We start from the raw sequence: 195,009 nt of genomic DNA on the forward strand, positions 1-195,009 counted from the left end.
GCGGATGGACATGGAGGTGACGACGGAGGACGGCGGGACGGAGCGCAGGGAGATCTCCCTCAGCGACAAGCCGGGCCCGCAGACGGTGGCCGTCCAGATCAGCGACGTACGGACGGTCCGCCTCGTCCTGCGCTCACCGGCCGGCCAGACCGAGGGCCGTCATCTGGCCCTGGCCGAGGTGGAGTTCTTCCAGCGGAGCTGACACGGGGCGGATGTCCGGTCAGTGAACCCGGGGCCCGCGCGGTCGTCGCGCGGGCCCCGGGGCGCAGTGACCGTGGGAACCGTCCGGCATCCGCCAAGAGTCCGGCGTCGCCTGCCTGTTGACATGACGGTCCACCGTCCCTAGCGTGACGCCCCGTCATTACATCGATGTAAACACTGAGTCGATGTGAAGAGCCGCGGAAAGGACTCCCCGTGCCTGCCAGTCCCCCCAGATCCACCCGCGCACGCACCATGCTCGTGACCGCTCTCGCTCTCCTCGTGCTCCTCCTGGGGCAGTTGGCGGCGGGCACCGAGCCTGCCGGAGCCGCGACCTCCGCCCCAACCGACGCCTCCCGGACGGCCGCAGCGGCGGCCGGTACGTTCCGCAACCCCCTGAACACAGGCCCCGACCCCTTCATGACGCACTGGCAGGGGAACTACTACCTCACGACGACCCAGGGCAACAGCATCCGGATGTGGCGCTCGCCGTCCCTGGGAACCCTGCTCACCGCCGACCCGATCACCGTCTGGACGGACTCCGACACCTCACGCAACCGCAACATCTGGGCCCCGGAGTTCTACCGTTTCGGCGACCGCTGGTACCTCTACTACACGGCGGACGACGGCGTCGACGACCACCACCGGCTGTACGTACTGGAGTCCGACCGGGACGACCCGGCAGGCCCGTACCACTTCAAGGCGAAACTCGCCCCGCCGAACCACGCGAACGAATTCGCCATCGACGCCGGGATCCTCCAGCTGAACGGCCGTCTCTACCTCGCCTACAGCGGGATCAACCAGTACCAGCACAACGGGCTCAACATCGCGCCCATGTCCAACCCCTACACCGTGTCGGGCAATGCCGTCGCCATCAACGGCGCGGGCGGCTGCCCCGAGGTGCGGGAGGGCCCCGAGTTCCTCTACCGCAACGGCCGGGTCTGGATGACCTACTCGGCCTGCGACACCGGGAAACCGGACTACCAGGTCTGGATGATGTCGATGCCGCTCACCGCGGACCCGCTCGTGCCGGGCAACTGGAGCCAGCACCAGGGGGCCGTCTTCTCACGCGCGGACGACCGGGGCGTGTTCGGCCCGGGGCACCACGCGTTCTTCCGGTCGCCCGACGGCACGGAGGACTGGATCGTCTACCACGCCAAGACGACGTCGGTGAACACGTACTCCAACCGCACCACCCGCGCCCAGAAGTTCACCTGGCGCGCGGACGGCAGCCCCGACTTCGGCCGGCCGCTCGCGATGGGAGCGACCCAGGACCTGCCCTCCGGTGACCCCGGATCCGGGAACTACTGGATCAACGACGACGGCCGCTCCAGCGGCGCCGGCTCCCTGGCCTACAGCGGGGCCTGGAACTCCGGTACGGGCTGCGGCACACAGTGCTTCTGGAGCGACGACCACTGGAGCGACCAGACCGGCGCCTCGGCCACCTTCACCTTCACCGGAACGCGCATCGTCCTGCTCTCCGTGAAGGACACCGGGAACGGCTACGCGGCCGTCAGCGTGGACGGCGGGGCCGAGCAGCGGATCGACCTGCACAACTCGATCCGCGTGGGCGAGGCGGTGCAGTACGTCAGCCCCCGGCTCGCCCACGGGCAGCACACCCTGAAGGTCAGGGTCACGGGCGAGCACAACTCCCAGTCAGGGGCCTCGTTCGTGAGCATCGACCGCGCCGAGGTGTATGTGAACTGACCGGCCCGGCCTGGCTGCGGTTCTCGCGCCGGCTCCGCCCCGGCGGGCGCCGCTTGGCCCGTCAGGGCATCGCACACTGCCCTTCGGTACATGGCGTGACGGACGTTCACCGCGTATTCAGGAAGGTGACCGAGTCCGTCTCCCCCGGAAGGCATCCATGCGAGCCCGCGAGAACCCGCAGCACGCCGACGAGAAGCAGCCCGGCCGGCCACCGGTCCGTACCTCGGAACCGGCGGGAGCGGTCGCCGGGAACGTGTCTCCCGGGACCCTGGCGGCCCTTCAACGCGCTGCCGGAAACGCCTCGGTGGTCCAGATGCTCCGCAGGACGGGCCGGCCCGAGCCGCTGCGGGAGCACGAGCACGGCGAGGGCTGCGGCCACCCGCAGGCCGGGCCGGCCGTACAGAGGTCGTCCGTCCACGCCGTCCTCCGGAGCCCCGGAGCACCACTGGACGAGGACACCCGTACGGAGATGGAGAGCAGGCTCGGCGCCGACTTCTCGGACGTACGCCTGCACACCGGGAGCGCCGCGAAGGCGTCGGCGGCCGAGGTCGGCGCACGCGCCTACACCTCGGGCAGCCATGTCGTCATCGGCGAGGGCGGGGGCGACAAGCACACCCTCGCCCATGAGCTCACCCATGTCATCCAGCAGCGCCGGGGCCCGGTGGCCGGCACCGACGACGGCACGGGCCTGCGGGTCTCCGATCCGGACGACCGCTTCGAGAAGGCGGCCGAGGCCAACGCCACCCGTGCGATGAGCAGGCCGGTGCAGCGAAGGCCATCGGTGAAGGGCGGCGAGAGGGACAGGACTCCGGCCGCCCGCGATATCCGGGTGCAGCGCGTCACCACACGGGACGGCTCGGGAAATCCGCCGCTCCCCGCATGGGACAAGGTCGCACCGCGGTGGACCTCTCCCGTCTACGGACCCGTGAACCCCAACGGCGGGCCGCTGGACCGCACCGGCGGGTCCGGCGTCACCCTCACCCTGGGCCCCAGCATCAATTCACCCGAGCACACCTACTCGGGTTCCACGCCGGCGGCCGACCAGTGCACCCTCGTCAACGAGCTCAACCAGCGGGACGGCAGCGGCTGGGTCAAGGGCCATCTGTGGAACGACAACCTCGGCGGCCCGGGGGAGTCGAGGAACCTGACGCCCATGACCAACAGCACCAACGGCAGCTTCAACCGCTCGTTCGAGGAACCCCTGAAGAGGATGCTGCGGGCGTGCACACACCACGCGCAGTACACCTCGAACACCCCTGTCTGGTACGGCGTGACCTTCAACGTCCGCACCTACGGCCAGATGTCCACCGACCCCAACAAGCTGGAGTTCTACGTGCCCGAGGGGGTCGAGTACACGGCGAGCTACGTCCAGATGGACCGGGCCACCCAGACCGTCACCGCGGTGACGACGGTACCGGCCGGCTTCCCGCCGGTGATCACGTAGGCGCGCGTACCCGTTCGGCGGGGCGGGCCGCGCACATGCGTCCCGCCGTCCCGCCGTCCCGACCGGGCCAGGCGAGCCGGGCGGGACAGTGGCGAGGAGACGACACGTCGTAATGTCGCCAACAGCGTCCGGGGGGTTGCCCGGCATGCCTCCGATGCCTTTCCTGGCGCGGCGAACAGCGACTTCGCGGCCTGCCGGGCACGCCTTTGCGGCCCGGGGCGGTGACGGGCACATACGCGATGCTGACACCCATGCACGATCTCGGAAGACCGTCGCCCCCCGTCACCGACACCGCACGAGCACACGCACCCCGAAACCCTGCCGGAGCCGGAGACCCGGAGGTGCTGATGCGCGCCCTCTTCCGGCGGCTGGACGACGAGCTGCGGCACGCCGAATCGGCAGCTGCGGATCTGGTCCGGGGGCGGACGGCGGACGACAGCCCGGTGCTCGTGGAGACGGTCACCGGCCGGGAGGCGCAGGGCCACCGCATCCTGGAACTGGAGACCGGTGCCCGGCGCACCTTCCAGGCGTGCCTGACCGGTCTGAACACCACCACTCCGGTGCCGATCACCCTGGCGTCACTGCCGGATCCCGAGCCCGACGAGGAGCGCCCGCCCTGGCGGAGCGCTCCCCCCGAGGTCAGCTACCAGCTGCTCGTCGACCGCGACTTCCTGGCGGAGCCGGCGGCCGTGGCCGCCCTGGAGGAGCGGGTGGCGCGCGGGGAGCAGGTGCGCGTCGTCGACCACCCGCTGCTCAAACTGGCGGTGGCGGACGGTGAGGTCGCCATGGTCCAGGTCGATCCGGAGTGTTCCGTGCTGCTGCGGCCGCCGCTGACGGTACTGGTGACCGAGCTGTTCGCCGCCGCCTGGCGCCACGCCCGGCCCTACCTGCGGGAGGTCGCCGAGCTCACCCCGGTCGACCGGCAGATCCTGCAGCTGATGGTCTCCGGCCTCACAGACGCGGCGACCGCCAAGCAGCTGGGCACCTCACCTCGCACGGTGCAGCGGAAGGTGCGGGCGCTCATGGACCTGGCCTCGGTCACCTCCCGGCTGCAACTCGGCTGGTACGCCATGCGGAACAACTGGATCTGACGGGGCCCCTACGCCTTCCGGTCCGGAGCCGCGTCATCCGTCGACGCGATCGTGCGCAGGATGCCGGCGGCACCGGGCGGTGCGTTCAGCCGGTACGGCGGCCGGGCCGGCGGTCGTACGCGGTGGCCCGGGAGCCGTCTACGCCCACCTCCAGGCGCCCCACCTTCTCGATCTCCAGCACGACCCGGTCACCGTGGCTGAGCGGTCCCACACCGGCCGGGGTGCCGGTCGCGATCACGTCGCCCGGGTGCAGGGTCATCACGGAGGACGTGTAGGCGATCAGCTCGCGGACACCGAAGATCAGGTCCGCCGTGTTCGTCCGCTGCCGGATGGCTCCGCCGACGTCGCAGCGCAGGTCCAGCGTGTCCGGGTCGGGGATCTCGTCCGCGGTCACGATCCACGGCCCGAGCGGGGTGAAGGTGTCGAACGACTTCCGTGTGGAGCGGTCCTCACCGGAGCGGACGGTGATGTCCAGCACGCAGGTGTAGCCGAAGACGTGGTCCAGTGCCTCGTCCGCGCCGACATGACGGGCGGTGCGGCCGATGACGACGCCCAGCTCGCCTTCCTGGTCGGTGCGTCTGTCGTTGTAGGGCAGCAGGATGTCCTGGCCGGGACCGATGACGGACGAGTTGGCCTTGAGGAAGACGCCGAGGTCCGCGACGGACGTCGTGTACTCCATCTCGGCCTTGTGGTCCAGGTAGTTGACCGGAGCGCCGACGATCTTTCCGGGTCGCGGGAGGGGAGCCTCCAGGGCCACCTCGGAGAGCGGGACCCGGGGGCGTCCGTCGAGGTCGAGACGGGCGGCCGCGCCGCGGGCGACGTCCTCGATGTGCCGGTGGAGCGCTCCGGCCGCACCGGGGGCCTCGCCCCCGGCGAGCTGGTCGGTCACGTCGACGACGGAGTCGCCGTCCACGATCCCGAGGCGTCCCTTGTCGAACAGGGCCAGTCGCATGACTGCCTCCTTGCGTGTGTCGGTGGTGAGGATCAGGCGCCGGGATCGGCGTTTTCCGTGCGATAGAGGCCGAGGGAACGCATGACCGGTTCGTCGCTGTAGGAGAACAGCACGGCGTCGTCCGTCGACGAGGAGTTGAGATGCCGGTACGACGCCCATCCGGGCACGGCGAACGTGTCCTTCTCCGACCACTCCAGGCGTTCGCCGTCGACGATGGTGGCGCCCTCTCCGCGCACGACACTGAAGACGGTGGATGCCGTGTGCCGGCGCCCCGCACCCTGGAACCCGGGGCGTAGGCGCTGGACGCGGCAGCCGATCGTCGGCATCACCGGGCCACCGGTCCAGGGGTTGGTGTACTCCAGGACGATCCCGTCGACGTCACTGCCCTCGGCGGTGTCCGCGACGGAGTCGAGGGCCTTCCGGGTCTCCGCCCATGTGTAGCGCGTGACGGGCGAGTTGGGGCCGTCCTGGGACAGCCACACGGGATTCAGCCGGCCGTGCAGGAACTGCCTGCTGCCCGCGTCGTCGGGCCGGGTGACGGGCTGGAGGCGCTGGGGGTACTTCTCGTAGAAGCCGGCTTCGAGCGCGTTGACCAGTGGGTAGTCCAGCGCGTCCAGCCAGATCATCGGCGCGTCGCCCTCGTGGGTGTGGTCGTGCCAGTGCCAGCCGGGCGTGAGCAGCAGATCGCCGGGCGACATGAAGACCCGCTCGCCGTTCACGGTGGTCCAGGCGCCGTCGCCCTCCAGGATGAAGCGGAAGGCGTTGGAGGTGTGCCGGTGGGCCTGAGCCGTTTCGCCGGGCAGGATGATCTGGAGCCCGGCGTAGAGGGTGTTGACGGTGGCAGGAGGGTCGGTCAGACCTGGGTTGACCAGCATCAGTACCCGCCGTTCGGCCTCGTCCAACGAGAGTGTCCCGGCGAAGTGGAGCAGGTGAGGCCTGAGTTCGCGCCAGCTCCAGCGGTGCGGTACGGCTCGGCTCCTCGGCTGCGCCGGGAACAGGTTGCCGTAGAAGCGCCACAGAGGGGCGGCGCCCAGCCCTTCCAGGGCCTTGTAGGCGGGGTCGTCGGTCGTCACGAGGTCCTCCTTCGCTGTCGGTTCAGCCGCCGGTTCACAGGGCGGTGACGGGGGCCGGGGCGGGAGTCCACACCCAGGCGATGTCGTCGAAGTCCTCCGGGCCGCGGGAGGAGAGGGCCATGTTGCGGAAGGTCGCGCCCATGCCCTCCAGATGGCAGATCTCGCCGAAGCGGTGGGCGTCGGTCTGGACGCGCGTCGCCCGCTCACGACGTCTGTCGGCGTACGCCGCGAAGGCATCCGCCGGATCGCTCGCGCCCGCGAGTGCCTGCCCGAGGGCGACCGCGTCCTCCAACGCCTGGCAGGCCCCCTGGGCCAGGTACTGGAGCATCGGGTGGGCGGCGTCCCCGAGGAGGGCGATCCGGCCGTGGACCCAGCTGTCGATGGGTGCCCGGTCGTACAGGGGCCAGCGCCGGTCGCGCGAGACCAGGGGAAGCGCGTCGCGTACGGCCTGGCAGGTGCCGGCGAAGCGCTCCTCCAGCTCCGCCTCCGTACCCCAGTCGTCGGAGTCCGGGGTGTAGTGGTCGCTCTCGAAGACGGCGACCTGGTTGTACAACTCGCCCCGCCGCAGGGGGTACTGCACCAGGTGCATACGCGGTCCCGCCCAGACCATCACCGCGTCCGACGCCGCGATCCGGGACATCCGGCCGGTCATCCGCGCGGCCGGAATGGCGCCGCGGAACGCCACGTAGCGCGAACACACGGGGTCGCCGTCGCCCACCAGGGCCTGACGCAAGGAGGAGTGCAGGCCGTCGGCGGCGACGGCCGCGTCCGCGCTCAGAGGCCGCTGTCCCCCGGCGAAGTGCAGACGGACACCGGAGCCGTCCTGTTCGGCGAGGGTGACGGTGTGCCCGGTGCGAAGCGTGACGCCCGGGTGTTCCTCGCAGGCGGCCAGCAGCGCGGAGTGCAGGTCCGTGCGGTGAGTGACCAGGTAGGGGTGCTTGAAGCGCTCGGTGTAGGCGGCGCCCCGCAGATCGAGGGCGGTGACCTGGTCACCCGTGAGGGCGTCCATCATCACCAGGCGAGGCGGTGCGACGGCGGTGTGCCGGACGGCGGGCAGGACACCGAGCTCGTCGAGGGCGAGCGATGCGTTCGGTGCGAGTTGCAGTCCGGCTCCGATCTCACCGAAGCGTCCGGCGCGCTCCACGAGGGTGACGCGGTGACCGGAGCGGGCCGTCGCCAGCGCGGCGGCCAGACCGCCGATGCCGCCACCGACGACGGCGATGTGGAGGGGAGTGGTGACAGGCATGCGGCCTCCAGAAGGCTGTGCGTGAGGGCACCGAGGTGACGGAGACGCGACCGGATCCGGGTCGTCTGCACGTCGGCCAATGACGTGGAGACGATTCCGGGCGCGGTGGTCCCCCGCGTCAACGGTGCTGCTGAACAGGGATGTTCGCGGTGGGAAGGGGTGGTCTTGCGGATCGCGGGTTCAGCACACGGCTGCGCCGCTGCTCACGTGGACCGTGGCGTCGGTGCGAGCCAGGATGTCCTCCACGGTGACACCCGGAGCCGTCTCGACGAGAGCGAGACCTGCCTCCGTGACGTCGAGGACGCAGAGGTCGGTGACGATCCGCTGCACGCAGCGTTCGCCGGTGAGCGGGAGGGTGCATTCATCGAGGATCTTGGAGCTGCCGTCCTTGGCCGTGTGCTCCATCAGCACGATGACGCGGCGGGCGCCGTGCACGAGGTCCATGGCCCCGCCCATGCCCTTCACCATCTTCCCTGGGATCATCCAGTTGGCCAGGTCACCGCGGGCGGAGACCTGCATGGCACCGAGCACCGCGGTGTCCACGTGCCCGCCGCGGATCATGCCGAAGGAGAGCGCCGAGTCGAAGAAGGAGGCGCCGGGCAGGACGGTGACGGTCTCCTTGCCGGCGTTGATCAGATCGGGGTCCACCTCCGCCTCGGTGGGGTAGGGGCCGGTGCCGAGGATGCCGTTCTCGGAGTGGAGGACGACATGGACGCCGGGCGGGAGGTGGCCAGGTATCAGAGTGGGCAGGCCGATGCCCAGGTTGACGTAGGAGCCGTCGGTGAGTTCGGCGGCGGCGCGGGCGGCCATCTGGTCGCGGTTCCAGGCCATCAGTCGTCTGCCTTCCCTGGTGCCGGGGACGCGGAGAGCGAAAGGCGCTCGATCGGCTTGTCGGCGGCCTCGTCGGCGGTCAGCGCCACGACCCGCTGGACGTAGATCCCGGGCAGATGCACCGCGTCCGGCGGCAGTTCGCCGGGCTCGACGAGCTCCTCGACCTCGGCCACGGTGACGCGCCCGGCCATCGCTGCCAACGGGTTGAAGTTGGCCGCGGCACGGCGGAAGACCAGATTGCCGTGCCGGTCGCCGCGCCAGGCCCGGACCAGGGCGAAGTCGGTGGTGATGCCGTGCTCCAGGACGTGGGGACGGCCCCCGAAGTCCCGGGTCTCCTTGGGTGGCGACGCCACGGCGACGGAACCGTCCGGCGCGTACCGCCAGGGCAGTCCGCCGGTCGCGACCTGGGTGCCGACGCCGGCCGGGGTGAAGAAGGCGGGGATGCCCGCGCCGCCCGCGCGCAAGCGCTCGGCGAGCGTGCCCTGCGGGGTCAGCTCCACCTCCAGCTCGCCGGAGAGGTACTGCCGTGCGAACTCCTTGTTCTCGCCGACGTAGGAGCCGGTCACCCGGGCGATCCGCCCGGCGGCGAGCAGGATGCCGAGACCGCGGCCGTCGACACCGCAGTTGTTGGACACCACTTCCAGCCCGGCGGTGCTCCGCTCGTGCAGGGCGCGGATCAGTACCTCCGGCACGCCGCTGAGGCCGAAGCCGCCGACGGCGAGCGAAGCCCCGTCGGGGATGTCGGCGACCGCCTCCGCAGCGCTGTCGCTGACCTTGTTCATGGGTGGCTGTCCTCTCGGCCGGACGGGATCAAGGCGTCGGAGACGGACTTGACGCCGCCGTGCGAAGTAAGACCGCCGTCGACGGGGATCTCCGCCCCGGTGATGAACGACGACTCTCCCGAGAGCAGGAAGACCACCAGGGGCGTCACCTCGTCGACGCTCCCGGTGCGGCCCAGTGGTGTCTCACGGATGTTGGACTCGCGGAAGGCCGGCGCTGCCGAGGCAGTCATCTCGGTCTCGATGTAACCGGGGTGGATCGTGTTCACACGGATGCCCCGTGGCCCGAGTTCGAGTGCGGCGGTCTTCGACAGGCCCCGCAGCGCCCACTTGCTGGTGGTGTAGGCGACCGGGTAGTGGCCCGTGAGGGCCGCCGAGGAGCCGACGTTGACTATGGAGGCGCCGGGCTGCATGAGCGGTGCCAGGTGCTGGATGCCGAGCAGCGGACCGGTGACGTTCACCGCGTGGACGCGTGCCATGTCGTGCGGCCTGGCGTCGCCCACGCGGGCCCGCCAGGTGATGCCCGCGTTGTTGACCAGGCCGTGCACGTGACCGTACGACTCCCGCAGCTCACGGGCCAGTTCCGCCCAGTCCTTCTCGCTGGTGACGTCCAGCTGCCGGCAGCCGGGTGCCTCCACCACGTCCGTGGCGATCACCCTGGCTCCCTCACGTGTGAGGTGCGCGGCCTCGGCTGCGCCTTGGCCCCGGGCCGCGCCGGTGACGACGACGACCTTGCCGATCAGCCTCTTGGAGTGCGGTTCGTTCACGGCCGCTCCCGGGTGCGGCGCCGCCCGGCCGGCAGCGGAACGGGATCCGCACCGGGGACCACGGTGCTGGTGAGGGTGCCGAGCCCCTCGACGGTGAGGGCGACGGTGTCGCCCGGGACCAGGGGCGGCGGAGTCTGTTCGCCGCCCCTGCCCCACAGCTCGGCGAGGCAGCCCCCGTTGCCGCAGGTGCCCGAGCCCAGCACGTCACCGGGCACGACACGCGTGCCGCGCGAGGCGTAGGCGGTCATCTCCTCGAACGTCCAGCTCATGTTGGACAGCAGGTCCTCACCGACCACCTGCCCGTTGACCTCCGCCCTCATGGCGAGCCGCAGGAAGCCGTCGGCGTCGCGGTGCGGCTCCAGCTCGTCGGCGGTCACCAGATACGGCCCCAGGGTGGTGGCGGTGTCCTTGCCCTTGCACGGGCCGAGACCGACCTTCATCTCCGCCCCCTGGAGGTCACGGGCGGACCAGTCGTTGAAGACCGTGTAACCGACGATGTGGTCACGGGCCTGGGCTGGCGTGAGGTCGCGGCCCTCCCGTCCGATCACGGCACCCACCTCCAGCTCGAAGTCGAGCACCGACGACCCCGGGGGCACGGGGACGCCGTCGTCCGGGCCGTAGACCGCGTGCGGGTTGGTGAAGTAGAAGGTCGGGGCCGCGTACCACTGCTCGGGAACGCCGGCGGTCCCCTCGACGGCGCGACGGACCCCCTCGACGTGCTCCTCGAAGGTGACGAAGTCCCGCACGGAGGAGGGCTGGAGCGGGGGCAGCAGCCGAACCTGGGAGACGTGCGGTCCGGGCGGCACGTCGAGAGCGGCCGCTCCGGCCTCCAGAAGGCCGGGCAGTCCTCCGGTCTCCCTGATCAGGGCGGTGAGGTCGGTGACCCCGGGCAGCGGGAGGAGGGTGCCGTCGTCCTCCACGACCGCGACCCGGCGGCGGTGCTGGTGTTCATAGGCGGCGAAACGCATGGGGCGGCTCCGGGCGGAAGGAGGGAGCCGGGGGCGTGGGGTGGAACGTCAGGGCAGTTGACAGGGCCGCCACGCCCCCGGAGTGTGCGGGGGATCGGACCGGATCAGACCGGCGGTGCGACGAACACGCCGCGGTCGACGTCGTTGAACGATTCCTTGGCGACGAGTTCGTTCATCGCGTTGGCGGTGCCCCACTGGTCGGTGACCTCGGGCTTCGAGAAGTCGTAGACGTGCGGGTGCCAGGTGTCCTCGTCCAGGCACTCCAGCTCCGTCGTGTACTCGACGGTGTTGCCGTGCGGGTCGAGGAAGTAGGTGAAGGTGTTGTCCCCGGCCATGTGCCGTCCGGGGCCCCAGATCTTCTTGAACCCGGCGCGCATGACCCGCCCGGAGCCGCGCATGTACTCGTCGATGCCGCGCATCTCGAAGGAGACGTGGTGCAGGGCGGTGTGCGGGCCCTGGGCGATGGCCATCGAGTGGTGCTGGTTGCTGATCCGCATGAAGTGCATGACCTCGCCCATGTGGGGTGAGCTGAGCGAGTCGGAGAGGGCGAAGCCGAGGTGCCGCTCGTACCACTCCCGGGTCCGGTTCAGATCCGGGGAGTTGAGGACGACGTGGGAGAGCTTGACCGGGATGGCCTCCTTCTCCTCGATCCTGCGGTGCTGCCGGACCTCGACGTCGGCGGAGACCTCGATGGTGCGCCCGTCGACGTCGAAGAAGCGGAACCCGTAGCCGCCACCGGGGGTGTCGACCTTGCCGGGCCGGGAGATCAGCTGGACTCCTCCCGCGAGGAGGCGTTCGGCGAGGGTGTCCACGTCGGCCGCGGACGCGGCGCCGTAGGAGACCAGGTCGAGACGCTTCTCGTCGGCCTTGCGGAGCCGGACGACGTACTGCTCGGGTGAGCCCTCGGCCGCCAGGAAGGAGATGCCCGAGTCCTCGGCGACCTTGGTCAGGCCCCAGACGCCGGAGTAGAAGTCGAGCTGCTTGTCGTAGTCGGGCACGGCGAGGTCGACGTGCCTCAGATGGGTGAGCAGGCGCATGGCGGTGTCAGTCCTTCCGGAGGAGGGCGGCGGCGTTGCCGCCCCGTACGGCGTGGAGGTCGGTGTCGGACAGGCGGGCGGCGCGCAGCGCCGCGACCGGGTCCTCGCTGCCCATGTCGAAGGGGAAGTCCGAGCCGAGCAGTACCCGGTCCGCCCCCGCGACCCGGATCAGCTCCCGCAGCACGTGCGGGTCGTGCACCAGCGAGTCGAAGTGGAGCCGCCGCAGGTAGCTGCTGGGCAGGTGTGCGCAGCCGGCGCCCGCGTCGGACCGGGCCGACCAGGCGTGGTCGGCGCGGCCGATGTGGGTGGGCAGATAGCCGCCACCGTGTGCGGCGATCAGCTTCAGGCCAGGGTGCCGGTCGAGTACCCCGGAGAAGATCAGGTGCGAGAGGGCGACGGCGTTCTCGGTGGGCTGTCCGACGGTGTTGGAGAGGTACCACCGGTCCAGCCGCTCGTCGAGGGTGCAGCCGAAGGGATGGAGGAACAGCAGGGCTCCGGTCTCCTCGGCTCGGGCCCACAGGGGTTCGTAGGCCGGGTCGGAGAGTTCCCGGCCCGGGGCGTGGCTGGAGAGCTCCACGCCGAGCAGGCCCTGGGCGAGCGCGTGGTCGAGGGCCTCGACCGCGAGTCCGGGGTGCTGGAGGGGTACGAGACCGAGCCCGCGCAGCCGGTCGGGGGCTGCCGCGCAGTGGGCCGCCGTCTCCTCGTGCGCGAGCCGGAACACCTTCTCCGCCGTCTGCTCGTCCGCCCAGTAGTGGTAGTGCGAGGGGGAGGGACTGACCAGCTGTACGTCCACACCCTGGGCGTCCATGGCGGCGAGGCGTACGTCCACGTCGGTCAGGCGGGCGAAGCGGTCACGGACCATGGGGCCGCTGACCGCGAGGGCCTCCGGGCCGTTGCGGCGGGCGTCCAGCGCCCGTGCCTCGGCGAGTCCCGGCTGCCCCTCCACCAGGGCCTCGATGCCGGGCAGCAGGATGTGGGCGTGCACGTCCACCGTGGGGGCGGCCGCACCGGATTCGGGGAAGGTCACGGCAGCTCCCTCAGCATCGCCATGGTGCGGCCCATCAGACCGGGGACGTCCGCGTCGCGGACCCCGTCGAGCTGCCACTGACCGATCTGCACGGACGCCTCCACCACCGGACGGACCCGGGCCACGCGCCGCTCGTAGTACGCCTGGAAGAGGGCGTCGTCCCAGGTGCCGGAGCCGGTCAGCAGCTGCGCGAGCACCCACGCGTCCTCCAGGGAGAGCGCGGCGCCCTGGGCCAGGGTGGGAGGGCAGCAGTGTGCGGCGTCACCGACGAGGACGACACGGCCGCGGTGCCAGGAGCCCTCGACGAGCATCCGGTCGAACCAGGTGTAGTTGACCTTCGCCGGGTCGGTGATGTGTTCGGTGATCTCCGGCCAGAAGCCGCCGTAGTGCCGGGTGAGGCCGCGCATCTCGTCCGCGTACGACGAGGGCGCGATGGCGGCGCGGTCGCGGTTGGCCTCGACGGCGTACGCGTACAGGGTCGTCTCGCTGGTGGGGCAGTAGCCCGCGATGAACGCCGGCCCGCCGTAGGCGAGATCGGTGCGGGTCACCGCGGCGGGACGCGGCGCCTCGACGCGCCAGATGGCCATGCCGGTCGGCTCGGGCTTGGCGGTGATGCCGATCGCGGCGCGCGTGGCCGACCCCATGCCGTCGGCCGCTATCACCAGGTCGTAGCGGTGCTCGGTTCCGTCGGAGAGCCGGACGTCGACGCCGTCGGCGTCCTGGCCGAGGATCTCGGCGGTGGTACCGAGACGCACGGTCGCGCCACTGGCGCGCACCGCCCCGATGAGGATCTGCTGGAGCCGCGGGCGCTGCATGCCGACGGTGGCGGGGAGGTCGTCGCCGCCGGTACGCAGGTCGTCCTGGACGTGCAGGACGGTGCCGTCGGGCGCGGTGATCCCGACCGAGCCGAATCCGTAGCCGGAGGCCTCCACCTCGTCCCACACGCCGAGTTCGCGCAGGACACGCAGGGCATTGCCCTGCACGGTGATGCCGGAGCCGGCGGTGGCGTTCCAGTCGTCCTTGGCCTCGACGAGGTCGACGCCGAAGCCGGCACGGCGCAGCAGGACGGTCGCGGCGTTGCCGGCGGCGCCGCCGCCGACGACGAGGACCGTGCGGTCTTCAGTCATGGGAACTCCTTCGTTCCGCTGTCTACTTGACGGCGATCGGGTTGACGGGCGAGCCGACCGCGCCGGTGATGGGCAGCGGTGCGGCGGTGAGCCAGAAGTCGTACACGCCGTCGGACGCACAGTCCTCGGCGAGGGCGTCGAGGTCCCACATCTCGCCGATGAGCAGGCCGAGATGGGGAATGGCGACCTGGTGCAGGGGCTGGAAGGCCTGGTCGAACTCGTTGGGCCTGACCTCGAATCCCCAGGTGTCGGTGGCGATCGCGGCGATCTCGCTGCCGTGCAGCCAGCCGGCCGTCGTGAAGGAAAGCCCCGGCGCGGGACCGCCGGCGTAGTCACCCCAGCCGTCCCGGCGGACCCGGGCCAACTGCCCGGTGCGCACCAGCACGATGTCCCCGCGGCCGACGGTGACGCCCTGCGCCCGCGCGGTGGTGTTGAGGTGCTCCTCGGTGACGGCGAAACCGTCGGGCAGTTCGCCGTCCGTGCCGATCGCCCGTCCCACGTCGAGCAGCACACCGCGTCCCGCGACGTGCGGGGCCATGTGCTCGATGCCGGTGACCTGGTCGCCGTCGGAGGTGACGACCTGCTCGGCGGGGCGGCCGTTCCAGGCCTTGCCGTGGTCGAAGATGTGGCCGAGGCCGTCCCACTGGGTGGAGCACTGCAACGGCATCGCGATGACGTCGTCGGCGCCGCCGATCCCGTGCGGCAGCCCCTGGTTGCCGAGGGCGGCGTCGGTGCCGGTGTCCAGCATGGTGTGGACCGGGTTGGTGCGCTTGCGCCAGCCCTTCTGCGGGCCGTCGATGTCGAAGCGCTGGGACAGGGAGAAGCTGACACCCCGCCGGATCAGCGCGGCACCCTCGCGCCGCTTCGCCTCGTCGAGGAAGTTCAGCGTGCCGAGCACGTCGTCGTCGCCCCAGCGGCCCCAGTTGGAGTGCGCCTTCGCGGTCCGGGCGATCGCGCCCTCGGGGTCGGTGCGGTCCGGGGTCACGGCGTCACCTCTGCGACACAGGGGGTGCGCTGGGAGCCGAGCCCGGTGATCGAGGCGTCCATGACGTCGCCGTCGCGCAGCAGCCGGCCCCAGTGCATCCCGTTGCCGGCGGGGGAGCCCGTGAGGACCAGGTCGCCGGGGAGCAGACGGGCCGTCTGGGAGGCGTAGGAGACCATGCGGGCCACGTCGAAGATCATGTCCTTGGTGGACTCGTCCTGCATGGTCTCGCCGTTGAGCTTCAGCGTGAGGCGCAGGTCGCCCGTGTCCGGGACCGACGAGGCGGGCACGATCCACGGGCCGAGCGGGGTGAAGCCCGGTGCGTTCTTGCTCCGCAGCCAGTCGGTGCCGATCTGCGGCATGTCCCGCCGGAACACCGTCGCCCGGTCGGTCAGGTCGTTGGCGATGGTGTACCCGGCGACGTGGTCGAGGGCCTCCTCGACGGACACCTGGTGGGCGGGGCGCCCGATCACCGCGGCCAGCTCCAGCTCCCAGTCCGGCTTCTCCGCCCAGGCCGGCAGGACGACCTCGTCGTAGGGGCCGGTGATCGCGCCGGGCAGGCCGATGAACATGTACGGCAGGTCCTCCGTGGCCCGCCGGTCCATGATCTCCGCGGCCTCGGCGCGCCGCTCCTCCTCGGGGCGGTCGTCCCCGGGCGCCCGGTGCGCCACGTGCAGGTCGATGACGTGCTGCCGGTAGTTGGCGCCCGACTGGAACACCTGACGCGGTTCGACGGGCGCGTGCACCCGGAAGTCCGCCAGCGGCTCCGTCGCGGCCGTCCCGTCCGCGGCCAGCGCGGTGAGACGGGCGACCGCCCCGTCCCAGCCGTCGAGCAGGCGCCGTACGGTCAACTCCGGTTCCGCGAGGGCGACACGGAGATCGATCACCCGCTCGTCGGCTGTGACCAGGGCGGGGAAGGCCGGTTCACCCGGAAGGGAGAGAGTGGCGAGAGCGAAGGGTCCGGCGAAGAGCGCGGACGTGGCTTCAGGTTTCACGGACATGTCCTCCTGATTGCGATGTGACTAATCTGGACCCCCCACCCGTGATCAGGGAAATAGATTCTGTGGATCATTGGCATCCATGACATCGATTTACGCTGGTCAGTGCCGCACAGCGAGAGAGAAGCCCGTGAATCTGAGTCGTCTGGACCTCAATCTCGTCGTCGCCCTGCGTGCCCTGCTGGAGGAGCGCAACGTCACCCGCGCCGGGCAGCGGGTGGGTCTCAGCCAGCCCGCGATGAGCGCCGCCCTGTCCCGTCTGCGCCGGCATTTCGACGACGAACTCCTCGCCCGTGTCGGCGGGCACTACGAACTGACCGCGCTCGGCCAGGTCCTCCTCGACCGCACCACCACTGCGTACGACATGCTCGAACGGCTCTTCGCCAGCCAGGCCGACTTCGATCCGGCCCGGGAGCGCCGGGAGTTCAAGCTGATCGCCTCCGACTACGCCGTCGCCGTCTTCGGCGCCGAACTGGCCCGCGCGGTGCACGAGGAGGCGCCGGGCATCCGTCTGCGGTTCGCGCAGACCCCGACCACGGTGGTCGACGCCACGGACACGCTGCTGAGCACGTCCGACGGGCTGCTCATGCCGCACGGCGTGATCAGCGACTTCCCGGCCACCGACCTGTACGGGGACCGCTGGGTCTTCCTCGTCTCCGAGGGGCACCCGAGCGTCGAGGGACCCCTCACCCGGCAGGACCTGGCCCGGCTTCCCTGGGTCACCTACCAGCGCACCTACGACGCCCCCGCGGTCCGTCAGCTCGGGATGCTCGGCATCGAGCCCCGGGTCGAGGTCTCCGTGGACAGCTTCCAGAGCATTCCGCTGCTGGTGGCGGGGACCCGCCGCATCGCGCTGATCCAGGCCCGGCTCGCCAGGCTGCTCACACCGCTCGCCGAGGTGCGCGTGGTGGAGCCGCCCTACGAGGCCGTGCCGCTGCGCGAGGCCATGTGGTGGCATCCGGTGCACACCCACGACGCGGCCCACATCTGGCTGCGGGAGACCGCCGCCCGCGTGGGCAGGCGCATGGTCGACGTGCCGGAGGGGTGAACGGGGCGCCCGGGGACTGCCCGGGGGCCATCCATGTCATGGATGCGGACATCCATGACGTGCATCGCGGCAGGGGTGGGCACGGCCCCGACCGGAGCCCATGCTCGTACCAGGTGAGCCGGCGCGTCCCGCTCGCCGGCCGGCCCTCCCCGCACGGTGCCGGCCCCTGTTCCACGCTCCGGAGTACCGCCGTGCCCGCTTCCGCCGACATGCCCGCCCGGCTCCCCGGCCGGCCGGGGTCAGCGAGCCGGAGCCGCCATCGTCGACCGGCGCACGACCAGCTCCGGCTGCAGCAGGACCTGCGTGTGTTCATGGGGTGTCCCACCCGCGGTGTCCTCGATGAGCAGCCGGCCGGCCCGCCGTCCCATGGCGACCGCGGGACGGCGTACGGACGTGAGGGGTACGACGGCGGAGGCCGCGAACCCGATGTCGTCGCAGCCGACCACGGCGATGTCGTCCGGCACGCTGAGACCGGCTTCGTACAGGGCCTGCAGGACCCCGAGGGCGAGCAGGTCACTGGCGCAGAAGACGGCGGTGGGCCGCTCGGGCAGGCCGAGGATGCGGTGCCCGGCGTCCTTGCCCGCCGTCACGGTGAGGGCGTCGCAGGGCAGTTCCCTCATCGCCGCGAGCGGCAGACCGTACTCGCTCAGCGCGCCGAGAGCACCCCGGCGCCGGTCCCGCACCTGCTGGAGACGGCCGGGCCCGCCTACGAAGGCGAGCGAACGGTGGCCGCGGTCGACGAGATGGCGCACCGCGGCACGCCCGCCGGCCACGTCGTCGATCCCGACGGAGCACGCCGCGGAGCGGGGAGCGCACTCGTCGGCCAGGACGAAGGGGACCGCGCTGCGGCGGAACGCCTCCACGGTGCGGCCCACGGTCTCACCGGAGGTCAGAACGGCACCTCGTACCCGGTGCGAGGCGATGAGCGACAGTTGGCGCGCGGCCTCGGCCGGGTCGTTGCCGCCGGCGCAGACCATGACGTCGAGGTCCGCCTCCCGGGCTGCCTGCTGCACCCCGGAGGTGAGAGCCGTGACGAACGGGTCGGCGATGTCGAGGACCATCACGGCGATGACCCGGGAGGCCTGTCCGCGCGACTGCCGGGCCCCTTCGGACCGTACGTAGCCCAGGGAGTCGATCACCTCCAGGACGCGCGAGCGCGTCGACTCGGCCACCACCTCGGGCCGGTTGAGGACGTTGGAGACGGTGCCCAGCGACACCCCGGCGCTCCGGGCCACGTCCTTGACGCCGACCCTGGGCGGGCCGTCCACCGGGCCCGCGAACGGTCCCGCCGGATCGCCCCCGCGCCGCATCGCCGGCGCCGGCCGCCGATCCACGGTCTAGCGTCCGCGGGGCGCGGCGGTGGTGGAACGGACCACGAGCCTCGGGGTCATCGTGGTCTGGATGGCCCTGTCCCTCCGGTTCTCGACGCGTTCGACGAGCATCCGGGCGGCGGCCGACCCCATGGTCTGCCCCGCCTGGTCCACGCTGGTCAGCTGGACGGGCGCCAGGGCGGCGAGCGCGGTGTTGTTGTAGCCGACCAGGGACAGGTCCCCGGGGATGCTCAGGCCGAGTTCGTGCGCGGCGCGGTAGACCCCCAGCGCCGCGACGTCCGCGCCGGTCATCACGGCGGTCGGTGGACGCTCGGCGGTCAGCAGCGTCATGCCCGCCTTGAAGCCTCCTTCGTCGGAGTAGGCGGTGTGGTGGACGCGTGCCAGGTCCGTGAGCCCGTGCCGCTCCATCGCCCCGAGATAGCCCTCGCTCAGCACCGCCTCGGGCGTGCGCTTCCACTTGTTGGCCCTGGTGCCGGGGGCGGAGACCAGGGCGATGTCGCGATGGCCCAGCGAGACGAGATGGTCCACCACCAGGGCGGCACCGAGGTCGTCGGCGTCGACGACCGAGTCGTAGCTGTCGGAGGCGTCGTGATGGCCGATGACCACGGTCGGTGTCGCGGCGGCCGTGGCCAGCACCTCGGCGCGCGGTGTGCCCGGCGCGATCAGGATCAGCCCGTCCATCTGACGGTCCACCATGGAACGGATGGTTCTGGCCTGTTCCTCGGGCCCGAAGCCGGCCGCTCCGATCAGGACCGTGTACTCGGTCTCACGGAGCTCGTCCCCGATGCCGTCGAGGATGTCGGCGAAGAACGCGTTGCGGACGTTGTCCAGCAGCACACCGATGGTGTACGTCCGCCCGCGCATCCCCCGCGCCGCCGCGTGCGGCCGGTATCCGAGCTCGGCGATGGCCGCCTGGACCCTCTCACGCATGGAGGGGCTCACCCCGTACGCGTTGCGCATCACCTTGGAGACCGCCGCCGTGGACACGCCCGCGTGGCGGGCGACATCGGTGATGGTCACGCGTTTGTTCGGCCTGGCCGCAGCCCCGTCCATAGTCCACGCCCCGGATGGTGTCGGTGTAGGTGCAACGGTCTACACAGTACCTCTTGGCTTCCGTCAAGCAATCCCCTTGTCAATACGGTGTTACCTCGCTGTGTCTTGACGGTGGCCGGAGGGAGGTGCATGGTGTTGCCCACCCGGTGCGGAGAACGTTATACAAACTCGGCCGCCGTAGCCGTCCCGCCGTCATGTCGGGCCCGCTTGTTCGCCCTTGGCGCCCTTTCCCGCATCCCACCTTCCCGTCATGATTCCTGGGAGTTTCCGTGTCTCTTCGCATCGCCCGCGCCCGACGTGCGCGGCTCAGCCTGTTCACCGCGGGTACCGCGTCGATCGCGCTGCTCGCCACCGCCTGCGGCGGGAGCGGTTCGGGCAGCGGCTCCACCTCCGCGCCCAAGGACTTCAGCTACCTGAGCGTCACCGAGAACACCACCGTGAAGACCGCCCTGACCAGCATGTCCAAGGGGGCGTGCAAGCCGGCTCAGGACGCCCTGCCGCTGAAGGTGGAGACCGTTCCGCAGGCGAGCCTGGACCAGAAGCTCCAGCTGCTGGCCGGTCAGGACGCGCTGCCCGTCCAGTTCGCCGCGGGCAACGCACCTGCCCTCACCCAGCAGTTGGCCAAGTCCGGCAAGGTCGCCGACCTCGAGGCGGAGCTCAAGAAGCTGGGTGCCCTCGACCAGCTGGAGCCGGCCGCCGTCTCGACCATCAAGGCGCTCTACGGCGGCAAGCTGGAGGTCCTGCCGTACGAGTACAACATCGAGGGGATCTTCTACAACAAGAAGCTCTTCCAGGAGAACGGACTGAAGACCCCCACCACCTGGGACGAGCTGGTCTCGGCCTCGGCGAAGCTCGACGCCGAGGGTGTCCAGCCGTTCTCCGCCTCCGGCCAGCAGGGCTGGCCGCTGACCCGGCTGATCAGCGGCTACCTCTACCGCAGCCTCGGCCCGGACGCCCTGCAGAAGGTCGCCGACGGCAAGGCGAAGCTGACCGACCCGGAGTACGTGAAGGCCGCCGAGGAGGTGGCCGCGCTCGGGAAGAAGGGGTACTTCGGCAAGGGCGTCGGCTCCATCGACTACGACACGGCGATGAACCAGTTCCTGGCCGGCAAGGCCGCCATGTTCTACATGGGCAGCTGGGCACTGGCGAACATCTCGGACGAGAAGCAGAACAAGGTCGGTGCCGAGAACGTCGGCTTCATGCCCTTCCCCGCCGTCTCCGGCGGCAAGGGCTCGGCCGACCAGTACCCCTCCAACGTCGGTCTGGGCATCACCCTCGGAGCGAAGTCCTTCGACAAGAAGACCGGTGACTGGGTCTCCTGCATCGCGAAGAACTACGGCTCCACCGCGCTGAAGGACCACGGCTCCATCTCGGGATTCAAGGTGAACACCGAGGTGAAGGACGCCAACGAGGTCACCACCCAGGTGCGCGACACGATCAGTGCCTCCAAGCAGAACGTGCTGTGGTTCGAGGCCCTCTTCAGCACCAAGGCCACCACGGTCAGCCAGCAGAACGCGGCCGGCCTGGTCAGCGGGAGCACCAGCCCGGAGAAGTTCATGCAGACCGTCCAGGACGCCCTGGCCGCCCAGTGACCGGCCGGGGGCGGCCCGCACGCTTCTCTCCCCGCCGTGGGCGGGCCGCCCCCGTCCCCCCGACGAAAGTGGACACCATCCATGCACCGCGTACTCGGTGACCGCAGGGCCATCGCGATCCTGCTCGGTCCCGCCCTCCTCGTCTACTCCCTGATCATGCTGGTCCCGATGGTGTGGTCACTCGGGTACTCCTTCACCAAGGGCAACACGATCGACGGCTTCACCGGCAACGGCGTCGCCAACTTCTCCCGCCTCCTCGACGACCCGGCCGTGCACGACGCCCTCTGGTTCACGCTGAAGTACGCCGTGGTCGTCACCGCCGGCCAGGTCGTCGCGGGCTACCTCCTGGCGCTGCTCTACGTCTTCTTCCTCAAGCGCGCCTCCGCACTGATCCGTACCCTGGTGTTCTTCCCCGTGGTGCTGCCGACCGTCGCCGTCGGCCTGCTCTTCCAGAAGTTCTTCCAGGTCGCTCCCCAGACCGGACCCGTCAACTCCCTGCTCAACGCCGTCGGAATCGACTCCGTCGACTTCTTCGGCAGCGCGGGCAGCGCCTTCTGGGTCCTGATCGCCATGGACATCTGGCGCTCCATGGGCTTCTACGCGGTACTGCTCTTCGCCGGTCTGGTGGACATACCCGACGAGGTCCTGGAGTCGGGCCGGCTTGACGGGGCGACGGGTCTGAGACTCATCCGCCACATCGTGCTGCCGCTCTCCCTGCCCGTCCTCATGTCCTCACTGATCTTCAGCATCAACGGCACGCTGAAGGTCTTCGACTCCATCGTCGCGCTGACCAACGGCGGTCCCGGCACGGGCACCACCCCGCTGACCCTGTACATGTTCCAGACGTCGTTCACCTACAGCGACTACGGCTACGGGAGCACCATCGCGCTGCTGCTGACCGTGGTGTGCCTGCTGGTGAGCCTGGTCGTCTACCGCGTCTCGCGGCGCGACCTCACGGAGGGCTGAGAACCATGGCCACCATCGACACCCCCGCGAAGACCTCCACCGGCCCCCACGCGGCCCGCCCGCCGGCCCGGCGGCCACGCCCTCGCAGGGGCAGGCGCCTCTGGGTGAAGGCCGTCGTCGCCCTGCTGCTGGTCGTCGAGGTCTACCCGCTGATCTGGATGTTCCTGACGTCGCTGAAGTCGAACGACGACTACCTGAACAACTCCACCTGGAGCCTGCCCACCACCTGGGAGTGGGGCAACTACACCGATGCCTGGACCACCGGCCACATCGGGCTCTACGTGCAGAACAGCCTGCTCGCCGTCCTTCCCGCACTGGCGCTGATGCTCCTGCTCGGCACGGCGGCCGGGTTCGCCCTTCAGATCATGGTGTGGAAGGGCCGAAGCCTCACCCTGCTGGTCTTCCTCGCGGGCATGATGGTCCCGCCGCAGATGATCCTGCTGCCCCTGTTCACCGTGTACTTCCAGACCGGGCTCTCCGGCACCCTGTGGCCGCTGATCCTGACCTACACGGGCACCGGACTGCCCCTGACCGTCTTCATGATGGCCACCTACTACCGCGGCGTCCCCCGTGAGCTGTTCGAGGCGGCCACCGTCGACGGCGCCGGCATCCTCCGCGCCTTCTGGACCATCAGCGTGCCCCTGGTCCGCAACGCCCTGCTGACCGTCGGCCTGGTGCAGTTCTTCTTCATCTGGAACGACCTGCTCATCGCGCTGACATTCACCAACAACCAGGACCTGCGCACCATTCAGGTCGGTCTGCTCAACTTCACCGGCGACTTCGGGGCCACCCAGTACGGTCCGCTCTTCGCGGCCATCTGCATCAACGTCTTCGGCACCCTGCTGATCTACCTCTTCCTCAACCAGAAGGTCATGAAGGGCCTCACCTCGGGAGCGGTCAAGGGCTGACGCCGGCCCGCCCCCGCGTGGGCCGTTCCCTGCCCGTACCCCGGGAACGGCCCGTCCCGCAGCGCGGAACCACCCCCTCAGGTCAACGAACCGCACACGTGACCGCACGCAGAAGAAAGGTCACCCCTTGCTCCCCCCTCGGCCTTCACCGGTCACCTTCGAACATCTTCCGGACGGACTCGGCATCGGAGTCGCCTCCCCCCGTCTCAGCTGGACCCTGCCGCCCGGTGCCGGCCGGCAGGCGGCGTACGAGCTCGAACTCGTCCGGCCCGGTGGCACGTACCGCACGGGCCGGATCGACAGCGCCGAGCAGATCCTCGTGCCCTGGCCCCACGACGAGCTGACCTCACGGGAACGCGTCGAGGTCCGCGTACGCCTCTGGCAGCCGGACGCGGGCGTTCCCTCGGACTGGAGCGCACCGCGGTCCGTCGAGGCCGGACTCCTCGACCCCTCCGACTGGCGGGCCGTACCCGTCGGCGCCGCCTGGGACGAGGACCCCGCAGCCGAACGCCGCCCCGCCCGTGTGCGCAAGGACTTCCGGCTCCGCGGGAACGTCGCCCGAGCCCGCCTCCATGTCACGGCCCACGGTCTGTACGAGGTGGAGATCAACGGCACACGGGTCGGCGACGAGGCACTGGCCCCGGGCTGGACCGTCTACCCGGAACGTCTGCGCTACCGGACCCACGACGTCACCGCCCACCTCACCGAGGGCGAGAACACCATCGGCGCCTGGCTCGGCGACGGCTGGTACCGGGGCAAGTACGGCTTCGACGGCGGCACCCGCAACATCTACGGCACCGACCAGTCGCTCATCGCCCAGCTGGAGGTGGAGTACGACGACGGCACCACCACCGTGGTGGCCACCGACGAGACCTGGAGAGCGGCACCCGGCCCGATCCTCACCAGCGGCCTGTACGAGGGCGAGACCTTCGACGCCCGCCTGCACGACCCGGCATGGGCCACCCCGGCGGGCTCGGGCACGGGGGAGTGGACACCGGTCCGAACGGGCTCCCGCGATCCCGGCACCCTGGTCGCCCCGCTCGGACCGCCCGTCCGCTGCACCGAGGAGATCGCCCCGGTCACCATCACCCGCACCGAGGACGGCCGCCACCTGCTGGACTTCGGTCAGAACCTCGTCGGCCGGCTCCGGGTCACCGTCGACGGACCGGCCGGGACCACCGTCACCCTGCGGCACGCCGAGGTCCTCGAGCACGGTGAACTCGCCACCCGGCCCCTGCGCGAGGCCTACTCCGTCGACACCCTGATCCTCTCCGGCGGTGGCCCGCTCACCTGGGAACCGCGCTTCACCCTGCACGGCTTCCGGTATGCCGAGATCAGCGGCTGGCCAGGCGAGCCGACCTCCGGTGCGGTGACCGCCCGCGTCCACCACACCGACATGCGCCGCACCGGCTGGTTCGAATGCAGCGACCCCCTGGTCAACCGCCTGCACGAGAACGTCGTATGGAGCATGCGCGGCAACTTCGTCGACCTGCCCACCGACTGCCCCCAGCGCGACGAACGCCTCGGCTGGACCGGAGACATCCAGGTGTTCGCCCCCACCGCCAGCTTCCTCCACGACTGCGCCGGACTGCTCGACTCCTGGCTGACCGACGTCGGCCTGGAGCAACTTCCGGACGGGACGATCCCCTGGTACGTCCCGGTCATCCCGGGCGAGCCCATGTGGACGCCGATCCACCCCGGGGCCGCCTGGGGAGACGTCGCCACCCTCACTCCCTGGACGCTCTTCCAGCGCTTCGGCGACCGTGAACTCCTGCGCCGCCACCACCCCATGGCCAAGGCGTGGGTGGACCTGGTCGAACGCCTGGCGGGGCCGGACCGCCTGTGGGACACCGGCGTCCAGCTGGGGGACTGGCTCGACCCGGCCGCCCCGCCTGACGACCCCGCCGCCGGCCGGACCGACCGCTACCTCGTCGCCACCGCCTACTTCGCCCACTCCGCTCGGCATCTCGCGCTGGCGGCAGCAGAGTTGGGGCATCAGGCGGATGCGGCGCGGTACTCCTCGCTCGCCGACGAGGTGGCGGACGCCTTCCGCCGCCGGTACGTGCTGCCCACCGCCCGCCTCACCAGTGACAGTGCGACGGCGTACGCGGTCGCACTGGCCTTCGGGCTGCTCGTCCCGGAGCAGCGCGGACCCGCCGCCGATCGCCTCGCCGAGATCGTCCTCGCCGATGACGCGAGAATCTCCACGGGCTTCGTGGGCACGCCCCTCATCTGCGACGCACTCACCGATCACGGTCATCTCGACGTGGCCTACCGCCTGTTGCTCCAGACGGAGTGCCCGTCCTGGCTGTACACGGTGACCATGGGCGCGACGACGGTCTGGGAGCGCTGGGACAGCATGCGCCCGGACGGCACCCTGAACCCGGGCGGCATGACCTCCTTCAACCACTACGCCCTCGGCGCCGTCGCCGACTGGCTGCACAGGGTGGTCGGCGGTATCGCACCCAGCGCCGCGGGCTACCGCGAACTCTCCTTCAGGCCCCGTCCGGGAGGCGGGATCACCTGGGCCCGTACCCGTCACGACACGCCGTACGGGACCGCGGCACTCTCCTGGGAGCTCACCGCGGCGGGCATGACGGCCCACATCACCGTCCCGGAGGGCTGCTCGGCCACGGCCGAACTCCCGGGCTGCGCACCGCTCTCCCTCGGTCCTGGTGAGCACCTCCTGGACACGTCCGGACCCAGGGCTGCGGTGGCCTGACCGGAAGGGACTCGCGTGATCGCGGCAGCCCGGCGCATTTCGCGATGCGCCGGGCTGCTATTTGTTCTGCGAATGATTCCCATGCAGCGCGTGGATGATTGCTGCGCGGTGAGGTCGATTCAATTGAAATTTCATGGCCCATTTCAATTCGCGAGATCTGTAACCGCAGCCAGGGAAAGGGTTCGAGGAAAAGTCTCCCGAGGGTTGACCTTACGAAGGAAAGGCCTCTAGTTTTTGACGTGCTGGGCCGAGAGCTTCGGCGGACAATTCGCCGGGCGCCGGAATTTTCCGTGGGATGCGGTGAAATTCCTGTGCCGAGAAGCGAGAAGAGCGATCCCCCCGGATGCGGCGGCGCGCGTCGCCACCGCCCGGAATCTCGATGAGGCCCCCGTGAACCGGGGCCGGCCGTGACCTGACCCCTCGGCCGGCCTCCTCCCCCTTTTTGTCCCGTGGCGGTGTGTCGTGGAGCCGCCCCATCATTCCGGAGAGCCGCAGTGAACAGACGAAAGTTCCTTACCGCCGCAGCCTTCACCGCCCTCGCCGCGAGCATGGCCCCCGCCGTGACCGGGATTGCGGCCGCCGCACCGGCTTCCGCCGCACAGGACAGGGCCGCCGAACTCCTCGCCCGGATGACGGCCGCCGAGAAGGAAGCCCTCGTACGGTGCGACTTCCCCGCAGTGGCCCATCTCGGAATTCCCGCCCTCGCCATGGTCGACGCCTCGGCGGGGCTGCGCGGGGAGACGGGTGTCACGGCCTTCCCCGTGCCCGTGGCCCAAGCGGCCACCTTCGACGAGCAACTCGCCGGACGGATCGGCGAGGCGATCGGTACGGAAGGCAGGGCCAAGGGCTACAACAACACGCTGGGCCCCACCATCGACCTGACGCGGACCTGGCACTTCGGCCGTCAAGCCGAAGCCATGGGCGAGGACCCGGTGCTCGCCGGCCGCCTGGGCGCCGCCCTCACCACGGCCATCCAGTCCCAGCACCTGGCGGCCACGCTCAAGCACTTCGCGGGCTACACCCAGGAGGTCAACCGCTTCTTCACCGACACCAAGGTCTCCGACCGCGCCCTGCACGAGTTCTACCAGGCGCCCTTCCGCCGGGTGATCGCCGCCGCCCCCACCACCTCGGTGATGATGGCGTACCCGAAGATCAACGGGACCTTCGCCACGAGGAACACCGGCCTCTTCGACGACCTGAAGAAGGGGATGGGCCTCCAGGGATACACCGTGCCCGACTTCTGGGCGGGCGACGACCAGGTCGCCGCCGCCAAGGCCGGCATGGACCTCGCCGGACTCGGACCCGGCGGTGTGCAGATCCCCGCGGGCTCCCTCACCGGCGGTGCGATACCGGCCGCCCGGCTCGACGACGCCGCCCGGCGCATCCTCGTCACCATGTTCGCCAACGGCCTCTTCGACCACCCCGTTCCCTCCCCGGCCGCCGATGTCAGCACGCAGGCGCACAAGGACCTCGCCCACGAGGCGGCCGTGGCCTCGACGGTGCTGCTGGCCAACCGCGCGTCGGCGCTCCCGCTGACCGGGACCGTGAAGTCGCTCGCCGTCATCGGCCCCGCGGGCGCCGACACGTTCACCGGAGTGTCCGGCTCCACCTACGTCGACCCCGGCACCTGGACCACCCCCCTGGAGGCGATCCGCGCCCGCGCCGGCAGTTCGGTCAAGGTCGCGCACGCCCAGGGCACCAAGGGCGACGTACCGCTCGCCACCGTCCCCTCGACCGTCCTGCGCACCCCTGCCGGGACCCCGGGTCTGACGGGGACCTACTACGCCGGGGCCGCCGGCACCGGGACGCCGGTCGCGACCCGCACCGACGCGACCGTCGACTTCACCGCCGCCCCCGTGGAGGGCCTGCCCCAGGTGTGGTCGGCGAAGTGGACCGGCACGCTCACGCCGACCACCACCGGACTCCACCGCTTCTCCCTGCTGTCCTCAGGGACCACCACGCTGAAGATCGACGGGAAGACCGTCGTCTCCGGCAGCCGGCAGATGGCGCGCTTCTTCCTCGGCCCGTTCGACTACCCGCTCCAGGGAACCGCCGAACTGATCGCGGGGCGTGCCGTGTCCGTGGAACTGACCTACGACAACGCCGCCGCGGAGACCGGCACCTGCGGCCTCACCCTGGGCTGGCAGCCCGAGTCCCTGATCCCGGCCGCGGTCGCGGCGGCCCGCGCGGCCGACGCCGCCGTGGTCTTCGTGAACCGGGTCGCGGGCGAGGGCATGGACCACGGGTCGTACGGACTGCCCGGTGACCAGGACCAGCTCGTCACCGCCGTGGCCGCGGCGAACCCGCGCACGGTCGTCGTCCTCAACACCGACGGCCCGGTAGCCACCCCGTGGCTGAACGACGTCGAAGGCGTGGTGCAGACCTGGTACGCGGGGCGCGGCGCCGGTACCGCCCTGGCGGCGGTCCTGTTCGGTGACAGCGACCCGTCGGGTCGCCTCCCGGTCACCTTCCCCGCGGATTCCGGACAGGGTCCGGGCACCAGCCCCGCCACCTACCCGGGCACGAACGCCACCGTCTCCTACGACGAGGGCATCGCGGTGGGCTACCGCTACTACGACTCGAAGGGGCAGGCGCCTCGCTTCCCCTTCGGCCACGGCCTCTCCTACACCACCTTCACCCACGGCTCGCCGGAGGTCACCTACGACAAGGCGGCGAAGAAGGTCACCGTCGCGGTCACCATCACCAACACCGGTCGGCGTCAGGGCACCGAGGTCGTCCAGGTCTACGCGACGCTGCCCGCCGGGGCCGACGCGGAGCCGCGCCGCCTGGTCGCCTTCCAGAAGGTCACCCTCCCCGCGGCCGGCGGCAAGCGGCTCACCCTCGCGATCCCCGTCCAGGACCTCACCACCTGGAAGTCGGGGGCGCTGACCCTCACTCCCGGCACCTACACCTTCGCGACAGCACGTTCGTCCCGCGACATCACCACCCAGCGCACACTCGCGCTCGGCTGACGCCGGGGCCTCCCGTGGATCCCGGGCCGCCCGGCCACTCCCGGCCGGGCGGCGCGAGACCACCCGCTCGTACCGATTTCCGTGCGCCACATCCCGACGTCCGCCCCTCCAGCCCGGAGTTCGCCCGTGTTCCGCTTCCCACGCCCGCTCGGGCTCTCCCTCGCTCTCGTACTCGTATCCACCTCGACCGCCGGATGCGGCATGTCCGCTGCCGAGGGCGGCAGCGGTTCCGTCGAGCTGTCCGTCACCGCGTCCGCAACCGACCGGTCGGCGATGGAGTCCGTCGTCGAGGAGTTCCAGCGACTCCACCCGGACGTACGGGTGAAGACCGCGTTCGCCGACATCAACACCCTGCAGAAGGAACTCCCCGACCAGCTCAGGGCCGGCAGAGGACCCGACGTCTTCACGGTCTGGCCGGGCAGCGGCAACCCGGCATCCGAAGCCGCCCTCGAGGACGACGACCTTCTCGAGAACCTCAGCCTGCGCCAGTTCAACCTCCGGATCCCGGAGGAGATCCAGTCCGTCGTCGGAACCTCCGGGGGCTCCTTCGTCGTGCCCGTGAGCTTCAGCGCCATCGGGGCGGTCTGGTCGGTCAGGACGCTCGATGCCGTCGGCGGCACTCCACCCCGCACATGGACGGAACTGCTCGGCCTGTGCGACACCGCCCGCGAACACGGCAAGGTTCTCCTCGCGCTGGGCAACGAGACCCCCTGGGTCCGCCAGCTCATTACCTACGCCCTGGTGGCGACAACCGTCTACGCCGATGAGCCGGACTTCGACATCGGCATGCAGTTCACCGGGAAGACCTTCGCGGACTCCGCGTGGAAGACGGCTCTGCGCAAGTACCTGGAGATGGACGAGCGGGGCTGCTTCAACACCGGCACCCTCGACACGACGTACGAGGAGTCCCTCGACCAGGTGGCCGCGGGACAGGCCGTGGGAACCGTCCAGATAGCGAGCGCGCTCTCGGAACTGCGCGCCGCCGACCCGGGCCTGGACCTGCGGATGACGGCCCTGCCCGCAACCGACGAACCGGCTGATACCCGGATGCCCGGCGCGGTCTCGGCCGCGTACGGGGTCAGAGCCGGCACCCCGCGCCGGAAGGCTGCCCTCGCCTTCGTCGACTTCCTCGGCTCGGAGGCGGGCCAGAATCTCTACAACCGCACCGGAGCGACACTGCCCGCCCTCCCCAACGAGTCCTTCACCGCGGACCCGGCCATCAAGGAGGTCACCACGCGGCAGAAGGCAGGGACCACCGTCTCCTTCATGGACCAGCACTGGCCGAACTCACAGGTCCAGCAGACGCACTTCGAGCAGATCGAGGCCCTGTTCGCCGGCAGGACGGACGTCGGCAAGGCGCTGGAGGCCATGGACGCCGCCTACCTGCGGGGCGAGTGACATCCCTCGTCCTCCGACGAGCGGGAACACCCGGTCGTCGGAGGACACCGGGCCCCGACCCCGCTGGAGCGCGCCAAGGTCCCGGCGGCAAGGCCGCCCGCCTCACCCGGCGGAAGGCTCCCGGGAGGGCGGCGCGGCGGGAGAGGGGAGGGCGGGCAGCTTGCTCTTCACGACCTTGCCTCCCGCGTTGCGCGGCAGCCCCGCGACGGCCACGAGATCCTTGGGCATCTTGAAGGACGCCAGTTTGCCGCCGAGGAAGTCGGTCAGCTGCCGCAGTGACAGCTCCGTGTCCGGTGCCAGGGTGACGAAGGCGACCGGAATCTGGCCCCAGCGCTCGTCCGCCCGGCCGGTCACCGCCACTTCGAGCACCGAGGGGTGCGCGGCGATCACGTTCTCCAGCTCGGCGCAGTAGATGTTCTCGCCACCGCTGATGATCATGTCCTTCTTGCGGTCGACGACCCAGACGAACCCCTCGTCGTCCTGCCTCACCAGGTCCCCGGAGTGGAACCATCCGCCCTCGAAGGCGTCCGCGGTCTCCTCGGGCTTGTTCCAGTACCCCTGGGTCACGGTGGGGCCACGGTAGACGATCTCGCCGACCTCGCCGGCCGGTACGTCGTTCATGGAGGCGTCGACGACGCGGTACTGGATGGTCGGGATGGGCCGGCCCACCGATCCGAGCTTGCGCAGCGAGTCCGCCCCACGCAGGACGCAGGTGATCGGCGAGGTCTCGGTCTGGCCGAACACCGCCACGTTGAGGGCGTCGGGGAAGGACTCGCCCATGGCACGGAGCGTCGCGTCGCTCGCGGGCGCGGCGCCCCAGCTGATGACACGCAGCTTGAGGTCGCGCTTGTCGATGTCGGGCTGCGCGCAGAGCAGATCCCACTGCTGGGGCACGTTGAAGACGATCGTGGCGCCCTCGCGTTCGTAGGCGTCGAGCACGGCCCGCGGATCGAACGCCCCCAGCGGGTGGATCACCACCGTGCTGCCGACCAGGATGTTCGCGACGATCGAGCCGAGACCCGCGATGTGGAAGAACGGCGCGGTCAGGAAGCCGACATCGGAGTCGTCGTAGATGTCCATCGCCCGGATACAGGTGATCGCCTGGATCTGCATGTTGCGGTGGGAGAGCATCACCCCCTTCGGCCGGCCGGTGGTGCCCGAGGTGTACATGATCAGCGCGGTGGACTCCTCGCTGACGTCCGGCAGTTCCATCGGTTCGTACGCGGCCAGGAGGTCCTCGTACCTGTCGCGCCCCTCGGCCTGCTCCGTCTCGCCGATGACGACGACCGTGGTCACGGAGGGGACGGGCCCCACGGCCAGGAGCAGCGGCAGCAGCTGGGCGTCGACGACGACGGCCGACGGGGTGCAGTCGGACAGGATGCCGCCGAGCTCCGGCGGCGTGAGACGGAAGCTGAGCGGAACGGCCATGGCTCCCAGGCTGTTCGCGGCGAACACGCTCTCCACGAACCATGGATGGTTCAGGGTGAGCAGGGCGACCCGGTCGCCCTCCCGTACGCCCCTGTCGGCCAGCGCCGCCGCCAGCCGCAGTGACCGCTCGGACAGCTGCGACCAGGTGGTGGTGGCGCCGAGGTACCGCAGGGCGGGCCGGTCGGGGCGCATCGTCGCGTGGGTGGCCGCGTGGGCCATCCAGTGGTGGCGGAAGGACCAGGCGGGGGCAGTGGACGTGGGCATGCCGCTCCTCGCGTTCAGGACGGTGGGGAGGGGGTGGGTGAGTGCCATTGTGCCCGGGAGAAGGGCTCCGGAGAAGGCTTTTGTTAATCAGGAATCACGTGGATGTGAAGCGGGGGTCACCTGAGGTGCCGCAGGTGACCCAGTGGTTTCCGGGCCTCGGACGCCTTGTGATTGACTTGTGCGTATGGCCCCGTCCCCGCGTACATCCGCCCACCGGTGAGCATCGATCCGATCGCGGCCACCCGTCCGCGCAACCGCAGGCAGCTCATCATCGAGGCGGCCGGCCGCGTGTTCAGCGAGCGCGGGTACCACGCGGCGTCGATGGAGGAGATCTCCGCGGGTGTGGGCATCAGCGCGGCGGCCCTGTACCGGCACTTCCCCAACAAGTACGCGCTCTTCGCCGAGTGCGCCAACGTCCTGGTCGACCGGCTGGTCGCGGTGCTCGACGAGCTGCCCGGCACGGCGGACCCGGCGCGGGTGCTGGGCGCCGTGACCCGGGTCGCCGTGACCCACCGCGCCGCCGGCGGGCTCTACCGGTGGGAGGCCCGGTACCTCGAACACGCCGACCGGCGCCTTCTGCGGGCGAAGTTCGCACGTGTCGTCGGTAGGGTCACCGAGGCGCTGGAGCGCGAGAACGCCGAGCCCGGGGCCGAGTTGCGCGCGGCGGCGGCCCTGGGGGCGATCGGTTCCATCTCGATGCATCACGTCTCCATCGCCCAGAAGCGGGTCGAGAGCCTGCTCGTGGCGTCGGCCCTCGGTGTGGCCGGGGCCGCCCCCGCGCCGGGCTCCGGCGGAGCGGCCCGTGTCGAACTGCCGGCACAGCCGGTGCCGCGCACCCGCCGGGCGGAGATCCTGGCCGCGGCCGTCCCGCTGTTCGCGCGCGACGGGTTCGTCAAGGTCACCAACGGCCAGATCGCGGAAGCCGTGGGGCTCGCCCCGTCCGCGATCTACCGCCACTACCCCAACAAGGTCGACATCCTGGTGGCCGCCTGCCTGCAGGCCGCGGGGCTGCTCGCCCAAGCCGTCGACCGGAACCTCGGCGAGGTGACGGATCCGCGCGATGCTCTGGAGGTGCTGGCGGCGACCTATGTGGCGTACAGCTTCGAGCACACCGAGCTGACGAGCGTCGCCGAGGCCGAGGTGGCCGGCCTCCGGGACGACCTGCGGCAGCCGCTGATCCGCGCCCAGCGGGAGCACATCGCGGTGTGGGAGCAGCAACTCCTGCTGGTGCGGCCGGAGCTGGACCCGCGCCAGGCGCGCGTCCTGGTCCATGCCGGATTCGGCGTCGTGGTCGAGGCCGGCCGCCGGCTGCACTGGGAGGACACCCCCGGTCACCGGGATGCCGTCGCCGCTCTGGTCCTGGGCGCCCTGGGCCTGCCGTAGCACCACCGCGTCCGTCGACGGTCGGCGCCCCGCGGGCCGGTGGTGCGGTCGCGGGGCGCCGTCGGCGTACAGGCTCAAGCGCCCGGCCGGTTCGCGGTGGGAAGGGTGATCGGGGTCTGCGTCGCGGAGCTGCCGTTGTTCAGGAACAGCATCGCGATGCCGCGTACGAACTGGTCGAACAGGTAGAGGCCGTCGGGCACGATGGGTGACAGCCCTTCCCTGAACCTCACGTACGTCGGCCACGCGGCCCTGATCAGGGCCCGCGACACCAGGTCCCTGCCCAGGCCGAGCCAGTCGGCGTACTTGTCGCTGATCAGGAAGCGGACCATCTCGTTGAGGAACCCGGTGGTCAGACCCAGGGTGGGGTCCTCGATGTACCCGAGCAGGGTCTTGGCCAGGTCGGTGCCCTCGGCGGTGGGGGCGACGACCGGCCACAGGATCTGGTCGGCCTGCGCCTGCGCGTCGGCCCAGGTGGCGGGGATGAACTGCTCCTGCACGCCCAGGAGATGGAGCGCGACCTTCCAGGCGTGCAGGTCCGCCGCCTTCTCGGCGGCCGTCTGCCTGATGCCCCACTTGGCCATGTTGTTGTACGCGACGGTGGCCACGGAGTGGAACGTGACCAGGATGTCGCCGTTGCTGATGGGCTTCGGCTGGTCCGAGGTCGCCATGAACTGCTTCGACTTCGGCAGCAGGTTGCGGACCACCGAGTGCACCAGGCGGGTCTTGTTGGCGGAGACGATGAAGTGCCCCGCGGGCTGCCAGGCGCTCGCGCTGTGCAGGTCGTAGCCGAACGTGAACGTCTTGGCCGCGCGGGCCTTCATGTCGGCGCCGCCGGCGGACCAGTAGACCGCCCGGGCCTCCCGCGGGATCACGGTGCTCAGCATGCCGCTGCCGAGACTCTCGGACACGAAGAGATAGCCCTGCAGCCGCTTGTAGAGCTTCTCGGACGCCGCCAGCAGCGCCGGGTCGGCCCACGAGGGCAGCTTGTTGGCCTCGGTGAGGTAGTCGGTCAGATACCCCGGCATGCCGGACGGCAGGGGGTCCTTGTTGTCGACCCAGGACTCCCATGCCTTGTTGACCGCCGGGGCCGCGCCGTCGGCGAGGAGGCGGGCGGCCACCTCGTCCGCCGTCGGGTCCCAGACCGAGAACGGATCGGTGACCGTGTCGGTTCCGGCGACCGAGCCCGAGGAGGACCAGGACCAGGCTTGGGGCACGCTCGTCGCGCTGGCGAGACCCAGCACTGCACCGATCGACAGGGCACGCCTTCGGGTGGGATTCTCCATTTACTTGGCTGCCTTCCATGCTGGCTGGGACCCCCTTGGAGTGGGCCTGAGGTGCGAATTTCGGCCAGGTCACAAGGTTGCCCTCGGATGTGATTTCTGATTAACATAACGAGGCGTTCGATCGTCGGCAAGACCTCTGCACGCCCCAGAAATCGCTGCTGTTCACCGGCGTCGCAGAGCTGCCGGCGCCCAGGTGGACGACGGCCACGGGTGCGGTATGCACCCGGCCGCCGTATCCGTTCCTCACTCCACTCGCATCCGTCCGGCGCTTTAGGAGTTCCATGAACACGGAGCAGGACCAGATCGAAGCGCCTGCGCCCTCGTCGGCGACAGGCCCACGACCCGCCTGGGTGACCGACGAACTGATCGGGCGGTGGTGCGCCTGGGTGCACCGGGACGAGACACGCCAGGGACGGGGGACGGCCGAGCCGGTCACCGCCCTCGCCCCCTACGACCTGTCCCCGATCGCCCCCGTCCCCGGCTGCGACCCGGCGGACGTCGAGTCCGCGGCCGGTGTGGCCCGGGCCGCCCAGCGCGACTGGTCGGGTACGCCGGTCCCCCGGCGCGCCGAGATCGTCCTGGCCTTCCACGACCTGCTCCTCCGGCGGCAGGACGAGGTACTCGACCTGATCCAGTGGGAGACCGGGAAGGCGCGCTACCACGCCTGGATGGAGGTGGCCCAGGTCGCCGCCGTGGCACGGCACTACGCGCGCCGCGCCCGCCGCTACCTGACCACCCGTCGGGTACGCGGAATGATCCCCGGCCTGACCAAGGTCGAGGAGGTGCGCATCCCCAAGGGCGTGGTAGGTGTCGTCTCGCCCTGGAACTACCCCCTCTACCTGGGCGTCGGCGATGTCATCCCCGCCCTGCTGGCCGGCAACGCCGTCGTCTCCAAGGCGGACCCCCAGGCCGCCCTGACCATGCTCTGGACGCGTGCCCTCCTCGGCGAGGCCGGACTGCCCGTGGATCTCTGGCAGATCGTGGCCGGCGACGGAGAGGTGGTGGGCTCGGCGGTGGTGGACACCGTCGACTACGTCTGCTTCACCGGATCCACCGCCACCGGCCGCACCGTGGCCGAGCGCGCGGCGGGGCGTCTGATCGGCTGCTCCCTCGAACTCGGGGGGAAGAACCCGCTCATCGTGCGCGCCGACGCCGACATCACCGCCGCGGCGACGGGCACCGTCGTGGCCGCCTTCGCCAACACCGGACAGATGTGCATCCACATCGAACGTGTCTACGTGCACGAGAGCGTGTATGAAGCGTTCCGCGACGAACTCGTGCGGGCGACGGAGGCGCTGCGGCTCGGAAGGACCTTCGACTACTCGGCGGACGTCGGGTCCCTGGTCTCACCGGCGCAGCTCGCGACGGTCCGGGCGCACGTCGACGGCGCGGTGGCCAAGGGGGCGACCGTACTCACCGGCGGCCGCGCCCGGCCCGACATCGGGCCGCTGTTCCACGAGCCGACGGTCCTGGAGGGCGTCACCCCCGAGATGGACGTCTGCGAGCGGGAGACCTTCGGACCGGTCGTCTCCCTGTACCCCTTCGCCACGGACGACGAGGCCGTGAGCCTGGCCAACCGGGGAAGCTACGGCCTGTCAGCCTCGATCTGGTCGAAGGACACCCGTGAGGCCGCCCGGATGGCCGGACGGATCCGCTCCGGGTCGGTGAACATCAACGACGGGGCGGCCGCGGCGGCGGGCAGCGTCGAGGCCGGCATGGGCGGGATGGGCGACAGCGGCCTCGGCCGCCGCCACGGAGCCGAGGGGATCCGCAAGTACACCGAGAGCCAGACCGTCGCCGTCCAGCGCGTGATGCCGCTCGGCCCCACGCCGAAGCAGTCGGTGGAAAGCTTCGTCCGCCGGACCAACGGCCAGATGGCCCTGATGCGCCGGCTGCGTGTGCGATGAGCGACGGCGGCCTTCCGGCCCACGAGAGGTGGAAGAAGCTGCGCGCGGCGGCGGGGCCCGTCGACCCGGCGGAGCTCGACGCCCTGTGGGCGGACCTCGAAACCGTCGATGCCGCGTCGGTACTCGGCTTCTGGCGTGGCTTCGCCTTCCCGACCGGCCACCCCGTGGAGCGGGTGCTCGCCCGCAGCCGCTGGCACGGCAAGCGGTTCACCGCACCGGACGACGTCCAGCCTCTCGTCTGCCGTGCGGACGACGGCTCCCTCTACTCCGACACCGCGTCGGGGCGAGGCGAGGCGAGCCTCTGGAACGTCGAGTTCCGTGGGGAGGTGACCGCGACCATGGTGTACGACGGCATGGCCGTGCTCGACCACTTCAAGCGGGTGGACGACACCACCCTGATGGGCGTCATGAACGGCAAGGCCGCCACGGTGTCCCCGAGCGGCCACCTCTTCTACTTCGGCCTGGAGCGGGAATGAGGATCTCCGCGCTCCTGTCACGCGGCTCCGCGCCCAGCGAGATCGTCGAGGCCGAGCTGGACGCGCCCCGGCCCGACGAGGTGATCGTCCGGATCGAGGCGGTCGGGGTGTGCCACACCGACCTCGTCACCCGCAAGAGGCTCCGGGAGCGGCCCGCCGTGCTCGGCCACGAGGGCTGCGGCATCGTCGAACGGCTGGGTTCGGCCGTCGACGGAGCCGCCGTCGGGGACCGCGTGGTGATCACCTTCGCCTCGTGCGGTGGATGCGACCAGTGCCGTGCCGGCCTCCCCGGGTACTGCGCCTGGTCGGCGGCGCTCAACGGCTCGGGTCGCCGGCTGGACCGGTCCTCGACCCTGCGGGTAGGTGAGGAGCCCGTCTTCGGCGCCTTCTTCGGTCAGTCCTCCTTCGCCACGGCCGCGCTCGCCGACGCCCGCTCCTGCGTATCCGTCGGTGATGTGCCACCGGAGGTCGCCGCACCCCTGGGCTGCGGTTTCCTCACCGGTGCGGGTGCTGTGCTGAACGTCCTGCGGCCCCGACCCGGCGACCGCCTGCTGGTCGTCGGCGGCGGGGGAGTGGGCGCCGCCGCCGCCCTGACCGCGCTCTCCGAGGACGTCGAGGTCGTCGTCGCCGAGCCGGTCGCGGCGCGCCGTGAGCTGCTCGCGGCGTGCGGAGCCGCGGTCGTGGCCTCCCTGGACGAAGCGGCTCCGTCGGTGACCCACGCCCTGGACACCACCGGACGGCCGGAGTTGATCGCCCGGGTCCTCGGTCTGCTCCAGCCTCGCGGTGTGCTGGCGCTCGTCGGTCTGGGCCCGGCGGAAGTCCCCTTGGACGTGCGGTCCCTGATGATGCGCGGGCTCCAGGTGCGCGGCTGCGTCGAGGGCGACGCCGAACCCTCGGTGCTGATACCCGAGCTGGTCCGGCGCCACCGGCGTGGCCTGCTCCCTCTCGACCGGCTGGTCACCACCTACCCGCTGTCCGACTTCGACCGGGCGGTCGCCGACCAGCGGGCCGGCCGCACGCTGAAGCCCGTACTGCTGCCCGGCCCCTGAAGACCACCCTTCCTTCCCTCTCTCGATCATGATCTGGAACAGGAGTCCTGATGGCTGACGTGATCTCCGCGGCGCGCTTCCTCTACGACGACGAGCACGAGATGCTGCGCGAGACCGCCCGCGCCTTCGCCGACAAGCACGCCGCGCCGCACGCCGAGCGGTGGCGGGCCGAGGGGAAGGTCGACCGGGAACTCTTCGAGGAGGCCGCCCGGGCGGGGATCCTCGGCTTCAACATCCCCGAGGAGTACGGCGGAGGCGGCGTCGAGGACTACCGCTTCAACGCGGTGATCGGTGAGGAGTTCTCCCGCCACCCCGCGTCGGACGGTCTCGCCTCGGTGACCCTGTCCAACGACATCGTCGTCCCCTATTTCACCGGTCTGACCGACGCCGCGCAGAAGGCCCGCTGGCTGCCCGGAATCGCCGCGGGCGAACTCGTCGTCGCGGTGGCGATGACCGAGCCCGGGACGGGGAGCGACCTCGCGGGGATCGCCACCACGGCCGTCCGCGACGGGGACGACTACGTGGTCAACGGCAGCAAGGTCTTCATCTCCAACGGGCAGAACGCCGACCTCGTCGTCACGGCCGTCCGGACCGGCCCGGACCGCCACGGAGGGATCAGCCTGCTGGTCGTCGAGGCCGACCGGCCCGGCTTCACCCGGGGCCGCAACCTGGAGAAGGTGGGCCTGCACGCCCAGGACACCAGCGAACTGTTCTTCCAGGACGTACGGGTCCCTGCCGCGAACCTGCTCGGCGAGGAAGGACAGGGCTTCAAGGCCCTGATGCACAACCTGCCGCAGGAGCGGATCTCGATCGCCGCCAACGCCGTGGCCTCCATCGAGGGCGTACTCGAACGCACCCTGGAGTACGTCAAGGAACGCAAGGCGTTCGGCCGGCCGATCGGCTCCTTCCAGAACACCCGCTTCGAGCTGGCCGAGATGGTCACCACCGCCCGGGTCGGACGCGCCTACCTGGACGATCTGCTCGCCCGGCACTCCCGGGGCGAACTCGGCGCGGTGGACGCCGCCTCGGCGAAGTTCTGGGCCACCGAGCGTTACGTCGAGATCGTCGGCCGCTGTGTCCAGCTCCACGGCGCGTACGGCTACATGACCGAGTACCGCATCGCGCAGGACTACCTCGACTCGCGCATCTCCACCATCTACGGCGGCACCACCGAGATCATGAAGGAGATCGTCGGCCGCGACCTGGGTCTGTAGGGCGACGCGCCCGGAAGCGGCCGGAACGCCGACGGCCCGGCGTGTGCGCGGCCCGTCCCGCACCCCGGTGCGCTTGGATCGGTCGGGTCCGTGCCGTGTGAACGCGCGGCGGCCCAGGCACCTGACCGTCATCGGAGCACCCGCCATGGCTGAGGAAGAGTCCGCCACCCCGCACTGGCTGTTCGGTGACCAGCTCGGTCCCCACTTCCTCGATCCCGCGCGGGGCGGCCCGCACCGGGACGCGCCCCTGCTGATGATCGAGGCCCGCGGTGTCCTACGGAGGCGGCGCTTCCACCGGGCCAAGGCCCACCTGGTCCTGTCCGCGATGCGCCACCGGGCCGCGGAGCTGGGTGACCGGGTGCGGTACGTCAAGGCCGACACCTACCGCGAGGGTCTTCGGGAGGCGGTGGGGGACCGGCCGGTGTCGGTGTGCCACCCCACCTCCCACGCCGCCCGAGCCCTCGTCGGCTCCCTGCCCTCCGTACGGGTTCTGCCGGCGCGGGGCTTCATGGTCACGCACGACGAGTTCAGGAAGTGGGCCGACGACCGCGGGACGAAACACCTGAGGCAGGAGGACTTCTACCGATGGGTCCGGGAGACGCACGACTTGCTCATGGAGGGCGACCGGCCCGCGGGAGGGCGGTGGAACCTGGACCACGACAACCGGGAGCCGCCACCGCGGGGAGCCCACGACCTCGGCGTACCGGCGCCCTACCGCCCCCGGGAGAGCGACATCGACGACGAGGTCCGGGCGGACCTCGACCGCTGGGCGCGGGACGGGGACGTCGAGTTCGTCGGCGAGGACGCGCCGCGCCGCTTCCCCGCGACACGCCGGGAGGCGCTCGCCGCCCTCCGTCGCTTCACGGACCACCGGCTCGCCACCTTCGGTGCCCACGAGGACGCGATGCTCGCCGACGACCCGACGATGAGTCACAGCCTGCTCTCCTCGTCGCTCAACCTCGGCCTCCTGGACCCCGCGGAATGCGTCGAGCGGGCCGAGGCGCGGTGGCGCTCGGGCGACGCGCCGCTCAACAGCGTCGAGGGGTTCGTGCGCCAGATCGCCGGATGGCGGGAGTTCGTCTGGCACGTCTACTGGTACTTCGGCGACCGTTACCGTGACGGCAACGCCCTCGGCCACCGCGCCCCCCTGCCCGGCTGGTTCACCGAGCTGTCCCCGGAGGGTACGGACGCCAACTGCCTCTCCCACGTCCTGGAACAGGTCAGGTCGACCGGCTGGACCCACCACATCCCCCGACTGATGATCCTCGGCAGCTTCGCCCTCCAGCGCGGCTGGGAGCCCCGGGCCGTCACCGACTGGTTCCACCGGAGCTTCATCGACGGCTACGACTGGGTGATGGTCCCCAACGTGGTGGGCATGTCGCAGTATGCGGACGGCGGGCGGATGACCACCAAGCCGTACACCTCCGGCGGGGCCTACATCAACCGGATGAGCGACCTGTGCGGCCCCTGCCGCTACAAGCCGTCCGTACGCGTCGGCGAGGACGCCTGTCCCTTCACCGCCGGCTACTGGAACCTCCTGCACCGCCACCGCGACAGGTTCGAGCACAACGCGCGGATGACCCGGGCCGTACGCGGCCTGGACCGGCTCACCGACCTCGACGCACTGCTGGAGCAGGAACGCGACCGGCGGGACGGGAAGGCCTGAGGGATCACCGTCCGAGGGCCGGAGCCTTCCGGGAAGGGCGAGGGCGCAGAGAGCCTGTTAATTTGCCCCTTGTGAACCGTTCTGTGCTGCCGTCGTGGAACGACGGGGAAGCCCGCTCCGCAATCCTGCGCTTCGTCGAAGAGGTGACGAGCCCGGGGGAGGGTTTCCTGCCCCCAGAGGAGAGACTCGCCGTCTTCGACAACGACGGCACGCTCTGGCCGGAGAAGCCCGTGCCGGTACAGCTCCACTTCCTCCTCCTGCGGTGGAAGGAGATGGCGGCCGCCGACGCCTCGCTGGCCGAGCAGGAGCCGTACGCCTCGGCGGTCACAGGTGACCCCCGGTGGGTGGGATCGGTCGTCGCCGCGCACTACGGCGGCGACGACACGCAGATCCCCGTGTTCGCCCAGGCGGTGGTCGCGGCCCAGAAGGGCCTGAGCACCGGAGAACTGGCCGACCGGATCGCGGAGTTCTTCCGCACCGAGGTGCATCCCGAGCTGCGGCGCCCGTACACGGCCTGCGCCTACCGGCCCATGACCGAGCTTCTGGAGCTGCTGCGCGAGAAGGAGTTCACCACCGTGATCGCCTCCGGCGGCGGCAGGGACTTCATGAGACTCATCAGCGCTCCCATGTACGGTGTTCGCCCCGACCAGGTCATCGGGTCGATGGCGGACACGGTCTGGTCCGACAGCCGCCGCACCGTGGTCTACGGCGAGGGCGCCCCGTACCTGGACGACGGTCCGGCGAAGCCCGTCCGGATCTGGAGCCGCCTGGGCAGGCGGCCCGTGCTGGCCTGCGGCAACAGCAACGGCGACATCGAGATGCTCGACTACGCCACGTCGGACCGGCCGGGACTGGGCCTCCTGATCCGCCACGACGACTACGGCCGGGGCGACACCGCCTACACCACCGGCGCCGAACGCATCCTCGCTGAGGCACCGCAGCGGAGCTGGACGACCGTCAGCGTCAGGGACGACTGGTCGCGGATCTTCTCCGAGGCCGAGCAGCCCCCGGCCTGACCGCTGACCGCGCGGATCACGACCGCGGATCACGACGACCGGACGGATGACACACCGGTCACCCGTCCGGCCTTCCCGCCCTGCCGCGTTCCCGCCCTCCGGAGAGGCTGGGACAGTCCGTCGGCAGCGGCGCACGTACGAGCAGTGCGCTCGACAGTGGAAGGCGATACGCATGGCCGGTGCATTCAGAGGTGTGGTGAACCTCGACGTACGAGACTCCGTCCCCGACTGGTCCCCCTACCAGCAGCCCAAGGCGCCCGACGGGTCGCCCAACGTCGTGTACATCGTCCTCGACGACGTCGGATTCGGGGCCATGAGCTGCTACGGCGGCCCCATCGAGACACCGAACATCGACCGCATCGCGGCGAAGGGCCTGCGCTACAGCCAGTGGCACACCACCGCGCTCTGCTCCCCGACCCGCTCGGCGCTGCTCACCGGCCGCAACCACACCACCAACGGCATGGCCTGCATCAGCGAGGCGGCCATCGGCTTCCCCAACAGCAACGGCCACATCCCGCCGGAGTGCGCGACCCTCGCCGAGGTCCTCGTCGACAAGGGCTACAGCACCTCACTCGTCGGCAAATGGCACCTGTGCCCCGAGGACGAGATGAACCTCGCCTCCACCAAGCGCAACTGGCCGACCGGCCGTGGCTTCGAGCGGTTCTACGGCTTCCTCGGCGCCGAGACCAACCAGTGGTACCCGGACCTCGTCCACGACAACCACCCGGTCCAGCCGCCGGCCACCCCGGAGGAGGGCTACCACTTCAGCGTCGACATCACCGACAAGGCCATCCGGTACATCGACGACGTCAAGGTCGTCGCCCCCGAGCGGCCCGTCTTCCTCTACTACGCGCCCGGCTGCGCCCACGCCCCGCACCAGGCCCCCAAGGAGTGGATCGAACGGTACCGGGGCAAGTTCGACGCCGGGTACGAGGCGATGCGCGAACAGATCCTGGCCCGGCAGAAGGAACTGGGGCTGGTCCCGAAGGACACCCAGCTCCCGCCGGTCAACCCGATCGGCACCCCCGACACGCGGACCGGGCCCGAGGGCGAGCAGTTCCCCGACGTGGACTACACGCGCCCGTGGGACGAGCTGAACGCGGACGAGCGCCGGCTGTTCGCCCGGATGGCGGAGACCTACGCGGGCTTCCTCTCCCACTGCGACGAGCAGATCGGACGCCTGCTGGACTACCTGGAGGAGATCGACCAGCTGGACAACACCATCATCGTGGTGGTCTCCGACAACGGGGCCAGCGGTGAGGGCGGGCCCAACGGCTCGGTCAACGAGAACAAGTTCTTCAACGGGGTCGCCGACGACCTCCAGGAGAACCTGTCGATGATCGACGAGCTCGGTGGCGTCAACACCTACGGCCACTACCCGAACGGCTGGGCCATGGCCTTCAACACCCCGTTCAAGATGTGGAAGCGGTACTCCTTCAACGGCGGAACCTGCGACCCCTGCGTCGTCTCCTGGCCGGCCGGCATCAAGGCGCGCGGCGAGGTCCGCGACCAGTACCACCACGCCGTCGACATCGTGCCCACCGTGCTCGACTGCCTCGGCTTCGAACTGCCCGAAGCCGTCAAGGGCCGCACCCAGATCCCCCTCCAGGGGGTGAGCATGCGTTACAGCTTCGACGCGGCGACCATCCCCACGGCCAAGAGCACGCAGTTCTACTCCATGCTCGGCACCCGCGGCATCTGGCACCAGGGCTGGAAGGCGGTCACCACGCACCCGGCGGTGAGCGGCTGGAGCAACTTCGCCCAGGACACCTGGGAGCTCTACCACGCCGAGGCGGACCGCGCCGAGATGCACGACCTGGCCGAGCAGGAGCCGGAGAAGCTCAACGAGCTGATCGGCCTCTGGTTCCACGAGGCCGGAGCCAACCATGCCTTCCCGCTGGACGACCGCTCGCCCATGGAGATCCTGTCCACGCACCGCCCGCAGCTCACCCCGCCCCGCAACCGGTACGTCTACCGGCCGGGGATCTCCGAGGTACCCGAGTCCGTCGCGGTCAACGTCCGCAACCGCTCCTACACGATCGGAGCGCTGGTCGACTTCGAGGGCACGGACGCCTCCGGGGTGATCTTCGCCCATGGCGGACGGTTCGGCGGGCACGCGCTGTACGTCCGCGACAACCGGCTCCACTACGTCTACAACTTCCTCGGCAGCGAGGAGCAGTCGGTGAGCTCCGGAACTGACCTGCCGAGGGACGGCCGGGCGGTCCTCGCCGCGTCGTTCGTGAAGGACGGTGAGGAGACGCCCGGCGTCGCCACCGGCATCCTCAGCCTCTACCACGGGGAGGAGAAGGTCGGCGAAGGGCGCATCAAGACCCAGCCCGGCAAGTTCACCCTCGCCGGTGAGGGCCTCAACGTGGGCCGGGACGGCGGGGAACCCGTCACCGACAACTACCCCGGCACCTCACCCTGGGCGTTCACCGGAGCCGGACTCCGACGCGTCGCCATCGACGTCAGCGGCGAGCCGTACATCGACCTGGAACGCGAGGCCATGGCCATGATGGCCCGCGAGTGACACCGGTGTCCGACGCGGGTGCCTGACACGGCACCCCGAGCCGGTGCCCGTCGCCGGGCCGCACCACGCGGCCCGGCGACAGGCGTGCCCGCCCGGGAACTCGAGTCAAAAACGGCGGCTCAGCCCAGCGGCGGCAGAGGCAGGCCGGTGTAGCCCTCGGCGAGGTACGCGCGGCCGGCCGGCGACGCGACGACCGAACGCAGCTCGCCGAGCCTGCGCATCCGGTCGAAGTCGCTCGCACCGGGGTCGAGGTGCAGCATGCTCGTCATCCACCAGGAGAAGTGCTGGGCCTGCCAGATCCGCTGCCGGGCGGTCTCCGGGAAGGCGTCGAACAGCCGCTCGTCCCCGTCGAGCAGCAGCGCCCGCAGCGCCTCGGCGAGCAGCACCACATCGGCGACCGCCAGGTTCATGCCCTTCGCGCCCGTCGGCGGAACGGTGTGCGCGGCGTCGCCGACCAGGACGACCCGGCCCCGCCGCATCTCGCGCGCGACGAAACTGCGGAAGCGCAGCACGTCCCGCTGGAAGATGCGGCCCTCGCGGAGGGTGGTACCGGGCACCCGGGCCTGGAGGGTCTCCCACAGCTGCTCGTCCGTCGCTGCCTCGGGGTCGGTGTCCGGGGCGCACTGGAAGTACATGCGCTGGATCTCGGGGCTGCGTTGGCTGATCAGGGCGAACCCGTCGGGGGAGTTGCTGTAGATCAGCTCCTCCGAACTGGGCGGGGCCTCGCAGAGGATGCCGAACCAGGCGAACGGGTACTCCCGGAAGAAGCCGCCGTGCGCCCCCGTCACCGCCTCGCGGACGACACCGCGCGAGCCGTCGGCGCCGACCACCACATCCGCGTCGACCTCGACCGTGTTGCCCTCGGCGTCCTTGCCGACCACCCGGGGGCGGTCGGTCCCGGCGTCCTCCACACGCGTGGCGGTCACCCCGAAGCGGAGATCCTGACCGGCGGCGAGCCGGGCGGCGATCAGGTCCTTCAGCACCTCGTGCTGCGGGTACAGCCACACCGCCCGGCCCACGGTCCCGGCGAAGTCGACGCGGTGTCCCTCCCCGGCGAAGCGGAGTTCGATCCCCTCGTGCTTGTGGCCCTCGGCGAGAACCCGCCGCGACGCACCCGTTCCGTCGAGGATCTCCACCGTCCCCTGTTCGAGGATGCCCGCCCGGATCGTCGTCTCGATCTGTTCACGGGAACGGGAGTCGACCACGACCGATTCGATGCCGTACCGGTCGAGCAGGTGGGACAGCAGCAGACCGGCGGGGCCTGCGCCGACGACTGCGACGCGGGTGCGTGCGGGCATGACGTCTCCTCTGGCAGAGCTGGACGCAAGAAGCGGGAACGCCACGGAGTTTGGCGCCGTTACCGCCCACCCGACGAGACCACTTCCCATTGAACGGGAAGCCGGTTCGGCGCCGCCCGCCCTGTCCGCCGTCTCTACGGCCGCCCCGCGGCGTACGCCGCCGCGATACCGGATGCGGCGGCGCGTAGTTCCCCGACCGCCTGACCGGGCGGGGTGTCGCGGGGCAGCACGACGGACAGCGCGGCGATCACCCGGCCGGCCGCTCGTTCCCGCACCGGCACGGCCACACCCGTGGAGACCCCCTCGACCGAGCCGGGCGACACCACGAAGCCGTCGCGCAGCACACGGGCCAGATCCCGCCGCAACCGCGCGGGGTCGGTCACCGTTTCGGGCGACACGGCTTCCAGGGGCCCGGCGAGCACGCGCTCCCTGAGTTCCTCGGGGCCATGGGCCAGCAGTACGAGCCCCGCCGACGAGGCGTGCAGGGGCAGACGTCCGGCGACCCGGGTGATGTTCGCGCCCGCCTTCGGGTGCGACAGGCGCTCCACGAAGAGCGTCTCGCCGTTCTCCACCACCGCGAGCTGGGTGTGCTCCCGCACCCGCGCCTGCACCCGCTCCATGAACGGCAGCGCCGCCTGCCGCAGACGGAGCGCGTGCGAGCCCCGCAGCGCCAGCTCCCACAACCGCATGCCCAGCCGAACCCGCTGCTCCTCGTCCCGCTCCAGCAGTCCGCACCCCACGAGTTCGGCCACCATCCGGTGCGCGGTCGACGACGGCAGCCGCGCACGCCGCCCGATCTCGGCGGCCGACTGCACCGTGCGGTCCGTGTCGAACGTCTCCAGGACGCGCACGATCCGCTCGGTGAGGGTCTCGCCCGACGGTGAGTTGGCCACGGACTTCTCCGCTCCTGTTGGTCGAGGCGCTGGTTCGGCGCCGGCTCCCATCCGATCACGGACCAGCGGCCGCACGGTGGAAGCCCCAGGACCTGTCCCGGTGACGTGCGTCAACAGCCGCTCGTAAGCCAGCACTTACGTTCCTTGTGCGCACCGGTGCGGCCCCACACACTGTGTCCCGCCGCCCTGTCCGCCGGGACACGGCCTCCAGCGGCCTCCCGGCGTTCCGGCGCGGCGCGTCCGCCCCTTGCCTCCCCCCACAGGAGCCCCTATGCGCAAGAGACTTGTCGCCGGTGCCTTGGCCGCCCTCGCCGTCGGAACACTGCTGCTCCCCGCCACCGCCCACGCCGCCCCTGTCCGGACCGGCGCCGTCCCCGTGGTCGACGTACGCTCCCACGGCACCGAGGCGGGAACGGCCCTGGCCTCCGGGTACGAAAGGCCCGGGACCAGGCTGAAGGTCGACGCAGGCCGCACCAGCAGCGCCACCTGGCTGCAGATCGACTACCAGGTGCAGGAGACCGGCTACTGGTGCGGCCCCGCCGCGACCCGTATCGCCCTCTCCGCTCGTATCGCGCCCCCGAGCCAGGGGGAGCTCGCCGCGCAGCTCGGCACCACCGTGAACGGCACCGACCACATCGGCCAGGTCACCACGGTGCTCAACGCCCGCCTCGGCGGCGGCTGGTACGAGACCAAGGAGATGCCGAACGATCCGCCGACCCAGGCGCAGCGCGACCTGCTGTGGTCGGACGTCGTCTACGACATCGACCGCAACTACCCGCTGGTCGCCAACATCGTCGCCCCGCCCGGCAACCAGCCGCCCGGTTACCCCTCGGACCAGACGATCTACCACTACTTCACGGTCTTCGGGTACGACGCGGTGGACCGCACCGTCCTCATCGCGGACCCCGCCTCCTTCAGCGGGAACCAGATCTACTGGATCTCATTCGATCAGCTCGCCACCCTGATCCCGCCCAAGGGCTACTCGGCCTGATCCGGCGAGGCGGGCGACGCCCACCGCCGCACCGTGGACGTCGCCCCCATCCGCGAGGCCGGACCACCGTCTCCTTCCGCAGCTGCCCAGGGAGCCTTCGATGCAGGAACCGCACCTCTTCCGTCCCGACCAGCACGACGACACGGCCACCGGTCCGAGCCGCCGGGCCGTGCTCCGTACCGCAGCGGCCGGAGGGCTCGCCCTGACCGCTCTCGCCGGCGGCGCCGGGGGCGCGTCGGCCGCGCCCGCCGCCTTCGGCAGCAAGGTCCGCGACCTCACCGGCCCGGCGCAGACCGGACGGTTCGCCGCGCCGTGGACGGACCTCGGGATACCCGTCCGGTGCCCCGACGGTTCGATGCTCTTCGTCTGCGGGGACACCTTCGACGGCGGGGGTGTGGGCGGCCCCGACTGGCGCTCACCCGTGGGGCTGCGCTCCTCGAACGCCGCACCCGGCTCGCTCCTGATCGACGGGAGCGTCGGAGGCTCCCACGCCGAGAGCCTCGTCCCCGAAGGCCACGCGGGCGGCACCACCGCCATCCCCTCCGACGTGTTCACCGTCGGGGGAACGATGTACATGCACCTGATGCGCGGGGTGATCTACCGGACCCACCACACGGACTTCTGGCGCTCCGACGACAACGGCGAGACCTGGCAGTACCTCTGCCAGTGGCCGGCCGACATGTACGGCGGACAGTTCCAGCAGAAGACCTACGCGGTGGCCGACGACGGCTGGTGCTACGTCCTGTCGACGGTCTTCAACCGCGACGTGACCTCCGGCCTGCTCCTGCACCGGGTCCGCCAGGACGCCCTGGGCAATCCGGCGGCGTACGAGCCGTGGGGGTACGCGGGCGGGGTCTGGGCCTGGGGAAATCCCCCGAGCACCGTGACGGGGGCGCGCCGGTGGGGTGAGATCTGCTTCCGGGCCATGGGCGGCAGGTACGCGCTCACCTGGCTCAACATGAACCCGCTGGACATCCGGGCGCAGATCTTCGCCCTGCCCACCTCGAACCTGTTCACCACCCCGGAACAGACCATGATCATCCCCACCGTGCCGGGGCAGGAGATCGGGAACGCCGTGGCGAGCCCGTACGGCGGGTTCATCGTCCCGGGATCGAGCTTCGCCGACCTGCACATCACCGTCAGCCAGTGGTACGACAACCAGAACTACCGGGTGATGCAGTACCGGGTGAACGGTCTGCTCGGCTGAGGCCCTGCCGCATACGGCGGGACCGCGCGGGGCGGGGGTGACCGCCCCGCGCGGACCGGTGGCGGTCAGGAGCAGGAGACGCCGTTCAGGGTGAATCCGGTGGGCGCGGATCCTGGTGCGCCCGTCCCCTGGAAGCCGAACGAGGCCGAACCGCCTGCCGCGACCTTTCCGTTGTGTCCGGCGTTGGTGGCGGTCACGACCGCGCCGGACTGGGTGGCGGTGGCGTTCCAGGCGCTGGTCACCTTCTCGGACCCGCTGAAGGTCCAGTTGAGGCGCCAGCCGTCCACGGGTGCGCTCCCGGTGTTCTTGACGGTCACGTCGGCGGTGAATCCGCTGCCCCAGGACGAGCCGACCTTGTAGGCCACCGAGCAGGCGGCACCGGCTGACGGCGTCTCGGTCGGTGTGGGTGTCGGGGTCGGCGTGGGTGTCGGTGTGGGGGTCGGGGTGGGCGTCGGAGTGGGCGAGGGGGACTCACCGGGGTCGCCGTCGGGCAGCTCGCCCCACTGCTGTGACGTCCCGTCCAGGAGCACCAGTCTCGGCGCGTCCACCGGGGTGGAGCCCGGAGTCGTGGGCAGCCCCGCGTACGACCAGTCGTTCGACGGGTCCCACGCGCCCGGGGAGGTGATCCGGAACTGGACCTCCTTGCGGTACGCCGACTGTCCGGCCGGGGCGATCACGGTGTTGGAGCAGTCCACGCTGACGTAGTAGACATCGCCCTCGTACTGCTTCGCGCCGGAGGCGGTGCCGCACTGGTTGTAGTTGGTGGTCACCGTGATACCGGCGGGGGAGACCCCTGGCTCCAGGGTGAAGTAGTAGCGCAGCGAGGCGTTCTTCAGCGGCCGGGCCGGCCAGGCCGACTTGTTGACCAGGTACGCCTTGATCTCGGTGAAGCCTGGCCCGGTCGCGTTCACCGACGCCTGGGCCAGCACCTCGGGCCCGTCCGGTGTCTCGGCCTTGGGGAACGAGGCGAGGGGAGCACCGCCGTACTCGGCGTACAGACGGGCGAGGGCGCCGGTGAAGGCCGCGTTGTAGTCGGTGGCGACCTCGTTGTTGGTGTAGTTCTGCCGGTCGTCGGTGTAGGAGTCGTCCGCCGCGCCCGGTCCGCCGACGAGGGCGCCGTACAGCGTGTGGCGGGTCTCGACGGGGTTGGTCATCTGGTCGGTCCACGAGCCGTGCGCGGTCCGGTGGTGCGGCTTGGTGGGCGGGGTGGCGCCGAAGCCCACCACATAGCTCGCCTTGCGCGGGTTGTCCCCGAGGGCGTAGTTGATCTGGCGCACCGCGAAGTCGTGGTAGCGGGCCTTGCGGGTCGCGTCGCCGGTGAGCCAGTCGCTGTAGGAGAGCGCGGCGAAGGCGGTGTTCGCCGCGTAACGGAGCGAACCCCAGGAGTCCAGGACCGCCTGGCCGCCGGGGGAGTAGGCCACCTTGGCGCCGTTCACCCCGGTCGTCCACCAGTCGAGCCAGCGGTTGGAGTCGTCGATGTACCGCTGCTTCCCGGTGAGCTTGGCGAGCAGTACGTAGGAGCCGTACGAGGTGTCGTCCCAGGAGAGCGTCCACCGGTAGGAGCGGGTGGAGCTCTGCGGCTCGGTCGACAGCCCGTCGTAGTGGGACTCCGCCTTGGCGAGGTACGAGGCGTCACCGGTGGCCTTGTAGAGCCAGATCGCGCCCCACACCAGCTCGTCCTGGTAGCCGCTCCAGGAGTTGTAGTACGACTTGGCGTCGGTGATGCAGTCGCTGTACTTGCCCCGGTAGGTGTCGGCGAAGGTGTACAGCTGCTTCGCGTGGGTGAGCAGTTTCGCCGCGTACGCCGGGTCGTCGTCGGTGAACAGCATCGAGGAGGACGCCATCGCGGCGGCCGTCTGCCCCGCGAGATCGGTACCCGGGCAGGAGGCGTCGATCTTGTACGCGGGCCGGGCCATGGACATCACCTCGGCGGGGCCCCACCACTTGTGATCGTCGCCGCCGTTGCCGACCTGCCCGTAGAGCACGTTGGCGGAGGGGTGGGCCTTGACGAAGTAGTCGTTGACGAAGCGCAGGTTGTCCTTCAGATGCGCCAGCTGCCCGGACGCCGCGTAGGCGCTCTTCTGCTCGATGCCGCCCCAGGCCAGGACCGTCGCGCTGTAGGCCATCGGCAGGCCGAACTTCACGTGGTCGCCGGCGTCGTACCAGCCGCCGGTCAGATCGAGCCCGACGTCCTTGCCGTCGTCCAGGCCGGAGTCGCCTCGCCAGGAGACCCGGTTGTCCTCGGGCAGTTTGCCCGAGCGCTGGGCCTCGTAGAAGAAGAGCGACTTCTGCAGGGCCTCGCCGTAGGCGAACGCCGGGGCTGCCTGGGCGGGGGAGACGGCCAGGGGGGTGAGTCCGGCGGCGAGCAGCGCGGCCACACCGGCGAGGGTGACCCCCAGGCGGGAGCGGGGGGTGGTGACCGGAGGGGAGTGGCGGGATATGGATCTGCGGAACGCGCGGGGAAGGGTGGGCAGTCGCAACGGATCGTCCTTCGGTGCGGCGGGCGGCGGGTGGAGCCCATGGGTCGTGCCGGACCGGCGGATGACATGACGGACCGGACCGGCGGGGCGGTGGTGCGGCTCGTGCGGAAGTGCGGCTCGTGCGGGTGCCGTGCGGCGGGGCCGGTGCGGGGTGACACCGGCCCGCGCGGAAGCGTCGGCAGCCCGCAGCGACGTCCGGCGCGGCGGGCGTGGGAGCGCTTCCACGGACGTGCTCATGAAGCCAGCGCGGGCCCGCCCTGTCAACGGGTCGCGTAGGGCGAGTGGCGTTTCACGAGGTGGGCGCCACGGCCGGAGCGCGTCAGGAGTGGTCCAGGCCGGGTGGCCCGGGGGTGGCGGCACGGACCGCCGGGCGCCGGGTCTCCGTCTCAGGAGTTGAGGATGCGGGCCTTCTCGGTGGCGAACTCCTCCTCGCTGAGCACCCCTTGCGCCTTCAGCTCGGCGAGCTGGGTGAGCTGCGCGACCCGGTCGGTCCCGGCGGCCGGTGCGGCCGCCTGCGGCGGGGCGGGGGCGGGTGCCGGCGGGGGCGGGGCGTACTGCTGCTCGGTCTCCATCTGGCGCTGCATGTCGTGCCGCTGCACCCGGTTGGACACCGCGGTCGCGGTTCCCGAGATCACCGCGGTGCGGGCGATGGTGCCCAGCAGGCCGGGGCGTCCGAAACGCTGAATCATGACTGGCCTCTCCTTGGTCTCGTCTGTCAGTTGCCGTCGAGGGCGGCGATGGCTTCGATGACGGTCTCCCGGGGGATGCGTTCGAGCATCACCACCTCGCCCCTGGAGTCCCGCACAGCTGCCGCGAGCCGGCGGGCCCAGGTGTTCTCCCAGGCCACGACCAGCGCCGAGGACCGAGGGGCGAGGGACTCGGACACCGACTTCAGGTCCTCGTCGCTCAGCAGGTCGAACTGCTCGTCCGTCACCTGCTGCAGAGTCTCGGCGACCTCCTTGTCGGTGATCTCGACGACGGTGACGGCGCCGTCCTCCGCCTTGGAGACGAACGCCAGGTCGAGGATCCTCACCGTCCCCTTCTGCTGGAGCTCTCGGAGCGCCGGGACGATCTCCCCGTTGAAGTGGTTGCCCTCGAAGGCAACCACGGAGACATCCACCGGGCCTACGGTGTCGGCATTCAGGGTGCTGGGCACGAGCGGCCGCCTTCCGTGAAGCATCAAAAATGGACAAACCGCATCACAGGTTGCCTTACCGGTGTGTCCTGGGTGCGTCCGACCCGCCGACCTGTCGGTCTTCCGATCGTGCTGTCGGATGCCTGACTCACCCCGGAAACGCCGGATGGTCGAGCGGAATTGCCCTGGAATCGCCGCATCGGCCAGCTGACTTCCGTGCCCGCGAGCAGCCGGTAATGGCTCAGTAACGGCCCCTCCTTAGTGTTCGTGCTCTCCCGTTCCGTCCCAGGAGGAGCACCTGATGCACCTGCCCCGATCCCCCCGGCGCAGATCTGCGGCGTGGGCGACGGCCGCCCTCACCTCGGCCGTTCTGCTGACCGGCGCCATGCCCGCCGTGGCCGCCGCTGACAGCGCACCGTCACCGAAGATCGAGTCCACCCTGCTGAACGCCGTGGACAAGGGCGGCGAGGCGTCCTTCTTCGTCGTCCTGAAGGACAAGGCGAACCTCTCCGAGGCCAAGAAGCAGAAGACCCACGCCAAGAAGGCCAAGTCCGCGTACCAGGAGCTGCGCTCCCACGCCGACAGGAGCCAGAAGTCCCTGAAGACCTTCCTGGACAAGAAGAAGGTCGGCCACCAGGACTACTGGATCGCCAACACCGTCAAGGTCACCGGCGGTCAGGCACTCGTCGACGAGCTGGCCAAGCGCTCGGACGTGGCCTCGATCGTCAAGGAGCGGACCTTCAAGCTCGACGACATCGAGACCTCCGAGGCGAAGGTCACCAAGTCGCGCACCGCCGCCCTGGGTGCGGGCACGGACTCGTCCGCGGACGGCACCGACGCCGCGGCCTGGGGTGTCTCCGACATCAAGGCCGACCAGGTCTGGGACCAGTACGAGGACCGTGGCGAGGGCATCGTCATCGCGAACGTCGACTCGGGGGTGCAGTACGACCACCCGGACCTCGTTGCGAACTACCGTGGTAACAACGGTGACGGCACCTTCAGCAACGATTACAACTTCTACGACGCGACCGGGGTGTGCACCACCGCCGCACCCTGTGACAACAACGGTCACGGCACCCACACCATGGGCACCATGGTCGGGAAGAACGGCATCGGTGTCGCGCCGAACGCGAAGTGGATAGCCGCCAAGGGCTGTGGCACCGACGAGTGCGACGAGGCGGCCCTGCTCGCGGCCGGCCAGTGGATCCTCGCGCCGACCGACCACAACGGGCAGAACCCGCGCCCCGACCTCGCCCCGAACATCGTCAACAACTCCTGGGGCGGCGACGACAACGCCTTCTACAAGGACATCGTCGAGGCGTGGAACTCCGCCGGGATCTTCGAGGCGTTCGCGGCCGGCAACGACGGCGACGGTGTGACCTGCTCGACGACCCACCCGCCGGGCTCGCAGGTCGCCTCCTACGGGGTCGGCGCCTACGACTCCACCGGCACGATCGCCACCTTCTCCGGCTTCGGCCCGTCCCCGATCGACGGCGGCGCCAAGCCCAACATCGCCGCCCCCGGTGTGCAGATCCCCTCCACCTGGCCCGGCAACTCGTACAACACCATCAACGGCACCTCGATGGCCACCCCGCACGTCGCCGGAGCCGTCGCGCTGCTGTGGTCGGCGGCTCCCTCGCTGATCGGGAAGATCGACGAGACCCGCGCCCTGCTCGACGAGGGCGCCCGTGACGTCGACGACACCCACTGCGGTGGCACCGCCGGTATGAACAACGTCTGGGGTGAGGGCAAGCTCGACATCCTCGCCTCCGTCGAGAAGGCCCCGCACACCGCGGCCACCGTCACCGGCAAGGCCACCGACAAGGCGACCGGCAAGGCCCTGAACAACATCACCGTCAAGGCCACCGACACCACCGGCACGGTCCGTACCGTCACCACCTCCGCCGACGGCACCTACCGTCTGCCGCTGTCCCCCGGCACGTACACCTTCGCCTTCACCGGCTACGGCTACGAGAACGGTTCGGCCGCCGGAGTCACCCTGGCCGAGCAGCAGTCCTTCACACAGGACATCGCGCTGAAGCCCGTCCCCACGCACAAGGTCTCCGGTACCGTCCTGGACGTCACCGGCAAGCCCCTCGTGGGCGCGACCGTAGAGCTGAACGGCACCCCGCTGGCCGCCCTCACGACCAACGCCAAGGGCAAGTACACCTTCGCGAAGGTCGCCGAAGGCACCTACGGCCTCGCCGTGAAGCCCACCGCCCCCGTGCTCTGCAACGGCGTCTACACCGGCGACGCGGTCGTCGGCGCGGCTGACCTGACCGAGAACGTGCAGGTCCCCAACCGCACCGACAAGACCGGCAACACCTGCGCCCCGGCCGCCTACTCCTGGATCGCGGGCTCGAAGAAGGTCGCCCTGTCCGGTGACGAGGACTCCGCCACCGTCGCGCTGCCCTTCTCGGTCAAGCACTACGGCGTCTCGTACTCCACCGCCTCGGTCACCACCGACGGCCTGGTCAACTTCCTCTCCTCCCGGGTCGGTGACTACAACAACACCGCCCTGCCCACCATCGGTGAGAACGCCGTCAAGGGCTTCGTCGCCCCGCTGTGGGACGACCTGACCCTGGACAAGAAGTCCTCGGTGCAGACCGCCACCACCGGCACCAAGGGCAAGCGCAAGTTCGCCATCGTGTGGAACAACGCCGCCTACGCGAACGGCACCACGGGCCGCGCGACCTTCGAGGCCGTCTTCGACGAGGCCACCGGCGCCGTGACCCTGCAGTACCAGTCCGTCGCCGACCAGGGTGCGGGTGCCACCGTCGGCATCGCCGACCAGGCCGGCACCGACGCCCTCCAGTACTCCTACAACCAGTCCGTGATCGCCGCCGGCACCGCCGTCACCTTCACCCAGGGAGCCAAGTGATGAGACTCCACCACTCGCGGCGGGCTCTGACGCTCGCCTCCGGTCTGGTCGCGGCCGGACTGTGCCTGACCGCGGTGCCGCAGGCCTTCGCCGCAGACGGTGACAGCGGCTCGGTCATGAAGCTGACGAGCGCCCAGGCGAAGAAGCTCGCGGCCAACGTCACCCTCGACCCGTACGTCAAGGCCGAGGACACCACGGGCACCCAGAAGGACGCCTCGGACGCCGCCGCGAAGACGGATGCCGCCGCCGTCGACCCGAACACCAAGGTCACCATGACCGCGAAGTCCACGCTGGAAGGCGTGCGCGGTCTGGGTGCCACGGTGCCGGTCGGCAAGAAGGGCGACTACTACTCCGTCAACAGCATGGGCAACGTCCAGCTCCACGCCGCCGACGGCAGTGAGACCTGGGCCCGCACCAGCAGCTCGTTCTACACGGACTGGCAGGTCAAGCCGCTCCAGGTCTGGCGCGTCGAGCCGTACCCTCCCCAGATCCTCATGGGCTACAACGCGGTCTCGCCGTTCTCGCCGAACTCGCAGTCCGGCTACTCCGCCGGTGACCTGACCGGCGACGGCGTCCCTGACCTGGTGTTCTCCGCCCTGGTCGGCGCCACCCCGTACCCCCGGGCGTTCACGTCCCCGGGCTCGAACCTGAGCTCCGGCACCTTCGTGACGGTCCTTGACGGGAAGACCGGCGCCACGGTCTGGTCGAAGCTGTACAACTACGCCTCCATGGTCAAGATCGTCGACGGCACCCTGGTGATCGCCGACGCCCCCCGGATGAGCGGCGACTCCAAGGTCCCCGCCGACGCGACGGCGACCCTCACCGGCATCCGCTTCTCGGCGGGCTCGGACGGCAAGCTGACCCCGGCGCAGACCTGGAGCTTCGACACCAAGGAATCCCGGTACACCAACTGGGGCGACATCCAGGGCCTCGGCAAGGGCAAGGTCGCCGTCTCCTGGAACCTGGCGAAGGCCCAGGGTGTCGAGGCGCGGGGCCACACCGCCGTGCTCGACACCGCCGACGGCTCGGTTGCCTGGCGGACCGACAGTGTGCTGTACAGCCGCATCATGCAGCTGGATGCCGCCCGCAAGCGCCTCGTGGCCGTCGAACAGGCGGACGTCAACGACGCGGTGCACTACGAGATCGCCGCCTACGACCTGAAGACCGGCCACCGGGCCACGCTGAGCGGCCGCGACAACGTGGTGCCCACCGCGCTGACGGTCGGTGACCTCACGGCGAAGACGGGCGACGAGTACGCGGTCTCGGAGTCCTCGTTCGACGAGAACCTCGTCATCAACGCCGCCACCATCCGCGTCGTCAACGGCGACAACGCGGACAAGGTCCTCTGGTCGAACACGACCAAGCGGGATGCCGAGAACGGCCACGACGCGCCCAGCACCTGGGGCCTCGGCGTGATCGACGGCAAGCTGGTCGCCTCCGCCCAGGACGACCGCAAGATGTTCGAGCCGGAGAACCGGGGCAGCCTGCGCTACGCCTCGCTCACCGTCTTCTCGGGCAGCGGCAAGGTCGCGTGGCAGTCCAAGGGCGTCGCGGCCTCCCCGATGCTCCAGGACCTCTACAGCGACGCCCAGGGCTCCCATGTCCGGGTGATCGACCAGGAACAGAACATCCGTACCTTCAAGCTGGGTAACGGCAAGTCGGAGAAGGTCACGCCGCTCCAGGGCGACATCGCCTACGCCAAGAGCGCCGACCTCGACAAGGACGGCAAGAACGACCTGGTCATGGGTGGCCAGTCCAACGGTGTCTGGGCCTACTCCGGCCCCTCGCTGGTGAACGGCTCCAAGCCCGTGAAGCTGTGGCAGGCCACCGTCCCGGGTGGCGTGCACGACATCCAGATCGGTGACGTCAACGGCGACGGCAAGCCCGAGATCGTCGTCGCCGCCGACACCGCGACGGTCGTCCTCAACGGGAAGACCGGCAAGACGCTCGCCACCATCGACGGCGGCGGCCAGTTCGTCCGCTCGGCACGGCTCGCCGACCTGAACGGCGACGGCGAGCAGGACATCCTCGTCGCCACGGACGCGCTTCGCGCCTACTACGGCGACGGCCACGCCCTCTGGACGTACAGCGCCCCCAAGGACGCGGGCGAGGTGCGCTTCTCCGACCCGTCGGTCAACGAGGGCCGGGTGTACGCCTCGTACTCCAACCTCAACTCGTTCCAGATGGCCGAGCCCGTCATGGGCGCGGTCGCCCTGAACGCCAAGAACGGCAAGGCCCGCTGGGCCCGGACCCCCGAGCCGCCGGCGACGGCCACCGGCCCGATCCGCACGTCGGTCTTCAACGAGGGTGTCTTCGCCTCCAAGGAGATCCCCTACGCCGGCGGGCACGCGGTGATCTACACCTGGTCGGTCGACGCCCCGTACGACTTCGGCGACGGTCGTGATCACGGCATCGGAACCCAGCTCGTGTTCGAGATCCGGGACGGCCGCACCGGCGAGGTGCTGAACACCGAGCTCTCCGGCGGGCTCGGGACGCACTTCAGCTACTTCGCCAAGGACGGAGTGCTGTACGAGGGCGGCACGGCGGCGTTGCGGGCCTTCGGGGCGGACGGCGCCTTCAAGAAGCAGGGCGTCACACCGCAGTCCTACGGCGGCGGGTTCCTGACCGGCCCCGCCGGACGTTCGCTGCTGGTCGCCGGCACCGAGTCCGGGCTCTACCTCTGGGACCCGAGCATCATGTCGTCCGATGACAGCTGGGCCCCGTCCGTCGGGAGCATCCCCGCCACCAACGGCGCCCGCAACTACTTCGCGGGTGACCTCGACGGGGACGGTGTCGACGAGGTGCTGTCGCTCAACAGCGACGACTCCGGGATGGACCGAGTCTCCGGCATGTCCGGCAACGGCTACTACCTCAGCGACAACGGCATCCACCAGGTGACGGCGTTCAAGCTGTCGTGACCTGATCCGCCGAACCTGAACGGAACCCCCCGGGCCTCGCCCGGGGGGTTCTCAGCATGCTCGGTTAGAGTTGCGCCCTCATGAACGTTCAGCAGACGAATGGCACAGTTTCAGCCACGCCGTTGCTGCGACTGCACCTTTTCGGCGGTTTCGCGGCAACGCGCGACGGCGGCCCCGCACCGGCCGATCGCTGGACCCGGCCCAGCGCGCAGACCCTGGTCAAGCTGCTCGCCGTAGTGCCCGACCACCAGCTCCACCGCGAGCAGGCTGCGGATCTCTGCTGGCCGGACGCCGACCCCCACTCCGCGACGGGCAGTCTCCGCGTCGCCCTCCACGCCGCGCGGCGCGCCCTGGAACCCGAGCTCGCCCCGCGCGCCACCTCCTCGTACCTGATAGCCGACGGCTCCATGCTGCGGCTGGATCCGGCCACCGTACGGATCGACGCGGATGAGGCGGAGGCCGTGGCGCGGGCCGCCCTCGCCTCCCCTGACCCCGCCGCTCTCGCCGCCGCTCTCGACCTGTTCACCGGGGAACTGCTCCCCGAGGACCGCTACGCCCCCTGGGCGCAATCGCGCCGGGAGCAGATCGTCGCCCTGCGCGAGGAGGTGCTGCTCGCTCTCGCCGCCGCGCACCTCGCCCAGGGCTCCGTGGGCGAGGCGGTCGCCGTGGCCGAGCAGGTGCTCGCCGTCAGCCCGGCGGAGGAGCTGGCCCACCGCATCCTCATGGGCGCGTTCCTGCGGCAGGGCCTGCGCCGACGGGCGGTCCAGCAGTACCACGTCTGCCGGCAGCTGCTCGACCAGGAGTTCGGGGTGCGGCCGGGCCCCGAGACGGAACGCCTCCACCAGGAGGCGCTGGAACCGGGGCAGGCCCCGACGCCGTCCCTCCCTTCTCTCCCCGCACTGCTGCGGGCGCCCGCGGCGATACCCCTCTACGGGCGGGACGACACCCTGGCCGCCCTCCTCGCCGAGGAAGGGCCTCCGGTGAGGCTGCTCACCGGAGAGGTGGGGGTGGGCAAGACCCGGCTGGTGGGCGAGACCGCCCGGCGGGCGGCGGCCGCCGGGACGGCCGTCCTGTGGGGCGCCGGGCACGACGAGGAGGGGCACACACCGTACGGGGTGTTCGCCGAGGCACTCGACGCCTGGCTCGCGGAACGGGACGTCGAGCACAGGGCGCGGATCGGGACGGAGTACCCCGAACTGGCCTCCTTCCTGCCTTCGCTCGGCCGGGTACGCGAGGGGAGCGGACGCAGTCCGGAGGAGGAGCGGGACCGGCTCTTCCGGGTCACCTCCGCACTGCTGGCCGAACTGGCCGCCTCCCATCCCGTGCTCGTCGTGCTCGACGACCTGCACGCCGCCGACACCGGCTCGTACCAGCTCCTCAGCCACCTGGCCCGGCGGGTGACCGACACCGGGATGCGCCTGCGATTCCTCGTAACCTGCCGCGAGGAGGAACTGCCCGACGGCGACCCGCGCCGCACCGGACTCGTGTCGATGCTGCGGCAGGGGCTCGCCGTGCGAGAGAGAGTGGGGCCCCTGGACCGGGACGCCTGCCTCGCGGTCGTCCGGGACGCGACACGGGCGGCGCCCACCCCGGCCATCCCGGACGGCACGGGCGTGTCTTCCGAAGCCGCCCCGCGCTCCGCTCCCGACCCGCGGCTGAGCCGCGTCTGGGAACTCTCCCTCGGCAACCCGTTGTACGCCGTCGAGCTGGCCCGGGGACTCGGCGACGGCCTGCCGGCCGCCGTCGCCTCGGACGGGGTGCGGCAGCTGGTGGGGGAGCGGCTGGGCCGCCTCGATCCGGACACCCGCCGTGTCGTCGAAGCGCTGTCCGTCGCGGGTGGCGAGGCCGCCCTGTCCGAACTGCTCGACGTCGCCGCGCACGGCCTGAGCCCCGCCGTCTCCGGCCCGGTGGCCGCGGACGCCCTCGAGAGAGCGGTGGCCGCGGCGCTCATCGAGGAACGCCAGGTCGTCGTCTCCGGGCGCCCCGAGGCCGGCGTGGCGTTCCGCCACCCGCTGGTCCGCCTCACCTGCTACGACCGGCTGTCCGCCATCCGCCGCCGCCAGCTGCACGGCGCGTTCGCCCAGGCGGTCCTGCGCCGCCGCCCCGACGCCGTCGACGCCCTCGCCTCGCACTTCGCGCGCGCCGACGACTCCCGGGCCGCCGAATATCTCCGCCGCGCCGCCGAACGCGCGGCCGCCCTGTACGCCAACGACAGCGCCGACCGGTACTACCGGGACCTGGTGGACCGGCTCGACGTCGACGCGGCCCGGGCCCGGCTCGCCCACAGCCAGGTGCTCCGCAGGATGGGGCACTTCGCCGAGGCCGCCGAGGTGCTCCGCCTCGCCCTCCACGAGTTCGAGCGCCGCGGCGACCACGACGACACGGTGCTCGCGGCCGCCAGGCTCGCCGAGACCCTGGTCAAGACCGGGGCCCCCGACACCGGCCGACAGGTGCTCCGGGAGCATCCGGTGGGCCCGGACACGGCGGCGGGGCCGATGGCCGACCACTACCTTGCCCTCTCCGTGATCTGCGGTGTCCAGGGCCTGTACGTCGAAGGGTTCGAGGCCGCGAGGAAGGCCCTGGACGCCGCTCGCCGGGTGCCCGGGGCGCAGGGACAGGGGCTCGCCGCCCGCTGCTACACCCTGCAGGCCAGGAACCTCGCACTCGCGGGCCGCTTCGACGCGGCGCGCGAGGCCGCCGACCGTGCACTCGCCCCGGCGGAGGCCTACGGGGACCCGACGCTGCTGGGCCTGGTCCTGTCGACCCTGCGGGAGAACGCCCGCCGCGGCGGCCGGCTGCGGGAGGCCGTGGACATCGGGCAGCGCGCCCTCGACCTCGCCGAACAGTCCGGTGACCCGACCGCCGCCGCCTTCGAGCGGGCCAACCTCGCGGAACTGCGGCTGATGCTCGACGAGACCGAGGCGGCGCGGGCCCTCGCGGAAGCCGCCGTCGTCGGCGCGGAGCCCTACGACGCCTGGTGCCTGCCGTACGCCCTCGCGACCCTTGCCCTTGTGCGCATGCGCTCCGGCGCCCTCGCGGAGGCCGCGTCCCTCCTGGACCGGGCGGAGCAGTCAGCCGGTGTGCCCGGTGATCAGCAGGCCGACTTCGAGATACGCGCGGCCCGCGCCGAACTGGAGCTGCGCGAGGACCGCCCGGAGTCGGCCCTGAGCGCCCTCGGGATCTTCAAGGCCGACGCACCGGTGCTGACCGCCTGGGGCGAGCTCCGCTCCGGACGCGCGGACACGGCGAGGGACCTCGCCTCCGCGGAGGCCGTACGGGCGGAACGCACGGGCGAACGGCTCGCGGAGGTCGACGCGGGGGTGGCCCTGGCCGCCGCCCTCGACCGAATCGGCCGCACGGCCGAGTCCCGGGAAGCCCGCACCCGCGCCGAGACGGTCGCGGCGGCCCTGCCCTACCCGGCGTGGATCCGGCTTGCGGAGCTGTCACCCGGTCTTCCGGGCGGGGTGGAATCAGGCGCTGAGGGGTAGGTCCCCGCTGGGGCTGAGACTCGGGTCTGCCGGGGGAGCGGGGTGGTGGAGGCATGAGCGCGTATCACCTCGTGGGGCTGCTGGGGGCGGCCGTCGTCGCGGTGTGCCTGGTGCTGCTCGTGGAGATCGTCCGCAGAGGTCTCAAGGCCGCCGCCAGGAGGGTGCCGGTGCCGGTGTGCGGGCGCTGCGAACACCCGCTCTCCCTGCATTCGGAGAGGGGCTGCTCCCAGACTTACCTGAACTACCACTGGGACACCGACCTGGATCACACGCGCAAGTACGACTTCCACAAGGTGAGTTGCCGGTGCGAGGCGACCGGGCCCCCACCGTCGTGAAGCCGTGCCGGCCTGAGGCGGGCGCGGCGCCCGGGTCAGCCCGCGGCCGCGTGGATCACGAAACGGGCCCAGGCGGCGGGTGTCAGGGAGAGCCGAGGGCCCCCCTCGTCCTTGGAGTCCCGGACGTGAACGGCCTCGGGGGCCAGGGCGACCTCGATGCAGGAGTCGCCGGAACCACTGCTGTAACTGCTCTTGAACCACGTCAGCTCGGTGGTGTTCATAGTGCTCCTCGCATCTGCCGCAACAGGCTCAAGGAGTCCTCCAACGAGAGAGCCTGTGATCGCATCCTGGCATACCGCATCTGGAGCGTGCTGACCACTTTGGGATCGAGCGTGAGCTGTCCGCTTTCCTGTCCCTCGCAGTAGCTGAGCCATCGGTTCTCAGTGGTCTCCAGGAGCTGCATGGGGCCGTGCAGGCCCGCGTGGTCCTCTCGTGCGAGGGGCATCACCTGCACCTCCACGTTCCGCAGCCCGGCGAGGCGCAGGACGTGGTCGATGAGCTCCGCGGTCACCTGGGCACCGCCCGTGCGCCGCAGGAACAGATGCTGTTCCAGGATGAAGCTGTACGCCGTGTTCGGCCGCTCCCGCAGCAGCCGCTGCCGGTCGAGCCGGGCGGCCAACTGCGCCTCGATCTGCTCGTCACCGAGAGGCGGCAGCTGGTTCACGAACAGGCGCCGCGCGTAGGCTTCCGTCTGCAACAGGCCCGGAATCAGGCGGCATTCGTATGTGTAGAGGCTCACCGCCTCCTGTTCCAGCCTCGCCCACTGCCGGAACCAGCTCGCCAGCCCCGGCCTCCGTGACAGATGGCGTGCCGCTCCTCGCAGCGATCCGAAGGCGTCCAGCACGCCTTCCGCCCGCTCGACGAACTCCGCGGAGGGGAAGCGCCGGCCCTGCTCGATGGAGCCCACCGTCGGCACCGAGTACCGCACACGTTCGGCGAACTGCTCCTGCGTCAGCCGAGCCCGTAACCTGAACGCCTTGACGACCTCGCCGAACGCCTTGAGGCTGTCCGAACTCTCAGGCTCCGCGACACTGTTGCCGGTTGCCGGCTGGGCACCGCCACCCTCGTCCAACCCGCCCACCTCCACGTACGCCCACGCGCCGAACCCAGCCATGGTCACGTACGGTGAGCGCCTGTGTCCACTCTCCGTACTCGTACGCTGACCCGGCGTACGAGTCGGTGATCTGGAGGGGTGCGCGGGGGCCGTCCACCGTGGTCGTCATGACAAACCCCGCCCCTTCCGCCGCGCCCCGCACACGGGTCGTCGGCCAGTCGGAGTCGTTCACTCAGCGCTTCAGCTCGACACCACGCGGCGCCCGGCTCGCCCGGCGTCTTACGGTGCTTCAGATCGAACGCTGGGGAATGGCGCCGGGAAGTGAAGTGTCCGACCGCGCCGCCCTGGTCGTCGCGGAGCTGGCGGCCAACGCGGTGACGCACGGACGGGTGCCCGGCCGGGACTTCGAGCTGAACCTGACCTGGCTGCACGGAAGCTCCCTGCGGATCGAGGTCTCCGACACACGCGGTGAGCGCAGCCTCCCGGCACCCGGCCGGCTCGGCAGGCCGTACCCCGATGCGGAGTGCGGCCGGGGGCTGCTCCTGGTCGAGGCCATGGCCGACCGCTGGTCCGTGCAGGAGAGGCTGCCCGCGGGGAAGACCGTCCGCGCCGAACTCGACCTGCGGAGACCGGTCCGGGCCCCTCGTCTGACGGTCGGTAAGTCCCTGGATCTCCGGGAGCTCCGCGAGGATACTCGCCCTTCATGAACCGTGACGGACCCGAGGAGGAAGCGGTCACCGACCCGGCGCTGCGACGTGTTCTCCGACGGGCGGGTGGTCCTGAGGTCCTGGACCTCCTCGGCGACGAGTTGTCCGGCAGTGATCTGACCACGCTGTTGCTCGAAGTCTTCCGGCGCAGGGCAGCGCGGCGCACACCGGCGGAGGTGATGCGGCGCTACCGGAGTGACCGATTCGTGGCTCCGGCTCCGGCCGGCCTCGCCGCGCTGAGGCGCACCGAGGACGCGCTCCTGTCCGCCTTGCCCGACGGCTTCGAGTCACTCGTACTCGCGCCCGTACTCCCGCTGGCCGCGCACTCCGCGGTCGCGACCGTCGACCCCCGCAAGGTGATCGCCACCGTGCGAGGCGGCGAGGTCGCGGCAGACCCCACCAACGGCCTCGCCCTGGAGGCGTCGTCACGGCGTTCCCGGCTGCTTGCCGCGAACCCTCGCTCGTCCACGCTCGTACGCCTGGCGGCCAGTCAGCGCATCGTGCGTGCGCAGCACTTCGACAGGCCAGGTGCCCTGGCCCACTTCCAGATCCTCGGCCTGGTGACCGCCGGCCGGGACGTGGGTGACCGGGACTTCGAACGGCAGCAGTTGACCGAGCACCTGGCGTTCACCACCCAGGGCCTTGCCGCCGCCGGAGTGCCGGGCACCGAGATCCGGATCACCTGCCTGGACGAGGTGAACCGTCCGGTGGTCCGGCGCGTCCTCGACGCTCTCGTGACGCTCCCCGGGGGCACCGTCGTCGAGGACGCGACCCGGTCCTCCGGCCGCGGCTACTACACGGATCTCTGCTTCAAGGTCTTCGCCCGAGTGGGCGGGGAGGTCGTCGAGGTCGGCGACGGAGGCTTCGTCGACTGGAGCCGGCACCTCACCGGCAACCGTAAGGAGCGTCTGCTGATCACAGGGCTCGGCGTCGACCGGCTGGCATCGTGACGCCCCCGAGGGTGCGGGAGAGGAGCAGGCGCTCGGCCCAGAGGGTCCGCGCCGCGGTCGGACGTCAGCTGTCGCCGTCCCTGTCCTTCCGGGGTCCGACCACGGCGGAGATGATCCAGGCCGCGAGTGCGACGAGGAAGAACACGACAATGATCGTAGGGAGTGCTGAACTCACGACTCGGTCCCCCTGGGGCACGGTGGCCTCTGGGGTGCAAGTGCCGCACCACAGAGGTGATTTGAGTAGATCGGTGGCTCGCTCGGCACCCCACGCACGCCCCTGAGGGCGCGGCCGGGCAACTGCGGGCCGGGCCGGATCGTACGCCGCCCGGCCGCACTCCACCAGCGCCGGTCTCCTCGGAGGAGGAGAGGCCTGGGGTGTGAGCTGCGGCGATCGTGGCGGAACGCGTGAGACCGGCCGGAGTGGGTGGGGCCGTCCCCGGTCGGGGGCGTCAGCCGGCGCGGCGCCCGCCGAACTCCCAGTCGTGCACCTCGACGCAGACGTACCCGTCCGGGGTCAGCAGGGCGCGTGCCGAGTCACGGTCGGGGGCCCGGAGCAGCGCGGCCGTGCCCAGCCAGTCGGAGCCGTCGTCCGACAGCAGCGGACCGTAGGCGATCAGATCGCCCCTGCCGGACGGTGCCGTGAGGTCGATGGCACGTCCTTCGCCCATGCCCAGTACCAGATAGCGGTTGCCGCCGGTGTCGCCGCCGGGGAAGTCCCACATGGTGCGCCCCAGGGTGTTGCGCCACCTCCGCAGCATCACGTCCCGGTAGACGCCGGCCTGGTAGTTCGGCTCGTCGAAGGCGAACGCGCGAGCGGTGGCGACATCGGGAAGGTCGAGGATGTGCACGCTGCCGGTGACCGTCCCGCCGTCCTCGGAGAACGTCGGGCCTCGGGCGATCATCCCCTCGGCGAACCGGTCCATGTAGGACCAGTGCTCCTCCTGCAGCTTCTCGCGTAGAGGAAGGGAGTCCGGGCGGTCGCGGTGGTAACAGAGGAATTCCACGTCCCTCAGGATCTCTCCACGAAGTGATCGGCGCGAGGGGGTTTTCGTCGGGCAGCCGTCCGGTGGAGCTCCGGGGCGGGGCTGCTCCCGGACTTCCGGCATCCACGAGCGGGATGTCCGGGAGGCTGCTTGCTTCCATGGGTAAGTGCGTTGAAGTGCACGGGTGTTGTCGGAGCGAGGGTGTGCGGGGCCCGCGTCCGGCTGTCGTTCGCCATTCCTCGGACCGGGCCGGGCAGCCATCTGACCTCGGGCGATGGAGGCGAGGTTGCCCTTCGGGGTCCCGTCGAAGTTGCCTGCCCGTAACCCTTGACGCTGCCCTTTGGCGATAACTACGTTTTGATCTGCGGAAATCAACTTCCACTTAGTGGAAACCTCTGAAAACTCTCTCGGTCGCCGCGGCCCGTGGTGCGCAGCCTTCTCCGAAGTAGGCCGTCGACAGGCCGCGCCGCGACCCCTAGCGAAAACTCGAGGGCCGATCGATGACTGCTGTGGAGGGCCGGCCGTCCGAGACGGTCACCGGCGACACCGGGGCCGCCGGGGACACCGCGGCCACCAGTTCCGTCCTGTACACGTATGACCTGGCCCCGACGAAGAAACACGGGCGCCGCTGGGGTGCGTACAACGTCTTCACCCTCTGGGCCAACGATGTGCACAGCCTCGGGAACTACGCCTTCGCCATCGGCCTCTTCGCGCTCGGGCTGAACATCTGGGGCATCCTGGCCGCCTTCGCGCTGGCGTCGGTCCTGCTCTTCCTGCTGCTGACCCTCTCCGGCTTCATGGGGCACAAGACGGGCGTGCCGTTCCCCGTGATGAGCCGCATCGCCTTCGGGATCAGGGGCGCGAAGATACCCGCCGCCGTCCGTGGCGTCGTGGCGATCGCCTGGTTCGGCATCCAGACGTATCTGGCTTCAGCGGTCCTGAGCGCCCTCCTCGTGGCGATGTTCCCCGGACTCGCCGACCTGGACACGAACTCGTTGCTGGGCCAGTCGACCCTCGGCTGGATCTCCTTCCTCGCCCTGTGGGTGCTGCAACTCCTCATCGTGAGTTACGGGATGCAGATGATCCGTAGGTACATGGCCTTCGCGGCCCCCACCACGCTGATCACCATGCTCGCCCTCGCTGTGTGGATGTTCGTCCGGGCCGACGCCTCGATCTCCTTCTCCGTCGACGACCCGCTGACCGGTGGGGACATGTGGCTGCAGATCCTGCAGGCCGCCGCGCTGTGGGTGGTCATCTACGGGACGTTCGTACTGAACTTCTGCGACTTCACCCGGTCCGCCAAGAGCCGGGGATCGATCGTCCGCGGCAACGTGATCGGCATCCCGCTCAACATGCTCTTCTTCGCCGGCATCGTGGTCGTCCTCAGCGGTGCGCAGTTCAAGCTCGACGGGCACGTCATCACGAGCCCCACGGACATCGTCCGGACCATCCCCAACATGGCCCTGCTGGCGATCGCCTCACTGGCCCTGATCGCCCTGACCGTCGCGGTGAACCTGCTGGCCAACTTCGTCGCCCCCATCTACGCCCTGATCGACCTCTTCCCCCGCCGGCTGAACTTCCGCAGGGCGGGCCTGGTCAGCGCGGTGATCGGGCTGGCGATCCTGCCGTGGAACCTCTACAACAGCCCCGTCGTCGTGAACTACTTCCTCGGCGGGCTCGGCGCGCTCCTCGGGCCGCTCTTCGGCGTGATCATGGCGGACTACTGGCTGCTCAGGAAGGCCCGGGTCAACGTGCCCGACCTGTACAGCGAGGACCCGGACGGCGAGTACCACTACAGCCGCGGCTTCAACCCCCGCGCCGTCGCCGCGTTCGTCCCGGCCGCGACCATCGCCGTGGTCGTCGCCCTCGTGCCCTACTTCGATGCCGCGGCCGGCTTCTCCTGGTTCGTCGGCGCCCTGCTCGGAGCGGCTCTGTACGCGCTCATCGCCGACCGCACCCGGCAGATCCGGGAGGTCGACGGCGAGGCCATCGCCGTCGCCGCCGAATGAACCACCGAACCGAAGGCCGTCCCATGCGCATCCTCGTCGTCAACGTCAACACCACCCAGTCGATCACCGACTCCATCGGCGAGCAGGCGGCCGCCGCCGCGGCGCCCGGAACCGAGATAGTCCCGCTGACGCCCGCGTTCGGCGCCGAGTCCGTCGAGGGCAACTACGAGAGCTACCTCGCCGCCATCGCGGTGATGGAGGCCGTACGCGCCTACCCGGAGCCGTTCGACGCCGTGATCCAGGCCGGCTATGGCGAGCACGGCCGGGAAGGACTCCAGGAACTGCTGGACGTCCCGGTGGTGGACATCACCGAGGCGGCGGCCAGCACCGCCCAGTTCCTCGGACGTAGGTACTCCGTCGTCACCAGCCTCGACCGCACGGTTCCGCTCATCGAGGAGCGGCTCCACGCGGCGGGCCTGAGCGCGCGCTGTGCGTCCGTAAGGGCCAGCGGGCTTCCCGTGCTCGCCCTGGAGCAGGACGAGAAGGCCGCCGTCGAGGCCATCGTGGAGCAGGCCGCCCTGGCCGTGGAGCACGACCGGGCCGAGGTGATCTGCCTCGGCTGCGGTGGGATGTCCGGCCTCACCGAGCGCGTCGTCGAGCGCACCGGGGTCCCCGTCGTCGACGGCGTGACGGCGGCGGTGACGATCGCCGAATCCCTCGTACGCCTGGGCCTGACCACGTCGAAGGTCCGCACCTACGCGCCGCCGCGCCCCAAGAAGATCCTCAACTGGCCGCCTCGGGTGGGGTGATCCGGGGCTGTGACGAGGTGGCCGGCCCATCGGACGATGGGCCGGCCGACCGCGTGTCCCGTGTGCCAGGCCGGTCAGCCGGCCTTCTTGTTGAACCATCCGAGCGATTGGGCGACGGACGCGCCGACGACGAGGATGCCGAGGGGAACGAAGGTGAAGAACGCGGGACTGGCCTCCAGGGATGCGAGCAGGGCGATTGCGCCGAGGGCCAGTGCCAGGAGCACGAGCATGCCCAGAAGAACGCGGATCTTGGAAATCACGGAGAACTCTCCCCTGTACAGGTGGCTCGATCGACCGGACGGCGTGGGTACCCGTGGACAGCCGGCGACGGTTGCCCAGCGGGGTGTCGGCGGGTCTCCCGGCGTGACCGCAGGGCCCGTCGGGAAGCCCGTGGCATGAGTTTCCCGAAGCCGCCTGTACCGGGGCATCAGTGGAACTACGGATTGGGATACGTAGGTTCACCGGCACGCTGGGCGGGACGGGCCATCAGGGAGGCAAGGGCGGTACGGGTGGTGACGCCTGCTTTGCGGAGCACCCGGGAAACGTGTGTCTCGACCGTACGGTGGCTGAGGTAGAGCGTGGAGGCGATCGCCTGGTTGGTGAGGCCCTCGGCCACCATCGCGGCGACCTCCCGTTCGCGCGGGGTGAGGGTGGCCGGCCACCGAGCAGGCCCCTCAGCCTCGGCCGAGGGCGGGCGGGTCAGTTCCGCCAGGCCGACCAGAAGGCCGGCGTCGCCGGCGGCTGCCAGTCGGTGCCCTTCGTCCCACAGGGCCGTGGCAGACGTCCCCTTTCCGGCTGCCGCCATGGCCTGCGCCGCGAGCAGTAGCGACCGCGCCTCCCAGAAGGCCGCCCCGTGCCGTCCACAGAGTGCCGCTGCCTCTGTCAGCAGGCTGGAGGCCCTCGCCGGGTCGCCGTCATGCAGTGCGAGCTGTGCCGCGCTCCTCATCGCGGAGGCGCGCTGCACGGGCAGGCCGAGTCGCTCCGCATCCTCGTGCGCGCGCTCGGCCCACCGGGATGCGGAGGAGGTGTCACCCGTGAACAGAGAGGCGGTGACCAGGAGTTCGGAGAAGAGGGGGCGCATCGAAGGCTGTAGACCACTCAGGTCCTCACCGCCGGCCCTGAGGAGTGCCTCACGGGCACGATGCGGGTCGCCGCCGGTGAGTGCGGCATAGCCGAGCATGCACCAGGCCATGGAGGCGCGCCAGTTGGTTCTCGGCCCCATGAGGCTGACAGCCTCCTCGGCGACCCTCAGCGCCTCCGAATCCCCGGGCGCGCTGCCCGCGATGCGTACCTGGGCCTTGTTGGCGAGGACGAAGGCGAGGAGTTCGCTGCTGCCGATGCCACGGGCGATGTCCTCGGCCTCGTCCGCCAGTTCCCGGGCCGATCCGAGCCGGCAGACCTGGATGCGGACGTGTGCTTTGCACAGCAACAGGAGTGGCAGTACATAGGCCTGGCCGGTGGCACGGGCGATCCTCAGCCCCCGGTCGGCATGGCGTTCGGCGTCGGCGTAGCGGCCGAGGAACGCCTCGGCCCACCCCAGCCTGCCCAGCGGTTCGCCCAGAGCGGTGAGATCCCCGTCGGGCAGGCCATCCATCAGCGCGGCGGCCCGCTTCGCGTACTCGTTCGCCACTTTCACCCGGCCCTCGTACGCCTCACCGAACGCGGCGACCGCGAGCGCTCCCGCCTCGCCGCGCTCATCGCCGAGGGCCCGGGCATCGGCGAGCGTCCGGGCGACCTCGCTCCGCATGCGCGGATACGAGGTGTTGTGCGGCGCCGAGGAGCTCAGTTCGAGCCCGATCGCGACGCGGTCGGAAGGCGCCGGCCGGCTGCGCATCTCGCGGTTGAGCAGAGCTGCCGCCTCCGGATAGTTGCCGAGGAATCGTTCGACCTGGCCGCAGAGGATGACCGCAGACGTCCGCACATCGGCTTCGTCGGGTCCGGCCGTGCCGATGACCTCGTGCAACAGGGATCGGGCTTCACGCAACCCTCCGGAGACACTGAGCGCTCGAGCTCGACGCAGCGTCAACTCGCGACGCTCGGCGGCGTGTTCGGGCGCGTCGGCCAGCAGCCGTATGGCCACCCGTAACCAATGGGCGCAACTCGTCGGGGCCGTCGAGAAGGTCTGCTCGGCCGCCCGCTTCAGTACGGCGTGGGCCTGCGGGGTCCACATGGTCGCCGACCGCTCGATGTGCTGGGCCTGCTCGACCGGAGACGCGCCGATGCGAGCCAGCTCGACGGCGGCCGCGTGATGGATCCTGGCGCGGCGCCGGGGGGACACGGACTCGTGGACCACCGTACGCAGTACGGTGTGACGTATCACCGGCCGGCCCCCAGGGCTCATGCGCACGAGGTCACGGCGCGCCAAGGCGTGCAGATCGTCGTCGAGTTCGTCCTCGTTCTGTCCGGTCGCGGCACGCATGACAGGCGGCACGGCGTGGTCGCCGAGCACGGCGACGGCTTCCAGCGTTCGGCGCTGCGACGGCGTCAGCGGTGCCATCTCGTCGAGGAGCAGTGTGTCGATGCCATTCGCCTCGGTGACCGAGGTGGCCGTCTCAGCGGCCCGCGCGCGGTGCGCGTGCAGGAGAGAGAGGAAGTAGAGCGGGTTGCCCTCTGCCGCGGCATGGAGACGCGCGATGTGTTCGCGTGGCAGACCGGGCGCCAGCCCTTCGGCACATTCCTCTTCTGCGAGCGGTCCGAGGCCGATCCGGAGCACCGCCTCCGCGCCGAGTGCCCGCGTGAACACAGCGGAAAGCGCGGTTGAAGTCTGCCGGTCCCGGCGGGCGGCTACCAGGGCGACCGGGCCGGGTACGGGGTGCCGGACGAGATGATCCACGAGCTCCACGGTGGCCGAGTCCGCCCAGTGCAGGTCGTCCAGTGCGACCACCAGGCCGCCGCTCCGGCTGAGAAGCGCCAGAGCGCGTGCCACCGAGCGGTGCAGTCCGAAACGGTCGCCGATGGTCGACCGCGGACCGGCGTCGGAGCCGGCGAGGAAGCGGGAAACAACCTCCAGCAGGTCCGGGTCGCGCGTCGGGCCGTCGTACAGTCCGGCGAACGCGTCCGAGAAGGGGTGGAACGGGAGGTGCTGCTCGTACTCCGCCGCCCGGCCACGGAGCACAGTCACCTCGCGACGCCGCGCGCGAAGACAGAACTCGGCCAGCAGCCGGGTCTTGCCGATTCCAGCTTCACCGGTGATGTCGACGAAAGAGGGGGTCCCGAGCGCCAGCCGGTCGATCACGGTGTCGAGCAGTTCCAGTTCGGCCCTGCGACCGACGATGCCGCTGTCGGACGGCGGGGGAACGCTCGGCGATAGCCTGTGTGTGCTCTCTCTGCCCGAATTCACGGCAATGTCTACCACGCTGATCGAGAGGTTGTCCGGCGATCGTCGGGACACCGAAGCCAGGTCAGCCGACCAGGGCGATGGCGAGCGTGGCGGTGGCCCCGGCGATGAAGCCCACCACCAGTGAGACGAGTTCGGCCGCGATGAAGACCAGGACATAATCCCCGCCGTGGCTCCACTCGCCGTCCCGAGCGGAGGCGCGGAAGTACAGCGACAAGGCGAGAAAGGGCCCGAGAATGAGCCCGCTGACCGTGACCCACGTACCGGTGGCGTATCCGGAAGGCTCGTACGCTCTGCCCCGCACCAGCCGCACTTCCACGGTGCTGCCGGCCCGGTGTGACGTGGCCGCCTTGTCCAGCGTGATCCGGCGCCGGGGCTCACCCTCGGCGCGGGGCGTGTACATGCCCGTGCAATCGGTTCCGTCGTCATTCCCTTGGTGATCAGTGGCCTCGTAGCACGACGAGATCGTCATGGTGCCGTCGACGGGGCCGATCCCCAGCCCGGCCGCCAGATGAGGCCCCGGCAGCACCCAGATCAGCCACCCCCCGACGGCGAGGATGACCACCATCCCGGCTGTGCCCGCCCTTCGCTGCCACCTCCTGGGCTCCCGTGCCACCCCTCCGCCCCCCCATCGCCAGCAGATGGCTGCCCCACGGAACGCCCTCGGCGTAGCGCGCCGGACGGTCACCAATCTCCCACCGTTCGGGGCCGAAGCGAATCCGTGGTTCTACGGACGTGCCGCACGTACAACGGGTACGTCAGGCCCAGGGGGTACGTACGCGACTCCACCGACACCCATCGAGCAGGGAGCGCGCGCCGCTTCGTCTGTCGTGCTCCGGCTCGGTGCTGGACCTGTGTGGCGAGGGCGGCCCTGGCGGTGGCGTGAGGCGCGCCCGGTGACGCGAGGCGGATCACCGCCGTCCCTCAACCGATCGTCACCACCCGCGCCCACGCCGGTGGCAGGTCAGGGCGGTAGTCGGGGTTCGACTCGATGTCGTACCGACGCCCGCCGTCACGGGCGAAGAGCCCCACCACCGTGCGGCAGGGAGGCCGCCGTACGGGCCACGGGGTCTGGCCGTCGGTCAGTGCCACCACGACGTCCGGCCGGGGTCGGGAGGCCAGGGCGCGGGTGAAGCCCTCGCGAAGGTCGGTACCGCCGCCGCCCAGCAGTTCGACACCCTCCGCCTTCCCGCACAGCGGGCGGACCCGGCCCGCAGCCGCGTCGCACGACAGGACGCCGACTCGATCCCGGTGCCCGCCCACGGCCCGGGAGATGGCCGCCACCTCCAGCAGGGCGCTGCCCAGCTCCGCGTCACTCACCGATCCCGAGGTGTCGATGACCACGACGACCCGCGCCGGTCTGCGCCGCAGACTCGGCAGCACGGCGCCGGGTACCGCCGCCGATCGTCGCGCCGGCCTGCCGTACACGTAGTCCTCGCCGGTGCCGGGAGCGGAGGCCGCCGCCCGCACGGCCGCGCCCAGCAACTGCCGCCACGGCTGCGGAGGGTGGAACGCCTCCTCCGCCCAGCGCCGCCAGCCCGCCGACGCGCTGCCCGGGCGTCCGGCGATGCCCCGGGCCACCCGGAACCGGACCGCGTCCCGCTCCTGCTCACTGAGCGCGCGCGCCCCGTCCGGCCCCAGGTCCCACGGGCGGGGCAGCCCGTCCGCGCCGCTGCCGCACTCCAGCCAGGCAAGGTGAGCGGTGTGCGGCCCCAGCCGGAACCGCCGGAGGTAGTCCTCCATCAGCTCGCCGTCCTTCAGCCCCAGGGACGCCGGATCCACGACGCCCTCGGGCTTGACCAGCCCTTCGCCGTAGATGTCGTCGTTGATCTCGCAGTCCGCCGCGATGTTCATCCGCAGCCGCTCCGCCGCACCGCTCAGCCCGTGCTGCCGCGCGTAACGGTCGCTGCGCCCGTGGTGGTCGCGCAGCAGGTGCGACACCTCGTGCACCCACACCCCGGCCAGTTCCTCCACGGGGGTGCGGTCCACGAACGCCGGGGAGACGTAGCACCGCCAGTGCACATCGACCGCCATCGTCGGCACACTCCGCGACTCCACCGGGTGCAGGGCGAAGAGAGCCGTCGCCAGATAGGGCCGGGCACGCGCCGCCCGCAGCCGGGCGGCGAAGAGCTTGCCGGTGTCGAGAGTGGGCTCCGCCGCGTGGAGCCGGGGCCGTCCGGGCCGCCCCTTCATCGTTGCGTCCGTGCGGCGGAGAGCGCCCGGACCTTCGCCCCGTCGGCCTGCCTCGACACGGACACCGCACCGGCGAGCCCGTCTATCGCGGGTGGTACGTCCCAGTCGTCACGGCGCAGCGACGCCAGCGTCGTGGCCGGTACGACCAGGAGATCCGGGGCGCCGGTCTCCGCCGCCCTCGCCAGCAGCGCCCAGGCGGAGTCCCAGCGCCCGCGCTCCGGGCGGGCGCGCACCGCGGCGACCACCGCGTCCAGCGCGGCCTGCCTGAGGTCCCCGCGCTCCGGCAGGACCGCGCCGCCGGGGTCGGCGAGCAGGTCCTCCGGGTCCGGCAGGTCCATCCGGTCCAGATGCGCCAGCAGTTCCAGCCCGGGACCGTCCCCCACCGTGCCCCTGACGAGCAGTGAGAGGACGTCACGCGAGGCGCCGGCCGCCGACGCGAAGGCGACCAGGCGCAGCGTCATCTCCCAGCTGCGCGGTGAGGGCCACGCGCCGCCGCGCTGGGCCTCGCCCGACGGGAGCCGGTGCACCAGGGCGGGGCGGGCCGCCAGCAGTCCGCACACGGCGCGGCGGGCGAAGTCCACGGCCTCGGACAGTCTCCCGGCATCCAGCGACGGCAGCACCGCCCGGGGCCAGACACCTCCCAGCCCGCGTACCACGACGTCGGTGTCGTGGACCCATCGCAGATGGACGAATCGGTTGGCGAGCGGCGGGCTCAGCTCCCAGCCGTCGGCGGCGGAGGACCTGGGGTTGGCGGCCGCCACGATGCGCACGTCCGGCGGCAGCCGCAGCGCGCCGACCCGGCGCTCCAGGACCAGCCGCAGCAGCGCGGCCTGCACGGCGGGCGGGGCGGTGGACAGTTCGTCGAGGAACAGCAGGCCGCGCCCGGACCGGACGAGTCTCACCGCCCAGTCCGGCGGTGCCATCGGGACACCCTCGCGGGCCGGGTCGTCGCCGATGACGGGGAGACCGGAGAAGTCGGACGGTTCGTGCACGCTGGCGATCACCGTGGTGAGCGGCAGGTCCAGGGACTCGGCCAGTTGGTTGAGCGCGGCCGTCTTACCGATGCCCGGCTCACCCCACAGCAGCACCGGCAGGTCGGCGGAGACGGCCAGCATCAGCGCCTCCAGCTGCGGATCGGGACGGGGCTCGGTGGTCGTCCCGCGCAGCAGGTCCAGCAGCGCGCCCGACACGTCGAGCCGGGAGGGGCCGGGGGCGTCCTGATCCACCCGGTGCGGTGTATCGGCGAGCGGGGAGTGCGTGGGCATGAGGCATCACCTGTGGTTCGGTCGAAGGCGGTCGAAGGTGGTCGTGGCCCGGAGGTCCGGGCACACGGGTGCTGCGGAAGGCGCGGGGCGGCCCGGTGGATCAGCGGGCCGTGGTGGCCAGTCGGGGCCGGTGCGGATGGGTCGGAGGGCGCGACGGTTCCCGCCCGGGCAGCCGCTTGCGGGCGAAGGCCGGAGCAGCCAGACCTGCCCTGAACAGGCCGTGCCTGACACTCCGCCGGGCGGCCTCGTGGAGTGCGTCGCTCAGCTCCCCGTCACGGAGCCGCGCCTGCTCACCGAGCGCGCTCCCGACCAGCGCCAGCGCACCAGCGGTGTCGCCGTGGGCGAGTCTGTCGCGAACATCGGCGAGCCAGTCGGGCCGGCGGTGCGCGGAGTCGAGGGCCCGGAGGCAGGGCAGTGGCGTGCCGGTGAGCGCGGCGAGCAGTTCCTCCCGCCGGATCTCGGCGGGATCATGGTCCAGCGGCACCAACGCCCCGCCGACGAGGCCGATCCGGTGCAGCGCGCCTCGGCATTCCACCAGGCGCGGCGCGTCGCGTTCCGCCCCCGCCTCGGCGGGGGCGGACGGGGAGACACCGGGGGCCAGGGCCGACGCGACGAGGGGGTGCAGCCGGCCGGCCGCCAGCCGGCCGGACCGCAACAGCTCCAGGTCGGGCAGGGCCCATGTGGCCGCGTGGGGAAGTACCGGCAGTCCCGCGCCCGCGCCCGCACGTGCGAGGCGGGCTGACCGTACATCGGGCCCGGCAGTACCGGGGGAGTGGCGGCCGACGTCCAGCAGCAGCCGACGCCGTGAGCCGAGCCGCACCGCCACCTCACCCCCGTCCGCCCGGCCCTCGGCCTTCAGCAGCAGCGCCGCCTCGATGGCCCATCGGCCGAGCGCGAACCGCTCGGGATCCGGTACGGAACCGGCCCAGCGGACGGGTGCCGGGGTGCCCGACGCCCCGGAACGCTCACGCAGTTCGCCGCTGCGGCTCGCGTCCCAGAGGTGGCGGTGCAGGTCCAGACGGAACCGGGCGTCCGGGGCTCGGTAACCGCGCGGCCGGGGTTCCCGCCCCGGCGGGACGCGACCGTCCCACACCGCGAGGCTGATCCGCTGCCCGGCATCCGCCCACGCGGGAGCGGTACGCACGACCAGACGCACGGGACGCGCGCTGCCGGGCTCGTCGTACCGGGCGAGCACCGCTGTCGTGCCGGGCCGCAGCAAGCCGTCGGGCGCGGTCCTCGGCATGTGCCACCGCAGCAGGTCGGGTGCCATGAGACGCAGGTCCGCCCGCAGGCGGGACGCCGTACCGCGGCCGTGGACACGGGCCACGGCACGCAGGTCGAGGTCGACGTCGAATCCGGCGGCGGCACATGCCCCCGCCCAGTCGCCGGCGATACGCCGGGCCGTCGCGGTCTCGATCATGAGGGGCGGCACGGCGATCTCGCGCACGCGCAGCCAGAGTGAAAGCCGGGAATCCCCGCTCGCGTTCTCGGTGAGCATCAGCACTCACCTTGCGCGGACGGGACCCCCATTCCGTGAACAGGTCGGGTAGTCATCGGTGGGAGCGTAGCGGGAGGCCCTGACGCGGTCCACCGATTTCCTTCGTGGAACCCCGCGCCGTCACAGGGCGGGCGGGGCGGCGCCCCTCAGGTGAGTTCGCCGCGTCGAGTTCCACCCGGTCGTGCGCACCGCCGACGGCCGCCAACGGGCCGGCTGCCGACGGCATCCGCGAGGCGTCGCTGCCGGTGCTGAGGCGTACATCGGACAGCTCGGGGCCCTCCCTCAGGCCGTCCCGGCCAGAATCCTCCGCGCGCGCTCCAGCACCGGGCGGTCGACCATCTGTCCGTCCACCGTGGTGACCGATTCCCCCGCGCCCAGGACCGTACGGGCCCAGCGCAGTTCGTCGTCCGTGGGGGCGAACCCCGAGGCCACCGCGGCGATCTGGGCCGGATGGACGCAGAGCTTGCCCGTGAACCCCAGACGCCGGGCGTGCACGGTGTCCGCGGCCGGGGCTTCGGTGTCCCGGACCGCGGTCGTCACCCCATCCACCGGGGGAGCGATCCCCGCCGCCGCGGACGCAAGCACCAGACGGGAGCGGGCATGCGACAGCGCCAGGGAGTCGTCGTGCGCCACACCGAGCTGCGCGGCGAGGTCGACGTTGCCGAACGCGGCCCGCACCACCCCCGGGGCGGAACACACCTCGTACGCGCGCTCCACCCCGAGCGCGGTCTCGACGAGGGGGATCAGCGGGCACCCGGGGGCGATACCCGCCAGGACCGCCGGATCCTCCGCCTTCGGCACCATCACCGGGCACCCGGCCCCCACCGCCATGGCCAGATCGGCCTCGAACCAGGGGGTACCGGGGGCGTTGACGCGTACGACCGTACGGGGGCCGAGGCTCCGCCACGCCGCGACGGAGCGGCGGGCGCTCTCCTTGTCCTCGGCGGCGACCGCGTCCTCCAGGTCGACGATGACGAGATCGGCGCCGGACGCGGCGGCCTTGTCGAAGCGGTCGGGGCGGTAGCCGGGCACGAAGAGGAAGGTGCGGGCGGCGGCGACCGTGGCCCGGGCGGTGCTCATACGAAGCTCACCTCGGCGGTCGCGTGACGGGCGTCCCGGTGGGTGGCCGTGCGCAGTTCGACGCCCGTGCCGGACGGGGTGCCCTGCGCGAGCAGGTGCTCCCCGCCGAACACCGGCCGGCGCAGCTTGAATCCGAGCGAGCCCACCCGGCGTCCCGGGGCCTCGCGCCGCACCACCTCCAGCATCAGCAGGGCCAGCAGCGGTCCGTGGACCACCAGACCCGGATACCCCTCCGTGTCCCTGCAGTACGGCGCGTCGTAGTGGATCCGGTGCGCGTTGGCGGTGAGGGCGCTCAGCCTGAACAGCAGCGTCGGGTCCGGCCGCATCCGCAACCGCCAGGGTTCCTCGGCGGCCGGAGCGGTCACCTCGTCGATCGTGGCGGGGTGCTGTGATCCGGACGCGCCACGGCCGGAGCGGTAGACGATGTCCTGCTCCTCCACCATGCGGAGACGGCCGCCCTGACGGAACTCCTGGCGCTCCGTCACGAAGAGCAGTTCGCCGCTCCGGCCGTGCTTCGGCGTCACCGCGCTCAGACTGCTGACGCGGGTCGCCGGCTCACCGAGGCGCAGGGGCTCCAGGATCTCGCACCGCCCGCCCGCGAACATCCGCTGACGGTCGGGCAGGGGCGGCAGGAAGCGGGCGTCCCTCAGGTGACCGTCCGGGCCGAGCTCGTGCTGGGCCGGCCAGTGCAGGAAGTGGAACCACTGCCACAGGGGCGGCAGCGCCTCGCCCGCCCCGGCCACGGGCCCGGGCAGGTCCAGCAGCGCCGACACGGCGGCGACGGGTCCCGGGTCCATCGGGTCGTGGGCGGAGACGGGTTCGGGGTGCCAGTTCTCGACGTAGGAACTGAGGGGCGCGGGGGACGGCATGACGGGTGTCCTCGGGTCTTCAGGCGAGCGGTGCGGTCTTCGCGGGCGCCGGGGTGGCGGCAGGCGCCGCGGGGGCGTCCAGATGGGACGTGCGGGACGGCTCCTTGACGAGCAGGGTGGCCAGGAACGTCAGGCCGACGCATCCGGTGACGTACCAGAAGAAGAGGTTCTCCCGGCCGGCGTCCTTGAGGGCGAGAGCGACGGGTTCGGTCAGCCCGCCGAAGGTCGCGGTGACCAGGGCGTGCGGCAGACCGACGCCGAGTGCACGGACCTTGGTGGGGAACATCTCGGCCTTGATGATGGCTGCCAGCGCCGAGTACCCGGTGACGAAGGTCAGGGCCACGGTCATCAGGAGGAAGGCGATCCACGGGCTGCTGGTACGCCCCAGGAGTGTCATCAGCGGGACGGTCAGCAGCATGCAGCCACCGGAGAACGCGAACATCACGGGGCGACGGCCCACCCGGTCGGACAGGGCGCCGACCGCGGGCTGCATCAGCATGTAGACGAACAGTGCGGCGAAGCCGATCAGCGTGACCGTGGCCTTGGGGATGCCGGCTGTGTTCACCAGGTATTTCTGCAGGTACGTGGTGTACGTGTAGAACGCGACCGTACCGCCGATGGCGAGCCCGAAGACGGCGAGCAGCTGACGGGGGTACTCGGCGAACAGGGCTATGAGGCCCTTGCGTTCGGCAGGTGCGGCGCCGGCCCGCTCGGCGGCGGTGCGTGCCCGCTCCTGCTCGAAGTGCGTGGACTCCTCCATGCTGCGGCGCAGGTACATCACGACCAGTCCGGCGATCGCGCCGATCACGAACGGGACGCGCCAGCCCCACCCGTGCAACTGGTCCTCGGTGAGCAGGTTCTGCAGGACGATCGCCACCAGCAGCGCGGCGAGCTGCCCCAGCACGATGGAGACGTACTGGAAGCTCGAGTAGAAGCCACGCCGTCCCGCGGGGGCGACCTCCGACAGGTAGGACGCGCTGGAGCCGAACTCGCCTCCCACGGAGAGCCCCTGGGCCAGCCTGGCCAGGACCAGGAGCGCCGGGGCCCAGAGGCCGATGACGTCGTGGCCCGGCGCGAAGGCGATGGTCAGAGACCCGGCGCTCATCAAGGTCACCGACAGGGTCAGCGCGCGGCGCCGGCCGAACCGGTCGGCGTACGCGCCGAGCAGCCAGCCGCCGAGTGGGCGCATGAAGAAGCCGACGGCGAAGACGACCGCCGTGGAGAGCAGCTGCGCGGTCTGGTTCCCCTCGGGGAAGAACACCGAGGCGAAGTAGATGCTGAACGTGGCGTAGGCGAACCAGTCGTACCACTCCACGAGATTGCCCAGGCAGCCGCGTACGACGTTCGCGGTGACGCCGGACCGCCCGGGTGCGGAGGGTGGAGGTGTGCTGCTCTGAGGCATGGGAAGCTCCGTCGCTTTCGTCGCCCAGGGGTTCTGCGGCTCGGGCAGCCCTTCAGCGCAGGAAGAAGGGGGATCGGTGGGACACGCGCCGGACGCTGGAGGAAGAGGCGGGGAGGTGTGCGCCGACGGCCCGGTCACGGTTCATCTGCGACGGCTCCCTGTGCTCTGCGGCTGGCGTGCCCCACATCATGGGTGCTGATGAGCGTCCATGAACAATAGAAATCCGTGATACGCACATGACTGGCCCGCATGACCGGGGTAGAGGCCTCGCGCCCGGGCGTCCGCCTCAGGCCAGGAAGGCGCGTACCGCTTCGCCCGCCTCCGCTCGGCATTCCTCGAAGTACGCGTGCCGGGCCCCGGGGAAGAGCCGGGTCCTGGCATCGGGGATGCGGGCCGCGAGCAGCGGCACGTTCTCCGGTGGGGTGAGGCGGTCCTGGTCACCGTGGAGGACCAGGGTGGGCGCGCCGATCGAGGGGAGCACCTCCCATGCGTCGTGCGCGTTGCTGGCGCGCAGATGGCCGCGCCGCGCATGGGGCTCCATGCGGGGGTCGCCGAGCGTGCGGTAGGGCCCGGGGTGTGCGGCCGTCCAGGCGGGGCTGTACATCAGACCGGTCAGGGTCTCCCGCACCGAGTCCGGGTCGGGAACGGCCAGGGCCCGGCGTACGGAGGCCTCGCGTTCGACGGCCCGCGGACCACCGGGGGACGTGCATCCGAGGACGAGCCGCCGCACCCGTCCGGGGTGGAGCGCGGCGACCCACTGCGCGACGCGGCCGCCCATCGAGGTGCCGTACACATCGGCCCGCTCCACCCCCAGCGCGTCGAGGACGCTCACCACGTCCTCGGCGAACCGCATGGTGGAGTAGCCCTCCCGGGGTGAGTCGCTGGCGCCCGTACCCCGGTAGTCCAGGGTGATCGTGCTGTGTGTGCCGTGGAAGTCCTCGCGTATGCCGTCCCACCAGTGGTGGTTGTTCGCCTGACCGGCCAGGAGGACGAGCGGACGGCCTGTCCCACGTCGCTGGAAGGCGACGGCGACCCCGTCGTCGGTGCGCGCGAAGGTTTGGTGCGGAATGTCGGTCACAGAGGTCCTCCTGGAGGTGGTGGCGAAGGGGATCAGGCGTCCGTGCCGGGCCCGTCAGGGGAGTGCAGCCGCGCCGACGGCCACCGCCCCCGGGACACGGCCGCCTCCACGCAGCGGACCAGTTCCCGGGCGACCGCGTCCACGGCCGCCGGCACCCGCCCGTAGCGCGGGGTGCAGAGCACGATCGACCGCAGGACGTCCGGCTCGCACAACGGCGCGGCACTGAGCTCGCCCTGCGCCACGTCCTCGGCGATGCCGACGCCCGGCAGCACCGTCCAGCCGTGCCCGGCCCGCACCAACTGCTTCTGCACGCGCATGGCGTTGGTCTGGGCCGCGATGTCCATCGTGCTTCCGGACCGGGCCGCCGCGCCGTCGATGAGGGTGCGCAGGGCGTGGCCGGCGGCGGGCATCACCAGCGGCCGCGCCGCCACCTCCGCGAAGGGGACCGGGTGGTCCGCCCGCAGTCCCGCCGACGCGGGTGCCACCGCCCACAGGTGTTCACGCACCAGGGGCCGGGCGTTGAGCGAAGGGGAGCTGTCCAGGTTGTAGAGCAGGGTCAGGTCCAGGTCGCCCTCGTCCAGCCACTGCTGGAGGTGGCCGGAGTATCCGGTCATCAGGCGCAGTTCCACCCCCGGATGAGCCGCCCCGACCGCTGAGACCAGTGGTTCGGCCAGCAGGTCGCTGGTGCTCTCCAGCAGCCCGAGTGTGACGATGCCCGTCACCTCGCCGCGACGGGGCCGGACCTCGGCGCGTGCCCGGTCCAGCTCGTTCAGGGCGCGCCTGGCCCGGTCGATCATGATCTCGCCGGCCTCGGTCGGCCGCATCCCCTGCCTGGTGCGGGTGAAGAGGGCGACGCCGAGCTCCTCCTCCAACGTACGGATCTGCCGGGTGACCGCGGGCTGCACCAGGTGCAGCAGCTCGGCGGCCCGGGTCACGCTGCCGACCTCGGCGACCGTGATGAGCGCCTTGAGCTGCTTGACGTCCATGGTGCGTCCTCTTCCGGTATCCGCGGCCCGCATGGCACCATCACGGATTGCTATTTCCCTTGGCCTCACATGAGTGCACATGATGTTACTCCGACCGCCGGCCACCGACTCCGCCCCTCGGGGCCTGGAACGGGGCCGCCACCCTCGTCACCGCGACGACGTCGCGGGCACCCCGTCCCCGAGCCCCTGCCAAGGGCAGCACCGTCACCGACACGCCCTACCGCACAGCCACCACGTCCGTCCCCGGAGGACCACGCATGGCCGAGAACGCAGCGCCCGCCGACGAACTGCCGCTGAGCGGCATCACGGTCGTCAGCCTCGAACAGGCCGTCGCGGCCCCGTTCGCCACACGGCAGCTCGCCGACCTCGGCGCACGGGTGATCAAGGTGGAGAGGCCGGGCGGCGGGGACTTCGCCCGCCGCTACGACACCACCGTGCACGGCCAGTCCAGCTACTTCGTGTGGCTCAACCGGTGCAAGGAATCCGTCACCCTGGACCTGAAGACGGACCAGGGGCGGGAGATCCTCGAAGAACTCCTGGCACAGGCCGACGTGTTCGTCCAGAACCTCGCCCCCGGTGCCGCAGCCCGCATGGGACTGGGCGCCGACGAGCTGGCGAAGCGGTTCCCGACCCTGATCCCCTGCTCGGTGACCGGCTACGGTTCGAGCGGACCGTGGGCGGACCGCAAGGCCTACGACCTGCTGGTGCAGTGCCAGACCGGCCTGGTCTCCCTGACCGGAAGCGCCGAGGAGCCGGCCCGGGTCGGGGTGTCCGTCGCCGACATCGCCGCCGGGATGTACGCCTACAGCGGCATTCTCACCGCCCTCTTCACCCGGGCGACCCGGGGCTCCGTCAAGGCTGTGGAGGTCTCGCTGTTCGAGGCGCTGGCCGAATGGATGAGCCAGCCCGCCTACTACACGGCGTACAGCGGCGCCCAGCCTCCCCGGGTGGGTACCCGGCACGCCACCATCGCGCCCTACGGCACCTACACCGCGGCCGACGGCAAGGACGTACTGCTCTCCGTGCAGAACGAGCGGGAGTGGGCAGCCCTGTGCGAGCGGTTCCTCGGGAACCCCGCCCTTACCGAGGACGCCCGCTTCGCCACCGGCTCCGCGCGGGTCGGTCACCGCGACGAGGTCGACGCGATCCTGGCCGAGCGGATCGCCCGATCGGAGAGCGCAGAGGTGATGCGGCTGCTGGACGCCATCGGCATCGCCAACGCCCCGGTCAACGACGTCAAGCAGTTCCTGGAGCACCCCGTACTGGCAGGCCGCGACCGCTGGCGGGACGTGCCCCTGCCCGGCGGGAGCACGGCGGCGGCCCTGGTACCGCCGGTCGACCTGGCCGGGACCGAACCACGCATGGGAGCCGTACCCGCCCTCGGCGAGCACACCGAACGGATCCTGGCCGAACTCGGCCACACGCCGGAACGGATCGACGCCCTGAGGGCGCTCGGCGCCATCTGAACACCGACACACCCGCACGATCCAGGCAAGGAGCCCTCCGTGAGCACCCTCGACATCCTCTCCGAGGACGAACAGTTCATCGTCAGCACGGTGCGCGACTTCGTCGACAAGGACATCAAGCCCGTCGCCCAGGAACTCGACCACACCAACACCTACCCCGAGGCACTCATCGAGCAGATGAAGGAACTCGGCATCTTCGGCCTGGCCGTCCCGGAGGAGTACGGCGGCACGCCCGTCTCGACCTCGGCGTACGTCCTCGTCACCGAGGAGCTGGCCCGCGGCTGGATGAGCCTCGCCGGCGCCATGGGAGGACACACGGTCGTCGCCAAACTGCTGCTGCACTTCGGCACCGAGGCGCAGAAGCAGCACTACCTGCCGAAGATGGCCACCGGCGAGATCCGGGCCACCATGGCGCTGACCGAGCCGGGCGGAGGCTCCGACCTCCAGGCCATCCGGACTCTCGCCCGCCGCGACGACGAGGGATACGTCATCGACGGCACGAAGACCTGGATCACCAACTCCCGCCGCTCACAGCTGATCGCCCTGCTCTGCAAGACCGACCCGCAGGCGTCACCCGCGCACAAGGGGATCTCGATCCTGCTGGTCGAGCACGGACCCGGGCTCACGGTCTCCCGCGACCTCCCCAAGCTGGGCTACAAGGGCGTGGAGAGCTGCGAGCTGTCCTTCGAGGGCTACCGGGCCTCCGCCGACGCCGTCCTGGGAGGAGTGGAGGGCGAGGGATTCGCCCAGATGATGAAGGGGCTGGAGACCGGCCGCCTCCAGGTGGCGGCCCGCGCGCTCGGTGTCGGGCGGGCGGCGCTGGAGGACTCCCTCGCCTACGCGCAGGAGCGTGAGTCCTTCGGGAAGCCGATCTGGAAGCACCAGTCCGTCGGCAACTACCTCGCCGACATGGCGACCTCGCTCACCGCCGCCCGCCAGCTCACCCTCTTCGCCGCCCGCGAGGCGGACGCGGGGCGGCGCGTGGACATGGAGGCCGGCATGGCCAAGCTGTTCGCCTCCGAGACCGCCATGCAGATCGCCCTCAACGCCGTCCGGATCCACGGTGGTTACGGCTACTCCACGGAGTTCGACGTGGAGCGCTACTTCCGGGACGCCCCCCTGATGATCGTCGGTGAGGGAACCAACGAGATCCAGCGGAACGTCATCGCGAGCCAGCTGGTCAAGCGGGGCGGCCTCGACGGGTGAGCAGCCGGCCCCGGACATCGCCTTGGCGACGATGCCCGTGGAAGCAAGGTGATCCGACGGGCATCGGTCGGGTAGCGTGCGGTTCATGTCGAGTCCTGAGTCAGACACGGTGGGGGCTTTCGGTCACGCCGTCAGCCCCCTGCACCACTGAGTCCGTAGTCCTGTCGTCGCGCCGCTTTCCGCGGTGGGACGTGTGTGTGCCCGGGCCGGCCGCGGTGACGAGATGACCTCTCGTATCTCCCCTCGCCTCGGAGCCACTCGATGCCTCTCCCGCTGTACCTACTTGCCCTGGCGGTCTTCGCCATGGGCACCTCGGAGTTCATGCTCGCCGGCCTTCTGCCGGACATCGCCTCGGATCTCGACGTCACCGTCGGAACAGCGGGCTCGCTCACCTCGGCCTTCGCGATCGGTATGGCCGTCGGCGCCCCCCTGGTGGCCGCGCTCGCCCGCAGCCGGCCCAGGCGCCCGGCCCTTCTCGGGTTCGTCCTCGTGTTCGCGGCAACCCACGCGGTGGGCGCCGTCACCACGAGCTTCCCCCTTCTGTTCGCCACCCGGGTCGTTGCAGCGCTCGCGAACGCGGGGTTCCTCGCCGTCGCTCTGACGGCTGTGGCCGGGCTGGTCCCGCCCGACAGGAAGGGACGCGCTCTGGCCGTGCTGCTGTCCGGCACGACAGTGGCCACGATCGCCGGTGTCCCCGGTGGGGCGGTGCTCGGCACGGTGCTCGGCTGGCGGGCCACCTTCTGGGCTGTCGCCGTTCTCTGCCTGCCTGCTGCTCTCGGCATCCTGAAGGGGATCCCCGCAGGACGTGACGAGAACGAGGCCGCCGGCCGACCGGCGTTGCGAGCGGAACTCGCCCAACTCGCGCGGCCGCGGTTGGTCCTGGTGATGCTGCTCGGCGCGTTGGTGAACGCCGCGACCTTCGGCAGCCTCACCTTCCTCGCCCCCGTCGTGACCGACGGCGCCCGGCTGGGCGAGTTGTGGATCCCTGTCGCTCTGGTGCTCTTCGGCGCCGGTTCCTTCGTGGGCGTCACCGCCGCCGGACGGCTGTCGGACCGCAGTCCCGGTCCGGTCGTCGCGGTCGTCGGTCCTTCGCTGCTCATCGGCTGGCCCGCCCTGGCGATGTCCGCCGGCGAGCCGGTCATCCTGCTCACCCTCGTGTTCGTGCAGGGCGCGCTGTCGTTCGCGCTGGGCAGCACACTGATCACGCGTGTCCTCTACGAGGCCGCGGGCGCCCCCACGATGGCCGGCTCGTACGCGACGGCGGCCCTCAACGCGGGTGCCGTCGCCGGCCCCGTCGTCGCCGCGGCCACACTCGGCACCGAGGCCGGGGTCCTCGGGCCGCTCTGGGCGAGTGGGGTTCTCGTCGCGGTCGCGCTGCTCATCGCGTTCCCCCTCCTCACCGTCATCACGGCCGGCCGGAGCACCGAGGAGCTGCGGTGACCCATGCGAACGCCCCCGCCACGCACGGTCTGGGCCTGTGCCGGCCGGTCTCGACCAAGCCGCGTTTCCGATGGTGGGGTACTTGTCGCCGTATGCAGAAACGGTCTTCAACCGCTGCGAGGCACCATGCTGGCGGAGTGCCGGGAGACGACCTGGCGGCCGGGGCCCGGTGCCGGGCTGAAAGCTTCGGCCTTCCGGGAACTCCCCTTCGTTGTAGGGGAGGTGGGCTCGGACGCTGTGCGCACGAGGCACCGCTTCAGACACGGTGCGCCCGCGGTCGGGTGCAGGGGGAGGCATGGTTGTGGGAGATCTGATCACCGGCAAACGGTCGAGATCCGAGGACGGCGAGACATGCGGTGGCGAGACAGGCGGTGGCGAGACCGACGACGGAGCGACGGGCGGCAAGAGGCGACGGAAGACACGATCCTTCTGGAAGGAGCTCCCGATCCTCCTCGTCCTTGCGTTGGTGATCGCGCTGGGCATCAAGACCTTCTTGGTACAGGCGTTCTCAATCCCGTCGGGGTCGATGCAAAGCACCCTGCAGGTCGGCGACCGTGTGCTGGTCGACAAACTGACACCGTGGTTTGGATCCGAGCCGGAGCGCGGAGAGGTAGTGGTCTTCCATGATCCGGGCGGTTGGCTCCCAGGGAAGTCCGACAAGCCGAACCCGCTGCAGAAGGTGCTCAGCTTCGTTGGTCTGATGCCGTCGGCGGACGAGAAGGATCTGATCAAGCGAGTGATCGCGGTCGGCGGCGACACCGTGGAATGCTCAGGGAGCGGCCCTGTGAAGATCAACGGGAAGGCACTGGACGAACCGTACATCTACGGCGGCAACACCCCCTGCGGGGACAAGCCGTTCGGGCCGATCAAGGTGCCGAAGGGGAAGCTCTGGGTGATGGGCGACCATCGCCAGGACTCCTCGGACTCCCGGTATCACCAGGACCTTCGCGGCGGAGGCACCATCGACGAGGACCAGGTGATCGGCCGGGCCGTAGTCGTCGCATGGCCGGTCGGCCGGTGGTCGTCGTTGCCGATGTCCGGCTAGGCACTGTAAGGCGAAGCCTTGTCTCCGCTGACATGATCGGGCCGGGTCCGGGGCCGTCCTCCCAACGGGCGGGGAACCCGGATTCGAGCCAGGACCTCGGGCATCTGCGGAGCGTCACCCCACTGACCTGGAGTGACCAGAAGACCCATGGGACGGCAGCCGCCCTCACCGGCAAGGTGGATCTTGCAGGTCAGACCGCCCCGGGACCGCCCGAGTCCCTCATCAGGCGGCGGTGGTGCCGGGGCGTCGTCCTTTTTCGGGAAGTGACGGATCGGAAGGTCGCATGATCCGCGGGACAGTGCCTCAGCGCCGGATCCACCGCTTCAGCGCCTCGACCGTGTCCTCCGGGGTCGTGTTGAAGCACAGCCGGATCCCGGGCTCCGCTTCGGTGAGGACGTGGACCAGCCGCTCGAACAGCAGGGTGTGCTCCGGCAGCATCCGTACGCCCCCGCCGATCATCGCCAAGCCAAAGGTGTGCGACCGTAGTTGTTCCCTCACGGTCTCCTCGGCGCGGCCCGGATCGAGGCCGATCAGGCACGGGACGGCATCGAACCCCGCTTCACGCAGCGCCGCGTTCCCCGCTGCGATCCGGGCCGTGAGCACGGCCTCGTCGATACCGTCGGGCATCCGGCTGTAGTCCAGAGCGCTCGGGTGCAGGCCGATGGACAGTACCTTCGTGTCGCCCGGCAGGGGAACCGGGGGCGTCGGCGAGCTCATGGATGCATCCCTCTCTGCTCACTTCACGTGGATCTCTCGGCTGTATCACGGAAGTCGGGCGGACCGCCCGCTCGTATCGAAACCGGCGGGCGAGCTCGGCCGGACTTCCCGAACCCTCCGGCCTGCCGTCCCGGGCTCGGAGTGGCGCACCGGGCGGAGAGGTGAGGCCGGGCCGCCGTACGTCCCGCCGCTGAAACTCGTTCGGCCTCCGAAGCGGACTCTGCTAGATTTCCGGAGACCGTGCGAGAGAACAAGGAGGTGGTACCCGTGAACGCAGTATCGACATGGGTGCTCTCCTCCGGGGTCACGGTCGGGCGGTAGGCAGCCCGGGAGCGCCGTACACAGGCACTCCTGAAAGGCACGACCGTGCACTTCACTTCTGAACAGCGTCTGGACGACGGGGTCGTCGAGCGCACCTTCTCCCTCGGCGAGATCCCCGGCGTCCTGTGGACCCCCGGGGCTTCGTCCGGGCCGGTACCGCTGATCCTGCTCGGCCACCCCCCGCTCGGACTGAACAGGATGTACCCCCGGCTGGTCGAACGGGCCCGCCAGGCCACGGCGGACGGCTTCGCCGCGGCCACCATCGAGCTCCCCGGGAGTGGCGACCGGCCTGCCCTCGCCGGAGCAGAGGAGGCCCGGGCCGGCCTGCGCCGGGCCATGGAGGCCGGCGGACCGGTCGGCGAGGAGATCAAGGACGCCCTTGTGCTGCCGCTCGTCGAGGCGGCTGTACCCGAGTGGCAGGCCGCTCTGGACGCCCTCCTGGCACTCCCCGGGATCGGCGGCCCCGTCGGGTACTCGGGTGGCGTGATCTCCGTCGGCATCCGGCTCGCTCTGGTCGAGCCGCGTATCTCGGCCGCCGTTCTCTTCGCCGGAAGCCTGGTGCCCGCCGCCATGTTCGAGGAGGCCCGACGGGTCACCGTCCCGCTGCACGTCCTGCTTCAGTGGGACGACGAGGGGAACGAACGACAGGCGGCCCTTGACCTGTTCGACGCCTTCGGCTCCAAGGAGAAGACCCTGCAGGCCAACATGGGCGGACACACCGGTGTACCCCGGTTCGCGGGGGAAGCGGCGGCCCAGTTCTTCACCCGGCACCTGAGGTAGCCCTCAGCCGGGGAGGAAGGAGCATCGTCCCTGCCCGTGACCACGCTCACCCGCCCCGCCCCGCTCCTGAGCCGCCGGTCGATCCGCCGGGCAGCGGGGGCCTATCTCAGCCCACGCTGCCGCGGGTCACCCGTACGCCCTGGCCGACCGTGGTGACCTGGGTGTTGCCGTAGCCGGCACAGTCCCCGTACTCCCGTACCCAGGTGGTGGTGCCTGAGAGGGAACCGGAGGACGGTGCGCCGAAGGTGACGTCGTACTTCTGCTGCTGGGCGCAGCTGGGAACGTCGTAGTACTCGATGAAGCCCGACTGCGAAGCCTTCAGATTGCCGGAACCGGCGGGCAGCTTCCACGTACCGACGGGAGTCCGCCGACCCGTGGCGGTGTCGACGACGGTCCCCGACCAGGTGTCCGCGCCGGCCTGGCTGACTTCCACCCGGTAGCTGTGCCCGTATGTGGCGTCGAACTCCACGCCGCAGCTGACGCCGGGGCCGCCGTCGGCCCCGGCGGAACAGTTGGCGTGGGTGCTGGTCGTCCCGGGGACGAAGGACGAGAACACCCCGCGCAGCCGCTCGTGCCCGTTCGCATCCGGTCGCGGTTGCAGTCCCGCGTAGGCGAGTTCGCTCTGCCCGGTGAAGCCGAACTGCATCGCGAAGTAGGTCCCGGAGACGTGTGCGGTGCCGGTGTTGACGGTGATCGGGAAGTCGAGGGAGGTCAGTCCTCCGCCGGGGGCCCCGCTCACGGACCACGAGAGGAGTTCGTTCCCGCCGAAGGTCTGCGCCTGGGCGGCAGGTGCCGCGACGAACGGCATGAGGACCGCCAGGGCCGCCACAGCGGTGCGCGTCAACGCTCGTTTCATCTGCTGATTCTCCTCAGGGAGTGCCGAAGTCGAATCCGGGCCGGGAGGTCCGGCGGCGCCCTCAGGGATGGCCCCGGGCAGGGGGCGGTGACACCCGGAGATCGGAGAAGCGTTGCGCGCGCAGCCGTACCTCGTTGCTGGTGCAGGACTATGGCGGTTCACCTGATGCGGTGTCAATAATTGCTTGATTGAGGGGTCTTTATTGCAAAACAACTCATCCATTGGAGAGGCGGCGCGTCGCCGAACTGCTGGTACCCGTCGCGGCCGAGGTGCCGAGTGGGCCGGCATCGGCGGGGGGCTGGGTGCCCCGGTGTGTACAACCCTCGGAAATGTCGTTGAACTGTGAGGTTCCTCTTCTCGACGCCGTACCCCGGGGCTCGATCCCCGGTCGGGGTGTCGGCCTGGCTGCTTCCCACGGGTGGGTGGCGCGCCTCCTTTGTGCGGCTCCAGGGGGATGTTGAGGCGTCAGGCTGAATTTATCTGCTCTTTACTGCACGATTTCAGTCAACTGAGCGCAGCAGTTTTCGCGAGGAGAGCGCGCTTCGGTGATGCCCCTGGCCGGATGCCGGGGGCGGGTGGCCGCGGTCGTCCGCAGGGTGCGTCGTGCCGGCTGGTCCGGGTGTCGGTCGGCAGTCCGTGCCCTTCGCGGTGGTCTGGGGCAACTGGGCGCCGTGGGTACGGAAAAGATTCCGCCGAGCCACTCGTCGTGCGTGTCATGAACCTTGTCAGCCGCGCCTCGACGGCTCTATTGTCGCGGCCAGAAAGCGCTTTCCCTCCCGGGAGCCGTTCCGGTGGAAGCGTGCGTCACGACCGCCGTCGTGACGGACGCGTACGAGCCGCCACCGGTGCTGAGCAGGACTCCTTCCCGGGGGCGGGCCACGGTCGAGAAGGCCGTACCCACCGCACGACGTAGTGACGATGTACCCGCACAACCGGCCGAAGGGTGCTCCCCGGTGAACAGCCGGAAGCCCCCGAGGCCTCGCCGTTGCGACCGCGGCATGAAGCAGCTGACCAGATCAGCGTGCGAACACGAATGGGGACACGAATATGAGGCGATCAGTCGCACGGCGACTGTATGCGGCAGTGGCCACGATGGCGGTCGCGGGTGCGACCGGCGTGGTCATGGCGATGCCCCAGGCATCGGCCGCTGTAGCCGGTGGTGCCACCGGCTATGCGACTCAGAACGGTGGTACGACCGGTGGTGCCGGCGGGCAGACGGTCAAAGCCACCACGGGAACCGCGATCCACACCGCGCTGTGCAACCGTGCCAGTGCCAGCACCCCGATCATCATCGAGGTCGAGGGCACCATCAACCACGGCAACACCGCGAAGGTGTCGGGCGACAGCTGCAACACCGCCGCCGGTGTGATCGAGCTGAAGCAGATCAGCAACGTCACGATCGTCGGCGTCGGCAGCGGCGCCGTCTTCGATCAGCTGGGTATCCACATCCGTGAGTCCAGCAACATCATCATCCAGAACGTCACCGTCAAGAACGTCAAGAAGTCCGGCTCGCCCACCTCCAACGGCGGAGACGCCATCGGCATGGAGAGCGGCGTCCGCAACGTCTGGGTCGACCACGCCAGTCTCGAGGCGTCGGGCGGTGAGTCGGATGGCTACGACGGCCTCTTCGACATGAAGGACGACACGAAGTACGTCACGCTGTCCTACAGCACCCTGCGCAACTCCGGCCGTGGCGGACTCATCGGTTCGAGCGAGACCGAGCTCTCCAACGGCTTCGTCACCTTCCACCACAACCTGTACGAGAACCTCGACTCGCGCACGCCCCTGCTGCGCGGCGGCATCGCCCACATCTACAACAACTACTACGTCAAGCTGAACGAGTCCGGCATCAACTCCAGGGCCGGGGCGAAGGCCAAGGTCGAGAACAGCTACTTCAAGGACTCCAAGGACGTCCTGGGCACGTTCTACACGGACGCGGCCGGATACTGGCAGGTCAGCGGCAACACCTTCGACAACATCACCTGGTCCGCCAAGAGCAGCGAGAACAACCCCGCCGGGCCCAACCCGACGTCCAACACCAGCGTCAGCATCCCCTACGCGTACTCCCTCGACGACGCGAGCTGCGTGCCGTCGATCGTGGCCGCGACGGCGGGTGCGAACAAGGGCCTGAAGGTCTCGGACGGCAGCTGCACGCCGACCACGCCGACCCAGACCCCCACCCCCACCCCGACGAACCCGACCCCGACCCCGACGGACCCCACGCCCACCCCCGACCCCACCCAGCCCAGCGGCACCAACCTCAGCCTCGCCGGCGGAGCCGACGGATCCAGCAAGGCCTCCGGGACGAGCTACGGCAACGTCCGGGACGGCAGCCTGAGCACCTACTGGTCGCCGGCCGGTTCGACCGGTTCGGTCTCGGTCAAGTGGGGAACCGCCACCTCGGTCGCGAAGGCCAACATCAAGGTGGCGTCAGGTTCCACCCTCGGTTCCTGGCGGATCCTGAACGGTGACACCGGCGCTGTACTGGCCACCGGCAGCGGCGCGGGAGCGGTCACGCTCCCGAAGACCTCGCTGAAGAAGATCACCCTTGACATCACCAGCTCGAGCGGGACCCCGAAGATCGCCGAGTTCGAGACGTACGCTGGCTGACGCCGAGTTCCGGACGGCGTCCGGACCACGGCGAGCACCGCCGGGACTCCGGCGGCGCGGGCCTGGCGAAGGCGGTGGTGCCGGACAACGGCGCGTCGCTGAACTCCTGGAGCGGGGGCCGTCCTCATGGGGCGGCCCCCGCTTCCGCGTACCACGGACCGCGCGATCCCCGGTCGGCCGTGGCGGTGGGGCGTCGGCGGGCGGGAGGCCTGTGATGCAATCGAAGGGCCGGGCAAGTCCGAGTACCCGCCAACCGCTCCGAAGCCGACTCGTGACAAGGGAATCCTCATGACCAGCACAGACTCCGCCCCCGCCACCACGCCTCTCTGGTCGGGAAAGATCTTCGACGGCACCTGGCGCGCTTCGGGCGGCGGCACCATGGAGGTCACCGCGCCCGCCACCGGTGAGGTCGTCGCGACCGTGGGCGTGGCCGGTGCGGAGGACGTCGACGCCTCCGTCGCCGCGGCCAGGACCGCACAGCGAGCCTGGGCGAAGCTCGGCTACGACGAGCGGGCCCGGGTCTTCATCAAGGCGTCCGCCCTGCTGGCGGCCGACCCGGACCGTATCGTGCGGTGGCTCGTCCCGGAATCCGGTTCGGGGCAGGGCAAGGCGCGGTTCGAGGCAGGTCTGCTGATCGCCGAGCTCAACGAGGCCGCGGCCCTCACCTCCGAGCCCTACGGCGAGCTGCTGCGGAGCTCGAAGCCCCGGCTCTCCGCGGTCCGCAGGGTCCCACTCGGGGTCGTCGGTGTCATCAGCCCGTTCAACTTCCCGGCCATCCTCGGCCTGCGCTCCGTGGCCCCGGCGCTGGCGGCCGGTAACGCCGTCATCCTCAAGCCCGATCCGCGGACACCGGTGTCCGGTGGTCTCGCCCTCGCCGAACTCCTTGCCGAAGCGGGGCTGCCCGAGGGTCTGCTCCACGTGCTGCCCGGGGGATCCGACGTCGGCGAGGCCCTCGTCGCCCACCCGGACGTCCCCTGCATCTCGTTCACCGGCTCCACCCCGGCGGGGCGTGCCATCGGTACGGCCGCGGCGCCCCTGCTCAAGAAGGTCCATCTCGAACTCGGCGGGAACAACGCACTCCTGGTCCTCCCCGACGCCGACCTGGACGCCGCCGCCTCGGCCGGGGCGTGGGGCTCCTTCCTGCACCAGGGGCAGATCTGCATGACCGCGGGCCGCCATCTGGTGCACGTCTCCCAGGCCGCCGAGTACGCCGCCGCACTCGCGGCGAAGGCCGACGCCCTCCCCGTCGGCGACCCCACCGACCCGGCCAACGCCCTCGGTCCGGTCATCGACGAGCGCCAGCGCGACCGGATCCACTCCATCGTCACCCGGAGCGTCGAGCAGGGTGCGGTGCTTGCCACCGGTGGTACGTACGACGGCCTGTTCTACCGGCCCACCGTGCTGACGGATGTCCCGCTCGATTCACCCGCCTTCGCCGAGGAGGTCTTCGGTCCGGTAGCGCCCGTCGTCGCCTACGAGACCGTCGACGAGGCGATCGAACTCGTCAACTCCTCCGAGTACGGCCTGTCCGTGTCCATCCTCACCGGAGACGCCTTCGCCGCCTGGGAACTCGCCGACCGGATCGAGTCGGGCGCGGTCCACATCAACGACCAGACGGTGGACGACGAGGCGGTGGCACCGTTCGGCGGCAGCAAGGCGTCCGGGACCGGGGGCAGGTTCGGAGGCAGGGCGAGTCTCGACACCTTCTCGGAGGTGCAGTGGGTCACGGCCCAGGCGCAGATCGAGCGTTATCCGTTCTGAGCGCGCGGCCCGGCGTCACAGGCGGGCCGCCTCCCCGAGTGCCGGGGAGCGACGGCCTGCCCGTACCGTTCCAGCCACCCGCACCTCGTCCCCTCCGGAGCAGACCTTGAGCAGCGACACCACCGGCCACACCCTCGACGTACAGGCGATCCGTTCCTGCTTCCCGGCGTTGAAGGCGGGGACCGCCCGTTTCGACGCGCCGGGCGGCACCCAGACGCCCCAGCAGGTCATCGACGCGATCACCGATGCCCTGACCAGGCCCCTGGCGAACAGGGGAACCCTCACGGAGGGCGCGCGCAACGCGGAGGCGATCGTGGCCGGAGCACGGTCGGCCATGGCCGATCTGCTGGGATCGGAGGCGGACCGCGTGGTCTTCGGGCGCAGCGCCACCCAGCTCGTCTACGACCTCGCGCGCACCCTCGCCAAGGACTGGGGACCGGGGGACGAGGTGGTGGTGTCCCGGCTCGACCACGACTCCAACATCCGGCCCTGGACACAGGCGGCCGAGGCCGTGGGGGCCACGGTCCGCTGGGCCGAGTTCGATCCCGCGACAGGGGAGTTGAACGCCGGGCACATCGAGGACGCGCTGTCCTCCCGTACCCGGCTCGTCGCGGTCACCGCCGCCTCCAACCTCATCGGCACCTGCCCCGACATCCCCGCCGTGGCGAGCCTCGTCCACCGGACCGGCGCGCTCCTGCACGTCGACGCGGTGCACTACGCCTCGCACGCCACCGTCGACCTGACCGCGCTCGGCGCGGACACCCTGGTCTGCTCGCCTTACAAGTTCCTCGGGCCGCATCTCGGTGTGCTGACCGGCAGGCGCGAGCTCCTCCACAGCCTGCATCCCGACAAGCTGCTGCCGTCCAGCGACGCCGTCCCCGAGCGCTTCGAACTCGGCACCCTTCCCTACGAGTTGCTGGCGGGCACGACGGCGGCGGTGGACTTCCTCGCCGGGCTGACCGCCGGCTCCGGCAGCCGGAGGGAGCGTCTCGGCCACGCGTTCACCGCCCTTGCCTCGCACGAGGACCGGCTGCGCGGCCGCATCGAGGAGGGCCTGACGGCCATGGACGGCGTCACGGTGTACTCCCGTGCGGCGCGCCGCACCCCGACCACGCTGTTCACGTTGGACGGTACGGACCCGGGAGACCTCTCCCGCCGCCTGGCCGAACGCGGCGTGGACGCACCGGCCGGATCCTTCTATGCGCTGGAGGCTTCCCACCGGCTCGGACTGGGCGAGGGCGGCGGGGTGCGGGTCGGCCTCGCGCCCTACACCTGCGACGAGGACGTCGACCGGCTGCTGAACGCCCTGACTCCTTGACCCGTCCAACTCGGAGGAGTGCGGCGGTCGTTCGGTCGGTGGCGGGTGGAAGCCGGCGCCGGCGCCCTGCCGCTGGTCGAAGCGGTCAGCGCCAGTCGGGAGCGCCCGGTGCCGGGACCAGGGCGTTCTCGATCTTCGCGCGGATCTCCCGCATGACCGCGACGACCCGCGCCTCGTGCTCCTCGTCCAGCCGGTTCACCGGCACCGAGCAGCTGACGGCGTCCACGGCCGGGGTGTCGTAGCGCAGGGCGAAGCCGAAACCGACGATGCCCGTCACCGTCTCCTCGCGGTCGACGGAGTAGCCGCGCTCGCGCACCCCGGCGAGGTCCCGGAGCAGTGCGCCGCGCTCGGTGTGGGTGTTGTCGGTGCGCGGTGCCAGCGGCCCCTCGGGCAGCGGAAGCAGGTCGTCGGGGCGTTCGGCGAGCAGCGCCTTGCCGAGCGCCCCGGCATGTGCCGGGATGCGGCGGCCGACCCGGCTGAGGGTGCGCACGTACTCGTGCGACTCGCGGGTGGCGAGATAGACGACGTGGGCGCCGTCCAGCCGGGCCAGGTGCACCGTCTCGCCGAGTGCGTCGGAGGCCTCGTCGAGGAAAGGGCGGGCGGCGCGTACATGCGGGTCGCTGTCCAGGTAGCTCGTCCCGGTGTGCAGGGCGCGGATGCCGATGCCGTAGAGGGACCCCGTCGTGTCTGTGCGTACCCAGCCGCAGTCGACGAGGGTCCGGAGCAACTGGTACATGCTGCTGCGCGGTACGCCGAGCTCCTCGGCGAGCTCGTCGAGACGGGCCGGCCGGTCACCCCGTGCGGCGAGGAGCTCCAGCAGGGCGACGGTGCGGGACGCCGACTTCACCCCGCGCACTCCACTGTTCTCCGGCATCCCCGCAGTCTAAGGGCTACGGATCGGACGCTGACGGTTACGTGGGGCGGGTTCGCACTCCCCGTGGTGCCGTCGCCTTTCAAGGCCGGACCGGGACGCGCCGGTTGCTCGTCACCAGCCGTCCGTGTGCCGTCGATGGATCTCCCGGACCGTGCTTCGAGAACCGTTTCCGGATCCGCCACCGCACACCCATTGACCCCGTCGCGTTCACCCGCCTAACCTCCGTTCTCATACATGCACGCCATCTGCATATGGAGATGAGATCAGTGGATCGGTTCAGCGCGGTCACCGAGGAGACGGCCCAGCGGCTGCGGGACGGGATGGCGGGCGGGGTGCTCTCGTTCCCCCTCACCAGCTTCCGGGACGACGGCGCGCTCGACCTGGAGTCCTACCGCGCGTATCTCACCGCCCAGGTGGCCACGGCGCCCGGTGCGGTGTTCCCGGCCTGTGGGACCGGGGAGTTCGGCGCGCTCGACGAGGACGAGTACCGCGAGGTCGTACGGGCGTCCGTCGAGGTGGCCGACGGAAGGCTGCCCGTGGTCGCGGGTGTCGGCTACGGCTACGCGCAGGCGCTGCGCTTCGCCCGGATCGCGGAGGAGGCCGGGGCCGACGCCCTGCTGGTCCTGCCCCACTACCTCGTCGCCGCCCCGCAGGACGGGCTGGTCGAGCAACTGCGCCGCATCGCGTCCGGCACCCGGCTCCCGCTGATCGCCTACCAGCGCGGCCAGGTCTCCTTCACCGCCGAAGGCGTACGCCGCATCGCTGAGATCCCCACCGTCATCGGGCTCAAGGACGGTCACAGCGACCTCGACCGGCTCCAGCGCCTCACCCTCGCGGCACCGGACGGCTTCCTCTTCTTCAACGGGGCGGCCACCGCCGAGATCCAGGCACGCGCCTACGCCACCGTGGGAGTCCCCGCCTACTCGTCAGCCGTCCACGCGTTCGCACCCGAGATCGCCGACGCCTTCTTCACGGCCCTGCGGGACGGCGACGACGCGAGGACGAAGGCGCTGCTGCGCGACTTCTACGTCCCCCTCGTCGAACTCCGCGACCGCGTACCGGGCTACGCCGTCTCGCTGGTCAAGGCCGCCGCCCGGCTGCGGGGCCTGCCCGTCGGCCCCGTACGCGCACCGCTCACCGATCCCGGGCCGGCCGACCTCGCCGCGCTGGAGAAGGTCCTCGACGCGGGGCTGGACCTCGTCGGCGCACCCCGTCTCCGGACCGTCTGACCCCCGCCAGGACCGCGCCCCCACCGTCGGCCGACCGCTCCCGTCCGGGAGTGCCCCTGGCCGGCGGCGCTCGCCCCCCACCGCCCGACAGTTCAAAGGGGAACTGACATGCCGCTCCTCGTAGTCGGGATCAGCGTTCTCGTGCTGCTGCTCCTGATGACCCGTATGAAACTCAACGGCTTCGCCGCCCTGCTGCTGGTGGCGGTCGGCGTCGCCCTCGTCCAGGGCATCCCCGCGGTCGAGATCCCCGACGTCCTCTCCGCCGGCATCGGGGACCAGATCGGCGACACCATGCTCACCATCGGTCTCGGCGCCATGGTCGGCCGGATCATGGGGGACTCCGGGGCCGCCCAGCGGATCGCGGGCAAGCTCCTCGACGCCTTCGGACCGCGCGGGGTCCAGCTCGCCATGGTGGTCACATCGATGCTCATCGGCGTGACCATGTTCTACGAGGTCGCCTTCATCATCATCGTGCCCATCGCCTTCACCCTCGTCAGGGTCACCGGAGTCAACCTCCTGTGGGTGGGCCTTCCCATGTCGATCTCGCTGTCGACCATGCACAGCTTCCTGCCCCCGCACCCCGGCCCCACAGCGGTCGCGGCGACCTTCCACGCCTCCGTCGGACACACCCTCCTCTACGGGCTGTTCATCGCGGTGCCCGCCGGTGCGCTCGTCGCGCTCGTGTGGCCCCGCCTGCCGTTCGTCAGGGCGATGAACCCCTCCATACCGAAGGGCCTGGTCAGTGAGCGTGAGTTCACCGACGAGGAGATGCCCGGCATGGGATGGTCGCTGTTCGTGGCCCTCTTCCCGGTGGTGCTGATCGCCGGCGCCGCCGTCACCGACATGCTCACCTCCGGCGAGAGCGCCTTCCTGCACGCCGTCGCCTTCATCGGCTCGGCCCCCGTCGCGCTGCTGCTGACCCTGCTCCTCGCCGCGTGGGCCTTCGGACCGCGGATCGGCCGGAGCCTGGCCGACGTCAGCTCGTCCTGCACCTCGGCGGCCCAGGCGATGGCCATGATCCTTCTGGTCATCGGCGCCGGCGGAGCCTTCAAGAACGTCCTCGTCGAAGGCGGTATATCCGACTACATCAAGGACGTCACGGAACACTGGTCCGTCTCACCGATCATCCTCGCCTGGCTCATCGCCGCCATCCTCCGCATCGCCCTCGGCTCGGCGACGGTCGCCGTGGTGACCGCCTCCGGTGTCGTGCTCCCGCTCCTCGCGGGGAGCGGCACCCACCCCGAGATGATGGTGCTCGCCGTCTCGTGCGGCTCGATCGCCTTCTCCCACGTCAACGACCCCGGATTCTGGCTGTTCAAGGAGTACTTCAACCTCTCGGTCGTCCAGGCCATCAAGGTCCGGACCGGCTACACGACCGTCCTCGCCGTTCTCGGTCTCGGCGGCGTCCTGGCGGCCGAGTGGGCGCTCGACGTACTGAGCCTCTGAACGCCGCACACCTTCCCTCCCGCAGCACTCGCACCCCAAGGAACCCGCCCCGCATGAACCAGCCGACCGTCACCCACTTCGCCGTCTACCCCGTCGCGGGACACGACTCGATGGAGCTGAACCTCTCCGGCGCCCACGGCCCCTACTTCACCCGCAACATCGTCGTGCTCAAGGACTCCGACGGCCGTACGGGGCTGGGGGAGGTGCCCGGCGGCGAGGCGATCACCCGGACGCTGCGTGACTCCGAATCCCTGGTGGTCGGCGCGAAGGCGGGTGACTACAAGCGCGTCCTGCGCGAGATCGGGAGCCGCTTCGCCGACCGTGACGCGGGCGGACGCGGCGCCCAGACCTTCGACCTGCGGACCACCGTGCACGCCGTCACAGCAGTCGAATCGGCCCTGCTCGACCTCCTCGGCCAGCACCTCGACGTTCCCGTCGCGGCGCTGCTCGGCGACGGGCAACAGCGCGACTCCGTCAGGGTGCTGGGCTACCTCTTCTACGTCGGCGATCCCGACCGCACCGGCCTCGACTACCTCCGGGAGCAGGACTCCGACACCGACTGGTACCGCCTCCGCCACGAGGAGGCGCTCACCCCTCAGGCCGTCGTCCGGCAGGCCGAGGCGGCCCACGCCCTCTACGGCTTCCAGGACTTCAAGCTCAAGGGCGGAGTCCTCGCCGGCGAGGAGGAGGTCGCGGCCGTTCGTGCCCTCAAGGACCGCTTCCCCGAAGCCAGGATCACCCTGGACCCCAACGGAGCCTGGTCGCTGCGCGAGGCGATCGAACTCTGCACTCCGCTGGGAGGAACCCTCGCCTACGCCGAGGACCCCTGTGGGGCGGAGGACGGCTACTCGGGACGCGAGGTCCTGGCCGAATTCCGTCGTGCGACGGGTCTTCCGACCGCGACCAACATGATCGCCACCGACTGGCGGCAGCTGACCCACGCCCTGGCCCTGCAGTCCGTGTCCATCCCCCTCGCCGACCCGCACTTCTGGACCATGCAGGGCTCGGTGCGCGTGGCCCAGCTGTGCAACGAGATGGGTCTGACCTGGGGCTGCCACTCCAACAACCACTTCGACATCTCGCTGGCCATGATCACGCACTGCGGCGCCGCGGCCCCGGGCGACTACAACGCCCTGGACACGCACTGGATCTGGCAGGAGGGCCTGGAGCGGCTCACCGTCGCCCCGCCCCGCATCCGAGGCGGCGAGGTCGCCGTCCCGGACGCCCCCGGCCTCGGGATCGAGCTGGACACGGACCGTCTGCTCGCCGCCCACGAGCTCTACCGCGAGAAGGCGCTCGGAGCACGGGACGACGCCCAGGCCATGCAGTACCTCGTGCCCGGCTGGACCTTCGACGCCAAGCGGCCCTGCCTGGTGCGGTAGGGAAGGCCGTTTACAGGTCCGCCACGCCGGGACAGGATCGGGATCATGTCTGACACCACACTCGAACCGGCGTGGCCGGGCGCAATCACCGCGGTCACCCTCGTCACCGAGGACCTGCCGGCGACCAGGGACTTCTACCGAGAGGTCTTCGGCCTCCCGGTCCACTACGAGAACGACAACTCAGCCGTGTTCCGCTTCGGTGGGACGCTCATCAACCTGCTCGACGCCACAGCGGCACCCGAGCTGATGGAGCCCGCGGCCGTCGCACCCGTCGGGGCCGGCTCCCGCCAGGTGTTCACCCTCACGGTGGAGGACGTGGACGCCACGTGCGAGAAGCTGGCCGCCCGCGGGGTCGAGCTGCTGAACGGGCCGATGGACCGCCCGTGGGGCATCCGCACGGCCTCCTTCCGCGATCCCGGCGGCCACATCTGGGAGATCGCGAAGTGACCGCGCCGCCCCGTCCGGAGTTCGGCGCCCTGCTCGGTGTCCCGCGCCCGCGGCACCCCTGATCCCGGTACGGCCCGACGGCCAGGACCTCCAGCCGCCTGGCCGCGGAGGCCCGCCCGGACCGGGCCGTTCCCCGCATACGGAGGAGCGGCCCGGTCGGCGCCGTCAGCGGGCGCGGCGGTCGGCCCGGACGCTCCACCGTCCGTCGAACCGGCTGAGGCGGACCGGATGGTCGAAGCACTTGCTGATCTGATCGCTGGTCAGCACCTCGTCGACGGGTCCCGACGCCAGGCATCGTCCCTCGCGCAGCAGCATCGCGTGGGTCGTGCCCGGAGGAAGCTCCTCCAGATGGTGTGTGACCAGGACCGACGCCAGCTCGCGGGAATCCTGTTGCAGGGAGTCGAGGCGCTCGATCAGCTGCTCGCGACCCGCGACGTCCAGACCCGTGGCCGGTTCGTCGAGGAGGAGGAGCCGCGGCCTGGGCATCAGGGCCCGGGCGATCAGGGCGCGACCGCGTTCGCCCTGTGACAGCGTCGGCCACCGTGCGTCGCGGCGGCCCGCGAGCCCGAGCAGTCCGGTGAGCTCGTCCGCAAGGTCCAGCTGTGCCGCCGTGGGGCGCCAACGGGGGAGTGGCTCGATGCTGTTGGTCAGGCCCGTCAGGACCACGTCCCTCACCCTGAGCGTCGAGCGAGGGGCGTGACGCGGATCGACATGGCCGACGTAGGCGCGCAGTTGGCGCAGGTCGACGCGTCCCAGCTCGTGTCCGAGGACCTCGACACTGCCGCGGGTCGGATGGGTGAGAGCGCCGAGCAGGCCGAGGAGCGTGCTCTTGCCGGCTCCGTTGGCACCGAGCAGCGCCCAGTGCTCGCCCGCCCGCACGGTGAGTGACACCTCGCTGAGCAGGTGCTTGCCCTCGCGGACCAGGTCCACACCGCGGGCCCGGAGCACCGGTCGTTCGTCCGTCATCGGTTCGCCGTCCTTCATCGGTTCGTCGCCCCCGCCCGGTTCACGGCGGCCATGACCGCGTCGACGGAGGCGGTGAGGACAGAAGTGTCCTGCCCCGCGCCCCAGGCGGTCACCCCGTCCACCCGGCACTCGGTGTAGGCGACCGCGGGGCTCCCGGGTCCGGAGGCGGTGGCGTGCTCGCTGTAGTTGAGGATGTCGACGGTGACTCCGGCCGCGCCGAGGGCGACCGCCAGCGCGGACAGCGGGCCGTTGCCCGTACCCCGGTACGTGCCCGCCCGGCCGCCGGAGCGCAGCTCGGCGACGAACTCGTGCAGGCCCGGGGCGGTCTCCGACGACGTCCAGGTCTCAAGCGCGAGACCGCCTTCCCTGGCAGGTGCCATGTACGTCGTGCGGAAGAGGTCCCACAGCTCCTTGGCGGAGAGTTCGCTCCCGGTCTCGTCCGTGAGGTGCTGCACCCTGCGCGAGACGTCGGGGCGCATCGCCCGCGGCAGGTCCAGCCCGTGGTGGGTGCGGAGCAGGTGGGCCACCCCGCCCTTGCCCGACTGGGAGTTGATGCGGATGACCTCCTCGTACGTGCGCCCGATGTCGGCCGGGTCGATGGGCAGGTACGGCACGGCCCAAGGGGCGTCGCCCGCGCTCACTCCGGCCTCGGCGGCCTGCTTCGCGTGATGGGCCATTCCCTTGGCGATGGCGTCCTGGTGCGTTCCGGAGAAGGCGGTGTGCACGAGTTCGCCCCCGTAGGGGTGCCGGGGGTGCACGGGGAGCCGGTTGCAGTGCTCCACCACCTCCCGGACGGTGTCGATGTCCGAGAAGTCGATCATCGGGTCGACGCCCTGCGCGTACAGGTTGAGGGCCAGGGTCACCAGGTCGACGTTCCCGGTCCGTTCACCGTTGCCGAAGAGACAGCCCTCCACCCGCTGGGCGCCCGCCAGCACGGCGAGTTCGGCACAAGCCACCCCGGTTCCGCGGTCGTTGTGCGGGTGCACGGAGAGGATCACGGAATCGCGGCGCGCCAGATGGCGGTGCATGTACTCGATCTGGTCGGCGTAGACGTTCGGAGTGGCGATCTCGACCGTCGCGGGCAGGTTGTGGATCACCGGCCGGTCCGGACACGCCTCCCACAGCTCGGTGAGGCCGTTGCAGACGTCCAGGACGAAGTCCGGTTCGGTGAGGTTGAAGACCTCGGGCGAGAACTCGAACCGGATGTCCGCGCGCCGGTCTTCCTCCGCCCGCCGCATCAGATGCGTCGCGGCCTCCGTGACCAGGGAGCGCACCTCGGCGCGGGAACGGCCCAGTACGACGTCCCGCCAGGCGGGTGCGGTCGCCGTGTAGAGGTGGACGACCGCGCGGGGGAGGCCCGCCACGGAGTCCATGGTCCGGTCGATCAGATCCTTGCGGGCCGCGGTGAACACGGAGACCGTCACGTCGTCGGGCACCGCTCCGCTCTCGGCGAGGTGGCGTACGAAGGCGAAGTCCGTCGCGCTGGCGGACGGGTAGCCGACCTCGATCTCCTTGAAGCCCATGGTGACCAGCAGATCGAAGAGGCGGCGCTTGCGCGGGGTGTCCATGGGCTCGGCGAGGGCCTGGTTGCCGTCGCGCAGGTCCACGGGCACCCACAGCGGGGCTCGTCCGGGCCGGCGGGAGGGCCAGGTCCGGTCGGTCAGGGGCAGGGCGACCCGGTCGTGGGCGGGGCGGTAGCGATGGTGCGGCATCGCGCTCGGACGCTGCGGGTTCCACGCCGGAGCGTCCGCCGGAAGGGTGCCGGACGGTGTGCGCAAGGTGGGGAAGGTCGTGGTCCCGGGAGGGGGAGTCATCGCGAAGCTTCTGCTTTCGGTCGGCCGTCGAGCGACCGGCGCAGCCCGACACCCGCTGCGGGGGGGCCGGTCGTCGATGTGTCAGGCCCCGCAGCGGCGGACGAGGAGAAGGAGCTCGTTCAGCGGCATGCCGGGTACAGTAGCCGCCGACAACTCCTCAGACAACCTGAGGTGTTCCCCGGGAAGGTGACACCCCATGCCGCTGGGCCCCCTGAAGCCCTCACCTCTGGTCGAGCAGGCCGCCGAGCACCTGCGCGAGCGGATCGCCGCGGGCGACTGGCCGGTGGGGGCGAGGCTCCCCGCCGAGACCGCCCTGGCGGCGTCACTCGGCGTGGGGCGGTCGACGGTCCGCGAGGCCCTGCGCTCCCTCGCCGGAGCGGGGCTGGTGCAGGCACGTCAGGGGGCGGGTGTCTTCGTCATCGCGATCGAGCCGAGCGAGGACTGGGCCGCCGCGCTGCGCAGGGCAGCCGTGACCGACGTCTACGAGGTCCGTATGGTCGTCGAGGTGGAGGCGGCCCGGATGGCCGCGCACCGGCGTACCGACGAGGACGTCACCGCGATCAGCGAGGCGCTGGCCGGGCGCAGGGGTGCGGCGGTCGAGGGGGACGCGGCGTTCGTCGACGCGGACATCGCCCTGCACGCGGCGGTGGTCGCCGCTGCCCACAACCCGGTGCTCACGGCGCTGTTCACCGAATTCGTCCCGGCGCTGCGCCAAGGCCTGATCGACATGCTGGAACTGCTCGATCTGCGCTCGGCGGACCCGAACCACGGCGACGAGGGACACGCGCTGCTGGTGGAGGCCGTCGTCCGGGGCGACGCCGACACGGCCGGCCGCACCTTGCGCGAGGAACTGGAGCAGACCCTTGCACGGCTCACCTCGATGAAGTGAGCGCCGTCGGGTGTGCGAGCCTCGCACCATGACTGATCGAACCGCGGTCCGGATCCACCGATGGCCCGGCCAGGACACCTCCCCGCACGGACACCTCCCGCCAGGACCGGCCGCACTCCTGGCCGCCTATCACCTGCGTACCCAGGCGGAGAAGGGTGAGGCGGTCGCGGGCGTGGACGCGTTGCCCGAGCGCTACCGGGCAGAGGCCCTCGACCCCCTGACCGTGTTCGCGGACGACGTCGTCCTGGTGGCCTCGGTGGGAGGACGGCCTGCGGGGTGCGTGGTGGTGACCGCCCCCGTCGACGGTTGCTCCGAGTTGAAGAGGCTGTGGACGGACGAGGCGTGCCGCGGTGAGGGGATCGGCTCCGCCCTCGTACGTGCCGCACTCGCGCAGGCGGCGGAGACGGGGGTCCGTACGCTCCGACTGTCGGTGTGGGAGTGGCGGACCGGGGCGATCGCTCTCTACGAGCGCCTCGGATTCACCGTAGTGGACTCCTGGGACCGGCGGGACGGGCTGGTGTGCATGCGGGCCGACATGTGACCGATCGTTTCGGAGCGGTGCTCCGAAGCGCCGAAGACGGATGGTTGCGGCCAGGCGAAAGAGGTCGACCAGCTGATCAACCGCGAGCCGGCTGTTGCCTACGCGACGTCGGGCCGTGTCATCAGTGGTGACCGCAGGTGCAACACCAGCTCGGGGCCGGTCAGGGGCACGGTGCTCCAGGTCGCCGCCCCGGTTCCCGCCTCGGCGTCGATGATCAGCCGGACCCGGTGCGGGGTGGTGACGAGACAGAGATCGGCGACGAACGTGTCGCCCTGCCAGGCTCCGGCCGCGACGACAGGTCGTCCGAGCGGGGAGCTTTCCCGCCAACTGCCGTGACCGACCTCGACGTCGAGGAGCGACTTGAAGCGTACGAGCCATCCGCCGTCGTCGACGGGATCGATGATCACCACCGTTCCGTCGGGCAGGGCGGAGTCCTCGGCGGAGGCGTCGAGTACGGCGTCGGCCGAACGTCCTGGTTCGGCCGAACCCGGCACCGGCGGCAATGACAGCTGCCGTAGCCGTTCGGCGAGGATCTCGTCCTCCTGAGCGCTTCCCGGATGGTCCACGCCGGGCAGCAGGCACTCCCACAACGGGTCGAGCACTGCCTCCTCCTCGGTCATGGCGCCGGTCACGGCGACGACGAGATCGTGCGACGGGACGACCACGCACAGCTGGCCGAAGGCGCCGGCGCCTCGGTAGCCATGACGCGACATCCAGAACTGGTATCCGTAGCCGCAGAGCGCGTCGGGATTCGGCGACCAGTCCTCGATCTGCCGGGTTTCGATGTGCCGGCCGGTCGCGAGCTCCACCCACTCACGCGGGACGAGTCGACGGTCGCCCCACATGCCTCCGCGCAGGAGCAACTCACCGAAGGCGGCGACGGCCTCGGTCGTGAGGTGCAGCCCGTGGAATCCGAAAGCGGCGCCGCTCCTCACCCGGTCCCATTCGGCGTGGTCGACGCCCATCGGCTTCAAGAGGCGCTCGTCGAGGAACTCCGGGAGGCCACGGCCCGTGACCCGTTCCACCATTCGGGCCAGGACGAAGGTGGTCGAGTTGTCGTAGGTATGTCGCGTTCCCTCGGCCGCTGTGAACGGCAGGCGCAGGAAGCCCTTCACCAGGTCGCCGGGTTCCAGCTCCCAGGCTTCGGCGAGGCTGTCCGTGAGGTGCCCGGCCGTCATGGACAGCAGGTGGTGAACGCTGATGCGGCTTCCTTGTTCCGAGATGTCGGCCGGGACGTGGTCGGGCAGCACGTCCACGATCCGATCGTCCAGCGAGAGCAGACCGTCGGCGATCGCGAGTCCCACGGCGACCGAGGTGAACGACTTGGTCAGCGAGTAGAGAAGGTGCGGACGTTCGGCCGTGTACGGCGCCCACCAGCCTTCGGCGACGACGTGACCATGACGTACGACCATGAGGGAGTGACACTCGACGGATCGCGCTTCGATCCGATCCAGTAGCGCGCCGATCGAACGGGATGACAGGCCCGAGGCAGCTGGCGCCGAGCGCGGCAGCAGGGCACGCTGAGAAGCCATCCCGGCACCGTATCCGAACGCTGTTTCGGCCCCAAGCGATTAACCGAGCACTGCAGGCCGAAGCTCGGCCGGCGATGACCGGTGCCCGTCGACGGCTCATATGTCCGGCACCGCAAGAGCTGTTCCGTACCTGCTGGCTGTCACCGGGTGGCTGCGTGCAGGTCCCGGATGTACCGGTCGAAGCGTGTGCCGCCCTTGCCGTGCGTCGGCTTGCCGGCGGTGAAGCCTGCCCGCTGCGCGACTGCGGCAGATGCGGGATTCTCCGGCTCCACCTGGATCACCGCCTTCGCCCCACCCTCAGCCGCCGCGTACCGGGACGCCAACAAAACCGCGCGAGTTGCCAGGCCACGTCCACGCCAGGACGGGTAGAGGCCGTAGGCGACGTTCACCTGGCCGGGTGCCAGATCCTCTCCCGCGAACCGCAAGTCGATCGTGCCCGTGAGCACCTCGTCAGCACCGATCCGGATGCCGAACGCGCGCAGTGGCCCGGCGATGTCCCACTGCTTCATGCAGTGCCGGAAGTACGCTTCGATGCCCTTCCGCGTACCGGGACCGCCGTCGAGCCAACGAACGAGTAGCTCGTCCTCCCCGGCGAGGTGCGTCTCCACGTCGTCCAGGCGTAAGGGGGACAGGGTGATGATCCCGTCGGACAGCTTCGCTTCATGCATCCGGTGATTCTTGACGCCGAAGCCGTGGCGCACCATCGGATTCCGCGCGACCGGCGGGCCGCGCCCTTCGGAACTGGTATCCGTAGCCGCGGAGCGAGTCGGGGTTCCGTGATCAGATCTTGGCCGGCAGGGGGTCCGGGCGCTCGCTGATCTTGTTCCGGACCGGGGTGCCGCCTGCGAACATCATCCTGAAGCGATCAACTGGTGACGCGGAACCATCCCGGTCGCACCTCGGTCAGAAGCGGTCGAAGCGATCGCACCGCGGACCGCAGGTCCTCATCCGTGACGTCAACAGTCTCTGGCAGGCTCAGCCCGTACAGGCGCAGCCGCCAGAGGTCGAACACTTCGCTCCCGTCGGCTGTGAAGTCCACATCGACCTCCGTACCGTCGTCGCTGATGAAGCGGCAGCCTGCCCCGTGGACCTTGTAGGAGTAGGTGCCGATGTCAGCACTCCGGCTGATCCGGCGCGACCGGGCCAGACCGAGGACATCTGCCAGTCGCTCAAGTGAGGGGATCGCCGCCCTCATGGCCTCATCGATCGAGTGCAGAGCGCGGACGTGAGCGAGCACGAGGTCTCGCGCAGCCTCAACCCGTTCCATACGGCGTCATCCCCCTGGGCCCGCAGCTGAAGGTGTTGCTCCATGAGCCGTCTGCCTCTCCGCAGGACGGTGTTCTGAAACGATCGATATGGGGGCAGGTGGTCGACCGGGCCCGCAGCTTCCTCGGAATCACCCTCAGCACCGTCCCCCGCCCCAAGGACGCGAAGGGCTTCGTCGTCCTGCCGCGCCGCTGACGCGACGAGAGGACATTCGGCTGGATCATGAACGCCCGCCGCAAGGTCCGCGACCACGAGCGCCTGCCCCAACACGGCGAAGCCCACATCGACTGGACACCCATCCTCCTCGGGAACAGACGACCTGTCCGCAAGGGCCCCCGCACCGACCGCTGGACCAGGAAGCCCGCGACGAGTTCGGCCGAGCCCCTGACTCAGCCTGCTGCCGGGGCCGGCGCCAGTTGGCGTTCAGCCTTCTCCAGCCACGTCAGATACCAGCTCGTGAAGGTCATCGGCGTACCGGTGTCGTCGAGAAGGGGCTTCAGGTCCTCGTCGTCCACCCTGTTGTCGGACCAGATACGCCCACGCTCAGGGCCGCTCATGATCAGCCACTCGCGAGCAGCGCAACCCAGCGTCGAGATCACGACCGCGCCTACAGTCCGGTCCGCCGACCACATCACGGGCTCCCAGCGCTCATCCCAAGCCTCGATGGCGTCGTCGAAATCCTCGATCTGTTCGAAGTCCTCCTCCTCCGGGCACTCGGACAGCAGCAGCTGGACAGCCTCGGGATCGGCGCCTTCACACGGGAACGGCTCGGCCAGTCGGGACAGGTCGGCCAGCTCGGCTCCGTCCCCCTCCCACCGCCAGCGACCTTGAACGAGTCGAACCGGATACACGCCGTACGAGGGCCCGGCACCACCGGCGCCGACATGGAGGAGGAAGTCTCGGTACTCCCCGGGCAGTGACACCCCTGTCTGACTTTCGAGGTCGGCCAGTCCTGCCGGAGTCAACGGGTCCTCGAGCAAGAACTTGTGCCCTGTCGCGCCGAAGACGCGGTTGCCGGCCGGCGCGGCGATGAGAGCCAGCACCCGCTCCCGCACACCCACCCATATCGAGCCATCCATGAGCCGAGCCTATGTGCGACGAGCGTGTCCAAGCCGGGTGGGCTACGGAAAACGGCAGGCACGTCTTCGAACAACCCGCTCTGAGCGCCGAGGAGACGCCCGCAGAGCAGGGCTGGTGGTGGCCGGTGGTGAACCGGCCCGAATCCGCCGGACGTTCGGGACTTCGCGCGAACCGCGACGTCAGTGTCCGTGGGTCCCGCCCTCGTCCTCATGCCCGTCCGAGGGGGCTTCCTCGTGTCCGTCCGACGGCTCGGACGGCGGGGGAGTGCCGGTGGCGGCTCCGGAACGCACCGTGAAGGCCGCGGTCCTGACCTCGCCTTCGTGCTTGAAGTCCAGGAACAGGCGGTAGGAGGCGGGGCCGGGTGCCGTAGCGGTGAACGAGACGGCCGGGCCCGGTTCGGTGGAGCCGTCGCCGGGCGCGCCGTCCGGATGGACGTGCAGATGGGCGAGGTCGCCGGCGCGCAGGGCGACGAGATGGCCGTACGAGCCGAGGTAGGGCTGCAGGTCGGTGACGGGGCGGCCGTCCTTGTGCACCGTGAAGGCCAGGTGCTGCGGGACGCCCGGGCGGAGGGTGCCGTTCAGCTCGACCGTGTAACCGTCGACCGAGGCCGTCCGGGAGGGCTTGGGGAGTTCCGCGGGTTTGTACGGTCCGGACACGGCCAGGTCCGCACCCAGCGTGAGACCGCGGGCGTTCCCCCCTTCTGGGGTGAAGTCGGCGAAGACCCGGTAGTCCCCGGCCGCGGGCAGATTCACCGGGGTGGACCAGGTGCCGTCCGCGGCGCGGACGGGGTGCAGGTGGCGGTAGGTGGCCAGATCGCGTGAGGCCAGGATCAGATGCAGTTCCTTGTCGTGCTCCCGCTGGAAGCGTGTGACCGCGCGTCCGTCCCCGTCACGGATGGCGAACCGCACTTCGCCACGCTGCCCCGCCTCCATCCGCGGGGTCCTGAGGTCGAGCGTGTAGCCACCCTCGGAGATCTGCAGCCCTCCGGCCGGAGAGGTGGTACGGCCGCCGTCGGCGCGGGGCGGGTCGCTCTCCGAGTGCTCGGCGCTCCCGGACGCGGGGGTGGGGCCGTTCTCCGGACCTGCCGTGGCACCCACCCCGTAGGCGGCGCCGAAGGAGGCCGCGAGCGCGGCGGCGAAAGCGGTGATCTTCGCGGCGGGGTTCATGACTGCTCCTGTCCTGCCCCAGGAAAGGGGCCCCACGGGGGTCCGACACTCATGAGCGTATACCCTTGGGGGGTATGTGCAAGCGGGTGGAGGGAAGCTTGTCGAATATACGGGTGGGGGGTATATATGAGATCGAAATGGATACCCGTCAGGGGTATACTGGTTCCCGTTCGAGGAGGAGCACACATGACTCCCACGACGCCCGGTGCCGCCCGGGTCGAGCTCGCCATCGGCGGCATGACCTGCGCCTCCTGCGCCGCACGGATCGAGAAGAAGCTCAACCGCATGGACGGCGTCGAGGCCGCGGTCAACTACGCCACGGAGAAGGCCAGGGTCGCCTACAGCGGGGACGTCTCCATCGACGAGCTGATCGCCACGGTCGAGGCCACCGGCTACACCGCCCGTCCGCCGGCCCCGACCGCGCCCGGACGGGACACGCCCCCGGACGTCCAGGGCGGTGAGGGCGAGCGCCCCGACGGCGAGCTGCTGTCCCTGCGCCAGAGGCTTGTCACCGCGGTCCTGCTCGCGGTACCGGTGATCGCCATGGCGATGGTGCCGGCACTCCAGTTCGAGTACTGGCAGTGGCTCTCCCTCACGCTCGCGGCTCCGGTCGTGACCTACGCGGCCTGGCCCTTCCACCGCGCCGCCTGGACCAACGCCCGCCACGGCGCCGCCACCATGGACACGCTGATCTCGCTGGGCACCTCGGCCGCCTTCCTGTGGTCGGTGTGGGCGCTGTTCCTCGGGACGGCGGGCACACCCGGCATGACACATCCCTTCGACCTCACGATCGGCCGTAGCGACGGCGCGGGGAACATCTACCTGGAGGCGGCCGCCGGGGTCACGGCCTTCATCCTGGCCGGCCGGTACTTCGAGGCCCGGTCCAAGCGCAAGGCAGGGGCCGCGCTCAGGGCGCTCATGGAAATGGGGGCCAAGGAGGTCACCGTGTTGCGCGAGGGCCGTGAGGTCACCCTCCCCACCGCCGAACTGGGCGTCGGCGACCGCTTCCTGGTCCGTCCCGGTGAGAAGATCGCCACCGACGGGACGGTCGTCGAGGGATCCTCCGCGGTCGATCTCTCGATGCTCACCGGCGAATCCGTTCCCGTCGAGGTGTCCACGGGCGACCCCGTCACCGGAGCGACGCTCAACGCGGGCGGAAGACTCGTCGTCGAGGCCACCCGGGTCGGGGCCGACACCCAGCTGGCCAGGACGGCCGCCCTGGTGGAGGAGGCCCAGAACGGCAAGGCCGCGGCGCAGCGCCTGGCCGACCGGATCTCCGCCGTCTTCGTGCCGGTGGTCATCGGGCTGGCCGTCGCCACGCTCGGCTTCTGGCTCGGATCCGGAGCCGGACTCACCTCGGCCTTCACCGCCGCGGTCGCGGTTCTGATCATCGCCTGTCCGTGCGCCCTCGGACTGGCCACGCCCACCGCACTGCTGGTCGGCACCGGGCGCGGGGCCCAGCTGGGCATCCTGATCAAGGGGCCCGAGGTCCTCGAGAGCACCCGCCGGGCCGACACGATCCTGCTCGACAAGACCGGGACCGTCACCACCGGGCGCATGACCCTGCTGAAGGTCCATCCCGCAGGTGGCACCGACGAGACCGAGGTGCTCCGCCTCGCAGGGGCGCTGGAGCACTCCTCCGAGCACCCGATCGCCAGGGCCGTCGCGGAGGGCGCGGCCGGCCGGATCGGCGCACTCCCCACGCCCGAGGACTTCGCCGGCATCCCCGGCCTCGGCGTCCAGGGAACCGTGGACGGCCGTGCCGTGCTCGTCGGCCGCGAGAGGCTGCTGACCGAGTGGGCCATCCACCTGCCGGAGGAACTCAGGCGCGCGAAGGAGGAGGCCGAGAGGCAAGGCCGGACCGCCGTCGCGGTGGCCTGGGACGGCGAGGCGCGTGCCGTCCTGGAGGTCGCGGACGCGGTCAAGGAGAGCAGCGGCGAAGCCGTACGACGGCTGCGCTCCCTGGGGCTGAGGCCGATCCTGCTGACCGGTGACAACAAGGCGGTGGCCGAATCCGTCGCGGCGGAGGTCGGCATCGACGAAGTCATCGCGGAGGTACTGCCTCAGGACAAGGCGGACGTGGTCAAGAAGCTCCAGGCCGAAGGACGCAGCGTCGCCATGGTCGGCGACGGGGTCAACGACGCCGCCGCCCTCGCCCAGGCCGACCTGGGTCTCTCCATGGGCACGGGCACGGACGCGGCCATCGAGGCGGGGGACCTGACCCTGGTGCGCGGGGATCTCCGGGTGGCCGCGGACGCGATCAGGCTCTCCCGCAGGACGCTCGGCACGATCCGCTCGAACCTCTTCTGGGCCTTCGCCTACAACGTGGCAGCCCTCCCGCTCGCCGCGGCCGGTCTCCTCAATCCCATGATCGCCGGGGCGGCCATGGCCTTCTCCTCGGTCTTCGTCGTGGGCAACAGCCTTCGGCTGCGCGGCTTCCGGCCGATGGCCTGACTGACCGGCCACGGGCTGTCCTGCGCGGCGCGCCAGGGTCCCGCCCCGCGGACGGCCGTCGGGAGAGGGGGACTCCGGGAGCATGCTCGCGCGCCGCCGCGATACTTGCCGGATGGATGGATCAAGAGCTTCCTGGGTCAACACCACTCACGACTGGTCCGGCCTCGTGGACACGGACCATCTCGGACTGATCCGTGAGGATCCCGCCCGGTTCGCACCGGGCGGGCCCGGACACCTGGTTCTCGAGGTCGTCGCGTACGCCGCCGACGAGGCCGCGAGTCGGGGCGGCGGGCGCTGCGAGGTCACGCTGCACAGCGACGGCTCCGTGTCCGTGAGTGACGACGGGCGGGGCACCGACACCAGGTTCGACGAGACCGGACGGGCGGTGCAGAAGCCCGTCATGGCCACGAAGGACCTACGGTTCTTCGACCACCCGGAGGCGGAACGGCTCCCGGACGGACATCCTCGTCGTGGCATGTCGGTCGTCGCGGCACTGAGCGAGTGGCTGGTCCACACGAACCGACGTGTCAACGGAGCCTGGAGCCGGCGCTACGAGCACGGCCTCCCGGTGACCGGCCTGGAGCCCGTCGAGACCGACGGGTCCACGGGGACCTGCGTACGCTTCCTGCCGGACAGGGCCCTCGGTCCGGGACGGCTGCCCTCCGCGGATGATCCGCTGCGGTGGGCCGGACACTGGCCGGACCTGGCCGTCCGTCTCGACGACCGGCGAGACGGGCGAGACCACCGGTCCCACGGCTGACGGCTGACGGCGGACCGGCCGGAAGGGAGTCCGTGCGGACCGGGCGTGGCTTCGTCGGCGGGGCTCGGGCAGCGCGGCGAGGAACGGCCCGTACCGGTCACGCGACCCTTGCCGTCCGGCCGCCCCTCCCACCAGCACGAGCCCGGGGGTTTGCGTCCGGCGGGCAGGGGCGGCAGGGTCGGGGTGTGGCCACTCTGCTGATCGTGCATCACACTCCATCGCCCAACTGCCAGGCCTTGTTCGAGGCGGTGGTCGCCGGCGCGACCACGGAGGACGTCGAGGGCGTACGCGTCGTGCGCAGGGCCGCGCTGTCGGCCACCGCGTCCGACGTGCTCGCCGCTGACGGCTATCTGCTCGGCACCCCGGCGAACCTCGGTTACATGTCCGGCGCCCTGAAGCACTTCTTCGACCAGATCTACTACCCGTGCCTGGACACGACGAAGGGCCGCCCCTTCGGCTTCTACGTCCACGGGGGCAGCGATGTCACGGGAGCCGTGCGGGGCATCGAGACCATCACCACCGGCCTCGGCTGGCGACGTGCGGCCGAGTCGGTGACCGTCACCGGAGAGCCGGGCAGGACGGACACCGAGGCGTGCTGGGAACTGGGCGCGACGGTCGCCGCCGGCCTGATGGACTGACTCGGGGAGGTGGGAACGCGCCTCGGCCCGGGGAGGCGCGGGATCGCCCTCGGCCGGGAAGGCGGGAACGCCCTCGCCCCGGGTGGGCGACGTCTCCTGCCGGAGAGAGCGTCCCCTGCCTGCCCCCGCCGGTCGCCGCGGGGGCAGGGGTGCCACGACGCGACGTCCGGCGCAATCCGGCCCGCCTTCCCGCAGTCGCCGCGTTTCCATTTCCCGGCAGCCGCTCCCGTCGACCGGGCCGCGACCTCGCCCTGCCGAGCGTCCGCGAGCCGTCCCCGGTCTGAACCACCGACGATCTCCCCTGACCGTCTTCCGGCCGGCCCGGGAACCTCTGCAGGCCCGGGGCCGCTTGCCGGTTGTCCGGCCTCAGCGGGGAGTCCAGCTGAGCTTGCCGCCACCCACCCACCGCACGGAATCCGGGTCGTCCAGATCATGGACCGGAATTCCCGCAGCCGCGGCGGCGAGCAGCACATCCGCCATCCCGGTGGCGCCCCCGATCACCTCTCCGTCGATCTCCACGATGCGGAACGGCGGATCACCGGGCTGGACGGGCAGCACGGTGATCCGGGGCGTGGAGGCATGAGGTGTCTCGGTCATGAGGCGATCGATTCCACGCCATCAGTCCATGTATGCCCGAGGTGCTCCACATGGACCGTATGCCCGATTTGGATTGATTTTAGAAATTAATCCCGTAATCCATAAAAGGCCATTTCGTGTGACCTGGGCCCCTTCGCTCGGGAGCAAAACGCCCGAATCGGACTCGGTGACCAGGGTCACCTTACGGGCTCCTGACGTCGGCCCGGCGGGGGCGGGGCCCTTGCGTACCAAGAGAAATGGATGGCGCGGTGTGGGGTGGATTACATGAATTCCTGTGAATTGATCTTCCGAATGAATTGTGATCACTCCGCCAGGCTTGTTCCTTTCCCTATTTCTCGCCTACGGTCACCATCACTCCCGGACGGAACGCCGAATCCTGCCGCCGTCCGGTAACCCGACCACTTCTCGTACGGCAGGAGCGGGGGACCCAGGTAAGTGCCGATCCGGCTGACGGATCGGCTCGGGGTGAAGTCGCATCCAGGTGCGGCCGGGCATCTCCAGCTCGAACCCGACAGCTCACTTCGCAGGCGACGGAGAGGAATTCAGCATGCCCGAAAACGGTAAGCACCGTCGTGTCAGGACCAGTTCGCTCACCCGCGGCATCATCGCCGTGAGCACGGGCGGAGCTGCTCTTGCCCTGCCCCTGATCGGTGCGACCGGCGCCTTCGCCGCCCCGGCCCAGCCTGCCGCCGTGGAAAAGGCCGCGACCTCGACTGCTGTGTCCGGCAAGGGAATTGCCACGCAGAAGTCCAAGTCCACCACCTATTCCGTCGTCCGCGGTGACACTCTTGCCAAGATCGCTCGCGAGCATTCCGTGAGCGGCGGCTGGAAGGCGCTGTACAAGGACAACAAGAAGGTTGTCGGTTCCAACCCCGACCTGATTCACGCGGGCCTCGAGCTCACGATCTCGGCCAAGGGCGGGAGCAAGTCCGCGGACAAGGCTGCCGACCGTGCGGAGAAGGGCGCCGACCGCGCCGACCGTTCGGAGCGTACGACGTCGCTCACCGCCGAGGGTGCGCCGGCCGCCGAGGCCGCCCCCGCGGCCGAGAAGACCGCCTACACGAACGACCTCGACGGCTGGATCAAGGAGTCGCTGGCCGTCATGGCCGAGCACGGCATCCCCGGCACCTACGAGGGCATCCACCGCAACATCATCCGCGAGTCCGGCGGTAACCCGCAGGCCATCAACAACTGGGACATCAACGCCATCAACGGCGTCCCGTCGAAGGGCCTCCTGCAGGTCATCGACCCGACGTTCCAGGCGTACCACGTGCCCGGCACCTCGATGGACAGCTACGACCCCGTCGCCAACATCACGGCCGCGTGCAACTACGCCGCCGACCGGTACGGCTCCATCGACAACGTCTTCGGCGCCTACTGAGTCCACGCGGAGGCGAAACCGCTGACGCACTAGGTGTGACCGAGGTGAACGACTGGCGGGTGGTGCGGGTTCGGCGGAACCCGCACCACCCGCCAGTCGTTTCTCGTGCCACCCGCCGGGCATCGCAAGGCGGCCCTCAGGGCGCTCGAACGAACCGGCGGGGAGCGTGAAGCGGCCACGGCGGCGCACGGCCCGGGACCGGTCGGCTGGTCTCGTACAGGTTCGTCGTCCATACTGCCCGCCGTGGAGCAGCGCATAGATTCGACGACGAAGCCCGAATTCGCCGCGGGGACGGACCCGGCGTACATCCCGGGCCTGACGGCCCCTGTCCCCGAGCGGACGGAGGCGGATGCGGTCCCGGCGGTGCCCGAAGGTTCCGAGGAGCCCGGACACCCCGATGCCGCGGACGCTCTCGACGGGAAGCACGCCGAGGAGGCCGTGGCCGCCCCGACGGCAGCCGAAGAGGCGGAAGCGGACGGCGGGACGGCCCCGGGCCAGAAGGGGTCCGCCCCGCAGGCAGAGGCGGGCGGTGAGGACGCCGACGTCGAGGACGGACCCGTCTTCGAGGTCAGCGATCGGCGCGGGTCCATCAGGGCCGCCGCCGACGGTGTCCGATTCCGGCTCGACGACCAGGAGGCCGAGTTCGACTGGAGCGAGATCGGCGCGGTCGAGGTCAAGACCGGCCGTTTCGGCCGTCGCTTCACCGTGACGGTCCACCTGTCGAGCCGCCGGTGGTTCAACGCGGAGGTCGAGGCCGGAGCCCGGAGCGACCTCAAGGGGTGGACCGCCGAGCTCGACGAGGTCCTGGACGCCTACTTCGAAGAGGCCTGACCCTTCCCGATCCGGAGCCGCGTACCGCGCCTGACCCGAGGCGCGGTACGCGGCATGCCGTGGTGTGCCCGTAAGGTCCGGAGCGCTGCCGGCACCCACGGAGGAGGGCCGCCCATCCGCTGCGCAGGAGCCATGTGCTGCGCCGAGCCACGTCCTGTGCCGGTCCGCGTGTCGTCGGCGAGCGCACCGTGGCCGTCCGTACGACCGCCGCCCCGCCCTGAGCCGGGGAGGAACCGCACCCTTCACGCCCCGCCCGGTGATCGGTTTCAGGCCATGCGGCGGACTCCGGCCCATGATGCCGGTACCCGCCTCGGGACTGGTGGGGTTCCCGGACCGGCGGAACGGGCCCGATGCCCCGCGTCCGCGGGGACGCGCGCCCGGTGGGAAAGGTGGGCCCGGGTGCGCGTCACCCGTCGGCCGACACGTCTCGAGGCACGCCGAGCATGCGCGACCGGGGGCGGATAAGGGTCTGATGTCCCGCTCCCCGCGACAGCTGTTTTCGGCCATGCTCGGTGGGTAGTCGGAGGCGATCGGATTTCGCCGCCGCGGTAGGGGTATCTGTCGCGCGACAGTGGCCGGATGGCCGATATTCCGCTGATGGTGCGGTACGTCCGCCGCAAGGGCGCTCAGCGGTGACCCCGGACGGTCACGGCTGCCCGGCCCAGGGGGCCGGGTGGGGGCGATTTCACGCCACCGGGCGTACCCCGTGGCCGACTTCGAACGCGCGACCGGTTCGGGATCGGCATAATCGCCCCATGTCGATCACGGGCGGGGACATCGTTGACCTCGGCACGGGCCTGTACGCCTGGATGCCGCCGAAGCGTGGCTGGGGCCTCGCCAACTGCGGGCTGCTGGTCTCGCCGCGCGGCGCTCTGTGGATCGACACGCCCTACGACCCGGTACTGGCCGGTCAGTTCCTCGTGGAGAGCCAGAAGCTCCTGCCCGACGGGGTGTCCGTCGACCGTGTGATCGTCACTCACGCCAACGGAGACCACTTCTGGGGCGCCGGAGTTCTTCCGGACGCGGAGATCATCGTGACCCGGGAGGCCCGGGAGCACATCCACTACGACCCCACGCCTCAGCAGCAGCACGCGCTGGTGGCCGGAAGTGATCCCTCCACCGCTCTCGGCGCCTACCTCGGCCGTCACTTCGGGGCCTTCGACTGGTCGGCCACCGAGGCCGTGCGGCCGACGACCTACTTCACGGGGGAGCTGGAACTGACCCTCGGGGACCATGCGGTCCAGGTGTCGTCGCTCCCGCCCGCGCACACGGGAGGCGACCTGATGGTGTACCTGCCCTCCCAGCGCACCGTGTTCAGCGGTGACGTCATCTTCTCGTCGACCCCGAAGCAGCCCGGCGACCATCCGGTGCACTGGGCCGGCCCGCTGAGCAACGTCGTCGACGCCTGCGAACGGGTGCTGGCCACCGGCGCGGAGGTGATCGTGCCCGGTCACGGGCCCGTGCTCGACCGCGCCGGGGTGCGGGAACACATGGGGTACCTCGACCACGTACGCGAACGGGCCCACGCGCTTCACGCGGCCGGCGTCCCCGCGACCGAGGCCGCCCGCCGGGTGATCGCCGAGGGCCGCTACCCGGCGCTCGGGCTCCCGGAGCGGCTCGTGGTCACCATCGGCAGCGAGTACCGCCACCTCGACGGTTCGGAACTCCCCGGCGTCCTGCAGGTGATGGCGGAGGTCGCCGCCGTGGCGCGGGAGATCGAGCCGGCGTGAACCACCCGTCCCGCGTGACCCCACGGGTGGGCCAGCGCCCGTCCCAGACGACAGAAACGCGGTGACGCCGTGCTCGCATGGATCGTGGCCCTGGCCGCAGTGGCCGTGGCGCTCTGGTCGACGGCCCGCATGCACCAGGCCAGGCGGGACGCCTACGGAGCCTCGGCCCGCGCTGAACTGACGGAACGTCAGGCAAGGGCCGCCGAAGCCCGGACCCTCGCCCTCACGGAGGAGATCCGCCAGCTGGCCCTGAAGCGGATACCCGCGGCCGCGACCGCGCTCTCCCACCGCGCCGCACCCGTACCGGGACTGCGCGAAGCCGCGGACATCGAGGGCGACGCCGCACGGCTCCTGACGCTGGCGGTGGAGGCCGCGCGCACCGCGGTTCTCGAGGAGCGCGTACGGGTCGACGCGGCGGCGCGGTCGGCCATGCGCGGCACCTCCGCCAAGATCCAGTCGCTGCTCAACCAGTCGCAGCACCTGCTGCAGGAACTCCAGCACGAGTACGACGACCCGAGGATCCTGCAGCTCGACTTCCGCAACGAACTGGCGCTGCGCCGCACCCAGGCCACCGCCGTCCTCTGCGACGCCTGGCCGGGCCTCGCCCGGCAGAACTCATCGCTCGTGGAAGTGGTGCTCGGGGCCCAGTCGCGGGTCGCCGGGTACGAACGCGTCAAGGTCGCCAACCATCTGCGCCAGGAGCGGCTGGCCCTGGTCGCGCGTGTCGCCGAGCCGCTGGCGATCGCCCTCGCCGAACTGCTGGCCAACGCGACCGCGTACTCGCACCCGGACACCGAGGTGCCGGTGACGGTTCAGCAGACGCCGGGGCGCGGCGCCCTGATCCTGGTCGACGACGCCGGAATCGGCATGGACGACGACGCCCTCAAACGCGCCCGCGCACTGTTGTCGGGCCCGTCCGAGGTGCTCCTCACCGAACTCGGCGATCCGCCGCAGACCGGCTTCGCCGTCGTCGGGAGGCTCATCGAGCGCTACGGCTTCAGCTGCCACATCGAGTCCTCCCCGTACGGCGGGATGCGCGCGATGCTGCGCATCCCGTCCCATCTGCTCACCGTGATCGACGACGACCGCACCCTGTCCGTGCTCGTGCCGGAGCCGGTGCGGGCCAGGCCCGCGGACCCCGAGACCCCCGAACCCCCGGTTCCGGCTGAGGAGACCGCCGCGACCGCGAAGCCCGCCGGGGACACGCCGGTGGGCGAGAGTACGGGGCCCACGGGTGAACTCCCCACCCGGCGCCGCAGATCACGCAGGGCGAGCCTCACGCCGGCCGCCCCCGCCGAGCCGCGGCAGGCCGAAGAGCCCCCGCTCAGGACTCCCGAACAAGCAGGTGCGGCCTGGTCCGCCCTCCAGAAGGGCACCGTCGGCGGCAGGGAGGCCGCGCCCGCGCCGCCTGAGCCGGCTCCCTCAGCAAACCGATCGGACGACCAAGGAGAAGACGAGACGTGAGCGCCACCCCCACCGCCGGTGATCTCGCCTGGGTGCTGACCCCGCTGCTGGAACTGCCCGGCGTGCAGCATGCCGTGGTCGCCACCGGCGACGGTCTGGTCGAGGGCGCCTCACCGGGCCTGGACCGTGCGTCCGCCGAGCGGGTCGCGGCGATGACGGCCACCCTGCACGCCGCCGCCCGCGCCTTCACCACGGCCTTCACCGACGCCGAGGCCCCCCGGCTGGCACAGACGGTGGTCGAGTCCGATCTCGGCTTCGCCGTCGTCGTGCCGGCCGGGAAGAACACCACGCTCGCCCTGTTCGCGGCTCCCGACGCACACCTGGGGAACATCGCGTACCAGATGCAGGTACAGGTCACCGCGCTGACCCGTGCCATGCACGCCCCCACCCGCCAACCGGACGCTGCCGCCCGGCCATGAACCCCGGCCCAGGGCGCCGCCTGATCCCCGCCTATCTGGTCACCGGTGGCCGCTCAGCGCCCACCGGCCCCGCGCTCGACCGGCTCGCCGTGCTCGTACGCACGGACTCGTCCCTGCCGGCGAACGCCGGCGGGGAGCAGCGCAGGCTGTGCGGACTCCTGGAACCGGGAGCCCTCACGGTCGTCGAATGCGCCGCACATCTGGAACTGCCGGTCAGCGCGACGGTCTTCCTGGCCACGGACCTCGTGGCGTCAGGACATCTGCACGCTCGACCACCGATACCCAGCGCCGGTGAGATCGACCGGTCGCTCGTCGAGAGGCTGCTCGTTGGACTCCGTTCCCTCCACTGACCGAGGCGGCGTCGGCTATCTGCCGAGCGCCGCCGAGACCCTGATGAAGCTCGTGGTCACGGGGCCCTTCGGCGTGGGCAAGACCACCCTGATCCGTACGCTGTCGGAGATCCCGACCCTGCACACGGAAGAGGCGATGACGCAGTCCAGTACGGGACTCGACGACACCGCAGGCCTTCCGGAGAAGAGCACGACCACCGTCGCCGTCGACTTCGGACGCCTCACCGTCCAGAACGACCTCGTGCTGTACATGTTCGGCACCCCCGGCCAGGAACGGTTCTTCCCCCTCTGGGAGGACATCGCCCGAGGCGCCCTCGGTGCTCTCGTGATGGTGGACACCCGCCGGCTCGAGGACTCCTTCGCCGTCATGGACATGGTGGAGGAGCAAGGGCTTCCCTACGCCGTCGCGGTCAACCGCTTCCCCGACGCCCCGGCCCACGCCGACGAGGTTCTGCGCAAGCACCTCGACCTCGACGCCCGTACCCCGCTCGTGCAGTGCGACGCCCGCGAACGCCAAGGCGGCATCGACGCCCTGATCGCCCTCGCCGAGCACGCCCTGAACCGCATGCCCGCGTCCCAGGAATCGCCATGACCTCACCCACGTCCGGCAGCGCGCCCTCGCTCCTCGAACCCCTCGCGCTGTACGGGCCGGCCTTCGCCGCCGATCCGCACGACCACTACCGCCGGCTGCGCGACCAGGGGCCGCTGGCCCGGGTGCGCATCGCCCCGGGCATCGACGCGATGCTGGTCACCGACTACCACGCCGCCGTCGACCTGTTGCGTGACACCGACACCTTCTCCAAGGACCCACGCGCCTGGCAGGCGAACGTCCCCCCGGACTCGCCGGTCCTGCCGGTGCTCGGCCACCGGCCCACCGCGCTCTTCAGCGACGGCGCCGTCCACGCCCGCTACCGCGAGGCGATCAACGACACCCTCGCGCTGGTCGAGCCCCACCTGCTGCGTGCCGAGGTCGCCGAGGTCGCACAGCGGCTGATCGCCGACTTCGCGGCCTCCGGCACCTGCGACCTCATCGCGCAGTACGCCCGTCGGCTCCCCCTCCACGTCTTCACCGCCTCCTTCGGCGTGGCGCAGGACGACGCCGAACGCGTGGTCCGGGGAACCAGCGGAATGATGAACCCGGCGGCAGACGCCAAGGCGGCGTACGAGGATCTCGTCGACGTCATCTCGTCCCTCGTCTCGGCGAGGCGACGCAGGCCGGGCAGGGACCTCACCACCTACCTGCTCGACCACCCCGCAGGCCTCGACGACGAGGAGGCGGTCCGTCAGATCACGCTGATCATGAGCGCGGGACACGAGCCCACGACCAATCTGATCGGCAACGCGCTGCTCGGCATGCTCGCCTCGGGGGACGGCGGCTCCCTCCACGGCGGCGCCCTCACCGCCCGCGAAGCGGTGGACGAGGTGCTCTGGCGCGATCCGCCCATGGCCAACCTGGGGGCGCACTACCCGCGTCACGACACCGAGTTCCACGGTGTCGCGCTGCGCGCCGGGCAGTTGGTCCTGGTCTCCTACGCCGCCGCCAACACACAGTCGCCGTCCTCCGTGCGGGACCCGGCGGTGCGATCCGGTGACGGTGCCCACCTGTCGTGGTCCACCGGCCCGCACCGCTGCCCCGCCAAGCAGCCCGCGTTGCTGATGGCGATGACCGCGATCGAGCAGCTCACCAGCCAGCTCTGTGATCTGGAACTCGCCGTGGACCCGGGCGAGCTGGTCTGGAGGCCCGGCCCGTTCCACCGTGCCCTGGCCCACCTGCCGGCCCGTTTCACCCCTCTCGCGACCCTGTCCGACCAGGGCGGCGCGCCGTGACGGACATGTCCGATCGTGTTCCGGCCCGTGTCGGTGGTACGCCGAACGGGTGAGGGGCGAGAGAATTGCCCGATGAACAGCGAGCGCAGCCGGCGCACGGCCAACCGGCATACGGACGGGGTGGTCCTGTGAGCAGGTACGACAGGTACGACAGGTACGACGCCACCGACGAGCAGTGGGAAGGGCTCGCCCAGGTCGTGCCCCTGAGGGGCCGTAACGAATGGCCGTCACGGGTCGACCACCGGACGGTGCCGGACCAGGAGTCGGCCGAGCAGCGCCGCATGGTCGTCCTCCGGGTCCAGGTGTTCGCGGACGCGCGTGAAGTTGCCGAGTATCTGGTGGCCCAGATCCCGGTCCTGCTGGATCTCACCGGCGCCGAGAACGACGTGGCGAAGCGGATTCTGGACTTCAGCAGCGGTGTGGTCTTCGGGCTCGGCAGCGGGATGCACCGCGTGGACCGCAATGTCTTCCTGCTCGCACCGGTGGGCATGGAGGTCGAGGGGGCTGCGGCCGCGGCGGTGACCCAGCCGTAGGCGGGAGGCGCGGGCGGAGCGGTTCACGGGGCGCGGCGGGGTGCTGAGGTCGCCTCCGCGGCGGCGCCGTTCCGGCAGGAGCCGCTCCGCGCCCGCCCCGGCACGGCCGGACCTCGCTCGGCCGACGCCGATCGTGGCGCGTGGGCGTGGCACCGGTGCGGCCGGTGGCGTCCGGCGCGTGAGGTGGCCGGTACAGGCGACGGCACCGGGACGTGGGGCGAGTGGGCCGTCGGGAGCGGGACGGTCGGACGGGTGGGCCGTCGGGAGCGGGGTCGCCGGAGTGATAGACCTGGCGGCGTGACGGAACTGGATGTAGCCCAACTGCAGCGGCGACTGGCCGACTTCGCGGCCTCCCGCGACTGGGAGCCCTACCACACGCCCAAGAACCTCTCCGCGGCGCTGAGTGTCGAGGCATCCGAACTCCTGGAGATCTTCCAGTGGCTGACACCGGAGCAGTCGGCACGGGTGATGGACGACCCCGCGACGGCATTCCGCGTCAGGGACGAGGTGGCGGACGTGCTCGCCTACCTGCTGCAGTTCTGCGAGGTACTGGAGATCGACGTTCTGGCGGCCCTCGCGGCCAAAATCGACCGGAACGAGACCCGTTTTCCGGCCCCAGAGGGAGCCGGGCCCCACGATCGTCACTCTTCGGAGTGATCGACTTGTCCACAATCCGATCCCTGTCCACAGATTTCCGATTTCCTCTGGCATTCATGTGCTGCACCCCTCACTGTGGGTAATGAAGAGGTGAGCGGGTTTCGCGCACGTGGCATCGATGACGGGGGAATCGCATGGAAGCGGAGCGGCTGATCGAGGCGGGCCGGCGTGCCCTGGCGGAAAGCCGGGGGGTGCCGGCCGTCATGGCGGAGGCGTGGCAGGCCCAGGCGCTGGCCAGGGCGGTCGGAGGGCAGCTGGCGCGGAGCGGGCCGGTGGAATTACGGACGGAGGCGCGCGGGCTCAGCGAGACCTGCGCTCTGGGCAGCGCGGCGCTCGACCACCCGATGGTGCCGGCGGGAGGCGTGAGGGCCGCGCAGCTGACCGAAGTGACTCATGTGGCAGGCGCGCTGGGTGCTCTCGTCCTGCTCCTCGGCGAGGCGGGGATCGCCCTGGTGGGCGTCGCCTGCGGCACGGACGAGGAAGGGCTCTACTGGCAGTGCATCGAGGCCATAGACGCCGTCGACGAGTCGGTGGACCGGGTCCACGCGATGCTGAGACGGCTTGCGGAACACGCGGCGGACAGGGAGCGCGCCCGCGGTCCGGACCGGGAGCGCGACGGCCCGTACGGCGTCCTCAAAGGGTCGGCCGGTTCCGCGGCCGGCCAGGCGTGAGCGCGCGGTCCCTGAGCGGGCGGCCGTAAGGGTACGCCGGGCTGACCGGCCGGGGGAGGTAGACAGGGGACGCGGGGCTCGGCGGTTTCGAAGGTGCAGGATGGAGGCATGGATCTTCGCATCTTCACCGAGCCCCAGCAAGGGGCGAGCTATGACAACCTGCTCACCGTCGCCAAGGCCACCGAGGACCTCGGCTTCGACGCCTTCTACAGGTCGGACCACTACCTCCGCATGGGCTCCGGTGACGGACTGCCCGGCCCCACCGACGCGTGGATCACTCTCGCCGGCCTCGCCAGGGAGACCAAGCGGATCCGCCTCGGCACGCTGATGACGGCGGGCACCTTCCGTCTGCCCGGGGTGCTGGCCATCCAGGTCGCCCAGGTCGACCAGATGTCCGGTGGACGCGTCGAGCTCGGGCTGGGAGCGGGCTGGTTCGAGGAGGAGCACAAGGCGTACGGCATTCCCTTCCCGAAGGAGAAGTTCGGCCGCCTCGAAGAGCAGTTGGCGATCGTCACAGGCCTGTGGGGGACGGAGACCGGCAAGACGTTCAGCTACGACGGCACCTATTACCAACTCACCGACTCGCCCGCACTGCCGAAGCCCGCCCAGGCGAAGGTGCCGGTGCTGATCGGAGGGCACGGAGCGGTCCGTACCCCTCGGCTCGCCGCCCGGTACGCCGATGAGTTCAACATCCCCTTCGCGTCGATCGAGGACAGCGAGAAGCAGTTCGGCAGGGTCAGGGACGCGGCCGTCGAAGCAGGGCGCTCCCCTGACGACCTCGTGTACTCCAACGCCCTTGTGGTGTGCGTCGGGAAGAACGACGCGGAAGTCGCCAGGCGCGCCGAAGCCATCGGACGGGAGGTCGAGGAGATCAAGGCGAACGGGCTGGCCGGCTCGCCCGCCGAAGTGGTCGACAAGATCGGCCGGTACGCCGCGATCGGGTCGTCACGCATCTACCTCCAGGTTCTGGACCTGCACGACCTGGAGCACCTGGAACTGATCTCGGCGCAGGTCCAGTCGCAGCTGAGCTGAGAAGGGGGGGTGTCCCCGCGGCGGCCAGGGCTCGGAACGGCCGGAGGCGGCACCGACCGTGCGGCGCGGGCGGAGCGTCCCTCCGCGTGGTGCGGAAGCGGCACTCCGCGCCGTGCGGCGGGCACGAGCCGGATCGTGGCCGCCGGTTCCACGGGCTCCGGCGGCACCGGAAGTGGAGGAACCGATGGACACCTCTCGGACGCCGGTCGGTCCGGCCGGCCGGACCCTAGGCGAGGCGCTCGCCGAGGGCACCGTCCTGCTGGACGGCGGGCTCTCCAATCAGCTGGAGGCGCAGGGCTGCGATCTTTCGGGCTCCCTGTGGTCGGCCCGTCTTCTGGCGGACGCGCCCCATCAGATCGAGGCCGCCCACGCGGCCTACGCCCGGGCGGGCGCGCAGGTGCTCATCACCGCCAGTTACCAGGCGACGTTCGAAGGGTTCGCGCGGCAGGGGGTCGGCGCGGACCGTGCCGCTGCCCTGCTGGCGGGAAGCGTCGAGGCAGCCCGGCGGGCGGGTGCGGTGACGGGCAGCGAGCACTGGGTGGCCGCGTCGGTCGGTCCCTACGGGGCGATGCTCGCGGACGGCAGCGAGTACCGCGGCCGGTACGGCCTGACCGTCCGCGAGCTGGTGCGCTTCCACCGGCCCCGGGCGCGGACCCTGGCGGAAGCAGGCCCCGACGCGCTGGCACTGGAGACGGTGCCGGACGTCCTGGAGGCCGAGGCACTGCTGGAGGTGGTCCAGGAGCTGGATGTGCCGGTATGGCTCTCGTACAGCGTCGCGGGGGACCGGACGCGTGCGGGCCAGCCGCTGGCCGAGGCGTTCGGGCTCGCCGCAGGTGTCGACCAGGTGGTGGCCGTGGGGGTCAACTGCTGCGATCCGGCCGACGCGGACCGTGCGGTGGAGACGGCGGCCGAGGTGAGCGGAAAGCCCGTGGTCGTGTACCCGAACAGCGGGGAGCGCTGGGACGCCGGCGCCCGGCGCTGGACGGGGAGCGGAACCTTCGAGGCCGGCAGGGTGCGCGGCTGGCAGCGTGCCGGGGCGCGGCTGGTCGGAGGCTGCTGCCGGGTCGGTCCGTCCTCGATCGCGGCGCTGGCGGAACGACTGCGCCCGGGGGCATGAAAATGCCTGGTGGGGAGCGGGCGGTCGCACCATACTCGGACACGTGTTCCTGACTATCAGCACGACCGGCACCCCGGAGCGTCCCGCCACCGACCTCGGCTACCTGCTGCACAAGCATCCCGACAAGGCGCAGACGTTCTCCACCTCGCACGGCACCGCGCACGTCTTCTACCCCGAGGCGTCCGCGGAGCGCTGTACAGCGGCGCTGCTGCTGGAGGTCGATCCGGTGGCGCTGGTGCGCAGGGGCAAGGGCAAGGGCCGGGGCGGAGCACCCGACGCCGCGCTCGCCCAGTACGTCAACGACCGCCCCTACGCGGCCTCGTCGCTGCTGGCGGTGGCGATGACGACGGTGTTCAAGTCCGCGCTGAACGGCGTGTGCCGGTCCATGCCCGAGCGTGCCCGGGAAGCGATGCCGCTGCGCGTGGAGGTTCCCGTGCTGCCCGCCCGCGGTGGTGCGGAGCTCGTCCGCAAGCTCTTCGCCCCGCTGGGCTGGTCACAGGTCGAGGCCGAGGCCCTGCCACTGGACGAACACTTTCCGGAGTGGGGCGACTCGCGCTACGTACGGCTCGCTCTGGAAGGGGAGCTGCGACTCGCCGACGCCCTGCGGCAGCTGTACGTGCTGCTGCCGGTGCTCGACGACGCGAAGCACTACTGGGTCGCACCCGACGAGGTGGACAAACTGCTGCGTGCCGGTGAGGGCTGGCTGGCGGTCCACCCCGAGCGGCGTCTCATCACCAGCCGCTACCTCTCCCGCCGCGCCGGGCTCACCCGGCAGGCGACGGAGCGGCTCGAACTGGTCAGGCTGGCGGAGACGGACGACCTCGAGGTGGAGAGCGTCGACAACGCGGTGGACGAGACCACCGACACCGAGGAGCGTCCGGTACCGCTCGCCGAGCGGCGCCGTGAGGCGATCCTGGAGGCACTGCGCACCGCGGGTGCGGGCAGGGTGCTCGACCTGGGCTGCGGCCAGGGCCAGTTGGTACAGGCACTCCTCAAGGACGCGCGCTTCACGGAGATCGTCGGTGTGGACGTGTCGATGCGCGCCCTCACCCTCGCCGCACGCCGGCTCAGGATCGACCGGATGGGCGAGCGCCAGGCCGGGCGGATCACCCTCCTCCAGGGGGCGCTCACCTACACGGACAAGAGACTGAAGGGGTACGACGCCGCCGTGCTGAGCGAGGTGATCGAACATCTCGACCTTCCACGCCTGCCGGCTCTGGAATACGCGGTGTTCGGCTCGGCCAGGCCCCGGACCGTGCTCGTGACGACGCCCAACGTCGAGTACAACGTCCGGTGGGAGACGCTCCCCGCCGGGCACGTCCGCCACGGCGACCACCGGTTCGAGTGGACCAGGGCCGAGTTCGCGCGGTGGGCCGGGCAGGTCGCCGGACGCCACGGCTACACGGTCGAGTTCGTACCCGTAGGACCCGAGGACCCCGAGGTGGGGCCGCCCACGCAGATGGCCGTGTTCACCATGACCGCGGCCGCCGAGAAGACGAAGGAGGCGAACGCCGCATGACCGGTACCTCGCGCGTACTGCCGGTGACCGACCTGTCCCTCGTCGTCCTCGTCGGGGCCAGCGGATCGGGCAAGTCCACCTTCGCCCGCAGGCACTTCAAACCGACGGAGGTGATCTCCTCCGACTTCTGCCGAGGGCTCGTCGCCGACGACGAGAACGACCAGAGCGTCAGCGGTGACGCCTTCGACGTGCTGCACTACATCGCGGGCAAGCGCCTGGCCGCGGGCCGACTCACGGTCGTGGACGCCACCAACGTGCAGCCCGAGAGCCGCAAGCAGCTCGTACAGCTGGCCAGGCAGTACGACGTGCTGCCCATCGCCATCGTGCTCGACCTCCCGGAGGAGGTCTGCCAGGCCCGCAACGCAGCTCGCCCCGACCGGGCCCACATGCCGCGTCACGTCGTACAGCGCCACCGGCGTGAGCTGCGCCGCTCGCTGCGCGGTCTGGAGCGCGAAGGCTTCCGCAAGGTGCACGTCCTGCGCACGGAGGAGGAGGCCGACAGTGCCGAGGTCGTCCTGGAACGTCGCTACAACGACCTCCGGCACCTCACCGGCCCCTTCGACATCATCGGCGACATCCACGGCTGCAGCTCCGAACTCGACACCCTGCTGGCCGAACTCGGCTACAAGGACGGCGCGCACCCCGAGGGACGCACCGCGGTGTTCGTAGGCGACCTCGTCGACCGGGGCCCCGACAGCCCGGGCGTACTGCGCCGCGTCATGTCCATGGTGACCTCGGGCAACGCCCTGTGCGTTCCCGGCAACCACGAGAACAAGCTCGGCCGCTATCTCAAGGGACGCAAGGTCCAGCACAGCCACGGCCTCGCCGAGACCATCGAGCAGCTGGAGCGCGAGGACGCCGAGCACCCCGAGTTCCGCGAGCAGGTGGCGGAGTTCATCGACGGACTGGTCAGCCACTACGTCCTGGACGGCGGGAAGCTGGTCGTCTGCCACGCCGGCCTGCCCGAGAAGTACCACGGGCGCACCTCCGGACGCGTCCGTTCGCACGCGCTCTACGGCGAGACGACCGGTGAGACCGACGAGTTCGGCCTGCCGGTGCGCTACCCGTGGGCCGAGGACTACCGGGGGAGTGCCGCCGTGGTCTACGGCCACACGCCCGTGCCCGTCGCATCGTGGGTGAACAACACCCTCTGCCTGGACACCGGAGCCGTCTTCGGCGGGCGGATGACCGCGCTGCGCTGGCCGGAACGCGAGATCGTCGACGTACCCGCCGAGCGCGTCTGGTACGAGCCCGTGAAGCCGCTGGCCACCGAGGCACCCGGGGGACGGGAGGGCAGGCCGCTCGACCTCACCGACGTGCGCGGCCGTCGCGTCGTGGAGACCCGGCACATGGGACGCCTCGCGGTACGCGAGGAGAATGCGGCAGCGGCGCTCGAGGTGATGAGCCGCTTCGCGGTCGACCCCAGACTGCTGGCCTACCTCCCGCCGACCATGGCCCCGACGGCCACCTCACGGGAGGAGGGCTTCCTGGAGCACCCGGCCGAGGCCTTCGCCCAGTACCGCGCCGACGGGGTGTCCAAGGTCGTCTGCGAGGAGAAGCACATGGGCTCGCGCGCCGTGGCCCTGGTCTGCCGGGACGCGGACACCGCGCGGGAGCGCTTCGGGACCGGGGGCACCTCCGACGCTCCCGGCGCGGGAGGACCCACCGGCGCCCTGTACACCCGTACCGGACGGCCGTTCCTGGACGACACCGCCCTCACCGAGGTGGTGCTCGGCAGGCTGCGTGCGGCGGTCACCGCCGCCGGACTCTGGGAGGAGTGGAACACCGACTGGGTGCTGCTCGACGCCGAGCTGATGCCCTGGTCCCTCAAGGCCGCCGGGCTGCTGCGCTCGCAGTACGCGGCGGTCGGGGCGGCGGCGGGCGCGGCCCTGCCCGTGGCGCGGGACGCCCTGGCAGCGGCGGCCGCCCGCGGGATCGACGTGGACGCCCTCGCCGGCCGGCAGAGGGAACGCGCGGCGGACGCCGCCGCGTTCACCGAGGCATACCGGCGCTACTGCTGGAGCACCGAGGGGCTCGACGGAGTCCGGCTGGCACCGTTCCAGATCCTCGCGGTGCAGGGACGCTCCCTCGCCGCCGTACCGCACGACGAGCAACTCGCCTGGCTGGACCGGCTCGTCGAGCACGACCCGACAGGGCTGCTCCAGGTCACCCGGCGCCTCGTCGTCGACACCGGGGACGAGGAGTCCGTGCGGGCGGGTACCGACTGGTGGCTGGAGATGACCGGTCGCGGCGGCGAGGGCATGGTCGTCAAACCGCTCGCCGCACTGGCCAGGGACGACAAGGGCAGGCTCGTCCAGCCGGGCATCAAGGTGCGCGGCCGGGAGTACCTGCGCATCATCTACGGCCCCGAGTACACACGGCCGGAGCATCTGGAACGGCTGCGTTCGAGGTTCCTCGGACACAAGCGGTCCCTCGCGCTGCGGGAGTACGCACTCGGTCTGGAGGCACTCGACCGGCTGGCCGAGGGGGAGCCGCTCTGGCGGATCCACGAGGCGGTCTTCGCGGTGCTCGCTCTGGAGTCGGAACCGGTCGACCCCCGGCTGTAGGGCGAGGGCGCCGGGAAGACCGGGATCCGCCCGGAATCGGCGGGCGGTTCGCGGGGTGAACGGCGCCGCGCGCGGTGAGGATGAAGGCATGGGATTCCATGTCGATTCCGAGGCCGGGCGGCTGCGCCGCGTCATCCTGCACCGCCCCGATCTGGAGCTGAAGCGGCTCACCCCCAGCAACAAGGACGCGCTCCTCTTCGACGACGTGCTGTGGGTGCGCCGTGCCCGGGAGGAGCACGACGGGTTCGCCGACGTGCTGCGCGACCGGGGCGTCGAGGTCCACCTCTTCGGTGATCTCCTCCGGGAGTCACTCGGCATCCCGGTCGCACGGCGGCTCGTCCTCGACCGGGTCTTCGCGGAGAAGGAGTACGGGCCGCTGGCCACCGAGCACCTGCGCGCCGCCTTCGACGACCTGCCCGCCGCCGAACTGGCCGAGGCGCTGGTCGGCGGCATGACGAAGAGGGAGTTCCTCGAGCGTCACGCCGAGCCGACCTCCGTGCGCTTCCACGTCATGGACCTGGACGACTTCCTGCTCAGCCCGCTGCCCAACCACATCTTCACCCGCGACACCTCCGCCTGGATCTACGACGGCGTGTCGATCAACGCCATGCGATGGCCGGCCCGACAGCGCGAGACCGTGCACTTCGAGGCCATCTACCGGCACCATCCCCTCTTCACCGGCCCGGAGGCCGGTGTCTTCCACCACTGGTCGGAGGGCCAGGACGACTACCCCTCGACGATCGAGGGCGGCGACGTCCTCGTCATCGGGCGGGGCGCCGTCCTGATCGGCATGAGTGAACGGACCACCCCCCAGGCCGTGGAGATGCTGGCCAGAGGGCTCTTCGACGCGGGATCGGCCCGGACGATCGTGGCCCTGGACATGCCCAAGCGCCGGGCGTTCATGCACCTCGACACGGTGATGACGATGATCGACGGCGACACCTTCACCCAGTACGCGGGGCTGGGGATGCTGCGCTCCTACACGATCGAGCCCGGCACCGGGCCGCGGGAACTGAAGGTGACCGACCATCCGCCCGAGCACATGCACCGGGCCATCGCGGCAGCCCTGGGGCTGGACGCGATCCGGGTGCTGACGGCGACCCAGGACGTGCACGCCGCCGAGCGCGAGCAGTGGGACGACGGCTGCAACGTACTGGCCGTGGAGCCGGGGGTCGTCGTCGCGTACGAGCGGAACGCCACCACCAACACCTATCTGCGCAAGGAGGGCATCGAGGTCATCGAGATCCGGGGCAGCGAGCTGGGGCGCGGCCGGGGCGGCCCCCGCTGCATGAGCTGCCCCGTGGTCCGCGACCCCGTGTAGGGCGCCGGGGCGCCTCCGGCCAGGCGGGAGCTTCGGGACGCGCCAGGGCCGGGGGCGTCGGCGGGCCCGGCGGCAACGGCGAAACAGGGGCCTGAATAGCAATGCGGAGCTTCGTATAGACTTCCAGGACTCTCGTCCGTATGCCCTCAGTCCGACCCAGGAGCAGTGATCATGGCCATAGACCTCAAGGGCCGCCATTTCCTCAAGGAGCTGGACTTCACGGCCGAGGAGTTCCGCGGCCTGCTGTCGCTGTCCGCCGAGCTCAAGGCCGCCAAGAAGGCGGGCCAGGAGGTGTGCAGGCTGCAGGGCAGGAACATCGCGCTGATCTTCGAGAAGACCTCGACCCGCACCCGCTGCGCCTTCGAGGTGGCCGCCGCCGACCAGGGGGCCTCCACCACGTACCTCGACCCGTCCGGTTCGCAGATGGGGCACAAGGAGTCGGTCAAGGACACCGCGCGCGTGCTCGGCCGGATGTTCGACGGCATCGAGTACCGCGGTGACAGCCAGGAGGCGGTCGAGGAGCTGGCCGCCCACGCCGGTGTCCCGGTCTTCAACGGACTCACCGACGACTGGCACCCCACCCAGATGCTCGCCGACGTCCTGACGATGACCGAGCACAGTGACAAGCCGCTGGAGCGGATCGCCTACGCCTACCTGGGCGACGCCCGTTTCAACATGGGTAACTCCTACCTGATCACCGGTGCCCTGCTCGGCATGGACGTCCGGATCGTCGCCCCCGCCTCGTACTGGCCGGCGCAGGAGGTCGTGGACCGGGCCCGCAAGCTGGCGGAGTCCAGCGGCGCGCGGATCACCCTCACCGAGGACGTGCCGCAGGGCGTCCTGGGCGCCGACTTCGTCGTCACCGACGTCTGGGTCTCCATGGGGGAGCCCGTGGAGGTCTGGGACGAGCGCATCGCGGCCCTCGCGCCCTACGCCGTCACCATGGACGTCCTGCGTGCCACGGGGAGCGACGACGTGAAGTTCATGCACTGCCTCCCCGCGTACCACGACCTCGGTACGAAGGTGGCCAGGGGGATCCACGAGCGGCACGGCCTCAGTGAGCTGGAGGTCACCGACGAGGTCTTCGAATCCCCGCACTCGATCGTCTTCGACGAGGCCGAGAACCGCATGCACACCATCAAGGCGGTCCTCGTCGCGACACTGGCGGGCGGCGATCTCGGCGCATGATCATGCACCCGATTGGGTGAACATGCGTGCAAGTGGCTACGATGGTGCTACTTGGTGGGGTTCGGGCTCGCATGCCCGAACCCCTTTTCATGTGCCCGTCCGGGCATGTACCCAGGTGAGAGAGCTCCCCACAGGCTCTGCTGTCCCGCACCACCAGAGAAGAGACCCGTCCCCATGAGTCCCGCCTCCCCCACACCGAACAGCCCTGCCCGCAGAACCGGGGCGCGCGTCAAGAGCCCCGAACTCCTCCTCGCCGAGTCCGGGGCGGACCTGGAAGGCCACGGTCTGCGCCGCACCATGGGGCTGTTCCAGCTCGTGTGTTTCGGCGTCGGCGCCATCGTTGGCACAGGGATCTTCGTCGGCCTGTCCGACAGCGTCGCCGAGGCGGGCCCGGCCGTCGTGGTGTCGTTCGTCCTGGCCGCCATCACCTGCATCTTCACCGCGTTCTCGTTCGCCGAGCTGGGCGGCGCCATCCCGGTCTCCGGAAGCTCCTACTCCTTCGCCTACGCCACCCTCGGAGAGCGCGTCGCCTTCCTCGTCGGCTGGTGCCTGCTCCTGGAGTACGGCGTGTCGGTCTCGGCCGTCGCGGTCGGCTGGAGCCAGTACGTCAACGAGCTGCTGGACAGTGTCGTCGGCTGGAGCCTCCCCACGGCGCTCTCCGCGGGTCCGGGTGACGGTGGAGTGATCAACCTCCCGGCGGTCGTCGTGGTCATGATGGCGGCGACCCTCCTGGTGCGCGGCGTCAGGGAGAGCGCGCGTGCGACGGCCGCGATGGCAGTCCTGAAGATCGGCATCCTCGTCGCGTTCTGCGCGATCGCCTTCACCGCCTTCGAGGACGGGCACCTCTCGCCCTTCGCTCCCGCCGGCATGGCGGGCGTCACCGCGGGCGCCTCGGTGGCGTTCTTCTCCTACATCGGGTTCGACGCCATCACGACCGCGGGTGAGGAGGTCAAGAACCCCCGCCGCAACATCCCGATCGCCATCCTGATCTGCATCGGTGTGGTCACGCTGCTCTACTGCGCGGTCGCCCTGGGCGCCATCGGCGCGCTGGGCCCGGACGAGGTGGCCGACCGGCCGGCGGCGCTCTCGCTCGTCGTCGACCAGGTCACCGAATCCAGCATCGGTGGCGGGATCATCGCGTTCGGCGCGGTCGTGGCCATCGCCTCCGTGGTCCTCGCGGTGATGTACGGGCAGACCCGCATCCTCATGTCCATGTCCCGCGACGGTCTGATCCCCCGGATCTTCGAGCGGGTGTCGCCGAAGACCCGCACGCCCGTCGCCAACACCTGGATCGTGGCGATCGTCTTCGCGGTTCCGGCGGCGTTCTCGTCCCTGGACGTCGTCGTGAACCTGACGACCATCGGCACCCTGGCCACGATGGCCGTGGTCAATGTCGCGGTCGTCGTTCTGCGCCGCCGCCACCCCGGACTGAAGAGGTCCTTCCGCGTCCCGCTGTACCCGGTCAGCCCGATCCTCGGCGTCGGCTTCTGCCTGTACCTGATGTACGGGACGGGCTGGGCGACCTGGGTGCAGTTCCTGGTCTTCCTCGCCGTGGGTTCCCTGGTGTACGCGGTGTACGGCCGCAGCCGTTCCCGGCTCGTCAGCTCCGGGGAGCAGGGGCGTCCGGCGGCGCGTGGTTCGACCGGAGCGTGAACCAGACCGCCTTGCCGTGTTCGGTGGGGCGGTGGCCGCAGGCCGAGCTGAGCGCGCGGATCAGGAGCAGGCCGCGCCCGTGCTCCAGCCATGGATCGGGTGGACCGTCCGGCAGCAGCCCCGACAGGTTGCCGGGCGGGCCCGGATCGTGGTCGTGCACCTCCACCTGGCAACCGGAGGCCAGGAGCTCGACGACCAGCTCGATGGGCCCCGACCCGTCGGTGTGCTCCACCGCGTTCGCGACCAGCTCCGCGGTCAGCAGTTCGGCGGTGTCGCTGTCCGCCGGCGCGTCGAGCTCCGCCAGAGCCGTGCGGATGAGGGCACGCGCGATCGGCACCGCAGCCGTCGAGTGCGGCAGCTCGATCCGCCAGGAGCGGGGCTCGGGTATGAAGGCGTCGGACGGCAAGGCGGGAGTTCCGTTCGGGAGCGGGACATCCGGTACTCGGCCGCGATCCGGGCGGCGCCGCAAGGCGCGCGGCGTGGGGCGCGGAGTGCTGTACCGGGACTTCCTGCGCCCAACCATACGAAGTGCGGCGGCCGATACATAGAGCTGATGGAACGGCGTAAAGGGGATGTTCGCCACACTCGATGCGAATTGCGGTGACATGCCCGTGTGGCCGCCGGCACTCTCCGGCGCTCACCCACGGCTCCGTCCCGGTCATTCCGGTGCGGCGGTGATCAGCAGCCGGTCGGAGACCGCCTCGTAGCCGATCCGCCGGTAGACACCGTTGCTCGTCGGATTCGCCAGGTCGGTGAAGAGCAGTACCTCGCGGGCCCCCTCCGCCCTGGCCGCGCCGCTCACCTCTGCCGTCACCGCCGCCGCGTAACCGCGGCCCCGGTGCTCCGGCGGGGTGTAGACGGCCGAGACGCGCACGGCACCGGCGATCCTCCGTGAGGCGCCCGCCATCGAAACCGCGACGCCCTCGGTCTCCCATACGGTCAGCCCGCCCCGGGCGGTGTACGTGTCCACGATCTGCTCGGCCCGCGCGCCGGACTGGCCGGTCTCCCGCCCGAAGGCCCGCACCCAGCCGACGAGCAGTGCCCGGTCGGCGGCGGTGGCGGGTCGGGCGCCGCCGACCGGTCCGGGGTCGGGCGGCACCAGCGCACCCAGGCGGTACAGACGGTGCTCGGCGTCCACCCGGTGGCCCGGCCACCGGGCGGCCAGGGCCGTCGCCGTCGCCCGGTCCGCGTTGACGCCGGGAAGAGGTATCGCCTCCGTCAGAGGGAGGAGCGCCTCGGCCGGAACCGCCCCCAGGACCGGCACGAAGGGCGGGGTGCGGACCAGGGTCCCGGTCACCTCGCCGTCCGCCCCGCGCCACCAGCCCATCACCGGCGGCTCCGGCCCGTAGGCCTGGGGCACTTCGGAGCGGAGGGTGGCGGTGATGGTCAGCAGCAGGGTGTTCTCGGCCGGCCGGGCGGCCAGTGCGGGCCCCGCCGCGGCCAGGAAGACGTCGACGTCATCGGTGAAGGTCCAGGTCATGCTCCATCCTGCAAGGCGGAACCCGGTCCGGTCACGCGGTTTCCGTTCCCTGTCGGAAAAGGGCGCGGGGGGTCCCGGCGCGGGACGGGGCCGCCGCTCGTCGTCACCCGGGTGGCGGCAGGCGGCCTCCGGGGCGAGGCTGGGAGCGCGTGCGGAGTTCCGGCGGTTCCAGGGAGGCGACGGTCGTGGCCGGTGCACGATCTCCACGCAGTGTGAACAGATCGGCCGAGGGTGACGGCCTCACGGTGTCGGGCGAGGCCCGCCGCGTCCGGCGCTCCGAGGCCGGCGCCAGGGGACTGCCCGAAGAGCTCCCCGACCAGCCGGCCCATCTGCCCCTGGACGCCGATCGGGTGATCAGGACGGGTGCCTACCGGAGCGGAGAAGACGTACGGGGGCGGCCGCACACCATGCCGTGTGACCGTCCGCGAACAGGGCACACGCCGTTCCATGACCACGGCGGAGCGGGCGGCGGCGGACACCGGAGCTGAGCGGAAGCAGCGGTCGGGCCTCCGCGCGGCGCGCCGGACGGGTGAACCGTGCCGGGGGATATATCTGTATTCGGTGGCCTTTGCTCCGGACCTCCCGTCGTGATCGCGCTCATCGTCAGTCACTTCGTCCTGGCGGCCTGCGCGGTTCCGCTGGTGCGGCGCTTCGGCAGGCTCGCCTTCGTCGTGCTCGCCCTGCCCCCGGCGGCGACGACCGTGTGGGCGGGCACCCGGTGGGAGGGCGCGGCCTCCGGACGGGCGGTCACCTGGTCCTGGGAGTGGATCCCCACCTACGACGTGTGGGTCGCTCTCCGTCTCGACGCGCTCGCCGAGCTGATGGTCCTGCTCGCGGCCGGCGTGGGCATGCTCGTCCTGCTCTACTGCGCGTCGTACTTCAAGGACGACTCACCCCAACTCGCCCCCTTCGCCGGCAATCTGCTCGCCTTCGCCGGGGCCATGACCGCCCTGGTCCTCGCGGACGACCTGATCACGCTCTACGTCTTCTGGGAACTGACCACCGTCTTCTCCTACCTGCTGATCGGGCACACCAGCCGGCGCAAGCAGAACCGCCGCTCCGCCCTCCAGGCACTGACGGTGACCACTCTGGGCGGACTCGCCATGCTCGTCGGCTTCCTGATCCTCGGTCAGGAAGCCGGTACCTACCGGATCTCCGCCATCGTCGCCGATCCGCCCGAGGCGACCTCCGCCGTCTCGGTGGCCGTCGTCCTGGCGCTCTGCGGAGCCCTCTCCAAATCGGCGATCTGGCCCTTCAGCCTCTGGCTCCCGAACGCCATGGCGGCACCCACCCCCGTGAGCGCCTATCTGCACGCCGCGGCCATGGTGAAGGCCGGTGTCTATCTGGTGGCGAGGCTGGCGCCCGCCTTCGCCGACGTGCCCGTCTGGCGGCCCCTGGTCCTCGTACTGGGGGGAGCGACCATGCTCCTCGGCGGCTGGCGGGCGCTGCGGCTCAACGACCTGAAACTGGTGCTCGCCTACGGCACCGTGAGCCAGCTCGGCTTCCTGGTGGTACTGGCCGGTGCGGGCAACCGGGACGCGGCGCTCGCCGCCGTGGCGATGATCCTGGCCCACGCCCTCTTCAAGGCCGCGCTGTTCCTCGTCACCGGAATCGTCGACCACGCCGCCGGTACCCGTGACCTGCGCAAGCTCTCCGGTCTCGGGCGCACGACGCCCCACCTCCTGGCCGTCGCGGTACTCGCCGCCGCCTCCATGGCCGCCCTGCCGCCGTTCCTCGGATTCGCCGCCAAGGAGGCCGCGTTCGACGCCCTCATGCACGGCGACGCGGCCGACCGCTGGACCCTGGCCGCGGTCGTCGTGGGCTCCGCGCTGACCGTCGCCTACACCCTCCGTTTCGTCTGGGGCGCCTTCGCCCGGAAGCCGGGGCTCGCGGACACCCCCGCACGGCGGATCGGCGCGGCCTTCCTGTTCCCGCCCGCGGTGCTCGCCGTGGCAGGGCTCGTCCTCGGTCCCGGCGTCGGGTGGACGGACCCGTTGTTCGCCGCCTACGCGGACACCTTCCCAGTGCCCGCCGAGCCCTACCACCTGGCGCTCTGGCACGGCCTCGGCGCAGCCCTGCTGCTGTCCGTCCTGGCCTGGGCCGCCGGTGCCCTGCTCTTCGCGGTGCGCGGCGGCGTCACCCGGTTCTCCCGCCGCGTGGCCTGGCCGACCGCGGACAGCGTCTTCGGGCACCTCCTTCTCGGCCTGGAACGCGTCGCCCTCCAGGTCACCGGATTCGTCCAGCGTGGATCCCTCTCCGGCTACCTCGCCATCACCCTGCTGGTCATGCTCGCCGGTCAGCTGGCCGTGCTGGTCACCGACCGCCCCTGGGAGGGGGCGGTCGCGCCCCGTGTCTGGGACACCCCGCTCCAGGGCGGAGTCGCGCTGCTGACCTGCGCGGCCGCCCTCTCCTGTCTGACCGTCAGCCGCCGTATGAAGGCGGTCGTGCTCGCGGGGCTGACCGGATACGGGGCCGCGCTGCTCTTCGTCGTCCAGGGCGCGCCCGACCTCGCTCTCACCCAGTTCTGCGTCGAGACCGTGTCGATGATCGTCTTCGTGCTCGTCCTGCGCCGGATGCCGGTCCGCTTCGAGGAGTCGATCGGCACCTGGCGGCGGGCACTGCGCATCCCGGTCGCACTCGGGGCCGCGGCGACGGTCGGGGTGGCCGTGTGGGTGGCCGGTGCCGCGCGCACCGCCGAACCGGCGGGCGCCGCGATGGTCGAGGAGGTCGCCGATCACGGCCTCAAGGACGTGGTGGCCACCATCCTCGTCGACCTGCGGGCCTGGGACACGCTGGGGGAGTCCGCCGTCCTCGCGGCGGCCGCGATCGGCGTGACGAGCCTGATCTACCTCCACCGGCGCGGCGAGACGGCCGCGGACAGGGAGGAGCTGACGGGGGAGACGGCCTGGGCACTGTCGACCGGACGGCTGAGCGGCCTGCCCCAGGGGGACGACACCGCACCCGAACGCGACTGGCTGGCCGCCGGGTCCACCCTGGCGCCCGAACACCGCTCCGTCGTCTTCGAGGTGGTCGCCAGACTTCTCTTCCACCCGATCCTGGTGCTCTCCCTCTATCTGCTGTTCTGCGCCGAGAACATGCCGGGAGGCGGCTTCGTCGCCGGACTCGTGGCGGGGCTCGCGCTGATCACCCGCTATCTGGCGGGCGGCAGGTTCGAGCTGGCGGAAGCCGCGCCGCTGCAGCCCGGACTCTTCACCGGCCTGGGCCTGTTCGTCTCCACCGGCGTCGCACTGGGCGGACTCGCCGAGGGGACGGTGCTGCACGCCTGGACGTACCACGGGCACCTCCCGCTGTTCGGCGACTACCACCTCAGCACCTCGGTCCTCTTCGACTTCGGCGTCTACCTGCTGGTGCTCGGCGTGGTCCTGGACATCGTCCGGGCGCTGGGCGCCAAGGTCGACCGGCAGATCGAGCGGGCGGCGGGCGCACTCGTGCCGGCGACGGACTCCGGGCGGGGGGAACCGAACCGATGACCATGAGCTTCTCGCTCCTCGCCACCGCCGTCGTCCTCTGCGCCGTCGGCGGTCTGCTCATGCTCACCCGCCCCCTCACCCGGATCCTGCTCGGCGCGGTGATCACCGGCAACGGCATCAATCTGCTGGTTCTGTCCGCGACCGGTTCGGCCGGTGCCGCGCCGTTGCTCTACGGGGTGCCCCTGCGCCGGGTCACCGACCCCCTGCCTCAGGCGATCGCCCTGACGGCCATCGTCATCACCCTCGCCACCACCGCGTTCCTGCTCGCCATGGCGTACCGCGGCTACCAGCTCACCGGCACGGACGAGGTCCACGACGACCTGGAGGACCGGCGGATCTTCCTGCGCGCCGAGGTACTCGGCCGGCGCGCCGAGCTCCGCGAGGAGTACCGGTCGGAGTCCGGCCGTACACGCACGGAACGCGCCCGGTACCGCGAGAAGCACCGGAAGCTGAGGGCCCGGCTGCGCGCCGACCGAGCCCTGCAGGCCCGTGGCCGGGACGCCGGCGGAGACCTGTGGAACGACGTACTGGGAGCCGACCCGGAGGACTACGTGAACGACGACGCCGACAGCACCGGCGGCCGGCCCTCCGGCCCCGGACCCTCACCCGGGGGGTCGCCTCCGGGCGAGGCGCCCACGGCGGGTCCCGGCGGGGGAGCCGCCGGATGAACGCCCTCGTCCCGCTGCCGGTCCTGCTGCCCTTCTGCGCCACCGGTCTGAGCCTCGCCTTCGGTACCCGGCTGGCGCGCTTCCAGCGCGTCATCAGTGTCGCCGTGCTCTCCGCCGTCCTCGCCCTCTCGGTGGCGCTGATGATCGCCGCCGACCGGCAGGGTCCCCTCTCCGTCGACCTCGGGGACTTCGCGCCGCCGCTCGGGATCACCCTGGTCGCCGACCGGCTGGCCGGGCTGATGCTGACCGTCTCCTCGGCCGTGACCCTTCTGGTGCTGGTGTACTCCCTCGGCCAGGGCATGGCGGACCGCGACAAGACGACACCCGTGGCCGTCTTCCACCCCGCCTACCTCATCCTGGTGGCCGGGGTCTCCCTCACCTTCCTCGCGGGCGACCTCGTCAACCTCTACGTCGGCTTCGAGATCATGCTGGTTGCCAGCTTCGTGCTGCTCACGCTCGGCGGCACCGGACCCAGGATCAGGGCGGGCTCCACCTATGTGATCATCTCGCTCTTCTCCTCCATGCTTTTCCTGACCGTGATCGCCATGACCTACGCGGCGGCCGGAACCGCCAACCTCGCCCAGCTGGCCGTCCGGCTGGGCGAACTCCCGCAGGGCGTGCAGACGTTGATCCAGGCCATGCTGCTCACCGTCTTCGCGATCAAGGCCGCGGTCTTCCCCCTCGCCGCCTGGCTCCCCGACTCCTACCCGACCGCCCCCGCACCCGTCACCGCCGTATTCGCCGGGCTGCTGACCAAGGTCGGCGTCTACTGCATGCTGAGGGTGGAGACCCTCCTGTTCCCCGGGAACCGGCTCGGTGACCTCCTCATGGCCGTCGCCCTCGCCTCGATGACCGTCGGCATCCTCGGCGCGGTGGCCCAGACCGATCTCAAGCGGCTGTTCTCCTTCACCCTGATCAGCCACATCGGTTACATGGTCTTCGGGATCGGCCTCGCCACCCGTGCCGCGTACGGAGGTGCGATCTTCTACGTCGCGCACCACATCACCGTCCAGACGACGCTCTTCCTCGTCGCCGGACTGATCGAACGACGGGGCGGCACCAACGAGCTGACCAGGCTCGGCGGACTGGCCCGTACGGCACCTCTGCTCGCCGTCCTCTTCTTCGTCCCGGCGATGAACTTCGCGGGCATCCCGCCCCTTTCGGGGTTCATCGGCAAGCTCGGTCTCATGCGGGCCGGTGTCGCCGACGGCAGCGTCTGGGCCTGGGTGCTCGTGGCAGGGGCGACGGTGACGAGCCTGCTCACCCTGTACGTGATGGCGAAGATCTGGAATCTGGCCTTCTGGCGGACCGAGCCACCGGGTCAGGCCGCCTACGGCACCGTGCTGGAGACCGCCGACGACAGCGACGACGACGACAGCGACGCCGGACCCGACCGGATCCCCGGCACGGGCGACGAAGGGGTGGGACCGGTCAAGGCGCCCGCCGCCACCCTGCTCGGGACGGACGTCATCACCACCGTGCGGCCGCCCTGGGCCATGACCGCAGCCACCGCGGGAGCCGTCCTGCTGGGGCTGGCCTTCACCGTCCTCGCCGGTCCGCTGACGGCCTTCACCGACCGGGCGGCGGACGAACTCGTCGCACGCCGGCCCTATGTGGAGGAGGTGCTCGGCCCGTGAGGCGCCTGATCACCTTCTCCTACAAGAACCCGGAACTTCCGCCCTACAGCGTTGAGTTCGCCGGTCGACGGCGACGCGTGCTGGACCTTCCGCTGATCGCCTGGCTCACCTTGATCTGGGTGCTGCTCTGGTCCACCCTGACCTGGGCCAACCTCGTCACCGGCGTGGTCGTCGCGGTCACCGTCTGCCTCGCCTTCCCGCTGCCGCAGGTCGATCTGGGGCTGCGGCTGCACCCCTGGGGCATCCTCCGGCTCGCCGGCTACCTGCTCTACGACATGTACACCTCGGGGGTACGGGTCACCCGGCAGATCTTCGCCGGCCGACCGCACCGGCCCGCCGTCATCGGTGTACCGCTGCGCTGCCGGGGAGACCTGATGCTCGCCGCGACCGCGGTGACCGTGTCCAACGTGCCGGGCGGCGCCGTCGTGGAGGTCCGCAGGGCGACCGCCACGCTCTTCCTGCACGTCCTGGACGCGGACCGGCCGGAGGAGCTGGAGGCGGCCAGGCGCCAGGTCTGGAAGCTGGAGGAGCTGACCGTACGCGCCTTCGGCACCCGGGACGAGATCGCCAGGGTGTCGGAGCCGCCGTCCGCCGCCGGAACCGGCGGCGCCGAGGAGGAGTCATGAGCGGTCCCGAGAACGTCGACCGGGTGCTGATCACCGCCGCCGTCGTCCTCATCGTCGTCGCGGGAGCGCTGCTGCTCGTCCGGGTCAACCGGGGCCCCTCGATGCTCGACCGGGCCATCGCGCTCGACGTGTTCGCCGCGGTGGTCATCGCGGGCCTGGGTGCCAAATCGGCATACGCCCGGGACGCGTTCTACTTCCCGATCATGCTGGTGCTCGCCTTCCTCGGCTTCACCGGGTCGGTGGGCATCGCCCGCTTCATCGCCGTACGCGACAAGCCTCGGCCGCGGCCGAGGAACGCCGGGAAGGGGGGCCGGGGGTGAGCCCGTGGACGCAGGTCCTGGACACCGCGGGGGCGGTGCTGGTGTTCGTCGGCGCGGCGATCTGCCTCCTCGGCGTGGCCGGCATGCTGAAACTGCCCGACGTCCTGTCGCGCAGTCACGCGGCGACCAAGCCACAGACGCTCGGACTGCTGCTGGTCCTCGCCGGGGTCGGGATGAGACTGCGCGGGGGGATGGACCTGGCCACGCTGGGCCTTATCGGATTCTTCCAGCTGATGACAGGGCCGGTCGCCGCCCACCTGGTGGCCCGCTCGGCCTACCGGACGGGTCAGATCGAGCGCGGGGAACTCCTCTTCGACGACCTGGACGCGCAGCTGACGGAACCGGAACCACGGCGCGGGACCGACCCGCCCGCGGATGGGGACACTCGGCAGGACCGGCCACCGGGACAGTGAATGCGCCGAGTGGCCGTGTCCGGGGCGCGCGGTCTGCGATGATGCGGCCGGGAAGAACCGGACGCTGGGGGGCGTATGTCGGACACGGGTACGGTGCTGCGCGAACTGCGCGGCGCCCAGAAGTCGTCCAAGGGTGTTTCGATCTACTCGCGGTACATCAACAGGCCTGCCGGACGGCTGCTCGCCGCCGGGGCCTTCCGCGTGGGGCTGACGCCCAATCAGGTGACCATGATCAGCGCGGCGTTCACCTTCGCGGCCATCTCGGCGGTGGCACTGGGCGAGCCCACCTGGAAGCTCGGGGTGCTCGTGTACGCGGGACTGGCGATCGGCTTCGCCTTCGACTCGGCCGACGGGCAGCTCGCACGGCTCACGGGGCGCGGAGGGCCGGACGGGGAATGGCTCGACCACGTCGTGGACTGCGCGAAGATGATCCTGGTCCACAGTGCCGTCCTCATCTCCTTCCACCGCTTCGGCGGGGTGCCCGGAGAGGGGTGGCTGCTGCTCCCGCTCGGATTCCTCTTCGTCGCCGTGCTCACCTTCTGCGCGGGGCTGCTGAGGGAGCAGCTCGGCAGGGCGGCGGGCGGCGCGGCCCCGGCCGGCGGCGCTCCGGCCTCCAGTGCCCGCGCCGTGGCGCTCCTGCCTGCGGACTACGGGGTCTTCTGCCTGGTCTTCCTGCTGCTCGGCGCACCCGGGGCCTTCCGCGCCGGGTACGCCGTGCTGGCCGCCGTGCACTCCGTCTTCCTGGTGGCGTTCCTGGCCAAGTGGTTCAGGGAGCTGAGAGCGCTCCGGGCGGGCTGACGAGCACGTCCAGCGCCCGGCGCAGCTGGGTGCTGGACGTGTGCACCGTGTACGGGAAGTAGACGACCTCGACGCCGACCTCCGCGAAGTCCCGCTCCAGGCGTTCGCCCTTCTCCGTGCCCCGCCAGTCGTCGCCCTTGAAGATGACGTCGAAGCGGACCTGCCGCCAGGTCTCGACCTTGTCCGGGACGGTCTCCACGAACGCCGCGTCCACGTACCGCACACTGCGCACGATCTCGAGCCGCTCGGGCAGCGGGATCACCGGCCGGTGACCCTTGACCAGAGCGGCCATCTCGTCGGACACGACTCCCGCCACCAGGTAGTCGCACTGACTGCGGGCGTGCCTGAGGATGTTCAGGTGACCGACGTGGAACAGGTCGTACACCCCCGGCGCGTACCCGACCCTGTGCTGCACCATCCGTTCTCTCCCCCCACGGTGGAACTGGTGCAACGACCTTACTGTGAAAAACACTTGTGCATCCCGTGAACGGATAAGCTCGAAGCAGAGGCTGTTCCGGGGGGAAGGCGATCATCCGTTGTCCGCTGCAGAGCATCAGAGACCGTTCGGCGACCGCAGAATCCTCGTGGTCTCCACCAACTACGCCCCCGAGCTGACGGGCATCGGCCCCTACGCCACCCAGCTCGCCGAGCACTGGGCGGCCTCCGGCGCCAGGACCGACGTCCTGACCGGTATGCCGCACTACCCGGCCTGGCGGGTCGACGAGCGGTACAGAGGCGTGTGGCGCCGCGAGGAGGACCACCACGGGGTGCGCGTGCACAGGCGGCGGCACTATGTGCCACCCCGTCAGACCGCCCTGCGAAGAGCGACGTTCGAGGCATCCCTACTCATCCACGGCATACTCGCGCCGCCCCCCGGGCGACCCGACGCGGTCGTCTCCCAGATGCCCAGTCTCGCGGGCGGTGTGATCGCGGCCCGGCTGGCACGCCGCCACCGTGTCCCGCACATACCCGTGGTCCAGGACCTGATGGGCGCGGCGGCGGCCCAGAGCGGCATACGCGGAGGTGACAGGGCGGCGGCGGTCGCCGCGAGGGCCGAGCGGTACGCGCTGCGCGGAGCGGCCCTCGTCGGAGTCATCCACGAGAGCTTCGTCGAGGGCGTCACCGCCCTCGGGGTGGATCCCGGACGCATCCGGGTGGTCCCCAACTGGACTCATGTGGCCAGCCCTTCGGGCGCCCGGGCGACGACCCGTGCCCGACTCGGCTGGCCCGAGGGCACCCCCGTGCTGCTGCACTCCGGGAACATGGGACTCAAGCAGGGCCTGGACGTCCTCGTCGCCCTCGCACGGCTGGCCCCGGACATCAAGGTCGTCCTGATGGGCGACGGCAACCAGCGCCACCTGCTGCGTGAGCAGGCGGCGGGGCTCGAGAACGTCGAGTTCCTCCCGCCCGCGGAGGCCGGGGACTTCACCGACGTGCTCGCCGCGGCGGACGTGCTCGCGGTGACCCAGCGGGCCTCGGTGCTGGACATGAGCGTGCCGTCCAAGCTCACCTCCTACTTCGTGTCGGGGCGCCCGGTCGTGGCGTCCGTCGCCGCCGAGGGCGGCACCGCCGACGAGGTGCGGCGCTCGGGCGCGGGAGTCCTCGTGGCCCCCGAGGACCCGGCCGCCCTCCTCACCGTCGTACGCACCCTGGCCGCCGACCGCACGGCGGCGGACACGCTGGGCGCCAACGGCCCGCGCTACGTCGAACAACACCTGGGCAGGCAGGCGGGCCTCGCCCGCTTCGACGCGCTGCTCACCGAGGCGCTCGAGGGCGCCGGAGCCGCGGCACCGGGGATCCGGGCCGAGCGGGCAGGGGACATCCAAGGGGGAGAAGGCCGATGACACATCCGATCCGCCCGGCGGACGACCACGACGAACCGGCGCTGCTGCGCGACCAGTTCCGTCAGCTCCTGCGCTACCGCGCCCTGCTCGTGACCGGTGTCGTACTGGGCCTGCTCGGCGGGGGTCTCCTCGCGCTCAGCGGCGACGACACCTACACGTCCACCGGCGAGGTGCAGGTGCGCTCCGCCACGTCCGACCCCTTCGCCACCGGGGCCTCCGCGGACAAGGGCATCAACATCGGCTCCGAGCGGCAGACCGCCGTCAGCGACACCGTGGGCGACCTTGCCGCGGCGACCCTGCTCAAGAAGGGCGACGACGTCACCGGGCGGAAGCTCCTCACGGGCCTCCAGGTGACCAACCCGCCCAACACCCTCACCCTGCGGTTCTCCTACACCGGAGACACCCCGGAGCAGGCCCGCTCCCGCGCCGAAGCCCTGGCCAATGCCTACCTCGCGCACCGCAAGGCGCGTACCGAGGAGAGCATCGACAACATGGCCGACGGCTACCGCGCCCAGCTGAAACCGCTGGAGGAGAAGCGCGACCTGCTGGAGGAGCGGACCGGCGTCGACGCCGCGGACGACGTCAGCAGCGCCCGCGCCAACATCATCGTCTCCATCTCGGAACTCAGCCGGAAGATCTCCGAACTGGGGGCGCTGGACACCACTCCCGGCTACCTCAACAAGAAGCCCGTCGCTCCCACCGAGCCCAGCGGCGCCGGACTTCCCCTGCTCCTCGGCCTCGGCGCCGTCGTAGGACTCGCCCTCGGGCTGCTGCTGTCCTGGGTACGGCTGGTCTTCGACCCCGCGGTGCGCTCACCGCGCGAACTGGTCCGCTCGCTCGGTGCCCCGCTGCTCGGCACCCTGCCCAGGGAGCGGGCCGCCGCGGGCGCCCTGCTCGCCATCGGACGGAGCGGGTCGCGGCTCGCCGAGGAGTACCGCGCGGTCGCCTTCCGGCTCGCCTACGACCCCTCGTTCGCCGAGCGGCGCCGCCTCCTGGTCACCGCGCCGCGCGGGGACAACGCCGCCGCGTCCGCCGCCGCGGTCAACCTGGCCGCAGCGTTCGCCGAGATGGGGCGTGACGTCCTGCTCGTCGAGGCCGATCTGCGCACTCCCTCCCTCGCCCGGGACCTCGGCCCGGCGGCCCACGAGGTCAGGCCTCCGCGCTGGGCGGCCGACGAGGGCGACCGCACCTGGCCCGCCGGGGGACGGAGCAACGTCGACGTCCCCGGCTCGGGAGCCTTCGCCCTCGTCGCCGGGGTCACCGCTGACAACGTGCCGCGCGCCCTGACCTCCGCGTCCGTCGGACGCATCGTCGCCGAGGCCGACCAGCCCGGCGCCGTGGTCATCGTCCTCGCCCCGCCGGTGCTCTCGTACGCCGACGCCGTCGCCCTCGTGGACCGCGTCGAGGGCGTCATGATCGTCTGCGATCCCCGCGAGGTGCACCGCAGCGACCTGGAACGCATCCGCGAGATCATCAGCGCGTCCGGCGGCTCCGTGCTCGGCGCACTGCTCCACCCCGGCCGGGGCAGGCTCCGCCGCGAGGAACGCCGGCCCAAGTCCTCCCGCAGGCGAACCGGGGGAGGACCGGACGGGCCCGCCCCGGGTGAGGACGCTCCGGAGACCGTCGGGGACCCGGCCGAGACCATGGGGCTGCGCTCCGTCACCCTCCCGGGGGCGCGCCGGTGAGAGCCCGCACCGCGATCGTCGCTTCGGTCGCGGACCAGGGCGTGGCGGCCCTCACCAACATCCTGGTGCTGGTCGCCGCCGCACGGCTCTCCACCGTGGCCGACTTCGCCCGCTTCTCCGCCGTCTACCTCGTCTTCACGGTGCTGCTGGGCGTCTTCGGCGCCTACACCGGCCAGCCCCTGGTGCTGCGGCGCGGTGGCGGCGAGGAGACCAGGGGTGCGTGCCGCTCGGCCGTCGTGTTCACCGTCGCCGCGTCGGCCGCACTCGGCGCACTGCTGGCCGGGGTCTGCGCACTCCTCCCCGGGGACACCGCGCGCGCCCTGACCGTCCTCGGCCTGCTGCTGCCAGTGGTGCTCGGGCAGGACGCCCTGCGCTACGCCTTCTCCACGCTCCAGCGCCCGCATCTCGCCCTGAGCTCGGACCTGGTGCGCCTGGTCTGTGTGCTGGGCGCGCTGTCCACCCAGGAGTACGGGACAGGCCCCGCCCGGCTGATCGCCGTCTGGGGACTCTCGGCCCTGCCCGCCCTCCTGCTGTCCGCCGCCCTGCTCCACCGCGCGACCGCCCGGACCCCGGTGCGGTTGCGCCCCATGCTGCGGCGCGGATATCTGGGCCGGCGCTTCGTCGTGGAGTTCGGGGTGGGAAACGCGACCGGTCAGCTGTCGGTGCTCGGCCTCGGCGCCGTGGGTAATCCGCTCCTGGTCGGCGCACTGCGCGGAGCGACCACCCTGTTCGGGCCGTTGAACGTGCTGTACACCTCCGCGACCTCCTTCGGCCCGCCGTTGCTCGGCCGTCTCACCGGCGAGCGGCGCCGGGTGCGTGCCACCGCCGCGCTCGCCGCCGTACTCGCCCTCACCGCCGCCCTCTGGACGACGGTCCTGGCGCTGCTCCCCGGCCGGGCCGGGCGTGAACTCCTCGGCGACACCTGGCCGGTGGCATCCGCGCTCCTGCCGGCGACCGGGAGCCAGTACGCCGCCATGGCCGCCGGGACCTGCGGACTGCTCGCCCTGCGCATGCTCGACCCGCGTACGACACTGAGCATCCAGGTGGTCTTCTCGCTGGCCTCCGTCGCCTTCATGGCCGGCGGCTACATCCTGGGCGGAGTGCCGGGTGCGGCCTGGGGGCTGTGCCTCGGTTCCGCCTGCAAGGCCGTCGCCACCTGGGCCAGGGTGGCCCGGATCCGGCGCCGGAAGCCGGTGCCCGACGACGACGTCACCGCCGACGCGCTGCCCTCTGCTCCTTGAACGTGCTGATCAGCAGCAGACACAGCGCGGCGATGGCCAGCTTTCCCGCCGCCTGCAGGAGCGGGCCGCGCAGCAGGATGAAGGTGTAGCCGGCGATCAGCGGCGCGGCGATGGCCAGCACGCTCCCGGGACCGGGCCCGGCCCGGGTGACGGCCAGCGCGTACCGGCGGTCGGTGCGGGCCACCGCGTAACCGATCAGCGCGAGCCCCCCGATCACCCCGGATGCGCCGAAGTCGACCCAGAACTCCGTCCACAGCGGTGCCGAGAGGTTGGTCATCCGCAGCCCCATCCACTGCCCGACCCGGACCCCGGTGTCCTCCGGCTTCCCGCTCCACGCCGCACGCGGCACGAAGAACAGAGCGGAGCCGGTCAGTTGGCGGCCGTAGGTGTGGCCCCGGGTGTCGACCCACGAGATGCTGTTGGCGAACATCACCATCTGGTCGTAGTCCTTGGTCACCAGCGGCTCGAAGACCGAGGCCGACTCCGCGGGCCGCTGCCCTTCGTCGTCGTACCGGAACTTGTCGGCGTACGGGAACACCACCAGTGCCCCCACCACCCCCGTCGCCAGCACCACCCGGTAGATCGCCGCACTGCTCGGGAACGCGGTGAACACGAAAGCCATCAGCACCGTCAGGAACCAGTAACGGGCGTTGGAGACCGGGTTGTTCACCACGAGGTTCAACGCCACCAGCGCCACCCACACCAGGGCCGTCGACGGGGTCCGCCGGGCCCGGTAGGAGGTTGCCAGGCGGCGGGTGTAGAAGAGCAGCGCCAACAGGGCCGGGACCTGGCCGAAGCCCTTGACGAACGCCGAGCCGACGTTGGAGCCCTCGGAGGCCACCCCGCTCGCCGCGACGGTCTCGTTGATCTCCTGCCGGCTGGAGAAGAAGACCGAGGGCCCGCCCAGCTTCAGCACGTAGAACGCGCTCGCCGCGAACGCCACCAGCACCAGCAGTCGAAGCCGCAGCGGATGCGCCACGGCCGCTCCTCCGCCCGCGCTCCGCGTGGAGGCCGTACGGCGCCGCAGCGGGCGCCGGGAGGCCAGCAGCGCCCCCAGGTCGAAGGCGGCACACCCCACCAGGACCATCGCGATGGCCGTCACCAGGTCCTGGCGCGGACCCACCATCGGTGTCGGCGTCTGTCCGATCACCACCTGGGCGAAAGGGGCCACGCCCATCGCGATGTACACGAACATCCAGAAGACGCCTTGGAGCAGTCTCCGTCGGGTGGAGAGGATCATCGTCGCCAGCCGGGCCCCCGCATAGCAGGTCAGCACCAGCTGCAGCCAGTACGCGGTGTCCCGTACTCCGCTGCCGGGCTGGGCGGCGATCACCGCTGGCAGGAAGCACACCAGGCCGAGGATGAGGGGCACGGACAGTGCCCGCGACAGCATGGACCAGGCGATCGGCTGCTCCGGCGGCTCGGCCCAGAGGGGCCGGGCGTCCTTCCGGCCGGGCGTGGCACCCACCGTCTCGTGCACGGACGTCATGACCCCCCGATCACCGGCCCTTCAGGGCCCGTTCGCCGGCCTCGTGGCCCGCGAACACTCTAACGAATCCGCCCACATGAGGTGATGGGATGACTAGTCTGTGAATAGTCGGCCGAGCTTGAGGGGAACTCTGGTGAAAATCCTGCACGTTGTCACGCTCCACACCCCGGACCACGCCTTCGGCGGTCCGACCCGGGTGGCGTTCAACCTCTCCAAGGTCCAGCGGGAGCACGGCGACGACGCACGCGTCATGGCCCTCGGCGACGACTTCCCGAACGGTGAACTGCCCGCGGATGTCGAGGGTGTTCCGGTCCACCTCTTCCAGGCCAGGCACCTGCTCCCGATGTTCGAGGTCAGCGGGATCACCTCCGCCAGGCTGCTGAACACAGCCCGGCGCATGATGCGGGGCGCCGACCTCGTCCACGTCCATCTGATGCGGGACCTGGTGACCCTGCCGGTAGCACTGCTCGCGCTGGCGACCCGTACCCCCCTGGTCGTCCAGACCCACGGCATGATCGACCCCACCGAGAAGAAGGTCGCCCAGCTCACCGACGTCCTCGGCGTCCGCAAGGTGCTGCGTGAGGCGGACGCGGTGCTGCATCTGACCGAGATGGAGCGTCTCGACGTGAACGCCGTCGCCGCCCCCGTCCCGCTCACCCGTACCGTGCGGCTCGTCAACGGGGTCCGCCCGCAGGAGCGAAAGCCCGCCGGTGAGCCCGGCCGTCCTCCCACCGTGCTGTACCTCGCCCGGATCCAGGAGCGCAAGCGGCCCGAGGACTTCGTCGCGGCGATGCCGCACATCCTCGCCCGCCACCCGGACGCCCGCTTCGTGCTGGCCGGTCCGGACACCGGCGCCCTGTCCGGCACCCTCGCACTGGCCCGGAAGCTGGGGGTGGCCGACTCACTCGACCATGTGGGCCCGTTGGAGCACGACGACGTCCTGGCCGCCGACCGCGAGGCCGATGTGTACGTGCTGCCGGCGATCGAGGAGCCCTTCCCCGTCTCCGTGCTGGAGGCGATGTCGGTCGGGACCCCGGTGGTCATCACCCGCACCTGCGGGCAGGCGCCCGACGTGGCGGGGGCGGGGTCCGGCAGGGTGATCGACAGCAGGGTCGGCGAGGACGCCGCCAACGCGCGGAAGGTCGCCGACGCCGTCCTGGAGCTCCTGGAGCCCGAGGCCAACGACCGTGCGGGCAAGGCCGCGTGGAACCTGGTCAACGAGCAGTTCACCATCGAGGCGGTCACCCGCACCCTCCGGCAGACCTACGAGGACGTGGTCGGCCGGAGGGCCAGGTGACTCAACCAGACCTGCCCTCACGTGACTTCAGGGCGATCTGCCACCGGTAGAAGCTCATGGCCAGCGCGAAGTCCAGTCCCGCGCGCCCGTCCAGGAACCCGCGCCGGTAGACGTACATGTAGGCGAACGACACCAGCGGCTTGAACGGCGCCTTGTGGAAGAGCTGCCCCTGACGGGACTTCACCTTCCGCACCTGCTCCTTGACCTCGGGGTGCTGTTCCAGCCACGCCTCCCAGTCCGAGTAGCGGTTGTGGCGCTCGAACCACGCGGTGACCGGGTCGAGATCCTGGTGCTCGATCGGATTGCTCAGCGCCTCCACCGTGGCGGCGACCGGCTGGTAGTGCCCCTCGACCTCACCGATTCCCGGTGCCGCGAGATCCCCCACCTCGGGGTAGTGGCACCGGGTCCGGTCCGTCAGCGACCTCTTGCGGATCGTGTAGCCGTGCCGCAGCCGCTTGCCGGAGAACCAGTAGCCCAGGGGGATGTCGTACGCCGCCGGCTTGGGCGAGGCCGGGTCGGAGAAGATCCGGCGCAGCTCGGCCAGCAGCCCCGGGCTGAGCCGTTCGTCACCGTCGAGCAGCAGGATCCAGTCCAGGTCGGTGCGGACGTTCTCCAGGCACCACTGCTTCTTGCGCGGGTGCCCGCCGTCCCAGGTGTACGTGACCACCTCGGCCCCGCACTCCTCGGCGATCTTCGCCGTGTCGTCGGTGCTGTGGGAGTCCACCACGACGACGGCCTCGAAATGGCCCAGGACCGACTTCACGGCCTCGGCGATGTTCAGGCCCTCGTTCTTCGTGGGGATCGCCACGGCTATGGGCAGTTTGTTCATCCGTTGTCTCCCTGAGGCAGCCAGGCGTAGCAGCCTGTGGAGGTGAAGGTGCGGGCGGTCCGCGGGACGGTGAGGGACACCGGCTTGCCGGTGGACGAGGAGCCTGAGCCCAGTGCCTTGCCGTTCGCGCCGGTCAGCTGCCAGCTGCAGGCGTCGGTGGGGGAGGCGGCCCGGTACCGTCCGGGTCGCAGCGCGCTGCCCTTGTGTGTGCCGTCGGCGTATCCGAGCGCCGCCTCGTCGACCAGGTCCTGGTGCTGGGGGCAGAGGTGGGTCACCGCGGGCTTCGCGTCGGTGACCTCTCCGGAGACGATCGAGCCCACGGCGATGTCCCGGTCGGCCTTGACCAGATAGCGGAGCCGGTCGCAGGTCTCCTGCCCCGTCTGGAGCACCGCTGCCGGATCCATCCCCTTGGGCACGCGGTCGGTCAGATATTCCTTCTGCTTCTTGGTGAAGGACCCGGCGGCCGGGGTGATCTCCCCGGCGGGGGCCTTCGGTGCGGTGCCGGTCTTCTGAGGCTGCGGCGCCGTGGTGCCGGCCGCCGGACCGGCGACGGAGGGCGTGGCGGAGACCGCCGCGGACGGCTTGCTGCCCGCGGCGGTCTCCTTCCCCGTGTCGCCGGACCCGCCGGACGAGCCGCAGCCGGCCAGCACCGCCGCCGCGAGAGCGACGGCGGCGCCGGCCAGGAACGGATGCCTCATTCAGACGTCCTCAGTGCGTAGTGCGCGCTGACCTGGGAACCGCTCAGCGCGGTGGGGTACACGGCGGTCTCGTCGATCTGACCGCCGAAGAAGTTGCTGGTCGGACGGTTCGGCCAGCCGGACAGGTTGTCACCGCCGACCCGCCAGTACCCGGGGTAGTTCTCGTTCCCCGTGTAGAGCGCGTTCGACGCGCGCAGCTGCCCGTCGACGTACAGCGCCATGCCGCCGGTGCCCTGGGTGGCGACGACATGGTGCCACTCGCCGTCGTTGTAGGCCCCGGTGGTGGTCACCGTGCGGTAGCCGCCGCTGTAGACGCCGAAGACCAGCCGCCCGTTGTTGGCCATGTAGACCTGCTTGTCGTACTTGGTGCTGTTCTGCATCGTCAGATTGCCGAACCCGATGATCTTGCCGCCCCTGGTGGTGGTCGTCTTGATCCAGGTCTCCACCGAGAAGCGGGCCGGCTGCGTGTGCGGCTTGTTGCTGTAGGCGTACTCGCTGGAGCCGTCGAAGCCGATGGCGGTCGAGGCACCCGCGATCGCGGCCGGGGTCTGCCGGTAGGCAGGCCCGTTGCGCAGGAATCCGCTGTTCAGTCCGCCCGTGCTGTCCGCCGCGAAGGTGGAGGTGCCCTCGTCGTAGCGCCAGTAGAGCGAGGCGCCGTCGGACAGGACCCGGGCCGGGTAGGCCTGGGTCGAGGAGGCCACGGTGGCGGACTGGGCGGGGGACTTGGCGCTGGTGTTGGTGCCGTCGCTCGCCGTGATGCGGTACGAGTGGGTCTCGCCCGCCGCCACGTCGGTGTCCGTCCACTTCAGCTGCGGACGGTCCCAGAAGACCGAGTACCCCGTGGTGGTGTGGATCGGGGTGCTCGCGCCGTCCTTGTAGATCCGGTAGGTCAGCTCACCGTCGTCGGTGTCGAAGCTGGTCTGCCAGTTCACGTCGATCTGTCCCGGCGTGAGCGTGGTGAGACTGACGTTGGGGACCCAGGGCGTACCGGTGTCGGGACCGTCCGCGAACCGGGTCAGCCCCTGCTGGCCGGCGCTGTTGACGGTGGTGAACTCCCCGCCGACCCAGAGGTAGTGACGGCCGCCCTTGTCGGTCTGCGCCATCACCCGGGGGCCGACCGGCTCACCGATGCCGTCGTTGGTGTCCGGGAACCAGGGCAGGAGCGCCGGGTCGTCCACCGACTGCGCGAGCAGGTGTCTGCGCGGCTGGTCGGGGAATCCCCCCATGCTGGCGCAGTCGTGGGCGTGGCTCCCGCTGTACAGGACGCCCGAGTGGACCAGCACGGCCTGTGTCGCACCCAGGCAGGTGTCCCGCCAGCGCTGCTGGTAGTCGTCCAGGTCGATCGCGATCCGGCCGTCGAACACCCCGCCCCCGGTACCCTCGTTGGCGGTGTACAGCCCGGTCGCGTCGCTCGTCAGGTCCTGCACGGTCGAGGTGTTGGGGATGAACCCCGGATAGCTCTTCGTCAGTGCGCCCGTGGTGGCGTCGACCACGGCCAGGGCGTGCGAAGTGGTCCCGTTGACGGTGAAGAAGTCACCGCCGAGCGCCACGTGCTCACCGTCGGGCGTCACCTGGACGGCCCGCGCCACCTCGTCGGCGTTCGCCGTCCACGGCAGCAGGGCCGCACCGGTGGAGACCGCCGCGAAGTGGTTCCTGGTCTGTCCGCCGACGCTGGTGAAGTCGCCGCCCAGATAGACGGTGTCCGCGGTCACGTCCAGAGCTCTGACCGTCGCCGAGACGGCGATCTTGAAGTTCTGGCGCACCGTGCAGGTCGCGGTGTCGACGGCCGCGATGTTGCTGACACCGACCCCGTTGACCGCCCCGAACTGGCCGCCCGCGTAGAGCGTCCCGCCGTCCGGGGACAGCGCCAGCGCCCGTACCGTCGCCGTCCCGGAGGACAGGGTGAAGGACAGGTCGCATCCGGTCGGCGCGCCCGTCGCGGCGTCGAACGCCGCGAAGTTGACGGCCGGTTCCTCCGAGGTGCCCGCCGGGGCGTCCGGCGGCCGGACGGTGGAGAAGGTGCCTCCGGCGTAGACCACCCCGTCCGCGGCGGCCATCGACCAGACGATTCCGTTGGTCTGCCAGGTGGTGAGGTCGTCCGCGGTGATCGAGACCGGCGGTGTCAGCGCCGCCGCCGGGGACGCACCGGCCGCGGTCGCGGTCAGCGCACCGGCGAACAGGCAGAGTGCGGCGGAGGCTGCCCTTACGCGGCCGCTTCCCCCGGGTCTCCGCCCCGTGCTTGCGTTCATCATTCATCTCCGAAGGTGAGGACGAGCTGCGGCCGGTAGGCCGCTGTTGCCTCGCTCGACCAGAGGCGGAGACTGTCCGTCCCGCCGCTGGTCAGTGCGAGTGAGGTGACGGAGCCCAGGGCTCCGTCCAGCGCCGGCGCGTTCAGTTCCGCCGAGTAGCCGGTGGAGACGGAGGTAGCGCCGGTTATGGTGCCCAGCACGGACGTGGAGAGCGTCGGCCGGGTGTTGTAGGTGACCGCCGATTCGGTCCATGTGCCGGTGACCGGCACGATGCTGTGGCTCTCGGCCGATCCTGCCGTCGAGTCCGACGAGGTACGGAAGGTGAGCCGGGCCCCCGTGAGCACCTGTCCCGCCGGGGCCGCCGGCAGGGCGAAACGCAGATAGCTCAGATAGGCCGTGGTGCCGCGCGAGGCGAGCTGGTTGTCGTTGTAGTTCGTGTTCGCGGAGACGCTGTTGACGTACGCGTCCTCGACGGGCGTCAGGGTGACGGTGCTGCCGCCGGGCCCCGGCGGGGTACCGGCCAGGCCGTGGTGCGCCGCGACCTGCGCGGCGCTCAGCGCCGAGGGGTAGACCGCCGTCTCGTCGACCTGCCCGGCGAAGTAGCCGCTCGTCGGACGGTTCGGCCAGGCGTTGTTCATGGCGTCCCCGCCGACCCGCCAGTACCCGTTGTACGAGCGGTTGCCCGTCGCGGGATTCGTACCGACCGGCTCGCCGTCCACGTACAGGACCATCCCCGACGGCCCCTGGGTGGCGACGACATGGTGCCAGTCGCCGTCGTTGTAGGAGCCCGCGGAGGTGACGGTGGGCCTGCTGCTCCCGCTCTGGACGCCGAAGGTGAGCCTGCCGTCGTCCGTGAGATAGACCAGCTTGTCGGAGATGCTGCTCGTGTGGCCGCGCTCCGTACCGATGTTGTTGCCGTAGCCGATGATCCGGCCGCCCCGCGTCGTCGTGGTGCGGAACCAGGTCTCGACCGAGTACGGGGTCGGCGAGGTGTAGTGGTGCAGCCGGTCGCTGTAGACGTACTCGTCCGTGCCGTTCAGGGAGAGTGCCGTTGATCCCGCCACCGCTGCCGGACTGCTGCGGTAGGAGGGCGCGTTCGTGTACACCCCGCCGTCACGGTTCTCCGAGGCGTCCGCGGCGAAGGCGCCGGAGGCCTCGTCGTACCGCCAGTACAGATCGGCCCCGTCGGCCAGCACCCGCTCCTGGTAGGGGGAGGCGGAGGACGCGGCCGTCACCGAGGCCGCCGGGGACAGCCCGCTGGTGTTCGTGCCGTCGCTCGCCGTGATCCGGTAGCTGTACGTCCGGCCCGCCACCACGTCCCGGTCGGTGAACGTCAACTGGGGCCTGCTGAAGAACAGCGAGGAGCCCGTCGTGGTGTACACCGGGGTCGAACCGCCGTCACGGTAGACCCGGTACGTCAGCAGGCTGTCGTCCAGGTCCAGGGAGCTGCGCCAGCTCACCCGGACCTCGCCGGCCCGTGGCGCCGAGACGCTCACCGCCGGGGCGGCGGGTGCTCCGGTGTCCGGACCGTTCGCGAACCGGGTGAGAGCCTGCTGACCGGTCCCGTTGACGGTGGTGAACTCGCCGCCCACCCAGAGGTAGTCACGCCCACCGCGGGAGGACACCGTCAGCGCGCGCGGTCCCACCGGCTCACCGATACCGTCGTTGGTGTCCGGGAGCCAGCCCAGGAGATCGGGGTCGTCCACGGACTGGGCGGTCAGATGCTTGCGCACCTGGTTGGGGAAGCCGCCCATCGTCGAGCAGTCGTGCACATGACTGCCCGCGTACAGCACCCCCCGGTAGACACGGAGCGCCTGAGTCGCCCCCTGGCAGGTGTCCCGCCAGCGCTGGCCGAAGCCGTCCAGCTCCATGGCGAGCCGCCCGTCGAAGGAGGCACCGCCCGCCCCCTCGCCCGCCGCGTACCAGCCGTCGGACGCCTCGTCCGTGACGATGTCCTTGATGACCGCGGAGGACGGGATGAACGACGCGCCGTAGGCGCGGGTGACGGCGCCGGTGGACGCGCTGGTCACCGCCAGGGCGTGCGACGCGGTCCCACCGACCGTGAAGAAGTCGCCGCCTATCAGCACACTGCCCCCGTCCGGGGTGATCCGCAGGGCGCGGCCCGGTTCGTCGGCGTCCGGGTTCCAGCCGGTCAGCGCACCCGAAGCGGTGACGGCGCCGAAGTAGCGGCGAGCGGTGCCGTTGACCGTCTGGAAGTCGCCGCCCGCGTAGACGGTGCCGTCCTCCGCGACGTCCAGGGCACGGACCGTCGCGCCGAACCCGGGCGCGAATCCCGCCCGCGGCCGGCACGTGGCGATGTCGATCGCGGCCAGGCCGTTGACCGCGGTCCCGTTCACCGTGGTGAAGTAGCCGCCCGCGTAGAGCGTGGACCGGTCGGGGGAGACGGCGAGCGCCCGCACCGTGGCGGTGCCGCTGCTCCGGGTGAAGGAGAGCGAGCAACTGGTGGGAGCCCCGGTGGACGCGTCGAACGCGGCGAAGTTCACCGCCGGTGTCGTGCTGCTCCCGGCGGGAGCCCCGGCCGGCCGGATGCCCGAGAAGGTGCCGCCCGCGAAGACCACGCCATCGGCCTCGGCCAGAGCCCAGACGATCCCGTTGGTCTGGTAGGTGGACAGGTTGTCGGCGGTGAACCCGACCGGCGGGGTGAGCGCGGAGGCCGGCGGAGCACCGGTCGACGAGGCCCCCAGCACACCGGCTGCCAGCGCCAGCACCGAGGCGAACACGCCGCCCCGGGTCCGTCTGAGACGTCCTGGCCCGGTCATCGGTCCACCCGGACCGCGGAACCCGCCAACTGGTCGTTCAGCAGACGGATGTCCGCGTCCACCATGATCCGGGCCAGCTCGCGCGACTTCACCTCCGGCTTCCAGCCGAGGAGTTCCTCCGCCTTGGAGGCGTCACCGATCAGCGCGTCGACCTCGCTGGGACGCTCGTACTTCGGGTCGTACCGTACGTGCTCCGCCCAGTCGAGCCCCGCGTGCTCGAAGGCGTACTCCAGGAACTGCCGGACACTGACGCCCTCGCCGGTCGCCACCACGTAGTCGTCGGGGGTGTCGCACTGGAGCATCCGCCACATCGCCTCCACGTACTCGGGGGCGTACCCCCAGTCGCGTACGGCGTCGAGGTTGCCCAGGTGCAGGCGGTCCTGAAGTCCCGCCTTGATCCTGGCGACCCCACGGGTGATCTTGCGCGTCACGAACGTCTCGCCCCGGCGCGGGGACTCGTGGTTGAACAGGATGCCGTTCGTGGCGAACATCCCGTACGCCTCGCGGTAGTTGACGGTCGCCCAGTAGGAGTAGACCTTGGCCACGCTGTACGGGCTGCGCGGGTGGAAGGGCGTCTTCTCGTTCTGCGGGGGCGGGCTGGCGCCGAACATCTCGGATGAGGACGCCTGGTAGACACGGGTGTCGATGCCGCTGGCACGCACCGCCTCCAGCAGCCGCACCGTGCCGAGCCCGGTGACGTCACCCGTGTACAGAGGGGCGTCGAAGGACACCCGGACATGGGACTGGGCACCCAGGTTGTAGACCTCGTCGGGCTGGATGTCGCGCAGCAGGTTCACCAGCGCCACACCGTCGGAGAGATCGGCGTGGTGGAGCACGAACGAACGGTTCGCCTCCTCGGGGCCCTGGTAGATGTGGTCTATCCGCTCCGTGTTGAAGCTCGACGAGCGGCGTATCAGCCCGTGGACCGTGTACCCCTTCTCGAGCAGCAGCTCCGACAGGTACGAACCGTCCTGTCCGGTCACGCCGGTGATGAGTGCGGTTTTAGCCATGACTCCCCCCTTCTCTGTCCGCCCGTCGGGCGGTTGGTTCACCGAAATTTCTGGATCTGAGCCGAATGCGGCAAAGCGTCACCAGATGGTCGTGCTGCTGGCACAATCCGAGCCATGACGACTGACACCGCCGGCCCGCCCCAGGGCGCCGGCCGCCCCCTGCTGCGCCCGGGCGCCCGCATATTCGTCGCGGGCCACCGTGGCCTCGTCGGCTCCGCCCTCGCCCGCCGCCTGACCGCGGACGGCCATGACGTGATCACCCGTGGGCGGGACGAACTCGACCTGCGCGACGCCGGGCCGACCGAGTCCTTCCTGCGCGAGACCCGTCCGGACGCGGTGGTCCTGGCCGCCGCCAAGGTGGGCGGGATCATGGCCAACAGCACCAGCCCGGTGCAGTTCCTGGAGGACAACCTCCGCATTCAGCTGTCCGTGATCGCCGGCGCGCACGCCGCCGGGATCCCGCGTCTGCTCTTTCTCGGCTCGTCGTGCATCTATCCCAAGCACGCTCCGCAGCCGATCCCCGAGGACGCGCTGCTGACCGGGCCGCTCGAACCGACCAACGAGGCCTACGCGCTCGCCAAGATCGCCGGAATCGTGCAGGTCCAGTCCTACCGCCGGCAGTACGGCGCCTCCTACATCAGCGCCATGCCCACCAACCTCTACGGTCCCGGGGACAACTTCGACCTCGAGACCTCGCACGTCCTGCCCGCCCTGATCCGCCGCTTCCACGAGGCGAAGCGGGACGGTTCGCCGGAGGTCGCGCTGTGGGGCTCCGGCAGTCCTCGCAGGGAGTTCCTCCACGTGGACGACCTCGCGGCCGCCTGCGTACGCCTGCTGGAGGCCTACGACGGTGACGAGCCGGTCAACATCGGCTGCGGCGAGGACCTCACCATCCGCGAACTCGCCGAGACTGTAAGGGATGTGACGGAGTACCAGGGCGAAATCGTCTGGGACACCTCGAAGCCCGACGGGACCCCGCGCAAGCTCCTCGACGTGTCCAGGCTCTCCTCCCTCGGTTTCAAGCCGCAGATCGCCCTGCGGGACGGAATCGCCCGCACCTACGCATGGTGGCTCGACCGGCAGCCCCCCGGGAACTGACCGGCCGGCCGGGCGGCCGCGGAACGCCCTGAACCCGTGCACGCGACCTCCCTCGTGTCCCCCCACCACGTCTCAGTACGCCCCGCGGCCGTCGGTGACGGCGCGCACCGTCCTGGCCAGCAGCCCCAGGTCGGTGGAGACCGACCAGTTGTCCACGTACCAGAGATCCAGCGAAACCGTCTCCTGCCAGGAGAGGTCCGACCGCCCGCTCACCTGCCACAGACCGGTGAGCCCGGGCCGTACGGCCAGGCGCCGCAACTCGCGCTCGTCGTAGCGCGACACCTCCTCGGGAAGCGGGGGACGTGGTCCTACCAGGGACATGTCACCCCGAAGTACGTTGAGGAGCTGGGGCAGCTCGTCGACCGAGGTGCGCCGCAGGGCGTGGCCTATCCGGGTCACCCGGGGATCGCGGCGCATCTTGAACATCGGCCCCTCGCTCTCGTTCGCGGCCGAGAGCTGTTCCCTGCGGGCTTCCGCGTCGGCGACCATCGTGCGGAACTTCCACATGGTGAACGGCCTGTTGTGGCGCCCGTGCCGGGTCTGGCGGTGGAAGACCGGGCCCGGCGACGACAGTCGCACGGCCAGGGCCACCCCGAAGAACACCGGCGCGAGGAACAGCAGCCCCAGCGCCGCGCCCGCCCGGTCGACCACGGTCTTCAGCACGGCCTGCGCGCCGCGCCGCAGCGGTGGCATCACGTGGAGCAGGGTCAGCCCGGCCGCGGACGCCGGACGCACCCGGCCGGCGGCGACCCCCGAGAGATCCGAGAGCACGCACAGGGCGAGCCCGCCGTCGTGAAGTCCCCACGCCAGCCGGCGGAGCCGGTCCTCGTCGAGCCGAGGTCCGGGCGCGACGAGGACCAGGTCCGCGTCATGGGCGAAGGCCCCGCCGAGGACCGTGGACACGTCGTCGTCGGCCGGTTCCGGCGCCAGCCGCCCCGGCACCGCCGTACCGCAGTCCGGGGCCTCCGGGCCGACCGGCACCACGGCCACCGGTGTATACGCGTGGTCCCTGCGGGCGTTGAGCAGGTTCACCGCCCGGTTGAGGCCCGCCACTTCGCCGACCACCAGAACCCGACGGCCCCCCAGCCGTCCGCTGCCGCGCAAGCGGCGTCCCAGCAACCCGAACAGCACGGCCAGCGCCAGACCCGGCACCAGGGCCGCGACCGCGATGGCCGGGTCGAGGTCCCTGCCCGTCAGCGCCACCAGCACGGCAAGCACCCCGGTGAGCGCCAGCCAGTCCCCGAAGGGGGTGTGCGCGGCCCCTGCTTCACCGGGCAGCCGTGGCGCGTATCTGCCGCGTGCCGCGCGCACCCCGGTCCAAATCAGCGCCGCGGTCGCCGCCGCGGTCGCGGGACCCGGCTGGTCACCCGCGTCGAGTACGAGCCAGGCCGGAACCCCCAGGCCCAGCAGATCCGTCAGGGCGAGGAGTGACCCCCTCGGACCCGGAGACTTATTCGTCCGCGGCCACCCCGCGTGATCGCGCCCGACGGTCGTCGGGGCCCTCCACACACGATCCGGGGCCACCGTGCGGTGACGGGACCCGACGGTACGCGGTCGTGGTGCCCCCGCGAGCCCGACGGGCCCGGATATATCCGATTCAGGTATTTCGACATGCCCCATGAACCCCCCAGCCACAGTCGCATCCCCACAAACGGGGCGCATCCGCCGATCTCATGGACTGACGGATGCGCCCTCGCTCGGTGCACGATATCCACACACGTGCCATTTCGCTGGAGTTCTCGTGAAGTTCAGACGGGTGCGGAGGTGTGATCCCGGTCGCCCCGGTCCGGCCTTCGCGGCGGGGGTACGCCCAAAGTAGGGGTGTGGAACCGCTTTCCGGGGAGCGGGCGGCACAGTGCGTCTCGATCGTGACGCACTCGGGGCGCCCAAGGGGGTGTGAAGGGAGCACGTGAGTTGCGCGAAGGCGGTCCGCGCCGGCTCGCGCGCCGGAGCCGCCGGGGCGCGAGTCTGAGCTCCGGCGGCGTATGCCTGAAGGCCGGCACTCCTTCCAGCTTCCCGACCGGCCTGCCGGAACACGTCCCCTGCGAGCTCCGGACACCGCCGAGGAGTGGGTCCCGCGCCACTCTCGCCTGTCAGGCGGCGGACGCAGCCGACCCGGCGGCAGGCTGACGCCATGGGCGGTGGCGTGTCCGAAGCCTGCCGGGTCAGGTGCTGAGTGCGTGTCCGGTCGTCGAGTCGACGTGCTCCGGGATCTCGTCGTGGCGATCGCCCACGGTCGGTGTCCCGGTGGGCTCGAACATGAGGATCGCGGCGCCGGACGGAGCGTGCGGCTTGTGCTCCATGCCTCGGGGGACGGTGAACACCGCCCCCTGTGGGAGCAGCACCGTGCGCTCCCCGTCGGGCTCGCGCAGAGAGATGCGCAGCTCGCCTTCGAGTACCAGGAAGAACTCGTCGGTGTCGTCGTGCACGTGCCAGACGTGTTCGCCCTCGACCTTGGCGATACGAACGTCGTAGTCGTTGACGCGAGTGACGATGCGGGGGCTCCACAAGGCGTCGAAGGAGGCCAGAGCCTGGCTGAGGAGGATGGGTTCGCTGCTCATGTGCTCATCCTGGGCGGTTTCGCATGGCCGCCGTGAGTGCTAGGAATCGCACATGACGAAAGAATCCTCGCATGCGGTTCGCGCGGCGGGCGTACACCGTGTCGTCGTGATCGTGGACGAGAACTCGAACCCCTTCGAGCTCGGCTGCGCTACCGAGGTCTTCGGTCTGCGCCGACCGGAGATCGGCCGTGATCTCTACGACTTCAGGCTCTGTTCGCCCGAGCCCGGCACATTGATGCGAGACGGATTCTTCACGCTCACGGGAGTCGCCGGCCTGGAAGCGGCCGACGCGGCTGACACCTTGATCGTCCCCAACCGGCCGGACACCGAAGTGCCCCGCCGTCCCGCCGTGCTCGACGCCGTCCGCCGGGCACACGCCCGCGGTGCGCGCCTGGTCGGCTTCTGCAGTGGTGCCTTCACACTGGCCGAGGCCGGAGTCCTCGACGGGCGGCGGGCCACCGCGCACTGGCAATGGGCGGATTCCTTCCGGGCCCGCTTCCCCTCCGTCCAGCTCGAAGCGGACGTGCTGTTCGTGGATGACGGTGACATCCTCACCGCTGCGGGCAGTGCGGCCGCGCTCGATCTCGGACTGCATCTGGTCCGCCGCGACCACGGCGCGGAGGTCGCCAACTCCGTGAGCCGACGGCTGGTTTTCGCGGCGCACCGGGACGGTGGGCAGCGGCAGTTCGTGGAGCGTCCCATGCCCGACCTGCCGGACGAGTCCTTGGCACCTGTCCTGGCCTGGGCCCAGGAACGGCTGGACTCACCGCTCACCGTGGCCGGCCTCGCGGCGCGTGCGGCGGTCAGTCCGGCGACGCTGCATCGCCGCTTCCAGGCACAACTGGGCACGACGCCACTGGCGTGGCTGACGGGTGAACGGCTCGCTCTGGCATGCCGGTTGATCGAGCGAGGCGAGTCCCGGTTCGAGGTGGTCGCGCGGCGCAGCGGGCTTGGCACCGCCGCCAATCTGCGTACGCTGATGCGCCGCGAGACCGGTATCACACCATCGGCGTACAGGCGCCGGTTCGGGCCGGAGGCGGACTGACGGCGAGCATCCCCTGCCGAAGAACCACATGTGGTGCCGACAGCCGCCCACCAGGGCCGGTATCGGCTCGGCGCCCGATCTGACACGGATCTTCCTCAACTTCCGCGACCGGCAGCCACATGTCCGATTCCCGCCAGCACCGGGCGCCCGCCGTGCCGCATCCTGGGAGCATGAACCGCGACGACAGCAGGTACCAGGCGGTGAGCAGCCGCGACTCCCGGTTCGACGGCGAGTTCTTCTTCGCCGTGTCCACGACCGGGATCTACTGCCGCCCCAGCTGCCCCGCCACCACGCCCAAGCGTCGGAACGTCACGTTCTTCCCCACCGCGGCCGCCGCGCAGGGTGGCGGATTCCGGGCCTGCCGCCGCTGCCGCCCCGACGCGGTGCCCGGCTCCGCCGACTGGAACGCGCGCGCCGACCTCGTCGGCCGGGCGATGAGACTGATCGGTGACGGGGTCGTCGACCGGGAAGGCGTGGCCGGGCTGGCCGCACGCCTCGGCTACAGCGCCCGTCAGGTCCAGCGTCAGCTGAACGCCGAGGTCGGCGCAGGGCCCATCGCCCTCGCGCGCGCCCAGCGTGCCCACACCGCACGGGTCCTGCTCCAGACCACCGCTCTGCAGGCCGCCGAGGTCGCCTTCGCCGCGGGCTTCGCCAGCATCAGGCAGTTCAACGACACGGTGCGGGAGGTCTACGCGCTCACCCCCGGCGAGCTGCGCGCCGCCCGGCCCGGCCGGGCGGCCCGCTACGGCTCCGTCGGCGCGGCGGACGGGGCGGGAGGAGTGCCGCTGCGCCTCGCCCACCGGGGCCCGTACGCCGCGGCCGAGATCTTCGACCACCTCGGCGCGCGGGCCCTCGCCGGCGCCGAGGAGATGGCGGGCGAGCGGGGCGACCGTACCTACCGGCGGACCCTGACACTGCCGCACGGCACCGGGATCGCCGAGGTCCGCGAGCGGACCGGGGACGGCTGGCTGGACTGCCGGCTGCACCTGGGAGATCTCCGTGACCTGACGACGGCCACCCAGCGGATCCGGCGTCTGTTCGACCTGGACGCCGATCCGTACGCCGTCGCGGAGCGCTTCTGCGCGGACCCCGTGCTGGCCCCGCTCGTCGCCCGCACACCCGGGCTGCGGGCACCCGGGGCCGCGGACGCCCACGAGCTGGCCGTACGGGCGGTCCTCGGGCGGGGACTGTCCGTCGCGGCGGGCCGCAGGCTTGGCGGCGCACTGGTGCACGCCTACGGCGCGCCCCTCCAGGTCCCCAGCGGCGCGCTCACCCGGACGTTCCCCGACACCGCCGTCTTCGCGGACGCCGGCATGGAGGAACTGCCAGGAGTGTCCGGCGCCGCACGTACGACGCTGCGCACCCTCGCGGCAGCCCTGGCCGACGGGCGGATCGAGCTCGACCCGGGCGCCGACCGGGACCGTGCCGAGAAGGACCTCCTGGCTGTGCCCGGGATCGACACCTGGACCGCCGGTTACGTCCGCATGCGTGCGCTCGGGGACCCCGACGTCCTGCTCCGCGGCGGGGCCGCGCCCGGGTCGGCCGACCCCGCGGCATGGCGCCCGTGGCGGACCTACGCGACCCACCACCTGTGGAACGCGGCCGACGAACGACGGCGCACGGGCCGTCGCGGACGCCCTCCACAGGCCGGGGACGCGATGTCCGAAACCCGCCAGCCATCGACCCGTGCCGTCCCGCACAGTGGACGTGCGACGATGAAGAGGGAAGGACCATGACGATGACGCTGTACACGACGATCGACAGCCCGCTCGGCGAGCTGCTGCTGGTGGGCGAGGAGTCGGCCACAGCCGAGGGCGGCACCGCACTCGCCTCTCTCTCCGTGCCCGGCCAGAAGGGCGGCGCGTCCGTCGAGGAAGGCTGGAGCGAGGACGCGCAGGCGTTCGCCACCGTCGCGGCGGAACTGCACGCGTACTTCGAGGGCCGCCGGACCGGCTTCGGCATCGAGTACGCGACCGGCCGGGGAACCGACTTCCAGCGACGCGTCTGGCGGGCGCTCGACGCCATCCCCTACGGCACGACACTCAGCTACGGCGAGATCGCCGAACGTATCGGCGCCCCACGCGCGGCGGTCCGGGCGGTCGGCACGGCGATCGGGGCCAACCCGCTCCTGGTCGTACGCCCCTGCCACCGGGTGATCGCCGCGAGCGGGGCCCTGTCCGGCTACGCCGGTGGCCCGGAGCGCAAGCGGCAGCTGCTGGACCTGGAGAGCGGGCACCGGGCGGCCTGACGGCCACGCGCACGTCCCCGGCAGTACGAGAAAGGCCACCCCATGGATGCCCTCATCCCACGCCCCGCCATGGAGGTCGCGCCCGGAGCGTGGCACGTTCCGGGCTGGCTCGGCCTCGCCCGGCAGCGCGAACTGGTCACGGCGTGCCGCGACTGGGCGACGTGGCCCGTTCCCATCCGGCACACCCGGCTGCCGCGCGGCGGTGTCATGTCGGTGCGGACGGTCTGCGTCGGCTGGCACTGGCAGCCGTACCGGTACACCCGCACCGCGGACGACGTGAACGGCCGGCGCGTCGCCGCGTTCCCGGAATGGATGGCCGACCTGGGCCGCAGCGCCGTCCGCACCGCCTACGGGAACGAGGCGGCAGCCCGGGAGTACCGCCCGGACACCGCTCTGATCAACTTCTACGACGGGCAGGCCCGGATGGGCATGCACCAGGACAAGGACGAGAGGTCGTCCGCCCCGGTCGTCTCGCTGTCCGTCGGGGACACCTGTGTCTTCCGCGTCGGCAACACCGAGACCCGGACCAGGCCGTACACCGACATCGAACTCGCCTCGGGCGACCTGTTCGTCCTCGGCGGCCCGTCGCGTTTCGCCTACCACGGGGTCCCCAAGGTCCTGGAAGGGACGGGCGATCCGGCGACCGGACTGAGGTCGGGGCGGCTGAACATCACCATGCGGGTCACAGGACTCTCCGACGGGACCGCCCCCAGCACGCCGTGACGACCGCGTTGTCAGTGCCGGCACGTAGCTTGATCCATGTTCCGCCGATCGGGCGTGAACAACCCCTCAGCTGTGCATTGGAGATGGCGCGTTGTCGGATTGGGAGAGGTCGAGCACGGCCCGGGTGACACCACCCGCGAGGCCGCGCAAGCTCGCCAAGGTTCCGTTCGTCGAGCTGGCCGACGGACGCCTGCAAGGCGTCGTGTCCAGTGGCTCGGACATCGGACGGGTCTACGTGTCGTCCGTCGCGGCGGGGACGTACGCCTTCGCCTGCAGCACCAACAACAACCGGCCCTGCGGGGGTGCGCGCGGTTCGTTCTGCAACCACATAGGCGCCCTGGTCACCGAAGCCGTGCTGCAGTACGGCACCGAGCGGGTCCTGCGGTATCTGCGGATCGAACTCCCGGAGGCCGGCGCGGACGGCCCCGCGCTGCTCGCCGCGATGCGGAGCACCCGCCCGCAGGCGGACGGTTCCAAGGCCGCCGCCTCCGTCTTCAGCCGCTTCCTCCGGCACCTGACGTATCTCGAACACGCCCCGGTCACCACGCCGTCGCCCGAGATGCACTTCTTCCCTCCGGCCAGGGAGGCCGCGTGATGCGCGCCGACCGACTCACCGCCCCCGTTGAGGGGATGGAGGAAGCCCTCGCCGCCGTAGACGCCTTCGACGAGGCTCTCGTCGCCGGTCTGCTCCGCCCGCAGCCCGCGGGGGCGGGCGGAGTGATCCCCCTCGCTGAGGCCGTGGCGGGTTCCCCGCTGGCCTCCGTCACCGCCGAGGCGTCCGCGAAGGCGGCCGCCGGGGCCGCGGGCGAGGACCACTTCGTCGCCCTGGCCGCCGCCAGGACCGCGCTGCTCGGCGCCGCCCACGACGCATTGCTTCTCCGTGCCGAGGAGGCCACGGGGCGCTCCCGGGAGGAGCCGAGCGCTCCGGCCGCGGGCCAAGACGCTCCGGCCAACCTGCTGACCGCCGCCCGGGCCTGGCTCTGCGACCTCGCCCGCTGCGGCTGGCAGGGACTCGACCACGAGGTCGTGTCCGGAGCGGCGGAGGTCGTCTCCGCGATGCTCCCCGAACCCTCGCTGCGCCGTCTCGCCTTCCTGCTCGACGGCTTCGCCGCCGAACTCGCCGCGTCCTGCCCCGGTTCCTCCATGGAGCGCTTCCCGGCACGCCGATGGGCCGACCTGTGGACCCGCGGCATGCTGCTCACCCTGCCGGGGGCGGCCGGCACGCCCGTCACCGGTACGGCGGACGGACGTCTTCTCCCTCTCGGCATCGACCTCCAGGAGCATCCGACCGCCGCGCAGGCTCAGGTGCACGCGGTGCTGGAGCCGGCGGACGGATCGGCGCCCCGGCTGGTGCGCGCCGCGGTGTCGGTGCCCAAGCCCGACACGGTCCTGGGAGCGGGTGTGTGGCAGCTGCTCCGTCCTCACATGTCGCTCCTCGCGGCCGCGGGTGAGGGCCGTTCGATGGAGCTCACCGGAATGCCGGTCACCGCGGAGGGCGACCTGATCTGGAGTGACGACCACGCCCGCACGGGGGAACCCGCCGAGGCGTTCGCCACCGCAAGAGTGGCCCTCCCCACCGCGACCGCACCGGTGACGGCCCCGCTGGACCGTCACCCGGCGCCCATCGCCGTTCCCGTTTTCCTGGAGGGCTACACCGCCCGCGCGGACGAGGACGGCACGGTGACCTTCACGGTCGCAGGGGCCGACCTGACCGTCGACACCGACCGCATCCCCACGGCCGGACCGCTCACGCCCGAGGCGGTCGCCAGGTCCGGCGCCTGCATCGCCCTCGTCCGCTGGGACGCGGGGGAGTTCACCCTGCAGCCGCTCGCCGTCGAGACCATGGTCCGCAAGAAGGTGACCGCCGTGCACGCGGGCGCCTGGGCGGGAGGGACCACCGACAAGGCCGGGGCCAGGGCCGAGAAGGCCGCCACCGACGCGGTGAAGGTGCTCAGCGAGCGCGCGGGAAGGCTGCTGCGGAAATGACCGGACAGCCGAACCACGCGGGGACCGAAGACACCGCCCAGGCCAACCGCAGGCAGGTCCTCTACTGGCGCCTGCTCGCCCAGCTCTTCGACCACGAGGAGCATGCGCCCCTGGAGTCGGCGAGCCTCGCCGTCGTCGAGGACATCGGGCTTCCGCCCGCACTCCTGGACCCGCAGACGGCGGTCGACTCCGTGGTGCAGCGCCACCCCGAGCTCGCCGCCGAGTTCGAGGGCCTGATGGTGCCCGGCGTGGCGGAGGAGGCGGAGACCGAACCCGGGTTGGATCCGGGGGAAGGGGCCGGCGCGGAGACAGGGGAGGCATCGGACGCCGACGACCGTGACCGGGCCGCAGAGGTGCGCCGCGCCGCGCTCGTGTCCAAGGTCCTGCTCAACGTCTTCCACTCACCTCCCGGAAACGTCTCCGCGAGCCAGCTGTCCCGGTGGCAGTCCGACGCGGGCTGGCTGGAACGCGCCCTCGGCTGCGAGCCCGGCCAACTGCGCGGCGGACGGGCCGGGGGTACGGGCGCAGGCCCCACCGGCACGGGCGGCGGCGGCCGGACCCCCGATCTGAGCCGGCTCATCCCGGAGATCGGCCCGGAGCTCGGCTCGATCGAGGCGGGTCTCGTCCGGCGGATGCGGCTGCGCGAGGTGCTCGCCGACCCGCAGCTCGCCGGCCGGCTGACACCAAGCATGTCCCTGATCGAACAGCTGCTGCGCGACAAGGACAACCTCTCCGGTGTCGCACTGGCCAACGCGAAGGCCCTGATCCGGCGCTTCGTCGACGAGGTCGCCGAGGTGCTGCGGACCCAGGTGGAGAAGTCGAGCGTTGGCGCTCTGGACCGCTCGGTCCCGCCCAAGCGGGTCTTCCGCAACCTGGATCTCGACCGCACGATCTGGAAGAACCTCACCAACTGGGACCCCGAGGAGGAACGCCTCTACGTCGACCGGCTCTTCTACCGCCACACCGCGCGGAAGACGACGCCGCAGCGACTGATCGTCGTCGTCGACCAGTCGGGGTCCATGGTGGACTCGATGGTCAACTGCACCATCCTGGCCTCCATCTTCGCGGGCCTGCCCAAGGTCGACGTCCACCTCATCGCGTACGACACCCAGGCGCTCGACCTCACCCCGTGGGTGCACGACCCCTTCGAGACACTGCTGCGGACCAACCTCGGGGGCGGTACCGACGGCACGGTGGCCATGGCCCTGGCCCAGCCGAAGATCGCCGAGCCCCGCAACACCGTCGTGGTGTGGATCTCGGACTTCTACGAATGGCAGACCGAGCCGCTCTTCGAGTCGATGGCCGCCATCCACCGCTCCGGGGCGAAGTTCATCCCCGTGGGTTCGGTGACCAGCTCCGGCCGGGCCAGCGTCAACCCGTGGTTCCGGGAACGCTTCAAGGACCAGGGGACCCCGGTGCTCTCCGGCCACATCCGCAAGCTGGTCCACGAGCTCAAGACCTTCCTCACCTGAGGCCGACGGCCCAGCGGCCACGCCAGGCCCCGGATCTCCGCCGGGTCCGGCCGGCATCACGCTCCCACCCGTGTCCGGCGCGGGTGAACCCGCAGACCCTCACTCTCCGAAAGGCTCATCAGACATGTCCGACCTGCTGCGCGCCCCCGCCGAGATCAAGTACGCCGAGGAGCTCGACTGGCTCGAATCGATCGACGACGGCCCCAAGCCCTTCTCCTGGCGGCTCTCCCCCAAGATGGTCCGCCTCTTCATCCTGGGGTCGGAGCGCGCCGACGGACTCGACCGCGAGATCTCCCAGAAGTGGTACGGCGACCGGAGCTTCGTCGAGCGTTCCATCGTCACCCTCGCCTCCGACCGCGGGCTGCTGCTGATCGGCGACCCCGGGACGGGCAAGAGCTGGCTGGCCGAGCTGCTGTCCGCCGCCATCTCCCGCAACTCGACGCTCGTGGTGCAGGGCACGGCAGGCACCACGGAGGACCACATCAAGTACTCCTGGAACGTGTCCATGGTGATCTCCAAGGGCCAGTCGCGGGAGTCGATGATCCCCTCACCGCTGATGACCGCGATGGAGACCGGGGCGATCGGCCGCTTCGAGGAACTCACCCGCTCCACCAGCGACGTCCAGGACGCGCTGATCTCCATCCTCTCGGAGAAGTACATCTCGGTCCCGGAGATGGACAGCGACAACATCGTCTTCGCCAAGCCCGGATTCTCCGTCATCGCCACGGCCAACAGCCGCGACCGCGGCGTCAACGACCTGTCCTCCGCCCTCAAGCGCCGCTTCAACTTCGTCCGCATCCCGGTCGTGACGAACAAGAGGAGCGAGGCGGAGATCGTCCGCTTCCGCACCGAGGAACTGCTGCGCCGCCACCAGATCGAGCTGGACGTCCCCCCGACCCTGCTCGACGTACTGCTGCAGAGCTTCGCGGACCTGCGGGCCTCCTCCGCCGCCGCGGGCAGCGACGACGAGAAGCTGGAGTCGGCGCTCTCGTCCGCCGAACAGATCGGCGTGCTGGAGGACGCCATCCTGCACAGCAACTTCTTCGGCGAGCGCACCCTCACCGCGCGCACCCTCGCCTCCTCGCTGGTCGGATCGCTCGCGCGGCGTGAACCGGAGGACCTGGCCATCCTCAACAAGTACCTGCACGGAGTGGTCGAGCCCCGCAGCAAGGAACAGGGCGGCTCCTGGCCGGAGTTCCTCGAGGGCGGCCGCGACGCGATCGCGACCCTGTCGTGAGCGCCCTGACCGGGGGATCGCCGTTCGCGGCATTGCGCGGCCAGCTCCAGGACGCGGCGGCGGAGTTCGCCGCAGGCGAGGACGCGCTGCGGGGCATCCTGCTCGGCATCGTCGACGACGTCGACCGCGCGGTGCGTGAGCCCCTGGAGATCTTCCCCGTCTGCCACCACTCGCCGGCATCCGCCGTCGCGATGGCCAGGCGGCTGCGGGAGAAGCAGCCGAAGGTCGTGTACCTGGAGCTGTGCGAGGACATGGCGCCCCTCCTGTCCGAGCTGAGGAACTGCCGGCTCCCCGTGGCCGTCCAGGCCTTCGCCAGCGAGGTCAAGGGCTTCCCGGCGGAGTGGGCGCCCCTCTCGGTCGTCGCCCCGATCACGGAGGCGTCGGCCGAGTACCAGGCCATCGCCTATGCCCTGGAGACCCCGGGCGTGGAGCTCGTCCTCGTCGACCGTTCCTCTGACCATGTGTTCCAGTGGCAGGCCGGTGAGACGGGGGAGGCCGCGCCGGACAGTGCTCCCACCGACGAGGAGGCGGCGCTGCACGGCGACGCCGTAGGGGTGGAGATCGGCGATCTGCGGCCCCGCTTCGCCGAGCTGGAGGAGCACCTCCTGCGCCACGGAAAGGTTCGGCACTGGTCGGAGTGGTGGCACCAGTACGTCGAGCTCCCGCTCGGCGACAGCGACCACGACACCTACCGGCAGGTCATGCTCCTCATCGGCAGCCTCTTCCGCCGGCTGGCCCCCGGGGACACCCATCGTGTCCGCGTCGACGAGGACCGCGAGCGGTACATGTGGACGCGGATGCGTGAACACCTCGCGGCGACCGGCACCGACCCCGAGGACTGCCTCTACGTCTGCGGCGCCTTCCACGCGTCGAGCCGGGTCGAGGAGTTCGGGGTCCACGGCAGCGACACCTTCTCGATCAGCCCGCCGAGCGAGAGCACCTGGCAGTACGGGCTGATCCCGTCCAGCCACGCGGCGATCGAGGCGCAGTTCGGCCTGGCCGCCGGGTCCGTGTCGATCGCGGCGACCCAGTGGGCGAAGAACCTCAAGCGCACCCGGGTGCAGCCGTTCCGGCTCGCCGGCCAGGCCGGGGCCAAGAAGGCGGCGAAGCCCCGCAAGGCCCTCGGCACCGGCGCTCCGGTGACCCCGGAGGCTCCCTCCGACAGGCTCTCCGGTTTCCTGCAGAGCCCGCCCGCGCTCGACCGCCTGGACGAGGCCGAACTCCTCGGCTGGTCCGTGGAGATCGTGCGCTCCGCCCGCCGCAACGGCTATCTCTCCTCCACCGCTGACGCCATCGCCGTGTTCGAGACGTCGATCCTGCTGGCCGGCATGCGCGACAGGGCCAAGCCCACCCCGTACGACTTCCAGGACGCGGCTGTCACCTGCATCGAGAAGGACACCGTGCCGGGGAGGCGCGATGTGCGCCGCCTCGTCGAGATCCTGATGGGCGGCGACAGGATCGGTCAGGTCGGCTACGAGGCACTGCCGCCCCTGGCGCGCGATGTGCACGACCGGCTCGCCCCGCTGGGCCTGAAGCTCCAGCAACGCGGTGTGCGGCGGGCTCTGCTGGACATGACCACGCAACCGGAGCTCCGGCAGTGCTCCGATGTGCTGTGGATGCTGCGCCGTCTGATGCCCCAGGGCGCCGCACGGCCGATCATGGGGGAGCGGGAGCTCGGCAAGCAGTCGGTCCAGGAGTCCTGGGACCTGGCACTCGGCACCCACCAGCGGGCCCTCATCGAGCTCGGATACGAGGGTGTCAGCATCGAGCAGGTGCTGGAACAGCGCCTGCGTCGTGCGGCGTACGCCTCCGGTGCCACCACCGCGGACGTCCTGGCGGCCGTCGAGGACGCCCTGCTCCATCTGCGCGGCGACCGCCTCGCCGACGAGCTGGGTACCCGGGCCCTCGAGGTGCTGGCCACCGAGCGCAGTGTGGACGGGGCGCCCGAGGTCCTGCGCAGGGTGCGCCGGCTCCTTGCGTACTACCGTCTCACCCGTCCGGAACTGCCCGCGTGGATCGAGTCCTTCGCGACGACGGGATACGCGCACTACTGCACCCTGCTGCCGACGGCCTTCGCCGACGAGGACGTGACGACGCGCCAGGTCGCGGCGATGCTGGGATTCCTCTTCAGCATGGAGAGCCTGGCGCTGTCCCTCGGCTGCGACCGCACCCAGCTGGACCTGGCCTTCGCCCAGTCGCACCCGAAGGAGCAGTCCCGGGTGGCTCTGCTGTGGGCCGCCCAGGTCCACCTCGGACGCCTCTCCCGCGCCGAGCTGCGGCAGCGCTGCGACGAACTGCTCGGCAACCCCTTGGCCGTGCCGGCCTATCCGCGCTACCTGAGTGGATTCCTGCACGCGCTGGAGCCGGTGCCGCAACTCGCCGACTTCGTGGTGGAAGCGGTGTCGAACGCGTTCGCGCGGCTCCCCGACCCGGTTCTGCTGCCCTGGCTGCCCACGCTGATCACCACCCTGCGGGCGGAGGGCGGCGACCTGACCCCGCTGCTGGTCCGCGAGGCCGGACGGATCTTCCCGGGGCGCCTCGCCGCCCTGGACTCCTGGGTCCCGCCGTGGCAGGCCGTATCGCAGCCCCCGGTCACCCCGGTTCCGGCGGGCGGCGGTACGGCGGGCCGGTCCGAGCTCCTCGCGGCGCACCCGGAGACCTGCGACAGCCTGGCCGAACTGCTGGGCTGTCCCGGCCCCTGGGCGGCGGCCGCCCCGGCGTCGTCCGGTGCGCTGCTCCTCGGTCGTCACCCGGAGACGGCCGAGGCACTGGGGGCGCTGCTGGCCGTCTGACGCGGTGCGCCCGTCGCCTCACCCGCCCGGCCGGCCGGGTCCGGCCCGTTCGTGGACGGGCCGGAGCCGTGCGGGGCCAGATCTCTGCTCGGCCACCGGCACGGTCAGTTCCCGTTCACCTCGATCTGCCACGATCGTCGGGTGGACTACCCGAACGACCAGGCACCTGGCGCACCGATCCGCTCCGGCATCCCGGAGCACGGCCGTATCCCGAAGTACTACGCGGTGAAGGCTCATGTATCGCTCCTGCTCGACGAGTTGGGAGAGGGAGGGCTGCTTCCCACGGAGCGGGACCTGGCGCTGCGGTACGAGGTCTCCCGCGAGACCGTGCGCCAGGCGCTGCGGGAACTGCTGCTGGAGGGGAGGCTGCGCAGGCAGGGCCGGGGCACCGTGGTCGCCGGCCCCAAGCTGGAACAGCCACTCTCGCTGGCGAGTTATACCGAGGGCGTGCGTCGGCAGGGCAGGACGCCTGGACGTCACCTGATCGGCTTGGAGCGGTTCCCCTGCCCCGCCGCGCTGGCGGCCGAGATCGAGGTGGAGCAGGGTGAGCCCGTATGGCACATGGAGCGCGTCCTGCTCGCCGACGACGAGCGGGTGGGTCTGGAGAGCACCTATGTCACCGTCGCCCGACTACCGCTCCTCGACAAGGAGTTCGATCCGGACTCCTCCTTCTACGCCTACCTGGTCGAGCGCCACGGCATTTCCTTCGGTGACGCGGACGAACGCATCGAGACGGTCCTCGCCACCCCTCGCGAGGCCCTCCTGATCGGCACCCCGCCCGCGCTGCCGATGCTGCTGCTGCACCGACTCTCCAGGGACTCCCAGGGGCTTCCGCTGGAGCGGGTGCGGACCCTCTTCCGCGGCGACCGCTTCTCCTTCAGCACCCGTCTGAACGGCACCCGCTGACGGTTCCCGGTGTGGAAGACCGAACCCGCCCGATTGCACATCACGAAAAGGTAACGGGTCTGGTCCAAGCTTGCGGTCCAGTTCACCTCCGCGTCGCCTGACGGACCGGTACGGGTCATCCGTCGCCGGGAGCGTTGCCGCCGTGAGAGTCATCGTCGTAGGAGCCGGCGTGGTGGGAACCATGCACGCCTGGCACGCAGTGAACCGCGGCCACGAGGTCGTACAGATCGAGCGCGAGAGCGAGGCGCGAGGGGCGTCGCTCCGCAATTTCGGACAGATATGGGTGAGCGGCCGGGCGGGCGGCGAGGAGCTGGAGACCGCCCTGCGCGCCCGTGAGCTGTGGGAGGCCCTCGGGGAGCGGGTGCCGGACCTCGGCTTCCGTGCGTGCGGATCGCTCACCCCGCTCCGCACGGAGCTCGAGACCGCCGTGGCCGAGGCGGCCCTGGCGCGGTCCGATGCGGCGGCCCGCGGCTACAAACTGCTGACCGCCACCGAGGCGCGGGCCCTCAACCCCGCCCTGCGAGGCGCCTTCGAGGCCGCCCTGTGGTGCGAGCGGGACGCGGCCGTGGAACCCAGGACCGCCCAGCTCGCCCTGAAGCAGGCCCTGCTGGCCACCGGCAGGTACACCTACCTCGGCGCCCGGGAGGTCCGTGAGGTCGTCGGAACGGCATCCGTACGTGACGACCACGGCGACATCCACACCGGTGACGCGGTCGTCCTCGCCACCGGTGCCTGGCTCGGCGGCCTGGTCCGGGAACTCGCCGGCCCCGACCTGCCGGTGCGCCGGGTCAGGCTGCAGATGATGCAGACCGACCCGCTGGGCGAAGCGCTCACCACCTCGGTGGCAGACCCCGACAGCTTCCGCTACTACCCGGCCTACGCCTCAGACGCGCTCGACGCCCTCAACTCCGGCCAGCCCCAGTCGCCGACCGCCGCCGCACACCGCATGCAACTGCTGATGGTCCAGCGTCGCGACGGCGGGCTGACCATCGGCGACACCCACGAGTACGAGCACCCCTTCGCCTTCGACACCGTGGAGGAGCCGTACGAGCACCTCACCGGAGTCGTCGAATCCCTCCTCGGCCGCCCCCTGCCGCGCGTCCGCCGCAGGTGGGCCGGGGTCTACGCCCAGTGCACCGACATCGGCCGCGTCGTCCACCGCCAGCAGGTGAGCGCCGGAGTCTGGCTGGTCACCGGGCCCGGTGGGCGGGGGATGACCTGCTCGCCCGCCATCGCCGAAACGACCGCAGACGAACTGGGCTGGTGACACACATGACGTCGACATCCTCGACCACGGCACCCTCGGCCTCCGCTCCCGACGACAGGCTTGACCTCGTCGTCCTGGACATGGCCGGGACGACCGTCGCCGACGGCGGCCTCGTGGAGGAGGCCTTCTCCGCCGCCGCGCAGCGCCTCGGAGTCCAGCCAGGCACGACCGAGCACGCCGCTCAACTCGACTACGTGCGCGCCACCATGGGCGAGTCCAAGATCTCCGTGTTCCGGCATCTGTTCGGTGACGAGGAGAAGGCCCGCCAGGCCAACCGCGCGTTCGAGGAGGCGTACGGCGCGCTCGTCCACGGCGGCAGGATCTCCGCTCTCCCCGGGGCACGAGACGCCATCGAGCGGCTCACCGCCGAAGGCCGCACCGTTGTCCTGACAACGGGCTTCGCCCGCACCACCCAGGACGCCATCCTCGCCGCGCTGGGCTGGCAGGACCTCGTGCCGCTCACGCTCTGCCCGGCCGACGCAGGCGGGCGTGGCCGCCCCTACCCGGACATGGTCCTCGCGGCGTTCCTGCGGACCGGCGTCGTCGACGACGTCCGGCGGATCGTCGTCGCGGGGGACACCTCCTACGACATGCTCAGCGGCGTACGCTCCGGTGCCGGGATCGTCGCCGGGGTCCTCACCGGCGCCCACGACAAGGACCAGCTCGCCCGGAACGGGGCCACGCACGTCCTCTCCTCCGTGGCAGAACTGCCGGACCTCATCGCGCGGGCCGAAGCATGAGCGGCCCCACCTCCGCCGGAATCCGCTTCGACCAGGTCACCGTCACCTACGGCCGAAGCACCGTCCTCGACCGGCTCGATCTCACCGTCGAGCCGGGTGAAGTCATGGCCCTACTCGGCCCCTCCGGCTCGGGGAAGACCACCGCCCTGCGCGCCGTCGCCGGCTTCGTCCGCCCGGCGTCGGGGCGGGTGTACCTCGGCGACCGCGACGTCACCGCGCTGCCTCCGCACCGGAGGGGAATCGGCATGGTCGTCCAGCAGTACGCGCTCTTCCCGCACATGCGGGTCCGGGAGAACGTCGCCTTCGGGCTCAGAGCCCAGAAGGTACCCAGGGCCGAGATCGCGGGCCGGGTTGACGAGTCGCTCGGACTCGTCGGCATGGCCGCATACGCCGACCGCCACCCCCGCGAGCTCTCCGGCGGGCAGCAGCAGCGCGTCGCCATCGCCCGCGCGCTGGCGATCCGCCCGGGAGTGCTGCTGCTGGACGAGCCGCTCTCGGCCCTCGACGCACAGCTGCGTTCCGGGATGCTCGCCGAACTCGCCCGTCTGCACCGAGAACTGCCGGACGTGTCCATCCTCTACGTCACCCACGACCAGGTGGAGGCGCTCACCCTCGCGGACCGGATCGCCGTCATGGACCGTGCCCGGCTCCAGGACTGCGGCACCCCGCAGGAGCTCTACCGCAAGCCGCGCACCGAGTTCACCGCCTCGTTCGTCGGCAACGCCAACCTGCTGCCGGTCACGGTCGGCAGGAAGCCGGGCAGCGCGGAATTCGAAGGACGCCCGCTCACCGTCACCCCCGGTGACGCCGCCGTCGGCGCGACGGCGACCCTCTGCGTGCGGCCCCACCTCGTCGGGCTCGGCGCGGGCCCCAACGCCCTGACCGGCACCGTCACCGAGGTCCAGTGGCGCGGTTCCACCCACCGGCTGCACGTCGACACCGGCGGGCACCGCCTCATGGCGGACGTACGGGAACTGCGTGACGCGCCGGCCCTCGGCGACACGGTCACCCTGCACTTCGCCGCCGAGGACGCCGTCCTGCTCCCGGCCGGTGCGGCCGAGACCGCCTCCGCCCACCGGGGTGGGGCCGATGCCTGAGGCCGCCGTGATCGCCGCCGACGAGACGAAGGCCCTGCCGACCGTTACCTCCACGGGTGATCCGGCCCGGCCCAAGAGGCCCTGGCGCGGTGCGCCGCGCACCACCCCGGCGTTCCTCTGGGCGCTGCCGCCCGTCGTCGCTCTGTCACTCGCCTTCCTCTACCCGCTGGTCCTCGTCGTCCAGCAGTCCTTCACCCCGGACGGGGGCGGCACCTCTCTCGAGCCCTACAACGAGGTCTTCGCCTCCGAGTCCTTCCGATCCGCGCTCATGACGACGGTCTGGCTGGCCCTGGGATCGACCGCCGGCTGCCTCGTCCTGGGATTCGTCCTGGCCCTGGTCATCGCCTTCGTGCCCTTTCCCGGCGCCCGCGCCGTGGCCAGGTTCATCGACGTTTTCCTCTCCTTCCCGTCCTTCCTGATCACGCTCGCCCTGCTGTTCGTCTACGGCAGCGTGGGCTTGGCCAACGGCGTGTGGACGGGCGTCACGGGAGCGTCCGAGGGGCCCTTCCACTTCCTGACCACACCCTGGGGTGTGCTCCTCGCGGAGATCACCTACTTCACCCCGTTCGTGATGCGTCCCCTGCTGGCGGCCTTCTCCCAACTGGACGGCGCGCAACTGGAGGTGGCGTCCTCACTCGGCGCCGGGCCCGCTCGCGTCGTACGCCGGGTCATCCTCCCCGAGGCGCTCCCGGCACTCGCCGCGGGCGGCAGCCTGGTCCTGGTCATGTGCCTCAACGAGTTCGGGATCGTGCTCTTCACCGGGGCCAAGGACGTCACGACGCTGCCGATGCTCGTCTACACCAAGGCGATCCTGGAATCGGACTATCCGGCGGCCTGTGCCGTCGCCGTGGTCAACATCGTCATCTCCGTAGGCCTCTACGGCGTCTACCGGGTGGTGAGCCGTCGTGCTGGTGCATAGCCGCGCCGGGAGGTGGGCCGCCTGCGCCCTCTTCCTCGTACTCTTCGTCCCGCTCTTCGCGGTGCCGCTCGCCGTGGTCGTCGCCGCCTCGTTCGCCACGAACTGGTCCGGCGCCTTCCCCTCCGGGCCGACCGGTGCGCACTACTCCGCCGCCACCGGTGCCGACTCCCTGCAGGCGCTGGGCACCAGCCTGGCGACCGCGCTGGCGGCGAGTCTGCTCGCCCTCACCGTCGGCAGCTGGGCGGCGCTCGCGGCGGCCTCCCTGCACAACCGGGGCAAGCGGCTCCTGGACGCGCTCTTCGTGCTCCCGGTCGCCGTGCCGTCCGTCGTCGTCGGGCTCTCCGTGCTCGTGGCCTTCAGCCGGCCACCCGTCCTGCTCAACGGGACGCGCTGGATCGTGATCCTCGCGCACACCGTCCTGGTGACCGCGTTCGCCTATCAGTCCGTCTCGGCGGCGATCGTACGGCTGGACCCCATGTACGAACAGGCGGCGGCCGGCCTCGGCGCCCGCCCCGCGTACGTCCTGTGGCGGGTCAAGCTGCCCCTGCTGCTGCCCTCCCTCACCGCCGCCGCGGGACTCTGCTTCGCCCTGTCCATGGGGGAGCTGAGCGCCACGATGATGCTCTATCCACCCGACTGGACACCGCTGCCCGTGCGGATCTTCGCCGCCACCGACCGCGGCTCGCTCTTCACCGGCGCGGCCCTCGCCGTGGTCCTCATGGGAACGACGCTCCTGGTGCTGCTGGGCGTCTCCCGCATCCGGACCCGGGCCACCTTCCGCTGACCCGCCCGCATCCCCTGTCGACGAACAACTTTATGGAGACACGACACCCATGCGCACGAATGTCCTCAAGCCCCTGTCGGCCGTGGCCGGCTGTCTCGTCCTCGCCTCGGCGCTCTCCGCCTGCGGCGGCTCGTCCGCCGCCTCCGACGAGAAGGTCGTCACGGTCTACAGTGCCGACGGCCTCAAGGGCGAGAACGGTGACGGCTGGTACGACAAGATATTCGCCGACTTCGAGAAGAAGACCGGCATCAAGGTCGAGTACGTGGAGGGCGGATCGGGAGAGCTGGTGCAGCGGACCCTGCGCGAGAAGTCCAACACACAGGCCGATGTCCTCGTCACCCTTCCGCCCTTCATCCAGCAGGCGGCCGCCAAGAAGCTGCTGACGGCGTACGAGCCGGCCGGATCGGACCAGGTCGGCGCCGCCGACAAGGCGTCCGACGGCACCTGGACCTCGGTCGTCAACAACTACTTCGGCTTCGTGTACAACAAGAAGCAGCTGCCCGCGGCTCCCAAGAGCTGGGAGGACCTGCTCGACGCCCGGTACAAGGGGAAGCTCCAGTACTCGACCCCGGGGGTCGCCGGCGACGGTACGGCGGTACTCATCAAGGCGATGCACGACTTCGGCGGCAAGGAGCCGGCGATGGAGTACCTCGGCAAGCTCCAGGCCAACAACGTCGGCCCGTCCGCCTCGACCGGAAGGCTCGCCCCCAAGGTGGACAAGGGGGAACTCCTGGTCGCCAACGGTGACGTCCAGATGAACTACGCCCAGTCCAAGGACATGCCCAACCTCGGCATCTGGTTCCCGGCCAAGGGCGCCGGCAGGCCGACCACCTTCGCCCTGCCGTACGCGGCCGGCCTGGTCGACAAGGCGCCGCACTCGGAGAACGGCCGGAAGCTGCTGGACTTCATGCTCTCGGAGCAGGCGCAGCAGGAGGTCAGCGAGGTCGGCGGCGGCTTCGCCGCCCGCGAGGACGTGACCGCCACCGACGCCAACGCCACCGAACTCGCCTCGCTGATGAAGGGCGTGGAGATCTTCGAGCCGGACTGGTCGGACATCGGTGAGCACCTGGACGACTACGTGGACGCCTGGAAGTCGGCCACCGGAAGCTGATCGTTGCCGGATGATTCACCGGAGCGGCGTGGACCGCCGACGCTTCGTCGCGAAATGATAACGAGTCTGGACCAAACCGCAACACCCTTGCTCTGTAACGGAGTTGCGTCCAATTCCTGTATCCCGATGGAGGCTTTCCGTGTCCACAGGTATGTCCCGCCGCTCTGTCCTCCTTGCCGCGGTGGCCCTCACCGCCGCCGCCGGACCGCTCTCGGCGGTGACCGCGCGCGCCGCGGCCCGCACCCCCAAGGTCCTTCTCGTCGGCCTCGACGGCGCGCTGCTCGGCCGGATCAAGGACGCCGACGCTCCGAATCTCGACGGCCTCATGGCGAGCGGTCTGACCTCGCTGAGCGCGCTCTACGCCGAGCCGCTGGCCCCCACGCTGTCGGGCCCCGGATGGTCGACGGTCCTCACCGGCGTGTGGCCCGACAAGCACCTGGTGAAGGACAACGCCTTCACCGGCAACGCCTTCGCCCGCTACCCCGACTTCCTCACCCGCGTCGAAACCGCGAAGCCCGCCCTCTCCACCTACGCCGTCGCGTCCTGGAACCCCCTCACCACCACGGTCTTCTCCTCGAAGGTCGACACCAGGGTGTCCACACCGTCTGCCGAGTACGACACCGGAACCACCAGCCGCGCGGTCGCGGAGCTGCGCGACGGCAACCGGGACGCCGTCTTCGTGCACCTGGACAACATCGACCACGCGGGACACAGTTACGGCGCGGCGAGCAGCCAGTACCTCACCGCGATCCACGATGCCGACGCCCAGATCGGCCGGATGGTTGCCGCAGTCAGGGCCCGGCCCTCGTATGCCTCGGAGGACTGGCTGATCATGGTCACCGCCGACCACGGCCACACCGATGCCGGGGGCCACGGTGGTTCGAGCGCCGCGGAACGGCAGACCTTCCTCGTCGCGTCAGGCGGAGGCATCACAGCCGGGTCCACCCGGCACGACATCAAGATGCCCGACGTCGCGGCCTCGGCCCTGGCGCACCTCGGCATACCGGTCGACCCGGCCTGGGGCCTCGACGGCCGCCCCCTCCAGCAGCCCGCCCCGGACGCCTTCGACTCGCTGCGGTCCCGGCTCGCGACCCGGGTCGACGAGACCGGTATCGGTGCCTCGGTCGTCGGCTTCACCCATACCCCACCCACCGGCTGGAGCGTCGACAACGGCGCCATGGGCACCGGGGGCGTCACCGAGTGGCGAGGGTGGGCCTTCACGACCGACGAGTTCTGGACCGCCGCGGAGCGCGGCCAGGGCCGCGAGAACAACATCCGGGCCCGTAACGTCTTCGCGGTCGCCGACGGAGACGAATGGGTCGACAAGAGCTACAGCGGCACCTTCGACTCCACCCTCGTCACCCCCGCCTGGAAGGTCACCGGCGGCTCCACGGCCGTACTCCGGTACACCACCTACTACCGGCAGGAAGCCCCGCAGAAGGGCGAGGTCCTCGTGTCGTACGACGGAGCCGCGCCCGTCGTCGTGAAGACCTACACGGGCGATGTCCCCTCCAGGGCCGAGAGCATCACGCTCCAGGTTCCCGCGGGTGCCACCACGGCCCATGTCCGGTTCCGTTACACGGGGGGCAACAACTGGTACTGGACCGTCGACGCGGTCTCGCTGACGTCGTCCTGACGACGAGGGCCTGCCGGCGGGCCAGGCCCACCGGCAGGCCCGTGACCCGTCAGGGGGTGTTGTTGGCCAGGGCGAGCAACCGTGCTTCCGTCCCGCTGAAGCGGTCGCGGTCGACGGCGCCGGAGATGCCGCTCACCGAACCGGTGGAGCTGTACTGCCAGAAGGTCCAGTACGGGAACCCGGCCGGGATCGAGGGGCTCGCGGCCGTGGTCCAGTGGGCCACGAAGAGCGGGCTCTTGGCGGACATGCCGCCCCAGTTGCCGGTGCAGGTGTTCCACCAGCTCGGGCTCGTGTAGATCACGACGTCACGCGTGGTCTTCGCCTTGTAGGTGTTGTAGAAGTCGGTGATCCAGGTCCGCATGGCCGAGGTGGACAGGCCGTAGCATCCCGCCTCGAGGTCGAGCATTCCGGGCAGCGTCAGGTTGTCCTTCGACCACGCCCCGCCGTGCGCGACGAAGTAGTTGGCCTGGGCCGCGCCGCCGGAGAGGTTGGGGCGGGCGAAGTGATAGGCCCCCCGGATCACCTTCCGGGTATGCGCGTTGGTGTAGTTGGTGCTGAACTGGGGGTCGGTGTACGTCGTCGACTCCGTCGCCTTGATGTAGGCGAACTTGATTCCGGCGGACTTGACCGAGGCCCAGTTGATCGACCCCTGGTAGTGGGAGACGTCGATGCCGGGCAGCTGGGTGGCGAGCGGCGACGCGGCGCCCTCGGCCTCGAGCTCGAGCTGTCTCGTGTCCGGCCGGAAGGCCGTGCCGTCCTCTGTGTAGCCGACGCCCATGTAACCGGCGCCCAGGGGGATTCCCGCGTCTGCCTGCGACGGCTGGGCGGCGGCCTCTCCGGCCGTGACGGCGGGAGCGAGTACGACGCTCAGGGCGAGTGCGGCCGCGGCCAGGGTGCTGCGGCGGGCGGTGCGCAGGGTGCGGAATCGGAGTGACACGGTGCCTCCAGAAGGATGGGGGGTCGGCGGCCGAGGGCAGTGGGTCTACCCGCGTAGCTGATCGGTCGTGCCGTGGGGCGACCACCACCCGGGGTGGTGGGTCGGGCGAAGGGGGTGCGGGGTTCAGCTTGGCGCGGTGCCGCCGCGTCCACCTTGATGTGATGTGGACGCGTCATGAGTGACCCATGAACGGGCGTGTGATGTAAAGGACTTACGGAAACCCTCTATGGACTAGACCATTCGAGGCGTCGGCGAGCTGCGGGGATCACTCACCGCCCGTCGAAGAATTCACGTGTCTGAAAACAACACCGGCTGAAACAAGGGGTGTTCACCGCACGCCGGGAGCATCGGTGAGGTGCCCGGAAGGGTCGGTGCGGCGCAGGACTCTGGCGAGACGGCGTCATGTCGCCATGTCGCCAGGGAGGACCCCGCCGCAGCCCTCCGGGCGCGCACATACTGCTGCCGTGATCCCCTCCCGTGAAGGAGAGTGCATGTGTTGAGGCACCCCTCCGACGGGCGGACGGCCCGGTTCGCGACGATCCCTCGCAGCCGCCCGTCCGGCCCCGTCGCCGGATCCCGCGCTCACCCGGGGCGGCGCGGAACGCGCACCGGGGGATGCCGGCCGACGCCGGCCCTCGGGGAGTCAGGGACCGTCGCCCTGTCCGCGGCTCCGCAGTACGCGAGGTAGGAGCGGCGCACCCTCCCTTGCCGCCGGCTCCGCCCCCTCGGGGATCAGTGTCATTCATCCCGGTCCGAACTGGGCCCGGTGACGTCCAACACCGCCTGGGCAGGCCATGCGTTCCCCCCATCGGCCTGCCCTCCTGAAGGAGAGTCAGCCCGTGAGACCACACGCAGGACAACCAGCGAGACCCCGCCCAGGGCGGCGTCGGGAGCCCGTGCGGGGACTGCTCGCACTCGCCCTCGCCGCGGTACTGGGGGTGCCGCTGCTCGGCGCGGACCCGGCTGCGGCAGAACCGGTGCCCACACCGGCGGCCGCACTCCGCAGCAAGGCGCCGGGCGCGCTCGTCGAGAAGCTCGGGGACCGGGACACCGTCACGTTCTGGGTGCGCCTCGACTCGGAGGCGGACAGTTCGGCGGCCCGCAAGGCCAAGTCGAAGACCGCCCGGAACAAGGCCGTCGTCAAGGCCAGGACCGAGCACGCCGAGCGCACCCAGGCGGGCCTGCGCTCCCTGCTCAGGAAGGCCGGCGCGCACTACGAGTCCTTCTGGATCAGCAACACGCTCAAGGTCACCGGGGACGAGGCGCTCGCGGAGAAGATCGCCGCCCGTGACGAGGTGGCCGCGATCGAGGCCGACACCCAGGTGGACCTCCCCGATCCGATCCCGGGCGAACAGGTGGCCGCCGCCGGCGGGACCGAGTGGAACGTCGACAGCATCGGCGCCCCCGAGGTCTGGAAGGGCGAGGGCGTGCGCGGCGAGGGCGTCGTCGTCGCCAACATCGACACCGGTGTCGACTACCTGCACCCCACCCTGATGGGTAACTACCGGGGCCTGAAGGACGACGGGACCTTCAGCCACGGATACAACTGGTTCGACGCGACACGGAGCTGCCCCGGCGAGGGTCCCTGCGACGACCACGGGCACGGCACGCACACCATGGGCACCATGGTCGGCGACGACGGCGCGGGCAACGCCATCGGTGTCGCCCCGGGAGCCACCTGGATCGCGGCCAAGGCCTGCACCCCCACAGGCTGCCCCGAGGACGCCCTCCTCGCGGCGGGCCAGTGGATCCTGGCGCCGACCGACGCCGACGGTAAGAACCCCCGGCCCGACCTGGCGCCCGACGTCGTGAACAACTCGTGGGGCGCCGACATCATCGACACCTGGTACAAGTCGATGGTCCAGGCATGGGTGGACGCCGGAATCTTCCCGTCGTTCTCCAACGGCAACGCCGGACCCGACTGCGCGACGGCGGGTTCGCCCGGCGCCTACACCAACTCCTATGCCACCGGCGCCTTCGATAGCGACGGTGACATCGCCGTCTTCTCCTCGCGAGGTTCCGGGGAGGAGGGAGCCGTCAAGCCGGACATCGCGGCCCCGGGCGTGGACATCCGATCGGCCGCACCCGGCGGCGGCTACCAGGTCATGTCGGGTACCTCGATGGCCTCGCCGCACACCGCCGCCACCGTGGCCCTGATGTGGGCGGTCTCCCCGGCGACACGCGGAGACATCGTTGCCACCGAGCGTCTCCTCGACCGGACCGCACACGACGTCGCCGACACCACCTGTGGCGGCACCGCGGAGAACAACAACGTCTTCGGTGAGGGGCGGCTCGACGCCTACGCGGCGGTGGAGGCCACCCCGCGAGGTCCGCTCGGAGCGCTGACGGGCACCGTCACGGCGGAGGGGAAGGCCCTCGCCGGTGCCACGGTGGAGGTCGACGGCCCGATGTACGCCACCGCCGAGACCCGAGCGGACGGCTCCTACGCGCTGCCGAAACTGATGGTGGGGGACTACGACGTCCGGGTGTCCAAGTACGGCTACACGGAAGCACGTTCCACCGTCACGATCACCGAGGGCGGGAACGCGACCAGCGACCTGACCGTCGAGGTCGCCCCGGTCGGCACCGTCACCGGAACCGTGAGCACCACGGGCGGACCGGAAGCCGGGGCCAAGATCTCCTGGCCCGGCGGCGCCACCGTCACCTCCGGCGCCGACGGCACCTTCTCGGCCGAGCTGCCGGCCGGAACCCACCAGTTCACCGTCACGCCCGTCTCGCGGTGTGCCACGACCGGCGCGTACTCACTGGTGGTCACCGCCGGCGCCAACCACCGTGACCTGGCCCTGCCCAGCCGCAGCGACGCCTTCGGAACCACGTGCAGGCTGGTGAAGGACGACGCTCCCTTCCCCACCGGTGAGACCAAGCTGAACGTGGGCGGCCCCTACGCCGGTGCGGGCGTCATCCAGCTGCCCTTCCCCGTGGCGCTCTACGGCAGGACCTACCGTCAGGCCACCGCCGACATCGAGGGCTACCTCTCCCTCGAGCGGAACGTCAGCACCTCCACCAACCGGTCCCTGCCGTACACCGGGTTCCCCAACGGCTCGCTCTACGCCTTCTGGGACAACCTCCAGGTGGCCGGCACCGGCGGCATCTTCTGGTCCCAGCGCGGCACGGCCCCGCACCGGGAGGTCGTCGTGGAGTGGCGGGACATGGCGCCGAGCAGCGCCAGGACGGAGCGGATCAGCTTCTCCGTGGTGATCGGTGAGGACGGCGACTACTCCTACCACTACAAGACCCCCACCGGCGGCCCGTACGCCCAGGGGCTGGGTGCGACCATCGCAGCCGAGAACTACGACGGCACCCAGGGCTTCCAGTACTCCTTCAACGAGGAATCCGTCGCCGACGGAACGACCCTGGCCTTCAGCCCGGAGCGCAGCGCCTCCGTCTCCGGCACCGTGACCGACGCCAACGACGGCAAGCCGCTCGCCGGCGCCACGGTGACCGTCACGAAGGACGGCGAGGAGACCGCGACCGGCACCACGGGGCCGGACGGTGCCTACCTCGTCCAGGTGCCCGCCACCGACGCGGCGGACTACCAGGTCACCGTCTCCGCGGACCACTACGCGTCCCGCGGCCGGGCCGTCCGGCTGTCGGCCCGTGACACCTCTCGCGCCGACACCACCCTGACCACCGGACGGGTCACCGTCACGCCCGACAGGGCGATGACCCTGGTCGTGCCCGCCGACAGCACCCGTCGGCGGACCCTGGTGCTCGCCAACACCGGATCGGCCACCGACTACACCGTCCAGGAAGCGGACGGGGCGCCCTGGACCCGGTTCAGCGTCCGCTCCGGACATCTGGAGAGGGGAGGCGACCAGCAGTTCGGGCTGACTGTCGACACCACCGGAGTGACCCCCGGCACCGTGCTCCGCGGCACCGTCGTGGTCGCCTCGGACAGCGGACGGGCACCCGAACTCAAGGTGCCGGTCACCGTGGTCGTCCCGGCCTACCAGGCGGCCCTGGACAGCGGGTCCGACACGGCGGTCACCGACGCCTGGGACGACACCTGGGGCCCGGACCGGTCCTGGGAGGCCGGCTCGTACGGCTATGTCGGCAAGGCGACAGCCGTGTCGACCTCGAAGACCGTCGAGGGAACCGACGAGCAGGCGCTGCTGAGCACCGCCCGCAGGGGAGCCCTGGAGTACCGCTTCGACTCGGTGCCGGACGGCGTCTACCAGGTCGAGCTGTCCTTCGCCGAACTCAGCCGCACCGAGCCCGGCGAGCGTGTCTTCGACGTGATGACCGAAGGCACCGAACGGACCGCCGACCTTGACATCGCGAAGGAGACTGGCGGGCCGTTCAAGGCCCTGACCAAGACCTACACGGTCACCGTGACGGACGGCCAGCTGAACGTGCGCCTGGTCGCCCACACCGGCAAGACGCTCGTCAACGCCGTCCGCGTCACCCACCGGCCGGACCTGGCCGGCTGACCCCGTGGCCGTCCCGTCCGCCCGACCGGTGGGCGGGACGGCCCCTGCGTCCCGTGCGCGCGCACGGCGTCATCCTTCCGGCCGGACGATCCCCGGCCGGCGATCCGAGGAGCTTCAGTTGATCAGCTACAGACCGCGGCACAGAGGGCTGCTCGCAGCGGCCCTCGCCGTCGCACTCGGCGCGCCCTTCCTGGGCGCGGCCCCCGCGGTGGCGGGACCCGCCACCTCCCAGGGCGTCACCGCCCTGCGCCAGAAGGCCGAGGACAAGGTCCTCGCGGACTTCGAGGACCATGACCGCATGTCCTTCTGGGTCCAGCTCGATTCCCAGCCGGACACCTCCAAGGCCAGGAAGGCGAAGAGCAAGACCGCCCGCGGCAAGGCGGTCGTCAAGGCCGGCACCGAGAACGCCCGGAAGACCCAGGCAGGGCTGAAGTCCCTTCTGAAGAAGGCGGACGCGCCCTACAAGAGCTACTGGATCAGCAACACCATCAAGGTCACCGGCACCGAGGCACTGGCCCAGCAGATCGCCGCCCGCTCCGATGTGACCGCCATCCAGGCCGATGACCCCGTGCCGCTCCCCGAGAAGCTCCCTGCGGTGCAGGAGGCCGGGGTCGACGGTGTGGAGTGGAACGTCGACCGGATCAAGGCCCCTCAGGTGTGGGACGAACTCGGAGTGCGGGGCGAGGGCGTCGTCGTGGCGAGCATCGACTCCGGTGTCGACGCCGCGCACCCGGCCCTGGCGGCGAGCTACCGGGGCACGAAGAGCGACGGCAGCCGTGACGACACGTACAACTGGTTCGACGCCACCGGGAACTGCGCGAGACTCGACGTGAGCGGACCGTGCGACGACAACGGCCACGGCACCCACACCATGGGCACCATGGTCGGTGACGACGGCGACGGCAACAGGATCGGCGTGGCACCGGGCGCCACCTGGATCGCCGCGAAGGGCTGCGGCACCACGAACTGCACGCAGGAAGCCCTCCTGGCCGCCGGTCAGTGGATACTCGCGCCCACCGACGCCGACGGGCGCAACCCGCGCCCCGACCTGGCTCCGGACGTGGTGAACAACTCCTGGGGCTCCGCCGCGCTCGACCCCTGGTACCGGTCGATGGTCCAGGCATGGCGGGACGCGGGGATCTTCCCGGCCTACTCGGCCGGCAACAACGGCCCGACCTGCGACACCGTCGGATCGCCCGGCGCCTACGCCAACAGCTACGCCACGGGCGCCCTCGACAGCACCGACCGGATCGCGTCCTTCTCCTCCAGGGGGCCCGGCTTCGACGGCATCACGAAGCCGGACATCGCGGCCCCCGGCGCCAACGTCCGGTCCGCCGCACCCGGCGGCGGCTACGTCGCGAAGTCCGGTACGTCGATGGCCTCGCCGCACACCGCGGCGACGGTGGCCCTGATGTGGTCGGCCTCCCCGTCCCTGCGGGGCGACGTCACCGCGACGGAGAAGCTCCTCGACTCGACCGCCCACGACGTGGACGACACCACCTGCGGCGGAACAGCCGCGGACAACCACGTCTACGGTGAGGGCAGGCTCGACGCCTACGCCGCCGTCGCCGCGGCCCCACACGACTCCCTCGGAGCTCTGAAGGGCACCGTGAACACCGAGAAGGGCCCGGCCGGTGACGCCCTGGTCGCCGTGGACGGCCCCATGCACGCCGCCCGGCACACCGCGAAGGACGGCGCGTACTCCTTCCCCCGGCTCATGGCCGGCGAGTACACCCTCACCGTCTCGCTGTTCGGCTACGTGACCGAGACGGCCACCGTCACCGTCACCGAGGACGGTTCCGTCACCCGCGACGCGGAGCTCGCGGTCGCCCCCACCGGCACCGTCACCGGTACCGTCACCAGCGACTCCGGACCCGAGGCCGACGTGGTGATCAAGGTCCGGGACACGCCGGTCTCGGTGAACACCGACGCGAAGGGCGCGTACTCCCTCACCCTGCCCGTCGGCGCCTACGCCCTCAACCTGACCCCGCTGAACAAGTGCGCGGCGGCGCTCGGCACCACCCTCGACGTGGAATCCGGCAGCGCCTCCCAGGGCTTCGAACTTCCCACAAGGACCGACGTCACCGGCACCACCTGCCGGCAGACCGACGAGGAATTCCCCACCGGCGGCACGAAGCTCGACATCGGTACCTCGCGCAGCTACAGCGCCGTGGAACTGCCCTTCCCGGTCGCCCTCTACGGGCACACCTACGACAAGGGATGGGTGTCCACGGACGGCGCCCTGGTCTTCGGCTACCTGGCCCTGTCCGGTGCGAACGGACGGATCCCCGACACCGCCGGTGCCGACGGGGTGCTGTACCCCTTCTGGGACGACCTCGCGACGGACGACGTCTCCGGCATCTACAGCGGCGTCAAGGGCACCGCACCGCACCGCAGTTACGTCGTGGAGTGGCGCGACATGATCGTGGTCAAGGACCCGGACCGGCGCGTGAGCTTCTCCGCCGAGATCAGCGAGGACGGCACCTACGCCTTCCACTACAAGGGCATCGACGCCGGCGGCAAGGGATACGAGCAGGGCACCGGGGCGACCATCGGCGCCGAGAACCACGACGGCACCCAGGGCTTCGAGTACTCCGCGAACGAGCTCTCGGTACGGGACGGGATGACCGTCCGGTTCCGCCCCGAACGCAACGCCGTGGTGTCCGGCACGGTGACCGACGCCAACGACGGCAAGGCGGTCTCCGGCGCCACGGTCACCGTCAGCGGCGGGGGGAAGCAGATCGCCACCGCCACCACCCGCGCCGACGGCGCGTACTTGATGCAGATCCCGGCCGACGGCCCACAGGAGTACCGGGTCGACGTCAGCTCGCCGCACTACGCCGGTGCCTCGCGTACGGCGGAACTGAGGGGACTCTCCGTGCTCCGCACCGAGAGCGCCCTGACCACCGGGGCCGTCGCCGTGGACCGCTCCGAGGGCTGGACACTGGTCGTCCCCGCGGACCAGACGAGGGAACGCGGAATCACCCTCACCAACTCCGGTTCCGCGGCGGACTGGACCGTCAAGGAGAAGGGCGGAGCGGCCTGGCTGACCGCCGGTCCCGCGCAGGGGACGCTGGAGCCGGGAGCGAGCCGGCAGGTGGCCCTCACCTTCTCCACCGTCAAGGCCACCCCCGGCACCGTGCTGAAGGGCACCGTGGTGATCGCGTCCGAGAGCGGGCGGGTGCCGGTCGTCGAGCTCCCGGTCACCCTGGTGGTGCCCGGCTACCAGGCCGCCGTCGACGCCGGGTCCGGCAACAGCGACCCGGTGACCGACGGCTCCGGCGACAGCTGGGGGCCCGACCGGGCCTGGGTGGCCGGATCGTACGGCTACATCGGCAATCCGAAGAAGGTCAAGTCGGCCGACGCGATCACCGGCACCGACGAGCAGCAGCTCTACCGGACCGCCGGACAGGGGGCGAAGGAGTACCGGTTCGACGGTGTGCCGAGCGGTATCTACCTCGTCGAGCTGGGCTTCGCCGAGCTCAAGGCGACGCAGCCAGGCCGCCGGGTCTTCGACGTGAGCGCCGAGGGCACCGAGAAGGTGTCCAACGTCGACATCGCCCTGGAGGCGGGCGGTGACCACCGGGCCCTGACCAAGACCTTCACGGTCAAGGTCACCGACGGGCGTCTGGACCTGGCCCTGACCCCGGTGAGGGGGCAGACCCTGGTGAACAGCCTGCGGGTCACCCAGCGGCCTGACCTCAAGAGCTGACGGAACTTCCGGCAGCGAAGCGGCCCTCCCGCCCCGGGCGACCGGGGCGGGAGGGCCGTCTGCGTGAGAGGGCGGGACCGGCGGTCAGCCCGGCAGCTTCGCCAGGACGGTCTTCACCGATCCGCCGTCCTTCAGGTCCATGGCGTAGAAGGCCACCTCACCGCGGTTGTTGACGCCGATGCCCTCGGTCGGCACCCACCGGGAGCGGTCGACCATCGCTCCCAGGTCGTACATCCGGCCCTCCGGGTCCCAGACGACGGCCGTGGTGTCGTCCGGCTCGGTCTCCGCCGTGCCGGCGATCCAGCCGGCGTCGTTGACACCGAGTGCCTTCGCGTCGAAGCCGAAGTCGGGCAGCCGGGTCATCGTGCCGCCCGGCCTGAGGACGAAGGCGTCGTCACCGCTGGTGCCGACCACCGTGCCGGAGGAGTTGACCGCCTTCGCCGTGCTCTCGACCATGCCCGGGAGGGTGCCCAGGTCGGTGATCCGCCCCTCGGCGTCCCACCGGACGGCGTGCCGCTTGCCGTCCTTGTGGGAGTGGCCCACCACCACGTGGTTGCTGATCGCCAGTGGCTCCGTGAGGGTGCGGTCGTCGCTCAGGTGCGCGAGCCTGCGGTACCCGCGCTGCGCGTCCCAGATGAACGGGTCGTTCACCTGCTGGCTTCCGCCGGTCGTGGGGTTCTTGAGGTAACCGGTGGCGTTGCCGATCACCGTCCCCTCGTCGTCCACGGCGAAGCCGCGGGCGAAGCTGTACTGCTCCCAGTCGGGCAGCGGCAGGGTGGTGAGCTTCCCGTCCGCGTCCCACAGGGCCGTGCGGGTCCCCTCGGCGAGCGTGAGCGCACCCGTCGCGTACCCCTTCGTCGCGCTCTGCCCGATCACGTAGCCGGTGCGGGCACCGCCGTCCGCCATCAGCTCCGTGCCGCCCTCAGGGGACCAGCGGACGGGCCTGGTCGCTGCGGAGACCTGCGCGGATCCGGCGATCCGGCCCAGGTCGTCCAGGCTCAGGGCGACCGCCGGCCCGAACGAGCCGGTGACCGTCGCCTGCGCCTGGGTGACCTTGCCGAGCAGCACGTCCGCGCTGCCCAGCGTGGTGCCGTCCTCGCCCGCCAGCGAGAACCGGCCGACCAGCCGGCGGCCGGCTGCCGGTGCGGTGTCGGGGACGATCCGGCCGCGGATCGTCGTCGCCTTGCCGGGCGTGAGACGGACGGGCGCCGCCTCGTCCACGGTCACCGATCCGAGCGACTTCGAGAACATCGTGTCCTGGACGTCGAAGGTGGTGCTGCCCGACGGGATGTCCGTACCGGCGATGTAGATCAGGTAGTACCCGGGAGCCGGGTCCTTCACCGTCAGCGACTCACGAGAACCGCCGTTGGTCGAGGAGGCGACCATGGCACCGGACTGGGCGATCAGATAGAGGTCCAGGTCCGCGTCGGGGTCGGAGGCGTTGCCGATGCTCACCTCCAGGCCGGTGGCGTCACGCGGAACCGCGATCTGCTTGCCGGTCATCTTCTGGTTCTCCAGCGTCGGGTGCGCCTCGGACAGTGCGCCCAGCGAGCCGCCCTCCGCGTGTGCCGTGACCGGCGCGAAGCGGTTGACGGCCTTGAACGAGCGCTCGACCGGCGCGTGCAGCGCCGCCTCGTCGACCACCGAGGACGCCGGGTCGAGCGTGGCCCCCCGGATCGTTGCGTTCAGCCGGTACGGGTTGTCGAGGACCGGTGAGGTGCGCCGGGCCTCCACCTCGAACTCCCAGACACCGGGCATCGGCCGCTCGTAGGTCCGCGAGGTCGTCGTGCAGTCCTCGGGGTCGGAGAAATTGGTGTAGCACCGGCCCGCGGCGGTCACGTCCACCGGCATGCCCTGCGGGTCGACCGCCAGGAAGCGGGTCTGGCTGTCCTTTACGACGCCCGCGAGGTCCACGTCGAGCGCGGCGGCGCCCTCGGGGACGCTCACGAAGAGCGAGCGCGTCTCGTTGCGCTGCACGGAACCCTTGCCGGACGACACCGCGTACGAGGGCTTCGCCGGTTCGGCGGCGGCCACGACCGTCACCGGGACCAGCAGGTCGACGCCGGTCGTCGCCGGGTCGTCGACCCGGAGAAGCGCCGAGTGCGCCCCGGCCGACTTCGCCTTGGCCCGCACGGTGATCCCGGTGGTGCGGTCTTCGGCGAGGTCCACGGTGCGCGGGGCGTCGAAGGTGCCGTCGTTGCCGATCCAGGACAGCTCGGCCCTGCGACTGCCGGAGCCCGTCCGGGTGAGCTCCACCTTGTAGTCCTTGGGGCGGTTCAGCTCCTGGCCGCCGTCGCCCGGCGCACAGCGGTTGTACACGCCCGCGCCCGACTTCGGGGTGGGGAGCAGACCGGCGAGCACACCGCACACCGGTGCCTTCACGGCGTACGCGGTGGGCTGGGGGTTCCTCGTGAGCAGCTTCCAGGCGGCCGGGACGGAGACCAGGCCCGCGCCCTGTGCGTAGGCCGGCTGGTCGTCGAGGAACTCGGCCGAGCTGGTCAGGGCGGTGCGCAGCCGTTGCGGTGAGACCTTCGTGCCGTTCTGGGCGGCGGCGGACAGCAGCAGCGCGACGGCGCCGGCGGCCTGCGGGGAGGCCATCGAGGTGCCGTTGAACATGCCGTATCCGGGCGGGAGTTCGTATCCGGTGTCGGG

At 71.0% G+C, this 195,009-nt stretch carries 154 protein-coding genes, 1 pseudogene and 1 riboswitch (1 of these 156 cut by a window edge); of the genes and pseudogenes, 95 read left to right on the plus strand and 60 right to left on the minus strand.

Annotated features, from left to right (window positions below; translation table 11 throughout):
- The 4 genes from ACGFNN_RS30000 to ACGFNN_RS30015 form a co-directional block, all read left to right on the plus strand.
- Positions 1 to 202: the end of an NADase-type glycan-binding domain-containing protein gene (locus tag ACGFNN_RS30000; RefSeq protein WP_393560592.1), read on the plus strand. 995 nt of this gene lie to the left of the window's left edge; only the last 202 of its 1,197 coding nucleotides appear in the window; its start codon lies beyond the left edge, outside the window; its stop codon occupies positions 200 to 202.
- A 251-nt stretch (positions 203 to 453) separates the two neighbouring features.
- Positions 454 to 1,905: a family 43 glycosylhydrolase gene (locus ACGFNN_RS30005; RefSeq protein WP_393560850.1), complete on the plus strand. Its 1,452-nt coding sequence runs from the start codon at positions 454 to 456 to the stop codon at positions 1,903 to 1,905.
- 157 nt (positions 1,906 to 2,062) lie between these two features.
- Positions 2,063 to 3,349 (plus strand): DUF4157 domain-containing protein, encoded by a 1,287-nt coding sequence (locus ACGFNN_RS30010; protein WP_393560594.1) that lies wholly within the window; start codon positions 2,063 to 2,065, stop codon positions 3,347 to 3,349.
- A gap of 347 nt (positions 3,350 to 3,696) precedes the next feature.
- Positions 3,697 to 4,440 carry a LuxR C-terminal-related transcriptional regulator gene (locus tag ACGFNN_RS30015; protein WP_393560596.1) on the plus strand — a complete coding sequence of 248 codons (744 nt, stop codon included), beginning with the start codon at positions 3,697 to 3,699 and terminating at the stop codon, positions 4,438 to 4,440.
- Between the two features lie 85 nt (positions 4,441 to 4,525).
- On the opposite strand, the gene ACGFNN_RS30020 is transcribed toward ACGFNN_RS30015, so the two are convergent.
- From ACGFNN_RS30020 to ACGFNN_RS30075, 12 genes are all read right to left on the minus strand, one after another.
- Positions 4,526 to 5,392 carry a fumarylacetoacetate hydrolase family protein gene (locus ACGFNN_RS30020; protein ID WP_393560598.1) on the minus strand — a complete coding sequence of 289 codons (867 nt, stop codon included), beginning with the start codon at positions 5,390 to 5,392 and terminating at the stop codon, positions 4,526 to 4,528.
- Positions 5,393 to 5,424: 32 nt separating this feature from the next.
- Positions 5,425 to 6,465 carry a cupin domain-containing protein gene (locus ACGFNN_RS30025; RefSeq protein ID WP_393560600.1) on the minus strand — a complete coding sequence of 347 codons (1,041 nt, stop codon included), beginning with the start codon at positions 6,463 to 6,465 and terminating at the stop codon, positions 5,425 to 5,427.
- 34 nt (positions 6,466 to 6,499) lie between these two features.
- Positions 6,500 to 7,711, minus strand: a complete 1,212-nt coding sequence (locus ACGFNN_RS30030; RefSeq protein ID WP_393560602.1) for an FAD-dependent monooxygenase — start codon at positions 7,709 to 7,711, stop codon at positions 6,500 to 6,502.
- 180 nt (positions 7,712 to 7,891) lie between these two features.
- Complete coding sequence (locus ACGFNN_RS30035) at positions 7,892 to 8,542, minus strand: CoA transferase subunit B (RefSeq protein WP_393560603.1); 651 nt, start codon at positions 8,540 to 8,542, stop codon at positions 7,892 to 7,894.
- A complete protein-coding gene (locus tag ACGFNN_RS30040) occupies positions 8,542 to 9,324 on the minus strand; it encodes a CoA transferase subunit A (protein WP_393560605.1) in 783 nt (260 codons plus the stop codon). Before ACGFNN_RS30040 ends, ACGFNN_RS30035 begins: the two co-directional genes overlap by 1 nt.
- Positions 9,321 to 10,088, minus strand: a complete 768-nt coding sequence (locus ACGFNN_RS30045) for an SDR family NAD(P)-dependent oxidoreductase (protein ID WP_393560606.1) — start codon at positions 10,086 to 10,088, stop codon at positions 9,321 to 9,323. Before ACGFNN_RS30045 ends, ACGFNN_RS30040 begins: the two co-directional genes overlap by 4 nt.
- Entirely contained in the window at positions 10,085 to 11,056 is a 972-nt protein-coding gene (locus ACGFNN_RS30050) for a fumarylacetoacetate hydrolase family protein (protein WP_393560608.1), read from the minus strand. The genes ACGFNN_RS30045 and ACGFNN_RS30050 overlap by 4 nt, the downstream gene beginning before the upstream one ends.
- A 104-nt stretch (positions 11,057 to 11,160) precedes the next feature.
- Complete coding sequence (locus tag ACGFNN_RS30055; RefSeq protein WP_362674499.1) at positions 11,161 to 12,093, minus strand: VOC family protein; 933 nt, start codon at positions 12,091 to 12,093, stop codon at positions 11,161 to 11,163.
- A gap of 7 nt (positions 12,094 to 12,100) precedes the next feature.
- Positions 12,101 to 13,120: an amidohydrolase family protein gene (locus tag ACGFNN_RS30060; RefSeq protein ID WP_393560610.1), complete on the minus strand. Its 1,020-nt coding sequence runs from the start codon at positions 13,118 to 13,120 to the stop codon at positions 12,101 to 12,103.
- Complete coding sequence (locus ACGFNN_RS30065; RefSeq protein ID WP_365090271.1) at positions 13,117 to 14,247, minus strand: FAD-dependent oxidoreductase; 1,131 nt, start codon at positions 14,245 to 14,247, stop codon at positions 13,117 to 13,119. The genes ACGFNN_RS30060 and ACGFNN_RS30065 overlap by 4 nt, the downstream gene beginning before the upstream one ends.
- A 22-nt stretch (positions 14,248 to 14,269) precedes the next feature.
- Complete coding sequence (locus tag ACGFNN_RS30070) at positions 14,270 to 15,232, minus strand: cyclase family protein (RefSeq protein ID WP_393560612.1); 963 nt, start codon at positions 15,230 to 15,232, stop codon at positions 14,270 to 14,272.
- Positions 15,229 to 16,230, minus strand: a complete 1,002-nt coding sequence (locus ACGFNN_RS30075) for a fumarylacetoacetate hydrolase family protein (RefSeq protein WP_393560614.1) — start codon at positions 16,228 to 16,230, stop codon at positions 15,229 to 15,231. Before ACGFNN_RS30075 ends, ACGFNN_RS30070 begins: the two co-directional genes overlap by 4 nt.
- A gap of 127 nt (positions 16,231 to 16,357) precedes the next feature.
- Here ACGFNN_RS30075 and ACGFNN_RS30080 point away from each other — a divergent pair, with 127 nt between their 5' ends.
- On the plus strand, positions 16,358 to 17,275 hold the full coding sequence (locus tag ACGFNN_RS30080; protein ID WP_393560616.1) for a LysR family transcriptional regulator: 918 nt from the start codon (positions 16,358 to 16,360) through the stop codon (positions 17,273 to 17,275).
- A 239-nt stretch (positions 17,276 to 17,514) separates the two neighbouring features.
- Here ACGFNN_RS30080 and ACGFNN_RS30085 read toward each other — a convergent pair whose 3' ends face one another.
- Together ACGFNN_RS30085 and ACGFNN_RS30090 are read right to left on the minus strand one after the other, a co-directional pair.
- The gene (locus tag ACGFNN_RS30085) at positions 17,515 to 18,585 is read right to left on the minus strand and encodes a LacI family DNA-binding transcriptional regulator (protein ID WP_393560852.1); all 1,071 of its coding nucleotides are present in this window, start codon (positions 18,583 to 18,585) and stop codon (positions 17,515 to 17,517) included.
- 27 nt (positions 18,586 to 18,612) lie between these two features.
- Positions 18,613 to 19,626 carry a LacI family DNA-binding transcriptional regulator gene (locus ACGFNN_RS30090; protein ID WP_393560618.1) on the minus strand — a complete coding sequence of 338 codons (1,014 nt, stop codon included), beginning with the start codon at positions 19,624 to 19,626 and terminating at the stop codon, positions 18,613 to 18,615.
- Positions 19,627 to 19,928: 302 nt separating this feature from the next.
- Between ACGFNN_RS30090 and ACGFNN_RS30095 the strand changes: the two genes are divergently transcribed.
- The 6 genes from ACGFNN_RS30095 to ACGFNN_RS30120 all read left to right on the plus strand — a co-directional run bounded on the left by ACGFNN_RS30095 (position 19,929) and on the right by ACGFNN_RS30120 (position 30,217).
- A complete protein-coding gene (locus tag ACGFNN_RS30095) occupies positions 19,929 to 21,251 on the plus strand; it encodes an ABC transporter substrate-binding protein (RefSeq protein WP_393560620.1) in 1,323 nt (440 codons plus the stop codon).
- 81 nt (positions 21,252 to 21,332) lie between these two features.
- Positions 21,333 to 22,217: a carbohydrate ABC transporter permease gene (locus ACGFNN_RS30100; protein ID WP_393560622.1), complete on the plus strand. Its 885-nt coding sequence runs from the start codon at positions 21,333 to 21,335 to the stop codon at positions 22,215 to 22,217.
- A 5-nt stretch (positions 22,218 to 22,222) separates the two neighbouring features.
- Positions 22,223 to 23,125 carry a carbohydrate ABC transporter permease gene (locus ACGFNN_RS30105; RefSeq protein ID WP_365090291.1) on the plus strand — a complete coding sequence of 301 codons (903 nt, stop codon included), beginning with the start codon at positions 22,223 to 22,225 and terminating at the stop codon, positions 23,123 to 23,125.
- Positions 23,126 to 23,252: 127 nt separating this feature from the next.
- On the plus strand, positions 23,253 to 25,847 hold the full coding sequence (locus ACGFNN_RS30110; RefSeq protein WP_393560624.1) for a family 78 glycoside hydrolase catalytic domain: 2,595 nt from the start codon (positions 23,253 to 23,255) through the stop codon (positions 25,845 to 25,847).
- 494 nt (positions 25,848 to 26,341) lie between these two features.
- The gene (locus tag ACGFNN_RS30115) at positions 26,342 to 28,819 is read left to right on the plus strand and encodes a glycoside hydrolase family 3 protein (RefSeq protein WP_393560626.1); all 2,478 of its coding nucleotides are present in this window, start codon (positions 26,342 to 26,344) and stop codon (positions 28,817 to 28,819) included.
- A gap of 126 nt (positions 28,820 to 28,945) precedes the next feature.
- Positions 28,946 to 30,217, plus strand: a complete 1,272-nt coding sequence (locus ACGFNN_RS30120; protein WP_393560628.1) for an extracellular solute-binding protein — start codon at positions 28,946 to 28,948, stop codon at positions 30,215 to 30,217.
- A 102-nt stretch (positions 30,218 to 30,319) separates the two neighbouring features.
- Here the strand turns inward: ACGFNN_RS30120 and ACGFNN_RS30125 are convergent, their stop codons facing one another.
- Positions 30,320 to 31,909, minus strand: coding sequence for an AMP-binding protein (locus tag ACGFNN_RS30125; protein ID WP_393560630.1), 1,590 nt, complete (start codon positions 31,907 to 31,909; stop codon positions 30,320 to 30,322).
- Between the two features lie 216 nt (positions 31,910 to 32,125).
- On the opposite strand from ACGFNN_RS30125, the gene ACGFNN_RS30130 reads away from it, so the two are divergent.
- Complete coding sequence (locus tag ACGFNN_RS30130) at positions 32,126 to 33,292, plus strand: TetR/AcrR family transcriptional regulator (protein ID WP_393560632.1); 1,167 nt, start codon at positions 32,126 to 32,128, stop codon at positions 33,290 to 33,292.
- Positions 33,293 to 33,366: 74 nt separating this feature from the next.
- Here the strand turns inward: ACGFNN_RS30130 and ACGFNN_RS30135 are convergent, their stop codons facing one another.
- On the minus strand, positions 33,367 to 34,575 hold the full coding sequence (locus tag ACGFNN_RS30135; protein WP_393560634.1) for an oxygenase MpaB family protein: 1,209 nt from the start codon (positions 34,573 to 34,575) through the stop codon (positions 33,367 to 33,369).
- 281 nt (positions 34,576 to 34,856) lie between these two features.
- Here ACGFNN_RS30135 and ACGFNN_RS30140 point away from each other — a divergent pair, with 281 nt between their 5' ends.
- The 7 genes from ACGFNN_RS30140 (at position 34,857) to ACGFNN_RS30170 (ending at position 44,433) form a co-directional block, all read left to right on the plus strand.
- Positions 34,857 to 36,482: a succinic semialdehyde dehydrogenase gene (locus tag ACGFNN_RS30140; RefSeq protein WP_393560636.1), complete on the plus strand. Its 1,626-nt coding sequence runs from the start codon at positions 34,857 to 34,859 to the stop codon at positions 36,480 to 36,482.
- Complete coding sequence (locus ACGFNN_RS30145; protein ID WP_393560638.1) at positions 36,479 to 36,958, plus strand: DUF4334 domain-containing protein; 480 nt, start codon at positions 36,479 to 36,481, stop codon at positions 36,956 to 36,958. Before ACGFNN_RS30140 ends, ACGFNN_RS30145 begins: the two co-directional genes overlap by 4 nt.
- A complete protein-coding gene (locus tag ACGFNN_RS30150) occupies positions 36,955 to 38,007 on the plus strand; it encodes an alcohol dehydrogenase catalytic domain-containing protein (RefSeq protein WP_393560640.1) in 1,053 nt (350 codons plus the stop codon). The genes ACGFNN_RS30145 and ACGFNN_RS30150 overlap by 4 nt, the downstream gene beginning before the upstream one ends.
- Positions 38,008 to 38,057: 50 nt before the next feature.
- Entirely contained in the window at positions 38,058 to 39,221 is a 1,164-nt protein-coding gene (locus tag ACGFNN_RS30155; protein WP_393560642.1) for an acyl-CoA dehydrogenase family protein, read from the plus strand.
- Positions 39,222 to 39,366: 145 nt separating this feature from the next.
- A complete protein-coding gene (locus tag ACGFNN_RS30160; RefSeq protein ID WP_393560644.1) occupies positions 39,367 to 40,887 on the plus strand; it encodes a cryptochrome/photolyase family protein in 1,521 nt (506 codons plus the stop codon).
- Positions 40,888 to 40,958: 71 nt separating this feature from the next.
- Positions 40,959 to 41,903, plus strand: a complete 945-nt coding sequence (locus tag ACGFNN_RS30165) for a haloacid dehalogenase-like hydrolase (RefSeq protein WP_393560646.1) — start codon at positions 40,959 to 40,961, stop codon at positions 41,901 to 41,903.
- Between the two features lie 172 nt (positions 41,904 to 42,075).
- The gene (locus tag ACGFNN_RS30170; protein ID WP_393560648.1) at positions 42,076 to 44,433 is read left to right on the plus strand and encodes an arylsulfatase; all 2,358 of its coding nucleotides are present in this window, start codon (positions 42,076 to 42,078) and stop codon (positions 44,431 to 44,433) included.
- Between the two features lie 119 nt (positions 44,434 to 44,552).
- On the opposite strand, the gene ACGFNN_RS30175 is transcribed toward ACGFNN_RS30170, so the two are convergent.
- Positions 44,553 to 45,731, minus strand: coding sequence for a 4-hydroxybenzoate 3-monooxygenase (locus tag ACGFNN_RS30175; protein ID WP_393560650.1), 1,179 nt, complete (start codon positions 45,729 to 45,731; stop codon positions 44,553 to 44,555).
- Between the two features lie 134 nt (positions 45,732 to 45,865).
- Positions 45,866 to 46,624 carry an IclR family transcriptional regulator gene (locus tag ACGFNN_RS30180; protein WP_393560652.1) on the minus strand — a complete coding sequence of 253 codons (759 nt, stop codon included), beginning with the start codon at positions 46,622 to 46,624 and terminating at the stop codon, positions 45,866 to 45,868.
- A 271-nt stretch (positions 46,625 to 46,895) separates the two neighbouring features.
- Here ACGFNN_RS30180 and ACGFNN_RS30185 point away from each other — a divergent pair, with 271 nt between their 5' ends.
- Together ACGFNN_RS30185 and ACGFNN_RS30190 are read left to right on the plus strand one after the other, a co-directional pair.
- Positions 46,896 to 47,615 (plus strand): C39 family peptidase, encoded by a 720-nt coding sequence (locus tag ACGFNN_RS30185; RefSeq protein WP_393560654.1) that lies wholly within the window; start codon positions 46,896 to 46,898, stop codon positions 47,613 to 47,615.
- Between the two features lie 100 nt (positions 47,616 to 47,715).
- Positions 47,716 to 48,822: a DUF4185 domain-containing protein gene (locus ACGFNN_RS30190; RefSeq protein WP_393560656.1), complete on the plus strand. Its 1,107-nt coding sequence runs from the start codon at positions 47,716 to 47,718 to the stop codon at positions 48,820 to 48,822.
- 65 nt (positions 48,823 to 48,887) lie between these two features.
- Here the strand turns inward: ACGFNN_RS30190 and ACGFNN_RS30195 are convergent, their stop codons facing one another.
- The 3 genes from ACGFNN_RS30195 to ACGFNN_RS30205 all read right to left on the minus strand — a co-directional run bounded on the left by ACGFNN_RS30195 (position 48,888) and on the right by ACGFNN_RS30205 (position 52,458).
- Complete coding sequence (locus tag ACGFNN_RS30195; protein ID WP_393560658.1) at positions 48,888 to 51,302, minus strand: glycoside hydrolase family 9 protein; 2,415 nt, start codon at positions 51,300 to 51,302, stop codon at positions 48,888 to 48,890.
- A gap of 386 nt (positions 51,303 to 51,688) precedes the next feature.
- Positions 51,689 to 51,991, minus strand: a complete 303-nt coding sequence (locus ACGFNN_RS30200) for an SHOCT domain-containing protein (RefSeq protein WP_393560660.1) — start codon at positions 51,989 to 51,991, stop codon at positions 51,689 to 51,691.
- Positions 51,992 to 52,017: 26 nt separating this feature from the next.
- Complete coding sequence (locus tag ACGFNN_RS30205) at positions 52,018 to 52,458, minus strand: DUF6325 family protein (protein ID WP_393560662.1); 441 nt, start codon at positions 52,456 to 52,458, stop codon at positions 52,018 to 52,020.
- A gap of 280 nt (positions 52,459 to 52,738) precedes the next feature.
- Between ACGFNN_RS30205 and ACGFNN_RS30210 the strand changes: the two genes are divergently transcribed.
- The 4 genes from ACGFNN_RS30210 to ACGFNN_RS30225 all read left to right on the plus strand — a co-directional run bounded on the left by ACGFNN_RS30210 (position 52,739) and on the right by ACGFNN_RS30225 (position 62,059).
- The gene (locus ACGFNN_RS30210; protein ID WP_393560664.1) at positions 52,739 to 55,318 is read left to right on the plus strand and encodes a S8 family serine peptidase; all 2,580 of its coding nucleotides are present in this window, start codon (positions 52,739 to 52,741) and stop codon (positions 55,316 to 55,318) included.
- On the plus strand, positions 55,318 to 58,236 hold the full coding sequence (locus ACGFNN_RS30215; RefSeq protein ID WP_393560665.1) for an FG-GAP repeat domain-containing protein: 2,919 nt from the start codon (positions 55,318 to 55,320) through the stop codon (positions 58,234 to 58,236). Before ACGFNN_RS30210 ends, ACGFNN_RS30215 begins: the two co-directional genes overlap by 1 nt.
- A gap of 80 nt (positions 58,237 to 58,316) precedes the next feature.
- Complete coding sequence (locus ACGFNN_RS30220; protein ID WP_393560667.1) at positions 58,317 to 61,724, plus strand: ATP-binding protein; 3,408 nt, start codon at positions 58,317 to 58,319, stop codon at positions 61,722 to 61,724.
- Between the two features lie 53 nt (positions 61,725 to 61,777).
- On the plus strand, positions 61,778 to 62,059 hold the full coding sequence (locus ACGFNN_RS30225; RefSeq protein WP_393560669.1) for a hypothetical protein: 282 nt from the start codon (positions 61,778 to 61,780) through the stop codon (positions 62,057 to 62,059).
- Positions 62,060 to 62,094: 35 nt separating this feature from the next.
- On the opposite strand, the gene ACGFNN_RS30230 is transcribed toward ACGFNN_RS30225, so the two are convergent.
- Together ACGFNN_RS30230 and ACGFNN_RS30235 are read right to left on the minus strand one after the other, a co-directional pair.
- Positions 62,095 to 62,280 carry a DUF397 domain-containing protein gene (locus ACGFNN_RS30230; protein WP_393560671.1) on the minus strand — a complete coding sequence of 62 codons (186 nt, stop codon included), beginning with the start codon at positions 62,278 to 62,280 and terminating at the stop codon, positions 62,095 to 62,097.
- Positions 62,277 to 63,173, minus strand: coding sequence for a helix-turn-helix domain-containing protein (locus ACGFNN_RS30235; RefSeq protein WP_393560673.1), 897 nt, complete (start codon positions 63,171 to 63,173; stop codon positions 62,277 to 62,279). Before ACGFNN_RS30235 ends, ACGFNN_RS30230 begins: the two co-directional genes overlap by 4 nt.
- A gap of 107 nt (positions 63,174 to 63,280) precedes the next feature.
- On the opposite strand from ACGFNN_RS30235, the gene ACGFNN_RS30240 reads away from it, so the two are divergent.
- Positions 63,281 to 63,820, plus strand: coding sequence for an ATP-binding protein (locus ACGFNN_RS30240; RefSeq protein WP_393560675.1), 540 nt, complete (start codon positions 63,281 to 63,283; stop codon positions 63,818 to 63,820).
- A complete protein-coding gene (locus ACGFNN_RS30245; protein WP_393560677.1) occupies positions 63,817 to 64,770 on the plus strand; it encodes a hypothetical protein in 954 nt (317 codons plus the stop codon). The genes ACGFNN_RS30240 and ACGFNN_RS30245 overlap by 4 nt, the downstream gene beginning before the upstream one ends.
- A gap of 449 nt (positions 64,771 to 65,219) precedes the next feature.
- Here the strand turns inward: ACGFNN_RS30245 and ACGFNN_RS30250 are convergent, their stop codons facing one another.
- The gene (locus tag ACGFNN_RS30250) at positions 65,220 to 65,774 is read right to left on the minus strand and encodes a YciI family protein (protein WP_393560679.1); all 555 of its coding nucleotides are present in this window, start codon (positions 65,772 to 65,774) and stop codon (positions 65,220 to 65,222) included.
- A gap of 479 nt (positions 65,775 to 66,253) precedes the next feature.
- Here ACGFNN_RS30250 and ACGFNN_RS30255 point away from each other — a divergent pair, with 479 nt between their 5' ends.
- Positions 66,254 to 67,762 (plus strand): NCS1 family nucleobase:cation symporter-1, encoded by a 1,509-nt coding sequence (locus tag ACGFNN_RS30255; protein ID WP_393560681.1) that lies wholly within the window; start codon positions 66,254 to 66,256, stop codon positions 67,760 to 67,762.
- 23 nt (positions 67,763 to 67,785) lie between these two features.
- Entirely contained in the window at positions 67,786 to 68,511 is a 726-nt protein-coding gene (locus ACGFNN_RS30260) for an aspartate/glutamate racemase family protein (protein WP_393560683.1), read from the plus strand.
- Between the two features lie 74 nt (positions 68,512 to 68,585).
- Here ACGFNN_RS30260 and ACGFNN_RS30265 read toward each other — a convergent pair whose 3' ends face one another.
- The 11 genes from ACGFNN_RS30265 to ACGFNN_RS30315 form a co-directional block, all read right to left on the minus strand.
- Positions 68,586 to 68,771: a hypothetical protein gene (locus ACGFNN_RS30265; RefSeq protein WP_365090359.1), complete on the minus strand. Its 186-nt coding sequence runs from the start codon at positions 68,769 to 68,771 to the stop codon at positions 68,586 to 68,588.
- 176 nt (positions 68,772 to 68,947) lie between these two features.
- Positions 68,948 to 71,851 carry an AAA family ATPase gene (locus ACGFNN_RS30270; RefSeq protein WP_393560685.1) on the minus strand — a complete coding sequence of 968 codons (2,904 nt, stop codon included), beginning with the start codon at positions 71,849 to 71,851 and terminating at the stop codon, positions 68,948 to 68,950.
- A gap of 61 nt (positions 71,852 to 71,912) precedes the next feature.
- On the minus strand, positions 71,913 to 72,416 hold the full coding sequence (locus ACGFNN_RS30275) for a hypothetical protein (protein WP_393560687.1): 504 nt from the start codon (positions 72,414 to 72,416) through the stop codon (positions 71,913 to 71,915).
- A 356-nt stretch (positions 72,417 to 72,772) separates the two neighbouring features.
- Complete coding sequence (locus ACGFNN_RS30280; RefSeq protein WP_393560689.1) at positions 72,773 to 74,041, minus strand: VWA-like domain-containing protein; 1,269 nt, start codon at positions 74,039 to 74,041, stop codon at positions 72,773 to 72,775.
- Positions 74,038 to 75,306 carry an AAA family ATPase gene (locus ACGFNN_RS30285; protein WP_393560690.1) on the minus strand — a complete coding sequence of 423 codons (1,269 nt, stop codon included), beginning with the start codon at positions 75,304 to 75,306 and terminating at the stop codon, positions 74,038 to 74,040. Before ACGFNN_RS30285 ends, ACGFNN_RS30280 begins: the two co-directional genes overlap by 4 nt.
- Before the next feature lie 100 nt (positions 75,307 to 75,406).
- Complete coding sequence (locus ACGFNN_RS30290; protein WP_393560692.1) at positions 75,407 to 76,804, minus strand: hypothetical protein; 1,398 nt, start codon at positions 76,802 to 76,804, stop codon at positions 75,407 to 75,409.
- A 282-nt stretch (positions 76,805 to 77,086) separates the two neighbouring features.
- The gene (locus tag ACGFNN_RS30295; protein WP_393560694.1) at positions 77,087 to 77,884 is read right to left on the minus strand and encodes an HpcH/HpaI aldolase/citrate lyase family protein; all 798 of its coding nucleotides are present in this window, start codon (positions 77,882 to 77,884) and stop codon (positions 77,087 to 77,089) included.
- Positions 77,881 to 78,753, minus strand: coding sequence for a hypothetical protein (locus tag ACGFNN_RS30300; RefSeq protein WP_393560696.1), 873 nt, complete (start codon positions 78,751 to 78,753; stop codon positions 77,881 to 77,883). The genes ACGFNN_RS30295 and ACGFNN_RS30300 overlap by 4 nt, the downstream gene beginning before the upstream one ends.
- Positions 78,754 to 78,772: 19 nt before the next feature.
- On the minus strand, positions 78,773 to 80,155 hold the full coding sequence (locus ACGFNN_RS30305; protein ID WP_393560697.1) for an MFS transporter: 1,383 nt from the start codon (positions 80,153 to 80,155) through the stop codon (positions 78,773 to 78,775).
- Positions 80,156 to 80,441: 286 nt separating this feature from the next.
- Positions 80,442 to 81,233, minus strand: coding sequence for an alpha/beta fold hydrolase (locus tag ACGFNN_RS30310; RefSeq protein ID WP_393560699.1), 792 nt, complete (start codon positions 81,231 to 81,233; stop codon positions 80,442 to 80,444).
- A 32-nt stretch (positions 81,234 to 81,265) separates the two neighbouring features.
- The gene (locus ACGFNN_RS30315; protein ID WP_393560701.1) at positions 81,266 to 82,219 is read right to left on the minus strand and encodes a LysR substrate-binding domain-containing protein; all 954 of its coding nucleotides are present in this window, start codon (positions 82,217 to 82,219) and stop codon (positions 81,266 to 81,268) included.
- A 257-nt stretch (positions 82,220 to 82,476) separates the two neighbouring features.
- Here ACGFNN_RS30315 and ACGFNN_RS30320 point away from each other — a divergent pair, with 257 nt between their 5' ends.
- From ACGFNN_RS30320 to lepB, 4 genes are all read left to right on the plus strand, one after another.
- Positions 82,477 to 83,685 carry a CaiB/BaiF CoA transferase family protein gene (locus ACGFNN_RS30320; protein ID WP_393560703.1) on the plus strand — a complete coding sequence of 403 codons (1,209 nt, stop codon included), beginning with the start codon at positions 82,477 to 82,479 and terminating at the stop codon, positions 83,683 to 83,685.
- A 39-nt stretch (positions 83,686 to 83,724) separates the two neighbouring features.
- Positions 83,725 to 84,891 carry an acyl-CoA dehydrogenase family protein gene (locus tag ACGFNN_RS30325; RefSeq protein ID WP_393560705.1) on the plus strand — a complete coding sequence of 389 codons (1,167 nt, stop codon included), beginning with the start codon at positions 83,725 to 83,727 and terminating at the stop codon, positions 84,889 to 84,891.
- A 261-nt stretch (positions 84,892 to 85,152) separates the two neighbouring features.
- The gene (locus ACGFNN_RS30330; protein ID WP_393560707.1) at positions 85,153 to 86,331 is read left to right on the plus strand and encodes a Cmx/CmrA family chloramphenicol efflux MFS transporter; all 1,179 of its coding nucleotides are present in this window, start codon (positions 85,153 to 85,155) and stop codon (positions 86,329 to 86,331) included.
- 295 nt (positions 86,332 to 86,626) lie between these two features.
- Positions 86,627 to 87,376, plus strand: a complete 750-nt coding sequence (lepB, locus tag ACGFNN_RS30335; RefSeq protein WP_393560709.1) for a signal peptidase I — start codon at positions 86,627 to 86,629, stop codon at positions 87,374 to 87,376.
- Positions 87,377 to 87,390: 14 nt separating this feature from the next.
- Here lepB and ACGFNN_RS30340 read toward each other — a convergent pair.
- A pseudogene (locus ACGFNN_RS30340) lies at positions 87,391 to 87,600 on the minus strand (IS5/IS1182 family transposase); the annotation flags it as partial.
- A gap of 79 nt (positions 87,601 to 87,679) precedes the next feature.
- Positions 87,680 to 88,093 carry a hypothetical protein gene (locus ACGFNN_RS30345; RefSeq protein WP_393560710.1) on the minus strand — a complete coding sequence of 138 codons (414 nt, stop codon included), beginning with the start codon at positions 88,091 to 88,093 and terminating at the stop codon, positions 87,680 to 87,682.
- A 366-nt stretch (positions 88,094 to 88,459) separates the two neighbouring features.
- Here ACGFNN_RS30345 and ACGFNN_RS30350 point away from each other — a divergent pair, with 366 nt between their 5' ends.
- Entirely contained in the window at positions 88,460 to 89,194 is a 735-nt protein-coding gene (locus tag ACGFNN_RS30350; RefSeq protein ID WP_393560711.1) for an alpha/beta hydrolase, read from the plus strand.
- Positions 89,195 to 89,300: 106 nt separating this feature from the next.
- Here the strand turns inward: ACGFNN_RS30350 and ACGFNN_RS30355 are convergent, their stop codons facing one another.
- Positions 89,301 to 90,050, minus strand: a complete 750-nt coding sequence (locus tag ACGFNN_RS30355) for a DUF3472 domain-containing protein (RefSeq protein ID WP_393560713.1) — start codon at positions 90,048 to 90,050, stop codon at positions 89,301 to 89,303.
- A 1,047-nt stretch (positions 90,051 to 91,097) separates the two neighbouring features.
- On the opposite strand from ACGFNN_RS30355, the gene ACGFNN_RS30360 reads away from it, so the two are divergent.
- From ACGFNN_RS30360 to ACGFNN_RS30370, 3 genes are all read left to right on the plus strand, one after another.
- Positions 91,098 to 92,660, plus strand: coding sequence for a polysaccharide lyase family 1 protein (locus ACGFNN_RS30360; protein WP_393560715.1), 1,563 nt, complete (start codon positions 91,098 to 91,100; stop codon positions 92,658 to 92,660).
- Positions 92,661 to 92,948: 288 nt separating this feature from the next.
- Positions 92,949 to 94,421, plus strand: coding sequence for an aldehyde dehydrogenase family protein (locus tag ACGFNN_RS30365; RefSeq protein ID WP_393560717.1), 1,473 nt, complete (start codon positions 92,949 to 92,951; stop codon positions 94,419 to 94,421).
- A gap of 106 nt (positions 94,422 to 94,527) precedes the next feature.
- Complete coding sequence (locus tag ACGFNN_RS30370) at positions 94,528 to 95,739, plus strand: cysteine desulfurase-like protein (RefSeq protein ID WP_393560719.1); 1,212 nt, start codon at positions 94,528 to 94,530, stop codon at positions 95,737 to 95,739.
- 85 nt (positions 95,740 to 95,824) lie between these two features.
- On the opposite strand, the gene ACGFNN_RS30375 is transcribed toward ACGFNN_RS30370, so the two are convergent.
- On the minus strand, positions 95,825 to 96,613 hold the full coding sequence (locus ACGFNN_RS30375; RefSeq protein ID WP_393560720.1) for an IclR family transcriptional regulator: 789 nt from the start codon (positions 96,611 to 96,613) through the stop codon (positions 95,825 to 95,827).
- A gap of 257 nt (positions 96,614 to 96,870) precedes the next feature.
- On the opposite strand from ACGFNN_RS30375, the gene ACGFNN_RS30380 reads away from it, so the two are divergent.
- From ACGFNN_RS30380 to ACGFNN_RS30395, 4 genes are all read left to right on the plus strand, one after another.
- Positions 96,871 to 97,842: a 5-dehydro-4-deoxyglucarate dehydratase gene (locus tag ACGFNN_RS30380; protein ID WP_393560722.1), complete on the plus strand. Its 972-nt coding sequence runs from the start codon at positions 96,871 to 96,873 to the stop codon at positions 97,840 to 97,842.
- A gap of 108 nt (positions 97,843 to 97,950) precedes the next feature.
- Positions 97,951 to 99,288, plus strand: a complete 1,338-nt coding sequence (locus tag ACGFNN_RS30385; protein WP_393560724.1) for a gluconate:H+ symporter — start codon at positions 97,951 to 97,953, stop codon at positions 99,286 to 99,288.
- A gap of 53 nt (positions 99,289 to 99,341) precedes the next feature.
- A complete protein-coding gene (locus tag ACGFNN_RS30390) occupies positions 99,342 to 100,670 on the plus strand; it encodes an enolase C-terminal domain-like protein (RefSeq protein ID WP_393560726.1) in 1,329 nt (442 codons plus the stop codon).
- A 45-nt stretch (positions 100,671 to 100,715) separates the two neighbouring features.
- Positions 100,716 to 101,117, plus strand: a complete 402-nt coding sequence (locus ACGFNN_RS30395; protein WP_393560727.1) for a VOC family protein — start codon at positions 100,716 to 100,718, stop codon at positions 101,115 to 101,117.
- Positions 101,118 to 101,282: 165 nt separating this feature from the next.
- Here the strand turns inward: ACGFNN_RS30395 and ACGFNN_RS30400 are convergent, their stop codons facing one another.
- Positions 101,283 to 102,083, minus strand: a complete 801-nt coding sequence (locus ACGFNN_RS30400) for an ABC transporter ATP-binding protein (protein ID WP_393560729.1) — start codon at positions 102,081 to 102,083, stop codon at positions 101,283 to 101,285.
- A gap of 14 nt (positions 102,084 to 102,097) precedes the next feature.
- Positions 102,098 to 103,897 (minus strand): 2-isopropylmalate synthase, encoded by a 1,800-nt coding sequence (gene leuA / locus ACGFNN_RS30405; protein ID WP_393560731.1) that lies wholly within the window; start codon positions 103,895 to 103,897, stop codon positions 102,098 to 102,100.
- Positions 103,898 to 104,093: 196 nt separating this feature from the next.
- Here leuA and ACGFNN_RS30410 point away from each other — a divergent pair, with 196 nt between their 5' ends.
- Both ACGFNN_RS30410 and ACGFNN_RS30415 read left to right on the plus strand, forming a co-directional pair.
- Entirely contained in the window at positions 104,094 to 104,786 is a 693-nt protein-coding gene (locus tag ACGFNN_RS30410; RefSeq protein WP_393560733.1) for a FadR/GntR family transcriptional regulator, read from the plus strand.
- 28 nt (positions 104,787 to 104,814) lie between these two features.
- Positions 104,815 to 105,327, plus strand: a complete 513-nt coding sequence (locus tag ACGFNN_RS30415; protein WP_393560735.1) for a GNAT family N-acetyltransferase — start codon at positions 104,815 to 104,817, stop codon at positions 105,325 to 105,327.
- A gap of 98 nt (positions 105,328 to 105,425) precedes the next feature.
- Here ACGFNN_RS30415 and ACGFNN_RS30420 read toward each other — a convergent pair whose 3' ends face one another.
- From ACGFNN_RS30420 to ACGFNN_RS30440, 5 genes are all read right to left on the minus strand, one after another.
- A complete protein-coding gene (locus ACGFNN_RS30420) occupies positions 105,426 to 106,859 on the minus strand; it encodes a serine hydrolase domain-containing protein (protein ID WP_393560737.1) in 1,434 nt (477 codons plus the stop codon).
- 140 nt (positions 106,860 to 106,999) lie between these two features.
- Positions 107,000 to 107,527 carry a GNAT family N-acetyltransferase gene (locus tag ACGFNN_RS30425; RefSeq protein ID WP_393560739.1) on the minus strand — a complete coding sequence of 176 codons (528 nt, stop codon included), beginning with the start codon at positions 107,525 to 107,527 and terminating at the stop codon, positions 107,000 to 107,002.
- A gap of 197 nt (positions 107,528 to 107,724) precedes the next feature.
- Positions 107,725 to 108,126 (minus strand): DUF6896 domain-containing protein, encoded by a 402-nt coding sequence (locus tag ACGFNN_RS30430; RefSeq protein WP_393560741.1) that lies wholly within the window; start codon positions 108,124 to 108,126, stop codon positions 107,725 to 107,727.
- 388 nt (positions 108,127 to 108,514) lie between these two features.
- Complete coding sequence (locus tag ACGFNN_RS30435; protein ID WP_393560743.1) at positions 108,515 to 109,204, minus strand: SMI1/KNR4 family protein; 690 nt, start codon at positions 109,202 to 109,204, stop codon at positions 108,515 to 108,517.
- 180 nt (positions 109,205 to 109,384) lie between these two features.
- Entirely contained in the window at positions 109,385 to 110,371 is a 987-nt protein-coding gene (locus ACGFNN_RS30440) for a hypothetical protein (RefSeq protein ID WP_393560745.1), read from the minus strand.
- 186 nt (positions 110,372 to 110,557) lie between these two features.
- On the opposite strand from ACGFNN_RS30440, the gene ACGFNN_RS30445 reads away from it, so the two are divergent.
- The 3 genes from ACGFNN_RS30445 to ACGFNN_RS30455 all read left to right on the plus strand — a co-directional run bounded on the left by ACGFNN_RS30445 (position 110,558) and on the right by ACGFNN_RS30455 (position 114,223).
- Positions 110,558 to 112,825 (plus strand): heavy metal translocating P-type ATPase, encoded by a 2,268-nt coding sequence (locus tag ACGFNN_RS30445; protein ID WP_393560747.1) that lies wholly within the window; start codon positions 110,558 to 110,560, stop codon positions 112,823 to 112,825.
- Between the two features lie 112 nt (positions 112,826 to 112,937).
- Positions 112,938 to 113,585: an ATP-binding protein gene (locus tag ACGFNN_RS30450; RefSeq protein ID WP_393560749.1), complete on the plus strand. Its 648-nt coding sequence runs from the start codon at positions 112,938 to 112,940 to the stop codon at positions 113,583 to 113,585.
- Positions 113,586 to 113,770: 185 nt separating this feature from the next.
- A complete protein-coding gene (locus ACGFNN_RS30455; RefSeq protein WP_393560751.1) occupies positions 113,771 to 114,223 on the plus strand; it encodes a flavodoxin family protein in 453 nt (150 codons plus the stop codon).
- Between the two features lie 366 nt (positions 114,224 to 114,589).
- Here ACGFNN_RS30455 and ACGFNN_RS30460 read toward each other — a convergent pair whose 3' ends face one another.
- The gene (locus tag ACGFNN_RS30460; RefSeq protein ID WP_362539686.1) at positions 114,590 to 114,820 is read right to left on the minus strand and encodes a hypothetical protein; all 231 of its coding nucleotides are present in this window, start codon (positions 114,818 to 114,820) and stop codon (positions 114,590 to 114,592) included.
- A gap of 357 nt (positions 114,821 to 115,177) precedes the next feature.
- Positions 115,178 to 115,363, plus strand: a riboswitch (cyclic di-AMP (ydaO/yuaA leader).
- 4 nt (positions 115,364 to 115,367) lie between these two features.
- On the opposite strand from ACGFNN_RS30460, the gene ACGFNN_RS30465 reads away from it, so the two are divergent.
- The 18 genes from ACGFNN_RS30465 (at position 115,368) to ACGFNN_RS30550 (ending at position 135,080) form a co-directional block, all read left to right on the plus strand.
- Complete coding sequence (locus tag ACGFNN_RS30465) at positions 115,368 to 116,201, plus strand: transglycosylase SLT domain-containing protein (RefSeq protein WP_393560753.1); 834 nt, start codon at positions 115,368 to 115,370, stop codon at positions 116,199 to 116,201.
- A gap of 243 nt (positions 116,202 to 116,444) precedes the next feature.
- On the plus strand, positions 116,445 to 117,032 hold the full coding sequence (locus tag ACGFNN_RS30470; RefSeq protein WP_393560755.1) for a hypothetical protein: 588 nt from the start codon (positions 116,445 to 116,447) through the stop codon (positions 117,030 to 117,032).
- A 755-nt stretch (positions 117,033 to 117,787) separates the two neighbouring features.
- Positions 117,788 to 118,762, plus strand: coding sequence for an MBL fold metallo-hydrolase (locus ACGFNN_RS30475; RefSeq protein WP_393560757.1), 975 nt, complete (start codon positions 117,788 to 117,790; stop codon positions 118,760 to 118,762).
- Between the two features lie 69 nt (positions 118,763 to 118,831).
- Positions 118,832 to 120,226, plus strand: coding sequence for an ATP-binding protein (locus ACGFNN_RS30480; protein ID WP_393560759.1), 1,395 nt, complete (start codon positions 118,832 to 118,834; stop codon positions 120,224 to 120,226).
- The gene (locus ACGFNN_RS30485) at positions 120,223 to 120,645 is read left to right on the plus strand and encodes a roadblock/LC7 domain-containing protein (RefSeq protein ID WP_362666629.1); all 423 of its coding nucleotides are present in this window, start codon (positions 120,223 to 120,225) and stop codon (positions 120,643 to 120,645) included. Before ACGFNN_RS30480 ends, ACGFNN_RS30485 begins: the two co-directional genes overlap by 4 nt.
- Positions 120,642 to 120,995: a DUF742 domain-containing protein gene (locus tag ACGFNN_RS30490; protein ID WP_362666627.1), complete on the plus strand. Its 354-nt coding sequence runs from the start codon at positions 120,642 to 120,644 to the stop codon at positions 120,993 to 120,995. Before ACGFNN_RS30485 ends, ACGFNN_RS30490 begins: the two co-directional genes overlap by 4 nt.
- Entirely contained in the window at positions 120,973 to 121,587 is a 615-nt protein-coding gene (locus ACGFNN_RS30495; RefSeq protein ID WP_393560761.1) for an ATP/GTP-binding protein, read from the plus strand. The genes ACGFNN_RS30490 and ACGFNN_RS30495 overlap by 23 nt, the downstream gene beginning before the upstream one ends.
- Positions 121,584 to 122,822, plus strand: coding sequence for a cytochrome P450 (locus ACGFNN_RS30500; protein WP_393560763.1), 1,239 nt, complete (start codon positions 121,584 to 121,586; stop codon positions 122,820 to 122,822). Before ACGFNN_RS30495 ends, ACGFNN_RS30500 begins: the two co-directional genes overlap by 4 nt.
- Positions 122,823 to 122,950: 128 nt before the next feature.
- Positions 122,951 to 123,355: a cell division protein SepF gene (locus tag ACGFNN_RS30505; RefSeq protein WP_362539714.1), complete on the plus strand. Its 405-nt coding sequence runs from the start codon at positions 122,951 to 122,953 to the stop codon at positions 123,353 to 123,355.
- A 297-nt stretch (positions 123,356 to 123,652) separates the two neighbouring features.
- The gene (locus ACGFNN_RS30510) at positions 123,653 to 124,012 is read left to right on the plus strand and encodes a nucleotide pyrophosphohydrolase (RefSeq protein ID WP_393560765.1); all 360 of its coding nucleotides are present in this window, start codon (positions 123,653 to 123,655) and stop codon (positions 124,010 to 124,012) included.
- 134 nt (positions 124,013 to 124,146) lie between these two features.
- Positions 124,147 to 124,683, plus strand: a complete 537-nt coding sequence (locus tag ACGFNN_RS30515; protein ID WP_393560767.1) for a DUF6099 family protein — start codon at positions 124,147 to 124,149, stop codon at positions 124,681 to 124,683.
- 108 nt (positions 124,684 to 124,791) lie between these two features.
- Positions 124,792 to 125,715 carry an LLM class F420-dependent oxidoreductase gene (locus ACGFNN_RS30520; RefSeq protein ID WP_365090428.1) on the plus strand — a complete coding sequence of 308 codons (924 nt, stop codon included), beginning with the start codon at positions 124,792 to 124,794 and terminating at the stop codon, positions 125,713 to 125,715.
- Positions 125,716 to 125,899: 184 nt separating this feature from the next.
- Positions 125,900 to 126,832: a homocysteine S-methyltransferase gene (gene mmuM / locus ACGFNN_RS30525; protein ID WP_393560769.1), complete on the plus strand. Its 933-nt coding sequence runs from the start codon at positions 125,900 to 125,902 to the stop codon at positions 126,830 to 126,832.
- 43 nt (positions 126,833 to 126,875) lie between these two features.
- The gene (locus ACGFNN_RS30530; protein ID WP_393560771.1) at positions 126,876 to 128,351 is read left to right on the plus strand and encodes a 3' terminal RNA ribose 2'-O-methyltransferase Hen1; all 1,476 of its coding nucleotides are present in this window, start codon (positions 126,876 to 126,878) and stop codon (positions 128,349 to 128,351) included.
- The gene (locus tag ACGFNN_RS30535) at positions 128,348 to 130,918 is read left to right on the plus strand and encodes a polynucleotide kinase-phosphatase (protein WP_393560773.1); all 2,571 of its coding nucleotides are present in this window, start codon (positions 128,348 to 128,350) and stop codon (positions 130,916 to 130,918) included. The genes ACGFNN_RS30530 and ACGFNN_RS30535 overlap by 4 nt, the downstream gene beginning before the upstream one ends.
- A gap of 88 nt (positions 130,919 to 131,006) precedes the next feature.
- Positions 131,007 to 132,239, plus strand: coding sequence for an arginine deiminase (locus tag ACGFNN_RS30540; protein ID WP_393560774.1), 1,233 nt, complete (start codon positions 131,007 to 131,009; stop codon positions 132,237 to 132,239).
- Positions 132,240 to 132,410: 171 nt separating this feature from the next.
- Positions 132,411 to 133,427 (plus strand): ornithine carbamoyltransferase, encoded by a 1,017-nt coding sequence (gene argF, locus ACGFNN_RS30545; protein ID WP_362539739.1) that lies wholly within the window; start codon positions 132,411 to 132,413, stop codon positions 133,425 to 133,427.
- A 174-nt stretch (positions 133,428 to 133,601) separates the two neighbouring features.
- On the plus strand, positions 133,602 to 135,080 hold the full coding sequence (locus tag ACGFNN_RS30550; protein ID WP_393560776.1) for an amino acid permease: 1,479 nt from the start codon (positions 133,602 to 133,604) through the stop codon (positions 135,078 to 135,080).
- On the opposite strand, the gene ACGFNN_RS30555 is transcribed toward ACGFNN_RS30550, so the two are convergent.
- Together ACGFNN_RS30555 and ACGFNN_RS30560 are read right to left on the minus strand one after the other, a co-directional pair.
- A complete protein-coding gene (locus tag ACGFNN_RS30555) occupies positions 135,028 to 135,486 on the minus strand; it encodes an ATP-binding protein (protein WP_362666591.1) in 459 nt (152 codons plus the stop codon). The genes ACGFNN_RS30550 and ACGFNN_RS30555 overlap by 53 nt on opposite strands.
- 252 nt (positions 135,487 to 135,738) lie before the next feature.
- Positions 135,739 to 136,560: a GNAT family N-acetyltransferase gene (locus ACGFNN_RS30560; protein WP_393560778.1), complete on the minus strand. Its 822-nt coding sequence runs from the start codon at positions 136,558 to 136,560 to the stop codon at positions 135,739 to 135,741.
- 587 nt (positions 136,561 to 137,147) lie between these two features.
- Between ACGFNN_RS30560 and ACGFNN_RS30565 the strand changes: the two genes are divergently transcribed.
- The 7 genes from ACGFNN_RS30565 (at position 137,148) to ACGFNN_RS30595 (ending at position 144,513) form a co-directional block, all read left to right on the plus strand.
- On the plus strand, positions 137,148 to 140,051 hold the full coding sequence (locus ACGFNN_RS30565; RefSeq protein ID WP_393560780.1) for a Na+/H+ antiporter subunit A: 2,904 nt from the start codon (positions 137,148 to 137,150) through the stop codon (positions 140,049 to 140,051).
- Positions 140,048 to 140,719, plus strand: coding sequence for a Na(+)/H(+) antiporter subunit C (locus tag ACGFNN_RS30570; RefSeq protein WP_362539754.1), 672 nt, complete (start codon positions 140,048 to 140,050; stop codon positions 140,717 to 140,719). The genes ACGFNN_RS30565 and ACGFNN_RS30570 overlap by 4 nt, the downstream gene beginning before the upstream one ends.
- Positions 140,716 to 142,356, plus strand: coding sequence for a Na+/H+ antiporter subunit D (locus tag ACGFNN_RS30575; RefSeq protein ID WP_393560782.1), 1,641 nt, complete (start codon positions 140,716 to 140,718; stop codon positions 142,354 to 142,356). Before ACGFNN_RS30570 ends, ACGFNN_RS30575 begins: the two co-directional genes overlap by 4 nt.
- Positions 142,353 to 142,982, plus strand: a complete 630-nt coding sequence (locus ACGFNN_RS30580) for a Na+/H+ antiporter subunit E (protein WP_393560784.1) — start codon at positions 142,353 to 142,355, stop codon at positions 142,980 to 142,982. Before ACGFNN_RS30575 ends, ACGFNN_RS30580 begins: the two co-directional genes overlap by 4 nt.
- On the plus strand, positions 142,979 to 143,302 hold the full coding sequence (locus tag ACGFNN_RS30585; protein WP_362539763.1) for a monovalent cation/H+ antiporter complex subunit F: 324 nt from the start codon (positions 142,979 to 142,981) through the stop codon (positions 143,300 to 143,302). The genes ACGFNN_RS30580 and ACGFNN_RS30585 overlap by 4 nt, the downstream gene beginning before the upstream one ends.
- Positions 143,299 to 143,715, plus strand: a complete 417-nt coding sequence (gene mnhG / locus ACGFNN_RS30590; protein ID WP_362539766.1) for a monovalent cation/H(+) antiporter subunit G — start codon at positions 143,299 to 143,301, stop codon at positions 143,713 to 143,715. The genes ACGFNN_RS30585 and mnhG overlap by 4 nt, the downstream gene beginning before the upstream one ends.
- Positions 143,716 to 143,790: 75 nt before the next feature.
- The gene (locus ACGFNN_RS30595) at positions 143,791 to 144,513 is read left to right on the plus strand and encodes a CDP-alcohol phosphatidyltransferase family protein (RefSeq protein ID WP_393560786.1); all 723 of its coding nucleotides are present in this window, start codon (positions 143,791 to 143,793) and stop codon (positions 144,511 to 144,513) included.
- Here ACGFNN_RS30595 and ACGFNN_RS30600 read toward each other — a convergent pair.
- Positions 144,482 to 144,931, minus strand: coding sequence for an adenylyltransferase/cytidyltransferase family protein (locus tag ACGFNN_RS30600; RefSeq protein ID WP_393560788.1), 450 nt, complete (start codon positions 144,929 to 144,931; stop codon positions 144,482 to 144,484). The two genes, ACGFNN_RS30595 and ACGFNN_RS30600, sit on opposite strands and share 32 nt — an antisense overlap.
- Before the next feature lie 118 nt (positions 144,932 to 145,049).
- Here ACGFNN_RS30600 and ACGFNN_RS30605 point away from each other — a divergent pair, with 118 nt between their 5' ends.
- From ACGFNN_RS30605 to ACGFNN_RS30615, 3 genes are read left to right on the plus strand one after another with little or no spacing between them, the layout of a single operon-like run.
- Positions 145,050 to 146,357, plus strand: coding sequence for a glycosyltransferase (locus ACGFNN_RS30605; protein ID WP_393560790.1), 1,308 nt, complete (start codon positions 145,050 to 145,052; stop codon positions 146,355 to 146,357).
- Positions 146,354 to 148,042 carry a lipopolysaccharide biosynthesis protein gene (locus ACGFNN_RS30610; protein ID WP_393560792.1) on the plus strand — a complete coding sequence of 563 codons (1,689 nt, stop codon included), beginning with the start codon at positions 146,354 to 146,356 and terminating at the stop codon, positions 148,040 to 148,042. Before ACGFNN_RS30605 ends, ACGFNN_RS30610 begins: the two co-directional genes overlap by 4 nt.
- A complete protein-coding gene (locus ACGFNN_RS30615; RefSeq protein WP_393560794.1) occupies positions 148,039 to 149,283 on the plus strand; it encodes a hypothetical protein in 1,245 nt (414 codons plus the stop codon). The genes ACGFNN_RS30610 and ACGFNN_RS30615 overlap by 4 nt, the downstream gene beginning before the upstream one ends.
- On the opposite strand, the gene ACGFNN_RS30620 is transcribed toward ACGFNN_RS30615, so the two are convergent.
- Positions 149,252 to 150,772: a hypothetical protein gene (locus tag ACGFNN_RS30620; protein WP_393560796.1), complete on the minus strand. Its 1,521-nt coding sequence runs from the start codon at positions 150,770 to 150,772 to the stop codon at positions 149,252 to 149,254. The two genes, ACGFNN_RS30615 and ACGFNN_RS30620, sit on opposite strands and share 32 nt — an antisense overlap.
- Before the next feature lie 133 nt (positions 150,773 to 150,905).
- Here ACGFNN_RS30620 and ACGFNN_RS30625 point away from each other — a divergent pair, with 133 nt between their 5' ends.
- Entirely contained in the window at positions 150,906 to 152,069 is a 1,164-nt protein-coding gene (locus ACGFNN_RS30625) for a glycosyltransferase (protein ID WP_393560798.1), read from the plus strand.
- Position 152,070: 1 nt separating this feature from the next.
- Here the strand turns inward: ACGFNN_RS30625 and ACGFNN_RS30630 are convergent, their stop codons facing one another.
- From ACGFNN_RS30630 to gmd, 5 genes are read right to left on the minus strand one after another with little or no spacing between them, the layout of a single operon-like run.
- Positions 152,071 to 152,898, minus strand: coding sequence for a glycosyltransferase family 2 protein (locus ACGFNN_RS30630; RefSeq protein WP_393560799.1), 828 nt, complete (start codon positions 152,896 to 152,898; stop codon positions 152,071 to 152,073).
- On the minus strand, positions 152,895 to 153,596 hold the full coding sequence (locus ACGFNN_RS30635; RefSeq protein ID WP_393560801.1) for a hypothetical protein: 702 nt from the start codon (positions 153,594 to 153,596) through the stop codon (positions 152,895 to 152,897). Before ACGFNN_RS30635 ends, ACGFNN_RS30630 begins: the two co-directional genes overlap by 4 nt.
- Complete coding sequence (locus ACGFNN_RS30640; RefSeq protein WP_393560803.1) at positions 153,593 to 155,848, minus strand: LamG-like jellyroll fold domain-containing protein; 2,256 nt, start codon at positions 155,846 to 155,848, stop codon at positions 153,593 to 153,595. The genes ACGFNN_RS30635 and ACGFNN_RS30640 overlap by 4 nt, the downstream gene beginning before the upstream one ends.
- The gene (locus ACGFNN_RS30645) at positions 155,845 to 158,625 is read right to left on the minus strand and encodes a LamG-like jellyroll fold domain-containing protein (RefSeq protein WP_393560805.1); all 2,781 of its coding nucleotides are present in this window, start codon (positions 158,623 to 158,625) and stop codon (positions 155,845 to 155,847) included. The genes ACGFNN_RS30640 and ACGFNN_RS30645 overlap by 4 nt, the downstream gene beginning before the upstream one ends.
- Positions 158,622 to 159,635, minus strand: coding sequence for a GDP-mannose 4,6-dehydratase (gene gmd, locus ACGFNN_RS30650; RefSeq protein ID WP_362539798.1), 1,014 nt, complete (start codon positions 159,633 to 159,635; stop codon positions 158,622 to 158,624). Before gmd ends, ACGFNN_RS30645 begins: the two co-directional genes overlap by 4 nt.
- Positions 159,636 to 159,749: 114 nt before the next feature.
- On the opposite strand from gmd, the gene ACGFNN_RS30655 reads away from it, so the two are divergent.
- Positions 159,750 to 160,733: a GDP-L-fucose synthase family protein gene (locus ACGFNN_RS30655; protein ID WP_393560807.1), complete on the plus strand. Its 984-nt coding sequence runs from the start codon at positions 159,750 to 159,752 to the stop codon at positions 160,731 to 160,733.
- Between the two features lie 72 nt (positions 160,734 to 160,805).
- Here ACGFNN_RS30655 and ACGFNN_RS30660 read toward each other — a convergent pair whose 3' ends face one another.
- Positions 160,806 to 162,353, minus strand: coding sequence for a sugar transferase (locus tag ACGFNN_RS30660; protein ID WP_393560808.1), 1,548 nt, complete (start codon positions 162,351 to 162,353; stop codon positions 160,806 to 160,808).
- 545 nt (positions 162,354 to 162,898) lie between these two features.
- A complete protein-coding gene (locus ACGFNN_RS30665; protein ID WP_393560810.1) occupies positions 162,899 to 163,294 on the minus strand; it encodes a cupin domain-containing protein in 396 nt (131 codons plus the stop codon).
- Positions 163,295 to 163,346: 52 nt separating this feature from the next.
- Here ACGFNN_RS30665 and ACGFNN_RS30670 point away from each other — a divergent pair, with 52 nt between their 5' ends.
- The 17 genes from ACGFNN_RS30670 to ACGFNN_RS30750 all read left to right on the plus strand — a co-directional run bounded on the left by ACGFNN_RS30670 (position 163,347) and on the right by ACGFNN_RS30750 (position 183,257).
- A complete protein-coding gene (locus ACGFNN_RS30670) occupies positions 163,347 to 164,339 on the plus strand; it encodes a GlxA family transcriptional regulator (RefSeq protein ID WP_393560812.1) in 993 nt (330 codons plus the stop codon).
- A 170-nt stretch (positions 164,340 to 164,509) separates the two neighbouring features.
- Positions 164,510 to 166,075, plus strand: coding sequence for an AlkA N-terminal domain-containing protein (locus ACGFNN_RS30675; RefSeq protein ID WP_393560814.1), 1,566 nt, complete (start codon positions 164,510 to 164,512; stop codon positions 166,073 to 166,075).
- Between the two features lie 2 nt (positions 166,076 to 166,077).
- Positions 166,078 to 166,587 carry a methylated-DNA--[protein]-cysteine S-methyltransferase gene (locus ACGFNN_RS30680; RefSeq protein ID WP_393560854.1) on the plus strand — a complete coding sequence of 170 codons (510 nt, stop codon included), beginning with the start codon at positions 166,078 to 166,080 and terminating at the stop codon, positions 166,585 to 166,587.
- 42 nt (positions 166,588 to 166,629) lie between these two features.
- On the plus strand, positions 166,630 to 167,310 hold the full coding sequence (locus ACGFNN_RS30685) for an alpha-ketoglutarate-dependent dioxygenase AlkB family protein (RefSeq protein WP_393560816.1): 681 nt from the start codon (positions 166,630 to 166,632) through the stop codon (positions 167,308 to 167,310).
- Positions 167,311 to 167,434: 124 nt separating this feature from the next.
- The gene (locus ACGFNN_RS30690) at positions 167,435 to 167,905 is read left to right on the plus strand and encodes a hypothetical protein (protein WP_393560818.1); all 471 of its coding nucleotides are present in this window, start codon (positions 167,435 to 167,437) and stop codon (positions 167,903 to 167,905) included.
- Positions 167,905 to 169,296, plus strand: a complete 1,392-nt coding sequence (locus ACGFNN_RS30695; RefSeq protein ID WP_393560819.1) for a hypothetical protein — start codon at positions 167,905 to 167,907, stop codon at positions 169,294 to 169,296. Before ACGFNN_RS30690 ends, ACGFNN_RS30695 begins: the two co-directional genes overlap by 1 nt.
- Positions 169,293 to 170,768: a VWA domain-containing protein gene (locus tag ACGFNN_RS30700; RefSeq protein ID WP_393560821.1), complete on the plus strand. Its 1,476-nt coding sequence runs from the start codon at positions 169,293 to 169,295 to the stop codon at positions 170,766 to 170,768. Before ACGFNN_RS30695 ends, ACGFNN_RS30700 begins: the two co-directional genes overlap by 4 nt.
- 124 nt (positions 170,769 to 170,892) lie before the next feature.
- Complete coding sequence (locus tag ACGFNN_RS30705) at positions 170,893 to 172,005, plus strand: AAA family ATPase (RefSeq protein ID WP_393560823.1); 1,113 nt, start codon at positions 170,893 to 170,895, stop codon at positions 172,003 to 172,005.
- Positions 172,002 to 174,797, plus strand: a complete 2,796-nt coding sequence (locus ACGFNN_RS30710; RefSeq protein WP_393560825.1) for a hypothetical protein — start codon at positions 172,002 to 172,004, stop codon at positions 174,795 to 174,797. The genes ACGFNN_RS30705 and ACGFNN_RS30710 overlap by 4 nt, the downstream gene beginning before the upstream one ends.
- Positions 174,798 to 174,938: 141 nt before the next feature.
- A complete protein-coding gene (locus ACGFNN_RS30715) occupies positions 174,939 to 175,703 on the plus strand; it encodes a GntR family transcriptional regulator (protein ID WP_393560827.1) in 765 nt (254 codons plus the stop codon).
- Positions 175,704 to 175,845: 142 nt separating this feature from the next.
- Complete coding sequence (locus ACGFNN_RS30720) at positions 175,846 to 176,970, plus strand: TIGR03364 family FAD-dependent oxidoreductase (protein WP_393560828.1); 1,125 nt, start codon at positions 175,846 to 175,848, stop codon at positions 176,968 to 176,970.
- Positions 176,971 to 176,975: 5 nt separating this feature from the next.
- On the plus strand, positions 176,976 to 177,710 hold the full coding sequence (locus tag ACGFNN_RS30725) for a phosphonatase-like hydrolase (RefSeq protein ID WP_393560829.1): 735 nt from the start codon (positions 176,976 to 176,978) through the stop codon (positions 177,708 to 177,710).
- The gene (locus ACGFNN_RS30730; RefSeq protein ID WP_393560830.1) at positions 177,707 to 178,807 is read left to right on the plus strand and encodes an ABC transporter ATP-binding protein; all 1,101 of its coding nucleotides are present in this window, start codon (positions 177,707 to 177,709) and stop codon (positions 178,805 to 178,807) included. The genes ACGFNN_RS30725 and ACGFNN_RS30730 overlap by 4 nt, the downstream gene beginning before the upstream one ends.
- Complete coding sequence (locus ACGFNN_RS30735) at positions 178,800 to 179,726, plus strand: 2-aminoethylphosphonate ABC transporter permease subunit (protein WP_393560832.1); 927 nt, start codon at positions 178,800 to 178,802, stop codon at positions 179,724 to 179,726. The genes ACGFNN_RS30730 and ACGFNN_RS30735 overlap by 8 nt, the downstream gene beginning before the upstream one ends.
- Positions 179,713 to 180,510, plus strand: a complete 798-nt coding sequence (locus ACGFNN_RS30740; protein ID WP_393560834.1) for an ABC transporter permease — start codon at positions 179,713 to 179,715, stop codon at positions 180,508 to 180,510. Before ACGFNN_RS30735 ends, ACGFNN_RS30740 begins: the two co-directional genes overlap by 14 nt.
- A 49-nt stretch (positions 180,511 to 180,559) precedes the next feature.
- Complete coding sequence (locus ACGFNN_RS30745) at positions 180,560 to 181,621, plus strand: 2-aminoethylphosphonate ABC transporter substrate-binding protein (protein ID WP_393560835.1); 1,062 nt, start codon at positions 180,560 to 180,562, stop codon at positions 181,619 to 181,621.
- A gap of 151 nt (positions 181,622 to 181,772) precedes the next feature.
- On the plus strand, positions 181,773 to 183,257 hold the full coding sequence (locus tag ACGFNN_RS30750) for an alkaline phosphatase family protein (RefSeq protein ID WP_393560856.1): 1,485 nt from the start codon (positions 181,773 to 181,775) through the stop codon (positions 183,255 to 183,257).
- A gap of 49 nt (positions 183,258 to 183,306) precedes the next feature.
- On the opposite strand, the gene ACGFNN_RS30755 is transcribed toward ACGFNN_RS30750, so the two are convergent.
- A complete protein-coding gene (locus ACGFNN_RS30755) occupies positions 183,307 to 184,194 on the minus strand; it encodes a GH25 family lysozyme (RefSeq protein ID WP_393560837.1) in 888 nt (295 codons plus the stop codon).
- Between the two features lie 896 nt (positions 184,195 to 185,090).
- Between ACGFNN_RS30755 and ACGFNN_RS30760 the strand changes: the two genes are divergently transcribed.
- Both ACGFNN_RS30760 and ACGFNN_RS30765 read left to right on the plus strand, forming a co-directional pair.
- Positions 185,091 to 188,645, plus strand: coding sequence for a S8 family serine peptidase (locus ACGFNN_RS30760; protein ID WP_393560839.1), 3,555 nt, complete (start codon positions 185,091 to 185,093; stop codon positions 188,643 to 188,645).
- A 118-nt stretch (positions 188,646 to 188,763) separates the two neighbouring features.
- Positions 188,764 to 192,357 carry a S8 family serine peptidase gene (locus ACGFNN_RS30765; protein ID WP_393560841.1) on the plus strand — a complete coding sequence of 1,198 codons (3,594 nt, stop codon included), beginning with the start codon at positions 188,764 to 188,766 and terminating at the stop codon, positions 192,355 to 192,357.
- An 84-nt stretch (positions 192,358 to 192,441) separates the two neighbouring features.
- Here the strand turns inward: ACGFNN_RS30765 and ACGFNN_RS30770 are convergent.
- Positions 192,442 to 195,009 (minus strand): pre-peptidase C-terminal domain-containing protein (locus ACGFNN_RS30770; RefSeq protein WP_393560843.1); only part of this gene is annotated, 2,568 nt, incomplete at its 5' end.

The sequence above is a fragment of the Streptomyces sp. NPDC048590 genome, assembly GCF_043199535.1.
Classification (GTDB): domain Bacteria; phylum Actinomycetota; class Actinomycetes; order Streptomycetales; family Streptomycetaceae; genus Streptomyces.

Excerpts from the sequence above, each read along its gene's own strand:
- ACGFNN_RS30305 (WP_393560697.1), bottom strand. The coding sequence starts at position 80,155 with ATGCCTCAGAGCAGCACACCTCCACCCTCCGCACCCGGGCGGTCCGGC.
- argF (WP_362539739.1), top strand. The coding sequence starts at position 132,411 with ATGGCCATAGACCTCAAGGGCCGCCATTTCCTCAAGGAGCTGGACTTC.
- ACGFNN_RS30735 (WP_393560832.1), top strand. The coding sequence starts at position 178,800 with ATGCCTGAGGCCGCCGTGATCGCCGCCGACGAGACGAAGGCCCTGCCG.
- ACGFNN_RS30170 (WP_393560648.1), top strand. The coding sequence starts at position 42,076 with ATGGCCGGTGCATTCAGAGGTGTGGTGAACCTCGACGTACGAGACTCC.
- ACGFNN_RS30695 (WP_393560819.1), top strand. The coding sequence starts at position 167,905 with ATGCGCGCCGACCGACTCACCGCCCCCGTTGAGGGGATGGAGGAAGCC.
- ACGFNN_RS30175 (WP_393560650.1), bottom strand. The coding sequence starts at position 45,731 with ATGCCCGCACGCACCCGCGTCGCAGTCGTCGGCGCAGGCCCCGCCGGT.
- ACGFNN_RS30435 (WP_393560743.1), bottom strand. The coding sequence starts at position 109,204 with ATGGATGGCTCGATATGGGTGGGTGTGCGGGAGCGGGTGCTGGCTCTC.
- ACGFNN_RS30400 (WP_393560729.1), bottom strand. The coding sequence starts at position 102,083 with ATGACGGACGAACGACCGGTGCTCCGGGCCCGCGGTGTGGACCTGGTC.
- ACGFNN_RS30345 (WP_393560710.1), bottom strand. The coding sequence starts at position 88,093 with ATGAGCTCGCCGACGCCCCCGGTTCCCCTGCCGGGCGACACGAAGGTA.
- ACGFNN_RS30150 (WP_393560640.1), top strand. The coding sequence starts at position 36,955 with ATGAGGATCTCCGCGCTCCTGTCACGCGGCTCCGCGCCCAGCGAGATC.
- ACGFNN_RS30330 (WP_393560707.1), top strand. The coding sequence starts at position 85,153 with ATGCCTCTCCCGCTGTACCTACTTGCCCTGGCGGTCTTCGCCATGGGC.
- ACGFNN_RS30430 (WP_393560741.1), bottom strand. The coding sequence starts at position 108,126 with ATGGAACGGGTTGAGGCTGCGCGAGACCTCGTGCTCGCTCACGTCCGC.
- ACGFNN_RS30585 (WP_362539763.1), top strand. The coding sequence starts at position 142,979 with ATGAGCGGTCCCGAGAACGTCGACCGGGTGCTGATCACCGCCGCCGTC.
- ACGFNN_RS30105 (WP_365090291.1), top strand. The coding sequence starts at position 22,223 with ATGGCCACCATCGACACCCCCGCGAAGACCTCCACCGGCCCCCACGCG.
- ACGFNN_RS30320 (WP_393560703.1), top strand. The coding sequence starts at position 82,477 with ATGGCCGAGAACGCAGCGCCCGCCGACGAACTGCCGCTGAGCGGCATC.
- ACGFNN_RS30390 (WP_393560726.1), top strand. The coding sequence starts at position 99,342 with ATGAACCAGCCGACCGTCACCCACTTCGCCGTCTACCCCGTCGCGGGA.
- ACGFNN_RS30440 (WP_393560745.1), bottom strand. The coding sequence starts at position 110,371 with ATGAACCCCGCCGCGAAGATCACCGCTTTCGCCGCCGCGCTCGCGGCC.
- ACGFNN_RS30475 (WP_393560757.1), top strand. The coding sequence starts at position 117,788 with ATGTCGATCACGGGCGGGGACATCGTTGACCTCGGCACGGGCCTGTAC.
- ACGFNN_RS30655 (WP_393560807.1), top strand. The coding sequence starts at position 159,750 with ATGACGACTGACACCGCCGGCCCGCCCCAGGGCGCCGGCCGCCCCCTG.
- ACGFNN_RS30285 (WP_393560690.1), bottom strand. The coding sequence starts at position 75,306 with ATGCCCACGCACTCCCCGCTCGCCGATACACCGCACCGGGTGGATCAG.
- ACGFNN_RS30460 (WP_362539686.1), bottom strand. The coding sequence starts at position 114,820 with ATGACCGAGACACCTCATGCCTCCACGCCCCGGATCACCGTGCTGCCC.
- ACGFNN_RS30595 (WP_393560786.1), top strand. The coding sequence starts at position 143,791 with ATGTCGGACACGGGTACGGTGCTGCGCGAACTGCGCGGCGCCCAGAAG.
- gmd (WP_362539798.1), bottom strand. The coding sequence starts at position 159,635 with ATGGCTAAAACCGCACTCATCACCGGCGTGACCGGACAGGACGGTTCG.
- ACGFNN_RS30100 (WP_393560622.1), top strand. The coding sequence starts at position 21,333 with ATGCACCGCGTACTCGGTGACCGCAGGGCCATCGCGATCCTGCTCGGT.
- ACGFNN_RS30385 (WP_393560724.1), top strand. The coding sequence starts at position 97,951 with ATGCCGCTCCTCGTAGTCGGGATCAGCGTTCTCGTGCTGCTGCTCCTG.
- ACGFNN_RS30360 (WP_393560715.1), top strand. The coding sequence starts at position 91,098 with ATGAGGCGATCAGTCGCACGGCGACTGTATGCGGCAGTGGCCACGATG.
- ACGFNN_RS30670 (WP_393560812.1), top strand. The coding sequence starts at position 163,347 with ATGACGAAAGAATCCTCGCATGCGGTTCGCGCGGCGGGCGTACACCGT.
- ACGFNN_RS30445 (WP_393560747.1), top strand. The coding sequence starts at position 110,558 with ATGACTCCCACGACGCCCGGTGCCGCCCGGGTCGAGCTCGCCATCGGC.
- ACGFNN_RS30315 (WP_393560701.1), bottom strand. The coding sequence starts at position 82,219 with ATGGACGTCAAGCAGCTCAAGGCGCTCATCACGGTCGCCGAGGTCGGC.
- ACGFNN_RS30660 (WP_393560808.1), bottom strand. The coding sequence starts at position 162,353 with ATGGGGCATGTCGAAATACCTGAATCGGATATATCCGGGCCCGTCGGG.
- ACGFNN_RS30570 (WP_362539754.1), top strand. The coding sequence starts at position 140,048 with ATGACCATGAGCTTCTCGCTCCTCGCCACCGCCGTCGTCCTCTGCGCC.
- ACGFNN_RS30490 (WP_362666627.1), top strand. The coding sequence starts at position 120,642 with ATGAACCCCGGCCCAGGGCGCCGCCTGATCCCCGCCTATCTGGTCACC.
- ACGFNN_RS30015 (WP_393560596.1), top strand. The coding sequence starts at position 3,697 with ATGCGCGCCCTCTTCCGGCGGCTGGACGACGAGCTGCGGCACGCCGAA.
- ACGFNN_RS30725 (WP_393560829.1), top strand. The coding sequence starts at position 176,976 with ATGACGTCGACATCCTCGACCACGGCACCCTCGGCCTCCGCTCCCGAC.
- leuA (WP_393560731.1), bottom strand. The coding sequence starts at position 103,897 with ATGACTCCCCCTCCCGGGACCACGACCTTCCCCACCTTGCGCACACCG.
- lepB (WP_393560709.1), top strand. The coding sequence starts at position 86,627 with ATGGTTGTGGGAGATCTGATCACCGGCAAACGGTCGAGATCCGAGGAC.
- ACGFNN_RS30200 (WP_393560660.1), bottom strand. The coding sequence starts at position 51,991 with ATGATTCAGCGTTTCGGACGCCCCGGCCTGCTGGGCACCATCGCCCGC.
- ACGFNN_RS30085 (WP_393560852.1), bottom strand. The coding sequence starts at position 18,585 with ATGCGGCGCGGGGGCGATCCGGCGGGACCGTTCGCGGGCCCGGTGGAC.
- ACGFNN_RS30630 (WP_393560799.1), bottom strand. The coding sequence starts at position 152,898 with ATGAACAAACTGCCCATAGCCGTGGCGATCCCCACGAAGAACGAGGGC.
- ACGFNN_RS30260 (WP_393560683.1), top strand. The coding sequence starts at position 67,786 with ATGCGCATCCTCGTCGTCAACGTCAACACCACCCAGTCGATCACCGAC.
- ACGFNN_RS30230 (WP_393560671.1), bottom strand. The coding sequence starts at position 62,280 with ATGAACACCACCGAGCTGACGTGGTTCAAGAGCAGTTACAGCAGTGGT.
- ACGFNN_RS30520 (WP_365090428.1), top strand. The coding sequence starts at position 124,792 with ATGGATCTTCGCATCTTCACCGAGCCCCAGCAAGGGGCGAGCTATGAC.
- ACGFNN_RS30515 (WP_393560767.1), top strand. The coding sequence starts at position 124,147 with ATGGAAGCGGAGCGGCTGATCGAGGCGGGCCGGCGTGCCCTGGCGGAA.
- ACGFNN_RS30685 (WP_393560816.1), top strand. The coding sequence starts at position 166,630 with ATGGATGCCCTCATCCCACGCCCCGCCATGGAGGTCGCGCCCGGAGCG.
- ACGFNN_RS30750 (WP_393560856.1), top strand. The coding sequence starts at position 181,773 with ATGTCCCGCCGCTCTGTCCTCCTTGCCGCGGTGGCCCTCACCGCCGCC.
- ACGFNN_RS30220 (WP_393560667.1), top strand. The coding sequence starts at position 58,317 with ATGAACGTTCAGCAGACGAATGGCACAGTTTCAGCCACGCCGTTGCTG.
- ACGFNN_RS30375 (WP_393560720.1), bottom strand. The coding sequence starts at position 96,613 with ATGCCGGAGAACAGTGGAGTGCGCGGGGTGAAGTCGGCGTCCCGCACC.
- ACGFNN_RS30235 (WP_393560673.1), bottom strand. The coding sequence starts at position 63,173 with ATGGCTGGGTTCGGCGCGTGGGCGTACGTGGAGGTGGGCGGGTTGGAC.
- ACGFNN_RS30255 (WP_393560681.1), top strand. The coding sequence starts at position 66,254 with ATGACTGCTGTGGAGGGCCGGCCGTCCGAGACGGTCACCGGCGACACC.
- ACGFNN_RS30665 (WP_393560810.1), bottom strand. The coding sequence starts at position 163,294 with ATGAGCAGCGAACCCATCCTCCTCAGCCAGGCTCTGGCCTCCTTCGAC.
- ACGFNN_RS30415 (WP_393560735.1), top strand. The coding sequence starts at position 104,815 with ATGACTGATCGAACCGCGGTCCGGATCCACCGATGGCCCGGCCAGGAC.
- ACGFNN_RS30030 (WP_393560602.1), bottom strand. The coding sequence starts at position 7,711 with ATGCCTGTCACCACTCCCCTCCACATCGCCGTCGTCGGTGGCGGCATC.
- ACGFNN_RS30210 (WP_393560664.1), top strand. The coding sequence starts at position 52,739 with ATGCACCTGCCCCGATCCCCCCGGCGCAGATCTGCGGCGTGGGCGACG.
- ACGFNN_RS30380 (WP_393560722.1), top strand. The coding sequence starts at position 96,871 with ATGAGATCAGTGGATCGGTTCAGCGCGGTCACCGAGGAGACGGCCCAG.
- ACGFNN_RS30540 (WP_393560774.1), top strand. The coding sequence starts at position 131,007 with ATGGGATTCCATGTCGATTCCGAGGCCGGGCGGCTGCGCCGCGTCATC.
- ACGFNN_RS30290 (WP_393560692.1), bottom strand. The coding sequence starts at position 76,804 with ATGCTCACCGAGAACGCGAGCGGGGATTCCCGGCTTTCACTCTGGCTG.
- ACGFNN_RS30075 (WP_393560614.1), bottom strand. The coding sequence starts at position 16,230 with ATGTCCGTGAAACCTGAAGCCACGTCCGCGCTCTTCGCCGGACCCTTC.
- ACGFNN_RS30300 (WP_393560696.1), bottom strand. The coding sequence starts at position 78,753 with ATGCCGTCCCCCGCGCCCCTCAGTTCCTACGTCGAGAACTGGCACCCC.
- ACGFNN_RS30190 (WP_393560656.1), top strand. The coding sequence starts at position 47,716 with ATGCAGGAACCGCACCTCTTCCGTCCCGACCAGCACGACGACACGGCC.
- ACGFNN_RS30640 (WP_393560803.1), bottom strand. The coding sequence starts at position 155,848 with ATGATGAACGCAAGCACGGGGCGGAGACCCGGGGGAAGCGGCCGCGTA.
- ACGFNN_RS30730 (WP_393560830.1), top strand. The coding sequence starts at position 177,707 with ATGAGCGGCCCCACCTCCGCCGGAATCCGCTTCGACCAGGTCACCGTC.
- ACGFNN_RS30225 (WP_393560669.1), top strand. The coding sequence starts at position 61,778 with ATGAGCGCGTATCACCTCGTGGGGCTGCTGGGGGCGGCCGTCGTCGCG.
- ACGFNN_RS30040 (WP_393560605.1), bottom strand. The coding sequence starts at position 9,324 with ATGAACAAGGTCAGCGACAGCGCTGCGGAGGCGGTCGCCGACATCCCC.
- ACGFNN_RS30035 (WP_393560603.1), bottom strand. The coding sequence starts at position 8,542 with ATGGCCTGGAACCGCGACCAGATGGCCGCCCGCGCCGCCGCCGAACTC.
- ACGFNN_RS30535 (WP_393560773.1), top strand. The coding sequence starts at position 128,348 with ATGACCGGTACCTCGCGCGTACTGCCGGTGACCGACCTGTCCCTCGTC.
- ACGFNN_RS30185 (WP_393560654.1), top strand. The coding sequence starts at position 46,896 with ATGCGCAAGAGACTTGTCGCCGGTGCCTTGGCCGCCCTCGCCGTCGGA.
- ACGFNN_RS30410 (WP_393560733.1), top strand. The coding sequence starts at position 104,094 with ATGCCGCTGGGCCCCCTGAAGCCCTCACCTCTGGTCGAGCAGGCCGCC.
- ACGFNN_RS30420 (WP_393560737.1), bottom strand. The coding sequence starts at position 106,859 with ATGGCTTCTCAGCGTGCCCTGCTGCCGCGCTCGGCGCCAGCTGCCTCG.
- ACGFNN_RS30005 (WP_393560850.1), top strand. The coding sequence starts at position 454 with ATGCTCGTGACCGCTCTCGCTCTCCTCGTGCTCCTCCTGGGGCAGTTG.
- ACGFNN_RS30020 (WP_393560598.1), bottom strand. The coding sequence starts at position 5,392 with ATGCGACTGGCCCTGTTCGACAAGGGACGCCTCGGGATCGTGGACGGC.
- ACGFNN_RS30600 (WP_393560788.1), bottom strand. The coding sequence starts at position 144,931 with ATGGTGCAGCACAGGGTCGGGTACGCGCCGGGGGTGTACGACCTGTTC.
- ACGFNN_RS30700 (WP_393560821.1), top strand. The coding sequence starts at position 169,293 with ATGACCGGACAGCCGAACCACGCGGGGACCGAAGACACCGCCCAGGCC.
- ACGFNN_RS30280 (WP_393560689.1), bottom strand. The coding sequence starts at position 74,041 with ATGAAGGGGCGGCCCGGACGGCCCCGGCTCCACGCGGCGGAGCCCACT.
- ACGFNN_RS30745 (WP_393560835.1), top strand. The coding sequence starts at position 180,560 with ATGCGCACGAATGTCCTCAAGCCCCTGTCGGCCGTGGCCGGCTGTCTC.
- ACGFNN_RS30675 (WP_393560814.1), top strand. The coding sequence starts at position 164,510 with ATGAACCGCGACGACAGCAGGTACCAGGCGGTGAGCAGCCGCGACTCC.
- ACGFNN_RS30575 (WP_393560782.1), top strand. The coding sequence starts at position 140,716 with ATGAACGCCCTCGTCCCGCTGCCGGTCCTGCTGCCCTTCTGCGCCACC.
- ACGFNN_RS30550 (WP_393560776.1), top strand. The coding sequence starts at position 133,602 with ATGAGTCCCGCCTCCCCCACACCGAACAGCCCTGCCCGCAGAACCGGG.
- ACGFNN_RS30240 (WP_393560675.1), top strand. The coding sequence starts at position 63,281 with ATGACAAACCCCGCCCCTTCCGCCGCGCCCCGCACACGGGTCGTCGGC.
- ACGFNN_RS30620 (WP_393560796.1), bottom strand. The coding sequence starts at position 150,772 with ATGACGTCCGTGCACGAGACGGTGGGTGCCACGCCCGGCCGGAAGGAC.
- ACGFNN_RS30275 (WP_393560687.1), bottom strand. The coding sequence starts at position 72,416 with ATGGTGGTCATCCTCGCCGTCGGGGGGTGGCTGATCTGGGTGCTGCCG.
- mmuM (WP_393560769.1), top strand. The coding sequence starts at position 125,900 with ATGGACACCTCTCGGACGCCGGTCGGTCCGGCCGGCCGGACCCTAGGC.
- ACGFNN_RS30055 (WP_362674499.1), bottom strand. The coding sequence starts at position 12,093 with ATGCGCCTGCTCACCCATCTGAGGCACGTCGACCTCGCCGTGCCCGAC.
- ACGFNN_RS30125 (WP_393560630.1), bottom strand. The coding sequence starts at position 31,909 with ATGCCCACGTCCACTGCCCCCGCCTGGTCCTTCCGCCACCACTGGATG.
- ACGFNN_RS30145 (WP_393560638.1), top strand. The coding sequence starts at position 36,479 with ATGAGCGACGGCGGCCTTCCGGCCCACGAGAGGTGGAAGAAGCTGCGC.
- ACGFNN_RS30395 (WP_393560727.1), top strand. The coding sequence starts at position 100,716 with ATGTCTGACACCACACTCGAACCGGCGTGGCCGGGCGCAATCACCGCG.
- ACGFNN_RS30245 (WP_393560677.1), top strand. The coding sequence starts at position 63,817 with ATGAACCGTGACGGACCCGAGGAGGAAGCGGTCACCGACCCGGCGCTG.
- ACGFNN_RS30355 (WP_393560713.1), bottom strand. The coding sequence starts at position 90,050 with ATGAAACGAGCGTTGACGCGCACCGCTGTGGCGGCCCTGGCGGTCCTC.
- ACGFNN_RS30365 (WP_393560717.1), top strand. The coding sequence starts at position 92,949 with ATGACCAGCACAGACTCCGCCCCCGCCACCACGCCTCTCTGGTCGGGA.
- ACGFNN_RS30680 (WP_393560854.1), top strand. The coding sequence starts at position 166,078 with ATGACGCTGTACACGACGATCGACAGCCCGCTCGGCGAGCTGCTGCTG.
- ACGFNN_RS30135 (WP_393560634.1), bottom strand. The coding sequence starts at position 34,575 with ATGGAGAATCCCACCCGAAGGCGTGCCCTGTCGATCGGTGCAGTGCTG.
- ACGFNN_RS30705 (WP_393560823.1), top strand. The coding sequence starts at position 170,893 with ATGTCCGACCTGCTGCGCGCCCCCGCCGAGATCAAGTACGCCGAGGAG.
- ACGFNN_RS30610 (WP_393560792.1), top strand. The coding sequence starts at position 146,354 with ATGACACATCCGATCCGCCCGGCGGACGACCACGACGAACCGGCGCTG.
- ACGFNN_RS30155 (WP_393560642.1), top strand. The coding sequence starts at position 38,058 with ATGGCTGACGTGATCTCCGCGGCGCGCTTCCTCTACGACGACGAGCAC.
- ACGFNN_RS30465 (WP_393560753.1), top strand. The coding sequence starts at position 115,368 with ATGCCCGAAAACGGTAAGCACCGTCGTGTCAGGACCAGTTCGCTCACC.
- ACGFNN_RS30645 (WP_393560805.1), bottom strand. The coding sequence starts at position 158,625 with ATGACCGGGCCAGGACGTCTCAGACGGACCCGGGGCGGCGTGTTCGCC.
- ACGFNN_RS30560 (WP_393560778.1), bottom strand. The coding sequence starts at position 136,560 with ATGACCTGGACCTTCACCGATGACGTCGACGTCTTCCTGGCCGCGGCG.
- ACGFNN_RS30215 (WP_393560665.1), top strand. The coding sequence starts at position 55,318 with ATGAGACTCCACCACTCGCGGCGGGCTCTGACGCTCGCCTCCGGTCTG.
- ACGFNN_RS30295 (WP_393560694.1), bottom strand. The coding sequence starts at position 77,884 with ATGAGCACCGCCCGGGCCACGGTCGCCGCCGCCCGCACCTTCCTCTTC.
- ACGFNN_RS30160 (WP_393560644.1), top strand. The coding sequence starts at position 39,367 with ATGGCTGAGGAAGAGTCCGCCACCCCGCACTGGCTGTTCGGTGACCAG.
- ACGFNN_RS30425 (WP_393560739.1), bottom strand. The coding sequence starts at position 107,527 with ATGCATGAAGCGAAGCTGTCCGACGGGATCATCACCCTGTCCCCCTTA.
- ACGFNN_RS30140 (WP_393560636.1), top strand. The coding sequence starts at position 34,857 with ATGAACACGGAGCAGGACCAGATCGAAGCGCCTGCGCCCTCGTCGGCG.
- ACGFNN_RS30500 (WP_393560763.1), top strand. The coding sequence starts at position 121,584 with ATGACCTCACCCACGTCCGGCAGCGCGCCCTCGCTCCTCGAACCCCTC.
- ACGFNN_RS30010 (WP_393560594.1), top strand. The coding sequence starts at position 2,063 with ATGCGAGCCCGCGAGAACCCGCAGCACGCCGACGAGAAGCAGCCCGGC.
- ACGFNN_RS30050 (WP_393560608.1), bottom strand. The coding sequence starts at position 11,056 with ATGCGTTTCGCCGCCTATGAACACCAGCACCGCCGCCGGGTCGCGGTC.
- ACGFNN_RS30450 (WP_393560749.1), top strand. The coding sequence starts at position 112,938 with ATGGATGGATCAAGAGCTTCCTGGGTCAACACCACTCACGACTGGTCC.
- ACGFNN_RS30065 (WP_365090271.1), bottom strand. The coding sequence starts at position 14,247 with ATGACTGAAGACCGCACGGTCCTCGTCGTCGGCGGCGGCGCCGCCGGC.
- ACGFNN_RS30635 (WP_393560801.1), bottom strand. The coding sequence starts at position 153,596 with ATGAGGCATCCGTTCCTGGCCGGCGCCGCCGTCGCTCTCGCGGCGGCG.